Origin of the sequence: Pseudomonas sp. SWRI77, from assembly GCF_014269105.1 — a bacterium.
In the GTDB taxonomy this organism is placed as follows: Bacteria; Pseudomonadota; Gammaproteobacteria; order Pseudomonadales; family Pseudomonadaceae; genus Aquipseudomonas; species Aquipseudomonas capeferrum.
Genome location: NZ_JABWRV010000005.1, coordinates 52,156 through 275,090 on the forward strand (window position 1 = coordinate 52,156; position 222,935 = coordinate 275,090).

Below are 222,935 nucleotides of genomic sequence, written 5' to 3' on the forward strand. Positions count from 1 at the left end.
CCCGGCGGCATCGATCCAGCTGCCGCAGAAGAACAAGAAGCAGATCGACCCCTTCACCGTTGAAGAGGCGGAAGCATTGATTGAGTGGATGTATGGGAACTTTTCCCAGTGCAACCAGGTGTTCGCAGCATTCTATGAGTTCGCCTTTTACACCGGCATGCGCACGGGCGAGGTAATGGCGCTGCGCTGGGACGAGATCGATTTCGAGAAGAAGACGGCCCACGTCTGTCGGATCGTGGTCGAGAAGCAGGTGATTGAGCGGACCAAGACCAAATACACCCGGACCGTGATGCTGAACAGTCGTGCCTTGGGCGCGCTGGCCAGGGCAAAGGAGATCGCGCACTACCGATCGAAGCAGAAGCGGCGGGTTTCAACCGAATCGCCATTCATCTTCCAACCATCGGGATCGTCGCCACACATCACCGTGCCCGAAACCGCAGGCAAGCACTTCAACCAGGCGGTCGAAGCGAAGGGATTCAAACACCGGCCGCAGTACAATTGCCGGCATACATATGCCACGATGTGCCTCATGTCAGGGATGAATCCAGCTTTTATCGCGGGGCAGCTTGGGCACTCGGTTCAGGTTCTCCTTTCCACCTATGCCAAGTGGCTGAACTCTGCTAACGATTGGGCCGAGTTGGCGAAGCTTGAAATGCAGCTGATTGGTACAAAATTGGTACAGGATTAAATTTCGTTCACGTAGCGCCCTTTAGTCATAAGGCATTCGACAGCAATTCAGCCATACTCCAGAATGCAGCGGTTTTTGGGGGAAAACCCTTGCACAGCCAACGACATACCAACCTTTAGTGAGCCTCAACGTGAAAACATCCCTGTCTATCCTCAGCCTGCTGCTGTTGCTCACAGGTACCGCGACCCTCCCGTCGACTGCTGCTGCACAACCCCCGACCCAGGTGCAACGCGACCCGGCCAAATTGCACCTGGCCTCTGGCAGCGCGCTGCTGATCGACCTGAATACCAACCGGGAACTGTATTCGAGCCATGCCGATCGCGTGGTCCCTATCGCTTCGGTCACCAAACTGATGACGGCGATGGTGGTGCTGGACGCCAAGCTGCCGATGAACGAAATGCTCACCATGACCATCGCCAACAACCCGGAGATGAAAGGCGTGTATTCGCGCGTGCGCCTAGGCAGCCAACTGGACCGCCATGAAACGTTGCTGATCACGTTGATGTCTTCGGAGAACCGCGCCGCCAACACCCTGGCCAACCATTACCCGGGCGGTTACCCGGCGTTCATCAAGGCCATGAATGCCAAGGCGCGTAGCCTGGGCATGGCGCACACCCGCTATGTCGAGCCGACTGGCCTGTCGACGCTGAACGTGTCCACTGCCCGCGACCTGTCCAAGCTGCTGATGGCGTCGCGCAAGTATCCGATGCTGAGCGAGCTGTCGACCACCCGCGAGAAGACCGTGGCGTTCCGCAAGCCTAATTACACCCTGGGCTTCCGTAACACCGACCACCTGGTGAACAAGAGCAACTGGGACATCAAGCTGACCAAGACCGGCTTCACCAATGAAGCTGGCCATTGCCTGGTGCTGCTGACCCGAATGGACAACCGCCCGGTGGCCATGGTGATCCTCGATGCGTTCGGCAAATACACCCACTTCGCCGATGCCAGCCGCATGCGTCAGTGGCTGGAAACCGGGGCAGCCAAGCCAGCGCCGGCAGTGGCCATGCAGTACAAGGCCGATCGGCAGGTCAAGGGCCGCCTGGCGTCCGAGTAACCGCCATAACCCAAGGCTGCACGGCCTGCTAGGCCGTGCCGCTGACCATGCCGCCCGCGCTGCTGCCACCCTCTTGCTGCAGCAGCTCCAGCAACTGCGCCGTGGCAGCCATGATCTGCCCGTTGAGGGTGGCGATGCTTGCCTGCTTGGCGCCCACAGCAGCCGCCTTGGCAGTTTCGTCCATCTTGCTGTTCTGCAGCGCGGCCAGCTGCTTCTGCTCCTCGACCAGTTGCTTTTGCAGGTCCTTGATCAGCTGACGCAGCTCCTTCACGGCGTCCGAGTCGCCGTTGTCAGCCTCCGTGGATTGCGCCTGCCCAGCCCCGGCAATCTTCATGCTGTCGCTACTGATGCTCAAGGGTCCCAGTGCCTCACCGGCCTCTTGTGCCTGCGCGCGTTCGGTGGCTGCATTGGCACTCAGCGTCTGCGCCGAGACGCCGTTGATCATCAGGTTGCTTGCCGTTATCCTGCTCATGTCGATTCCCTGCCTGAAAGATAGGTCCTTACCGTAACCCCCCTATCGGCCGCCCCATGCAGTTCTTTAGCCCGCTTAAATTCCCCCCTGCCTGGCTCGTTCCAAGAAATGTACTTGCGCAGGAGCCGGAGCCCCGGCGGGCGTCCACATTCGACCATTCAGGGAATCGCAGCCATGAGCCAGTCCTCACACCAGGAAACAATCAAAGATCTGATCGGCGTGGGCTTCGGCCCTTCCAACCTGGCCTTGGCCATCGCCCTGGAAGAACTCGCTCAGTCCCAGGGCCACGCCCTGGACGCGCTGTTCATCGACAAGCAGAAAGACTACCGCTGGCACGGCGAAACCCTGGCCACCCAGAGCGAGCTGCAGATTTCGTTCCTCAAGGACTTGGTTTCCCTGCGCAACCCGACCAGCCCCTACAGCTTCGTCAACTACCTGCACCAGAAGCAGCGCCTGGCCGACTTCATCAACCTCGGCACCTTCTACCCCTGCCGCCTGGAGTACAACGACTACCTGCGCTGGGCCGCAGAGCACTTCGCCACCCAGGCGGTGTATGGCGAGGAAGTGGTGCGCATCGAACCCGAGGTGAATGCCGGCCGGGTCGAACACCTGCGCCTGGTATCGCGTGACCAGCAGGGCCGCGAATACAGCCGCCGCACCCGCTCGGTGGTGGTCGGCAGCGGCGGCACGCCGAAAATCCCGGAAAAATTCGGCGCGTTCAAGGACGACCCGCGCGTCTTCCACCACTCCCAATACCTGAGCAGCCTGAACAAGCTGCCGTGCACCGAAGGCAAGCCGATGCGCATCGCGGTGATCGGCTCCGGCCAGAGCGCCGCCGAGGCGTTCATCGACCTCAACGACAGCTACCCGTCGGTCAAGGTCGACATGATTCTGCGTGGCTCGGCCCTCAAACCGGCCGACGACAGCCCGTTCGTCAACGAGATCTTCTCGCCGGGCTACACCGACCTGGTCTACAACGAGCCGGCCGATCAACGCAGCAAGCTGTTGGGCGAGTACCACAACACCAACTACTCGGTGGTCGACCTGAACTTGATCGAGCGCATCTACGGCATCCTCTATCGCCAGAAGGTCGCGCACCAGTTCCGCCACAACGTGCTGTGCCGACGCCAGGTAGAAGCGGTGGTGGCCACCCGTGAAGGCCTGGAACTGACCCTGCGCGACCTGGCCACCGGTCAGCAGCAGACCCACCGCTATGACGCGGTGATCCTGGCCACCGGCTACGAGCGTCGCTCGCACCGAGACCTGCTGGCGCCGCTGGCGGGCTTCCTGGACGACTTCAGCGTCGACCGCAACTATCGGGTCCTGGCCAGCCCAGACCTGCAGGCCTCGGTTTACCTGCAAGGCTTCTGCGAAAACAGCCACGGCCTGAGCGATACCTTGCTCTCGGTGCTGCCCTCCCGCGCGGCCGAAATCGGCCAGTCGCTGTACCAGGACCTGTCGCGCCTGAACGGCCGTTCGCAGCCGGCTGTCGCCTTGACCCGCGCCTGATTGCCCGCCTCTTCAAGCCGGCCTGACGCCTCGCGCGAAGGCCGGCTTACGCCTTCTGAAACATTTGCTTGCATTTAAAACGGCAGGATTTCCATTCTCATTCGTCTTTATAGGTGCAGCCCTCTAGGTTGGGCATAAGCTCGACTACACATTTCAGAAGACGATCAGATGGCCAAATCACCGAAAAAATCCAAATCCAAGCTGTGGTTCCTGGTCCACAGCTGGCTCGCCCTACCGATCTGGTTCTTTGTGCTGATCGTCTGTTTTACCGGCATGCTCGCCGTGGTCAGCCAGGAAATCGTCTGGCTGGCCAACCCGGACGTGCGCGCCAGCAAGCCTGACGGCGATGCCGAACGCTTGAGTTATCAGCAGGTGCTCGACGCTTTGCACAAGGCCGAGCCGGACATGGCCGTGGAGTCGCTCAGGCAGCCGGATGGTTCGCACTTCGCGCTGACCGCCGATGTGACCTTCCCTGACGGCACCAGCCCAACGCTCTACGTCAACCCCTACACCGGGGCCATCCAGGGCAAGAGCCCGGACTTCAACTTCGAAGGCTTCACCCGCGCCTTGCATGGCTGGTGGCTGGTGCCCTTCACCAATGGTTTCAGTTGGGGTTGGTACCTCGTCTCGATCCTCGGCCTGCCGATGCTGGCCTCGCTGGTCACAGGCCTGGTGGTCTACAAGAAATTCTGGAAGGGCTTCTTCAAGCCAGTGCGCACCGGCCATGGTTCGCGTATCTTCTGGGGCGACCTGCACCGGCTGGCCGGGGTCTGGTCGATCTGGTTCATTGCGGTCATTTCCATTACCGGCACCTGGTTCCTGATCCAGGCGATCCTGTTCGACAACAACATCAGCATCTCCAGCCGACCTATCGTGCCGGTCATCGCCCGTGAGGATGTGCCGCAAACAGCCGATGGTAGCCAGGCGCCGCGCATTGATGTGGATGAAGCGGCGCGCATCGCCGGCTTGGCGATCCCGGGCCTGGAGATCAGCTCCGTCTCACTGCCTGCTACTGCCTACAGCCATGTCACCCTGGGTGGCCGCGGCTGGTACCCGCTGATGTTCCAGTCCGCCGCCGTCAACCCCTACACCCGCACCGTCGACAGCCAGTTCTTGATCAGCGACCGCTCTGCCCTGGAGTTTGTCACCGAGTCCATGCGCCCCCTGCACACCGGCGACTTTGGCGGCCTGCCGATCAAGCTGATCTGGTTCTTCTTCGGCCTGGTCCTCACCCTGATGGTATTCAGCGGCCTGCTGATCTGGACCAAACGCACCGCCCAGGCGACCGCCGCCGCCCTCAAGCGCAGCGAGCGTGCGCCACGCGTGGCAAGCCGTGAAACCACCGTGGAGATCCGCCCATGAGCCAGGCCCAGACCCTGCCCGCCAGCCCGCTCAAACAGTGGTGGCTGAAGTGGCGCTTTCACCTGAACATCCTGCTGATCCTCATCCCGCTGGGGTTCATGCCCAAGTACTTCGCCGACGCCAAGCTGTTTCGCGGCGATGCGGGGCTTGGGGTGAACGTGATCAGCGACATCCAGGTCGGCCCCTACAGCCTGGACCTGGCCGAAATGCGCGACGAGGCGCCACGCGCCGACGGCCCGGCGGGCCACTTCAAGTCGTTCAATGCCTCGCTGTGCAAGGCGTGCATCAATGACGTCAAGGCGGTCTACCTGCGCATTGGCAAACCGCGCAGCCTGCGCGCCGCTGGCACCATCTTCTTCGGCGCACCGTATCGCATGGGCACCAACCTGCCGATACCGCCACGCACTCAGCCTGATGCACAAATCTGGATCACCCTCGAAGGCTGGGACGGCAGCATGCACCAAGCTTCAGTGCCACTGGCCAAGGCTTCGCCCGCCACCGTGGCGTGGCTCGAAAAACAAGGAGGCAAGAAATGAAACACCTGATGCGCAAGCTCGCCCTGCCCTTGCTGGTGCTGGCCGCCGGCCCCGCCCTGGCACACAACCCGATGTGCGAATGCGAAGAGGTCGCCAGCGGCCAGGTCAAATGCACCGGCGGCTTCTCGGATGGCAGCGGCGCCCCTGGGGTGACCCTGGATGTGATCGGCTACGACGAGCAGGTGCTGGTTGGCGGCAAGCTCGGCGACGACTCGACCCTCACCTTCAAGCGCCCCGACGGTGAGTTCTACGTGCTGTTCGATGCCGGCCCTGGGCACGTTGTCGAAGTCGACTACGCCGACATTGGCCAACCATGAGCACGCCTACCATGAGCCGTGCCCAGGTCGTACGCCCGGCTGGCGCTGGGCACGAAACCCTGTACGTGCTGCTGGTCAGCCTGCTGATCGTGATTCTTGCCGCTACCGTGGTGATGCTGCGCGGCGAACGCGAGGACGAGCAGGCCATCGCCAGCCACCAGATCGACGCCCGCCGCGACCTCACCGCCGCTGAACAGGGGCTTTACACCGACCTGCGCGTGGCCTTCGACGAGATCCAGCTGCTGCGTGAAGAAACCGCCGCCGTGCCCAGTGTGCAAGCCCTGGCCGACGAAGGCCTGCCACCCTTCGTGGTCGACGCAGGCAGCCAGAGCCGCGGTAGCCACCAGTGGTCATGGCTGGAAACCGGCGCCTACCTGGGCCGCAGCCAGGCCCCGCAGGTAGCGGGCAGCCTGCTGCTGATCCTGCCGGGCGACAGCAGCGGCCAGGCAGATGTCTGGCTACGCCGCGACAGCGCTGCCGTCACGCCGGATGACCTGGGCCACGCCGCCCTGATCGCCGCCGGCTGGCAACAGGTGGTCAGCCACTACGACGCCGGGGTCACCCGCGAACACCGTCACTGAACCCAAGGACTTCCCCATGTTCCGCTCCGCCCTCGCCCTGCTTCTGGCCCTTGCCCTGCCGGCAATGGCCCTGGCCGATAACGGCAAGCCGTTGCGCATCGGCATTACCTTGCACCCGTATTACAGCTACGTGAGCAACATTGTCGGCGACAAGGCCGAAGTGGTGCCGCTGATTCCGGCGGGGTTCAACCCGCATGCCTACGAACCACGGGCCGAAGACATCAAACGCATCGGTACGCTGGATGTGGTGGTACTCAACGGTGTCGGCCATGATGATTTCGCCGACCGCATGATTGCCGCCAGCGAAAAGCCCGGCATCGCCACCATTGAAGCCAACCAGAACGTGCCTTTGCTGGCCGCCACCGGTATCGCCGCCCGGGGTGCCGGCAAGGTGGTCAACCCGCACACGTTCCTGTCGATCAGCACCACCATCGCCCAGGTCAACAACATTGCCCGGGAGCTGGGCAAGCTCGACCCCGACAACGCCAAGCTCTACACGCAGAATGCCCGCGCCTATGCCAAGCGCCTGCGTGCCCTGCGTGCCGAAGCCCTGGCCAAGGTCACCGAAGCACCCAGCGCCACCTTCCGCGTGGCGACCATCCATGCGGCCTACGACTACCTGGTGCGTGACTTCGGCCTGGAGGTCACAGCGGTGGTCGAGCCGGCCCATGGCATCGAACCCAGCCCGGCCCAGCTGAAAAAAACCATCGACCAGCTCAAGGCGCTGGACGTCAAGGTGATCTTCTCGGAAATGGACTTCCCGTCCGCCTATGTCGAAACCATCCAGCGCGAGTCGGGCGTGCGCCTGTACCCGCTGACGCACATTTCCTACGGCGACTACACCAAGGAGAAGTACGAGGTGGAGATGAAGCGCAACCTCGATACCGTGGTCCGCGCCATCCAGGAGAACCGCGCATGACCGCCGCCGCCCACCTCGACGCGCCCAGTGGCCCGCGCATCGAATTCGCCGGCATCGACCTGACCCTCGGGCGTACCCGCATTCTTGAGCAGGTCAGCTTCAACGTGGCGGCCGGCAGCGTGCATGCGATCGTCGGCCCCAACGGCGGCGGCAAGAGTTCGCTGATCAAGACCCTGCTCGGGCAGATGCCCCACCAAGGCCAGTTGACTTTGCACTGGCCCAGCGCCCTTGAGGTGATCGGCTATGTACCCCAGGCGTTGGAGTTCGACCGGGGCCTGCCGATGACCGTGGACGATTTCATGGCCGCGATGTGCCAGCGCCGGCCGGCCTTTCTGGGGCTGTCGCGCCGCGTGCAACCGGCCATCGATGCCGCCTTGGCGCGGGTCGGCATGCTCGACAAGCGCAAACGGCGCATGGGCGCGTTGTCGGGCGGTGAGCGTCAACGGGTGCTACTGGCCCAGGGCCTGATCCCCGAGCCGCAACTGCTGGTGCTGGATGAACCCATGTCGGCCCTCGATGAAGCGGGCATCCAGGTCTTCGAACAACTGCTGCACAGTTGGCGCCAGTCCGGCACCACCGTGCTATGGATCGAGCACGACCTGCAAGCCGTGCTGCGCCTGGCCGACCGGGTCACCGGCCTGAGCCGCCAGGTACTGTTCGACGCCCCACCGGCACAGGCCCTGACCCCGGAGCGCCTGCTCAGCCTGTTCTCCGTTCACCCGCGCAGCGAGAGCCTTGCCTGATGAGTTTTGAAGCATTTCGCCAACTGGTCCAGGAATGGGCCAACGCCGGCTACCTGCCCGAGGCACTGGCCTACGGCTTCGTGGTCAATGCCCTGCTGGCCGGCCTGATGATCGGCCCGGTGCTGGGCGGCCTGGGCACCCTGGTGGTGGTCAAGCGCTTTGCCTTCTTCTCCGAGGCGGTCGGCCATGCCGCGCTCACCGGCGTGGCCATCGGCATCCTGCTGGGCGAGCCCTATACCGGCCCCTACGGCAGCCTGTTCGGCTACTGCCTGCTGTTCGGCATCCTGCTCAACTTCCTGCGCAACCGCACCGGGCTGTCGCCGGATACGCTGATCGGCGTGTTCCTGTCGGTGTCCCTGGCCCTGGGCGCCAGCCTGCTGCTGATGCTGGCGGGCAAGATCAACGTGCATATCCTTGAGAACGTGCTGTTCGGCTCGGTACTGACCGTCAGTGCCCAGGACCTTATGGTGCTGGGTATCGTCGCGGTGCTGGTACTGGCCCTGGCCTTGCCCCTGTACAACCGCATCATGCTGGCCAGTTTCAACCCGCAACTGGCGGCGGTGCGCGGGGTAGCGGTAAAGACCCTGGACTACCTGTTCGTGGTGCTGGTAACGCTGGTCACCGTGGCTTCGGTGAAGGTGATCGGGGCGATTCTGGTCGGCGCGCTGCTGGTGATACCGGCGGCGGCCGCACGCCTGGTCAGCCAGTCACTGAAGGGCTTTTTCTTCATTTCGGTGCTGATCGCCACGCTGAGCACCCTGCTCGGCATTCTGCTGCCAATCGTCTACGACCTGCCGGTGCCCTCGGGCGCGGCAATCATCCTGGTGGCCGGTATCTGCTTCGCCTTGGCCGCGCTGGCCCGCGCCCTCGTTCCACGCCTGCAAGGAAACCCGGCATGAACCTGAAACAGCTGACCTTGGCACTGGCCCTGGCGGGCCTGCCCTCGCTCTCTTTCGCCACGCAAGTGCTGACCACCCTGCCCGTCACCCACAGCCTGGCCACGGCGTTGCTCGACGGTACCTCGGTGCAACTCAAGCGCGCCGCACCTGCCAACCTGCCGGCCAGCCGCCAGCCGTCCTACTTCAGTGGCCGCGGCGGCGCCACCCTGGAGAAGGCCGCGCAACAGGCAGACGCCGTCATTGGCGTACGCTCGATCTGGCGTGACGACCCGCTATACCCGATGGCCCGGCGCAGCAACATCCGCATCGTCGAAATCGATGCGGCGCGGCCGGTGGACGGTGCCTTGCCGGGGATTGCAGTGACCGGTGACGATGCCTACGGCGCGTACCCGTGGCTCAACCCGACCAACCTCGGGCGCATGGCCGATGTGGTGGCCAATGACCTTGAGCGCTTGTCGCCGGCTGACAAGGCGAAGATCCAAGGCAACCTGGCAGGCCTCAAGCGCCAGTTGCTGGAGTTGACGGCCAACAGCCAGACCCAACTGGCCGAGGTCGACAACCTTACGGTGGTGAGCCTGTCCGAGCGCTTGGGGTACCTGGCCAGCGGGTTGAACCTGGATGTGGTGGAGCAGGCGCTACCGGCCGAGGGCAAGTGGGATGAAGCGGCGCTCAAGGCGCTGGGGGACAACCTGAAGAATCAGGATGTGGCGCTGGTGCTCGACCACCGCCAGCCGGATGCCGCGGTGGCCGAGGTGATCAAGGCCTCTGGGGCGACGCTGTTGGTGGTGGAGAGTGATGCCGATGATGCTGTGGCAGGGTTGAAGGCCAGTGTCGAGCAGGTGGTTGGAGCATTGACCGAAAGCTGACGCCTGGTGCTAGGAGCGCCCTTGCAGGGCGCTCCTACACAAGGTTTTAGCGCTAGCGCTTCATGCACCGCTGATAACGCTCATCCACCCTGCCGGCGAACCACGCGGTGGTCAGTTTGCGGGTAATTTTCGGGCTCTTCAGCTGAATCCCAGGCAGTACCGCACGCGGCACCGGCTTACCCGCCGCTGCATCCGCCAAGGCGAATACCCCGCTGTACAGCTTGCTGTCTTCAAAGGCCAGGCTGTCGCCCAATTCCAGCTGGCTGCGAATCTGCGGGTTGCGCAACCCCAGCTTCACCCCCAGCCTGCGCGCCGCCTGCTCGGTGCTCCCTGGCATGATCGCGCCTGGGGCAATCAAGTCCCCGTCCAAGGCCAGGTTGGCTCCCGCCACCTTGCTCAGCGCAGCCTGGAACGCCGCATTGCGGCTGGCGTACCAGCCTGCGTTGAAATCTGCGAAACGGTACAGCTGGCGGTCGTAATGCACCGGGTAGCCGAGCAGGTGGGCAATCCCGAAATACATGCCCCCACGCCGGCTGAACACTTCCTGGCGTACCGTGCCGTCGTAGGTGTAGGGGTAACCCTTGGCATGCTGTTCGGCAAATTCGATGCTTACCTGCATCGGCCCGCCGGTGTGCACCGGGTTGAGCCCGCCCAGCAAGGTCTTGCCCAATGGCAGGCGGGCAATGACTTCGTCGAACAGTGCACTCAGCTGCTTCTCGCTGCGTACCGCAAGTAGCCGCTGCTGATAGCTTTGGCCGTTGCCGGACGGCGTTTTCAGTGCACCGTCGACCAGCAAGCGCGGGATGTGCAGGCGCGCGGCGCGGCGGTCGATCTCGTCACGGGCAATACGCCCCAGGTTGGGCACCTGCGGGTCGGCATTGAAGGTCGACTCTTGCTCGGTCACCGCCAGTACCGCGCACAAGTTGCTCTTGCTGGGGGCAATGCGCTGGGCTTCGAAGGCCTGCTGAATGTCCTTGGCCCAGCCCTCACGGTCCTTGGCCTGAGCGGGTAAAAGCCGCAGCAACTGCGCACGCACCTTGGCCGGGTCCGCTTCTGGTTCTTCTTCACGGCGCCCGGCACAGCCTTGCAGCAGCGCCAGGGCCATCAGCCCCGCCGCCAGTAACCGCGCGTTCAGGGCTGCTCACCGACCAGGTAGGTCTTGCTGATATGGCGGAACAGCGGATGGCTGGCACTGCCCATCAGCTCGAACAGCACCATCTCGCGGGTCACGATGTGCGCCCCGGCTGCGCGCATGCGCGCCAGGCCTGCAGCCTTGCTGGCGGCCGTGCGGCTGTCACAGGCATCCTCGACCACGAACACCTGCTTGCCCAACGCCAACAGGCCGAGCACGGTCTGCAACACGCAAACGTGGGTTTCCATGCCGCAGACGATCACCTGCTCACGCGCCATCAGGCTGGCCGGCAGGCACTCGGCGGCCACACAGGAAAAATGGCTTTTTTCCACTACCTCGGCAGCGGGCGACGCAGCAATCAGCTCTGCCAACGTATGGCCAAGCCCTTTGGGGTACTGCTCGGAAACCACGGTGGGCAGCTCCAGCTCGGCAGTCGCCGCCAACAACCAGCGCGCCCGCGCGCGGGTGCCCTCAGGGTCGCTCATGGCGCCGATGAGTTTTTCCTGGATGTCGACGACCAGCAGCGTGGCCTTGTGTGGATTGATCAGCATTGTCTGCCCCTTGCCTGGGAAAAGGCCTAGCCTCCCCCAGGCAAGCGGTGACGTCAATCAGGCAGAAAGCCGATGCGGCTCAAGCGACGCGGCCAGCACGCCGAGTACGCGGTCCTCGTGTTCGTGGATGAAGAAGTGGCTGCCGGGGAACACTTCCAACGAAAAGTCCCCCAAGGTTTCCTTGCGCCAGGCCAGCAGTTGCTCCTCGCTGGCTCGGTCATCCTCGCCACCCAGCACGTGCAGCGGGCACTGCAACGCAGGCCGCTGACGATAGGCATAACGGCCGCAGAGCAAGAAATCGGCACGCAGAATCGGCAAGGTCAGGCTCATCAGCTCGGCGTTGCCCAGTACTTCCTCTGGCGTACCGTTGAGTTCGCGCAACTCGCTGATCAGCTCATCGTCGCTTTTAGGGTCGCGCCAGTTCTTGCCGTCATAGTCTTCACGCCGGGTAGGGGCGGCGGTGCCGCAGGCAAACAACGCCAACGGCGGCGGACAACCCAGCGCCTGCAGCTCGTGGGCCAGCTCGAAGGCCAGCAACGCGCCCAGGCTATGGCCAAGCAGTGCGTAGGGCGCGCTGGCCGCCAAACGCTGTTCGGCTGCCAGTTGCCGGGCAAGCGCCTGCATGTCGGTTTGCAGCGCTTCCCCCATGCGCGCGCCGCGCCCAGGCAGCTCCACCGGCCGCACCTGAAGCCAGGCTGGCAGCTTGCGCCGCCAGCGGCTGTAGACCATGGCGCTGGCCCCCGAGTACGGCAGGCACAGCAGGTTCAGCGTGGTCACTGCGCTGCGGCTTCGGCCATCTTCTGGCGCAGGCTCAGCGGGCGCATGTCGGTCCAGACTTCGTCGATGTAGGCCAGGCAGTCTTTTTTCAGGCCGCTCTTGCCCACTGCACGCCAGCCAGTGGGGATTGCCTTGTAGTCGGGCCAGATCGAGTATTGCTCTTCGTGGTTGACCACTACCTGGAACTGGATATCGTCGCGGTCGAAAACGGAAGTCATTGCCTGTCTCCTTGAGTGATAGAGGCCGATACGCGTAGGGCGTAGGGCGGCTCTTAAGTAGACGTAGGGTGGTGCGGAAAAATTAGGGGGATTTGGGGTGCAAGACTTGGGCCTTGCAGCGCCTGTCAGCCAATTCACCGGCCCCCCTTCAAGCCCCCCGCAGCAGGTCATGGTCATCGAGCAAGCGATAAGCCACCTGCGGATTACGCTCCAACCCCCGCCGAATCGCTGCCGGTATCAACTGCCGGGTCTTGCGGCACAACCCCGGCTGCTCATCCAGCTCGATCACGATCCCGCGCATGGTCCGCACCTCGTTGAACCCAGGCGCAATGCGCACACGAATACCCAGGTTCTCGTACATCCGTTGCTGCAGCCGCTGCAGGTCATCCAGGTCCTTGAGGTTTTCCAACCGCTCGATCAGGCGTTTTTCTTCCTGCCGGGTAAGCAGGAGGATGCGCTGCGCCGCCGGTGGGTGCTCGGCCAGGTGCTCGCGGCCGCAGTTACAGGCACCAGGGGGGCAAGGTTGGCGAAGGCTGGGTGCTGTGCTCATGGGCCAAGCATAGCGCGTGCCGGCCTCTTCGCAGGTACACCCACCCTGACAGGGAGGGCGCAGCCTTAAAAAATTTCCTGCCAGGATAAAAAGTTTCACAAAACCCTAGACCGCGACCCACCTCTTCGCCTATAAATCGCCTAAAGGAAATTAATATTCCTAACAGGAAACAATATTCGCCGCCCCGCGAACCTCTTTGCCCTTGTGCCGACCTGCCCCACTCCACCACGAGGCCCCGACATGCACCCCGCTCCCGATCATTTCATCCTGCGCGTCAGCTGCCCGGCCGTGTCCGGCATCGTCGCCGCAGTGACCACCTACCTGGCCGAGCACGGCTGCTACATCAGCGAGATGGCGCAGTTCGACGACGAGGACAATGGCCGCTTCTTCATGCGCGCCGTGTTCCGCTACAACACCGGCGTGAGCGGCGACACAGCGCAACTGGAAGCGGGCTTCACCGATGTTGCCCAGCGCTTCGACATGGACTGGAGCCTGCACAGCAGCGCCCGCCCGATGCGCGTGCTGCTGATGGTCAGCAAGTTCGACCACTGCCTGTCCGACCTGCTCTACCGCCACGCCAAGGGCGAGCTGGACATGCACATCACCGCGGTGGTCTCCAACCACCTCGACCTGCGCCCCATGGCCGAGCGCCAGGGCATCCGTTTCGTCTACCTGCCGGTGACCAGGGAGACCAAGGCCGAGCAGGAGGCCGCGCTGATGCGCATCGTCGAGGACAGCGGCACCGAGCTGGTGGTACTGGCGCGCTACATGCAAATCCTCTCCGACGACCTGTGCCGCCAGCTGTCCGGCCGGGCAATCAACATCCACCACTCGTTCCTGCCCGGCTTCAAGGGTGCCAAGCCCTATCACCAGGCCTATCAGCGGGGCGTCAAGCTGATCGGTGCCACCGCCCACTACGTCACCAGCGACCTCGACGAAGGCCCGATCATCGAGCAGGAAGTGCAGCGCGTGGACCACGCCTACGCCCCCGAAGACCTGGTGGCGATCGGTCGTGACACCGAGACCATCGCATTGTCCCGTGCGGTGAAGTACCACCTGGAGCACCGGGTGTTCCTCAACCACGACCGCACGGTGATCTTCAAATGAACGCCACCCTCAGCGTCAAACTGATCGACGGCAAGGCCACCGCCGCGCGGGTATTGGCTGAAGTCCGAGAGCAGGTGCAGACCTTGCGTCAGGGCGGCGTGCAACCGGGCCTGGCCGTTGTGCTGGTGGGGGCAGATGCCGCCAGCCAGGTGTATGTGCGCAACAAGGTGCTGCGTGCCGAGGAAGTGGGCATCCACTCGCTGGAACATCGCCTGCCCGCCGACACCTCCCAGGCTCAACTGCTGACCCTCATAGACCGGCTCAACCGCGACAGCGCGGTCAACGGCATCCTCGTGCAGTTGCCACTGCCGGCGCATATCGACGCACACCGCGTACTGCAGGCCATCAACCCGCTCAAGGACGTGGATGGCTTTCACAGTGAAAACGTCGGCGGCCTGGCCCAGGGCCGCGATGTGCTCACCCCTTGCACGCCCAGTGGCTGCATGCGCCTGCTGCGCGATGCCTGCGGTGAGCTGCGCGGCAAGCATGCGGTGGTGGTCGGCCGCTCGAACATCGTCGGCAAACCCATGGCCGCGTTGCTGTTGCAGGCCGACTGCACGGTGACCGTGGTGCACTCGCGCAGCCACGACCTGCCAACGTTGTGCCGCCAGGCCGACATCCTCGTCGCGGCGGTCGGCAAGCCGAGGTTGATCGGTGCCGACTGGCTCAAGCCCGGCGTGGTGGTGATCGACGTGGGCATCAACCGCATCGATGAACACGGCCGCAGCCGCCTGGTCGGCGATGTCGACTTTGCCGCCGCCTTGCCCCAGGTCGCCGGCATCACCCCGGTGCCCGGCGGCGTCGGCCCGATGACCATCGCCTACCTGATGAAAAACACCCTGCTCGCCCTCGACCTGCAACAACAGGCCGCCCAACAGGAGCGCACCGCATGCCTTTCGCCCTGCTGAAATACGGCCTGAGCGCCGACTACCCGGTGGAGGTCGACCTGCCACCCCCTTGCGACCTCAAGCCGCACTACGACGTGGTGATCATCGGTGGCGGCGGCCACGGGCTGGCCATCGCCTATTACCTGGCCAAGTACCACGGCATCACCAACGTCGCGGTGCTGGAAAAGGCCTACCTGGGCGGCGGCAACACCGCACGCAACACGGCGGTGATCCGCTCCAACTACCTCACCAGCGAAGGCGTGCGCTTCTACGCAGAATCCGTGCGGATGTTCCAGAACCTGTCCAACGAGTTCGACTTCAACATCATGTACTCCGAGCGCGGCCAGCTCACCCTGGCGCACACCGACGCCACCGTGCGGGCCTTCCGCCAGCGGGCCGAGGTCAACAAGCACTTCGGCGGGCGCACCGAGATGATCGACCGCCAGCAGATTCGCGAGCTGGTGCCAAGCCTCAACCTCGACCCCGGCCACCTGCCGGTGCTGGCTGGGCTGTGGCATATCGACGGCGCCACCGCGCGTCACGACGCCGTGGCCTGGGGCTATGCCAAGCAGGCGGCCAAGCGCGGTGTGCAGATCCACCAGCTAACCGAAGTGCAGGAGCTGCTGATCCGCAACGGGCGCATCGAGGCGGTCAAGACCAACCGCGGCACCGTGCAGTGCGGTTGCGTGGTGCAGGCGGTGGCCGGGGCCAGTTCGCTATTGATGGCCAAGGCCGGCATCCGCGCGCCGATCCATACCTACCCGCTGCAGGCCATGGTCACTCAGCCGTTCAAGCCGTTTCTCGATCCGCTGGTCAGCTCGTCGGCGCTGCACTGCTACGTGCAGCAGACCAGCCGTGGCGAAATCGTCTTCGGCGGCGGCTCCGACCCCTACCCGCTGTACAACACCCGCTCCACCCTCGACCTCAAGGAAAGCCTGCTGGCCCACGCCATCGAGATGTTCCCGTTCATGGCCAACGCCAAGCTGATGCGCCAATGGGCCGGGAGCACCGACATGACCCCGGACTACAGCCCGATCATGGGCCTGTCGCCGGTCGACAACTACTACCTGGACGCCGGCTGGGGTACCTGGGGCTTCAAGGCCACGCCCATCTGCGGCAAGACCATGGCCGAGCTGGTCGCCAGTGGCGGCAAGGTGCCAGAGATGATCGCGCCGTTCGCCCTGGAGCGCTTCAGCCGCTTCCAGCAAGTCAACGAGATGGGCGCCACGGCGGCCAGCCACTAGAGGAACGCACGATGAAGATCCTCACCTGCCCCTTGAACGGCCCGCGCAACATCAGCGAATTCACCTACGGCGGCGAGTTCAAGCTAATGCCCGACCCGGCCCGTTGCAGCGACGTCGAATGGGCCGACTACGTGTTCAACAGCGACAACCTTGCCGGCGTGGTCACCGAATGGTGGCTGCACAACGCTTCCAGCTACTGGTTCCTGGCCGAGCGCCACACGGTCAGCGACCAGGTGCTGCGCACCTTCGACCCAAACGAAATCTTCGACCGCCGTGTCGAGTTCACCCCAGCCGCCAACCCGGAGATAGCCGGATGAACAGCCTCACTCGCCTCCCCGCCCCCATGGGCCTTTTGATCGACCGCGAGCGGCCGCTGCGCTTTATCTTCGATGGCCAGGCCTGCCAGGGCTTTGCGGGCGACAGCATCGCCAGCGCACTGCTCGGCAGTGGCCGCTGGCTGCTGTCGCGCTCGTTCAAGTACCACCGCCCGCGTGGCCCGCTGAGCCTGGCCGGGCAAGATGCCAACACCTTGGTGCAACTGCCCGACGAACCCAACGTGCTGGCCGATATGGAGGCGGCCCGTGATGGCCAGGTGGTCGAAGGCCAGAACTTCAACGGTAGCCTGGAGCACGACCGTGACGCCTACCTGGGCAAGTTTTCGCGGTTCATGCCGGTTGGCTTCTATTACCGGTCGTTCTACAATCCCAAAGGCATGTGGAAGGTCTGGGAGCCGCTGATCCGCAAGAAAGCCGGCCTTGGCGTGCTCGACCTGGGCTTCAAACCGCAGTACCACGACAAGGCTTACCTGTTTGTCGACGTGGCCGTGATCGGCGGCGGCCCTGCTGGCCTGCGCGCGGCGCTGGACGCGGCCTCTGCCGGGGCCAAGGTGCTGCTGATCGAGCAGCAGCCCGTGCTGGGCGGTTCGCTCACCTACGCCCGCTTCGACATTGCCGGCACCCGCGCCACCCGCCTGCGCCAGGCATTGCTCGATGCCGTCGAGGCCCACCCGAACATCCAGGTGCTGCTGCAGGCCACCTGCAACGGCTGGTTCACCGACAACTACCTGCCGGTGATCCAGCACACACGCCTGTACAAGGTGCGTGCCACTCGCTGCCTGGTCACGGCCGGTGCGTTCGACCAGCCGGTGGTGTTCCGCAACAACGACCTGCCTGGGATCATGCTGACCAGCGCCGCGCAACGGCTGATGAAGTTGTACGCGGTCAAGCCGGGGCAGCGTGCGGTGGTCCTCACCGGCCACGACGACGGCTACCTGGCGGCCCTCGACCTGCAAGATCAAGGCGTGGCCGTCGCCGCCCTGGTGGACATGCGCGCGGCGCCGGCAGACGCCGCATTGGCCAGCGAGCTCAAGCGCCGCGGCATCCCTCTGCACCTGGGCAGCACCGTTTATGAAGCCCTGCACGGCAAGGGCATGCGCCATGTCAGCGGCGTCGACATCCGCCCCATCACCGGCCAAGGCAAGGTGGGTACGCAAGGCCTGCGCCTGGCCTGCGACCTGCTGTGCATGTCGGCCGGCTACATGCCGGTGTATCAACTGCTGTGCCAGGCAGGCGGCAAGCTGGCATACGACGTCGACCGTGATGCGTTCAGCCTCAGCAACTTGCCAGTCGGTCTGGCTATCGCAGGGTCGGTGAATGGCCGGCATCACCTGGACAACGTGCTCGCCGACGCGACCCGCGCCGCTGCCGAGGCGGTCGCGGCGCTGGGCCTGCCAGCGCCCGCGCTGAAGGCTTTCGGCCCCGAGGCCAAGGTCAACTTCCCCTGGCCGATCTTCCCGCACCCCAAGGGCAAGGACTTCGTCGATTTCGATGAAGATTTGCAGGTGCGCGATATCGTCAACGCCACCCGCAGTGGCTACCGCGACGTGCAACTGGTCAAGCGTTTCTCCACGGTAGGCATGGGCCCGTCCCAGGGCCGGCATTCGGCGCTGCCCACCGCGCGCCTGGTGGCCCAGGCCACCGGGCGCAGCATCAGCGAAACCGGCGTGACCACCGCCCGGCCACCCTTTCAGGCCGAGAAGCTGGCGCATGTCGCCGGCCGTGCCTTCGACCCGTACCGGCAGACGCCGATGCACCGCCGCCATGTGGCGGCGGGCGCGAAGATGATGCCCGCCGGCATCTGGCAGCGCCCAGCCTACTACGGCAAACCCGACGAGCGCGAACGCTGCATGCAGGAAGAAGCCCGCCATGTGCGCGAAAAGGTCGGCCTGATCGACGTCTCCACCTTGGGCGGCCTCGACGTTCGCGGCCCAGACGCCGCCGAACTGCTCGAACGCCTGTACACCTTCGGCTTTGCCAAGCTGGCCATCGGCCGCACTCGCTATGCGCTGATGACCAACGAGCATGGCGTGGTGATCGATGATGGCGTGTGCGCCCGCCTGAGCGAGCAGCATTTCTACGTCACCGCCACAACCAGTGGCGTCGACCGCATCTACCAGCAGATGCTCAAGTGGAACGCGCAGTGGCGGCTGGACGTGGACATCACCAACGTCACCGCCGCCCTGGCCGCCGTCAACCTGGCAGGCCCGCTGTCGCGCCAGGTGTTGGCAACGGTGTGCGAGGGTGTGGATCTTTCGGCCGAGGCCTTCCCTTACCTGGGCGTGCGCCTGGGCAAGGTGGCCGGCATCGCGGCGCGCATCTTGCGGGTCGGTTTCGTTGGCGAGCTGGGCTATGAAGTGCATGTGCCGGCGCGCCATGCCGAACGCCTGTGGGACGCGTTGATGCAGGCCGGCGCCGGGCTGGGTATCCGCCCCTTCGGCGTCGAGGCTCAGCGCCTGCTGCGCCTGGAAAAGGGCCATGTGATCATCAGCCAGGACACCGACGGCATGACCCACCCGGCCGAGATCGACATGCAATGGGCAATAGGCCGCAAGAAGCCGTTTTTCGTCGGCAAACGTTCGATCGAGATCCTTGAAGCGCAGCCGCTCAAGCGCAAGCTGGTCGGCTTCACCCTGCCCAAGGGCAGCCCGCAGCCGCTGGAAGGCCACCTGGTGCTGGACGGCCCGGACATCAGCGGCAACGTCACCTCCTGCGAGTACTCGCAAACCCTCGGGCAGATCATCGGCCTGGCCTACGCCGGCGCCCATCAGGCCACGCCTGGCATGCACATCCCGATCCGCGTCGAGGGCGGGGTGATGGTCAATGCCAAGGTGGTGCAACTGCCCTTCCACGACCCCGACAACCTGCGCCAGGAACGCTGAGCCATGACCAACCTGAACACGCAAGCATTCCTCTCAAACGGCCCGCAGACCTGCGCGTTGACCGACCTCACCGATTTGCCGCGGGTCGGTTTTAGGGGCAGCGACAGCGCGGGCTACCTGCAAGCGCACGGTTACCATTTGCCATCGCTGCCTAACCAGGCGCTGCGCCAGGACGACGGTGGCTGGGTGGCGCGCCTGTCGGCCAGTGAGTACCTGCTGTTGGGCAGCCTCAGCGACCAGGGCGCGAGGGTGGCCGCGCAAGAGGCCGACTGGGTGCAGGATGCCCAGCGCAACTACCTGCTGCCGCGCCAGGACAGCCATGCCTGGCTGCAGTTGTCGGGGCAGCATTGCAGCGCGGTGATGGCCAAGCTGTGTGGCGTTGACCTGCGTGCACAGGCGTTTCCGGTCGGTGCCGTGGCGCAGACATCGGCGGCGCGGATCAACGTGATGGTGGTGAATGTGGCCAGTGAGGGGGTGCCGAGGTTGCAGATCCTGTTTGATCGGCCTTCGCTGGCGTATTTCCGCGAGGCGATGCTGGATGCCATGGCGGAGTTCGATGGGCGGCTTGTCGGGTGAATCCCCAAACAAGCCCACACGATCAATACAGGCCGTTCAGCACTTGAAGTTGCGCCAATCGCTCCCGTAGAAACTCGACAAACCCCTGCACCGGCCTGGCCACCTGCCGGTGCTGCGGATACACCGCCGACAACTGCAACGCCGGCGGTGTCCAGCCTTGCAGCAGGCTTACCAACCGCCCATCGGCCAACGCCTGCCCGACAATGAAGGTCGGCAGGTACGTCACCCCCATCCCGGCAATCGCCGCGTCCCTCAGCAGCTCGCCATTGTTGGCCCGCATCCGGCCGGTCACCGCGATGGCCTGAGCCTTGCCACCTTGGGTGAACTGCCATTGCACCTGCCGTGAATGCCCATAGGGCAGGCAGTCATGCTCGGCCAGCGCTTCGGGCCGCTGCGGCACGCCTCGCGCGTCCAGATACGCCGGGCTGGCGCAATACACCCGCTCGACGCTGGCAATCCGCCGCGCGATCAGGCTGGAGTCCTCCAGCGCGCCGATGCGCAGGGCCAGGTCGTAGCCTTCGCCGATCAGGTCCACCGCACGGTCGCTGAGGTCCACCTCCACATCCAGCTGCGGGTGCAAGCGCAGAAACTCGGTCAGCAGGCAGCCCAGGTGCGACATGGCAAACGACAGCGGCGCACTCAGACGCAAGGTACCGCGCAGGGCCTGGGCCTGGCCGCTGATGTCGTGCTCCACCTGTTGCACCTCGCCCAGCAGGCGCAGCGCCGACTGGTAGTAGTGCTGGCCGAGCGGCGTGGCGTCCAGGCGCCGGGTGGAGCGGTTGAGCAGGCGCACGCCCAGGCGTTCTTCGAGCTGCATCAGGCGCCGGCTGACCGATTGCTTGGACATGCCCAGGCGGTCGGCGGCAGCGGTGAAGCTGCCGGCTTCCATGACCTGGGCAAAGATACGCATGTCTTCGTAGGGGTTCATTGTCTCGCTCTTGATGACAGTCCGCCGCTTTATAGCGGTTTTCTACCCTCAGTGCAGCTGCATAATGCTTTACATTTCTACGAAAATAACGCCAAGCACTGACCATATTGCGCCAGCAACCATCAGTGCCATTGCCACGCTCATTCGCCGCCGCAAATATTCGGGGAATTGGTCGTTATCCTCAGGATGTAACTGGCCACGGCGGATGAAAAGGTTAGGCCAAAGAACTGCACTGCTCATCCCTGCTACAACCATGAACCTGGCACGTAGGCTCAGTGTTCCTGAAAACTGAGTCTCCTCTACCAGTAACGAACTGCGCCTGAACGCGTGACACATCACCATGAAATGCCGCGAACCTGCAATGTAGAAATCAATCGCTAAGCCTATAAAAATCATAACCAGAGGGAAGCACAAGAAGGCCAAACGAGCATAAATCGACCAATCCTCTAACCTAGTTATATATAAACTCATAAATTTGCTCCCCCGCCTTTTCGCCGATTACCTCTACACCTTGAGATACGCCAAAGGCTGTGGCGCCAACTGTGACTATGCCGCAGGCAGCGATTTGTTCAGAAACGCCGTGCGCAATTGGCCATCCAGTTGCTTGTGGAGCTCCTTGTGCAACGCAAAAAACTCAGGGCTATTTAGAGGGCCATGGAGCGCAAATTGGCGTTGGTGTAAAGCTTCGATGCCTTTCAACGTATCCTTCACCTGCGACAGCCCCCGCTCCAGCATGTCCTTGCCCACCCCCATTGACTGACTTGCGCCATTGAGCACCCCGGCAATCTCACCGATGTGATTCATCATGAAGTTTGCCTCCTCCTCGGAAAGGATCGCCAGCGACGCTCTTGCCTCCTCCGCCACCATAATCAATTCAGCCTCCGCTGCACTGCAGGAAAACCCGCTGTGGGGGCTGCCGAGCACAAAAATTTCACCCGCCTTGAAACCCTATGGGTACGTAGGATTCAAGCGCTGCAATGGCTGACGGCAGAGGCAGGCGATGCAGCCTGAGCAGGACGGCTGCCAGCCCGGTGCATGGCTGACTGCGCGATGACCCGGTTGCTGCCGTTTGGGCAATCACACTTGACCAGCGCCCCATCGACAACAGCCGGTTTACCTCCGATGACGAAAGCATTCACCCCTTCTACAATGACACCGACCTTCTTGCAGTTCGGGCACTCGGTCGTGGAATTGCCCAGGCGCAGCGCACGTCGGTTGTCCCCCCGGTAGTTCGTACTGCTGGCAATGCAGACTGCGCCTGTGGTGGTGATATCGCCATCCAGCGCTTGCCCTTTTCCATGTATCGATATGCGCGTCATGAATAGCCTCCGGCCTTAGAAAGCTGGAAGCTAGCACTGGAAAAACATGTACAGACCTGGTTCGAGGAAAATCAGAATTACCTTACAAGAACGCCAGTACTCATCCGCTCAGGGCTCGAGCCCCTCGACAATGATGACCTCAGCCTTCGCCACGCCTTGGCGATGGCCGCAGGCGTCCCGGTACAGCTCGGACCGGTAACAGGCCAGCGCCTGCTCATACGATTCGAACTCGATCACCACACTGCGCTGCGGCGTCTGCCTGCCTTCCATCGCCTCGCTGCGCCCACCCCGGGCCAGGAACCGCCCGCCGAAAGCCGCAAAGGCGGAAGGCGCACGCTGGGTGTACTGCTGGTACTGCTCAGGGTCGGTCACGTCCACGTGGGCGATCCAATACGCTTTCATCCGCTGATCTCCTGTTGCAAATCTATTTGTGTATGATGGTATACCATAATAATCACCCCATCACAGCGAGCGTGCAACATGGCTTTCAACAGCATCGAAGAACTCCTCGAAGACTACCGGCAAGGCAAAATGGTACTGCTGGTGGACGACGAGGATCGAGAAAACGAAGGCGACCTGCTGATCGCCGCCGAGCGCTGTGACGCCCAGGCCATCAACTTCATGGCCCGCGAAGCCCGTGGCCTGATCTGCCTGACCTTGACCGACGATCACTGCCAGCGCCTGGGCCTGGAGCAGATGGTGCCGGCCAACGGCAGCGTGTTCAGCACCGCCTTCACGGTGTCGATCGAAGCCGCCACGGGCGTTACCACCGGTATTTCCGCGGCTGACCGGGCACGCACCGTGGCTGCGGCCATGGCGCCGAGCGCACGCCCCGAAGACCTGGTACAGCCTGGGCATATCTTCCCCTTGCGTGCCCGCGAAGGCGGTGTGCTGACCCGCGCCGGCCACACCGAAGCCGGCTGCGACCTGGCCCGCCTGGCCGGTTTCAGCGCCGCTTCGGTAATCGTCGAAGTGCTCAACGACGACGGCACCATGGCCCGCCGCCCGGACCTGGAAGTGTTCGCAGCACGGCACGGCATCAAGATCGGCACCATCGCCGACCTGATCCACTACCGCCTGAGCACCGAACAGACCATCAAGCGCATCGGCGAACGCGAACTGCCCACGGTGCACGGCACCTTCCGCCTGGTCACCTATGAAGACCGCATCGAAGGCGGTGTGCACATGGCCATGGTGATGGGCGATATCCGCCGTGAACAGCCCACCCTGGTGCGTGTGCATGTGATCGACCCGCTGCGCGACCTGGTGGGCGCCGAATATGCAGGCCCGGCCAACTGGACGCTGTGGGCGGCGCTGCAGAAGGTGGCCGAAGAAGGCACCGGCGTGGTGGTGATCCTGGCCAACCATGAATCCTCGCAGGCGTTGCTCGAACGCGTGCCGCAACTGACCCAGCCGGTGCGGCCTTACCAACGCGGGCAGTCCAAGGTGTATTCGGAGGTCGGTACCGGGGCGCAGATTCTGCAGGATCTGGGCGTGGGCAAGCTGCGCCATCTGGGGCCGCCGCTGAAGTACGCGGGGCTGGCGGGGTATGAGCTGGAGGTGGTGCAGAGCATTCCCTTCGAACCCAGTGTGGAAGGCTGACACCGCCCCTACACCCAACAGCGTTGGGATGTTTGCAGAGGTGGAGTGATGGCCGGTCGCCTTCGCCTCTTGCCAAAAGCTTGGAATACCATAATATGATATCCCGTAGACCTTGAATGTGCAGGCCAGCACCTAGAATCACAATCGGCCACACAACACTTTGTTTTAGCTGCTCCCCGAATACTGTTGGCGGGCGCACCAAAAGCCCCGCCTCGAATAACAAAAGCAACGAGGGCGTAACCATGCTGTTGAGCAAACGTGTAACCGCAGTGCTGTCCGCCAGCCTGCTGACCCTGGCATGTCAGGCCACACAGGCCGCTGACAGCCTGAACTTCGTCAGCTGGGGCGGTACCACCCAGGACGCCCAGAAAGAAGCATGGGCCGTACCCTTCTCCAAATCGACCAACATCAAAGTCGTCCAGGACGGCCCGACCGACTACGGCAAGCTCAAGGCCATGGTCGAGAGCGGCAACGTGCAGTGGGACGTGGTCGACGTCGAAGCCGACTTCGCCCTGCGCGCCGCCAGCGAAGGCCTGCTCGAACCCCTGGATTTCAACACGGTCAAGAAAGACCGCATCGACCCGCGCTTCGTCTCCGATCATGGCGTCGGCTCGTTCTTCTTCTCGTTCGTGCTCGGCTACAACGAAGGCAAGCTCGGTGCCAACAAGCCGGTGGACTGGACCTCGCTGTTCGACACCAAGACCTACCCCGGCAAGCGCGCCCTGTACAAGTGGCCGAGCCCCGGCGTGCTGGAGCTGGCCTTGCTGGCCGACGGCGTCGCGCCCGACAAGCTCTACCCGCTGGACCTGGACCGCGCCTTCAAGAAACTCGACACCATCAAGAAAGACATCGTCTGGTGGGGCGGTGGCGCCCAGTCGCAGCAATTGCTGGCCTCCGGTGAAGCCTCGCTTGGCCAGTTCTGGAACGGCCGCGTCTACGCCTTGCAGCAAGACGGTGCACCGGTTGGCGTGAGCTGGAAGCAGAACCTGGTCATGGCCGACTTCCTGGTCATCCCCAAAGGCGCCAAGAACAAGGACGCGGCCATGAAGTTCCTGGCCAACGCCAGCAGCCCCGAAGGCCAGGCCGATTTTGCCAACCTCACGGCGTACGCACCGGTCAACCTGGACAGCGTGCCCAAGCTCAAAGCCGACCTCGCGCCAAACCTGCCGACCGCCTACGCCCAGGACCAGGTAACCCTGGACTTCGCCTACTGGGCGAAGAACGGCCAGGCCATCGCCGCGCGCTGGAATGAGTGGCTGGTCAAATGAAAGTCGCCATCAACGCCCTGCACAACGCGCAAGGTGCCCCCACGGGCACCGGCGCCCCGGGAACGGCCCCCCGCCGCGTGAGCCTGGGCCAGCGCTGGAAAGGCAGCCGCAACCTGCTGCCTGCCTTGCTGTTTCTTGGCCTGTTCTTCTTCGCCCCGCTGATCGGCCTGTTGCTGCGCGGTGTGCTGGAGCCGGTGCCGGGCCTGGGTAACTACGAGCAGTTGTTCGCCAACTCGGCCTACGCCCGGGTGCTGTTCAACACCTTCTCGGTGGCTGGGGTGGTAACGCTGATCAGCGTGCTGCTGGGCTTCCCGCTGGCCTGGGCGATCACCCTGGTACCCAATGGCTGGGGCCGCTGGCTGCTGAACATCGTGCTGCTGTCGATGTGGACCAGCCTGCTGGCGCGCACCTACTCGTGGCTGGTGTTGCTGCAGAGTTCGGGGGTGATCAACAAGGCGTTGATGGCCATGGGGATCATCGATACCCCGCTGGAAATGGTGCACAACCTCACCGGCGTGGTAATCGGCATGAGCTACATCATGATCCCGTTCATCGTGCTGCCGCTGCAGGCGACCATGCATGCCATCGACCCGATGGTGCTGCAAGCAGGCTCGATCTGCGGCGCCAGCCCATGGACCAACTTCTGGAAGGTGTTCCTGCCGCTGTGCCGCTCGGGGCTGTTCTCGGGGGCGTTGATGGTGTTCGTGATGTCGCTCGGTTACTACGTCACCCCAGCCCTGCTCGGCGGTGCGCAGAACATGATGCTGCCCGAATTCATCATCCAGCAGGTGCAGTCGTTCCTCAACTGGGGCCTGGCCAGCGCCGCCGCCGCACTGCTGGTGGTCATCACCCTGGTGCTCTTCTACCTGTACCTGAAGCTGCAGCCGGAATCCCCGGTCGGCAACGCGAGGTAATCCGCCATGCTCCTGTCACCCAATGCCATGGGCCGCCCGCTGCGTACGGGCTTGTACCTGACCACCGGGGTCATCGCCGCCTTCCTGTTGTTGCCGGTGGTGTTCATCGTGCTGCTGTCGTTCGGCTCGTCCCAGTGGCTGGTATTCCCGCCACCGGGCTGGACCTTCAAATGGTATGACCAGTTCTTCTCCAACCCTGAGTGGATGGACGCAGCCCTGGCCAGCCTCAAGGTCGCCGTGCTGACCACGGTCGCCGCAGTACTGCTGGGCCTGCCCACCGCGTTTGCCCTGGTACGTGGCCGCTTCCCCGGCCGCGAGATGCTCTACGGCCTGTTCACCATGCCGATGATCGTGCCGCTGGTGATCATCGCCGTGGCGGTGTATGCGCTGTTCCTCAAATTGGGCTACACCGGCACGCTGTTCGCGTTCGTGGTCAGCCACGTGATCGTCGCCCTGCCCTTCACCATCATCTCGATCATCAACTCGCTCAAGCTGTTCGACCAGTCGATCGAGGACGCTGCAGTCATTTGCGGGGCCTCGCGCCTGCAGGCGATCTTCAAGGTGACCTTCCCGGCCATTCGCCCGGGGATGATCGCCGGCGGCCTGTTCGCCTTCCTCGTCTCGTGGGACGAAGTGGTGCTCAGCGTGATGATGGCGAGCCCCGACCTGCAGACCCTGCCCGTGAAGATGTGGACCACCCTGCGCCAGGACCTGAGCCCCGTGATCGCCGTGGCCTCGACGCTGCTGATCGGCCTGTCCCTGCTTGTGATGATTATTGCCGCCGCCCTGCGCCGGCGCACCGAAGTCAACGCCTGAGTGCCGGAGAGAACAACAATGAGTGCAGTGATCAAAGACAACGCGCACACCAAGACCCTGGTCAGCCTGCGCGGCCTGAACAAGCACTACGGCGACTTCACCGCCGTGGACAACCTCGACCTGGAAATCCAGGACGGCGAGTTCCTGACCTTTCTCGGCTCCAGCGGTTCGGGCAAGTCCACGACCCTGTCGATGCTGGCCGGTTTCGAGACCCCGAGCAGCGGCGAGATTCTGGTCGAGGGCCAATCGCTGGTGAACGTGCCGCCGCACAAGCGTGATATCGGCATGGTGTTCCAGCGCTACTCGCTGTTCCCGCACTTGAACGTGCGCGACAACATCGCCTTCCCCCTGGCCATCCGCAAGCTTGGCAGCGCCGAAATCAACAAGCGGGTCGACGCCATGCTCAAGCTGGTGCAACTGGAGAAGTTCGCCCACCGCAAGCCTTCGCAGATGTCCGGCGGCCAGCAGCAGCGCGTGGCGATTGCCCGGGCGCTGGTCTACGAGCCCCGCATCTTGCTGATGGACGAACCGCTGGGCGCGCTCGACAAGAAGCTGCGTGAGGACCTGCAGGACGAACTGCGCCAGTTGCACCGGCGCTTGGGCATCACCATCGTCTATGTGACCCATGACCAGGAAGAGGCCATGCGCCTGTCCCAGCGCATCGCTATCTTCAGCCATGGCAAGATTGTCGGGCTGGGCAGTGGTTACGACCTTTACCAGAACCCGCCGAACGCGTTCGTCGCCTCGTTCCTGGGCAACTCCAACTTCCTGCGGATCAAGGCCAGCAGCAACGGCGCGGGCAGTTTCGAGGGCCAGCCTGTGGCGATCCGCCTGACCGCCGGTTTGGCTGCCGGGCAGGAGGCGCTGATCATGGTGCGCCCGGAAAAAGCCTTGGCGCTGAGCACCGCCCAGGCTGCGGCGCAACCCCTGCCGCCCGGCTGGAACGAGGTGGCTGCCAAGGTCGCCGAGGTGCTGTTCCTGGGTGAAAGCCAGACCTGCCATGTGGTCACCGCAGGCGGTACCGAGATGACCGTGAAGGCGCTGTCTGCGGCAGGCATGCCGATGCAGCCCGGCGACACCGTTAACGTGCGCTGGGCGGTGGCCGATGCCTGCGTCTATACCGAGTGGGCAGAAAGTGACCTGAGCAAGTCGGCAGGCGCGCACTGAGGGTGCTGGGGCCGCAAAGCGGCCCTAGGTGACTGTCATATTTCCATCACGCAACCGTCGTAATCTGCCGGGCAACTCTATGCCATAGGTAGCCCGGCATGCCCCGCCTGCTGCTCGCTCTACTCGCCCTGCTGCCGCTATCGGCCCTGGCCGATTCTGCCCATTTGCGCGTGCAGGGCTCCAACACCATCGGTGCTGCGCTGCTGCCGGCCTTGGTCCAGGGGCAATTGCGCTCGCAACAGGCAACCGCCATCGAGCAGGCCCCCGGCGCGCAGGCCAACGAAACCGTCATCACTGCCCGCGACGTGCGCGGGCAACCGTTGCGTATCGATATCGCCGCGCATGGTTCCAGCACTGGCTTCGCTGCCTTGGGCCGTGGCGAGGCCGACCTGGCTGCCGCCTCACGGCCAATCAACGACGCAGAAGTGCGCCAACTGCAGGCCCTGGGCAATTTGCGCGCGGCCAACGCCGAGCAGGTCATCGGCCTGGATGGCGTGGCGGTGATCGTGCACCCCGACAACCCGCTGCCACAACTGACCACCCGGCAACTGGCGCAGATCTTCTCTGGGCAAGTCCAGCGCTGGGACCAGCTGGGCATCACCGGAGGGTCGATTCACCTTTACGCCCGCGACGATCGTTCCGGCACCTACGAAACGTTCAAGGCACTGGTGCTCGACCCTCATCAGGGCGCGCTGTCGCCCCAGGCCCAGCGCTTTGAGGCCAGTGATGAGCTGGCCGAGCGGGTCAGCAGCGACCGCCAGGCCATCGGTTTCAGCAGCCTGGCCGCAGTGCACGGGGCCAAGGTGCTGGCAGTAGCCGAGGGCGATGCGCCGGCCATGCTGCCGCAGCGCGCGCAGGTGGCCAGCGAAGATTACCCACTGTCGCGGCGCTTGTATTTCTACCTGCCAGCCAATGCCAAACCTCAGGCCAAAGCCCTGGCCGACTTCACCCAGAGCCCGGCGGGCCAGGCCATCGTCGCCCAGCTGGGTTTCGTCTCGCAGCAAGTCAAGGCCCAGGCAGTGCAGCCCCAGGCCGACATGCCGCCGCGCTACCGATCGCTGGCCCAGCAAGCGCAGCGGCTGAGTGTGAACTTTCGCTTTCAGGAAGGCAGCGCCAGCCTCGACAACAAGGCCTTGCGCGATGTGCAGCGGGTGGCCGACTACCTGCGCCAGGCGGGCAAGCTGCAGAGCAAGGCGGTGCTGGTGGGGTTTGGCGACCCCAAGGAAACACCGGGGCGTGCGGCGCTGCTTTCACGCTTGCGGGCGCTGGCGGTGCGCCGCGAGCTGGCACGCGATGGTGTGGACGTGCTGGAAGTGACCGGCATGGGCGATGAGCTGCCGGTGGCCGGGAATGACCAGGAACAAGGTCGCTTGCGCAATCGGCGGGTGGAAGTGTGGGTCTATTGAAGCGCCCGCGCACCAGGCAAAGAAATGTAACAGGTCGGCGTTCGGCATCCCGGGGAAACGCGGCTAGGCTCAAGCCTATGTGATACCGGGCCCCTCTGACGGCTGCCAAGCCGCCATGTCGGATCACTGTTGCCATGCAACGTCGACAATCAAGGAGGGGCTCATGACAGCTCTGCACACATTCCTCACCACCCCGTTTCTCGGTACCAGCACCTGGTTGTGGCTGGTGTTCATGGCCATCGTCATCGGTTTGCTAGTGCTCGACCTGGGCGTGCTGCACCGCCAGGACCGCGAGATCGAAATGCGCGAGAGCCTGCTGCTGTACTCGGGTTATTTCAGCGTCGGCGTACTGTTCGGGGCCTGGGTCTGGTTCGAGCTGGGCGCGCAGTCGGCGCTGGAGTTCTACACCGGGTTCCTGGTCGAGCAGTCGCTGTCGATGGACAACGTGTTCGTCATGGCGATGATCTTCGGCTTCTTCGCCATCCCCCGCCGCTACCAGCACCGGGTATTGTTCTGGGGCATTCTGGGTGTGGTGTTCCTGCGCGCGATCATGATCGGCGTGGGTGCGACACTGGTGCAGAACTTTGAATGGGTGTTGTACATCTTCGGCGCTTTCCTGCTGTTCACCGGGGTGAAGATGGCGCTGTCGAAAGAAGACAGCCATCTGGACCTGGCCAACAACCCGGTCCTGAAATTCGTGCGCCGGCACATGCGCGTTACCGATCAGATCCACGGCTCGCATTTCTTCGTGCGCCTGACCCCGCCCGGGCACAGCAAGGCGCTGCGCTATGCCACGCCGCTGTTCCTGGCGCTGGTGCTGATCGAACTGGCCGACCTGGTATTTGCCGTCGACAGCGTGCCAGCGATCTTTGCCATTACCCAGGACCCGTTCATCGTCTACACCTCGAACATCTTTGCCATCCTGGGTTTGCGTTCGCTGTACTTCGCACTTTCGGCATTGATGCACCGGTTCGTGTACCTCAAGTATGCGCTGGCGATGGTGCTGATCTTCATCGGCTGCAAGATCTTCTACCACGGCATGGTGGGCAAGGTACCGGCGTTGCTTTCGTTGGGGGTGACGTTTGGGTTGTTGTTGGGTGGGGTGGTGGTGTCACTGGTCAAGACGCGGGGGGACAAAGCGACGGTGGAGGCAAAATTGCAGCATCTTCCGCCTGAGAAAAGTGACGATGAGCAGAAGGAGAAAGACCCGCAATTGCGGGTCTGACTGACGCGCATCTCATACGTTCTAATGGACCATTGTCGCAGCAGGCATAAGTCAATTATCAAGAAACAAAAATTACGTCATTTTGGAAATTTCTATAACACAAGCTGCGAGCACCAGCCACCCAAAACCAATGATGATAAGCCATGCAGACACAGCCAGCCATCGCTTCAATTTTGGTGGGAAAACTTTTAGCTCGTCAGCATCGAGCTGGCCTCGACGAAGCACAAACCCAGGGAATGTGACAAGCCCCCCAATTGCACAAACCAACATGAGCCGCCACTTGAAGCTAGAGCCACCCCATGCAATCTTCAAGCTCTCAATATACGAATTACTTTCAATCGAAGAGCAAACTATCTCATAATTTCGCGTCAAAGCTATATAGGCACTTATCGACACACCTGACAGAGAAATTACAAATGGCATCAATACAAATGATAGCTTTAGCGCAGCAGGCCAAGCATCAATATCAATCACTTGTTGCCCCATAGATGTATTCGCCTGTCCATTCCCCGAGAACTTCACCCCCCTTGCCGCCTACGAATCCTCCGCCCCCCACTACTAAAATACCGCACAATGGTGTCGCAACTCCCCCAGTACCTACGGCGAAAAAAGCACATGCTGTTCCCGCAGCTAAACTCGCAAGTGCAGAGCCTGCTATTCCACCGCTAACGCTGCCGCTGAATTTTCCGGCCTCTACAAAACGGGCGCTTCTACAAGCCTCCGTGTTCCCTGCCTGGCAAACCTCTTTCACATTGAGATACGACGATGTCCCACTGAGTCCAATAGCCGCATTCCCACCATACTTAAGGTACTTGGAAAGCTTCGCTACTTTATCAAGATGCGTCGCATACCCCGGTATCTGCCCCGCCCCACCCGCTTTCGACCAATGGTGCACAAGACTCTTGGTAGAAATATTCAGACTCTTCTTTAAACGTTCATAGTTGCCGAGGTTAAGCTGTTTATTGAGCAGCGCCGCTTTCAACTGAACATCCAGTTGCTGCAGCAGCTGGCGCCGCGAGGCGAAAAACTCACGACTGTTCAAATGCCCGTTCCGCAAGAACTCACGCTGATGCAACTGCTCGATCTGGTTCAGCGTGCTCTTGACCTGTTTCAACCCTTGATCGAGCATGTCCTTGCCCACGCCCATCGACTGGCTGGCACTGCTCAGCAAACCGGCAATCTCAGCCTGGTGCTGCACCATGAAGTCGGATTCTGCGAAATCGAGCACCGCCAACGCGCGCCGTGCATCCTGAGCGGCAGCCATCAGCTTGGCCTCCTCGAGGGTACAGGCATCACTATTGTCCGGGTCACCGATGACGAAGATTTCCCCAGCCTTGAAACCTTGCTCGAACGTGGGGTTGAGCCGCTGCAAACGGGAGATCGGCAAGGTGGCGTCGTGCTCGGATAATTGCAGCAGAACCTGAGAGAACGACATGCTTTTGGGCACCACGTAGAAACCCGGCTCCAACGTGCCTGGCATCGCAGTCACCGCGCCCTGCACGAGGCTTTTCGGATGGGCGCCGGCCGCTGCCTCGGTAGGCATTGCGCGACTGTTCGCAAGTGCCTGCCTGGATAGCGGGGCCGCACCCAGTGGTGCTACGACCCGATTGCTGCCGGACGGGCAACCACACGCCACCAGTGCACCGTCCATGGCCACGGCTTGACCGTTGGAGATGAAGTACCGAACGCCCTCAACGACAGTCCCTTGCTCGCCACAGCGCGGACAAGGCGTCGTTTTGTCCCCCTCCCGAAGCACCCTGCGGCCATTGCTCAAATAACCGAGGCCGGCAGCGATGCAAATAGCACCTGTCGTGGTGACATCGCCATCAACCGCCTGGCCTTTACCACCCAGATTGACACGCATCGGCAAGTACCTTGTGCAAGAAGTAAGGTGTCGAAACCTAACAGCTGCAAAAGGGCTTTTAGTGCCTGAACGTGAAAACCAGACACTTCCTACACCAAATACATACTTGTTCAGCCAGCTCATCCGTAGCCAGCATGCGCGTTAATCGGACAAGGAATTCCCGTGCAAGAACTTCCGATTCTTCATCTTGAACTGCGCAGCATCTCCACCGGCACATACTTGCCGATCTCATATTTGCCAATCGCCGCCCGGTGCACTTCGTCCGGCCCGTCGGCCAGGCGCAAGGTGCGCTGCATGGCGTACATGTAGGCCAAGGGGAAGTCACCGCTCACGCCCGCGCCGCCATGCATCTGGATCGCCCGGTCGATGACCTTCAAGGCCACATTCGGCGCCACCACCTTGATCTGGGCGATTTCACTGCGTGCGACCTTGTTGCCCACGGTGTCCATCATGTACGCCGCCTTGAGCGTCAGCAGGCGTGCCATGTCGATTTCCATGCGCGAGTCGGCGATCTTGTCGACGTTGCCGCCCAGCCGGGCCAGAGGCCGGCCGAAGGCAGTGCGCTCGACCGAGCGTTTGCACATCAACTCCAGCGCCCGCTCGGCCATGCCGACCGAACGCATGCAGTGGTGAATACGCCCTGGGCCTAGGCGCCCCTGGGCGATCTCGAAGCCGCGGCCCTCGCCGAGGATCACGTTTTCATAAGGCACGCGCACATTCTCGAACAGCACCTCGGCATGGCCATGTGGCGCGTCGTCGTAGCCGAACACCGGCAACGGCCGCACTATCTTCACGCCCGGCGTATCGGTCGGCACCAGCACCATCGAGTGCTGCTGGTGGCGCGGCCCCTCAGGGTCGGACAGGCCCATGAAGATCATGACCTTGCAACGCGGGTCACACGCGCCGGATGTCCACCACTTGCGGCCGTTGATCACCCATTCATCGCCATCACGCACGGCGGTGGCAGCCATGTTGGTGGCGTCTGATGAGGCCACGTCCGGCTCGGTCATGGCGAACGCCGAACGGATCTCGCCGCGCAGCAGTGGCTCCAGCCACTGGCGTTTCTGCGCCTCGCTGCCATACCGCACCAGCACTTCCATGTTGCCGGTATCCGGTGCCGAGCAGTTGAACGGCTCTGGCCCGAGCAGCGAGCGGCCCATGATTTCGGCCAGTGGGGCGTATTCCAGGTTGCTCAGCCCGGCGCCGTATTCCGACTCGGGCAAGAACAGGTTCCACAACCCCTCGGCGCGGGCCTTGGCCTTGAGCTCTTCCATGATCGCCGTGGGCTGCCAGCGATCACCCTCGGCGACCTGGCGCTCGAACACCGCTTCTGCGGGATAGACGTAGGCATCCATGAACGCTGTGACGCGCTCGCGCAGTGCCTGGACCTTGGGCGAATAGGCGAAATCCATCGGGGCTACCTTCACGGTTCGGAGTACATGGGCCAGAGCCTAGAGCAGCAAGCGCCCATCCACCTAGTCTATTTTCCGCGTGTATAAACATTCATAACCGATATATGATCGGGCAATAATTCCAACAATGAGCGGCGCACATGAACCTCAGCAAGGTCGACCTCAACCTGTTCATCGTCTTCGATGCGATCTACACCGAAGCCAACCTGACCCGCGCCGGGCAGATTGTCGGCATCACTCAGCCGGCGGTGTCCAATGCCCTGTCGCGACTGCGCGAAACCTTCAACGACCCGCTGTTCGTGCGTACCGCGCAAGGCATGGTGCCCACGCCCATGGCCCAGAACATCATTGGCCCGGTGCGCAACGCCCTGGCCCTGCTGCGCACGTCGGTGCAGGAAAGCCGTATCTTCAACCCGCAGCAGGCCAACAAGACCTTTCGCATCAGCATGACCGACCTGACCGAAGCGGTGATCCTGCCGCCGTTGTTCCAGCGGCTGCGCCGCCTGGCACCTGCAGTGCTGATTGATAGCTTTCTGTGCAAACGGCGCGAAACCACCAAGGAACTGGCGGCCGGGCGCCTGGATTTCGCGGTCGATGCCCCGCTGAACACCGACCCGCAGGTGCGCCACGTCAAACTAATGCAAGACCGCTACGTCTGCGCCCTGCGCCAAGGCCACCCGCTGGCCGACAGCAAACTGACCCTGGACAGCTACCTGGGCATGACCCATATCCATATTTCCAGCCGCCGCAATGGCCTGGGCTATGTTGACCTGGCCTTGGGCAAGATGGGCGTACAGCGCAAGGTTGCCTTGCGCTCACAGCATTACCTGATGGCTTCGCAGGTGTTGCAGCAGACCGACATGGCCATGACCGTGCCCGAGCGTTTCGCCCGCCGTCATCAATTGCGCTACCAGCCATTGCCGGTAGACGTACCGGCGCTGGAAACGCACTTGTACTGGCACGAGAGCACTGACCAAGACCCTGCCAACCGCTGGATGCGCGAGCAGATCATCGAGTTGTGCGAACGGGTGGTGGCCGAGGAAGAACGCGCGCTGGCGCCGGCCTGAGGCGATTGCCAAAGGTCGTTTACGCCGAGTATTGAAAGTTAATTTCTCCAGAAACGGGCAAAGCGAGAATTATTTTCCAAGCCTGGGCACAATCAGCCAGGCATAAGACAAAAACCATCAGCCCACGGGCGGGTACGCTTGCACCAACGATCATCGAATCCAACGTGACAGACACGGACCCGCCCCCATGCCCAGCGCCCCGCTCTACTTCGACTACGCCGCCACCACCCCCGTTGACGACCGCGTCATCGAAACGATGCTCGCCTGCCTTGGCCGCCACGCCAACTTCGGCAACCCCGCCTCCAGTGGCCATGCCTATGGTCAGGCTGCCCGCAACGCGGTGGAACAGGCACGCCAGCAGGTGGCCGAACGCGTTGGCGCCCGTGCTGATCAGCTGGTGTGGACGTCAGGCGCGACCGAATCCAACAACCTCGCACTCAAAGGCATCGCCCAAGGCATCAGCCAACCGGGCCACCTGATCACCAGCCAGCTGGAACACAAGGCCGTGCTCGACACGGCCGCTGAACTGGAGCGCCAAGGCTGGTCCATCACGCGCCTGGCTGCGGATGCGGCCGGGCTGATTCAGCCCGATGCCGTGCAGGCGGCATTGCGCGCCGATACCCGCCTGGTCTCGCTGATGGCGGTCAACAACGAATTGGGTACCGTGACCGATTTCGCCGCCATTGGTGAGCGTGTGCGTGCCCATGGGGCGCTGTTGCATGTGGACGCGGCCCAGGCGGTGGGCAAGCTGGCCATCGACCTTGCGGCAATGGCGGTGGACCTGATGTCGTTCTCGGCCCACAAAGCCTATGGCCCCAAAGGCATCGGCGCGCTCTACGTCGGCCCGCGTGCCCGCGAACTGATGCGCGCGCAGATGCACGGCGGTGGGCATGAGCAGGGGCTGCGTTCCGGCACCCTGGCAACCCACCAGATCGTCGGTATGGGTAGCGCCTTCGCCCTGGCTGGCCAGCCGGGCGACAGTGAACACCAGCGCATCGAACAACTGGCCCAGCGCCTGCGCGACGGGTTGCTGGCCTTGCCGGCGGTAAGCCTCAATGGCTGTGCCACGCAGCGCATCCCGCATACCTTGAACCTGTGTATCGATAGCCAAGGCTTCAACAGTGCCGCGTTGGCCAGTGAGTTGGCGTTGTCGACCACGTCGGCCTGCAACTCGGCGAGCAATGCACCCTCGCATGTGCTGCTGGCCCTGGGGCTGGATGAAAGCCGGGCGCGCAACAGCGTGCGCTTGAGTATCGGACGCTTCAGCACCGAGGCCGAAGTAGATAAAGCACTCGAGGTGTTCGCCAGGGTCACAGCGGCGGCTTCGCTGGCGCTCTGGTAAGGCGCAAACAGCAGGGGCCGGCGGGCGGCCCCTGGCGCTATCAGAGGAAGGTGAATACCTTCGCAGCCGGCAACCGCGACTTGTTCAGCCCCGCATTGAAATCACCCTCGCTACGGTAGCCCAGGCTCAAGATCACCACACTGGTAAAGCCCTGCTCACGCAAGCCCAGTTCGGCATCCAGTACCTTGCTGTCGAAGCCTTCGATGGGCGTGGCATCCAGGCCATGCGCCGCCGCACCGAGCAGCGCGGTGCCAAGGGCCAGGTAGGTCTGCTTTTCCATCCAGTGCTGCACGTCTTTCTGGTCGAAACGGTGCAGGTCGACGTAATGGCGACGGCTCTGGTTCTGCGCGGCGCGGGCCTGCTCGTCACGAAAACGACCATCGGCGGCTTCCTGGTCTAGCAGCGCCTGCAGATGAGCCTCGGGCATTTCGGTACGGGCGCAGAACACGATTACATGGGACGCATCGAGGATCTTCGGCGAGTTGTAGGCGAAACGGTCCTGGGTGCTCTTGGCCAACCGTGCCTTGCCTTCGGCGCTGTCGGCGACGACGAAGTGCCAAGGCTGGGAGTTGACCGAGGACGGGCTGTGGCGCAGTTGCTCGAGCAACGCGTCGATCGTGGCCTGAGGAATGCGGCGCGAGGCGTCGTAAGCCTTGGTGGTGTAGCGGCGCTTGGCCAGGGAAACGGTATCCATGCAACAACTCCTGCGGTGAAAATGGGATGTGTCGCGCATGTTATCTTTCCTGTAAAAAAGAAAAACCGGCACAATGCAGCAACACTTTCATCCCAGGAGTGAAAATGCTACGCATCGCCGACCTCGAACTGTTCGTGCGCAGCAGCGTGCTGGGCAGCTTCACCGCCGCCGCCCACGAGGCCGAACTGCTGCCGGGCCAGGTGGCCGCCGCCATCAAGCGCCTGGAGCGTGAGCTGGACGTACGCCTGTTCGCGCGCACTACCCGTAGCCTGCGCCTGACCGCCGAGGGCGAGCTGTACCTGCCAACGGCGCAGAACGTACTGGAAAGCCTGCGCCAAGGCCGCGAGGACCTGCACGGCAACGCCAGTACCTTGCGCGGGAGCCTGCAGGTTTCGGCACCTTCGGACATGGGCCGCAACATGCTGCTGCCTTGGCTGAGCGCATTCCGTCGCGAGCACCCGGCGCTGCACCTGCGCTTCTTTCTGTCCGACCAGATGGCCGACCTCAATCGCGACCCGGTGGACATCGCCATCCGCTATGGCCTTAACCAGGACGCCAACTACATCGCCCTGCCCCTGGCCAACTGGAACCGTCGGGTGCTGGTTGCCTCCCCGGACTACCTGGCGCGCCACGGCCGCCCGCAGACACCGGAGGCCCTGCAGCAACATGCCTGCCTGTTGTACCTGCAACAGAACCGCGTCTATGACAAATGGCGGGTGGGCAACCGCACCGTGCAGGTACGGGGGCCGCTGGTCAGCGACGACGCCGACGTGATTCGCCGACTGGCCCTGCTAGGTGAAGGTATCGTCTATAAATCGTGGCTGGATGTGAGCGCCGACATCGAGGCGGGCGAGCTGGAGATCCTCTTGCCGGAGTACTTGGGCGAGCCGACGCCGGTCACCTTGGTCTGCCCACACCGCAAGCAACTGACCCCGGCAGTGACGCAGTTGCACCTGTGGCTGCGCGAGCGCTTCGAAGCCCTGCGGCCCCGGCTGCTGAACAAGGGCTGCACAATCGTTCCAGACTGATACGGGTACGTGCGTTAAGGTAGCCATTTCCCCCACGGGCTGCACCCATGAGCAACTGGATCGTCCTCAAGCAAGACGCCGACACCGGCATCGAGTCGGTCCGCGCGCATTTCACCGGGCATGCCTACGACCCCCACTGGCATGACAGTTTTCTGGTCGGTATCACCGAGCAAGGCGTGCAGCAGTTCAACTGCCGGCGGGTGCGCCATCGCAGCACGCCGGGGCAGGTGTTTCTGCTGGAGCCCGGCGACCTCCACGACGGCCTCGCGCCGACCGAAGAAGGCTTTACCTACTCGACGCTGTACCTGGAGCCTGCATGGCTCGAAGACCAGTTACGAACGCTGTTCGAGCATGCACCCAGCGCCAGCTTGCCCAGCTTTGCCGATACCCTGTGCCACGACGCGCGCCTGGCACGGGCCACCGCACTGGCCTTTCACACCGTGCACAACCAGGATTTTCGCATCGTTCGCCAGACGGCCATGGACGACCTGCTTGCCTGCCTGACCCGCCACCTGCACTGGCGCAAACGCCTCAACCCAGACCCTCGCCTGCCGCTGACCGCTCAGCGCGCACGTGACTACCTGCATGCTCACCTGGACCGTGACATCGGCCTGGAAGACCTGGCCCAGGCCTGTGGCGTCGACCGTTTTCGCCTGACCCGCGCCTTCAAGGCCGCGTTCGGCCTGGCACCGCACGCCTACCTGATACAGTTGCGCCTGGCCCGCGCCCGGCGCCTGCTCGCCCAAGGCCAGACGCCCGCTGAAGTGGCCATGGCGCTGGGCTTTGCCGACCAGAGCCACCTGGGTCGCTGGTTCCGCCGGGCCTATCGGTTGACCCCGGCCGACTACCGCAGGCGCTGCTCAAACCTTCCAGACTGACGGCGGCCTTACGGCGAACATGGTGCTTCGACCCCTCGGAGCTTTGTGTCATGTCGCAGTCGTTGTTGCCCTTCATTCTCTTCGCCCTGGTTGCCAGTATCAGCCCGGGGCCGACCAACTTGTTGATTCTGGCGCACGGTGCACGGCAGGGCCTGCGCGCAAGCGTGGCACCGATCCTGGCCGGTTGTGGCGCCGCCGCAGCGGTGGTGCTGCTGGTCGGGCTTGGGCTGGGCGAGCTGTTACTGCGTCACCCCCTGGCCCAGCAACTGATGAGCTGGGCTGGCGTACTCTGGTTGAGCTGGCTGGCCTGGCGCATTCTGCGCAGCGCCGGGCAGCCCTTGGACCTCAGCGCAGAAAAGCACTTTGATGCGTTCAGCGCAGCTTCGCTGCAAGTGGTCAACCCGAAAGTGTGGATGATGGCAGTGGCGGTGATCGGGGTATTTGCCGCGCCGGCGCTGCCGGTGTGGCAGTTGGCGCTGGTGTTTCTGCTGATCGCCCTGCCGTGCATGACGGCCTGGGCGCTGCTGGGGGTAGGCAGTGCACGCTGGTTGCAGGCCCCTGCGCGGTTGCTGTGGTTCAACCGAGGGTTGGCGGGGATGTTGCTGGTGTCGGCCTGGGCGGCGCTGCTTGGTTGAATTTGATGGTGGCTGCGCCGGCCGCTTCTCGGGCAAGCCCACGAAGCGGCCGGCACGGTCAATCAGGTGCCTAAGGCTTCGCGAAAGCGCCGAGTGCTGGCGAAGGCCAGGGCCAACCCCACCACCGCCACACAGCCTCCGACCAGGCCAATATAGGCCACATCCATCTGGCTGCTGACGATACTGCCCAGCAGTGCCCCACCGCCGATCCCGATGTTGTAGATACCCGAGAACAAGGCCATGGCCACGTCGGTGGCATCGGACGCCAGCTTCAAGGTCTTGGACTGCAACGACAGGCTGAAACTCAGGATCGCCACACCCCAGAACATGCTCAACGCACAAAACACGTAGAAGTTGCCCGACAGCGGCAACAGCAACAATAGGCAAGCCGCCAGCAGGCCGATCGAACCCACCAGAAAGCCTTGGGGGAAACGTTCACTGTAACGGCTGAACAGCACCGAACCGAACACCCCGGCGCCACCGAACAACAGCAGCAGCAACGTAGTGCGCTCGCCACTGATCTGCGCCACGTTCAGGGCGAAGGGTTCGATGTAGCTGTAGGCGGTGAACTGTGCGGTGATCACCAGCGTCACCAGCAGGTAGGTGACGACCAGGGCCGGGCGCTTGAACAGGATCGGCAGGCTGCGTAGCGAACCGGAGTTCTGGCTTGGCAGCAGCGGCAACGACTTCATCAGGCAAAGCATGGTGGCCAATGCCACCCCGGCAATGCTGAGGAACGTTACCCGCCAGCCCAAGGCTTCCCCTACCACGCGGCCCAGTGGAATACCCAACACCATCGCCAGGGTGGTGCCGGTGGCCAGCAGGCCGAGTGCCTTGGCCTGCTGGCCAGGCGGCGCCACGCGCACCGCCAGCGACGCAGTGATGGCCCAGAACACGGCATGGGCCAGGGCGATGCCGATGCGGCTCACCAGCAGCATGGCAAAGCTCTGCGACAGCCACGACAACAGGTGGCTGACGATGAACACCAGAAACACGAACAACAGCAGGCGCCGTCGCTCGATGTTGCGGGTCAGCAGCATCATCGGCAGCGACGCCAGGGCGACCACCCAGGCATAGATGGTCAGCATCAGGCCGACCTGAGCGGTGCTCATGTCGAAGCTGCGGCCAATGTCGCTGAGCAGCGCCACCGGGACGAATTCGGTGGTGTTGAAGATGAAGGCCGCCAAGGCCAGGGCAATGACGCTCAGCCAGCTGCCGCCACCGGTGGTCGGCGGCAGGACGGTGGGTATGGGTCCGTTCATGGGTGGAATTCTATGCTCCGCAGGCATGGCGAAAAGACGCGCGTCAGGGGCCAAGTATCGGCCGCGCTGAGGCACGGGTTTGTTATTGGAAGGAATGCCGGCATGGTACGCGTCAATACCAGGCCTCACAACCCGCGCACATTGCGCGTAACATGCGCGCTTTGTGTGAACTGCAAGCGGAACAAGGAGCCCGATCCGCCCATGGACAAGCAACAACCCCAGCAGCAGTGGCAGCAGGCGGTCACCGCCTACGCCCAGGCCATCAACCGCTACGTCGCGCAAGGCTGCGAGCAGGGCTGGGATGACCTCGAAGAACCCCAGCACGCTGCCACCGAGCACTTGCTCGACGCCTGGCAGGCCGCCCTGCAAGCGATCAACCAGCCGGGGGTAGACGAACAGCAACGCCAGGCCTTCCGCACGGCCTGGCCGCCTGCACACCTGCCGCTGGTGCCATTGCTCGACACGCATGGGCAAGGTATCAGCAATGTCTTGCTGCTGGACGACGGCAGCCTGCTCGCACGCATTGGCATGCCCTATGAAAAGGGCCAGGTAGTACGCATCGATCAGCAGGGCGTGACGCCGGTCATCGGTATCGAGCATTTCGGCCGTTGCCCGCAGCGCCGCTACTTTGCCCTGGCCAACGCCGAGGGCGTGCGCGTGACCGATGGCTGGGGCGGCCCGCAGGTCGCCCGGCTCCCTTGGCCTAGCGGGTTGGAGGGGCTGCCAGCCGGTTACCCCTTCGACCCCTTCGACCTGCCGCCGACCCCCACCACGCTGGTGCCCTTCGCGCAAGGCCAACGGGTACTGCTGGTGAGCGCCGAGGGCATCTTCCTGCTGGCGGCCGAAGGCGCCACCCGGTTGCTGCCGCGCCAATCGCAAATACTCGAAGAGCTGGCCGAAGGCACCGACCCGGACGATATCGCCTTGGGCCTGGCCATGGAGCATGGTGCGGTGTCGCCGGATGGGCGCCTGATCGTGGTCGGCGAACAGAGCAGCCGCCATCTGGTGTTGGACGATCAGTTGGCGCTGGTGGCGCAGGTAGGCCCAGGTGGTGAGTACCCGCATTTCGCCCTGTTCAACCGCCGCGGCGACCAGTTGATCGTCAATGCCTGCCACTTCTACAACGGCGGCACGCTCGGGGTACGCGTGGCCGACCTGCCGGGGCTGGATACCGACTACTACAGTGAAGACCCACGCACACCGCTGCTGCAGGATGGGGCGCGGGTTTACGCTGGGGTCGCAGGCGATGGCGAGTATATCGTCGGTGACGCCTACGGCTACTTGCGGGCCTTTGGCGAGGATGGCGCGGAACACTGGCAGCACTACCTGGGTTCGACCATCAGTGCCATGGACATCAGCGCGGACGGGCGCACGCTGGTTGCGGCGAGCCATGCCGGCTTCATTTCGGTGATTGCCCTGGGCAGCGGGCGGCCTGAATGGCAGATCGGCACCGGGGCGCATGGCGAAGTGCGGCGGTGGTTGTTCTGGAAGGGGTGGGACAAGGCGCTGGCCTGGTAAATCTGCACTGGCCCTTTCGCGGGCAACGCCGCGAAAGGGCCAGTGCAGGCCAACCCGTGGATCAACCCTGAAGCGTGGCCATGTCGATCACGAAGCGATACTTCACATCGCCGGCAATCATCCGCTCGTAAGCCTGGTTGATATTGCGGATATCGAGCATTTCGATGTCGCAACGGATGTCGTGCTCGGCACAGAAATCCAGCACTTCCTGGGTCTCGGCGATACCGCCGATCAACGACCCGGCCAGTACCCGGCGCTTGAGCACCAGGTTGGCCGCGTGCACCGCCGGGTCGATCGGTTCGATCAGGCCGACCAGGATGTGCACGCCATCGAACTTGAGGGTTTCCAGGTACGGGTTGAGGTCGTGCTGCACCGGGATGGTGTCGAGCAGGAAGTCAAAATGGCCGGCCGCAGCACGCATCTGCTCGTCATCGGTGGACACGATCACATGGTCGGCACCCTGGCGGCGGGCTTCTTCGGCCTTGGCCTGGGAGCGGGTGAACAAGGTCACTTCCGCGCCCAGGGCCTTGGCCAGCTTGATGCCCATGTGGCCGAGGCCGCCCATGCCCAGGATGCCGACCTTGTGGCCCGGCCCTACTCCGTGGTGCTTGAGCGGCGAATAGGTGGTGATGCCGGCGCACAGGATAGGCGCGGCGCTGGGCAGGTCCATGCCGGCGGGGATACGCACCACAAAGTGCTCGCTGACCACGATGCTGCTGGAGTAGCCGCCCATGGTGTTGCTGCCATCGACCCGGTCCGGCGTGGCATAGGTCATGGTCGGGCCTTCCAGGCAGTATTGCTCCAGGTCCTTGGCGCATGCCTCGCAGTGGCGGCACGAGTCGACCATGCAGCCGACGCCTACCAGGTCGCCGACCTTGTGTGCAGACACCTTGTCGCCCACGGCGGTGACGCGGCCGATGATCTCGTGGCCCGGCATCAGTGGGTACACGGCGATGCCCCACTCGTTGCGTGCCTGGTGGATGTCGGAGTGGCACACGCCGCAATACAAGATGTCGATAGCGACGTCGTCCGGGCGCGGGCTGCGGCGTTCGAAGGTCATGGGGGCCAGTGGGCTGGTCGGGGTTTGGGCGGCATAACCGATGGCGGTGTACATGCGGGACCTCGCAGAGAAGTGAAACGATTCAGGCGGCGCATTCTGCGCGTCATGCCCCACCTCGCCCACCGCAGATTCTCCGGCATCCATGCCCGATTCTCCGGAGTTGCCTGCCAGCATCTGACGCTAGACCGTCAATCTGCGATGATGCAACTGTCTGATTCTCTGCCCAGGTTAACCATGCAGCTCACTCGTCACGTCGACGCCAATGCCCCCCTTTGCGCGCTGATCCGCCGCCTCGCCACGCGTCCGGGCTTCGTCCCCACCCACCTGCCCCAGGTTCAGGTGCTGAGCTGGGACCACTATGTGGCCAGCAGCCCGCAGATCTACGAGCCGAGCCTGATGATCCTGGCCCAGGGCAGCAAACTCGCGCGCCTGGGGCCACGCACCCTGGAGTACGGCGCCGGCCACTACCTGGTCCAGGCGCTGTCGGTGCCGTTCATGTGTGAAACCTTTGCCACCGGTGATGCGCCTCTGCTGGGCGTGGCGGTGGACATTGACCGTGGCGTGCTCGGTGAACTGGTGCAAAGCATGGACCTGGCCCCGGATGCCGCCGTACAGGCGCAGACCCCGCAGTCGATGACGTCGGCGGCCCTGGATGCGCCCATGCGCGACAGTGTCGAGCGCCTGCTGCAGTGCCTGCAGGACCCGCTGGATGCCAAGGTGCTCGGCCCGGCGCGGGTGCGCGAAGTGCTGTATACCGCGCTGCGCGGCCCGCAGGCCGGGGTGCTGCGGGCACTGGTCGAGCAGCAGGGGCATTTCGCCCGCATCGGCGCCGCCCTCGCCCACCTGCGCGAACACTACACCGAGCCACTGAGTGTCGAGGCACTGGCTGCGCGTGCCAACATGAGCGTGTCGACCTTCCACGAACACTTCAAGCGCTGCACCGACATGGCGCCGATGCAGTACCTCAAGCGCCTGCGGCTGCTCAAGGCGCAGCAGATGTTGATTGGTGAGGGCCTTGGCGTGGCGCAGGCGGCGCACCGGGTGGGGTACCAGAGCACCTCGCAGTTCAGCCGCGAGTACAAGCGCCAGTTTGACCGCAGCCCTGGGGATGAGACGGCTTATCAGAGCTTGCCGGTTTAGTTGCGGGCGGAATGTGTGGGGTGTTCAGGTGCCTGGCTGGGGATTTGTGGGGGAGCGGATATCGAGCGCCGCCCGCGCGGCGCTTCGCGGGGCAAGCCCGCTCCCACTGTCTACCTTCGGCCAATTATGCCTGTGGCATCTTCACTGTCCGCCTTGTGTGCCCGACTCGATATTGAGGCGGGTGCTGTTTGCTTCACCTCAATCTCATGCCATGCACCAAGGCTGGCAGTGGAAATGTAACTGACAGCCAGTTACCATTGAGAACGCTTCACACTCACAACTGGATGCCAGGCGTTGGACAGCACCTCGACCCGCAAGCTGGGCTTCTTCTTCAGCGACCATCACCGCTGGCTGCTCCAACACATCTTCAAACGCCTGCGCAATCGCGCCGACGCCGAAGACACTGCGGCCGAAGCGTTCTGCCAGATGCTCGGCGCACGTGTCGACCCGGACAGCATCCAGCAGCCGCGCGCCTACCTCTCGACCATCGCCCGGCGGCTGATCTTCGACCGGCATCGCCGCCGCCAACTCGAAGTGGCCTACCTCGAACGCTTGGCACTGCTGCCCGAGCCAGTCGCCCCTTCGGCCGAAGAGCAACTGCTGCTGATCGAGGCACTGGTGGCCATCGATAAGGTGCTGGACGGTTTGCCCGCCGTGGTCAAGGCCACCTTCCTGTTCAGCCAGCTCGACGGCATGAGCTATGTCGACATCGCCGCCCGGCTGCAGATCAGTGAACGCACCGTCAGCCGCTACATGAAGCAGGCCCTGCGCCAGTGCTACCTGTGCGAGGTGCAAGCATGAGCGCAGCCGGCCTGGACCCGATAAGCGAGCAGGCCATCGACTGGATGGTCGCGCTGAAAGCCGGCACGCCAGACGAGGCATTGCTGCAACGCCTGGCCCACTGGTTGCGCCAGGACCCCGCGCACCAACGGGCCTGGGACCGCTTGCAACAGCGCGTCGGCAGCCCGTTTGCCGCGTTGCGCGCGCTGGACCGGCGCGCCCCCGGGCATGCCGCCGATGCGCGCCAGGTCTTGCTCGCCCCCACCCACTCCCGGCGCGAAGTGCTGGGGGCCCTGGCTGGCCTGAGCGTCGCTGCTGCCGCAGCCTGGGGCGGCTGGCGCAGCGACGGGGCGCAAAACTGGTTGGCCGACCTGCACACCGCCAGTGGCGAACGGCGCAGCTTCACCTTGGCCGATGGCAGCCGCCTGAGCCTCAACAGTGGCAGTGCCGTCGACCTGGACTTCGATGCCAACCAACGGCTGCTGATACTGCGCCGCGGAGACCTGTTGATCCAGGTCGCGGCAGACCCGCGACGGCCGCTGCGGGTGCGCACGGCGCAAGGGCAGGTGCAGGCGCTGGGCACCCGTTTCCTGGTGAGCCAGGAAGCCAACGCCACCCGCGTTGTGGTGTTCGAGCACAGCGTGCGCGCCAGCCTGCCCGATGGCCGCTGGCAAGACCTGCAACAGGGGCAGGCAGCACTGCTGCGCAGCGATGGCATCCAGCGTCTGGATGGCGAGCAACAACAACGTGCAGCCTGGCTGCAGGGCCGCCTGGAAGTGCTCGACGAACCGCTGCATGCCGTGGTCGATGCGCTGCGGCCGTACCAACGGGGCTATATCCGGGTAGCGCCAGCGGTACGAGACATACGCGTGCAAGGTGTATTCCCGCTGGACCAGCCACAGCAGGCGCTGGCGGCCCTGGCCGAGGCCCTGCCGATCAGCGTCGAGCGCTATGGCCCGTGGCTGATGATGATCGGCCCCGAGCACAATAAATGAAAATATTTGTGAAAATCATTCGCAGACGTGTCCGGTTTTCGTTTCTCGTCCCACCTATCTCCTGACAAGCCACTTCATTCGGGAGAATTCTGTGCTCAACCTCTGGCCCCGCGCCCTGCCCCTCGTCGTCGCCCTGACCAGCCTCAACGCCCATGCCCAGGTGCAGACCCTGGCGTTCGACCTGCCGCCCGCCAGCCTGGCTACCACCCTTAACCGGATCGCGAGCCAGAGCGGCTACATCATCGCCCTCGAACCGCAACGGGTGCGTGGCAAGCAAGCGCCCGCGGTGGTCGGCCAGATGAGCGCCGAGCAAGCCATGCAAGCAGCCCTTGCCGGTAGCGGCCTGCAATTGCGGCTCACCAGCAGCGGGCACTTCAGCGTCGCCCCGGCCACCCCTGAGACCGACGTGCTGGAGCTTGGCAGTACCAGCATCACCGACAACTACCTGGATGCCACCAGCGAAGGCAGTGGCTCGTACGCAGCCCGTGCGGTGACCCTTGGCAAAGGCACCCACAGCCTCAAGGAAATCCCCCAGTCGGTAACGGTGATCACCCGTAAACAGCTGGACGACCAAGGCATCACCGACCTGCAGGATGCACTCAACCACACCACCGGGATCGTCGGCGCACAGGGCATCGGCCCTGGCGTGGTGGTGACTTCGCGCGGCTTCCAGATCGACGACTGGCAGTACGACGGCGTGCCGATTCCACGCAACACCTACTCGCTGGGCAACTGGGCAACCCAGGACCTGGTGTTCTTCGACCGCGTGGAGGTGCTGCGCGGCGCCTCGGGCCTGTTGCAAGGTACCGGCAGCCCCGGCGGCGCGATCAACCTCGTGCGCAAGCGTGGCCAGGCCACCCCGACGGTCACTGTCACCGGCAAGGCCGGCTCCTGGGACCACTATGGCCTGCAACTGGACGCAGGCGGCCCATTGACCGCCGATGGGCGTGTGCGCGGTCGGTTTGTCGCCGACGAGGACCAGAGCGACAGTTTCATCGACTACCAGTGGAGCAAATCGCACTCGCTGTATGGCGCACTGGACATCGACCTGAACGACGCCACCACCGTGGGTGCCGGCATCAGCTACAACCGCCAGCAGTCGCGGCCGATGCTGCGTGGCATCCCTCGCTATGCCACCGGTGAACCGGTTGACCTGCCACGCTCGACCTTCACCGGCGCCCGCTGGAACCGGGCGCAGACTGACGTCACCACCTACTACCTGGACCTTGAGCACCGCTTCGACGACGATTGGACCTTCAAGGCTGCAGCCCTGCGTATGGGCGAAACCAACACGTCCACCCATCAACGGACGCAAACGGTGCTGGAAGGCCTGGAGCCTGACGGCAGTGGCCTCGAATATGCCGACTGGATCACAGACTTCCACTCAACCAAACTGGGCCTGGACATGAACCTGGTGGGGCACTTCGACACCGGCCCCCTGGCCCACGAGGTGACCCTCGGTGGCAACTACTCCAAGCTGACCACCGATGATGGTTACTGGCGCAGCTTTGGTGGCAATGACAACATTTTCGACATCGACCATGATCGCCCCGAGCCCAGCCGCGACAGCTTGCTTGCAACCCCCTTCGGGCGTTCCGAACGCAGCGCCTATGATATTCGCCAAAAAGGCTTGTACGGTGCCTGGCGGGTCAAGCCGACTGACCGTTTGACGCTGATTCTGGGGGCGCGTGTCAGTTGGTTCGACTACAGCTATGCCACTACCACTTACCGCGGCCTCAACCCAGGCCAGGTCAACCCCACCAGCCACATGACCGAAACAGGGGAAGTGACACCGTATGCAGGATTTGTCTACGACCTGACCCGCGAATGGGCCTGGTACGCCAGCTACACCGATGTCTTCGTCCCGCAGACCGAGCGCGCCCTCGGCAATGCCCCTCTCAAGCCGGTGATCGGCAGCAACTACGAAACGGGCCTGAAGGGCGAGTTGCTGGACGGCCGCGTCAACGCCTCGCTGGCGCTGTTCCGCTACGACCAGGAAAACCGCGCGGTTACCGACGTGGCCTCGGGCTTTGCCTGTGATGGCGGGTACTGCTCCACCGCGGCGGGCAAGGTGCGCAGCCAGGGCATCGAGGCCGAGATCAGCGGCGAGGTGCTCAGCGGCCTGCAACTGTTCGCAGGTTATACCTACAACACCACCGAGTTCCTCGACGACCCAGATAACGAAGGCCGCGTATTCAGCCAGTGGACCCCCAAGCACATGCTGCGCGCCTGGGCCGACTACACCCTGCCGCTGGACGGCCAGCGCTGGAGCACCGGCCTGGGCTTCACCAGCCAAAGCCACACCTTGGGCTACGAGCGCACCTACACCGTGCCCGGCTACACCGTATGGAGCGCGCGCCTGGCCTACCAGCTGACGCCGGAAGTGAACCTGGCAGTGAACGCCAACAACCTGTTCGACAAGAAGTACTGGGTCGCCGGCTTCAACCAGCTCAATGGCAGCAACAACTACGGCGAACCGCGCAACTTCATGCTGACGGTCAAGTACACCCCTGAGTTTTAAGCAGCAGAACGTTCCGAGCAGGCGTCAGTCGGCCATCGGCCATTGCGCAAGCGGCCAGTAAACGCCCTTGCGCGACTCGTACAGGGTGAAATGCCGCGCGGCCAGGAAGAACTCCGGGGCGCTGGCGGCCTCTGGCGGCTGGCCGCGATAGTCCCTGGACAAGGTCAGGTGCGGGCGGTACTCGCGGCTCGCCGCCTCCAGGCCCAAGGGCAGCAGCGCCTGCTGCAAGCCATAGACCAGCTGCAACAGGGCCGGCGGCGTTTGTTGCGGCTCAAGCACCAGGGCGCCGGCGCGCGGCCACACCTGCAAGCGGTCAAGCAACAGGCGCGGCGGCGCAGCCGGGCGCTTGAGCACGTCGACCGCAGCGCAGATCGCCGGCACCAGGGCAGTGTCCACATCCCCCAAAAACAGCAGCGTCACATGGAAGTTGTCGGCCGGTACCGGCTTGCCGCTGCGCAGGTTCAAGCCGCGCCGCCACTGGGCCAGGGCACGGCGCTGGACATCGCTGACCGGCAAGGCGAAAAACAGCCGTTTGAAGGGGGCGCCACTGGCGCGAGCGTCCTGAACCATGTGATCTCCTTGGCGTGAATCGTTTGCGCAAGCGCTAGGCCATTACACCTAAGTCGCGCGGTAGTCACGTAACAATAAGTACAAACTGCCCCCATGATTGTTTATGCTGGCGAGCTTATGCCATGGCGCATGGCCATTTTTCGACAAGTAAACGTCCATGAAAATTGCACTCGTACTCCTTTTCGTTCTCTCGATCGCCTATGTTCACCTGCGCGGTCGGGTTCGTCACAAGCTGACTCGCCAACTGGGCGACCACTCCAGCTTCCTGGCGCCGGTCAACAGCTTCCTTTACCTGTTTTCCAAGCACCCGGCCAAACCTTACCTGCCGGTCGAGGCCTTCCCTGAACTGCAACCGCTGCAGGATCACTGGCAGGAAATCCGTGCCGAGGCTCAGCAGTTGCTGCACGTGGGCGAAATCAAGAAGTCCGAGAATTATGACGACGTGGGCTTCAACTCGTTCTTCAAGACCGGCTGGAAGCGCTTCTACCTGAAGTGGTACGGCGAAAGCCACCCGTCTGCCATGGCCCTGTGCCCGCGTACCACCGAGTTGCTGCAAGGTATCGGCACGGTCAAGGCGGCGATGTTCGCCACCCTGCCACCGGGCGCCAAGCTGGTGCGCCACCGCGACCCGTATGCCGGGTCCTACCGCTACCACCTGGGCCTGGACACGCCGAACGACGACGGCTGCTACATCGATGTGGACGGCGAGAAGTATTCGTGGCGCGACGGTGAGGGGGTGATCTTCGATGAAACCTACATCCACTACGCCGCCAACACCACCGAGCACAACCGCATCATTCTGTTCTGCGATGTCGAGCGCCCGCTCAAGTACCGCTGGGCAACCGCATTCAACCGATGGTTCAGCCGCAACGTCATGGCTGCCGCTGCCGCGCCCAACGATGCCAACGACAAGACCGGCGGCATCAACCGGCTGTTCACCCGCATCTACAAGATCCGCGAGCGCGGCAAGGCGCTGAAAAAGCGCAACCGCATGCGCTACTACCTGGAGAAGTGGGCGGTGGTGGCAGCGCTGGTACTGGTGTTTATCTACATCTGACGCTTCGCCGTGGGTGCTGTCGTTGTAGGAGCGGCCTTGCGTCGCGAACGGGCTGCGTAGCGGCCCCTGTATTTCAGCGTCACGCAAGTACCCAGGGGCCGCTACGCAGCCCGTTCGCGACACAAGGCCGCTCCTACAAAGACAGCACACAGGCATCCCTAACATCGACTAGCCTGAAAGCTCCACTCGCAACCCTTCCCAAGGTGAAGACGATGAGCATGATGGACTGGGACGCCTACCGTAAGCAGTTGATGGCCGGCATCGGCGACCTCAAGCAGTTGTCCCCCGACACCGTGGCCGGCTACATGACCGCCAGCGGTGCGGGCGCCAAGACCAACCACCTGGACGCCAAGACCCGTGAGCTGATCTCCCTGGCAGTGGCCGTGACCACCCGCTGCGACGGCTGTATCGCCGTGCACTCGCAACAAGCGGTGAAACACGGCGCCAGCCGTGAAGAGATCGCCGAGGCCCTCGGTGTGGCCGTGGCAATGAATGCCGGGGCCGCACTGGTCTACTCGGCCCGCGCCATGGATGCAGTGGGCAAGGCCACCGGCTGAGCCCACGCGGCGCATCGCCCTTGCGCGATGGCGCCGCGCCACCCAGACTTGGCGGCCAGCCATTGCAGGATCCACCATGAGCCACATCCGCCCCATGACGCTTGAGGACTTCGAGCGCTTCTGGCCCACCTTCCAGGCCATTGTCCAGGCCCGCGAAACCTACGCCTTCGACCCCGCCTTGAGCGTCGAACAGGCCCGGCACTTGTGGCTGGAGCTACCCCTGCATACGTGGGTGCTTGAGGACGCCGGTGAGCTGCTGGGCTCGTACTACCTCAAAGCCAATGCCGCCGGCCCCGGTGCCCATGTGGGCAACTGTGGCTACATGGTGTGCGAGGCCGCACGCGGCCGTGGCGTGGCCCGTGCTATGTGCGAGCATTCGCAGAAGCTGGCGCGTCAGGAAGGGTTTCTTGCGTTGCAGTTCAATTCGGTCGTGGCCAGCAACGAAGTGGCCGTGGCGCTGTGGCACAAGCTTGGCTTCGACACCGTCGGCCGCCTGCCCAAGGCATTCCGCCACGCCCGCCTGGGCCTGGTGGATTGCCTGGTGATGTACAAGTGGCTGGCGGATGAGCCCGTGGTGGAAAAACCCGCCTTGCTGATCGGGCGCAAGAATATCGAGGCCCGGGTGTCGCGGCGGCGCGGGCGTTAATCGTCAACCCCGGGGTAGGAGCACGCTTGCGCGGCTCCTACACGTACCACGGCGTTGGCCAATCGCGGCTTAGAACGCCAAGCCGACCTTGAAACCAAACTCGTCACGCTTGAGCTTGGTGTTGTCCGCCACGGGCGAGTCGCCATCGAGCTTGTACTCAGTGCGGGTGTAGTAGACCCCGGCCTGCACCGGCATGCCGCCCTGCTGGTTCATCAGCAGCGTTACCTCGGCATAAGGGTTGGTGCGGTCCTTGAGGTCCACGCTGTCACTGCCAAAATCATCCACCTTCAGGCGCGCCCGGCCATCGAGGGTATGCCGTGCCCCCACTTCCACGCGCAGGGTCGAGGCGTCGAACTGGTGGTTGTAGCCCAGCGCGGCCTTGGCGAAGGGCGATTTGACCGTGAGCTTGGTATCCAGGTCGTTGATTTCGGGCTCGAAGCGCGACCAACTGTAACCACCGCCCACGGTCACGTCGACGAAGTTGCGGGCATCCAGCGCCGCACGCCAGCCGAGGTCGAGATCGGCCTGGGCTTCCTTGAGTTTGTTGTCGTTCTTCTTGCCGTACTTGGCCTCGGCGCCGACCTGATAGATGAAGCCGGATTCGGCGGTCATCTTGTTGCCGAAGGTAGCGAACACACCGCCCTGGCCCAGGTGTTCCTTGTCGGTTTCGCTGCCCCCTTCGAACTTGAATTTGTCGTAGGCACCCAGCAGGCCGAAGGTGAACAGAGGGTCGGTGCTGGGCGCGGCGGTGGCCGCCAGGGGCGATGCAATAAGGGCAAGCAGGCAGGTGTGACGCAGCAGATGACGAGCGGACATGCGTGGAGTCTCCATGACTTGTGAATAAATGATGAACGATCGGTTCGAGACACACGCTGTCGAGAAAGTTCGAAAAGAAATCAGTTAGAACGCGCAATGCCATGTTTTTAAAAGGTATTTCTGGGGCGCCAAAAATTGACGCGCAAGGTAGTTGGTGGGGTGCATGCCTGAATTCAACCTAAACCGTCATTGCCGGAAACCCGAATAAAGATATAAGATAACATTTCATAACAACACTTCATTCCTACCAGCGACCCCTCATGACCAGCGCCAGCGCAACCCCCACTCTCCTCACCCAGCGCCTGCAGAGCATCGATGCCCTGCGCGGCCTGGTGATCCTGTTCATGCTCCTGGACCACGTCCGCGAGACCTTTTTCCTCCATCGCCAGGTCAGCGACCCGATGGCCATCGACGCCACCGACCCATCGCTGTTCTTCAGCCGCACCCTGGCCCACCTGTGTGCGCCGGTGTTCGTCCTGCTGACTGGCTTGTCGGCCTGGTTGTATGGCGAGAAGTATCAGGGCCGCAGCGACGTCTGCGCCTTCCTGTTCAAGCGCGGGCTGTTTCTGGTGGTGCTGGAGTTCACCTTGGTCAACTTCGCCTGGACCTTCCAGCTGCCCCCGAGCGTGGTCTACCTGCAGGTGATCTGGGCTATCGGCGTGAGCATGATCGCGCTGTCGCTGCTGGTGTGGTTGCCACGTGCGGCGCTGATCGCCCTGGGTGCAATCATCGTCGGCGGCCACAACCTGCTCGACCACCTGCACTTCGGCGCAGAGTCGGCCATGCACGTGCCGTGGGCGATCCTGCATGATCGCGGCTGGCTGGCGTTTTCCGACAATCTGCGCCTGCGCACCTCGTACCCTGTGCTGCCCTGGATCGGCGTGATCGCCCTGGGCTACGGCCTCGGCCCCTGGTTCGCCCGCAACAGCGATGCAGGTCAACGCCAACACCGGCTGTTGCTGGCCGGGGCGATCGCATTGCTCGGCTTTATCGCGCTGCGCATGCTCAACGGCTATGGCGAAGCCCCCTGGAGCGGGTACCCGACGTTGACGCAGACGCTGATGAGCTTCTTCAACATCACCAAGTACCCGCCCAGCTTGCTGTTCCTCGCCCTCACCCTGGGCTGCGGCCTGCTGCTGTTGCGCGGCTTCGAGCGCGTCGGCCAGGCGCGCTGGATCAGCGCCCTTGCGGTGTACGGCGCAGCACCGATGTTTTTCTACCTGCTGCACCTGTATGTGCTGAAGCTGTTGTATCTGGCCTGCGTCGCCCTGTTCGGTCACAACCAGGGTGATTATTTCGGTTTCGACGGCATCACCGCGGTGTGGCTGAGTGCCGCGTTGCTGGCCGTGTCGCTGTACCTGCCGGTACGCGGGTTCGCCCGTTTGAAGGCGCGGCGGCGTGACATCACCTGGCTGAAGTACTTCTGAAAAGCGTTTTCACCCGGTTGCCTGATGGTCTACCATGCGGGCCGCCGGTTTCCACCACGGAATCAATAGGGAATCCCAGGCCCGTCACCGGGCCAAACGGAACTGCCCCCGCAACTGTAGGTGCCGAGCCTGCTCCATCAATGCCACTGGATCAATCCGGGAAGGCTGGAGCCGGGCCATGACGCACCAGTCAGGAGACCTGCCGGCGAAAATCCACCAACCGGCGGGGTGTCCGGGATGGCCATCTCCACCCGTTTGCGGGTGCTGCCCCCTGCCCTGCGCAAGGGGCATCGGCGATGCCTGTCCGTGCGTTCATGCCGTGAACCATTCGATAGGAGATCGCCCCACCATGCTGCCCCGTATTGCCGCCCTGATCGCTGGCCTCGGCCTCACTGGCCTGGCCCAGGCCGCTGCCACCCACTACCCGCTCACGGTCGACAACTGCGGCATGCCACAGACCTTCGCCCACGCCCCCGAGCGTGCGGTCACCATCGGCCAGGCCGGCACCGAAATCCTCTATGCACTGGGCCTGGGCCACACGCTGGCCGGCACGTCGCTGTGGTTCAACAACGTGCTGCCCGAGTTCAAGGCCATGAACGACAAGGTCGAGCGCCTGGCCGACAACGACCCGAGCTTCGAGGCTGTGGTGGGCAAGCGTCCGCAGCTGGTGGCGGTGCAATTCGAGTGGATGGTCGGCGCTCAAGGCGTGGTGGGTACCCGCGAACAGTTCGACGAGTTGAAGATCCCGACCTACCTGTTGCCCTCGGACTGCGAAGGCAAGGACAACCTGGTGGGTGCCGATGGCACCCGCCTGCAGGCATTCCAGGTCGACAGCATCTATAAAAGCGTCAGCCAGCTGGCGGAGATCTTCGACGCGCAAGACCGCGGTGCGACGTTGAACGCCGACCTCAAGGGCCGCCTGGACAGCGCCACGGCGCAACTGGCCGGCAAGGACCTGTCCAACACCTCGGCGCTGTTCTGGTTCTCCAGCGCCGACCTGGATATCGACCCCTATGTGGCTGGCCGCCAAGGCGTCGCCGACTTCATGCTGCGCACCCTGGGCGTACGCAACGTGGTCGAGTCCACCGAAGAATGGCCGACCGTGGGCTGGGAAACCCTGGCCAAGGCCAACCCGACCTGGCTGATCATCGCCCGCATGGACCGCCGCCGCTTCCCCGCAGACGACTACCAGAAAAAACTCGAGTTCCTGCACAACGACCCGGTAACCCGCAACATGGACGCGGTGAAGCACGACCGCATCATCGTCCTTGACGCCGACGCCATGCAGGCCGGCATCCGCCTGTTCCGAGGCCTGCAGACCCTGTCTGCGGCGTTCGCCAGCGGTAAAGCGGCACAGTGATGAGCCGCTTGTTGCCTTACACCGTCCTGGCCTTGGCAGCCCTGTGCGCCGCGCTGCTGGCCGGTACCGCGATCGGCGAGAGCGACCTGGCGCCGAACGTGGTCTACCAGGTGCTGGCCAATCACCTGTGGCAGGCCGGTTACCCGGTCGACCCGATCGACGCCGGGATCGTCTGGAACTACCGCCTGACCCGCACCCTGGTGGCGGCCGCCTGCGGCGCCGGGCTGGCCACGTGCGGGGTGATCCTGCAGGCGCTGCTGCGCAACCCGCTGGCCGAACCCTACCTGCTGGGGTTGTCCGCTGGCGCCTCGACCGGCGCGGTGCTGGTCGGCCTACTGGGGCTGGGCAGCGTGGCCCTGAGCATGTCAGGCGGTGCCTTCATCGGCGCGCTGGCGGCTTTCACGCTGGTGCTGGTGCTAGCCCGCGCTGCCGGGCCGAGCAACAACAATGCTCAGGTGATCCTTGCCGGCATTGCCGGCTCGCAGCTGTTCACCGCCCTTACCGCCTTTCTCATCACCAAGTCGGCCACCGCCGAGCAAGCACGCGGCATTCTGTTCTGGCTGCTGGGCAACCTCAGCGGCGTGCGCTGGCCGTCGGTGTGGCTGGCATTGCCGGTGGCGCTGTTCGGGCTGGTGGTGTGCCTGTGGCATCGCCGCGCACTGGATGCCTTTACCTTCGGCACCGATTCGGCGGCGTCACTGGGGATCCCGGTGCGGCGTACCCAATTGCTGTTGATCAGTTGCGCCGCGCTGGTGACCGCCGTGATGGTGTCCATCGTCGGCGCCATCGGCTTTGTCGGGCTGGTAATTCCCCACGCCCTGCGCCTGCTGCTCGGCCCCGGGCATAGCCGCCTGCTGCCGGCCAGCGCACTGGGTGGGGCATTGTTTCTGATCACTGCGGATATCCTGTCGCGCACGCTGATCCCAGGCCAGGTGATCCCGGTGGGCGTGGTCACCGCGCTGATCGGCGCTCCGGTGTTCGCGCTGATACTGGTCAGCCGACGGGGGCGCCCATGACCGTCATGGCCAACCTGCAGATCGCCCCGCTTGCCTGCCAGGGCCTGGGCTTGCAGCTGGGCGGCAGGAGCGTGCTGCGCGACATCGACCTGGCCGCTATCCAGGGCGAAACGCTGGCCATCGTCGGCCCTAACGGCTCTGGCAAATCGTCCCTGCTAAAACTGCTGGCGGGCTTGCGCAAGCCTGGCAGTGGCCGTGTCGACCTGCTGGGTGAGCCCCTGGCGCAGCTGCCACGCCGGCGCATTGCCCAGGCCCTGGCACTGGTCGAGCAGCAGGCGGACACAGCTGATGCGATCAGCGTATACGACGCGGTTGCCCTGGGCCGTACCCCCTGGCTGTCGGCCCTGGCGCCGTTCGCCAGCCAGGACCGTGCCATCGTCGAGCAGGCCTTGGCCGACCTTGACGCCCTGCACCTGCGCACGCGCCTGTGGCATTCGCTTTCAGGTGGCGAACGCCAGCGTGTGCACATTGCCCGCGCCCTGGCCCAACGCCCGCAGGTGCTATTGCTCGACGAGCCAACCAACCACCTGGACATCCAGCACCAGTTGAGCCTGCTGCAACAGGTCCAGGCGCTGTCGGTCACCACCCTGGTGGCCCTGCACGACCTCAACCAGGCGCTGACCTGCGACCGCGTCGCGGTGCTCGACCAAGGCCGCCTGGTCGCCCTCGGCAAGCCGTTCGACGTGCTCACCCCCGAGCGCCTGCTGAGTACCTTCGGCGTGCACGCCCACTACCTCACCGACCCCTTCGACGGCGCGCGCATTCTGCGTTTTCGCGCCCCCTGAACCAGGAAGTTCCCACCATGCTGTTGCGCCCTGTCGCCCTGCTGCTCGCCAGTACCCTGTTTGCCCCTGCCGTGCTGGCAGAGGTGCACGAAGTGAAGATGCTCAACCGTGGCACGCAGGGTGCGATGGTCTACGAGCCCGATCACCTGCACATCGCAACCGGTGACACGGTGCGCTTTCTACCGACCATGAGTGGGCATAACGCTGCCAGCGTGCCAGGGTTGCTGCCACAGGGGGCGCAGGCGTTCAAGAGCAAACTGAACCAGCCTTACGAGCACCAGTTCAGCGTGCCGGGCGTGTACGGCATCCAGTGCATTCCGCACTTGGCGATGGGTATGGTGATGGTCATTCAGGTGGGTGACGCGGCGCCTGCCGAATTGCCTGCCAACCTACCTGCACGGGCGCAAGCCCGCTTTGCTGCGCAACTGCAGAAGCTGGGGGCTGGGCAATGAAGCGCCTGTTGTTGGCGCTTCCACTGGTGGGGCTTACTCCTTTCGCGACGGCTGACTCTGCCCAGTCCAACAGCAAGGGCTTCATTGAAGACGGCAGTTGGAGCCTGCTTAATCGCAGCGTATTCGACCAGCGCGATTACCGGCACGGCGGGCGCAACAGCAGTGGCCGCAATGCCTACAAGCCCCGAAGCGAACGCAGCGGCAAGGCTGAGGAATGGGCTTACGGGCTGATGGGCACGTTCCAGTCCGGCTTCACCCAGGGCCTGGTTGGCGTCGGTGTCGATGCCCATGCCTACCTGGGCGTACAGCTCGACAGTGGCGGTGGCCGTGTCGGCAAGGCGCGTCTGCTGGGTGTCGACAACGATGGGCACCCAAAAAACGAATACAGCCGAGCGGGCGCTGCGCTGAAGGTGCGGGTGTCAAACACGGTGCTGTCCTACGGCGAGCAGCGGGTAAAGACCCCGGTGTTCAGTTCGTCCGACAGCCGTTTGCTGCCCGAGACCGCCACCGGCTTTTTCCTCAACAGTAGCGAGATCGACACGCTCCGGCTGGTCGCCGGCCACTTCAACGAAAGCACCGACCGCAACGCCTCAAGCCATGATCAGGGGTTCGTGGTGAACTACTCCAATGGCCGCCAGGGCAATAGCTTCGACCTGGCCGGCGTGGTCTGGAACCCCGGCGCGGCCTTCAACGCCAGCCTGTATACCTCACGTTACGAGGACAGCTGGAACCAGCACTACCTGGGCAGCACCCTCACCCACGCCTTGGACGAGCGCCGTAGCCTGAGCCTGGACCTCAACCTGTACCGCACCACCGACACCGGCAAGGCGCTGTCCGGGCGCATCGACAACACCACCTGGAGCCTGGTTTCGCGTTACAACCAGGGGCCGCACGGTTTCAGCCTGGGCTGGCAGCAGGTGGACGGCAATACGCCTTTCGACTATGTGACGCGCGGCGCGATCTTCATTGCCAACGCCGTGCAGATGTCGGACTTCAACGCGCCAAACGAGAAATCATGGCAGGCGCGGTATGACCTGAACATGGGCGCCTACGGGGTGCCGGGTTTGAACCTGACGGCGCTGTATGTGCGCGGGTTCGATATCGATGGCACGCATGTCGACCCCGCCGGCGGCTATGCGTACCTGGGCTACGGCAAGGGCGGCAAGCATTGGGAGCGCGACCTTGAGGCGCGGTACGTGGTGCAAAGTGGCAAGGCCAAGGGCACCACGTTCTCGATTCGCCATAATGCACACCGGGGCAACACGGCGCAGGCGGAGCTCGACGGTGATCAGATTCGCCTGGCAGTCGAGTGGCCGCTGGGGGGCGGGTTCTGACACGCCTCGAAGCAGCTCCCAAGGTCAAGGTGCCGCAGCGGATTGCGCCTGCAACCCCCACTCGGCCTTTTCCTGCGCCGTCATCGACACAAGCACTTCGGCAAACGTCTGGCCCAACTCTGCGCTGACATTGCCGAATGCCTTGTAGTTGGTCAGCAGGTAGCGCTTCACGGTCCTGGGCCAACGCCCTTCCTTGTGCGCCGTATTGATGATGCCCTTGGCGTCGTGGCGCGTGGCGCCCCGCCACAAGTCCATCAGCCTGTTTTCGAAGTGGCCGAATGACCATAGGTCCCTACGGTCTTCGAATTCATCGAGCAGTTTGAGCTTGTACAAGGCCATGTGTGGCATCGGCGATTCTCCCGCTTGTGCATGGTTCGAGCTGTGAGCGGGAAGGTAAGCAAGCTGGCGTGCTTTTGAAATGAACGCGTTGAGCACAGCAGAACGCCAGCTGTAGGGGGTTTCTGAACGGTTACACGCAGCTCATGCCAGTTGCAATTGCATATGGGTGGTTTGCCACACCGGGTCCAGCTCCACATCGATCACCGCGAACCCTTGGCGCTGCCAGAACGTAATCGCTCCCGGCAGAAACGGGTGCGTGTGCAGGTACAGGCACTCGACGCCCGCCTGCTCGGCCGCCTGGCGCAACGCGGCGAACAACGCCGCGGCCAGCCCATGTCGGCGATACGCCGGCAAGACGAACAGGCGCACCACCTCGACCACGTGCATGCGCTGATACGCAAGCTGGGCAAAGCGATGGTCATAGGGGACATAGCCAATCACCGCCACCAGCCGGCCCTGATCGCGGGCTTCGAGGAACACGCCTTCGCCGTCCAGGTAGGTCTCGGCAAAACGAGCCAGGTCATGGGGCAACGGTGCAGCGGCGAGCAGGGGGAAGAGCTCGCGGCGGGCGCTGTCGACGAAAGCCACGACTTCGTCGATGGCTGCCTGCGGGACGGCTTGGATGATCCAGTTCGGCATGGGGGCAAAGGCTTTGGGAGTGAGGGCAAAGGTTCTACCGCAGCGGGCCGCCCCTGGCAAATTCAGGGGTCGTCGCGGTCTGGCCGACCTCGCTATAATCCGAGGTCTTGACCGCCCACCAGGCCATTCCATGCCCCGCTTCCAGACGTTGCTGCTGCCACTGCTACTGACCGCGGCCCTCGCCGCCTGCGACCAGAAACCCTCTCGCGAACAACAGATACTGGCGCAACTGCCACTGCAGGACGCCTATGAGCACAACATCGACCGCATGGCGGCGCTGCTGTCACGCCGCTACCCGCAAGTGCCTGAAGCGAGCATCCGGGATGTCCTGCGCAAGCACCTGACGGTCGACGACCAGCGCCAGGACTTGTTCAAGCTCTACAGCGAGAAGAACTTCAGCGACGCCGAATTCGCCAGCATCGTCGAAGCCATGCAGGACCCGGCCAAGGCCCGCGCCATGGAAGACACCGAGGCTGGCAAACGCCTGAGCGAGAAGCTGACCGCCCTGATGCGCGAAACCGCCCGTGACGCGAAGGTACAGGCACTGGTCGAGCAGCGCATGCAAGACGTCGAGAATGAGCTGGATGCACTGGCAAAGGAAAAGTCAGGTTCCTGATCGACGTTGCACGCGGCTGCGGCGACAATAGCCCACTACACCTATAAAAAGCAGGGTTACTCCCTTTTCGTACCAGCGAGGTCAGGATTGACACACACCAAGCATGGATTGCGCCTGGATCTACGCTCGCTCATTCTGGTTCTTTGCGCCCTGACCGCCTTGGTCATGCTCTGCGCCAGTTATTTCGCCAGCTATCGAGTTCAGCGCCAGTTGCTGATCGACCACGCCCTGGAGGCCAACCGGGTGTACGCAGCAAAACTGGCCTCGATCACCGAGACCTTCATCGCCAGCGCCTTGCGGCAGTTGGCGTTCAGCGCCGGGGTACAAGCCAACCAATTGGCCGATGCCGACGCCCTGCAGGCAGAAACCGATCGCGTGTTGCACCAAGGCATGGCCTTCAACTCGACCTTCGTGGTCGATGCCCAAGGCATCCTGCGGGCCATATCCCCTGCTACATTGCGCCACTACCTGAACACCAAGGTGCAGTCACCCGGTGTTCAGGAAGCCTTGCATGAGCGCAGGGCGCTGGTTTCGACACCCTACCTGTCAGCCGCCAACAACCTGGTGGTGGCACTGTCGCAACCCATCTTCGATAGCAATGGCCGCTACCTGGGGTACGTCGGCGGCAGCCTGTACCTGCGCGAGCGCAACATCCTCAACAGCCTGCTGGGCGAGCACTTCTACAAGGATGGCTCGTACCTCTATGTGGTCGACCGCAATCGTCGCCTGCTCTATCACCCGGACAGCCAGCGAGTAGGCACGGTGGTGGAAGGCAACGCGCTGATCGATCAACTGGCGACACTGGACAGCGGTACCCGCCAGCTCACCAACAGCCAGGGCGTACCCATGCTGGCAGGCTTCGCCACGGTGCCGAGCGCTCGCTGGGGGGTGGTGGCGCAGCAACCGCTGGAACAGACCGTGGCACCGCTGAGCCGCCTTGTGCTCAACGTGGTGGGCACCTCCGCGCCGCTGGCACTGGTCGGCAGCCTGGTGCTGTGGTGGCTGGCAATGACCATCGCCCGGCCACTCTGGCAACTGGCGGCCGGGGCCAGGTCGATGGACCGCGCGGGCACCGCCGAGCGCCTGCATCGGGTGCCGGCCTGGTACTTCGAGGCGGCCGAACTCAAACGTGCGCTGCTATTCGGGCTCAACCTGCTGCAAGAGCGCATCGGCCGGCTGAACCGCGATGCCCAGACCGACCCGCTGACCGGGCTGGGCAACCGCCGCAGCCTGGATTTCAGCCTGTCGCTGCTGGAGGCCGAAGGGCGGGCATTTTCGGCCATCGTGCTGGATATCGACCACTTCAAGCGGGTCAATGATGGGCATGGGCATGAGGTCGGCGACCAGGTGCTGCAGCGGCTAGCCGAGCTCATGCGGCGTTGTTGCCGCGAAGGCGACCTGCTATGTCGCACCGGCGGCGAGGAGTTTCTCATGCTGCTGCCGGGGGCCAGCCTGGAGGTTGCCGCAGCGGTGGCGCAGCGGCTGCGGGTGGCGGTGCAGGATACGCCGGTGGAACCGGTGGGGGCAGTAACCGTGTCGCTGGGCGTGGCGCATTGGCCTGGCCATGCAGGCAGCGAGCCTGGCGATGCATTGAGCAAGGCAGACCGGGCGCTTTACAGCGCCAAACAACAGGGGCGCAATCGGGTGTGCGTCGAGGGTTTATAGCGCTGAACCCATACAGCCCGCTCGCCCCCTGAGTTGTTACAAGCCTTGTCATAAAACTGTCGTGTTTCAGTCATAGGATTGACCCCAACCTGACATTTTCACTCTTCATGGATGAGCGTCTCATGCGTCGTGTGGTTTTCAATCAGAAAGGTGGCGTGGGCAAATCAAGCATTGCCTGCAACCTGGCGGCCGCCAGTGCCGCTGAAGGCTATCGCACCTTGCTCGTCGACCTCGACCCGCAGGCCAATGCCACCTACTACCTGACCGGGCTGGTCAATGACGCCATCCCCTCGGGCATTGCCGATTTCTTCCGCCAGACGTTGTCCCCCGCCACCGCGCACGGCAAGAAGCACCGCGTGGCCATCACCGAGACCCGCTACAGCAACTTGCACCTGATCACCGCCAGCCCTGACCTTACCGACCTGCAAAGCAAGCTGGAGAGCAAGTTCAAGATCAACAAGCTGCGCAAGCTGCTGGTGGAACTGGCCGAAGACTACGAGCGGATCTATATCGACACGCCACCGGCGCTGAACTTTTACACCTTCAGCGCGCTGGTGGCTGCCGAACGCCTGCTGATCCCGTTCGATTGCGACAGCTTCTCGCGCCAGGCGCTGCACAGCGTCATGGCCGAGGTGGAAGAACTGCGTCAGGACCATAACCCGACGCTGCAGGTGGAAGGGATTGTCGTCAACCAGTTCGCCGGGCGCACTGCACTGCATCAGACCCTGGTCGATCAATTGCGGGGGGAAGGCGTGCCGGTGCTGCCGGTGTACTTGAGCAGCTCTATCAAGATGCGCGAGTCGCATCAGGTGTCGGTGCCGTTGGTGCATCTGGCGCCGCGGCACAAGTTGACGCTGGAATTTGCCGACCTGCTGGATGTGCTGGAGCGGGCGGCTTGAGCGGACCTGGAACACACCCTACCTCGTTGCTTTAGTAGAGGACAGTGTGGGCAATTGCCTACAGACCCAGCATTTTGGGTGATCAGGGCTACCCGATCACTCATCCGGGTGATAGATTCGCCGCCATGAAAACCACCCGGCAGACCCGCACGCTGACCGCATGGACGCTCTATGCCAGCGTCCTGTTCAGCCTGTTGCTGTGCGGCCTGCACCACGGCCAGATGGGCGGCCTGCGCCTGGCTGGCCTGGAAGGTGGTTTCTGCTCGATCAGCAGTGAGCATGGCCCGGCCATCGACCTGGATCACGCCGGTGGTGACCAGCACATGGCCCAGCTCGACTGCCCGGTATGCTCCTCGTTCGGCCTGGCAGTACCGCTTGCCCACACCAGCTGGGCGTTCATGCCCACCCAGGCCGGGGCCAACTCACCCATCGTCGTGCGCAGCTGGGCCCAACCGCCGCCACGCTACCTACGCCCCGCCCTCAACCCCCGCGCCTCCCCCGCTGTGCTTCACGCCGCCCTTCAGTTCGCCTGACCTCGACCCGGCGCGCCTCAGTGCGCGCGGGTGGTCAGCCATGACCTTTGCGTGGAAGACACGACAACATGATCCGCAATACCTCCCTGGTGCTCCTCATGGGCACTTGCACTTTCGCCTGGGCCGAAACCGCCCCGCTCGAACTCAACGCCACCACCATCGATGGCGAACGCGACACCCCCTCCGGCGTGCAACTGGACGAGCCGATCCGCACCGGCTCGCGCCTGGGCCTCAGCGCGCGGGAAACCCCCGCGTCGGTCAGCGTCTCGGACCGCCGCCTGATCGAGGCGCGCGACGCCAAGGACAGCCAGGACGTGATCAACGCCATGACTGGCGTCAACGCCTCGGCCAACCCAGGTTACGGCGGCTTCGTCGCCTACCGGGGTTTCACCCAGAACCAGGTTACCCAGCTCTACAACGGCATCAACCTGGGCTACAGCAGTGCCACCCGGCCCGTGGATGCCTGGGTGCTCGACCGGGTCGAGCTGATTGGCGGGCCGTCATCCTTCCTGCACGGCGCAGGTGCCGTGGGCGGCTCGATCAACTACATCACCAAGCTTGCCAGCCGTGACCAGCAGACCCTCGACGGGCGCGTACGCTATGGCAGTTACGATGACTCGGAGGTGGCCTTCGGCATCAATCAGGCACTGGCCAGCAACCCCGCCGATGCCCGCCACTTCATGCGCCTGGATTTCAGCCGGGGCCAGGGCAATGGCTACATCGACCGCAACCAGCGACACAGCGACAGCCTGGCCTTCTCGCTGCTCAGCGACCTGGCGCCCAACCTGACCCACACCCTGGCGCTGGAGTATCAGGAAGACCGCGAGGACAGCCCCTACTGGGGCTCGCCGATCCTGCCCGGGCGCAGCACGATGAAAATCGACAAAAGCCGCCGCTTTGAAAACTACAACGTCGCTGACGGTCGCTACGAACAGCGGGTACGCTGGCTGCGCTCGATCCTCGACTACCAGCTCAGCGACAGCACCAGCGTGCAAAATACGCTGTACCACTACAATGCCCAGCGCGACTACCGCAACGTCGAACGCTACAGCTACACCCCTGATGGCAAGGTGCAGCGCAGCAGCCCCTACCTGCAAAGCCACGACCAGAACCTGCTGGGCGATCGCATCGAGTTGCGCCATGACAACACGCTGTTCGGCTTCGCCAGCCAGTGGTCGCTGGGGCTGGAGTACTCGCGCATGCGCCAGACCCTCTACCCGACGTCGAGCAGTTGGAGCGACGTCGTCGACGCCGACCATTTCGACCCCGGCAGTTTCGACGATATCCCAGGGGTAAATGCCGGGCTGACCAAACAGCGCCGCCACGAAGTCACCAACCGCGCGGTGTTCGCCGAAAACCGCTTGCAACTGACCGATCGCCTGGCCTTGCTGACTGCCCTGCGCTACGACTACCTGGACATGCAAGTGACCAACTATGGCGCGGTCTCGCCGACTTCGCCGGCGTTCTTCGAGCGCCGCTGGGAGCCGCTTTCCGGGCGCATCGGCCTGACCTACGCGCTGACCCCCACCGCCAGCGTATACGCCCAGTACAGCAGCTCTGCGGATTTGCCGGCCGGTTCGCTGGCGGCGGCGACCTATTCCAACGTGGGCTTGTTCGACTTGTCCAAAGGCGAGCAATGGGAAGTCGGCAGCAAGTTCGACTTCCTCGACGGCCGCGCCGCCGCCACCCTGGCGCTGTACCAGATCGTGCGCAAGGACTTTGCCGTGCGCGACTCCAACGATGCCAACCTGACGGTGCAGGCCGGCCAGCAGACCTCGCGCGGTGTCGAGCTGTCCGGGCGGTTGCAGGTCACGCCCAAGCTGCTAGCCGAGGCCAACTACGCCTACGTCGATGCGCAGTACGATGCGTTCAACGAAGCAGTCAACGGGGTATCGGTATCGCGCAAGGGCAATGCCCCGGTCAATGTCCCGGCCAACGTCGGCAACCTGTGGCTGACCTACAGCTTCACCCAGGCGTGGTCGGCAGGGGTCGATGGGCGCTACGTGGGCTCGGTCTATGCCGACAACGCCAACACCCTCAAGGCACCGGCCTACACACTGTTCGGCGCTTTCGCGCGCTACCGGCTGGATGAGTACACTACGGTCACCGGGCGGGTGCGCAACATGACCGACGAGGTGTATGCCAAGCAGGCCTACAGCAGCCAGTACTACATGGGTGCCCCGCGCACCTTCGAGCTGGCGCTGGATATGCGCTTCTGACCAACCGGCTCTGGCGCGGGGGTTACCTCGCGACAGGGCCGCCAGTGATAAGCTTCCACCTTCATGATCAGCCGGCTCACGAAGACACCCGGCTACCGCTTCAGCAAGGACGTTCACGTGTACAAGACACTGCCCCCCGCGCTTCTCGGCGCGGCCCTGATTACCCTGATTGGCTGCCAATCGTCCCCTTCCGCCGACCGACCGGCAGACGTCGATCCGCAAGCCCTGAAAACGTTCACCGTCAACACGCAGCAAGCCTTGCAGCGGAGCATCGCCCTGGCCCCAACCGGCGAGCAGATGGGCGCCGTTACGCTAAAGGTCACCTTCGACCGGCAAAGCGCGCCGGTCGCCTGCAAGGCCGAAAAAGCCCCGTTCAAGTATGGCGCGCTGCTGCCTGCCGATGTAACGCCCACCGACCATCAGGCGCTGGCGAACCTGGTCGAAGCCCTGTGCTGGAAGACCATCTACCCCGTCGTGCCGGCGGCGTTGTACAACGACGATGAAACCGTCGAAGTCCGGGCGCCGATCATCGTCCAGCTACCTCGCGCGGTTCAGGCCCCCGGCACCGCCCGCTACCGGGCCATTGCCCAACGCGAGTACTTCTGGCAACAACTGCTGCGCGATCTGCCGGTCACCAGCATCGGCAAGGCCTCGGTGTTCTACCAGGCCAACGCACAAGGCAAGGTCGACGGCTGCCTGGTGCAGCTTTCCCCCAACCCGCTGCGCGAGGACGCCTTCCGCCTGGACGGCAACCTGCAGGCGCAACTCAACAGCCGTTGCATGAAGCTCGACCTGAGCAAGATGCCAGGCTTCAGCAGCAACGAGCAGGGCAAGGCCGAAGGCTACAGCGAAGTCGACTATGCCCCGTGGATGGTGGGTTTGTAGGAGCGGCCTTGCGTCGCGAAAGGGTCGCGCAGCGGCCCCAGGTTGTGTGGCGCAGCAAAAATCGCCGGGGCCGCTTCGCAGCCCTTTCGCGACGCAAGGCCGCTCCTACAGAACGGTTGAAACAGGTATCCCGATGTCGCCCTCGACGAAGCACCCGCAGGCGCTCGCCGCTCTACTGGACAGCACAACAATGATGACGCGGCCCGACCGTGTCACGTTCATTCAGGCTGCCAATGGAAACCGGAGAGCATCCGCATGTCCACACCTCATGAGGTATCCCCCGCCACCCTGCGCCGGGTGATCGCCGCCTCGGCCATCGGCAACTTCGTCGAGTGGTTCGACTTCGCCGTCTATGGCTTTCTCGCAACCCTTATCGCCAGCCAGTTCTTCGCCAGTGAAGATGCCAGCGTGGCCTTGCTCAAGACCTTCGCCGTGTTTGCCGTGGCGTTTGCCCTGCGCCCGCTGGGCGGGATCGTGTTCGGCGCGCTGGGCGACCGCCTTGGGCGCAAGCGCATTCTGTCGCTGACCATCTTGTTGATGGCCGGCTCCACCACCTTGATCGGTTTGCTGCCGACCTATGCCAGCATTGGCCTGGCGGCCCCTGTCCTGCTAACCCTGGCCCGTTGCCTGCAAGGCTTCTCGGCAGGCGGCGAGTATGCCGGTGCCTGCGCCTACCTGATGGAACATGCGCCAAACGACAAGCGCGCGTTCTACGGCAGCTTCGTGCCGGTCTCGACCTTTTCCGCCTTTGCCTGCGCGGCGGTGATCGCCTATGGCCTGGAAGCAAGCCTGACGGCCGAGGCCATGAGCAGCTGGGGCTGGCGCGTGCCATTCCTGATCGCCGCCCCGCTGGGGTTGGTGGGCCTGTACCTGCGCTGGCGCATGGAGGAAACCCCGGCGTTCCGCGAAGCCGTGGCACAGGGCAAAGAACATGAGCATTCACCGCTCAAGGAGACCCTGCGCAACCATGGCCGGGCCATCCGCAACCTGGGGGCGTTCATCTCGCTGACGGCGCTGTCGTTCTATATGTTCACCACCTACTTTGCCACCTACCTGCAGCTGGTCGGCAACCTGACCCGCGCCCAGTCGCTGCTGGTAACCACCGTGGCCTTGCTGTTCGCCGCCGTCGGCTGCCCGCTGGCTGGGGCGTTTTCCGACCGGGTGGGGCGGCGCAAGACCATTGGCTTTACCTGCCTGTGGGTGATGATCTGCGTGTTCCCTGCGTATTGGCTGGCCAGTTCCGGTTCGCTGTTCGGGGCGCTGCTGGGGGTGATTCTGCTGGCGGTGGGTGCGTTGTGCAGTGGCGTGGTGACCGCGGCATTACTGTCGGAAAGCTTCCCGACGCGGACCCGCTACACCGCCTCGGCGATCACCTACAACGTCGCGTATACGCTGTTTGGCGGCACTGCGCCATTGGTCGCTACCTGGTTGATCGGGCAGACCGGCAGCAGCCTGGCACCGGCATTCTACCTGGTGGTGATTGCACTGGTGGCGCTGGTGGGCGGGTCGGCGCTGCCGGAGACGTCGCGGATTTCTCTGCATGATGAGGCAGGCGTCGACGGCGTGCAGGTTACAGCGCGTAGTAACGTTTGAGCGTATGGGGCCGCCTTGCGGCCCCGGCATTCTCAGCCTTCTTGCTCCTCATCGCGCCGATACGCCCACTGGTACAACGCCGGCAGCACCAGTAACGTCAACGCCGTCGACGACAGGATCCCGCCAATCACCACGGTCGCCAGCGGCCGCTGCACTTCTGCTCCGGTCCCGGTCGCCAACGCCATCGGAATGAACCCCAGCGATGCCACCAGCGCGGTCATCAGCACCGGCCGCAAGCGCGTCAGCGCGCCCTCTTCGACCGCCGTGCGCAAGGGACGCCCTTCCTCGCGCAGGCTGCGGATAAAGGCGATCATCACCAGGCCATTGAGCACCGCCACCCCCGACAGGGCGATAAAGCCCACCCCGGCCGAAATGGACATCGGGATATCCCGCAGCCACAACGCCAGTCCCCCCCCGGTCAAGGCAAACGGGATACCGGTGAACACCAGCAAGCCATCCTTGAGGTTGTTGAACATCATCAGCAGCAGCGCCAGCACCAGCAGCAAGGCCACCGGCACCACCACCTGCAGACGCTCGGCCGCCGACTGCAACTGCTCGAACTGGCCACCCCAGCGCGTCCAGTAACCGGGCGGGATCTGTACCTGCTCGATCAGGGCCTGTTCGGCCTGGCGCACAAACGATCCAAGGTCGCGCCCGCGCACGTTGGCACTGACCACCACCACGCGCTTGCCATCCTCACGGCTGACCTGGTTCGGCCCCAACTGCAGGTTCAGTGACGCCACCTGCGACAGCGGGATGAAGCCGATCTGGGCAGCACCGGCTGCGCTGCTGGCCGGTACCGGAATCAACAGGCCAGAAAGCCCGTCGACATCGGTGCGCAAGGCCTCGGACAGCCGCACCACCATGTCGAAACGCCGGTCGCCCTCATACAACGTGCCGGCCGTGCGCCCGCCCACGGCAATGGCGATGGCGTCCTGCACGTCGCCCACGTTCAGGCCATACCGGGCAGCCTTGTCGCGGTCGATGTCAATGGTCAGCACCGGCAAGCCCGTGGTCTGCTCGACCTTCACCTCAGAAGCACCTGGTACGTTCTGCAGGCTGCTGGCGACCGCTGCGGCGGTACGGTTAAGCACGTCCATGTCATCGCCGAAGATCTTCACCGCCACATCACTGCGCACGCCCGAAATCAGTTCGTTGAAGCGCAACTGGATCGGTTGCGACAACTCGTAGTTGCTGCCCGGCACACTGGCGGCGGCGCGCTGCACCTCGGCAATCAATGCTTCACGCGATTTACCCGGGTCAGCCCATTGCGCATGCGGGCGCAACATGACGTAGGCATCGGAGATGTTCGGCGGCATCGGGTCGGAGGCGATTTCGGCGGTACCGGTACGGGCAAACACGCGCTCCACCTCCGGGACCTCGGCAATGATCGCCCGTTCCAGGCGCTGCTGCATGTCCACCGACTGCGTCAGGCTGGTGCCTGGCACACGCAGGGCTTGCAGGGCGAAGTCGCCCTCGCTGAGGCTGGGGATGAACTCGCTGCCCATGCGGCTGGCCATCACCCCGGACAACAGCACCAGCACCGCCGCCGCACTGAACGCCAGCTTGCGGCGGCCCAGTACCCAGCCCAGCACCGGTGCATAGCGCTGGCGCGCGGTGCGCATGACCAGGCCTTCTTCTTCCTTGACCTTGCCGGTCACGAACAGCGCAATTGCTGCGGGCACGAAGGTCACCGAAAGGATCATCGCGCCCAATAGGGCAATGACCACGGTGAAGGCCATAGGGTGGAACATCTTGCCTTCGACCCCGGTCAGGGCAAAGATCGGCAGGTACACCACCATGATGATCAACTGCCCGTAGATCAGCGGGCGGCGTGCTTCACGGGCGGCGGCGAACACCTCGTGGAAGCGCTCGGCACGGGTCAGCATGCGGCCATGGCGTTGCTGCGCGTGGGCCAGCCGGCGAATGGCGTTTTCGACGATCACTACCGCGCCATCGACGATGATGCCGAAGTCCAGCGCGCCAAGGCTCATGAGGTTGGCGCTGACCTTGTTGCTGAACATGCCGGTGAAGGTGAACAGCATCGACAACGGGATGACCATGGCGGTAATCAGCGCGGCGCGGATGTTGCCCAGGAACAGAAACAACACGGCGATGACCAGGATCGCGCCTTCGATGAGGTTTTTCTTCACCGTGGCGATGGCTTTTTCGACCAGGTTGGTACGGTCGTACACGGTGACCGCAACCACCCCCTTGGGCAGGTTGCGGTTGATCTCGACCAATTTGGCCGCAACCGCCTGGGAGACCGTGCGGCTGTTCTCGCCGATCAGCATGAACACCGTGCCCAATACCACCTCCCGGCCATTTTCGGTCGCCGCCCCGGCGCGTAGCTCTTGGCCGAGGCCAACCTGGGCGACATGGCTGACGCGTATGGGGGTGCCATCGACGCTGGAAATAACGATGTTGGCGATGTCTTCGGCGGAGTCCACCTGGCCCGGTGCGCGAATCAGCAACTGCTCGCCATTGCGCTCGATATACCCAGCACCGACGTTGGCATTGTTGCGCTCCAGCGCCGCGATCAGGTCATTGAGGGTGAGCTTGTAGGCGGCCAGGCGCTTGAGCTCGGGCGCGATCAGGTACTGCTTGGCATGGCCACCGATGCTGTTGACCTCGGCCACCCCGGGCACGTTGCGCAACTGCGGCTTGATGATCCAGTCCTGGATGACGCGCAGATCGGTCTGGGTGTAGGGCGTACCGTCGTCCTTGAGCGCGCCCTCCTCGGCCTCGACGGTCCACAGGAAGATCTCCCCCAATCCGGTGGAAATCGGCCCCATGCCCGCCTCGATGCCCTCGGGCAACTGCTCCCGCGCCACTTGCAGGCGCTCATTGACCAGTTGCCGGGCGAAGAACAGGTCGGTGTCGTCAGCGAAGATCACCGTGACCTGGGACAAACCCGAACGTGACAACGAACGGGTCTGCTTCAGGCCAGGCAGGCCGGCCATGGCCGTCTCGATGGCGAAAGTGATGCGCTGCTCGGTCTCAAGCGGTGAGTAGCCGGGCGCGGCGGTATTGATCTGCACCTGGACGTTGGTGATGTCCGGGACTGCATCGATCGGCAGTTGCTGGTAGCTGTGAATACCCACTGCGGCCATCAACAGCACGGCAAGCATCACCACCAGGCGCTGCTCGATGGCGAATTGGATCAGACGTTCGAACATGGGTGCGTTCCCGGTTTCAATGGCTGTGCTCGGCAGAACCTTTGCCAAGCTCCGACTTGAGGACGAAGCTGCCGGCGGTGGCAACCTGGGTGCCTGCCGCCAGCCCGGCGGTGACTTCCACCTGGCCTGCGTCGCGGCGGCCGGTCTGCACCGGGCGCGCTTCGAAGCCTTGCTCGGTGCGGACAAACACCACGGTCTGCGCTTCCCAGGTCTGCAGAGCGCTTTCCGGCACCACCACGGCGGCGCCGGCGCGCTCGACGCTGACCGCGATGTTCACGAACAGCCCAGGGCGCCAGGCGCCATTGGGGTTGGCCAGGGTGGCACGCACGGTGGCGGCGCGGTTCTGCTCACCGAGCAGGCTGCCGACATAGTTGACCTTGCCCTCGACCTCGGCCCCCAGGTCCGGTGCACTGACCGTGACGCTGCGGCCGGTGACCACTCTGTTCAAATCGCGCGGGGCCACGGCGAACGTCGCCCAGACACGGCTGAGGTCGGACAAGGTGAACGCATTGCTGGTCTCGTCGACCACCTCGCCCACGGTCAGGTGCTTTTCCACCACCACCGCATCGAAGGGGGCACGCAGCTCATAGCGGTTGCCGGCGCCGGCCGGGCCGACTGCCGCGACCTTCTGCCGGGCGTTTGCCAAGGCGATCTCGGCCTCTTGCAACGCCTGTCGAGCCTGCAGGTAATCTTGTTCGGCACTGATGCGTTCCTGCCACAGCTGTTGTTCGCGCTGGAAGGTCAGGCGTGCCAGCTCCAGGCGGCGCTGCGCGGCCTGTTGTTCGCTGCGCAGGTCGGAAATCTGCTGGCTGGCGATCACCGCCAGCACCTGGCCGCGCTTTACCGCCTGGCCAAGGTCAGCCTGCACCGACTCCACCACGCCAGGTACACGGGGTACGACGTGGGCGGTGCGGTCTTCATCGAAGCGAATTTCACCCGGGAAGTTGATGGCGGTGCCCAGCTCACGAGGGCCGGCCGCCGCCAACTGCACGCCTGCCGCCTCGATCTGGGCGCCGGACAGGTGCAGTTGGCCCGCCTCGTCTTCGTGGTCTTCGCCGGCCTGTTCATCAGCGTGGCCGTGGCTATCTTCGCCATGCGCGTCGTGTTGGGCTTCGCCGCTGCTGGCCTGGCCGAGGTTGCCGGTCCAGGCCAGGCCACCGAGGCCGAGCACGGCCAAGGCGACAGCCAGCATGGCAATCTTGCGTGGGTTATCCATTGTTGCTCCTGCTGTAGGATTTTTTGCGAATCACAAACTGCCTTCGAGGTCGCCATAGACCCGCTCGAGCTGGGCCCGCGCATCGGTCGCCGCGGCCAATGCAGCCAGATACAACCCGCGCGCCTCAATCAACGTGCGCTGGGCATCGAGCACATCGAGGAAGGCGAACTTGCCCATCTCGAAGCCGCGGGTGGCGGTGTCCACCGCCTGCTGCGCCGAGGGCAGGATGGTGCGGTCGTAGGCCTGCACCTCCTGCATGGCCGTGGCCCACTGGCTGAGGGCGCTGCGGGTTTCACTGCGCAAGCGCAGCTCGACAGCATTGCGCAGGTCACGTGCCTGGTCGGCCCGGCGCGCGGCCACCAGCACGTTGCCCTGGTTGCGGTCGAACAACGGCAGGGGCATGGACAGCCCGACCACATTGACCCGCTCGCGGTCCTCGCGGCTGTACTGGCTGCCAAGGCTGACGGTGAGGTCGGGGATGCGTTGGGCCTTTTCCGAGACCAGCGACGCTTCACCGCGTTCGACCTGCGCCGCTGCCAGGCGCCACTCGGCGGTTTGCTCGACCTTGTCGAGCAGGGCCTCGGCCGTGGGCGCGGCACCCGGCGACAGCTTGGCGGCTTGCAGGTGGTCGAAGGTCGCCAGCGGGCTACCTGTCAGCCGCGCCAAGGCCTGGTAGGCCACGCTGCGCTGCGAAGCCGCGCGGCCTACCTCAGACTGTGCCTGGGCCAGTTGCACCTGGGCGCGCGTAGCCTCCACCGGCGAAGCCTGGCCGGCCGTAACACGCCCTTGCACCACACGCAGCCCACGCTCGGTCAGCGCCTGCGACTGCTGCGCGAGTTCCAGCGCCGTTTGCGCACGCAACGCCGTGTGAAAGGCCTGTACCACATCGGCGCGCAAGCCATTGCGCTGTCGCTCCAGTTCAAGCTGGGCGATGGCCTGCCCGATGGTGGCCACGGCGACGCGCGCCCCGCGCTTGCCACCCAGTTCAAATGGCTGGCTCAGGGTGACGGTGGTAGTGCGGGTATCGCGGCGAGTGTCCTCGGCCTCCCAGGACAGTTCCGGGTTGGGCAGCAAACCCGCCTGGTGCCGCTCGCCCTCGGCGACACCCACTTCACGGCCGGCGGCGGCGAGTTCCGGGTTATGCGCAAAAGCGGCGGCCAGCGCTTCAGGCAGGCTCAGGCCGGCATTGGCCTGGGCACTGCCGATGGCCGCCAATAGCAGGCTGAGCAAGGCGATCTTGCGGGGGATGGCATGGGTGCGGGGCACGAAACAGGTCCTCGTCGGCGAGCGTTGGCGAGGGACTGTAGGGTGGCGTGCTTATCGGGGTGGTGGCGGCAACATTACAATTCTGTCATCCGAAGAATGCCGGCCATGGCGCAAAACGTCCGGTTATCGCCCACTATCCGGCCACAGCGGCTCCATGCAATTGACGAAACTAACCAGGTGGTACAAATATAAGCGCAACCAAAAACAACAAAGCGATGCCTGTCATGAAGCCCCTTATTCTTGTGCTGAACGGCCCTAACCTGAACATGCTGGGCACCCGCGAGCCTACCCAGTATGGTCGCGAAACCCTCGCCGACCTCGCCCAGGGCTGCGCCGACAGCGCCCACACCCTGGGCCTGGATATCGAATTTCGCCAGACCAACCACGAGGGCGAACTGATCGATTGGATCCACGCGGCCCGTGGCCGCTGCGCCGGTATCCTGATCAACCCCGGCGCCTGGACCCACACCTCGGTGGCCATCCGCGACGCCCTGGTTGCCAGTGAACTGCCGGTCATCGAGGTGCACCTGTCGAACGTGCACAAACGCGAACCCTTCCGCCACCTGTCGTTCGTCTCGTCGATTGCCGTTGGCGTGATCTGCGGCCTCGGCAGCCATGGCTACCGCCTGGCCCTGAGCCATTTCGCAGACATGCTGCGGGAGCAGGCAGCATGAGCAAACAAGCCATCCTCGCCGGCCTGATCGGCCGTGGCATCCAGCTGTCACGCACCCCGGCGCTGCACGAGCACGAAGGCGACGCTCAAGCGCTGCGCTACCTTTATCGCCTGATCGATGCCGATCAGTTGCAGTTGGACGACAGCGCCCTGCCCGGCCTGCTCGATGCCGCACAGCACACCGGCTTCACCGGGCTCAACATCACCTACCCGTTCAAGCAGGCGATTCTGCCGCTGCTCGACGACCTGTCGGATGAAGCGCGCGGGATCGGCGCGGTGAACACCGTGGTGCTCAAGGACGGCAAGCGGGTTGGCCACAATACCGACTGCCTGGGTTTTGCCGAAGGCATGCGCCGCGGCTTGCCAGATGTGGCACGCCGGCAGGTGGTGCAGATGGGAGCTGGCGGCGCCGGTTCAGCGGTGGCCCATGCCCTGTTGGGTGGCGGCGTGGAACAGCTGGTGCTGTTCGAGGTGGACACTGCGCGGGCGCAAGCACTGGTCGACAACCTCAACGCGCACTTCGGCGCAGGCCGAGCAGTGGTCGGTACAGACTTGAGCGCGGCAGTGGCCGAGGCAGACGGGTTGGTCAATACCACGCCAGTGGGCATGGCCAAGCTGCCGGGGACGCCGTTGCCGGTGGCGCTGCTGCACGCACGTTTATGGGTGGCGGAGATCATCTACTTCCCGCTGGAAACCGAACTGTTGCGGGCAGCGCGAGCGCTGGGCTGCCGTACGCTGGACGGCAGCAACATGGCGGTGTTCCAGGCGGTCAAGGCGTTCGAACTGTTCAGCGGGCGCGAGGCCGATGCGGGGCGGATGCAGGCCCACTTTGCCAGTTTCAGCTGAACCGGCATCGGCAATTTCGCGGGTTTGCCCCGCGAAAGTGCCGGCACAGGCCGATCAAGCCTTTTCATCCAGCAATGCCTGTATCACCTGTTCCTGCGCGCCATAGTCCCCCTCGCCAAAATGCACATGGCGTACCTGCCCTTTGCGGTCGACAAAATAATGCGCCGGCCAGAACTGGTTGCCCCAGGCATTCCACACCTGATGGTCGTTGTCCACTGCCACGGGGTAAGCGATCCCCAGCATGGCCACCTTGTCGCGCAAGGTTGCAACATCATGCTCGTAATCGTATTCAGGCGTATGCACGCCGACCACGACCAGGCCCTGGTCGGCGTAGCGCCGTGCCCAGTCATTCACATGCGGCAGGCTGCGCTGGCAGTTGATGCAGTCCCAGGTCCAGAAGTCCACCAGCACCACCTTGCCTTTGAGTGCCGGCGCATCCAGTGGCGGGGAGTTCAGCCACTGGCTGGCGCCCACCAGCGAAGGCATGGCGCCGTAACTGTCGCCTGCATTCAGGTAACCGGCCAGGCCCAGGCTTGTCAGCGCCAGCGCCAGGCCGCCCACCTTCAGCGCCAGGCGCCGATCAATTCTCATGGCAGCCGCCGGTGGCGTAGGAGCGGTATTGCACGCTCCGCTGCTGCCCTTTGGAGTCGAGATAGTCCATGCGGGTGTTGACCAGGCCGCAGGTGTTGCTTTGATCATCCTGCACCGACAAGACTTTCTTCACATCCAGGTGATCACCGTAACGGTACTGCATGACACTGGCATCGTTCATCGGCGCCATGGCGGCCTGGGCGGTCAAGGCGCCGAAGCTGAGCACGGCAAGCAGGCTGGCGCTGGCGATGGATTTGAGGTTCATGGCAACTCTCCTGTGGAACGCTGGGGGCGGGGAGGATTGCTCCCCGGTCGAGAGCCATTACACGTCCGCCAGGTATCCCGTATGTGTCACCTGAGCCTGTGATCTGCTTCCTCCTGTATCTGTACCCGCAGCAGATACACTGCAATACAAAGCCCCGCAGGCAAGCCCGATAACGCTCGGTACACTGCGCCCACCCCCTTCCACACAGGAACGCTGCGCATGGAACACGTCGATCACATCCTGATCGTCGACGACGACCGCGAGATCCGCGAACTGGTCGGCAACTACCTGAAGAAGAACGGCCTGCGCACCAGCATCGTCGCCGATGGCCGGCAGATGCGCGCCTTTCTCGAAGCCAACAGCGTCGACCTGATCGTCCTCGACATCATGATGCCCGGCGACGATGGCCTGTTGCTGTGCCGTGAACTGCGCGCCAGCAAGCACCGCAACACGCCGGTGCTGATGCTGACTGCGCGCAACGATGAAACCGACCGCATCATCGGCCTGGAGATGGGCGCCGACGACTACCTGACCAAACCGTTCTCCGCACGCGAACTGCTGGCCCGCATCAATGCCGTGCTGCGCCGCACGCGCATGCTGCCGCCCAACCTGACCATCAGTGAAAGCAGCCGCCTGCTTGCCTTCGGCCCGTGGCGCCTGGACACCACCGCACGCCACCTGCTCGACAGCGAAGATACCCTGGTGGCCCTGAGCGGCGCCGAGTACCGGCTGTTGCGGGTATTCCTCGACCACCCGCAGCGGGTACTCAGCCGCGAACAACTGCTCAACCTGACCCAGGGCCGCGAGGCGGACATCTTCGACCGCTCCATCGACCTGCTGGTCAGCCGCCTGCGCCAGCGCCTGGGGGACGACGCCCGCGAACCTGCCTGCATCAAGACCGTGCGCAGCGAGGGCTATGTGTTCTCACTGCCGGTGCAACTGCTCGAGTCGCCCTCATGAAATGGCCACGTACCCTGGCCTCGCGCCTGGCGCTGATCTTCTTCACGGGCCTGGTGCTGGCCTATGGGCTTTCGTTCGGCCTGCAAGCCTATGAGCGCTACATCAGCAGCCGTTCGATGATGCTCAGCAACCTGGAGCAGGACGTCGCCACGTCGGTGGCCATCCTCGACCGCCTGCCCGCAGCCGAACGCGCTGCCTGGCTGCCACGCCTGGAACGGCGCACCTACCGCTACCACCTTGACCAGGGCCTGCAAGGCCAGGCGATGCCGACCAGCGACCCGCCCATGGCCGCTGAGTCGATCGTCAAGGCCATCGGCGACGACTATCGCCTTACCTTCCAGGAGATCCCAGGCCCGAATGCGCACTTTCAGGTGCACTTGACCCTGGCCGACGGCGCCCCCCTGACCCTCGACGTCACCCCGGCAAGCGTACCGGTGGCCCGCTGGCTGCCTGTGGTGCTGCTGATCCAGCTGGCCTTGCTGTTGCTGTGCACCTGGCTGGCAGTGCGCCTGGCCATCGGGCCGCTCACCCGCCTGTCGCAGGCGGTGGACAACCTCGACCCGGACAAGCCCGGTGTACAACTGGACGAAAGCGGCCCACGCGAAGTGAAGTACGCCGCCGTCGCCTTCAATGCCTTGCAAGCGCGCATCGCGGCCTACCTCAAGGAGCGCATGCAGCTGCTGGCAGCGATTTCCCACGACCTGCAAACCCCCATCACCCGCATGAAGCTGCGCGTCGAAGTGATGGACGAGGGGGTCGAGAAAGACAAGCTGTGGCATGACCTGAGTGCCATGGAGCACCTGGTACGCGAAGGTGTGGCGTATGCCCGCAGCATGGACATCAACACCGAGGCCCCGTGCCGGATCAACCTCGGCGCGTTCCTCGACAGCCTGGTGTTCGATTACCAGGACAGCGGCGCCCAGGTCGAACGGCACGGCAACGCCGATGGCCTGTTGGAAACCCGCCCGCATGCACTGCGCAGGGTGCTGGTCAACCTGGTGGACAATGCCCTCAAGTTCGCTGGCAAAGCACAACTGGAGGTCAGCCATGAACAGGGCTGCACCCGAATTCGGGTTCTCGATGACGGCCCCGGTATCCCGGACGATGAGCTCAATGAGGTGCTCAAGCCCTTTTACCGGGTAGAAAGCTCGCGCAACCGCAGTACCGGGGGCACAGGGCTGGGGTTGGCGATCGCTCAGCAATTGACCCAGGCCATGGGCGGGCGCTTGACCCTGAGCAATCGCCAGGGCGGCGGACTGTGTGCAGAAATCGAGCTGCGGTGAGTTCAGGCCCTACTCCTGGCTTACACAACCGATGGCTACAGTCCGATACACACTGACGCATCCACCGACACACTGCCGATACGCCACCGCTACACACTCCTGGCCACACAATGGCACACCAGGAGTTACAGCGATGAAACCGCTAAGCATGACGGCAATCACCCACGCGTTCACCCGTATCGACCGTATCGGCAGCTGGAGCGCCGACCTGCCGCTGCGGCTGTTTCTGGCCTGGGAGTTCTTCGAGTCTGGCTGGGAGAAATTCACCGGCTACAACTGGTTCGGTCACCTGCAGTCGAACTTGCCGTTTCCCTTCAGCGCACTGCCGGCAGAACTGAACTGGCAACTCTCGATGTGGGCCGAATTGGTGCTGCCTGTGCTTCTGCTGCTTGGCCTGGGTACGCGGCTGGCCTCGGCCGGGCTCATGGTCGTTACTGTGGTGGCCATCGCGGCGGTGCACTGGCCGGCACAGTGGTCGGGCCTTGGGGAGCTGGCACAGGGGTATGCGATCACCGACCAGGGCTTTGGCAACTTCAAGTTGCCAGTGATCTACTTGGTGGCATTGCTGCCACTGCTGCTCCAGGGCGCCGGCCGTCTGAGCCTTGACCATTGGCTCCGGGCACGGCTCGCGGCCAGAGGCTGAATAGCAATGAAATGATTATTCAGGATAGGTTGGTAACCCCAACCCTATCCCCTGCCTGCCTCAGCCTGCCCCGGCAACCGTACCGATAACAACCCCTTGCGCGCGCAAGCTTTCCAGCAGTGCCAAGCCCTGCCCCTGGTCCGCTGCCAGTGCTTGCAGGCGCTCCCGCCCCGTGCCCCCCACCTCGGCCAGCAAGCGATAGGCCATGGGCGCCAGACGGGCGAAGCGCACCTGCAACCCGACATCTCGGTAGACCAGCAGCAACGTGGGCGCCTCAGGCACCGCCTGCGGCTGATAGCCAGGGCCGATACGCTCGACAGGCCAACGGTAAGCCAACACCCTGGCCATGCACGACAGCAGCGGCTCGCCCTGCAGCAGGTCCCCCTGCGGATCATGCGCCGGGTCCTGGGCATCGCTCAGGTACAGCTGGGCTTCGACCCACTCGTAGTGGGCGAGCTCCAGCTGCCACGGAGCATCGAGCTCGACACCCTGGAGGTAGTCGATGAACGTCTCGGCGATTTCGGTGAACAAAGGTGTCTGGCTGCGGTAGTTGGCATAAAAATCACGCACCCGGGCATGCCAGTGCGGCTCGCCCAGGGTTTGCCGCATCACCGGGAAGCTGCCGGCCAACAGACCCTCGATGGTGTCGTAGAACAGTTCACGGTAAACCTTCAAGCGGCGCGCTTCGATGCCAGGCGGTGGGCCATGCCGGGCCGGATCACGCAAATGCCGCGCCAGTGTGTACTGCTGTTCACGCAACACTTCGCGCATGCGCCACCTCCTGCTGCACAGCACGCATGCGGGCGAGTTCGTCGAGCAGTTCGGCCAATGGCGGGTAATTGAAGTCACGCTCAAGCACCGTCGGCTTGGCACCGAAACACTTGCAGGCCATCGCGAACAAGGCCCACACATCTTCTTTTACCGGTGCTCCGTGGGTGTCGACCTTGAGGTCGGGGGCCTCATCGTAGTGACCCGCCACATGCATGCCGATGACCCTCGCCTGTGGCAGCCCCTGAAGGAACGCCTGCGCATCGTAAGCATGGTTGCACGCGTTGACGAACACGTTGTTGACGTCCAGCAGCAGGTCGCAATCAGCCTCGTCGAGCACCGCACGGATGAAATCCAACTCGCTCATCGCCTGGTAAGGCGCTGCGTAGTAGCTGATGTTTTCCACGGCGATGCGCCGCTGCAGGTGGTCCTGGGCCTGTCGGATCCTGGCGGCAACGTGATGTACCGCCTCTTCGGTGAAAGGCATCGGCAACAGGTCATAAAGGTGGCCGTCATCGCTGCAGTAACTCAAGTGTTCGCTGTACAGGCGTACCTGGTAGCGATCGAGGAAGTCACGGGTCTGGTCCAGAAAGCTCCGATCAAGCGGCAGGCTGCCGCCAAGGGACAGGGACAGGCCGTGGCAGGCCAGGGCAAAGCGTTCGGTCAGTTGCGCCAGGCCTCGGCCATAGGCACCGCCGACAGCGATCCAGTTTTCCGGCGCACATTCGAGAAAGTCCACTGCGCCCTCTTCAAGGGTCAACAACTCGGGCATCAGGCCACGGCGCAGGCCAAGGCCTGTAAACAAGCGAGAGGTAGTCATCGATAAGTCTCCGCAACATGCACAACGCCCCACCTGACCAGCAGGCGGGGCGTTGTGGCATTTCAAAGATTGAAGTCAGGACTTACCAGTCACCTTGGCATCACCCGCCTTGCCAGCGGCGCCACATTTACCTTCACCGCATTTACCTTCGCCCTCGCTGGCCTTCTTGTCGCCACCGCATTTGCCTTCACCTTGGCTGGCCTTGTTGCTGCCCCCGCACTTGCCTTCGCCACATTTGCCCTCGCCGGCAACCTTAGCCGAAGCCAGTTGATAACCCTGGGACAGGGGCTCGACAGCGAACGCGCTGCTGCCAAAGGCCATGCTGCCGAGCAGTGCGGCGCCGAGCAGGCCGAGGGTGTTCCGTGCATGAGTCATGATGTTGCTCCACTGTGGTTGGGGTGTGGAGCCATTAGGCCGCGTGGGTGTGTCGGGGATGTATCGCCGATGTCCGAATTTTGTACAGAAATGGGTCTGCAGCCGTGCAGGATACAGTGCGATACAAAGCGCCCGCCCCTGCGGCCAGGGAGCGGGCGAAGGCGATCAGTCCTCCAGCGGTTTGGGCGGTGCAGCTGGCTTGGCCGGTTTGACCGGTTTGCTGTCCTTGCCCTTGGCTTCTGGCGCTGCCGCGACAGGCTCCGGCGCCGTCACGGCCTTCTCGCTCGCCGGCAGTTCATCGACCGCCTTGAGGATGGCCTGCGGGTCGATCGGCTCGCCGGTCGCGTCATCCTTGAGCATGTGCCGTTCACCGTCCTTGCCCACCAGGATCACCTTGGTACCCGCGCTCGCGCCGAGCTTGAGCTCGCGGATCAGGGCCATGGTGGTCTGCTGCTCGAGGTTCTTGTCCTCGCGCTTGCCCACCATTTTGGCCACGCTGTACAGCACCAGGCTGCGCTCCTTGAAGGCCGCCTGAATGGCAGGGTCTTCCAGTGCTTTATTCAACCCGCGCAGTGTCGGGTCGGCTGTACTGGGGGCGATGATCACCAAAGGCCGTGCCTTGCCCAACTCCTTGGCCAAAGGCGCGTCGCTGTCTGCGGCGAACAGTGGGCTGGTGACGGCGAGCAAGGTGGCGAGGGTCAGTGACCGAACGAGCATACACATCTCCTTAATATCTCGATAAACCAATGACTGCAGATCACGGAGAAAAATCCGACCTGGAGCCTAAACCACTTCAAACACTCGGTGTGTCAGGGAAAAGTAACGGGCAATTTCCAGCCATGCGTCAGAACAGGATGACGGCCTTTACCGAACACGCCGCCCTGTCACTGAGCATAGTCCAAAGCCGCTGCAGAGACGGCTGTGCCCTGCCAGTCGGGGCCATTACACATCGATACCCGCATCCGTGGGCCCGGCTTCGAGTGCCGCCAGCGTCATGTCGAGCATCAGCCCCCGCCGTGCTGCGCGCTGTTCGCCAAGAATGGCATCGGACTGTGCCTGTCTGGTCTCGTCGGTCAGCGCCTCATCATCGAGTACGCTGTCGAGCCGGCGCCGGAACGGCCTGTCGACTTGCGCGAAACGTTCCGGGTGAGTGCGTTCCAGGTGCGCCTGCCAGAAGGTCCGGTCCACCAGCGAACGGGCGACCTGCTCTTGCGTCTCGGCCTCAAGCACTTGCGCTTCGACCCGTGCAAGGTGCGCTTCAGTCACCCCTGCCAGTGGCCGAAAACTCATGTCTCCCACTTGAATGGGCAAGCCCAGACGATCACGCAATCCAAGGCGATAGGCGAGCCCCACCTCGCTTTCATCCGGGTTGCCACCGCGATCAAGAATGTCGCGCACGGCAAGGCGGTCGACTTCATCCAGACGCCACAAACGCCGCCCCAACGCCAGCAAGGCATGCTCCGTATTACCTTGCGCATCCGCACGGGCTTGCCACACCAGCACATTCAACTCAAGGTTGCTGAGGCACCAGGTAGCGCCATCCTGACAACCCCACTCGTCGTTGGCGATGTCCAACAATGCCTGACGCAGAGCGGGTTCCTTGGACATCGCCTGCAGCACAGCCAGTACCCGCTGCGAGAGTGCCTGGGGATTGATGTGAAAATCCGCAGACTGCAGCAACTGCTGCAGCACGCGAAAGAAACGCTCTGCAGGCTCGCCTACATCTACCGCCTCCCATGCAGCGATCAGCAGGCCACGGTGCTGCGGACCGATAGCATCCCCCCAAACCTCCCGGCTACGGACAAACTGTTCTCGCAGCAAGGCCTCGTCCAGCGGCACGAGAGGTGCCATGGACGAAGCCTGCAGACGCACCAGCTCGTCGCCTTCCAGCGGATTGCCGGCCAACCTGGTGCGCCGCCGAACCCCGGGCGGCAGTTGATAGAACCAGTGGGGGATCTGGGTAATGCGGTTTTCACGCATATCCATGAGAACCAGGTTTGAACGGCTGGCCATACCATGGGGAAAATGCGTCAGGCCAGTGTTGCGCAAGTTCAACCAGCGCAGCGTAGTCAACCCACTCAGGGTAAAGGTGCGCCCCAATGGGTTGTGGGATAGGTCGATGTACTCCAAGTTTGTGGCGCTTGCCAAGGTAGCCGCCTGGCTGGTGCTCAACACGATTCGGTTATTGGTCAGGGTAAGCTGACGCAAGTACGGTAGCTGCAACAAGGGCTGCGGCAATTGAGTCAGGAGGTTCCCGCCCAGGTCCAGCATGCTCAGGCGCGAGAAGGCGAGCAGGAAACTCGCAGGAACGTCTCGAAGTTCCAAGCGCAGCAGGGACAGATCGGAAACATGAGCGAAGCTGACCTGGGCCGGTATTTCCGGCAGCCCTTCAGGGTTCATGTTGTACAAGACCATGCGATAGTTGTGGTCGGTGTTGAGGTGGGTTTGCCCGGCGTCGGTGGTGCGCTGCCAACAATCGATCAGCGTGTCGCGCAAGCAGGCCCGGTCCTCCCTGGTTTCACCTACGGCCTCCCCAACCCATGCGTCCAGGCTGTTGCGCAGCGCCCTGTACTCTGTGCGCAGCGCGGCCAGTACCGCATCCAGCTGCCGACCCGAGCGCCGCACATTGTCGGCCCATACCGCCACCTGCTCATCACTGAACGACGGAAACAGGTCACGCACCATCGCCCCCAGCGCCCGCTCGGGCCGTCCAGGGCCACCCGAGTTGCTGCCGCCCAAGGGGTAGCCCAAACGGCCATCAGCCAAACGCTGCGGTAGCCGGAAAAAGCCCAGGCGCTGTACACCCAGCAGGCCTTCGACTTCAGCGTGCCGTCGCATGGCCTCACGCGCCAGCGTGACCCTCAGGTTATGGGCGAAAGGCTCGTTCACCTGCATGGCCGCGCGCTGATGCGGTGCATAGGCAGCAGTCATCACCTCGAACAACTCGCCGGTCTGACCTTGCGGTACGCCTTGCGAATCGAGCAATTGGAAGGCGCCATGCTGGTGCAAGAGATCGAAACCGTGAGTGCCCTCCTCAACCGATGACAGCAGTGGCCCACCGCGCTGGCCTTCGAAAAGACGCCAGCGTACACCTTGGTCAGCGCCAGGCAGGTACTTGAGCAACCCCAGTACCACTCGTGCCAGGTCGGCGTTCTGTGGGGTATCCAGGGTCAACGCTTCAAGCACTCGAACCCTGCGGATGTCCGAGACACTGCGCCTGGCCGCTTCGGCCAGGTTCAATGGCACGCGACCGCTTTGCATCAACCGCCGCCGATCATCCCCGTTGGCAGCCGCCAGCAGCGCTCGTGCGGCACGCGAATGCAGCCCCGGAAACACCTTGCGCAGCAAGACAGAACCGGGCGTGTCGCTGGGCTGCACGGCCTCATACAAGTGCCCCAGCAAGTGCCTGCGCTGGGCCCATGCCAGTTCGGCCAACGCCTGGTCTGACGCACCGGAGGCACCTTGCAGGCGCCGGGCATGCTGGAGCACGGTGAAATCCTCAACCTGCTCACCCGCGCGCAAATGGCTGACCACCTGGCGGATCCGCCAGTCAAACCTGGAGCGCTCGGCGCTGTCGAGCATCCCCGGCTCCGGCGCACGCCCGTAAATATGCAGCGCCCGCAGGTGATCGGCGTTGAGCTCATGAAAGCCCAGCACCTGGTCGATCTGCTCGTCACTCATGCTGTCCAACGGCGCGCCAAGACGGCGGAACATGCGGTAGGTGTCGTCCCATTGCGCGGGCTGCTCGGTCCATACCCGCCAGGCGCCAGCGCCGTTGTGGCGTAGCGCAGGCCCGTTGCCACCGCGTGGGCGAAGTTGCCATTGGCCATCGCCAGCCGGCTCGACCACAGGGTAGTGATGCCCGTCCATTTCGACCCAGGCCTGGCCACCGTAGCGCCGAATACCCAAGGCATCCTGGGCCGCCGCACTGCTCGGCGCGATGCTGCGATACGCTGCCAGGTCCTGCTGCCAGAGCTTGGTGCTACCGTCTTCAAGCCGCGCAGGCACCATCGCATCGACCACCGCCGAACGTGCCCACAGCCGCTTGGTCAGCGAGACGCCCGCCGCCGTGGCCGCGACAATTGCAAGGTCGGTGGCGACGTTGGTCAGGTGATCAAGTGCCTGTTGGGTGTCACCGTCATGCAGGGCCTCGATAGCGTGGTAGACCTCGCCCAGCAACTCCCATACGGTCACCGCGAGCACGACCAGCCCCAAGCCCGGTGCAAAGAACGACGCCAGGTTGAGCAGCGCCCACCCTTCTGCGGCCAGCCGTTCGTCATGGGCACGCTGAAGCTCGCGATCAAGCCGAGCCACCGGCACCGCGATCATCGCTGCGTCCTCCTTGATCTGGCGGATTCGCGCCTGCGCCAGGCTGTTGAACAGCGGTGACGGATACGCCTGCAAATACGGTTTCAGGTCAAAACCGGCCCAGTCTGGAAGGTCGTCAAAAGCCGGCACTACCCTGGCGAAAAATGCCTGGCTGTCGCGCCTGAGCACGAAACGGCTGAAGAACCGTTGATACGTCTTGAGGCGCAGGCGATGGCCCAGCGCGCGGTTAAGGTCATCGAGGCTGTCGAATGCACTCCAGGCCGCCACCGGGTCACCCGGCACATGCATCAACAACCGCCGGGTAGTGTTGAACAGGGGCCCTTGATCGATCACTTCGAGCACCACGACCTGCTCAATGGCGCACCCGAGCAGCCTCAGTTGCCTGGCCACCACCAAGTCACCTGCCAGGCGCAACAGCTTGCCCTCAAGGCACATGCTCACCAACAGTTTCAGGTCGCTGGCATCGAGCACCTCTTCTTGCCTGGCCTTGTACCCATCCACCAACATGGCATAGCGGATTGCATCGACCAGCAGCGACTCGATGCGTTTGCGGTTATCGTCGGGCTTGAGGATGGCATCCAGATGACGCTGATAGCCCTCGCCCAGGTCCAGCTCGCGGCACAGTGCGGCAAAGGCGATGGCGGTGGGGAGGTTGTGGGTGCCTGCACGCGGTACCAGCAGCCGGTTGCCGACAGGCTGGCCGCCCGTGCTGGCCTGTTCGGCAGTGAAGTTACGCAGTACCACCTCGAGCAATGGTTTTTCTTCGTACACCAACTTGGTGAGGTGTGCCCCAACGGGTTGAGCGTTGATTACCGGCTCACGGCGCCCTTCGAGAAACGTCAGCCGGCGTGGATTGCCCGTGACGCCATAGCGCTCGGTGAGCGCGTTCTGCAGCGCTGATACGACGAAATGATCGATCCCGTCGATGCGCGCCAGCAGCGCGCCCAGTTGCTGACGGCACTCAAGGCTCTTGGCCAGTGCGCGACTGATCTCCGGCAGCTGCTCAACCGGCGCCTGGCGCAGCCAGCGGGGCAAGCGCTGGCCGATGATGTCATCCTGAAACGCCTCGCTGTCGCGCTGCAGCGTGTCCAGATACGGCAAGCCTGACTCGACATCATTGCCCACGGTAGTGCCCATGCTCAAAGCCTCCTGTTCAGTGAAGAGGCCAGCCTAGGCAGAAGAGGTTGGTCGAGGCGTTAGATAGCTAATGCCCGCACTTAGAACAACGCTAACTGGCTGCCCGTCAACGCCGCGAAATCATCACCGACAAAGGGCAGGATGGCATCGGCCACCGGCTGCAGTTGGCGGCTCAGGTAGTGCTCGTAGTCGATGGGCGCCTTCAGGTTCTCCAAGGGTTCAGGGCCGGCAGTGGTGATCAGGTAGCTGATCCAGCCACCGTTCTGGTACTGCCGTGGACGGCCGAGGCGGCTGTTGTACGCGTCGGCCAGGCGCGCCGCACGCACGTGCGGCGGTACGTTTCGCTGGTAGTCGGCCAGCGGGCGGCGCAAGCGCTTGCGGTAGACCATCAGCTCATCCAGTTCACCGGCCAGGGTCTGTTGCACGTACTGGCGCACGTAGTCGCGGTACGGTTGGCCGCGGAAGATACGCCCGTACAGCGCCTGCTGGAACTCCCGCGCCAGCGGCGACCAGTCGGTGCGCACCGACTCCAGGCCCTTGTACACCATCTGTTCACTGCCGTCGGCGCACTGTACCAGGCCGGCGTAACGCTTTTTGCTGCCCTCTTCGGTGCCGCGAATGGTGGGCATCAGGAAGCGTCGGTAATGGGTTTCGAACTGCAACTCCAGGGCGCTGTCCAGCCCCATCGAATCGTGCAGGTGCTGGCGCCACCACAGGTTCACTTCTGCCACCAACTCACGGCCGATGCGCGCGGCGGCGTCTTCGTCATGGGCGCCCTTGAGCCAGACGAAGGTGGAGTCGGTATCGCCGTAGATCACATCAAAACCACGCGCTTCGATCAATTCACGGGTCTGGCGCATGATCTGGTGGCCGCGCAGGGTGATCGACGACGCCAGGCGCGGGTCAAAGAAGCGGCAGCCGCTGGAACCCAGTACACCGTAGAAGGCATTCATGATGATTTTCAGTGCCTGCGACAGCGGCGCGTTACCCGCGCGCTTGGCCGCCTCCCTGCCCTGCCACACACGCTCGACGATGGCTGGCAGGCAGTGCCGGCTACGGGAGAAGCGAGCGCCGCGAAAGCCGGCCACCGAGTGCTGGTCATCGGGCTGGCGCAGGCCTTCGGCCAGGCCGACCGGGTCGATCAGAAAGGTGCGGATGATCGAGGGGTACAGGCTTTTGTAGTCCAGCACCAGCACCGAATCGTAGAGACCGGGGCGTGAGTCCATCACGAAGCCACCGGGGCTGGCCTCGTCAGGGCGGCTGCCGAGGTTAGGCGCGACAAAGCCCAGGCGGTGCATCTGAGGCATGTACAAATGGCAGAACGCCGCCACCGAGCCACCGCTTCGGTCCACGGCCAACCCCGTGACGCTGGCACGCTCAAGCAGGAATTCGAGTAGGCGGGTATGGGCGAAGATGCGCGTGACCAGTTCGCAGTCCTTGAGGTTGTAGCGTGCCAGCGACGGTTTGTCCTCGGCGAACATGCGGTTGATTTCGTCCATGCGCTGATAAGGTGTGCTGATGGCCTTGCCCTCGCCCAGCAGCGTTTGTGCCACGTTTTCCAGGCTGAACGAAGGGAAGCTCCAGGTGGCCGAACGCAAGGCTTCGATACCGTCGATCAGCAGCCGCCCGGGGGCATCGGCGAATACGTGACCGCCGCTGGCGTGAGCGCGCAGGGTCATGGGCGCGCCGTTGCGCCCCAGGGCCAAAGGCACCTGCAATTGCTTGGCGTGTTCGTGCAACAGGCGCAGGTCGAACTGCACCAGGTTCCAGCCGATGATCGCATCCGGATCGTGCCGGGCCATCCATTGGTTGAGGCACGCGAGCAGCGCGGCAGGGTCGTCGCAGTAATGCAGGTCGAAGTCCACGGCGCTGCTGTCGCCGTTTGCCGGGCCAAGCATGTACACCTGGCGCTGGCCGCAGCCTTCGAGGGCAATACTGTAGAGCTCACCGCGCTGGCTGGTTTCGATATCCAGCGACACCAGGCGCAGTGGCGGGCGATAGTCCGGCAGGGGCTTGAGCTGGGCATCGCAGAGCACGCCGTGGCCGTCGGGTTGGCCGGTGAACTGCACGGGGGCGGTAATGAAGCGCTCCATGAGATAGCGCTCGGGTGGGCGGATGTCCGCCTCGTACACCTCAACGCCGGCGTTGCGCAGGCGTTGCTCCACCTGCATCAACTGGCGATGCTGGCGGCAGTACAGGCCCAGCACCGGGCGCTGATCGAAGTCACGCAGTTGCAAGGGTTTGAGCTCGACGCCCGGCTCGTTGGCCAACAGCACGCGAGCATGCTCGGCTTGCGCCTGGGGGAGGAACGCCACCGACACCTGCGGCGCCAGGCGCAATTGCCGCGGCCCCTGGTCGGTAGCCAGCCAGAACTCCACGCACGTGCCTTCGGGTGTGTCATGCCAATGCCGGGTCAGGACAAAGCCCTGCTGCAAATCCACCGCGTCGACCTCTGGTTGTCTGTTGTGCCTGAAGTGACGATTCTACCCTTTGCAGGGCAGCCTGTGGCTTTGCATGTCTTGCCGGGGCAACTCAGCGCTGTTTTCAGCGGGAACCGGCGACGAACCCGCTACGCCGCCCTGCCCACGCCAGCAGCCACGCCAAGCCGATCAACAGCAACGCCACTGGCGCAAACCACGCGACACCGGCCCCGGTCAGCAGCAAACCGCCAATAATCCCCCCCAACGCAATCGCACTGTTCCACACCGTCACCAGCATCGATTGCGCCACATCACCGCCCTCGCCCGCCGCATCCGCACAGGCCGTCTGCAACAGCGTTGGCGCGCCGCCGTACGTCACGCCCCACAGCGCAATGCTCAGGTACATCGCCCACGAAGACGCCTGCCCCAGCACCAGCGTGGCCACGGCAAACCCGGCGAGGCTCAGCAGCACCAGCTTGCGCAGATGCCGATCGACCAACAACCCGACCAGCCCGATGCCCGCCAGCGCCGATAGGCCGAACACCATCAACACCTGGCCAATCTCGGCGGCCATCCCCGCCGCCGCCAACAGCGGCACGATGTAGGTATAGAGGATGTTGTGGCCCAGGACCCAGGCCAGGATCACCAGCAGCACCCGCGCCACGCCCGGTGTGCGCAACACCTGCAACGCCGCAGGGCGCTTGCCGGCTACCTGCCCCGGGTAATCCGGAACCGCGCGCAATACCCAGACCACCAGCAACAGCGCCACCAGGGTGACCACGACGAAGGTGGCACGCCACCCCAGCATTGCCCCAAGCCAGGTACCAATAGGCAACCCGAGGGACAACGCTATCGGCTGCCCAAGCATGGCCACGGCCATCGCCCGCCCCTGCAAGGCCACCGGGACCATGCGCCGGGCATGGCCGGCGATCAGCCCCCAGGCCAGGCCGGCAGCGGCACCGGTGAAAAAGCGCAGCACCAGGGTAAGAGCGTTGGACGACGACAACACCGTCAAGCCGTTGAACAGCACAAAGCCGCCGATCGCCAGCAGCAAAGCGCGACGGCGATACCAGCCCTGGGTCAGGGTCACCAAGGGAATGGCAGTCAACAACGAACCGAGTGCATAGGCCGTAACCCATTGCCCGGCCATGGCCTGGCTGATGTGCATGCCACCGGCGATCTGGTCCAGCAAACCGGCAGGCAGGGTTTCGCTGAGGATGGCGATAAAGCCGGTCATGGCCAGCGCCAGCAGGCCACTCAGGGGCAGGCGCTCGGCGCGCTCAACCAATGGCGGTGCGCAAGATATCTGGGACATTGCAGGGTGCCTTGAAGTGGAAATCGAGGGCGACAGTGTGCACGGCGGCGGCATTACGGAAAAAGACGGTTACAATGCCGCTCACCCCGGACATCAATGTCCGCAATCAGGAACATGTCATGGACAGCCTCAGCGGCTTCGTGGTCTTCAACCGGGTTGCCGAAACCCGCAGCTTCGTCGCTGCCGGTCAGTCACTGGGCATCACTGCCTCGGCCGTGGGCAAGCGCGTGGCACGGCTGGAAAGTCGCCTGGGTGTGCGCCTGTTCCATCGCAGCACGCGCAGCATCACCCTGACCGCCGAAGGCACGCTGTTTCTAGAGCGCAGCCGGCGCATCCTGGCGGAAATCGAAGCGACCGAGCAGGCGCTGTCCCAGGCCAGCGAAACCCCGCGCGGCCGCCTGCGCGTGAGCCTGCCCCAGGTCACCGGGCTGGTGATGCCGGCGTTGGCCGAGTTCATGGCGCTGTACCCCCAGGTTGAGCTGGACCTGGAGTTCACCGACCGCATGGTGGATATCGTCGGAGAGGGTTTCGATGTGGTCATGCGGGGTGGCCAGCCGCTGGACTCACGCCTCAATGCCAAATTCCTCGGCCACTTCCAGCACCGCCTGGTGGCATCACCCGAATACTTGCGCGAGCGCGGCACGCCCAGCCACCCGCGTGACTTGAGCACACACGCCTGCCTACACTACCGCTTCCCCAGCAACGGCAAGCTGGAGGTCTGGCCGCTGCGCCAGGAGCACCCCGACCAAGGCTATGACATCCCCATTTCGATGGTGTGCAACCACGTCGAGACGCGCATCTGCTTTGCCCTAAACCACCGCGGCATCACCTGCCTGCCAGACTTCAGCGTGCGCCGCGAATTGGCCGCAGGCACACTGGTGAGCGTGCTCGAGAGTTTCATGGAACGGCGTGGCAGCTTCTACCTGCTGTGGCCGTCGGGGCGCCACGTGCCGCCCAAGCTGCGAGTGTTCATCGACTTCATGCTCGAACGGGTATTGCCTGGCGGCCCTCAGCCATACAAGTAGTTGATGTCCTTGTAGGCCAGCGGCGGTACCTGGCCGAACAGAAAATCTCGCAGCTTGTGCATCTGCCGGGCCTTGGGGCTGGATTTGAGCCAGGTCATGTAATAGCCGTCGCCCGTGGCTACCGCGTACTTGAACGGTGTGACCAGGCGCCCTGCCGAAAGATCGGTGGTGGCCAGCACCAGGTCCACCACCGAGATGCCCAACCCTTGCTGAGCCGCCGAGATGCCCTGGTCGAGGGTGTCGAACACCTGCCCTTGGTCGATGCTGATGTCCAGCGCATCCATGCGCGCCAGCCAACGCCGCCAATCGCGTCGGTCCGGGGACGGGTGAAGGAACTCGCATTGGCGCAGGTCGCCCAGGTCGGGCTGCGGTTGTGCCATGTAGTCGGGGTGGCAGACCGGGATCAGCCATTCATCGAACAGTTTGAAGCTCTCGACGTCGGCGGGGAAACGCCCGTTGGCCAGCAGGATGGCGCAGTCGTAGGGTTCGGAATAGAAATCCACGCTGTCGATGTCCATCCACACGCTCGACAGTTGCACGCTGCAGCTGTCGTCGTTCTTCTTGAACCCGTCCAGTGCCCTGAGCAGCCAGCGCATGGTAAGCGTGGACGGGGCCTTGAGGCGCAGGCCGTAGCGGTCCTGACGCAGCAACGCGCAGGCATTCTCGATGATCTTGAAGCCGACCTTGAGCTCCTGGGACAACAGGCGACCGTGCTCGGTCAGGCTCAGTTTCGGGCCACGGCGCTCGAACAGGTCGCAGCCGAACATGGCCTCAAGGGTCTTGATGTGGTGGCTGACTGCCCCTTGGGTCAGCGCCAGCTCCTCCGCCGCACGGGTAAAGGAGCCATAACGAGAGGCCACCTCGAAAGCACGCAAGGCGTGCAGAGCCTGAATCCGTTCCGACATGGCGACGTCCGAAGCATGAGTAAGACTAATAGTAGGTCATAGTTCCACGCGTTTTACAACGTTAAGTCCGTCTCAGAAAATGCATGTAAATAATAAAGATAACCAAGATTCTGCCTGCATATGCCTGGAACGTTACTTAATTGGAAACCTGGGGAAATCATGTTTACGGGTTATGGAAACTGCTATCGCCTGGATGCGCTAGAGCTGGCCACTGAACATGTCCGGAACACGCAGCATTGGACGTACAAAACCATACAGCATTTTCGCGGCATTCTCGCCAGCCCCGACTTTCCGTGCCTGTTCGGGCGCAAGGCGGTCGCCAGCGAGACCTGCCACATCCTCTTCGCCCGCGCCGAGCAGCTGGCCGATGACATCGCTCAGGGCCTGGCCGACTATGTGCGCACCATCGCACCGATTCCGCTCAAGCAGCGCATCGGCAGCCCACTGGTGGTGTTTCTCGAAACCCCTGGCGACTACACCCTCGCCGAGCAACAGGCCTTGGCCTGGAAGGTGCTGCGTGGGGTCCATGCCCGCGACCCACATCCATGGCCGCAGGCCATACCCTCCGACCCGGACGATAACGGCTGGTCGTTCTGCTACGCCGGCATGCCGCTGTTCATCAACATGAACTTCCCGGGCCACCGGCAAATGAAAAGCCGCAACCTGGGCCCGCACATCACCTTCGTCATCAACCCCCGGGAGAACTTCGACGAAGTGGCCAACGCCAGCACTGAAAGTGGCAAGCGTATTCGTGCCCGCATCCGCGAGCGCGTGGCCCACTATAACGACGGCGTCATGCCCGACACCCTTGGCGCTTTCGGCGATGCCGACAACTACGAGTGGAAGCAGTACCAACTGCAGGAGGCAGGTTCGCTCAACCCGTCACGCTGCCCGTTCCACGCCCATGTACCCGCCGACACACTGATCGAGAATTGACCGTGAATACCGCACTGACCGCCACCTATGCACTGACCGTGCTGCTGCTGATCGCCACCCCTGGCCCGGTGGTAGCACTGATCGTCAACACCGCTGCCGCCTCCGGCTCGCGCAAGGCCATGTTCACCGCCGTGGGTACCAACTGGGCGTCCCTGGTACTGATAGGCGCGGCAGCCTGGATCATCCTGACCAGCGCGGCCATCGACAAGGCCTGGCTCAGCGGCATGAGCCTGATGGGCTGCCTGTTCATCGGCTACATCGCCGTGTGCACCCTCAAGGAAGCCCTGCAGGCGCCGGCGTCGGACGCGGCGAACGAGACACAGGGGCCTGGGCGCGGCGGCCTGCTGCAAGGCTTCATGGTGGGCATCTCCAACCCCAAGGACATCATCTTCTTCATCGCCTTTTTCCCCCAGTTCATCCAGATCACCGAGTCGTTCGGCAAGAGCATGGTGGTGCTGTCGCTGCTGTGGGTGGCCATCGATTTCGCCGTGCTCAGCCTGTACATCTTCGCCATCGGCAAGATCGCCTCGCAACGCAGCAACCGCCTGATCAGCCTGGCTTCGGGCGTCGCCCTGTTGCTGATCGCAGCGGGCGGCCTGCTTTACAACCTCAAGGAACTGGCGGCCTGAGCCAGCAACAACGCGAAGGAGTGCCCATGAGATCGACCGACACCAGCACGCCTGTCCCGGGCCCTCCTTCGCCGCTGCAACAGGACTACCAGCGCTTTCTGTTACTCGGCAACCACCGTGCGCCACACACCCTGCAGGTGCACGAGCGCGGTTATCGCTCCGGCACTATCAACACCGATGCCCTTGGCCTGCGCTACAGCCATTGTGCGGGCAAGCGTTTCTCGGCGGCCGAGCGCGGCGCGGCGCCGCGCATCAACTTGCTGGTGGGGGGCTCTACCGCCTTGGGTATCGGCGCCAGCTGCGACGAACATACGGTGGCTTCACATTTGTCGATGCTGACCGGTGAAGTCTGGCTGAACCTGGCCGGCTGCGGGCTCAATGCCGGCCAGGAGCTGCTGATGTTCCTCACCCACCAGCATCGGCTCGGCCAATTGGGCCATGTGGTGGTGCTCAGCGGCCTCAATACACTGGCCCATGAAGCCCTTGGCGAAGTCCTCGCCAGCCCCCACGACCCGCTTCACGCCACGGCCCTGCGCGACACGCTGAACAGCTACAGCGACGGCATGCCGCCTGCTGTGGCCCCGCGCCCGCAATCGCTCTGGCGACGGCTTGGCCAAGCCTTGACCACGCGCCCGCCCGTAGCGCCTGTCGCCAGGCCATTATCGCCCCCTGATAAGCGACTGGCCCGCGCGGCCGACACCATCGGCCGCACCTTGCGCCAATGGGAGCGTCTGCTGGCAGACAGCCATGCCACCCTCACCTTCATACTCCAGCCACTGCTGCCCTGGTGCCGCGAAACCCTGCCTGAGGGTGAGCAGGCCATGCTGACGGCGCTGGAGCAACAGCCGGCCAACTTCGACCGCCTGCTCGACGGGGTCTTTGACAGCCAGTTGCACATGGCCTTCTTTCGCCGCATCAAAAGCCAGGCCGACCCGGTACCCTGTTACGACATGAACAGCATGCTCAGCAGCTCGCCGGTATTCGGCGCCGACCTGTTCGTCGACCGCCTGCACCTCAACGACCTGGGCAACAATGCCCTGGCCAAGGTCATTACCGCCAAGCTGGGCCTGGCCCAGGAAAAACACGCTCAGCGCAAGGTCACGCCCATCAAGCTCGTCTGACAGTTGCCTGCTGGTCTTTCGGCGAGGGCCCTTGGGTGGCTAGAATACGTCGTCGTTCCGATCCGCCTGAGGCGCACCTGTACCTGTCATGAACATCGAAGCCGTCCATCAACAACTGGCCGCCTGCCGTGACTGCGCTTTTCACGAGGCATGCCTGTGAGTCGCGCGGTCATCCTGCCCCCGCTGTTGATCGCCCTGATGCCGTTGGCTGCGCAAGCGCTTGACGTGCGCATCGACCCTCATGCCGACCTGCTCTACCGCCAGGCCCTGCCGCTGCTGGAACAGGCCGACAGCCAAGATGACAGCGCCAGTTCACTGCGCACTGCCCTGGGCAGCGACCCGGAACTCACCCGTCAGGGCCAGGCCCTTGCCCACACGTTGCCTACCGCGGTGGCACTGCTGAAAAAGTCAGTGGCGCTGGGCCACCCGGTGGCGCAGTACCGGCTGGCGCTCTACTACATGACCTATTTGCCCGCCGGGCAGATCCCCGACGCGGCCTGCCCTTTGCTGGTAGCCAGCCTCAAGCAAGGCTTCGCGGCTCCGGCACCGGCCATCGCCACCTGGTGCCCGCCCTACAACGCCAGCGCGGAGTATCGCGCTGCACTGGAGGCGATCCCGAGCATGGCCACCCAGTACGCCCCCTACTACCCGCAACCTGCCACGCGACTGGCCTGTAGCCGCAGCCAGCCGCAGGGCCTGGAAATGCAGTGGGGGCGTCAGCGCGACTACCAGGCCGAGGTGTACCGGCTGCTGGCAGACCTGGACTCGCAACAGCGTCAGACCTTGCTGCAGAAGGCCGTGGACATCAACGGGTGCGTGACAGCGCAACACGGATTGGCCAGCCATCGCTAACGCCCTTGAGCCCGAACAGGGCCCAAACCAGCAAGATCGTTCAAGCCATCGCCATTACCACTCTGGCATGCTGCGCAACCGAGTACACGCGTTGCAGCCACCATGCCCCACAGCCCACACATTGCCCGCCAAGCCTTTCTGCGTGGCGCCATCGCCATCCTCCCGCTGTCCCTGGCCGTGGCCCCCTGGGGCCTTTTGGCCGGGTCCATGGCCATTGAAGCCAACCTCAGTGCCTGGGAAGGCCAAGGCCTGTCGGCTATCGTCTTTGCCGGTGCCGCGCAACTGGTGGCGATTGGCATGCTCAAGGGCGGCGCCAACCTGGCGTCGATCCTGCTCACCACCTTGCTGCTGACCTCGCAGCACCTGCTGTACGGCCTGTCCATGCGCCTTGTGCTGTCGAACCAGCCACTGCGCTGGCGGTTGGGCCTGGGCTTTTTGCTGACCGACGAATTCTTTGCCCTGACCAGCCATTACGACCAGCAACAGTTCAACCGCTGGTACGCGCTGGGCGTGGGCCTGACCTTCTATGTCGCCTGGAACCTGTTTACCCTGGCCGGCATCGTGCTTGGCCAGAACATTCCGCACCTCGATCAGTTGGGCCTGGACTTTTCCATTGTCGCCACCTTCGTCGCCCTGATCGCGCCCCTGGTGCGCAACCTCGCAACGGTAGTGTGTGTGGCCGTTTCGCTGTTCTGCTCGGTGCTGTTCAGTGCCTGGCACTGGGAAACCGCCTTGGTGGCGGCAGGCCTGCTCGGCATGAGCGCCGGTTTCGTTTGCCAGAAGTGCTTTGGAGGCCGTGCATGACTTGGTTACTGATATTCGCCATGGGCGCCATCGTGTTCCTCAACCGCTATGCGTTTCTCGAACCGCGCCTGCCTTTGCGCCTGAGCTCCAACGCCCGGCAGTTTCTCGGGTTTGCGGTGCCGGGCATGCTCACCGCCATCTGCGGGCCGATCATCTTCATGCCTGACCATCACCTGAACCTGAGCCTGCTCAACCCGTATCTGCTGGGCTCAGTGGTGGCCGTCGCCCTGGTGCTGTTGACCCGCAGCGTGTTGCTGAGCATGCTGGTGAGCATGTTGATCTTCTTCCTCCTGCGCAGCTGGCTGGCATGACCACGCCCCTGCGTGAACAGACACACCTGTGGCAGGCGCCGGCGCTGGGCGACGTCGAGATGCTGCACGCGCGGTACTTTCAGCAACGCTTCGCCCCGCACGTGCACGAAGGCTATGTGTTCACCGTGATCGAGTCCGGCGCCCAGCGCTTCTGGCATCGTGGCAGCGAGCACCTGGCCCCGGTCGGCAGCATGGTGCTGATCAACCCCGACGAGCTGCACACCGGCGCCACTGCCCATGAAGCCGGTTGGCGCTATCGCGGCTTCTACCCAGAACATGAACGGGTCACCGGCGTGCTGGAGGAGCTGGAGCTCGGCCGGCACGGCATGCCCAGCTTCAAGGACAGTGTGATCCAGGACCCGGCCCTGGCGCTGGCCTTCAGCCAGTTGCACCAGCTGTCCGAATCGGCTGCCAGTGCGTTGGAGCAGCAGACCGCCTGGCGCCATGCCGTGCTGGCCTTGGTGCAACGCCACGGGCAGTGCGCCGAGCCATCAGCACCCGGCCTCGAGCCCCTGGCGGTGGCGCGTGCGCGCGAATTGCTGGAGAGCCAATTGGCCGACCCGCCCTCGCTTGAAGCCCTGGCGGCTGCGGTCAACCTGTCGCCCTTCCACTTCGCCCGGGTGTTTCGCCAGGCCACCGGCTTGCCGCCGCATGCCTGGCTCAAGCAACGGCGCCTGGCCCGAGCCCGGGAATTCTTGAAAAGCGGCCTGGCGGCGTCCGAGGTGGCATTCAGCCTGGGCTTCGCTGACCAAAGCCACCTGAGCCGGCAGTTCAAGCAGGCCTATGGCGTGACGCCGGGGGCCTATCGACAGGCCTGCCTGCACAGCTAGGCAGGCCGCGGAACTGGCCGGGCAAACGGGTCAGGCACTGCTACACTGACAGGGCTGAATTGGAGGATCCTGCCATGTCCGAAAGAGAGCTCACCACCCTCATATCGCTGATGAACCAGCGTCAGGCCTGCCTGAGCAGTGCTTGCAAGGAGATCGCCGACTGGATCGACCGGCAGGGCGATGTGCCCGTCGCCGGCAAGATTCGCGCGAGCCTCAAGGCCCTGGAGGCCGACGAAGCCCAGGTACGCAAGACCTTGACCTCGCTGACCCTGGACAGGCCGCTGCCACGCTTTCGCAGCTGAATGAACTGGGGCCGCTATGCGGCCCCCGGTATTTCAGTGGTTCATGTGCATGTGGTCATGCCCACCGCCAGCCTCGGCGTTGAGCGGGCGCACCGGCGCCTGCACCTGCAGCGTTTGCTTGCCACCCTTGGCGTCTTCGATGAGCAGGGTCAGAGGCACCTGTTCACCCTCCTTCACCTGCTGCTCCAAGCCCATCAGCATGACGTGCAAGCCATTTGGGTCCAGGGTTACCGCCTTGCCAGCCGGCAACTCGACCGCCTTGACCTCACGCATGCCCATCACATCACCGTTCATGGTCATTTCATGCACCTGCACGGTCTTGGCCACTGGCGACTCGACCCCTACCAGCTTGCTGTCGCTGCTGGCAGTCAAGGTCATGAAGGCACCGGTGGACTGCTGGTGCGGCACGCTGGCACGGACCCAGGCATCACTCACGGTGGTCTCGGCCAACGCTGGCAGGGCAAGCCCCAGCAGGGCGATGGCGGCCAGGCCGCGCTTGAACGGTTGCAGTGAAACAGCCATTAGCAAATCTCCATCAGGGTGACCAGGTCTTCGGCGCATTCCTTGGCGTTCAGGGAATGGCCCAGGCTCAGGCGCAGAGTGCCACGTGTGTCGTAGACGTAGCTGGTGGACGAATGAGAGATGGTGTAGGTGTCACCGGCCGGGACCTTCTCGTAGAACACCTTGAATTCCTTGGCCACCTCGGCGATTTCCTCAGGGGTACCGGTCAGGGCGGTGAACGACGGGTCGAACGCCTTGACGTAGGCATCGAGCACTTCGGGGGTGTCGCGCTCCGGGTCCAGGGTGATGAACACCACCTGGAACAGGTCACGGTCACGGCCCTTGAGCATTTGCCTGATTTGCGCCGCGCGCGCCAGCGTGGTCGGGCAGACCGCCGGGCACTGGGTGAAGCCGAAGAAGATCATCGGCATGCTGCCGTAGAAGCTCGACAGGGTACGCGGGTTGCCTTGGGGGTCCTTGAGGTTGAACTTGCGCCCAAGGATTTCGTTGCTCATGTTCTTGCCGTACTTGAACTCGAGACCCCGGGCCGGGCTGCAGCCGGCCAGCAGGCCAAGCCCGAGAACGCCCATCCCAGCGACAACCGCGCGCCGGGTATACAGATCATTCATGGAACCATCCTTTACAGGCCATCCTTCACAGGAAAGGTGCCGACCCAGGGAGGGGCCGGTCGAAAAACCGGGGCATTCTTACATGACACCCCAAGTGCTTCTACCCGATGAAGGCGGTGTTGGCCTGCAGCCCTTTGAATACGGGCTGCGGCCTGTTGTCGCAGGGGTTGAATCCGTAACAGTTTGTTGCTAAGGACGCGTACTCGTCAGTAGTACGCGTTTTCCTTCTGGGTGTGGTCAGTCACGTCACGCACACCTTTGAGCTCGGGAATGCGCTCGAGCAGGGTGCGCTCGATGCCTTCCTTCAACGTCACGTCAGCCTGGCCGCAGCCTTGGCAACCGCCGCCGAACTGCAGCACGGCAATGCCGTCGTCGACCACGTCCACCAGGCTCACCTGGCCGCCATGGCTGGCCAGACCGGGGTTGATCTCGGTCTGCAGGTAGTAGTTGATACGCTCGTTGATCGGGCTGTCCTCGTTGACCATCGGCACCTTGGCGTTTGGCGCCTTGATGGTCAGCTGGCCGCCCATGCGGTCGGTGGCGTAGTCGACCAGCGCGTCTTCAAGGAAGGGCACGCTGACCGCATCGAGGTAAGCGGTGAAGCTCTTCAGACCCACGGCGGTGTCGTCGGGCTTCTCTTCGCCCGGCTTGCAGTAGGCAATGCACGTCTCTGCGTACTGGGTGCCTGGCTGGGTGATGAAAATGCGAATGCCGATGCCGGGCGTATTCTGCTTGGAGAGCAGATCGGCCAGGTAATCATGGGCGGCGTCGGTAATGGTTATAGCGCTCATGTAAGTTCCTCACAGACTTGCGGCCAAGTGTACGCCAACCTGGCCCCGGCACAAAGTCCTAGTATTTGACTCGGGAAAGCACGTAAGCCGGGGCCTGCCCCCGTGGTGCCGCCAGCCAGGCCTGCATTCGCCGGTACAAGCCACGCTCCAGCCACTGGTAGCTGAACCAGGACATTAGTCCAATGGACGGCACGCACAGGGCAAACACCAGATACGGGTTCAAGTGCAGCCGCTGGCTGGCAAACCAGCCGGCATACAGCACCAGCACGTGGATCAGGTACACCGAATACGAGCAGTCGCCCAGTGCCTTGAGCACCTGGTTACCCTTGAAGCAAGGTTCCAGGGCAATGAAGGCCAGCACCACCAAGGCACTGGGCACGCCCCAGTGCAACAGACGCTGGGAAGCGTCCAGGTGATAGAGGGCGTACCCCGCCACCCCGAGCAACGCCAGCGGCATCCACACGCCCTCGCGAATCAGGCCCCGGCGATACAGCACACCCAGGCCGATGCCGAGCAGGAATTCATAGATGATGTCGTTGTTGTAGAAATGGCTGAGCACGCCCAGCCGGCCCAGCACTTCACTGACCAGCAACAGCGCCGCGCTCACCAGCCACAGGTGATGGCGCTGGCGCACCAGGAACGCCAGGCCGAACAGCAGGTAGAAGAACATCTCGAAATTCAGCGTCCAGCCCACGTTCAAGGTCGGGTAGAGCCCGTACCCCCCAGGGTTTTCCGCTGGCACGAACAGCAACGACAGCAACAGGTGCTGCCAGTCGAACTGCTGGTGCGGCATCCAGCGGCTGGCCGCCAGCAGCAGGCCCGCCATGAGCAAGCTGTAGAACCAATACGCCGGCACGATGCGCAGCACCCGGTTGAGCAGGAACTGACGCGGTTCGATGGTTTTGTCACGGGTCGACAGGTAGATCACCAGCCCACTGATGACGAAGAAGATATCGACGCCTACGGCGCCCCGGTCGGTAAGCAGTTGGCCGATCGGGCCGCGGGCGTGGAAGTCGAAGAAAATCTGCATGAAATGGTGGCAAACCACCACCCAGGCGGCGAACGCCCGCAGTGCCTGAAGCGAATACAGCATGGAATACCCTGCGATTGCCGGTGCATTGAGGCCAGTGACCGAACGCAGAGGGGGCGTTACCCGGGAAGGGCTGCCCAGCAGCCCCCCCCTGCAGTCGATCAGGACCACCTACCGTTTCCGACCGCAGCTACCCCGGAAAGGTCAGGCCAACCGATCAGAGGTTCTCGTAGCGGTTCATGTCCAGCACACCCGCTTCCACCGGCTGGGTCTCCTTGATGTAGCTGTTCAGGTCATGGAAGTACTGCCAGAACTGCGGATGGCTACGGCGCACACCCCAGCGCATGACGATGCGCTCGAACTTGCTCGGGTCATCACGCGCATACTCCATGTCTTCGACAAATTCCGGCACATCCTGGGTCGGTATGTTGAAGATGAAATTCGGGTAGCTGCTGAGTACGCCCGGGTACAAGGTCAGTGTGTCCAGCCCTGGCTGATAGCGGGAAGCCTCGCCCAGCAGGAAGGCGACGTTGCTGTGCGCACGGTTGCGCAGAAGGCTGTACACCTGGCGCTGACCGCCCTGTCCTTCGATGCGCAGCATGCTTGCCTCAGGCAGCTGGTTGATGACCTTGAGCCCCGCCGCCGGGCGCGACACCAGGCGGCTGAGCGACTGCTCGGCATTGCGGAACTCTTCGCTCATTTGCGGCCGTGAGCAGTAGGCACCCTGGCACCGGTTGATCGGGTCGGGCGCCGCATTCAGGCTGCCGGTGCGCTGCAACAGCTTGAGGCCGAAGTCGCGCTTGGGGTTGCCAGGGTCGAGCTTGATGCCGCTCGGGGTATCGGTGTCGATGTCTTCATAGTCAAGCCACATCTTCACTTTGCCGCTGGTCTGGTACCAGTCGCTGAGGATCGCACCGCGCTGATCGGCCGGCATCAGGCGCAAGAAATTGACCTCGGCACCGTTGCGGATCAGGTCGAAGTACAGGCGTGTCTGCAACTGGTGCGAGACGTTGCCGAACACATCGAAGTTGACCGCCAACTGGTAATAGGTGCGCTCCAGCAACGGGTAGTCGAACAGCCACACCGTGAGCGGCACATCGCCGACCAGGCCTTTGCTCACCGAGGCGCTGTCGAAGTGGCGGAAAATGCTCAGCAGCGCATTGTCGTTACCCGCCCACAACGTCGACCAGCCCGGCGCCGGCATTTCGGCATAGGCTTCGCGGCGCAGTTTTTCGTACTCGTTGCGCTTGTCGCGGTAGGCGTGCCAGAGGCTCAGCACACTGCCCACGTCATCGATCTGCCCCGGCATGGCCAGCAACGGGGTGGCGGCGCCGCGGTACTGGGCATCGGTGATGTAGCGATCATGGGCCGGCTCCTGGAACAGCGCCCAGAAGTTGTCGCGAATCACGTCGGTCGCAATCTGCCCACGGCACACCGGGCCGCGGATGAAGGTGCGCACGAAGTACTCGGCGTTGTCCAGCATGAACTGGTAGCGCGCCACCGCCGGGATCGCCTCGAAGGTCTCGAACGGGTTGGCCCGATGACGCGGGCCATAGCCGGGCAGCGCCGCAGCGTGCCAGTCACCGGCGTAAAACAGTTGCTTCACCCGCTTGAGCTTTTGTGGGCCCATTGGGTAGGTGATGTGCGTCTTGTGCACGATCACGCCTTGCACCGGAATCAGCCGGTAATAGAAGTCGGTGCCCGGTGGATCGTTGGGGCGACGGGTAGCGATCAGGTCGACCGGCTGGCCGCTGGGCGTGCGCGAACGCACCCACTGGAAGAAGTGGCCCTGCTCCCCGCCAACGAAGTAGATGTGCGCAAGGAACAGGTGCTCGTACAGCCAACGCCCGACCAGGGCTTCGGTGGAGCCCGGGCGGTTGAGCAGCTCTTCCCAGTCGGCAATCTGCCTGGCCTCGGCCGGGTTCGGCTGGACCGGCTGGTACTCTACCGGCGCCCCCGTGGCCAGCCAGCGTTGCAGCGTACTGTACTCCTGGTCGGTCAGGCCGGTGACCGCCAGCGGCATGCCTTCCCTGGGGTGCGCGCCGGCGTAGGCGTCGAACTCATGGGGCAACGGGCACATGTTGTTGCGGCTGATCCCCAGGACGATGTCCTCGGGCAACTTGGCATTGGGCGTGAGCGGTGTCTTGTGCCCAAGTTCGAGCATGCGCGCCATCAGCGCCGCCTGGCTGCCCTGGCTGTCGAGCACCGAGTAGAAGCCCTTCTTGCGCCACTCGCCCTCGCTGTGGGCGTCGTAGAACAGCCGCGTGGTGGGCACCGCCTTGCTTCGGTCGCCCTGGTACACCGGTACCTTGGTGGCCCCGCGCACGGCCCCTTCGGGGCTTTCCAGCTTGAGCTGGCAGGCCGCGTCGTTACAAGCGTGGCAGGCCACGCATTTCTCGGTGAAGATCGGCTGAATGTCCCGGGTGTAGGAAATGGCCGGACTCGACTGGGGGGCTTGCCCGAACGCCACGCCGCTGATGAGCAAGGCGAAGACGCCGGCAAGAATACGTTGCAGCATGTGCGAAAAGTCCTGGTTCCTGAAAGCCATCACGATTGCCTGGTCGCGCCTGGGTGCTTGTGCGTCAACATGAGCAAAATTCATGCAAATGGGCGATGCGCCTAAAAACCGCGCAGCTTTGTTATGATTCGGCACCTTCTGATATCGCCCGACCAGGTAGTTCCTATGTCCGACCGCAGCGCTCGTCTCCAAGCACTCCAGCACGCACTCAAAGAGCGCATCCTGATCCTCGACGGCGGCATGGGTACTATGATCCAAAGTTATCGCCTCGAGGAACACGACTATCGTGGCACGCGCTTTGCCGATTGGCCAAGCGATGTAAAGGGTAACAACGATCTGTTGCTGCTCAGCCGCCCCGATGTCATCGCCGCCATCGAAAAAGCCTACCTGGATGCTGGCGCCGATATTCTCGAAACCAACACCTTCAACGCCACGCAGATTTCCCAGGCCGATTACGCCATGGAGTCGCTGGTTTACGAGCTGAACGTCGAAGGCGCGCGCATCGCCCGCCAGGTCGCCGATGCCAAGACCCTGGAGACGCCCGACAAACCGCGCTTCGTCGCCGGCGTGCTTGGCCCGACCAGCCGCACCTGCTCGATTTCCCCGGACGTCAACGACCCCAGCTACCGCAACGTCACCTTCGACGAGCTGGTGGAAAACTACGTCGAGGCCACCCGCGGCCTGATCGAGGGCGGTGCCGACCTGATCCTGATCGAAACCATTTTCGACACCCTCAACGCCAAGGCGGCGATCTTCGCCGTGCAGCAGGTGTTCGAGGATGACCAGGTCGAATTGCCGATCATGATCTCCGGCACCATCACCGACGCCTCCGGCCGGACCTTGTCCGGGCAGACCACCGAAGCCTTCTGGAACTCGGTGCGCCATGCCAAGCCGATTTCCGTGGGCCTGAACTGCGCCCTGGGCGCCAAGGACCTGCGCCCGTACCTGGAAGAGTTGTCGACCAAGGCCGACACCCATGTCTCGGCGCACCCCAACGCCGGCCTGCCCAACGCCTTCGGCGAGTACGACGAAACCCCGGCCGAGATGGCCGCAGTGGTCGAGGAGTTCGCCGCCAGCGGCTTCCTCAACATCATCGGCGGCTGCTGCGGCACCACCCCGGGCCACATCCAGGCCATCGCCGAGGCCGTGGCCAAGTACAAACCTCGCGAGATCCCGGAAATCGCCAAGGCCTGCCGCCTGTCGGGCCTGGAACCGTTCACCATCGATCGTCAGTCGCTGTTCGTCAACGTTGGCGAGCGCACCAACATCACCGGCTCGGCCAAGTTCGCCCGGCTGATTCGTGAAGAGAACTACACCGAAGCCCTGGAAGTGGCCCTGCAGCAGGTCGAGGCCGGCGCCCAGGTGATCGACATCAACATGGATGAAGGGATGCTCGACTCCCAGGCCGCCATGGTCCGCTTCCTCAACATGATCGCGGGTGAGCCGGACATCTCCCGGGTACCGATCATGATCGACTCCTCCAAATGGGAAGTGATCGAGGCGGGCCTGAAGTGCATCCAGGGCAAGGGCATCGTCAACTCGATCTCCATGAAAGAAGGCGTCGAGCAGTTCAAGCACCACGCCCGCCTGTGCAAACGCTACGGCGCCGCCGTGGTGGTGATGGCCTTCGACGAGGTCGGCCAGGCCGACACCGCCGCGCGCAAGAAAGAAATCTGCAAGCGCAGCTACGACATCCTGGTCAACGAAGTGGGCTTCCCGCCGGAAGACATCATCTTCGACCCGAACATCTTCGCCGTCGCCACCGGCATCGAAGAGCACAACAACTATGCCGTCGACTTCATCGAAGCCTGCGCCTACATCCGTGACCACCTGCCGCACGCGCTGAGCTCGGGCGGGGTGTCCAACGTGTCGTTCTCGTTCCGCGGCAACAACCCGGTGCGTGAAGCGATCCACTCGGTGTTCCTGTTCCACGCCATCCGCAACGGCCTGACCATGGGTATCGTCAACGCCGGCCAGTTGGAGATCTACGACGAGATCCCGGCCGACCTGCGCAACAAGGTCGAGGACGTGGTGCTCAACCGTACCCCGGAAGGCACCGATGCACTGCTGGCCATTGCCGACGACTACAAAGGCGGCGGCGCCACCAAGGAAGTCGAGAACGAGGCCTGGCGCTCACTGCCGGTCGGCAAGCGCCTGGAACACGCCCTGGTCAAAGGCATCACTGCGCACATCGTCGAAGACACCGAAGAATGCCGCCAGCAATGCGCGCGGCCCATCGAGGTCATCGAAGGCCCGCTGATGAGCGGCATGAACGTGGTCGGCGACCTGTTCGGTGCCGGCAAGATGTTCCTGCCCCAGGTGGTCAAGTCGGCACGCGTGATGAAGCAGGCCGTAGCCCACCTGATCCCGTTCATCGAAGCCGAAAAAGGCGACAAGCCCGAGGCCAAGGGCAAAATTTTGATGGCCACGGTCAAGGGCGACGTGCACGACATCGGCAAGAACATCGTCGGCGTGGTCCTGGGCTGTAACGGTTACGACATCGTCGACCTCGGCGTGATGGTACCGGCAGAGAAGATTCTGCAAACCGCACGCGACGAGAAATGCGACATCATCGGCCTGTCCGGCCTGATTACCCCGTCGCTGGACGAGATGGTCCACGTTGCCCGCGAAATGCAGCGCCAGGGCTTCAACCTGCCGCTGATGATCGGTGGTGCAACCACGTCCAAGGCGCACACGGCCGTGAAGATCGAGCCCAAGTACAGCAACGACGCGGTGATCTACGTCACCGACGCTTCGCGCGCCGTCGGCGTAGCGACCCAGCTGCTGTCCAAGGAGCTCAAACCCGGCTTCGTCGAAAAGACCCGCCTGGACTACGTCGATGTCCGCGAGCGCACGGCCAACCGCAGTGCCCGTACCGAGCGCCTGAGCTACGCCAAGGCGATTGCCGCCAAGCCGCAATACGACTGGGCCGGCTACCAGCCCGCAGTGCCCTCCTTCACCGGCGTCAAGGTGCTGCAGGACATCGACCTGCGGACCCTGGCCGAGTACATCGACTGGACCCCCTTCTTCATCTCCTGGGACCTGGCCGGCAAGTTCCCGCGCATCCTCACCGACGAAGTGGTCGGCGAAGCGGCCACAGCGCTGTACAAAGATGCCCGCGAGATGCTCGACAAGTTGATCGACGAGAAGCTGATCAGTGCCCGCGCAGTGTTCGGCTTCTGGCCGGCCAATCAGGTCGCCGATGACGATATCGAGGTGTATGGCGACGACGGCCAGCCGCTGGCGACCCTGCACCACCTACGCCAGCAGACCATCAAGCCCGACGGCAAGCCGAACTGGTCGTTGGCCGACTTCGTCGCGCCGAAGGGCAGCGGTGTCACCGACTACGTCGGCGGCTTCATCACCACCGCCGGCATCGGCGCCGAGGAAGTGGCCAAGGCGTATCAGGACAAGGGCGACGACTACAGCTCGATCATGGTCAAGGCCTTGGCCGACCGCCTGGCCGAAGCCTGCGCCGAGTGGCTGCACGAACAGGTGCGTAAAGAGCACTGGGGTTACGCCCGTGACGAACACCTGGACAACGAGGCGTTGATCAAGGAGCAGTACAGCGGCATCCGCCCTGCCCCAGGCTACCCGGCCTGCCCGGACCACACCGAGAAAGAAACCTTGTTCCGCCTGCTCGATGGCACGGCCATTGGCGAGACCGGCGCAAGCGGCGTGTTCCTGACCGAACACTTCGCGATGTTCCCGGCGGCGGCGGTCAGTGGCTGGTATTTTGCCCACCCACAGGCGCAGTACTTTGCCGTGGGCAAGGTAGACAAGGACCAGATCGAGCGCTACAGCGCGCGCAAGGGCCAGGAAGTGAGCGTGAGCGAGCGTTGGTTGGCACCTAACCTCGGGTACGACAACTAAGACTCTGCTGGCCCTTTCGCGGGTTCAACCGCGAAAGGGCCAGCAAAGCCAACTACCCTGGCATTGCCTACACTGTCCCTGATTGCCTCCGAAACCCAGGAGCCACCATGGACGACTCAAGCCAAGGCAAGCCCCCCACCTTCTGGCAAATGCTGCACAGCATCCTCGCCGCCGCCTTCGGCGTGCAAAGCGGCAAGAACCGCGCGCGCGACTTCACCCACGGCAAGGCCAGCCACTTCATTGCCATGGGCACGGTGTTCACCCTGCTGTTCATTCTGCTGCTGATCGGGTTGGTGCAGCTGGCCATGCACCTGACGGCACGCTGACGTTCAGCCTGCATGAAAACGCCTGCGGGCATCCACCCCGCAGGCGCTCAGGCTGCATCACGGTCTGACGGGAAGTCTACTGGTGGCTGACCCAATACACGGCGGTAACGACCACCAGCACGATCAAGCACAGAATCGCCCAGGCATCGACACTGCTGTCAGCTTTGCGGACCTTGGTTGAGTTTCCCATTGCATTGCCTCTTGTAGTGGTTATGGGAATGCACTTCACCCAAAGCAGTAAAGACGAGCAATGCCCTTCCCTCAAGCAGGGTTTTTCGCCAGTCGCAGCCAGGCAGATCAATAGTCCACAGGGGATGTCAGGAAGGGGTACTGAAAATCGGATGGACGGCCTTCAGCGCTGTAGCGTCGAAAGTCGACGCCGTAGTCGTCACGTCCGAGCAGCTTGAGCCAGCGTCGGGCCTTGTCCGGGTCAATCGACTGCAGCACCGGCACACTGTGCTCACGCCGCCCGTCCCGATTGATCGGCAGCCCCTGCGCATCGTCATTGAGCATGACCATGGCCCAACCACCCAAGGTGAAATGCCCGCCCATGAGCACGCCCAGACGCCCGTCGATGCGCGCACGCAGCGCTTGCGGCGAGCTGTTGACGGCGCTGAATACCGCATCCCGCCCCGGTATTCGCCCGGCAGCCTCGAACGCCTGCATGGCGCCGAAGGCCATCTCGTCGTTGGCCGACCACACCAGGCGTGTGCCCGGGTAGCGCTGCAACAGCAGTTGCGCCTGCTCGAATGCACGCTGCCGGTTCCAGCCGCCATACACCACCTGGCGCAAGCGCACCTGGGGGAAGTCGGCCAAGGCGCGGCGCATGCCCGCTTCACGCAGTTGCGAGGCGGGGGTGGTCTTGACCCCGGCAAACGCCACGAGGTCCACCGGCTCGTTGCTCGGCGGCAGCAGGGCGACCATCTCGTGCAGCATCTGGTAACCGGCTTGCTCGTCGTTGGTGATCAACGTGCCCAGTACCTGGGCATACTTCTCGGGCTGGGCCTCGATGCTCTGCGCCTGGCTGGCGGTCAGGCCGTTATTGACCAGAAACAGCTTGACCCCGGTGCCCTGGGACAGCCGGATGATTTCCGGCGCCACGTACTGCTCGTTGACCAGCACCAGGTAGTCCGGGCGCTGCGGGCCTTTGAGCAGCGCCCGTGCCTGGTTCAGCGCACGTTCGGCGCTGCGTTCGCTGTATTCCACCCGCAGCGTCAGGCCCAGGTCGTCGGCCGCCGCCTGCATGAAGCGCGAATAGCCAACCCAGAATGTCTCGTTCGAAAGGCCCGGGTTAAGGAACACGACTGAAGCAGCCTGCGCATTGGCTGCCAACGGCAGGCTCAGGCACAAGCTTTGGCACAGCGCCTTGAGCATGCGGTTACACCCCTTGCAACAAACCCGCGAGTATAAACCTACGACCCGCGTTGACGAACAAATGCCAGTCAGTCTCACTTAGTTCGTTTGGTTCTTTTCATATGCAAAAACATCACTTTAGCGCATAAACACACTCTGATATCGTTTCCCAGCTCCGAACCGGAGTGCGCGGCCGTGCGCGCGAATAGCTGCATGCAGCCTGAGACAGGACTTTTATGTACGTATACGACGAGTACGATCAGCGGATCATCGAGGACCGCGTCAAGCAGTTCCGTGATCAGACCCGCCGCTACCTGGCCGGTGAGCTGAGCGAAGAAGAATTCCGCCCTCTGCGCCTGCAGAACGGCCTGTATATCCAACGTTTCGCGCCGATGCTGCGCGTCGCCGTGCCTTATGGCCAGCTGAACGCCCGCCAGGTCCGCACACTGGCCAAGATCGCTCGCGACTACGACAAGGGCTACGCCCACATTTCCACCCGCCAGAACGTGCAGTACAACTGGCCGGCGCTGGAAGACATCCCGGACATCCTTGCCGAGCTGGCCACGGTGCAGATGCACGCGATCCAGACCAGCGGCAACTGCCTGCGCAACACCACCACCGACCAGTTCGCCGGTGTCGCCGCAGATGAGCTGATCGACCCGCGCCCGTGGTGCGAGATCGTCCGTCAGTGGACCACCTTCCACCCGGAATTCGCCTACCTGCCGCGCAAGTTCAAGATTGCCATCAACGGCTCGAAGGAAGACCGCGCTGCCATCGAAGTGCACGATATCGGCCTGGAGCCGGTGCGCAACGAAGCCGGCGAGCTTGGCTTCCGCGTGCTGGTGGGCGGCGGCCTGGGCCGTACCCCGGTGGTCGGCTCGTTCATCAACGAGTTCCTGCCCTGGCAGGACCTGATCAGCTACCTGGACGCCATCCTGCGCGTGTACAACCGTTACGGTCGCCGTGACAACAAGTACAAGGCGCGGATCAAGATTCTGGTCAAGGCGCTGACGCCTGAAGTGTTCGCCGAAAAGGTCGAGGCCGAAATGGTCCACCTGCGTGGCGGCAGCAGCACCCTGACCGAAGATGAAGTCCAGCGCGTGTCGCGCCACTTCGTCGACCCGGACTACCTGGCCCTCGACAACGTCGATTACAGTGCCCTGGACGCCGAATACCCAGGTTTCGCTCGCTGGCGCTCGCGCAACACCCGCGCCCACAAGCGCCCTGGCTACGTGGCCGTGACCTTGTCGCTGAAGCCCACCGGCGTTGCCCCTGGCGACCTGACCGACAAGCAGCTGGACGCCGTGGCGGACCTCGCCGAGCGCTACAGCTTTGGCTTCCTGCGCACCTCGCACGAGCAGAACATCATCCTCGCCGACGTCGAACAGCGCCAGCTGCACGCCCTGTGGCAGGAGCTGCGTGAAGGTGGCTTCGCCACGCCGAACATCGGCCTGTTGACCGACATCATCTGCTGCCCGGGTGGTGACTACTGCTCGCTGGCCAACGCCAAGTCGATCCCGATCGCCGAATCCATCCAGCGCCGTTTCGACGACCTGGACTACCTGTTCGACATCGGCGAGATCGACCTCAACATCTCTGGCTGCATGAACGCCTGCGGCCACCACCACGTGGGCCACATCGGCATCCTCGGCGTGGACAAGAAAGGCGAGGAGTTCTACCAGGTGTCCCTGGGCGGCAACGCTGCGCGTGACGCGAGCCTGGGCAAGATCCTCGGCCCATCCTTCGCCCAGGACGCCATGGCCGACGTGATTGAAAAGCTGATCGCCGTGTACGTCGAACAACGTACCGAGGAAGAGCGCTTCATCGACACCTACCAGCGTATCGGCATCGACCCCTTCAAGGAACGCGTCTATGCAGCGAATCATTAAGAACAACCAGATCGTCGACGAAACCTGGCACCTGCTGCCCAAGGAAACCACCCTCGACGAGCTGAGCAACTGCGACGATTACATCGTCCCGCTGCAACTGTGGCGTGACCATGCCCACGTGCTCAAGGCCCGCGACGGCGGCCTGGGCGTGTGGCTGGACAGCGACGAGGAAGCGGAAGAGATCGGCGAGGACGTGCAGCACTTCCAGGTCATAGCCCTGAACTTCCCGGCCTTCACTGATGGGCGCAACTACTCCAACGCGCGCCTGCTGCGTGACCGCTACCAGTTCAAAGGCGAGCTGCGCGCCATCGGCGACGTTCTGCGCGACCAGCTGTTTTTCATGGCCCGTTGCGGTTTCGATGCGTTTGCCATCCGTCCCGACAAGGACCCGGAAGATGCACTGGAAGGTCTGAAAGACTTCTCGGTGACCTATCAGGGCGCCACCGATCAACCGCTGCCGCTGTTCCGCCGCCGCTGACCGCTGCAAGTACGGCCCACCACCCGGCGGGCCGTACCCTTTCTTCTACCGCAACCCACGCAACACCGCTTTTCAGCCTCTGCGGCCCCGGGGTTTCCTGCTCGCAGTGGCTTGCTGCTGCTCTAGCGCCCTGGCCCATTCGGCCTGCACCCGTGCCAGCGCCTCGCGTATTCGCTGCATGACCTCTTCGTTCAGCTGATTGTGTTCGAGATTGATCGTTTCCGGGTGGGCTTCGATCCAGTTCAACGCGTCCTCGCCAAGCGTCGCAATGCGGTTACCACGCAGGTCCACGACCAGGTCCGGGTAGCGCTGCATCAACGCCAGCGGAACACTGCGCAAGCCTGTTGCACGCAACGACACGTACTGCAGGTGAACGTTGTAGCGCAACTGAGGGGCCACACCCAACGGGTTTCCATCAAAGTCCAGGACTTCCAACTGGGAGAACCACTCCAGGCGCAACTGGCTTGCTGCATCGAGGGTTATCACATTGTCGTGCAGGTACAGCTGGGTCAGCCTGCCCAGATGATTCAAATGCTCCGGGACAGTGGCAAAGCGGTTCGCGCCAAGGTTGAGAATATTCAGTTGGGCAAGGTTGCCAAGGCTGCTGGGCACACTGCTCAGCAGGTTACCGCTCAACTGCAGGTTCTCAAGGCTTGCCAACTGCCCGATGCGCTCATCGAGTACGTTGAGCCGATTGAACGAAAGGTCCAGGCTGGCCAGTTGGGCCAACTGCTCGACTCCGGCCGGCAGTTGCTCAAGGTGGTTGCCACTGAGGTCCAGATCGGTCAGGAGGGTCAGGTGCTGCAACCCTGTCACCGTCTCAAGCAGATTTCCGCCAAGGTCCAAGCTGCGCAACTGCGGCAGGTGTTCCAGCCCGCCAAGCTCGGTCAGTCGGTTGCCAGACAGCTGCAAGACCTCCAGATTGGGAAAATGACGCAGGAAATCAGGCTCGATGGTCGAAAGCTGATGACTGCCCAGAGACAAGGCTCGTAGCCGGTCGAACATGATGCCGCCGGGCAGCACTGGCAAAGAACTGATGGTCATTCCCGTGCGGGTTGTGCTCAGGGACGGCCCTTCTTCGCGATAATTCGACTGCCAGAGCGTGCGCAGTACATCCGCGACATGGGACCGCGCTGAATGCTCTGGCTCGCCCGGCAACCCGCGCCATAGCGCCAGGCTTGTTTCAAGCCGCCTCGACAGGTGCGCAAACGCCCGGGTGCCAGGCCCCTGGGGAGGGTGGAGCCGATACCATGTCCAGTAACTGCCGCGGGCCAGTGTCAGCGTCAGTGCCTGCTCCTCCTCCCGGCGCTGTTCGGTGATGCGTGCCAACGCTTCTGGCGCCCCCTGATCATGGCCTTGGTCTGCGGCAAGTGCGGCTTGTCGTTCAACGTAGGCCTGACGGATGACGGCAAACTGATCGTCGTAAGCAACCCGAACGTGATCTTCCCAGAACGCCTGCTGCGCCAGGAACTGGCTGAGCGCCTCGGACGTCTCGGCCTCGTACACAGCTGCTTCGGCCCCGACAAGATCATCTGGCGTCACATGCTCGACGTGCCTGAAACTCAAGTACGTCGGCTGGCCATAAATGCCCAACTGCTCTGCGAGCTGTGCCCGAAATGCCAGGTAGATCTCACTCGGGTTGAATGACACGGCGCGCAGACGCAGGCCTTCCATATGACGTGCAGCAAAGCGGTTCACCTGATCGAGCCTGAACAGCTCACGCCCAAGGCTACGCAGCTCACGCTCGATACGCCGGCCGTGCACCCCATCGGTACGCAATGCAACCTGCAACCTGATGATGAGGGCATCAAGGTCGACGCTGCTGCGAGGCACAGCCGCTTGCAGGAAAATTGCCTGTCGAATGTGAGCATGGTGGTACATGGCGCTTATCAACTCGCCTACCCGACGCCGCATCTCTGCGGGTTCAAGCGCAAACTTCTCGCTAGCCCGCAACGCATCGAGAAATGCGAAGAACCCGCCGCTGCCAGCCTCATGCTCAAGCGCCCGCCACTGGCTGCGATGCAGTGCCGCTTCGTGCTCGCTCACCCCTTCGAACCAGCGCTCACTGCTTCCTGCACCCTGCTCGAGTGGTACTGCAGGCGCCCCCAGCGGCAGCCGCTCGCGTGCTACTGCCGATAGCGGATTACCCAGCAAATGCACCCGTTCGGGGTTGGCGCGCAGCGCGTTCGCCTGCGCTTCGCTGATATCAACGATGAGGTTGTCGCGCAGATCAATCTGCCGAAGCTGCGTCAATGCAGCAGTTTCGGGTATCGATGTTAACCGGTTAGACGACAAATCCAGCCGATGCACATTGGGAAAGCGGGCGAGAAAAGCCGAGTCGACAGTTGTCAGATCCAGGCTACGCAGGGTAAGCGTGGTCACATGATCAAAACGCACCGTTTCTGGCAGTTCCGGCAGGGTGCCCAGGCGCGTGCCTTCCAGCGTCAGTGCTGGATGCCCTTCAACATCGTGCACGCGTCGTTGCCAGGCATGACGAATCCGCCGTGCCATACGCACCCGCCTGAGCAACTGGATCGGCCCGGACGATTGTCGCCGCCAAAGGCCCAATGCATGATCCAGGGCACGCAGCTCTTCACACAGGCGCAAGTAGTAGTTCCAAGGGGTCAGCCCAAGCGCGCGGGCGTCTTGCGCGAAGCGTGCCATCGTACTTGAGTCAATGTCGGGGAACAGCCGTTGGATACCGCGCCGCAACGCACGATCGCTGCTCTCGCCACGCCCGCTCAGCGGGTAGCCCAGGCGACCATCGCCGAGCCGTACCGGTGGCCTGAAACCACGTCCGATCGGCGCCATGCCCAACAGCGCTGCGGCATGATCGCGCTGCTCACCGGCCCACAGCGACAGCGCCTCAGCCAGCGCCTCAGGTGAGTCGCCAGCGTTACCCAAAGCCCGCTTCTGCCAAGGGTCAAGTTGCAGCAACAGGGCCTGGAACAAAGAGTCTTCGGCCGTTGCCGAAGGCAGCGGGACACCGTGCGCATCCAACGCCTGATAGCCATGGGCAGTTCGGACTACGCTACGGACTTCACTAGCCTCTTGCGCACCGGCCCAGGCAGACCGTGCGCCCAAGTGCGTATCGCCACGCACCTCGATACGCACGCCGCGCCAAGGAGCACGGTCAGCGATCAGGCCCAGCGCCAGTTGCTCGGTATCACGATTGATCGCTGCGGCTTGCAGCAGCCCCGCGCAAGCGCGGTCCAGGCGCGTATCGCGCAAGTACCAGCGCGCGTGCTCGGCCAAGGCCAGCGGTACACGCTGGTGTGCCTGCAACTGCTCGACCAGGTCTTCACCAGCGTGTGCGATGATCTCCCGCGCGCCCAGCACCGACAACCCGGGGAAATCCCGACGCAGCAGGGTTTCGGCCTCGGACGGCCAGGGCTGCTGCGCCAGCAACTGCAGCTCGAAGCCCTCGCCTTGCAGCCCTGGCAACTGCGTGTGCAACTGTTGCCGCTGCAGCGCATCCAACACCCGGGCCGGGGGCGAGGCGTGTTCCACATGCAATCGGCGCAACAGGTCTTCATTGAGCCCTGTGGCCCGCATCACGTTATGTATGGCCTGCTCGTCGAGGTTCGCCCAATCTGCAGCGAGGTCCTTGAACAGCTGAACACTGCCGTGCCATTCATGTGGGGTCTCAAGTTCATGCTGCCAGCCACCGGCATCGTTGCCTTCAAGCAACGGTGCGTAGGCATTGTTGCGCGTGGGGTGGCGGATACGGCGCTGCTGGGTTTCGCCGTCTGCTGAGGTCACATGGCTGGCCAGGGGGGTACGCACCACTTCTGCGCCTTGCACCGTGACCACCGTGCCGACGGTGCCTTGGTGTTGAACGGCATACCCTGGCAAGTCGAGGTCGCACAACTTCACCGTGCCATCAACCGCATGCACCGGCACCAACGTTTCGACCCGTACGTTACGCGCCAGCCGGTGCGATGCTGCGCCTGCACCAGCATTCACAGCGGTCATGGCCACGGTTTCTGCAACCGCATACACATGTTCCAGAGCGCCCTGGCGGTCCCCCAGTTGCCAATCGGCATAACCCTCGTAGACCTCATCCGCCACCTGCAGCGCAGTGATGCCCAGCAACGGCAAAGCCAGCACGGGCAGCGCGAAACTTGCCAGGCCCAACGCATCAAGGGCAAAACTCAGGTAGAAATGCAGGCGCCTGTCGCGTACCTGCGCATCCACTTCTGCAGTGGGCACGCCGTGCACCTTGGCGTTGTCCAGCAGGGTGTCGATCTGCTGCGTGCGCAAATGCTCGAACAGCGGCAGCTCGATTGCTTCATGACGCCCGTCAAGCTCGACCGGCACATCCCGGTCGGTGGCTTTCAGCGCGTTATCCAGGGCGCGCACGTAGGCTTGCAGGTCACGTGCACCGATGAACCGCTGAAAGAACTCGACGTACCCAGGCAAGCGAAACTGCTTGCCCAGGGTCAAGTACAAGACATCCCAGGACGGGTACCAGGTCAAGGGGCCTTGAGGGTCATCGGGGATCCAGCACAATATCCCCTCGAATACCTCACCAGTGGCCTCCTGATGAGTGATTTCAAACGCCACCGCACCGCGTACCCGCTGACCGAATACCCGCAGTTGCATGGGCCGCAGCCCTGAAGCCGAAAACGCCTCGGATGAAAACAGCGCAACCAGCGCAGCACAATGTTCATAAGCGTGCTGCGCAATTTCCCCGTTGGCCAGCGATAACCGCAACGCCGCCTCCAGGTTTGCACGCAAGCCCTCCTCGATCAGTGCTTCGAGTTGACGACCGGCCTCCCCTGCTGGTGTCAGGTGCGCCTGGAGGTACGACTGGTACTGGCCCCCGAGGTCTAGCGAGCGGCACAGCCTGAAGAATGCCTTGGGAGCAAGCGAACAAGGCTGCCCGGTTGCATCCAGCACCGCGGTCCCCTGCATGATTGCGCTGGCGAATGTTTCGCCCTCGGTGAAGTTATGCAAGGCCGATTGCAGCAAGCTGTGTTCATAAACCTGTTCTTTGACCCCATCTGGCACGTGCGCAATGTGCGAGGGGAAGCGCTGTAAGGTTCTGCGTCGCAATGTGGCCTGACGCACATCGAGCGTCAGCTGATGCTGCGCTTGCAGTGCGTGTTGCAGCAATGGGGCGGCGAACACGTCCAGCGGTGCGATCTGCGCCAGCAGGTCGTGCAGTAGCTGTTGTACCTGCTGTTGACGGCGCTGGCTTTCGTGTAACGCGTAAAGGGTATCGAGTGGGGCCTCGGTCAGCCAGGCAGGCAAGCGACTGGCAATCAAGGCATCTGTTGACGCTTCGGGAAATGGCGGGGTCTGCATCACAGGCTCCTTATGGCGAGAGCTGCGATTGCACCACTGCCAAGCGGGGGGCTGGCGGTAACTATTGCAAACCGCCCCACTGGCAGCGGCAGCCCTTGAATCAACCGCGCTGGCTTAGCGTGTCGAACTGCACCCGCGCGGCACGCCAACGTGCCAGCACCTGCTCATCAAGGGGATTGTTGTTGATGTTGAGCCGGTTCGGGTGCTGGCGAATCCAGATCAAGGCCCGCTCGCTCAATTCGACGATCAGATTATCGGCAAGGTCCACGTACAGCTGCGGATGATGCTCCAGAAAAGCCAATGGAAATTCCCTCAGGCCTGTCGAGCGCAGCGACAGATGGGCCAGGTGGTCGAGGTTACGCAGTGGCGGGATCATGCCGATCGGGTTGCCATTCAAGGTGAAGGTTCGCAACGCGCTGAACGCTTCCAGGCGTTGGCCGCCTGAGACATCGATGACGATCTGGTTATCGCCCAGGTACAGTTCGCTCAGCTGTCTCAGCCGTTCCAGGCCCTCGGGTATCGCGGTGAGCTGGTTGCCGCGCAAATTGAGGATTTTAAGGCTGGTCAGGTTACCAATGGCCGCCGGGACATTCACTAGCCTGTTCTCGGCCACGTGCAGCTGCAACAACCGGCTCAGCCCGCCTAACGCCTCCGGCAGTTGGTCAAGGCGATTGCCGGCAAGGTTCAACTTGGTCAACCCGACCATGCGCTCGACACCCGCTGGCACCGACGTGAACTGGTTATTGCTCAGGCTCAGATACTGTAGCCGGATCAAGCTGTGAATCTGATCGGGAAGGCCAGTCAACAGGTTGTCACTCAGGTCCAACTGAGTCAGCAGCGTCAGGCCCTCCACACCCTCAAGCGCAGTCAGCCGGTTGCGCCGCAGATCCAGACGGGTGAGTCTGGTTAGCGTTGCCAACCCAGGCACCTCACTGACCTCGTTGTCATTCAAGATCAGTTGCGTCAGCGACGACATATGCTGAACCCCATCGACGGTGGTCAAGCGGTTGTGCTGCAGGTCCAGGCTGATCAAACGGCGCAGGCCGCTCAAGCCAGGCACCGCAGTCAGTTTGTTGCCACTCAATCGCAGGCTCCGCAACTGGGTGAAACGGCCAAGGAAATCATCCTCCAGCGAGGTCAACCTGAGATTGCTCAAGCACAGTCGGTGCAGGTTCGCGAACTGGATATCAGCTGGCAGCAGGGGCAGGCCCTCGACTGGCTCATTGCGTACTACCAACTCCTCCACACCGCCGGGTCCATAGAAATCAGGCTCCCACGCCTCACGAATCAGTTGCCCGACGCGCTGGCGGCGATGGTAATTTTCCGGCGTGGCTTGCCCCCGCCAACCACGCAGGCTGAGGTCTAGCCGCTCGACCTGCCTGGCCAGGTCACTGAACGCTGTCCAGACCGTGCGGCCCGGCCTCTGCTCCAGTTGCATCGCCAACCACATCACATCCCTTGCCGAGCGGTGTGTGAACAACTGGTGCAGCCCAGTGCGAATGGACCGGCGGGCACGCAGGTCTGCCGTGGTGAATACCTGACCGCGCAGTGGGCGCGAGGCATCGCCACCACTCAGCGGGTAGCCCAATCGACCATCGCCAAGGCGCACTGGCGGGCGTACAGCCCCCTCTGCCGGCGCCATGCCAAGCAACGTTGCCGCGCGCTCCCTTGGTTCGCCAGCGCGAATGGCCAAGGTATGGCCAAGCTGCTCAGCCGTAGCTACACCCTCGCCAAGCACCTGCTTCTGCGCCTCATCGAGGTGCCACCATAGCGCCTGGCAGAGGCTGTCATTTTCGCTCGCCGACGGCAGTGGCGCCGCCGATTCATGCAGAGCCTGGTAACCCTGGCCACGCCTGACGATGTACCTCACTTGGCTGGCATCCTGTGCACCGCACTGGGCGAGCAGATCGCCGTCCAGGCGCTCGCTGCGCAGCTCGACCCGCACGGTTTGCGGCCACGGTGCCGCCTCTGCGATCAGGCCCAGCGCCAACCGCTCGGTGTCAGCATTCACCGCTGCCGCCTGATAGAACCCTGCGCAGGCACGATCCAAGCGGCAATCATGCAACAGCCAGCGTGCTTCGGTGGCCAAGGCAAGCGGCACGCGTTGGCTGCTGTTCATGGCTTCGATCACTTCGGGCCCCGCACGTTGGGTAATCTCCCGCGCGCCACGCGGCGTCAGGCCGGGGAAGTCGCGCCTCAACACCCGCTCGGCGGGTTCTGCAGGGGCCTGCAGCCCACTCAGGTGCAGCTCGAAAGCGTCACCGTGCAACGCGGGATGCTGTGCATGCAACTGGTAGCGCTGCACAGCATCCTGCAACCGTGCAGGCGCTGGCGCATGCTCAAGGTGCAAGCGGCGCAGACGCGCTTCATCGAAGCCTGTAATGCGCATGACATGCTCGGCAGTCAGTGGCTCGAGCGCCGCCCAGGCACTGTTCAAGCGTTGCATCAGTTGCGTAGAACCCTGCCAATGCTGTGGGGCTTCCAACTGATGGCGCCAACCGCCCTCGCCATTGCCGTCGAGCAACGGCGAGTAGGCCTGCGCCCTGCTGGGGTGGCGGATGCGCAAGCCCGCCCCTTTAGCATCCTCGACCACCTGGTAGGTCGCCAGGTGGGTACGCAAGCGCATCTGCCCCACCACCTCGGCCCGCTCGCCAACGGCCAGTCCTCCATCTGGCAGCGCGTAGCCTGGCAGAGCTGCATCGATCAGGCGCAACCCATGGTTTTCGGTCAACACCGGCATCAATGCGTCCACGTAGGCAGACCGTTCGATCAGGCGCCCTGCTACCAAACCGATCGACGCCAATGCCACCCCTGCGGCCAGGTTTTCAGCAACGCCCCACAGGTGATTCAGCGCACCTTCCCGGTCCCCTAGCTGCCAGTCGGCATACCCTTCATAAACCTCATGGCTGGCCTGCAACGCAGCGATACCCAACAACGGCAGGCCAAGCACGGGGACGAACAGGCTGGCCAGCCCCAACAGGTCAAGACCTGCACTGGCATAGTCGCCCATGCGCCGCTCGCGCTCTGCCTGGTTGGCCTTGGCAGTGGGTGTGGCCAGCACGCACGCATCGTCAAGCAGCGTATCGATACGCACCTGGCGTACATGCTGAAACAGCTGCCCTTCGATCGCCTGGCTGCGGCCATCGAGCTGGACTGTCTGGCTGTTGGTATGGGTCTGCAACAAACGTTGCAGTGTCTGGCTGAAGGCGCACCGGTCGCGCTCGCTGACGAAGCGCTGAATGAAGGCAGGATAGCCGTCCTGCCGGCACCTTTGGCCCAGGGCCTGCCACAGGTCATCCCAGCAATCATAACGTTGCAACGCACCATGAACATCATCCGGCACCCACAGCAACACCCCCTCGAGCGGTGCGCTCGGCAGCCCCTCCTGGCGCGCTTCGAACGCCACCATCCCGCGCATCAACTTGCCCAGCAGGCGCAGTTCGAAGGGCAGCAAACGGGTTGGGTCGGACGCCACCACGGCAACTTCCGCGATGACCGGCAGGCATTGCAAGTACGTACGCTCATCGATCTCGCCTTTGGCTGCCGCCAGGCGCACGTCGGCCTCCAGGTTGGCGCGGGCGCTTTCTTCGAGCAATGCGCCTACCTGCGCACCCGGCACGCCCGGCGCCAGCAGTATGGATTCAAGATGCCCCTGGTACTGCCCCCCGATATCCACGCTTCGGCATAGCGCAACGTAGGTTTGCGGGTCAAGCGCCTGCACCGTGCCTTCAGCGTCAACGATCACCTGGGTCTGCAGCGAGCCTGCGGGCGCGGCTTCCTGTTCGGCGAAGTTGTGCAGCGCAGCAGCCAGCAACGTCACCTCGCTGACCTCGGTCTGCGACTGGCCCAACCCGCCAGGTACCGTAGACGAACCAGGAAGGATGGTGGTGCGCCGCAACTTGACCTGCCGCACATCAAGCCCAGGCAACTGTCGATCGCTCAATGCCTGGTCAAGCAACGCTTCGGCGAAGGCATCCAATGGGGTTACACGGGAAAACAGCGTCGCCAGCCTGTGCTGGGTGCGCTGCTGGTGCTGCAGACTTGTCCGCAATTTGCCCAGGTGATCGAGTGAGGCCGTGCTGAGCCAGGTGGGTAATAGGCTGGCGATGAGGGTGTCGGTGAGATTGGGTTGCTGCGATGGCGTGGTCATGGGCGGCATTTTCCGGTTGGAGGTTCAGCCCGCAGCTAAACAGCGGTGCGCCGGGCAGCCGCACTACTTAAGTCAACCAGCGCGGCAATCGATGGATTGCCTGCGACTTGATCACGGTCACCCCCGCCATTCGTGACTACAAGTCAAATGACCTTCGCCCAGACCCGCCTTAATCATTTCACCTGAACCCCGCACACTGCTGCCCACTCGAACAGTCTCACTCAACAGGAGCACTTCCATGAGCATTCCCTCTTTCGGCCTGGGCACCTTCCGCCTCAACGGCCAAGCCGTCATCGACTCGGTCAGCTCGGCACTGCAACTGGGCTACCGCGCCATCGACACCGCACAGATCTACAAGAACGAAGCCGACGTGGGTCAGGCCATTGCCGAAAGCGGCGTGGCGCGCAGCGAGCTGTTCATCACCACCAAGATCTGGGTCGACAACTATGCAGCCGACAAACTGATCCCCAGCCTGCGCGAAAGCCTGGCCAAACTGCGCACCGACTATGTCGACCTGTTGCTGATCCACTGGCCCGCACCGGGCAATGGCATCGAGCTGCCCGAATACATGACTGCACTGGCTGAGGCCAAGGCGCTGGGCCTGACCCGCCAGATCGGTGTGTCCAACTTCAACATCGACCTGGCCCGCCAGGCCATCGAAGTGGTGGGCAAGGGCGAAATCGCCACCAACCAGATCGAGCTCAGCCCTTATCTGCAAAACAGCGCGCTGAGCGCTTTCCTCAAGGAACAGGGCATCACCGTCACCTCCTACATGACCCTGGCCTATGGCAAGGTCCTGAAGGACCCGCTGCTGGCCGAAATCGCCGCCAAGCACAAAGCCACCGTCGCGCAGGTCGCGCTGGCCTGGGCCCTGCAACTGGGTTATGCGGTAATCCCGTCCTCCACCAAGCGCGAAAACCTGGCCAGCAACCTGCTCGCCCGTGACCTGCACCTGGATACCGACGACATGGCGCGCATTGCCACCCTCGAGCGCAATGGCCGCGAAGTCAGCCCCGACGGCCTGGCGCCGCACTGGGACTGAGCCGGCTGAACCTGGGTTGCGCTACGGTGCCAGAACTCGATATTACCCCGTACAGCGCATTGTTCCGCAGCCCGCAACTATGAAGTGTCAAACGCACCCATTCTCCTCACCAGACTCGGTGACTACTCTGAACAGGTGCAAATCACCTCAGGAGTGCCTACGATGCCCCGCCCACCGCTGCCCCCCTTCACCCGCGAAACCGCCATCGAAAAAGTCCGCCTCGCCGAAGACGGCTGGAACAGCCGCGACGCGGCCAAGGTGGCACTCGCCTACACGCCCGATACGGTGTGGCGTAACCGCGTCGAGTTCCCCCGTGGCCGGGCCGAGGTGCAGGCCTTTCTGACACGCAAGTGGAACCATGAGCTGGAGTATCGCCTGATCAAGGAGCTGTGGGCCTTCACCGGCAACCGCATTGCCGTGCGTTACGCCTACGAGTACCACGATGACAGCGGCCAATGGTTCCGCGCGTATGGTAACGAGAACTGGGAGTTCGCCGACGATGGCCTGATGCACTACCGCCATTCGAGTATCAATGAGCAACCCATAGCCGAAGCGGATCGCAAGTTCCACTGGCCCCTGGGCCGGCGCCCGGACGATCACCCTGGCCTCAGTGACCTGGGGCTCTGAGCACGGCGGCCCGGTCAACCGACCGGCAGTGTGACCCTGACCTCGAGCCCGCCGCCCTGGCGGTTGCTCAGGGTCACGCTGCCGCCCTGCTCCAGCACGATGGCGCGTGCCGCCGGCAAGCCAAGGCCCACCCCGCCGGTGTCCTTGTTGCGCGAGCCTTCGATGCGGTAGAAAGGCTCGAAAACGCGCGCCTGGAGCGGCTCAGCAATGCCCGGCCCTCGGTCAAGCACCGCAATGACGAGGTGCTCGTCAGCAACGTGCAACTGCACGGTCGGCTCACAGCCGTACTTCACTGCGTTGTCGATCAGGTTCACCACCACCCGTTTGATGCCGATGGGCCGGCCCGCATAGACGCAGCGGCGCGGGCCGCTGAGGCGGATGTCCAGGCCTGCATCCCTGAAGTCATCCACCACCGTCGACAGCAATTCACCCAGGTCAAACGCCGTGCTCGGCTCCAGCCGCGCATCGTCACGGAAGAACTGCAGTGCGGCGTCGACCATCGCCTGCATCTCGTCCACGTCCTTGAACAACTTGGCCTGCAGTTCACTGTCCTCGATGAACTCGGCGCGCAGGCGCATGCGGGTCAGCGGGGCGCGCAGGTCATGGGAGATGGCGGCGAGCATTTGCGTGCGGTCATCGAGAAAGTGCTTGAGCTGGGCCTGCGTGGCGTTGAAGGCAAGGATGGCCCGGCGCAGGTCGTAAGGGCCGACTACCGGTATCGGCGGCGCGTTGAAGTCCTTGCCAAAGCGCCGCGCCCCTTCGGCGAAACGCTCCAGAGGCTGGGCGAGGTAACGCGTGGCGAGCAGCGCCAAGGCCAGGCTGGAGGCAATCATCAACGCCAGAATGATCAGGTTGCGCGGCAGTTCATCCAGCCCCCAGCTGCGGTCGCTGGCGCGATACAGCAGCCACGACTTGTCCGACAGTTCGATCAGCAGGGCATACCCACGCTGCTGCGCCTGCGCGGGCAGATCCTGCGGTCCGAAGACCTCGATCTGCGCATCCGGGCGCTTCAACAGCGCACGCAAGGTCGGCGCGCCTTCGCGAAATTCGCTATCGGCCAGGGTCGGCAACCCAGCGTCGGCATGCCGCCGCAGCCATTGCACGCTGTAGGCCGCATCACCCGCTGCGCTGGCCAGGGCCGGCCGCTGCGCCGCAGGCGCGGCGTCGATCATGCGGGCGACCGAGGCAACCTTGTCGATCAGGCCGCTTTCCAGCAACGGCGGTTGCGCCCACACACTGAGCAGCACACTGAACAGCCACTTGAGCAGCAGCAGGCTAAGCATGGCAGCCAGGGTGGTGAGTGCAATCCAGCGGGCGATGGTGACCCGCGGTCGCGGCAGCGCCTTGCGCACCCAGGCAAGCGGGCTCATCGTTTGTTCACGCTGGCGCTGAACAGGTAGCCGACGTTGCGCAAGGTGCGGATCAGCGGCTCGCAGTCGTCATCGCGCTCAAGCTTGCGCCGCAGCCGGCTCACCTGCACATCGATGCTTCGATCATAGGCTTCGTGCGCTTTACCCCGCGCCAGGTCCAGCAATTGCTGGCGGCTGAGCACACGCCTGGGGTGCTCGGCAAACACCAGCAGCAGTTCGAATTCGCCCGTGGACAAGGGGATCAGCACGCCCTCTGGCGAGCGCAACTCACGGCGCAGTACCTCCAGTTGCCAGCCCGAGAACTCAAGTACCGTACGCACGTCAGCGGGTGGGCTGCTCGCGCTTTCGCCTGCCCGGCGCAGCACCGCCCGCACCCTGGCCAACAGTTCACGGGCAGCGAACGGCTTGGTCAGGTAGTCGTCCGCGCCCAGCTCCAGCCCGACCACACGGTCGCTCAGCTCGCCCATGGCGGTGAGCATGATCACCGCTACCTTGTATTCGGCACGCAAGCGCTGGCACAGCACCAGGCCGCTGTCGCCCGGCAGCATCACATCAAGAATGACCAGGTCTGGCACCCGCCGTTCGAGCGCCTGCCAAAGGCCTTTGCCATCACTGGCCACATCGACTTCGTAACCATGCTGACGGAGAAACTTCTGCAGCAGGTCGAGTACTTCGACATCATCGTCGACAATCAGCAAATGGCTCACACCGGGGCACCGCGAACAGGGACAGTAAAGGCTTACTGTACGGCCATCGCGCAGCTGCCGTCATATATTTCAACCCAGAAACAAAGTGACAACCGCGAAGCAATCCGGACATTCCCAGGCAATCAATCGGCCACACCATCGGCGCCAGTTCTTGTCAGGAATGCGCCCATGCCCACCCTCCCCCATGCCTGGTCTTCAGCCCGCAATGCCCTACTCGCCCTGTCACTGCTCGCCGCCGCGGGCTGCAGTCAGCGGCCGCCTGCCAGTGCCTGCGAGCCTGTGGCCTATCAACTCAGCGACCCCGCCGAACCCGCCAACCGCGCCGTGTTCGCCTTCAACCGAAGTGTCGATGACTACCTGCTGGCACCCATCGCCCGTGGCTATAGCGCATTGCCTGATTTCACCCAGCAGGGCGTGCACAACTTCGTCGCCAACTTCGGCGAGCCCAAGGTCTTTCTCAACGACCTGCTGCAAGGCAATGGCGAGCGGGCAATGACCAGCCTTGCACGCTTCACCTTCAACACGACCCTGGGCGTGGCAGGCCTGGTCGATGTGTCCGGGAAGATGGGGCTGGCCCGACACACCTCGGACTTTGGCCAGACCTTCGGTGTGTGGAACATTGCCGATGGCCCGATCGTCGAACTGCCGTTGCTCGGCACGCACAACCTGCGCGATGCAACCGGCAGGGTGCTGGGCATTGCAGTCGCGCCGTTTGGCGACAACAGCGACACGGTCGACACCCTGGGCAACGCGGCAACGGCAGGTGGGCTGGTGGATGGCCGCGCCGACGTGCTGCCGCTGACCGACAGGCTGCGCACTCAGCCAGACTACTATCAGGCCGTGCGCGACTACACTGCCCAGCAGCGTGCCGAGCGGGTGGCCGAGGGCAAAGCTGACCACCCAGCGCGCTGCCAGGGGGTGCCGGCCGATGCGTGATGCACAACCACCCGTGGTACTGTTCAGGCGCCTGGAGAGCAACGCCCGGCAACAGTTGCTACACGAACTGGAGGCCCGGGTCTCCGAGGATGGCCGGGACCTGATCATCAGCCGCTATCGCGAACGCTCTGGCGAGGCAGCTGCGCAGCAGCGGCACGAAGTGCACCGCCGCGTGCCCATCGCAACGCTGCTGAAGTGGATGGCCAGGGAAGGCGCAGAAGGCGAGCCATGCTGATGGCGTTTTTCAGCGCGCCATCGCGCTGACGCTGGCAACAGAATCAGGCAATCCGTCGGCTGAATCGAGTTACCCCTGCCCGGAGAGGGTCGGACATGCTGCTTGTTCCGACTCTTCACCCGAGGATCTCCCCATGCACGTCATCGCCTATGGCGCCCACGCCAGCGACCAGCCCCTCGAACCGATCCGCATCACCCGTCGCGCGCCAGGCGCTGACGATGTGCAGATCGCCATCGACTATTGCGGCATCTGTCACTCCGACCTGCACCAGGTGCGCTCCGAGTGGGAGGGCACCCGCTTCCCCTGCGTACCGGGCCACGAAATCGTCGGCCGGGTGACTGCCGTGGGTGGACATGTCAAAGGCTTCAAGGCCGGCGACCTGGTCGGTGTCGGCTGCATCGTCGACAGTTGCAAACACTGCGCCGACTGTGACGCGGGCCTGGAAAACTACTGCAACGGCATGATCGGTACCTACAACTTCGCCACGCCCGACGAACCCGGCTGGACCCTGGGCGGCTACTCGCAACAGATTGTCGTGCATGCGCGCTATGTGCTGCGCGTACGCCATCCGCAAGCGCAACTGGCGGCCGTGGCGCCACTGCTGTGCGCCGGTATCACCACGTATTACCCGCTGCGCCACTGGGGCGCTGGGCCGGGCAAGAAGGTCGGCGTGGTTGGCATCGGTGGCTTGGGGCACATGGGCATCAAGCTGGCCCATGCCATGGGCGCGCATGTGGTGGCCTTCACCACGTCCGAGTCCAAGCGTGAAGCGGCGCTGGCGTTGGGCGCCGATGAAGTGGTGGTGTCGCGCGACGCCAACGCAATGGCAGCGCACCGCCTGTCATTCGACTTCATCCTCAACACTGTCGCGGCGCCGCATGAGTTGGATGCATTCCTGGTGCTGCTCAAGCGCGATGGCACGCTGGGCCTGGTGGGGGCGCCTGCTACGGCGCATCCATCACCGAACGTATTCAACCTGATCATGAAGCGCCGAGCGATTGCCGGGTCGATGATCGGCGGTATCGCCGAAACCCAGGAGATGCTCGACTTCTGCGCCGAGCATGGGATCGTTGCCGACATCGAGCTGATCCGGGCCGATCAGATCAATGAAAGTTATGAGCGGATGCTCAAAGGCGATGTGAAGTACCGCTTCGTGATCGACAACGCCACCTTGGCCTGATCCACTACGCCCGCCGAGCAGCCCCAGGGTTCTGGCTCCCATCGTCGGCGCCGCCGCCATCGCGGCGGGCCAGCGTTGGCTTGGCACCCGCAGCAACAGGCTATGTGCATCACTCCAGCACGCAACCGGTGTACAGTAACCCCACAACAAAGCCCGTCAAGGAGCCCGGCGATGACCGTGACGCTGTCCCCCCTGCAGATCGACTGCGATTTTGATTCCGGCAACATCCAGGTACTGGATGCCAGCAACCCTGCCCAGGTGCACCTGGCCATCCGCCCGGACACCCACAGCGGCCACTTCCAGTGGTTTCACTTCAAGGTCAGCGGGCTGACACCGGGGCAGGTCCATCGCTTCAGCCTGGATAACGCCTCCGAATCGTCGTACAAGCAGGCCTGGGCCGGCTACAACGCGGTGGCCTCCTACGACCAGCAGGCCTGGTTCCGCGTACCCAGCCAGTTCGATGGCAAGGCCTTGTCGTTCGAGCTGAACGCTGAGCACGAACAGGTCTGGTTCGCCTACTTCCAACCTTACCCTCGCGCCCGCCACAACCAACTGATCGAACGCGCACGGCAAATTCCGGGGGTCGAGCTGCTGGCCTGCGGCCGCAGCGTGCAGGGCCGTGACATCCCTTTGCTGCGTGCCGGCAACGGCGCACCCGGCAAACGCAAGCTGTGGCTGATCGCCCAACAGCACCCGGGCGAACACATGGCCGAGTGGTTCATGGAGGGCGTGATCGACCGCCTGCAAGCAAACGATGACAAGGTGCGGCAACTCCTGGAAAAAGCCGACCTGTACCTGATCCCCAACATGAACCCGGACGGTGCCTTCCTCGGGCATCTGCGCACCAATTTCAAAGGCAAGGACCTCAACCGCGCCTGGCAGGACGCCAGCGTCGAACTCAGCCCCGAGGTATTCTTTGCCCAGGCGCAGATGAAGCAGTACGGCGTGGATGCATTCATCGATGTGCATGGGGATGAAGAAATCCCCCACGTGTTCACCGCAGCGTGTGAAGGCAACCCCGGTTACACGCCACGCCTGGCGACGCTGGAGGAACAGTTCCGTAGCACGCTGTGCAGCGTGACGCCGGACTTCCAGACCGTGCATGGCTACACGCGCGATGAGCCTGGGCAGGCCAATACCACGCTGGCGTGCAATGCCGTGGGGATGGCCCATGACTGCCTGTCACTGACGCTGGAGATGCCGTTCAAGGACCATGACGATGCGCCTGATCCGGTTGCCGGGTGGTCGGGGGCGCGGTCGAAGGCATTGGCCGGGGCTGTGCTGGAGACGTTGCTGAAAATGGTTGACGACCTGCGTTGATCGCAAGGGCCGACCGCTAAAACTGCACATCCAGCGTCACATTGTCGGTATAGGTGGCCGCCGGCGGTGTGGCCTGGTCGGTGTACACCTTGGCGTTGTAGTTGAACACCTGGCTGCCCGTGCCGGTGCCAGCCCCCGGGTTGATGTCGGCGTCACTGCTCGAACGCCGGTCACCGGTGACCGAGCCCCAGCGCACCGCGCTGGCGCTCTTGAAAATATCGTAGGCCAGGTAGTTGTTGGCTGCAGATTTCATCCTGCGCCGCCCGCCAGACACGTTCTGCCCGTCATCCAGCCCCACCGTGTAGCTGGTACCCTTGGTGCATGTCAGGCTTACGCCCTGGTTCACCGTGGCAAACCCCGATACCACGGGTGCACTGCCGAAACTGATGGCGGGGGTGGTGATCTGGCAGTCGTTGCTCACCGTCAGGCTGACCGTGAGCGGCTGGGTGCCAGAACTGTTGTCGCGCCCAATGCACAAGCCGCCAATGCCGATGCCGTCGCAATAGTTCCAGGCCCAGCCGACGCTCAGCGTTTCCTGATAAAGCCCCGCCGCAACGTTACTGCCGATCTGGGTCCGCATGTAGATCGGTACCGCCTTGGGCGTACCATTGAGCAACCCGAGCAGGTCGAGAATGCCGTTGCGGGCGAAATCGAAGGCCACGCCCCGGGTGATCGGGTAGTTGGTGCTGCTGTCGGCATACAACGTGTAGGGGATGACGTCGCCTGTGGGGCCGACCAAGCCACCTGTGGCCGGAAGTATGGTCGCTTTGAAGGTATCGCCGCTGCCGAGCACGCTGAGCACCGAGCCGTTGCACTGCAACCCCGAATTGCTGCTGAAAGCGGTCTGTACCGTGCTGCGCACCAAGGTCGAACTGATGGTGCCAAATGTCGCGGGCACCGTTGGCACTGACGTGCATTTGCCCCATGCCACACCTGCCGGCAGCAGCAGCGCGCTGGCCCATAACCTTCGCTGCCAGGCCTTCATCGGCACACCAATGGGCCAATCAAGGGGATCGACCCTGCACTTTCAGGCAGGTCGAATTCAACCTGGCAATGCCCGCCCCCCTCCAGCGCAACTTGCAGGCGGTTGTGCGGCGACAGGTTCTCCAGGTAGACCAACCCATCCCAGCCAACCACGGCCTGGCTGCCACTTTCCTCATGGGTCACGCGGCTGCCGAGTTTGATCACCTGCTGGTTGCCATCCACCAGTTCAATGCTCGCCGCCAGCACACGATTGATCGGGAACTCCAGCAAGTAACCACTGCCCCGACGGACCGCCACGCGTTGCTCCACTTCCGGCGCCAGGATGTCGGGCGGCAGGTCCATCGGGTCGATTTCATACTTGCCCCGGTAGTAGCCGCTGCTGTAAGGCACCAGCAGATGGCCATTGCTGTCGGTGCGGCCGATCTGCTGATTTTCGTAGCGCACCGGCACATCGGCATAGCCATTGGTGCTGACTACTACGAAGGCGTCGTCGATGCGGTTGGCGGCGAACACCCCGGCGTCCATCCACACCAGTGAGCCACTGGCATCAGCCCAACGGGTCATCTCGCCACTGCTGCCATACACACCGGCCTGCAACTGCACCGACTGCAGGCGCCAGGTGACATCGGCCTGGCGGTAGGCATCGCGGTTGCCACCGGTGGCGTAACCCAGGTTGTAGCCGACACCACCGCCCACCGGCACCGCACGGCTGTAATTGACCCGCTGCAGGTCCTCGCCTTCCTTGCTGCGCTCCACACTCATGGCCAAGGTGCCATTGAAGTCGAACGGAATCACCAGTTGCGCCTGCACGGCCCACTGGCTGTCACCAACCTCGCGGTTGCCCGACAGGTAGATGCTGGTGTTGCCCCATAGCGACTTGCTCCAGCTGAGGTTGATCAGCCGGGTGCGCGAACCGTCCCCGGCCCGGACATCGAAATAGCCGGCGCCGAGGCTGCCGTATTCGTTGAGGTTGAAGCTGACAGTGGCCTGCTCGCTGCGTTGGCTCAGCTGCATGTCCGGGCTGTCGACCCGTGACAGGTCGGCATAGTCGCCATAGCGCTGCAGGCGTTGGTAGCTGAAGCCGATGCGCTGGCTGTTGTACTGGTAGCCGAGGGCGACCTGATGGCCCTTCTCGCCCTCGAACTGGCTCTGCGCCAAGGCCGCGTTGAGCACCCCGAAGTTGCCCACTCGCATGTTGCCACCCAGCCCGCCCAGCAAAAGCGATTCAGAGGTTTCGATGTGGCTTTCGAGGGTAAAGCTGTCACTCAGGCCATAGCGCAAGCTGCCCGAGGCGACGCCTGGGCCGTAGCTGAAGTCGCGCACCGCGTAGTCGCGGCGCAGGCTACCGGCAGCTACCGAAAAGTCCGACAGACCTTTTTGCAGCAGGCTGCTGGTGACATAGAACGGCAGCGTGGTCGACACCTGCCGGCCAAGGGCGTCGGTGGTCACCACCACTGCCTCGCCGGCGCCGTTGATGAATGGCACGTTGGTCAGGGTGTAAGGGCCCGGCTGCAGCTCGGTAGTACTGGACTTGTAGCCGTTGATGAACAGGTCGAGCGAGGTCGGCACCGCCGCCTCACCGGCGAATGCAGGCAGTGGGTAGGTGACCAGGTCGGGACGGGCGCCGAAGTCTCGCGACAGTTGCAGGCCGCCGACCCGCACCGAGCTGGTCCAGGGCAAAGCACCGGTGACGAAATCACCGGCTTCGTAACTGAGCAGGCGTTGTTCATCCGTGAAGCGCCAGGTGCTGTCGTAACGCAGGAAGCCCTGGCGCGTCTGGTCGGCCTGCGCACCATTGAACGACTGACGCCACTGACCGGTGCTGGAGAAGGTTCCCCAGCTATCGAACAGGCGTAGTTCATTCCAGGCCGCCAGGTAGGTGCCGCCTTCATCGGTATCGTTGAGGTACAGGTCATAGTTGAACAACACGCCGAAGCTGCTGCGTGCATCGCTGGCCGGGTACAGGCTGCGGTCGCCGACCTGTTGGCCCGGCAGCCAGGCGGGTGGTACCTGCAACAGCAGGCGTTGGTTCGCGCTGTCGTAGTCGGTGTGCAAGCCCGGCACCGCATCCAGGGCCAGTTCGCCCTGGGGCTCGCCCGGCAGGCTGATACCGGCAGCCCGCAACACATCGCTGCTCAGGTAAAGGCGCCCGGCCCGTTGTTGCACGGGCACCAGCTCAGCCTTGGGCATCTGGTTCACCAGCAGGTCGAGGTACAGCGTGGCATCGGCGGTGGCGGACATCTCCGTTGGCGGTGGCGGCAGGTCGTTGGCCAGCACCAGGCAGGGGCCGAACATGGTCAGCCCCAGGCACCAGCGGCGCGTTGTCGCCGACAGCCAGTTCACACACGGTTTCCAACCATTGCCGGGTCCTCCCTGGCCCCTGCCCTTCATTCAATTGCTGGCTCATTGCCCTTGGCGGATGGCATCCGCCGCGCTCTGGCCATTGACCCGCCCCTTGAGCACGCTGCCGGCGCTCGGCGCCAGTGGTGCAGGCCAGCGCATGCGGGCACCGGGCAGCACATAGCCCAGCAGGCCTTCGGCCAATGGTTTGCTCTGGCTGCCCTGCTGCACCACCATGTCGGTCAGGCGCGCATGCACCGGGCCGGTGTTGCGCAGTTCCACGTAGGGCTTGCCCTGCACCGTCACCGCGCGCCAGCTCAATTGCGGCTTGCCCACGCCCTCGGCGTTGCGCTTGCCCTCGGGATCGGCCTTGCCCCACAAGCCTTCGCCGTAGACGAACAGCGGCACCGAGTAGCGCATCTGCAGGCGGATGGCGGCCGTGGCGCCCTGGCTGGCGGGGTCGGCCGGTATCGCCGGGGGGATTTCATCGATGATGATGCGATAGGCCTGCTCCTGGCCGGCGGGCGAGCTGCCGGTGCGGGTCAGGCGAATCAGCTGCTTCTGCCCAGGGGCGATGTTGGCCACTGGCGGGCTGCCAATGATGTCGCGCTGCGGCTGAAACTGCTCCTGGTAATCCCCCTGGCGCCAGGCGAACACCCGCACCTGCAAGTTGGCCGGGGCGCTGCCGCGGTTTTCCAGCCACAGCGCACCGGCCTTCTGGTCGGCCTCCAGCACCGGATCAATCGGCCAGATCAGCACCGAGGTGGCGGCCCCCGCCGGCAGGCTTGCCAGCAGCAACAACCCGATCAAACCATGCGCCCACTTCGCGCCTGCCCCCATGCCACTCTCCTTAGATTGCTGTCATTGGTGCCGGCTGTTTCACCAGGTCACCGTCACTTGCACTACATCGGTGTAGGTCCCTGCCGGCAGCGTGCCGGTCAACTGGGTTCGGCCATACACCGGCAACTTGATCGCCATGGGGTCGGTGTAACTGACCGCCACGCTCTGGCCGATGCCAAAGGCTTGGCTGTAGGCCGCGTCGCGGTACAACTGGTAGGCCAGCACTTGCGTGCCGCCCGTGCGTTTGAGGTTGCGGGTGCCGCTGGCGTTGTTCTGCCCGCCGTCCAGGCTCATGCTCAAGGCCACGCCTGGGGTGCACTGGAAGGTCACCGTGCTGCCCCCCAGCGAGGTGCTCAGGGTACCGCTGGCCAGCGCCGACTCGGTGCCGAAGTTGAGGGCCCCGTAATTGCTCACGCCCCCGACCACCAGGCAGCCGGCGACGATCTGTGCAGACACCTGGAACGTGCTGGTGGGCGCCGCACCCAGGGGCGTCGCCAGCAGCACAGCGATACCCGTGAGGCCACCTGCCAGCCAGGCGCGCATGGCTCAGAACGTCAGCTCGACCGCCACGGTGTCGGTGTACACCCCCGCCGGCAGCCCCGCCTTGCCGCGTGCCTGGCCGTACAGGTTGACGGTCTGCGCCACGCCGGTGCTGGTCGGCAAGGTGATGGTGCCGTCGATATCCAGCACCTGAGTGCGCCCGGTGTCGGTGTAGAAGTCATACGGCACGAAGTTGCCGGCACCGTCGGCGAGCGCACGCGTGCCGCCGCTGGACTGGCCATCGTTGGTACCGGCCCGCACGCGGATCGCCGGTATGGTGCCCGCCGAGCACAGGATGCTCATGGCGCCACCGCTACCGCCAAGCACTTGTGCGTTGGCGGTGCCGAACAGAGCATCCTGGGTACCGAAGTCGAGGGCACCGAAGTTCAACCCTGAACTCGCGGAACTGCCGTTGACCTGGCAGGCCGAGATCAGTGTCAGCGTCGAGGTGATGTTGCCAGTCACCGTGGCGGCCTGGGCCTGGGAAGCCAAGGCCAAACCGAGGCCGGCGAGGATGCAGTGGGTGAGGTTCGTTCGCATCGGAGTCTCCTTGCGTGGTTACCAGTCCAGGGTCACTCTCAGGGTGTCGCGGTACAGCCCGGCAGGCAGCGCGCGCGGTTGCGCCACCACCACACCGTAAATCGGAATCGGAATCTGCTGGGTGCTGCTGATGGTGAAGGCGCGCGCCTGGCCGATGCCGTAGCGGCTGTTGCCGCCTGGGTCTACCGCCAGTTGATAAGGGATCAGTTCACGGCCGTTGCTCAGGCGTCGCACACCGTCGCTGCCATTCAAGCCGCCATTGATCCGCACATTGAAGGCCCGCACCTCGGGCGTGCAGCTGATCTGCAAGCTGCCTTCACCAGCCACTTCGTCGACCCGGCTGCGCAGTGGCTGGTCCCAGTTCGGGCCGCGTTCACCGAAGTCCATCAGGCCGGGGTTGCCCAGAGTCGCGGGTTGGTCGGTGCCGCTGCTGATCTGGCAGGCCGCGCTGATCACCAACCGTGCCTGGATGAAACCGGTGGTGGTGCCATGGGCCATACCGCCGGGCAACAGCAGTGGGCCAAGGGTAAGCAGCAGGATCGAGGTGCGGTTCATGGCGTCGCGTCCTTGTGCATGGTGGCGTCCCTACCAAGTGACCGTGATCTTGAGCAGGTCGCCATACAGGCCTGCCCGTGGTACCCAGGCCAGTTTGTCGATACGGGCGTATAACGGCAATTCAATGGACCCGCTGTCCGGCACCCGTGCCGAATGCGCCACATCGACCGCAACCGGTTCGCGCCAGGCAGCGTCGCGGTACAAGCGATAAGGAATGGGCCGGGCCTTGGCGTCGTCGTTGGCCAGAAAGCGCAGCTCACCTGCGCCACCGTGCTGGCCGCCATCGACCCGCACCTGGTAGGGCGTGTCAGGGTTGCACTCAAGGCGTGGCGGCCGTTGGTTGAGGAGTACACCGCTCAAGGGCGCATCAGGGCCATCCAGACGCGCAGCGCTACCCAGGTCGATCCGCCCCAACGCTTGTGCGCCAGCGTCGCGCGTCTGGTTGACGAGCATGCAGCCGCGCTGCACCAGCACCCGCACTTCCACGAGAAAGTCAGCCGCTACGGCACTGCCGCTCAACATCAGGCCCAACAACGCGACCACAAAGCGTTCCGTCACTTGATAATCCTTGTCGCTGTGTGCTCACCTGAGCGTAGCAGCGCGTTGGAATATCATTGATGGCTTCAAGCCATTTTTTTGGTACTAGCGAGAAAGCGATAGCGCGTGTTCAAGGCCACTCCTCGACAGCCGTCAGGAAAAAATCTTCTTCATCAGCGAACCCCTCGTCGCACAGTGCCTCCAATGGCCATGAGCCGGCAAATCAGCCGACATTCTGGTACGGTGCATGGCTACCCTCATCCCGTGCCAGACAGATGCGGCATGCACGGACAGGCATGACAGGAGCGTTTTCATTGATGACTGCAGACAACCCATTCGCCGAGGCCGCAGAGCGCTGTGCCCAGGAGCCTATCCAGGTGCCTGGCAGCATCCAGCCCCACGGGTTTCTGCTGGTGCTGGACGAAACCGACCTGCGCATCCTCCAGGCCAGCGAGAACACCGAGCGCTGGCTCGGCTTGCCGGCCAGGGAACTGCTGGGCCGCACGGTTGCCGACCTGGTCAGTGACGCCTTCGATGTACGGGCGCACCTTGCGCGCCTGCCCGACGACGAGGCCTTTCCTTTCCATATAGGCAATGTGCGCCTGCGCCAGGGCGCCCCCTGCACCGAGCCATTGCGCGTAATGGCCCACCGTCACGACCAGGTGCTGATCGTTGAGTTCGAGCCGGTGCGCAGGCTTGCGAACACGGCCGAGCAAGGTGATTACTACCCACTGGTGCGCAGCTTTGTCGGTAACCTGCACCTGGCTACCAGCCTTGAGGAGTTGCTGCAGCAGTCGGTGCAACAGCTCAAGCGCATCACCGGTTTTGGCCGGGTCAAGGCGTACCGTTTCGACAGCGAAGGCAACGGTCAGGTGCTGGCCGAGGTGGCCGACCCAGGCTACCCCAGCTACCTGGGCCTGTGCTTCCCCGCTTCGGACATCCCGCGCCAGGCCCGCGAGCTGTATCGGGTCAACCGTATCCGCGTGATCGAAGACGCCAACTACCAGCCCTCGCCGCTGGTGCCTGCCGCCAACCCGCGTACCGGCAAGGCACTGGACATGAGCTTCGCTGCGCTGCGCAGCGTGTCGCCGGTGCACCTGCAATACATGCGCAACATGGGCACCCTGGCGTCGATGTCGTTGTCGATCGTGGTCGACGGGCAGCTGTGGGGGCTGGTGTCCTGTCACCACGATCAGCCGCGCCCGGTGGGCCTGCCTACTCGCACCGCCTGCGAGCTGCTGGCCAGCGTGCTGTCGCTGCAGATCGAATCGCGCGAGTCTCACGCCAGCACGCGCAAACTGCTCGACCTGCGCCAGCACATCGTGCGCATGATTTCGTCGATGGCCGACCATGACAGCGTCAGTGACGGCCTGCGCGACCTGCCCGAGGTCTTGCTGGAGTTCGCCGACGCCTGCGGCGCTGCGGTGATCTCGGCCGACCGCTGCGACCTGATCGGCAAGACGCCACCGCAAGCGCAAGTCACGGCGCTGGTGCATTGGTTGGCCCAGCGCGGTGAAGACACGGTATTCCACAGCGACAACGTACGCCGCGACATCGACGAGTTGCCTGAGCTGGCGGCCCATGCCGGCGGTGTGCTGGCGGTGGCCATCTCACAAATCCATTCGCACTACCTGGTGTGGTTCCGCCCTGAACAAGTGCGCACGGTGAACTGGGCCGGGCAGCCTGCGAAACAGCTCGGCCCGCAAGGCCAGCTGGACCCGCGGCACAGCTTCGAACGCTGGCAGGAGGACGTGCGCGGTTATTGCCAACCCTGGGACCCTTTGATCGTCGAAGGTGTGGTTGAACTGCGCACCGCCGTGCTGGGCATCGTCCTGCGCAAGGCCGAAGAGCTGGCGCAACTGGCAGGCGAGCTGCGCCGTTCGAACAAGGAACTCGAAGCCTTTTCCTACAGCGTGTCCCACGACCTGCGAGCGCCCTTGCGGCATATCGCCGGCTACACCGAGCTGCTGGGCGAGATCGAGGGCCAGGGCCTGAGCGAACGCGGTCGACGTTTTTTGCAGCATATAGAAGAAGCGGCGCATTTTGCCGGCAGCCTGGTGGACAACCTGCTGAACTTCTCGCAGATGGGCCGCTCGGCCCTGCGCCTGTCGGATGTCGACCTCAATGCCCTGGTCGACGCCATTCGCACCGAGCTGGCCCCGGACTACCAGGGCCGCGAAATCGTCTGGGATATCGCCACGCTGCCGAAGGTGATTGCCGACCCGGCGTTCATCAACCTGGCGCTGCAGAACCTCATTGGCAACGCCATCAAGTACACCCGCGGGCGTGACCCGGCGCGTATCGAAATCAGCGCCCAGGTGCATCAGGGCGAAGTCGAGGTGTGCATCCGCGACAATGGCGTGGGGTTCGACATGGCCTACGCCAACAAGCTGTTCGGCGTATTCCAGCGCCTGCACCGTATGGAAGACTTCGAAGGCACTGGGATCGGCCTGGCAAGCGTACGCCGCATCATCGAGCGCCATGACGGCCGCGTCTGGGCGCAAGGCCAGATCGACCAGGGCGCCAGTTTTCACTTCACCCTCCCGCGGCCCGCCGCGACTACATGAGGCCCCTGTACCATCATGCTCAAACCCATCCTGCTGGTAGAAGACAACCCCCGGGACCTGGAGCTCACCCTGCTGGCCCTGGAGCGCAGCCAGTTGGCCAACGAAGTCATCGTGCTGCGTGACGGCGCCGATGCCCTGGACTACCTGCTGCGCCGCAACGCCTATGCTGCACGCGACGACGGCAACCCCGCCGTGCTGTTGCTGGACCTCAAGCTGCCCAAGGTCGATGGCCTGGAAGTGCTCAAGGAAGTCCGTTCCACGCCTGACCTGCGCAGTATCCCGACGGTGATGCTGACCTCGTCTCGAGAGGAGCCCGACCTGCTGCGCGCCTACGAGCTGGGGGTCAATGCCTACGTGGTCAAGCCCGTGGAATTCAAAGAGTTCGTCGCCGCCATCTCCGACCTCGGGATATTCTGGGCCGTGCTCAACGAACCGCCACCCGGCTCGCTGCGCCTAAACCGCCGCAGCAGCAATTGAGGCCACCGCAAAGATGCTGCCAACGCCGCTGAAACTGTTGATGGTCGAAGACAGCTCGATGGACGCCGAGCTGACCCTGCTGCGCCTGGAGCGCAGCGGGCTGCACGTTGAGTCGCAGCTGGTGTTCGACCATATAGGGGTCGAGCACGCGCTGCGTGAGGCTCATTACGACCTGATCCTCTGCGACTGCGTGCTGCCCGGCTCGTCCGGCACCGACGTGCTGGCCATTGCCCAGCGCCTGGCACCGGACACCCCGTTCATCTTCCTTTCCGGCATCTACGGTGAAGAGCACGCGGTGGAGATGATCCGCCTGGGTGCCACCGACTATGTGCTGAAGAAAAACCTGCCCCTGCTACCCAAGGCCGTGCGGCGGGCCCTGACCGAGGTACAGGAGCGCCAGCGCCGGCGCCGCGCCGAAGAAGCGCTGGCAGATGTCGAAGCGCGCGCACGCATCGCCATCGACGCCGCCGGCATGGGCACCTGGGACCTGCGCCCACAAGAAGGCCTGTTGCTGTGGGACGACCGCTGCAAAACCTTGTTCGGGTTGCCCACCAGCACCGAGATGAGCATGGAGGTGTTCCTGGCCGGCATCTACCCCGATGACGTCGCCATGGTCCGTGACGCCGTGCAGCATGCCATGCGCTCCGAGAGCGACGGCCACTACCGGGTCGAATTCCGTAGCGCGCTACTCGACGGCCTGGAACCGCGCTGGCTGCTCAGCAGCGGCCAGACCCAGTTCGTCGACGGCCAGTGCGTGCGCTTTTCCGGCGTGCTGCAGGACATCCATACCCAGCGCCAGGCCACCCAAGCCCTCAAGCAACTCAACGAGATGCTCGGTGAACGGGTCGAGCGCCGCACCCGTGAACGCGACCGTGCCTGGGAGCTGTCGCAGGACTTGCTGGCGGTGTTGAACAAAGACCTCACCCCGGTCGCGCTCAACCCGGCCTGGGAGGCGAGCCTGGGCCTTTCCCGCGAGCGGCTGAGCCAGGCGTCGCTGCTGCACCTGTTACCCGAACCCGATCAAGAACTGTTGCTCACCGAACTGGCCGCCCTCGCCCACGGCCGCACCAGCGCGCGCTTCGTCGGGCGCATCCTGCATGCCGGCGGCCAGCAGCGCTGGCTGTCCTGGGTGGTGGTACCGGAAGACACCCTGCTGTATGTGGTGGCCCGCGACATCACCAGCGAGCGCGAGGCCGCCCTGGGGCTGGCCGAGGCCAACACCCGCCTGCGTGAGCAAATCACCGAGCGCGAGCGCATCGAGGCCGCGTTGCAACAGATGCAGCGCCTGGAAGCGGTCGGCCAACTGACCGCTGGCGTGGCGCACGACTTCAACAACCTGCTGACAGTAATCCTCACCGGTGCCAGCTTCCTTGAGCGCGACCTGAACAAGGCCGACCTGAACAAGGCACGCACCCGCCTCACGCATATTCGCGAAGCGGGCGAACGGGGTGCCAAGCTGACCTCGCAGTTGCTGGCCTTCTCCCGACGCCAGCGCCTGGAGCCGGTGCCACTGAACCTGAACCGGACCCTGGCCGGCCTTGAGGAGTTGCTGCGCCGCACCCTTGGCGGCAACGTGTCGGTGCGCCTGGACCTGGACCCGAACCTGTGGCAGGCACTGACCGACCCGACCCAGACCGAGATGATCATCCTCAACCTGGCGATCAATGCCCGGGATGCCATGCCGGACGGCGGCCAACTGGCCCTCTCGACCCGCAACACCCACATCGAGGCCCGCCCTCAGCGCCCGGAAGACCCGGACCCCGGCGAGTACGTGATGCTGAGCATCCGCGACACCGGCTGCGGCATGAGCGAAGACGTGCTGGCGAAGGTGTTCGAGCCCTTCTTCACCACCAAGGACATCGGCAAGGGCTCGGGCCTGGGACTGGCCCAGGTCTTCGGCTTTGCCAAGCAGTCGGGCGGTGGCGTGCGCATCGACACCGAGCCTGGTCGCGGCACTCAGGTGGCAGTGTACCTGCCGGCGGTAAAGGATCACGTGCAGAGCGAACCGGTGGCCCCACTGCTTGCCCAGCCGACCAGTGCAAGTGGCCACAACCGCACGGTGCTGCTGGTGGATGACGACCACCTGGTGCGCGACATGCTCGGCGATGTGCTGCGCCAGTACGGCTATCAGGTGCGTCAGGCGCACAGCGGTGAGCAGGCCCTGGCCTTGCTCGATGACGAGATTGACCTGTTGCTGACCGACTTTGCCATGCCCGAATTCAACGGCGCGCAGTTGGCGCTGGCGGCGCGCGAACGGCACCCGCGTTTGCCGGTGGTGTTTCTGACCGGTTATGCAGAGCTGGAGGGGTTGGAGTTGCCGGGTAGCCTGGTGATGCAGAAGCCTGTGCAGGCCGATGAACTGGCGCGTGCGCTGAGTGAACTGCTGCGCACCTCGCCGTAGTTTGCACCCCCTGCCCATGTCGCCGGCTTACCGGCGACATGGGCAGGTACAAACGCCGGAAACGACAAAACCCGGCGCTTGTCTTGCTAAGCACCGAGAAAAGAATAGGTAATGTGAAACAGAAAATGGCAGGGGCGGCTGGATTCGAACCAACGCATGGCAGGATCAAAACCTGCTGCCTTACCGCTTGGCGACGCCCCTGTATCGGATGCAGCAATTGCTGCTCTGACAATTCCAACTGCCTGACAACTGGGTTGTTGTCGTGGAATGCGCGGCACTTTAACAACATTCTTTAGAGCTGTGAACCCCCTTTATGAAAAAAAATGCTTTAAAACAGCAAGTTACTCTTCGTCACCGGCGCGAAGCGCCCATCCCCGGCAACCACCCGTCGCTTTCCCCCTGCCCCGCGTCAACACAATCGTATTTCACCCTTCCAATCAGATAAGCGCACTGCATTGACCAAGGAGGCACCCATGCCTGTCTCACACGACCTTTACCAGGACTTGCACTACCCCCGCGAAATCGTCCAGCAACGTCGCCAGCAGGACAGGGCCCTGGACCGGCTCTTGGACGAGTACATGGACATCGACAACCAGGTGCTGGCCGCCGAGTCGATCTCCGCTGGCAATTTCGTCGACGAAGACCTGCGCCACCTCAAGGAACGCCGCCTGGCGGTGAAGTACATGATCGAGCGCCAACTGGAACGTAAAGGCTGAGGGCCGCGCGAACCTATCTCGTCTGGCGATCATTGCCCACTGCTTTCTCTATTGGTCAAAATGGCGGCCTTCGCGCAAGCTGCGCCCCGCCCCCCCTCGACCAAGGAGCTACCGATTTGCCTGCCTGGATCCCTACCCCGCTGCGTCAGCTCGGCCAGCGCCTGCGCGCAAGCGCTGCCCCTCAGAGCGAATTGCTGGCCTGGTTCGAGGACAAGGCCAGCAGCCGTGGCTACCAGCTCAGCGAGGGTCAGCGTCGGGTCATCCAGTGCATGGCCGAGCAGGTGGCACAGCTGGAAAACGGACAACCGCGCAGCCTCTACCTGCATGGCTCAGTGGGCCGGGGCAAAAGCTGGCTGCTCGACGGTTTTTTCCAGGCTGTGCCGGTTGCGACCAAGCGGCGCCTGCACTTCCATGATTTCTTTGCCCGACTGCACCAGGGCATGCACCGCCACCGGGCGCTGGACGATGCCCTCGGGGCGACCCTGGACGAGCTGCTCGGCGCGTGTCGAGTGCTGTGTTTCGACGAATTCCATGTGCATGACATTGGCGATGCCATGCTGCTCACCCGGCTGTTCACCGCGCTGTTCGAGCGTGGGATATGGCTATTGGTAACGTCGAACTACGCACCGGAAGGGCTGTTGCCCAACCCGCTTTACCACGAACGTTTTCTGCCGGTGATCCGCCTGATCAACGGCCGAATGCAGGTGCTGGAAGTCGGCGGCGACACCGATTTTCGCAGCCTGCCAGCCAACCGCGAGCACCAGCGGTTTACCCAAGGTCACTATGTGTGGCCCGGCACCGCCGAGCAGCGCCAGGCACTGAACGTGCCGGGCGCGCAGCCTGCCACGCTGGATATCAACAAACGCAGCCTGCGCGCACTGGCCCATCAAGGTCGGCAGGTGATGTTTGCCTTCGACGACCTGTGCGAACAGCCTACTGCGGTGATCGATTACCTGGCGCTGGCGGCGCAATACGATGCGTGGGTCATCGATGGGCTGGGCGATTTGTCCGACTGCTCATTGGCCGCGCAGCAGCGATTCGTGAACCTGGTGGATGTGCTATATGACCAGGACAAGCAGCTGACGGTGATCGGGCAGCGTCCGCTGGGTGAGAGCCTGGGTGGCGCGATTACCGACCTGATGCGCACGCGCAGCCGGCTGGGGCAGTTGCATCAGGTGGGGCCTGATTGATGCCGGGGCTGCCATGCAGCCCCAGCATCCCGCCTCAACCCGCCCGCGGCAGGTCCGCCAGCACCGCCTCGATTTCCCCCAGCACGGCGGGGTCATCCAGGGTCGAAGGCGGCACATAGTCCTGGCCATCGGCAATCTTGCGCAGCACCGCCCGCAAGATCTTCCCTGAGCGGGTCTTGGGCAACCGCTTGACCAGCCGCACCCGGTTGAAACACGCCAGTGCCCCGATTTCCTCGCGCACGTTGCCCACCAATTCGACCAACAACTGCGACTCGGCAATGCCTTCGCCATCCTTGAGCACCACCAGTGCCAAAGGCACCTGCCCCTTGATATCGTCATGCACGCCGATCACCGCGCATTCGGCGACCGCCGGGTGACGCGCCACCAGGTCCTCCATCTCGCCGGTAGACAGACGATGCCCGGAGACGTTTATCACGTCGTCCGTGCGCCCCATGATGTACACGAAACCGTCATCATCGAGATAACCGCCGTCGCCTGTGTGGTAGTAGCCGGGGTAGGTGCGCAGGTAGGCCTGCAGGTAGCGCTCGTGGTCGCCCCACAGCGTCTGGCTGCACCCGGGCGGCAACGGCAGCGCGATGACGATCGAGCCCTGGTGGTTGGGCCCCAGCAAATGGCCTTCATCGTCCAGCACACGTACGTTGTAGCCCGGCACGGCGCGGTTGCTCGAGCCCGCTCGCGCGGCGCTGCCGTCCAGCCCAACGCAAGGTGCGGTGACCGGCCAGCCGGTCTCGGTTTGCCACCAATGGTCGTGTACCGGTTTGCCAGTGACCCGTTCCAGCCATTCATGGGTGCTGGAGTCGAGCTTCTCCCCAGCCAGAAACAGCTGACGCAGCGAGCTCAGGTCATGCCCTTTGATCAACGCGCCGTCCGGGTCTTCCTTGCGGATTGCACGCATGGCGGTCGGCGCGCAGAACAAGGCGTTGACCTTGTATTGCTCGACCACCCGCCAATACGCCGAGGCGTCCGGGGTGCGTATCGGTTTGCCCTCATAAAACACCGTGGTGCAACCGCTCATCAACGGGCCATACACAATCAGCGAATGGCCGACCACCCAGCCCACATCGGAAATCCCCCACCACACGTCACCGGCCTGCATACCGTAGATGTGGCGCATGGCATAGCACAGCGCTACCGCGTTGCCGCCGTTTTCCCGCACGATGCCCTTGGGCTTCCCGGTGGTACCGGAGGTGTACATGATGTACAGCGGGTCACCTGCATCCAGCTCGACAGGGGCGACCGGCTCGGCCATTGCCAGCGCTTGCTGCCAATCGAGGTCGCGGCCAGGCTGCAACGGGGCGCGGGCCTGGGGCCGCTGCAATACCAACACATTGCGCGGCTGGTGGCGGGCCAATTGCAGGGCGCGATCGACCAACGGCTTGTATTCGATCACCCGGTCGAACTCCAGGCCACAGGACGCCGTCAGCAGCAACGCGGGCCGGGCATCATCGATGCGCAAGGCCAGTTCGTTGGCGGCAAAACCGCCGAACACCACCGAATGCACCGCACCGATCCGCGCGCAGGCCAGCATGGCCATGGCCGCCTGGGGCACCATGGGCATGTAGATGATCACCCCGTCCCCCTTGTTGACCCCCAGCTGGCGCAGCAAGCCCGCCAGGCGTGCCACCTCGTCGCGCAACTGACGATAGGTATACGCCTGTTGCACGCCTGTCACAGGCGAGTCGTAGATCAGCGCCAACTGCTCGCCGCGACCTTGTTCGATCTGGTGGTCGAGGGCAAGGTGGCAGCTGTTCAGGCGGCCGTCGGCAAACCAGCGGTGGGTACCGTCCGGGTTGTCCTGCAAGGTGAGGGAAGGCGTGCGGTGCCAGGCCAGGTGCGCGGCCTGTTCGGCCCAGAATGCGGCAGGGTCGGCAATGGAATGGGCGTAGCTGTGCTGATAGCTCATGGCGTAGAAAACCCGGTACTTGTTGTTATTGAAGGGCGAAACTTGAGTATGGACCGCCACACCGGGGCCGCCATGGGACTAAAGTCACAACCGACCTGCAAATTTGCAGACAACGCCAATACGCCCCATAACGGTGCAAATTCTCTAGAATAGGCCTCCCCTTCCGCCACTGAGCACCCCATGGATATCGAACAGGCCCGTACCTTTCTGGAAATCGTGCGTTGCGGCAGCCTGGTCGCCGCCGCTGAGCGCCTGTTCGTGTCGCAGACCGCGATCACTGCACGGGTGCAGCGCCTGGAGCAGCAACTGGGCTGCCAGTTGTTCGTACGCAGCCGCAACGGCGCCAGCTTGACCAGCGATGGCGAGGCCTTCGTCAGCTATGCCAACCAGCTGGTGCAGACGTGGGAGGCAGCGCGCCGCGACCTGCCGCTGCCTGAAGGGTGCCAGCAGGTGCTGCATGTGGGCGGCGAAGTGAGCCTGGGCAACCCGATGATGCTCGACTGGGTCAGCGCCCTGCACCGCGAACTGCCCAGCCATGCCATCCGCAGCGAGGTGAGCGATGGCGAGTCGCTGCTGCGCAAGGTGGAGATGGGCCTGCTGGACGCCGCGCTGGTGTATCAGCCGACCTACGGGCCGGGCCTGCAGGTGGAGCAATTGATGGAAGAGAAGTTGATCCGCGTGCGCCGGGTTGACCAGCCAGACCCGTACATCTACATCGACTGGGGGGAGGCATTCCGCCGCCAGCACGACGCTGCCCTGCCCGACTGCGCGCGCCCGGCACTGAGCTTCAACCTCGGGCCCCTGGCTCTGCAGTTCATCCTCGACCAGGGCGGCAGCGGCTACTTCCGTACCCGCGTAGTGCAGGCCTATCTGGACAGCGGGGTGTTCGAGCGGGTACCCCAGGCACCAGAATTCACCTACCCGACATTTCTGGTGTACCCGCGCAAGCGCGACAGCGAGGCCCTGCAACAGGCATTCGCGATACTGCGCCGGCTGGTGGCCGCCGGCGCCAGCGACTGGTCACAGCGCTGGGACCCGGTGATCTGAAGCATTGCCTGCGGCGCTGAGCAACTGGCGTTTGAGGCCGGCGATCAGGTCGGTCTGGGTGACCACCCCGACCAATTGGCCAGCGTCGATTACCGGCAAGCAGTGCAGCCCTTGTTCACACAGCAACGGCAACAGGCGCTCCAGCGGGTGCTGGCTGCTGACACTGATCACCCGCCGGCTCATCACCTGCGCCATGCGCACCGCCTTGCGCCCGAACAGGCCGCGCCAACGGAACTGCCCCCGCTGCATGGCCGGCCCGACCAGGTCGCTGAGGCTGACGATGCCTACCAACTTGCCGTGCTGCAGCACCGGCAGGGTTTTCAGGTGGTGACTGGCCAGCATCGTCCACGCCTGCTCCAGGGTGGTGTCGGGTGACGCGAACTGCACATCCCGGGACATCACCGATGCCGCCGTGATACCGCCAAGGCTGCGTTGCAGGGCATGCTGCTCGGTGGCAAGGATGATGCGTTCCAGCTCGTCGCGGGTGACGTCTACGAACTCGCCCAACTCTTCAAGCGCCTGGTCCAGATCGGCGCCGCTGACCCCCACGCGCTCACTGGGCAATGGGTCATGGGTGTGATGCAGCTCTTTGCGCGGGGCATTGCCCTTGGGGTAGCGCACGCCGGTCAAACGGTTGTAGAGCACCGCGACTGCCACCAGGATCAGCGCATTGAGCAGCACCGGCTCCAGCAGATGGTCACCCAGGGCCGTAAGCCCCGAATCGGCCAGCACTGCACTCACCGCCACCCCACCGCCCGGCGGGTGCAGGCAGCGCAGCAGGCACATCAACAGCACCGAAATCGCCAGGGCTGCGGCAGCCACCCACAGCTCAGGCCCGAAGCCCTGGCGCATGGCCAGGCCGACAGCGCCCGCCAGGGCGTAACTGCCCAGCACTGGCCAAGGCTGGGCCAAAGGGCCGGAATGCACGGCAAATACCAGCACTGCCGAGGCAGCCAAGGGGCCTAGAAGGTGCAAGGCGATGCCAGGGCCGTAGGCCAGGCTGGTCAGCCAGCCGGCGAGGAACAGGCCGAGCAGTGCACCGGCTCCAGCACGCAGCCATTCTTTAGGGGATGTATTGAGGGGCGCAGGCAACAGCCGCTGCAGACGACTTTCGGAACGCGAGGCAGGCATTGGAATAATCGGGATCGTAGATTTTCTGGTGAAAAAGAAAGCCCAGCCGAGCTGGCCTGGGCCCTGTATTGCCAAAGCAATAGCGCAAGGGGCTCCGTCCGTGGAGAGATGGAAACTGGGAAGTTTCGTGAGGGGATTGTGCCGGGCGGGGCTTACAAGGGCCAATTCAAAAAAATGCGGCTGTACTGCAATATTTTTGCAGTGGTGATCTGGCAGGCCCCGGCGTTATCGAGCCCGGCGCGGCAACTCGATATTCACCCGCAACCCGCCCAAAGGGCTTTCGAGCAACACCAGGCGCCCGCCCCAGGCCTCAACGATGTCGCGCACGATGCCCAGCCCCAGGCCATGTCCATCGACCTGTTCATCCAGCCGCGAACCGCGCTCCAGCACCTGCAGACGCTGGCCTTCAGGGATGCCCGGGCCGTCATCGTCAACCCACAGCTGATAACCCCCTTCACGCGGCGCAATCCCCAGGCGCACCTCGCTGTCGGCCCACTTGCAGGCGTTGTCCAGCAGATTGCCCAGCAGCTCCAGCACGTCTTCGCGATCCCAGGGCAGCAACAGCCCAGGCGGTACGTCCCGCTCAAGCACTAGGCCTTCACCGTGGATCATCCCCAAGGTACCCAACAGCCCTGGCAATTCGGCATCGCAGTCGAACTGGGCACCCGGCAAGGCATCGCCCGCCAGGCGAGCCCGGTTGAGTTCGCGCACCAGGCGCTGCTGAATCTGCTCAAGCTGTGCGCGCATCTGCTCACGCACGTCGGGCAGCCCCTGCAAGCGCTCGCTGGACGCCAGGCTCAGCAGCACCGCCAACGGCGTCTTCAGCGCATGGCCCAGGTTGCCCAGGGCATTGCGCGAGCGGCGCAGGCTGTCTTCGGTGTGGCTCAGCAAATGGTTGATCTGCCCCACCAACGGTGCCAGTTCCACAGGCACTTCGGCATCCAGCTGGGAGCGCTGGCCCTGTTGCAACTGGGCGATCTGTTGACGGGCTCGCTCCAGTGGGCGCAACGAGCGCTTCACCGTGATGCGCTGCAGTACCAGCACCAGTATCAAGGCCACCAGCCCCATGCCCAGGCCGATCTGCTGCATGCGCCGGAAGCCTTCGCGCACCGGTGAGTAATCCTGCGCCACACTGATCGAGATATCCTGGCCAAGGCGTCGATAGTCAGCGCGCAGCGCCAGCAATTGCTGGCCCTCAGGGCCTAGCTCGTGGCTATCGGAAAGGCCGGGCGCAGCAGGCTTGGGCATGTCAAGGTCCCACAGCGAGCGCGAACGCCAGGTACCTTGGTCAAAATCGATGCGAAAGTAATAACCGGAAAACGGCCGCTGGTAAGCGCCGGAAATACGCCGCTCATCCAGCTGCAACCCCGAAGGGCCACGCACCAGTGCCACCAACAGGTTCTCGCTTTCCTTGCGCAGGCCGTTTTCCAGGTAGCGCTGCAGGCCCGCCTCGAACAACCACAGGGTGAGCTGCGCCAGCACCACGCCCACCACCACCAGCACCGCCACCAGCCCCAGGCTCAGGCGCGCCTGGATCGACTTCACGCGACGTTCCCGGCGTAGATGTAGCCTTGCCCGCGACGGGTTTCGATCACACTGCGGCCCAACTTGCGACGCAGGTGATTGACGTGCACTTCAAGCACATTGGAGTCGCGCTCGGTCTCGCCATCGTAGAGGTGTTCGGCCAGGTGGCTTTTGGAGAGGATCTGCTGCGGATGCAGCATGAAATAGCGCAGCAGCCGAAACTCGGCGGCGGTCAATTGGATATCGGCCCCATCGCGGCTCACGCACTGTCGGCTTTCATCCAGGTGCAAGCCGGCAGCTTCCAGGGTGGGCTGATTGGCCAGGCCGCGGGCACGGCGCAGCAATGCCTGGATGCGCAACTGCAACTCTTCCGGGTGGAAGGGTTTGCTCATGTAATCGTCGGCCCCAGCCTTCAGGCCCTCGATACGTTCGGCCCAGGAGCCGCGCGCGGTCAACACCAGCACCGGCGTGGCCAGGCCGCCGGCGCGCCACTGGGCCAGCACATCGAGCCCCGGCAAGCCCGGCAGGCCGAGGTCGAGGACTATCAGGTCGTAAGGTTCGCTCTGGCCCTGGTACACCGCATCACGGCCGTCGGCCAGCCAGTCAACGGCATAGCCCTGGCGTTGCAGGCCGGCGATCAGTTCATCGGCCAGCGGCACATTGTCCTCGACAAGCAACAGGCGCATTCAGTCGTCTTCCTCGTCTTTGAGCAGCACGCCGCTGCGGGCATCCAGCTTGATCTCGCGCACCACCCCGGCAGGGGTCAGCAGCTCGACCTCGTATTCGTAGCGGCCGTGTTTTTCTTCCAGCTCTGCCTCCAGCAGACGCGCCCCGGGGTAACGCCCCAGGGCTGAGTCAAGCAATTGCTCAAGCGGCAGGATGACGCCCTTTTGCCGCAGCTCAAGGGCTTCATCCTGATCGAGGTCACGGGCAACCGCCAGCGAACAGACAGCCATCAGCGCGAGGGCCAGGTAGCGAGCCTTGCGCGGTAACGCTTTCATCAGGTGTCCTGTTTGTCCTTCAGTACTTCACCCGTCTTGGCGTCCAGATCGACGTCCCACTCGACGTTTTGCGCATCACGCAGTTCGACCTTGAGGATGTAACGGCCGTACTCGTTCTCGAGCTCCGAATCGGTGATGGTAGAGCCCGGGTGTTTTGCCTTGGCCGTTTCAGCCAGTTTCTGCAGGGACTGAACGGTACCGGCTTTTTCCAGGCCGCTGATTTCGTGAGCCGGCACATCGGCCAGGGCAACGTTGGCACCAACAGCCAGAGCAGCGGCAGCGAACAGGGCAGTCAAAGTCTTCATGAGGTTCTCTCCTGAGAGATGTTCAAGTTGTCTACGGGGTTAAGATTACCCAGCGGTCCTTAATTCAACCTGAAAACAGCTGGCGCCATGATAAACTGCGCGCATTATTGATTCATACAGAGTTTTGAAAGCGTGGAAATCTTCAAGGAATTTACATTCGAATCGGCCCACCGCCTGCCCCACGTCCCTGCCGGCCACAAGTGCGGCCGGCTGCATGGTCACTCGTTCAAGGTTGGCCTGCACCTTACCGGCCCGCTCGACCCGCATACCGGCTGGATCCGCGATTTTTCCGAGATCAAGGCGATCTTCAAGCCGATCTACGAGCAACTGGACCACAACTACCTGAACGACATCCCAGGCCTGGAAAACCCCACCAGCGAAGTCATCGCCAAGTGGATCTGGGAGCAGGTAAAGCCGTTACTGCCGGAGCTGTCCAAAGTGCGTATCCACGAGACCTGCACCAGCGGATGTGAATACACCGGGGATTGATCCCAGAGGTTGCCGGCTGCCGCGCAAGGCAAACTCGCGAAGCAGCCGGATCACTTACCGCGTCAGCCCTGCCTTTGCTCGAGGGCATCGCGCAAGAAGCACGGGGCGATGTAACGCTGGTAATGCGCCTCGGAAAGCAAAAAGAACTCCCGGTCGATCGCGTCGCGCAATTGCGGCAGATCCCAGCCACGGAATTCGGGCAACAGCACCATGCCATAGGCCTCCAGGTCGCGAATCATCCGCGCCCCACGGGCGATCAACTGGTAAGCCCAGCAGTATTCCGACTGATGTTCGACAAAACGGATGGCACGCTGCTCCAGTTGCTGGCGCAGCAGGCTTTTGTCGAAGACTTCCAGCTTGGCCATCATCACCTGCACCAGCAACTGCTCCAGACGCAACCACACGGCGCGCTTCTGCGCGTCGTCGTAGCCGTTCCAGTTGATCACTTCATGGTGAAAACGCTTGCAGCCACGGCATACCGTGTCTCCGTACACCGTGGAGCACAGGCCGACGCAAGGGGTCTTGATGGACTTGTTGGACATGAAAAACAACGGCTTTGCGGAGGAATACGAGCCCATGTTAGCCCTTTGTCTAACCGGGGTCACTCGTTAAAGTCATGTTCGCCGCCTTACCTTCGGGCTTTTTTTGCCGTAGAATCATCCCGCCTTTTCAAGGCAACAATGTCCGTTGGAAGCTGTTTTCAAAGCGTCACGAGCACAGTTAATCCGGTAGAACGGCGTTGGCCCGGGCCATGCACCCTCGCATGCCCGCGCCAGCCCTCATCAGCTCCCCGTTCTGCAGGCGTAAAACTTTGAAAGCAGCTTCTGTAAGGATTCTCTGCGACCCTGGCTGGGCGGCCCAAGAAGCCGTGATTGCGCATGGGTGCATGGAATGCTGGATGAGCGTCCCGGACTCCCTTTAGGGACCACTGATGAGGGTAATAACTGTGCTTGAAGCCTACCGCAAACACATCGAAGAGCGTGCCGCCCTGGGTATCGTGCCCCAGCCGCTGAACGCCGAACAAACTGCAGGCCTGGTCGAGCTGCTGAAAAACCCGCCGGCCGGCGAAGAAGCCTTCCTCGTAGACCTGATCACCAACCGCGTACCGCCAGGGGTCGACGAAGCTGCCTACGTCAAGGCCGCTTTCCTCTCCGCCGTGGCCAAGGGCGAAGCCAAGTCGCCACTGATCGACCGCAAGCACGCCACCGAGCTGCTGGGCACCATGCAGGGCGGCTACAACATCGAAACGCTGGTCGCGCTGCTGGATGACGCCGAACTGGGCGCCGTCGCGGCCGAACAGCTCAAGCATACCCTGCTGATGTTCGATGCCTTCCACGACGTGGCCGAAAAAGCCAAGTCGGGCAACGCCCACGCCAAGGCCGTGCTGGAGTCCTGGGCTGCCGGCGAGTGGTTCACCACGCGCCCGGCCATCGCCGACAAGTACACCCTGACCGTGTTCAAGGTGCCTGGCGAAACCAACACCGACGACCTGTCCCCTGCCCCGGATGCCTGGTCGCGCCCAGACATCCCGCTGCACGCCCTGGCCATGCTGAAAATGGCCCGCGACGGTATCGAGCCTCAGCAGCCAGGTTCGGTCGGCCCGCTGGCGCAGATCGAAGCGGTCAAGGCCAAAGGCTTCCCGGTCGCCTACGTCGGTGACGTCGTCGGTACCGGTTCTTCGCGTAAATCCGCCACCAACTCGGTGCTGTGGTTCTTCGGCGACGACATCCCGTACGTGCCGAACAAGCGCGCCGGTGGTTTCTGCTTCGGCACCAAGATCGCCCCGATCTTCTACAACACCATGGAAGACGCCGGCGCCCTGCCGATCGAGTTCGACTGCACCAACCTGGGCATGGGCGACGTCATCGACGTATACCCGTACAAAGGTGAAGTACGCCGTCACGACAGCGACGAACTGGTCACCAACTTCGCCCTGAAAACCGAAGTACTGCTGGACGAAGTCCGTGCTGGCGGCCGTATCCCGTTGATCGTTGGCCGTGGCCTGACCGAAAAAGCCCGCGCCGAACTGGGCCTGGGTGCGTCCGACCTGTTCAAGAAACCAGAGCAGCCTGCCGAATCCAACAAGGGCTTCACCCTGGCGCAGAAAATGGTCGGCCGCGCGTGCGGCCTGCCAGAAGGCCAAGGCGTGCGCCCAGGTGCATACTGCGAGCCGAAGATGACCACCGTCGGCTCCCAGGACACCACTGGCCCGATGACCCGCGACGAGCTGAAAGACCTGGCGTGCCTGGGCTTCTCCGCTGACCTGGTGATGCAGTCGTTCTGCCACACCGCGGCTTACCCCAAGCCGATCGACGTCACCACCCACCACACCCTGCCAGACTTCATCCGCACCCGTGGTGGCGTGTCGCTGCGCCCAGGCGACGGCATCATCCACAGCTGGCTGAACCGCATGCTGATGCCTGACACCGTCGGCACCGGTGGCGACTCGCACACCCGCTTCCCGATCGGCATCTCGTTCCCGGCCGGCTCCGGCCTGGTGGCCTTCGCCGCCGCCACCGGCGTCATGCCGCTGGACATGCCAGAGTCGATCCTGGTGCGCTTCAAGGGCAAACTGCAACCCGGCATCACCCTGCGTGACCTGGTGCATGCCATCCCTTACTACGCCATCCAGAACGGCCTGCTGACCGTCGAGAAGAAGGGCAAGAAAAACGCCTTCTCCGGCCGCATCCTGGAAATCGAAGGCCTGGACGAACTGACCGTCGAGCAAGCGTTCGAGCTGTCCGACGCCTCGGCCGAGCGTTCCGCTGCCGGCTGCACCATCAAGCTGCCGGAAAAGGCCATCGCCGAGTACCTGAAGTCCAACATCACCCTGCTGCGCTGGATGATCGGCGAAGGCTACGGCGACCCACGTACCCTGGAGCGTCGCGCCCAGGCCATGGAAGCCTGGCTGGCCAACCCTGAGCTGCTGTCGGCCGACGCCGATGCCGAGTACGCCGAAATCATCGAAATCGACCTGGCCGACGTCAAGGAGCCTGTGCTCTGCGCGCCGAACGACCCGGACGATGCCCGCCTGCTGTCTTCGGTGCAGGGCGAGAAGATCGACGAAGTGTTCATCGGTTCGTGCATGACCAACATCGGCCACTTCCGCGCTGCCGGCAAGTTGCTGGAGAAGGTCAAGGGTGGCATCCCTACCCGTCTGTGGCTGGCTCCGCCAACCAAGATGGACGCTCACCAGCTGACCGAAGAAGGCTACTACGGCATCTACGGCAAGGCCGGTGCGCGCATGGAAATGCCAGGCTGCTCGCTGTGCATGGGTAACCAGGCGCGCGTGCAGACCGGTTCGACCGTGGTCTCCACCTCGACCCGTAACTTCCCGAACCGTCTGGGCGACGCGACCAACGTGTACCTGGCATCGGCCGAGCTGGCTGCTGTCGCTTCGATCATCGGCAAACTGCCGACCGTCGAAGAGTACATGCAGTACGCCAAAGACATCGACAGCATGGCTGCCGACGTCTACCGCTACCTGAGCTTCGACCAGATTGCCGAGTTCCGCGAGGCTGCGGCCAACGCCAAGATCCCGGTGGTTCAAGCGTAATCAGCGGTAAGCAGTAACAAAAACCCCGGCAGAAGTGCCGGGGTTTTTTATTGGGCGCTCGGCCCTCAGGGACGACTCCCTACCAGTGGGAGCGGGCTTGCCCCGCGAAGAGGCCCGCAAAGGCAACCTCAGATCACGAACAGGTCGACAAACCTGTGCACCGCCGTCGATTCCAGCTTCTGCTGGTCCTCGCACAGCTCGAAAATCGCCTCACAACGCTGCCGCGCAAACCGGGTCGCCAGGTTTTCCCTGAACTTCGCCTCCAGCAAGGGTATGCCCTCCCCGCGCCTGCGCCGGTGCCCGACCGGGTACTCGACCACCACCTGCTCGGTGCTGCTGCCATCCTTGAAGAACACCTGCAGGGCGTTGGCGATGGAGCGCTTGTCAGCTTCCAGGTATTCACGCGTGAAACGCGGGTCCTCGACCACCTCCATTTTCTCGCGCAGGCGGTCGATGCTCGGATGCGCAGCGTGGAAGGCATCCTCGTAATGTTCGGCCACCAGATGGCCGAAAATCAGCGGCACTGCCACCATGTACTGCAGGCAGTGGTCGCGGTCGGCGGCATTGGCCAGCGGGCCGCCCTTGGAGATGATGCGTATCGCCGACTCCTGGGTGGTGATGACGATGCGGTCTACCTCATGCAGGCGATTACGCACCTGCGGGTGCAGGCTCACCGCCGCCTCACAGGCGGTCTGCGCGTGGAACTCAGCCGGGAAACTGACCTTGAACAGCACGTTCTCCATCACATAGCTGGCCAGCGGCTGCGGCACGCGCAGCTCCTGCTGGGCGCTGGGTTTAAGCGCCAGGTCCTTGTTGGTATGGCTGAACGACACGTCGTAAAAGCCCCATTGCGGCGCAGTCAGCACACCCGGCACGCCCATCTCGCCACGCAGCGCGATATCGGCCAGGCGCACCCCACGACTGGAAGCATCCCCCGCCGCCCAGGACTTGCGCGAACCGGCGTTGGGCGCATGACGGTAGGTACGCAGTGCCTGGCCGTCGACGAAAGCATGGGACAACGCCGAGAGCAGTTGCTCCCGGGTGGCGCCCATCAGCTTTGCGCACACGGCCGTGGAGGCCACCTTGACCAGTATCACGTGGTCGAGACCAACGCGGTTGAAGGAATTTTCCAGCGCCAGCACACCCTGGATCTCGTGAGCCATGACCATGGCTTCTAGCACTTCGCGCATGAGCAGTGGGCTTTCACCCTTTGCCACGTGTTTTTGCGACAGGTGATCGGCCACGGCCAGGATGCCGCCAAGGTTGTCCGAGGGGTGCGCCCACTCGGCGGCCAGCCAGGTGTCGTTGTAGTCCAGCCAGCGCACGATGCAGCCGATATCCCAGGCGGCCTTGACCGGGTCCAGCCGGTACGCGGTGCCGGGCACACGGGCACCGTTGGGCACCACGGTGCCTTCCACCAGCGGGCCGAGGTGCTTGGTGCATTCAGGGAAGCGCAGGGCCAGCAGGCCGCAGCCCAGGGTGTCCATCAGGCAGTTGCGCGCGGTGTCCAGCGCCTCGGGGGATTCGACCCGGTAGGTCAGGACATAGTCGGCGAGGGTTTGCAGCACCCGGTCGTAGTCCGGGCGCTGGTTGAGGTCTACGTTGGCGCTCATCATCTGCTCCCTTCAGAAGTACAGGGGCTGCTGTGCAGCCCCGCTTGAAGCCGAGCGCCAATGGTGCGTCAGAAGCTATCGCCGGGCACCCTCACCCAGCCTTCCATCAGCACGCGAGCACTGCGGCTCATGATTGCCTTGGTCACCGTCCACTCGCCCTTCACCTGACGCGCTTCGGCGCCCACCCGCAAGGTGCCCGAGGGGTGACCGAAACGCACGGCACTGCGCTCACCCCCGCCTGCGGCGAGGTTGACCAGCGTGCCCGGAATGGCAGCAGCGGTACCGATGGCCACTGCGGCAGTGCCCATCATTGCGTGGTGCAGCTTGCCCATGGACAACGCACGCACCAGCAGGTCGATGTCAGCCGCCGCGACAACCTTGCCACTGGACGCAGTGTAGGTGGTCGGCGGGGCGACGAAGGCCACTTTCGGTGTGTGCTGACGCCCGGCCGCCTGGTCGACATGCTCAATCAGGCCCATGCGCACGGCGCCATAGGCGCGAAGGGTCTCGAACCGCAGCAGCGCTTGCGGATCGCCGTTGATCGCGTCCTGCAGCTCGGTACCGGTGTAGCCGATATCGCCCGCATTGATGAAGATGGTCGGGATCCCTGCATTGATCAGGGTCGCTTTGAAGGTACCAACACCGGGCACTTCCAGGTCGTCCACCAGATTGCCGGTGGGAAACATCGAGCCGCCGTCGCCGTCTTCATCAGCAGCCGGGTCGAGGAACTCCAACTGCACCTCGGCGGCCGGAAAGGTCACGCCATCAAGCTCGAAATCGCCCGTTTCCTGAACTTCACCTTCGGTAATCGGTACATGGGCGACGATGGTCTTGCCGATGTTGGCCTGCCAGATCCGCACGGTGGCCATGCCGTTGCGCGGCAGGCGCGACGAATCCACCAGGCCGCTGCTGATGGCGAACGAGCCGACAGCGGCAGACAGGTTGCCGCAGTTACCGCTCCAGTCGACGAAAGCCTTGTCGATGCTGACCTGGCCGAACAGGTAGTCGACATCGTGCTCGGGCTTGATGCTGCGCGAAAGGATCACCGTCTTGCTGGTGCTCGAAGTGGCGCCACCCATGCCATCGATTTGCTTGCCATAAGGGTCGGGGCTGCCGATAACCCGCAACAGCAGCGCATCACGGGCTGGGCCCGGGACCTGCGCCTGCTCGGGCAGGTCTTGCAGGCGGAAGAATACGCCCTTGCTGGTGCCGCCACGGATGTAGGTGGCAGGGATCTTGATTTGTGCTGCATGTGCCATTGCTGTGCCGTCCTGTCTGAAAATGCAATAACCCTTGGGGCCGCTGCGCGGCCCCAGCCGTCAAGCGGAGGCTTCGAGGAAGTCCTGGGCAAAGCGCTGTAGCACCCCACCCGCCTCGTAGATCGACACTTCCTCGGCAGTATCCAGGCGGCAAGTCACCGGCACCTCGACCCGCTCACCGTTGCGACGCGTCACCACCAGGGTCAGGGTCGCGCGTGGCGTGCGCTGACCCAGCACATCGTAGGTCTCGCTGCCATCGAGCGCCAAGGTATTGCGGTCGGTCCCCGGCTTGAACTCCAGCGGCAGCACGCCCATGCCCACCAGGTTGGTACGATGGATCCGCTCGAAGCCTTCGGCAACGATCGCCTCGACCCCGGCCAGGCGCACGCCCTTGGCCGCCCAGTCACGCGACGAACCCTGACCGTAGTCGGCACCAGCAACAATGATCAGCGGCTGCTTGCGCTCCATGTAGGTTTCGATCGCCTCCCACATGCGGGTCACCTTGCCTTCAGGCTCCAGACGCGTCAGCGAGCCTTGCTTCACGCTGCCATCTTCCTTGCGCACCATTTCGTTGAACAGCTTGGGGTTGGCGAAGGTGGCGCGCTGCGCAGTCAGGTGGTCGCCACGGTGAGTGGCGTAGGAGTTGAAGTCCTCTTCCGGCAGGCCCATCTTCGCCAGGTATTCACCCGCCGCACTGTCCAGCATGATGGCGTTGGACGGCGACAAGTGATCGGTGGTGATGTTGTCCGGCAGCACCGCCAACGGGCGCATGCCACGCAGGCTGCGCTCACCGGCCAGGGCACCTTCCCAGTACGGCGGACGGCGGATGTAGGTGCTCATCGGGCGCCACTCATACAGCGGCGCAACCTTCGGCCCGCGGTCCTCCTCGATGGCGAACATCGGGATGTAGACCTTGCGGAACTGCTCCGGCTTGACCGCCGCACGCACCACGGCATCGATCTCTTCATCGCTCGGCCAGATATCCTTGAGGCGGATTTCCTTGCCGTCGACCACCCCCAGCACGTCTTTTTCGATGTCGAAGCGGATAGTACCGGCGATGGCATAGGCCACCACGAGCGGCGGCGAGGCCAGGAAGGCCTGCTTGGCGTAAGGGTGGATGCGCCCGTCGAAGTTGCGGTTGCCCGACAGCACGGCAGTGGCATACAGGTCGCGGTCGACGATCTCCTGCTGAATCACCGGGTCCAATGCACCGGACATGCCGTTGCAGGTGGTGCAGGCGAAAGCGACGATGCCAAAGCCCATCTGCTCCAGCTCTTTCTCCAGCCCCGCTTCTTCCAGGTACAGCTGCACCGCCTTGGAGCCTGGCGCCAGCGAGGACTTGACCCAAGGTTTGCGCGCCAGGCCGAGCTTGTTGGCATTGCGTGCCAGAAGGCCTGCGGCTATCACGTTGCGCGGGTTGCTGGTGTTGGTGCAACTGGTGATGGCGGCGATGATGACCGCGCCGTCCGGCATTTGCCCCGGCACTTCCTCCCAGGCCCCGGCGATGCCCTTGGCCGCCAGCTCGCTGGTGGCAACGCGGGCGTGCGGGTTGGACGGGCCGGCCATGTTGCGCACCACGCTCGACAGGTCGAAGCTCAGGGTGCGCTCGTAGACGGCGCCGCCCAGGCTGTCGGCCCACAGGCCGGTGGCCTTGGCGTAGGTTTCTACCAGCTTGACCTGCTGATCCTCGCGGCCGGTCAGCTTCAGGTAGTCGATGGTCTGCTGGTCGATGGCGAACATCGCTGCAGTGGCGCCATATTCCGGGGCCATGTTGGAGATGGTCGCACGGTCGCCCAGGGTCAGGGCGCGGGCGCCCTCGCCGTGGAACTCCAGATAGGCACCGACGACTTTCTGTTTACGCAGGAATTCGGTCAGGGCCAGCACCAGGTCGGTGGCGGTGATGTTCGGCGCCAGCTTGCCGGTCAGCTCGACGCCGACGATTTCCGGCAGGCGCATCCACGAGGCACGGCCGAGCATCACGTTCTCGGCTTCCAGGCCGCCGACACCGATGGCGATCACGCCCAGGGCGTCGACATGCGGGGTGTGGCTGTCGGTGCCGACACAGGTGTCCGGGTAGGCCACGCCGCGGTCGCTGTGGATCACCGGCGACATCTTCTCCAGGTTGATCTGGTGCATGATGCCGTTGCCCGGCTGGATCACATCGACGTTCTTGAACGCCTTCTTGGTCCAGTTGATGAAATGGAAACGGTCTTCGTTGCGGCGGTCTTCGATGGCGCGGTTTTTCTCGAACGCCTGCGGGTCGAAACCACCACACTCGACGGCCAAGGAGTGGTCGACGATCAGTTGCACCGGCACCACCGGGTTGACCTGAGCCGGGTCACCACCTTTGTCGGCAATGGCGTCACGCAGGCCGGCCAGGTCGACCAGGGCAGTCTGGCCGAGGATGTCGTGGCACACCACACGGGCCGGGAACCAGGGGAAGTCGAGATCGCGCTTGCGCTCGATCAACTGAGCCAGGGAGGCGTCGAGGGTGCTCGGGTCGCAGCGGCGCACCAGGTTTTCGGCGAGCACGCGGGAGGTGTACGGCAGGCCGTCGTAGGCGCCGGGCTTGATCGCCTCGACCGCCGCGCGGGCATCGAAGTAGTCCAGGTCGGTGCCTGGCAGATTCTTGCGGTATGCGGTGTTCATATAGTTATCAGGCTCGGTCACGGTAGTCGGTAGGTCTGGCCGTCGGGGCTGCGTTACAGCCCGCAACGGCCTTCAACTCAACGCTGTTCGATCGGCACGAACTGGCGCTGTTCGACGCCGACATACTCGGCGCTCGGGCGGATGATGCGGTTGTTGGCACGCTGTTCGAAGACATGCGCCGCCCAGCCGGTCAGGCGCGAGCAAACGAAGATCGGGGTAAACAGCTTGGTCGGGATGCCCATGAAGTGGTACGCCGACGCGTGGTAGAAGTCAGCATTGGGGAACAGGCGTTTCTGCTCCCACATGGTCTTGTCGATGGCTTCGGAAACCGGGTACAGCACCTTGTCGCCGACCTCGTCGGCCAGTTGCTTCGACCAGCCCTTGATCACCTCGTTGCGCGGGTCGGACTCTTTGTAGATGGCATGGCCAAAGCCCATGATCTTGTCCTTGCGCTCCAGCATCCTCAGCAGTTCGGCCGTCGCGTCCTGCGGGCTCTGGAAGCGCTCGATCAGCTCCATCGCCGCTTCGTTGGCACCGCCATGCAGTGGGCCGCGCAGCGAGCCAATGGCAGCGGTAATGCAGGAGTACAGGTCGGACAGGGTCGAAGCGCACACGCGCGCGGTAAAGGTCGATGCGTTGAACTCGTGCTCGGCGTAGAGGATCAGCGACACGTTCATCACTTTGACGTGCAATTCGCTGGGCTTCTTGCCGTGCAGCAGGTGCAGGAAATGCCCGCCCAGGGTGTCTTCATCGCTGGTGCAGTCGATGCGCACACCATGGTGGGTGAAGCGGTACCAGTAGCACATGACCGCCGGGAACAGCGCCAGCAGGCGGTCGGTCTTGTCGTGCTGAGCGTCGAAGGTCAGTTCCGGCTCCAGCGTACCCAGCAGCGAACAGCCAGTGCGCATCACGTCCATCGGGTGGGCGTCGCGCGGGATGCGCTCGAGCACTTCCTTGAGGGCTTGCGGCAGGTCACGCAGGCCCTTGAGCTTGTGCTTGTACTCGGCCAGCTCGGCGCTGCTTGGCAGTTCGCCGTACAACAGCAGATAGGCCACTTCCTCGAACTCGGCACCGGCCGCCAGGTCACGGACATCGTAGCCGCGGTAAGTCAGGCCGGCACCGGCCTGGCCAACGGTCGACAACGCGGTCTGGCCGGCCACCTGGCCACGCAGGCCTGCGCCACTGAGTACTTTTGCTTCGGCCATGGTGTTTCTCCTTTCTTGAATTTGTTATGGATTGCTTTCTGGCTAATTCGGCGTGCCTTGCCGGCCTCTTCGCGGCTAAAGCCGCTGCCAAAGGGGGCCGGCGCCATCGCTTACCCTTTCTTCTGCGCAAACAACGCATCGAGGCTCTGCTCGAAGGCGTGATAACCAATGGCGTCATAGAGCTCCATGCGGGTTTGCATGGTATCGATCACGTTCTTCTGGGTGCCGTCGCGACGCAGCGCGGTGTACACATTTTCGGCCGCCTTGTTCATGGCCCGGAAGGCCGACAGCGGGTACAGCACCAGCGACACGTCGACCGACGCCAGCTCTTCGGTGGTGTACAGCGGCGTGGCACCGAATTCGGTGATGTTGGCCAGAATCGGCGCCTTCACACGGTCAGCGAAGGTCTTGTACATCGAAAGCTCGGTGATGGCCTCCGGGAAGATCATGTCGGCGCCCGCCTCGACGCAGGCAGCGGCGCGGTCCAGGGCAGCGTTCAGGCCTTCGACGGCCAGGGCGTCGGTACGCGCCATGATCACGAAGCTGTCATCGGTACGCGCATCGACGGCGGCCTTGATCCGGTCGACCATCTCCTGCTGGGTGACGATTTCCTTGTTCGGGCGATGGCCGCAGCGCTTGGCACCGACCTGGTCCTCGATATGGATGGCGGCAGCGCCGAACTTGCACATCGAACGCACCGTACGTGCCACGTTGAACGCCGAGGCGCCAAAACCGGTATCGACATCCACCAGCAGCGGCAGGTCGCAGACATCGGTGATGCGGCGCACGTCGGTGAGCACATCGTCCAGGCCACTGATACCCAGGTCCGGCAGGCCGAGCGAGCCGGCAGCAACACCGCCACCGGACAGGTAAATGGCCTTGAAACCGGCGCGCTTGGCCAGCAGGGCATGGTTGGCGTTGATCGCGCCGACCACCTGCAAGGGATGTTCGGCGGCAACCGCGTCGCGGAAACGTTGGCCGGGCGTGCTCTTCACAGTCATGAATCACCTCGTGGGCTGTTGTCGTTGGCGTCCAGGTAGTGACGCTCGATGTTGCGTTTGGACGCGCCGATGTGGCGGCGCATCAGGAGTTCGGCCAGTTCACCGTCACGGTCGGCGATGGCATCGAGGATCCGGTGGTGCTCGGCAAACGCCTGGCGCGGCCGATTGGGCGTGGCGGAGAACTGGATGCGGTACATGCGCACCAGTTGGTACAGCTCGCCGCAGAGCATCTTGACCAGGGTCTGGTTGCCGCTGCCCTGGATGATCCGGTAATGGAAGTCGTAGTCGCCTTCCTGCTGGTAGTAGCCGACACCGGCCTGGAACGCCGCATCGCGCTCATGGGTGTCGAGCACCCGGCGCAGCTCGTCGATATCGGCCTGGCTCATGCGCTCGGCGGCCAGACGGCAGGCCATGCCTTCGAGCGATTCGCGGATTTCGTACAGCTCGATCAGCTCGGCGTGGTTGAGCGACACCACCCGCGCCCCGACATGCGGCACGCGCACCAGCAGGCGCTGGCCTTCGAGCCGGTGGATGGCTTCGCGCAGCGGCCCGCGGCTGATGCCGTAGGTACGCGCCAGCTCCGGCTCGGAGATCTTGCTGCCCGGGGCGATCTCGCCCTTGACGATGGCCGCCTGGATTCGCCGAAAGACGTTTTCGGACAAGGTTTCCGTTTCGTCTGCCAACGCGGGGCTGGAAGTGGAAAGGTCCAGCATATTGTCGACACCCTGATAATCACATGGCCAGAAATTAGCTAATTAAGCGCTACCAGTCAAAGACAAAATCAACATTGTCGACAATCGTCTAAGAACGAACTAACCCTGCCCAGCCGCTGTCAGATCGCGACGCGCTGGCGTCAAGACGTCGGCGTGATAGAATGCCGCGCCTCCGACGGAGTATGGATAGCGTGTCTGTCATCTATTCATGTTGTTGACAGATGAACGAGGAAGCTTGCGCAGTCGTTGCCAGTCGCCTTGCCCCGAACCCTGCACAGTACCGCGCCAGGACTATGAGACTTACACCCGTTTTATTGCTGCTATGCCTCACCCTGCTGCCGGCCATCGGCCAAGCGGCGGGCAAGACCGTGTACGGTCTCAACGAATACGCACAGTTGGGCGACCTTGACCTGGAAGTGGCCGCCAAGCTCGACACCGGCGCCAAGACCGCCTCGCTCAGTGCCCGAGACATCAAGCGCTTCAAGCGCAACGGCGAGAGCTGGGTACGCTTCTACCTGGCCATCGATGCCGCCCACTCGCACCCGATCGAGCGCCCCCTTGCGCGCGTCAGCAAGATCAAGCGACGAGCAGGCGACTACGATGCCGAATCGGGCAAGGCCTATACCGCGCGCCCGGTCATCGAACTCGAAATCTGCATGGGCCAGGCCCTGCGCACCATCGAAGTCAACCTCACCGACCGCAGCGCGTTCCAGTTCCCGCTGCTGATCGGCTCCGAGGCGCTCAAGCACTTCGACGCGCTGGTCGACCCAAGCCTTAAATACGCGGCCGGCAAACCTGCCTGTGCCACCGACGCTCCCAAAGCAGAGTAATCCCGATGCGCTCTCTTACCCTCCATCTGAAAGTCCTGATCACCGTGCTGGTGTTGCTGGGCGTGGCGGTCACGGCTTATCAGATCTTCTTCCTCGGCATCCCGGTGACCGAGGATGAAACCGACGACCTGTGGAACATCGACGCCAAGGTCGAGTTCGTGGCCAGCACCAAAGACCCGGTCAAGGTGCAGATGTTCGTGCCGCCGCTGAACCGCGACTACGTGAGCCTCAACGAGAGCTTCATCTCCAACAACTACGGGGTGAGCGTCAACCGTGCCGACGGCAACCGCAAGGTGACCTGGTCGGCACGCCGCGCCAGCGGCAACCAGACCCTCTACTACCGCCTGGTGCTGACCAAGCGCTACAGCAACGAGAAGACCACCGTCAAAGGCCCGACCTTCCGTGACAGCCTGGCTGTCGAAGGCCCCGAAAAAATCGCCGCCGAGGCCCTGATGGCGCCGATCCGCCAGCATTCGGCCGACGTCGAGACCTTCGTCAGCGAGACCATCAAGCGGGTCAACAATCTCAACGACGACAACGTCAAGCTGCTGCTGGCCGGCGACACCTCGGCCATGAAAAAAGCCCAGATCATCGACCTGCTGCTGTCCATTGCCCACGTGCCGATGGAAAAGGTCCACACCATCCGCCTGGTCGCCGACACCCCGCAGACCCCGGAGCTGTGGCTGCGCAGCTTCAACGGCAACGACTGGCTGTACTTCAACCCGGACACCGGCGAGCAGGGCCTGCCCAGCGACCGCCTGCTGTGGTGGACCGGTGACGACAACCTGATCAGCGTCGATGGCGGCAAGAAAGCCAACGTCACCTTCAGCATGAACAACAGCGAGATGAACGCCATCCGCCTGGCCAAGCTGACCGACGAGAACACCGACGCCGACTTCCTCGAATACTCGCTGTACAGCCTGCCGCTGCAGACCCAGCAGACCTTCATGATCATGGTGATGATCCCGATCGGCGTGCTGGTGATTCTGGTCCTGCGCAACCTGATCGGCCTGCAGACCCTGGGTACCTTCACCCCGGTACTGATCGCCCTGGCCTTCCGTGAAACCCAGTTGGGCTTCGGCATCGTGCTGTTCACGGTGATCACGGCACTGGGCCTGTCACTGCGCTCGTACCTCGAACACCTCAAGCTGCAGATGCTGCCACGCCTGTCGGTGGTGCTGACCTTCGTGGTGGTGCTGATCGCCGCTATCAGCCTGTTCAGTCACAAGCTGGGCCTGGAGCGCGGGCTGTCGGTGGCGCTGTTCCCGATGGTGATTCTGACCATGACCATCGAACGTCTGTCGATCACCTGGGAAGAGCGCGGCGGCGGCCATGCCATGAAAGTGGCCATCGGCACCCTGTTCGCAGCCTCCGTGGCGCACCTGTTGATGATGGTGCCGGAGCTGGTGTACTTCGTCTTCACCTTCCCAGCGGTGCTGCTGATCCTGGTGGGCTTCATGCTGGCGATGGGCCGCTACCGCGGCTACCGCCTGACCGAGCTCGTTCGCTTCAAAGCGTTCCTGAAGAAGGCTGACGCCTGATGTTCGGACTGATCAAGACCTGGAAAGCCCTGGAGGCCCGGGGCATCATGGGTATCAACCGGCGCAATGCGGACTATGTCCTGAAGTACAACAAGCGCCACCTGTACCCGATCGTCGACGACAAGATCATCACCAAGGAGCGCGCACTCGCAGCGGGCATCCATGTGCCGGAAATGTACGGCGTCATCGAGACCGAGAAAGAGATCGAGAAGCTCGACCAGATCATTGGCGGGCGCAGTGATTTCGTCATCAAGCCGGCGCAAGGCGCAGGCGGTGACGGCATCCTGGTGATCGCCGATCGCTTCGAGGACCGTTACCGCACGGTGTCGGGCAAGATCATCAGCCACGAAGAGATCGAGCACCAGGTCTCGAGCATCCTGACCGGCCTGTATTCACTCGGCGGCCACCGTGACCGTGCGCTGATCGAATACCGGGTGACACCGGACCAGATCTTCAAGAGCATCAGCTACGAAGGCGTACCGGACATCCGCATCATCGTGCTGATGGGCTACCCGGTCATGGCCATGCTGCGCCTGCCGACCCGCCAGTCCGGCGGCAAGGCCAACCTGCACCAGGGCGCCATCGGCGTAGGTGTCGACCTGGCAACCGGCGTGACGCTGCGTGGTACCTGGCTGAACAACATCATCAGCAAGCACCCGGACACCACCAATGCGGTGGACGGCGTGCAGCTGCCCAACTGGGACGGCTTCATGAAGCTCGCAGCCGGCTGCTACGAGCTGTGCGGCCTGGGCTACATCGGTGTCGACATGGTGCTGGACCAGGAGAAGGGGCCGCTGATCCTGGAACTCAATGCCCGCCCGGGCTTGAACATCCAGATTGCCAACGACTGCGGGCTGACCCAGCGCACCCATGCCATCGAGGCGCACATTGAAGCACTGGCCAAGGATGGCCTGACCGAAGATGCCGAACAGCGTGTTCGCGTATCGCAAGGGCTGTTCGGGCACGTGCATCCGCACTGACAGCCTGCCGCTATCCAGACCTTCGCGGGTTCACCTGCGAAAGTCTGGATAGCGGCACCGGCACGCAATCGAACGGTTTAATGTCGCGCCCAGCGCTAGGCGCTTTTCCTACACAGGTCTACAATCGCCCCCTCGCTTTTACATCGCCGTCCACACTGATGCCGACCTGTACGCTCTACCCCCTGCCCTACCAGCCCGATCCCGCTGCCTATTTCGCCCGCCTGCGCCAGGCACCCGGCGCGATCCTGCTCGACAGTGCCCGCCCCGGCGCCGAACGCGGGCGCTATGACCTGTTGAGCGCCTGGCCCGTGCACTATCTGCAAGCGCAAGCAGACGAGGACGGCCGCGCGTTCCTCCAACGCCTGCGTGCAGGGCTGGCGCAACTCGGCCACGCCGAATTGCCCAATGGGGTGCAACTGCCGTTTGCCGGCGGCCTGATCGGCTACCTCAGCTACGACTTCGGCCGCCGCCTGGAGCAACTGCCCAGCCTCGCCGCAGACGACCTCAGCCTGCCCGATGCCCAGCTGGGGCTGTATGACTGGGCGCTGGTGACCGATCACCAGCTAGGCACCAGCCAACTGGTGTTCCACCCCCACCTTGCAGCTGACGAGCGCGAGCGCCTGATCACCCTGTTCCACGCAGCGGATACCCCCGCGGGTGGCAAGTTCCACCTACTCGCCGCCATGAAGGGCGATTTGCAACCCGCGCAATACGAGGCAGCGTTCAACCAGGTACAGCGGTATATCCAGGCCGGCGATTGCTACCAGATCAACCTGACACAACGTTTCCGCGCCCCCTGCGAAGGCGACCCGTGGCACGCCTATCAGGCGCTACGCAAGGCGTGCCCAACGCCGTTCTCCGGCTACCAGCAACTGGCCGACGGCAGCGCACTGCTGAGCTTTTCCCCGGAACGCTTCATCCGCGTCAGCCAGGGGCTGGTCGAGACCCGCCCGATCAAAGGCACCCGCCCGCGCGCAAGCGACCCGGACGAAGACGCCCGCAATGCCGAAGAACTGCTGCACAGCGCCAAGGACCGCTCGGAAAACCTGATGATCGTCGACCTGCTGCGCAACGACCTGGGCCGCACCTGCCAGATCGGTTCGGTCAAGGTGCCCGAGCTGTTCAGCCTGGAAAGCTACCCCAACGTGCATCACCTGGTCAGCAGCATCACCGGGCAACTGGCCAGCAACAAGGATGCCCTGGACCTGATCGGCGACAGCTTCCCGGGCGGCTCGATCACCGGCGCGCCCAAGATTCGTGCCATGCAGATCATCGACGAGCTGGAGCCTACCCGCCGAGCCCTGTATTGCGGCTCGCTGCTGTACATCGACGTACGCGGCGAAATGGACAGCTCGATCGCCATTCGCAGCTTGCTGGTCAAGGATGGGCACGTGAGCTGTTGGGGAGGTGGCGCGGTGGTGGCAGATTCGAACTGGGAGGCGGAGTATGAAGAATCGATTGCCAAGGTACGGGTGCTGATGCAAACCCTGCAACAGCTCTGACCCGGCGCCACAAGCCTCTATGCCGGGCGTCTAACCCCGTATTTTTTGTTACCATCACCCTATTACGAGCGCACAGCGCCACAGCCAAGATGGAAACCGCCTGATGAGCCAACCCTTCGACGTCGCCGCCCTTGCCGCGACCTATGCCAACAAGTCCCCGCAGGACATCCTCAAGCTCGCCTTCGAACACTTCGGCGACGACTTGTGGATCTCTTTCAGCGGCGCCGAAGACGTGGTACTGGTCGACATGGCCTGGAAGCTGAACAAGCAGGTCAAGGTGTTCAGCCTCGACACCGGCCGCCTGCACCCGGAAACCTACCGGTTCATCGACCAGGTCCGCGAGCAGTACAACCTGCCGATCGAACTGCTCAGCCCCGATCGCAGCAAGCTCGACCCGTTCGTCAAGGAAAAGGGCCTGTTCAGCTTCTACAAGGATGGCCATGGCGAGTGCTGCGGCATCCGCAAGATCGAGCCTTTGCGACGCAAACTGGCCACGGTAAGTGCCTGGGCCACCGGTCAACGCCGAGACCAGAGCCCGGGCACCCGCAGCCAGGTGGCGGCATTGGAAATCGACGGCGCCTTCTCGACCCCCGAGCGTACGCTGTACAAGTTCAACCCGCTGGCACAGATGAGCAGTGAGGAAGTCTGGGGCTACATTCGCATGCTCGAACTGCCTTACAACAGCCTGCACGAGCGCGGCTTCATCAGTATTGGCTGCGAGCCGTGCACACGCCCGGTGCTGCCGAACCAGCATGAGCGCGAAGGCCGCTGGTGGTGGGAAGAGTCGACCCAGAAGGAATGCGGGCTGCACGCTGGCAACCTGATCAGCAAGGCATGAATGAATGGGGCCGCTTTTGCGGCCCCTTACATTTCAGGATCAGTGCACCGGCAGCTCGACGCCGTCGAACAGCTCTTCGAGCTCCTGCTTGTTATGGCATTGAATGGCCTTGGCCATCACTTCACGGGTCAGGTGCGGGGCAAACTTCTCGATGAAGTCGCACATGAACCCACGCAGGAAGGTGCCACGGCGGAAGCCGATCTTGGTGATGCTGGCCTCGAACAACTCGCTGGCATCCAGGGCCACCAGGTCGCTGTCGAGCTTGGTGTCTACTGCCATCTTGGCGACGATACCGACACCCAACCCCAGGCGCACGTAAGTCTTGATCACGTCGGCATCCGCTGCGGTGAACACGACCTTCGGCGTCAGGCCGCGATGGTTGAAAGCCTCGTCCAGCTTCGAACGGCCAGTGAAGCCGAACACGTAGGTAACGATAGGGTATTCGGCGACCGCTTCCAGGGTCAGCTTCGGCAGCTTGGTCAGCGGGTGCCCCTGTGGTACCACGACGCAGCGGTTCCACTTGTAGCACGGCATCATGATCAGGTCGCCGAACAGCTCCAGCGCCTCGGTGGCAATCGCGAAGTCGACAGTGCCATCAGCGGCCATCTCGGCAATCTGCATGGGCGAGCCCTGGTGCATGTGCAGGGCCACTTCCGGATACTGCTTGATGAAGCTGCTGATCACCGGCGGCAGCGCATAGCGTGCCTGGGTGTGGGTGGTGGCGATGGACAGGGTGCCCTTCTTCTCGTTGGAGAATTCCTGGGCGATCTGCTTGATGCTCTCGACCTTGCGCAGGATCTCGCCAGCGGTATTGATGATGCGCTCACCGGCCGGGGTGACGCGGGTCAGGTGCTTGCCGCTGCGGGCAAAGACTTCAACACCCAGCTCATCCTCGAGCAGGCGGATCTGCTTGCTGATACCTGGCTGGGAGGTATACAGGCTCTGCGCCGTCGCGGAGACGTTGAGGTCGTGGTGCGCCACTTCCCAGATGTAGCGCAGTTGTTGAAGCTTCATAGGTTTCCCTCGGTTCAGCGGTGAGTCAGCGGCAGCAGGCAGCGACGATATATAACTATATTAGTGGTTCTGGAAATTAATCTAGAACTATTTTGTTACACGCGCCCCGTAAAAGCCTACAGCCAGCTTCACGTTTTCCTACGCCCCAAATGCTGTGCAAGCGGCACCATATATACCGGCACAGGCGACAGCTGAAGCAATCGCACCGCCGTTCGCCCAAGCGGTACATCAACCCCCGCACCTGCACTGTGGCTCCCAAAAATCAGCAGATCGACACTCAGGCGCTGGGCCTGGTCGAGGATCACCTGGGCAGGGTCACCCTGACGCACACGCACCGCCTTGATGACAGCCAGGTCTGCCTCTTCACCCAGTTCATCGCGAAAGTTTTCCAGCACGCGTTGTTCGATATTGGCCATGACGGTGGTGACGCCCTGGCTGTGCAACTGGTCCAGCGTCTGTTCATCCAGGTAGCTTTGCAGGAGCGATTCGGCAAACTGCCCCATGGGTTCTACCGCGTGGATCACATACAGCTCTGCATTGAACGTCCGCGCCAGGGCCAGGGCGTGCTGCATGACAAAAGGGGCGTAGACACCGAGGTCGGTGGCGTACAGCATGGAGCGGATCATTCGACCTCCTCGACTGCCGCTGCGGCAGAGCAAGCTTCAGCTTAGCAGCGCGCCGCACGCACGCTTTGCCGTCCGGCGTGCTGCCGGCGCGGGCTGTGCAGGCTTCAGGGGTGCCGGCGAGCGTGGTCGATGAACGACAGTGCCTGGTAAAGCATCTGCATGCGCGGCAAGTTGCAACCTGCCGCTCGCGCCTGCGCCAACGGCTCGGCATAGATAGCCTGAAGCTCCAGCGGGCGCTGCTGCGCGTGGTCGTGGTACATGCTTGGCCAATAGTCGGGCATCCGCTCGGTGATCTGGAACAGATGCTCGGCATAGCCGTCGGGTAGCACGTGGCCGCAGGCAGCGGCACCCTGGACCACCTCGGCCATCAACGCCTGGACCAGCGCCCGGCTGTGCGGGTCGGCCATCAACGGTGTGGTGCTGGCGCCGAGCAACACCGAAAGCCCGTTATAAGGCACGTTCCACACCAGCTTTTGCCAACGCGCCTGACTCAGGTTATCCATGGCCTGGGAATCGATGCCCGCCGCCTGGAACAACCCCGCCCCCTCCTTAACCAGCGCGGCACCGCCATCGCGGGCAGGCCCGCTGTGATAGCCAAGATTGACCGCCCCCAGCGCCTGATGGCGAATCACCCCAGGCGCCTGGCGGTTGACACAAATGAAACACAAGCCGCCGAGCAAGTGCATGTCATCGCGCAAGGCCGGACGCAACTGTGCCTCTACACCCAGGCCGTTCTGCAGCAATACCACCCGCGCATCGGGCGCGGCGGCCTGGACGATCAGCGGCGCCAACTGCTCGTTACTGGTGGCCTTGGCCCCCACCAACAGCCAGTCGCATTGCGGCATGTCGGCAGCGCTGACATAAGCCTGAACCTTCATCTGCAAGGTGCCATGCACTGCGCTTTCAAGCATCAGCCCCTGGTCGCGCACCACTTCATACTCACTGCGCAACAGGAAATGCACATCGAAACCGGCCCGTGCCAGCATCAACCCATAAAAGCCGCCGATAGCACCACTGCCGATGATGCCGATACGTGGTTTGCGCGGATGCATGCCAATCTCCAGGTAAATGTCCGTGCGCTTTTTTACACCGGTTGCTGCACCCTGGGCACCCCAATCGCACCACACCACCGCCAGCGTGGGGAAAATCCCTGGGTTGACGGGGTCAAGCCCATTGTCGCGCCCCCTGTAACGCGCTAAGGTTCGGCTCCCCGCTGCGAACATTCTTGCTGCTGGGCCGCACGGGGATTGCTGGCGGCCGGCACCCGTGACCTGACGAGTAACACGATGGCTGATTTACCGATCGACGACTTAAACGTTGCTTCCAACGAGACCCTGATCACCCCCGATCAGCTCAAGAAGGAAATCCCTCTCAGCGCCAAGGCTCTGCAGACCGTGACTGCCGGCCGCGAAGTGGTGCGCAATATCCTCGACGGCAAGGACCATCGCCTGTTCGTCGTGGTCGGCCCCTGCTCCATCCACGATATCAAGGCTGCCCACGAGTATGCCGAACGCCTGAAGGTACTGGCCGCAGAAGTGTCCGACACGCTGTACCTGGTCATGCGCGTGTACTTCGAAAAGCCGCGCACGACGGTCGGCTGGAAAGGCCTGATCAACGATCCGTACCTGGATGACTCGTTCAAGATCCAGGACGGCCTGCACATTGGTCGCCAACTGCTGCTGGACCTGGCTGAAATGGGCCTGCCGACGGCCACCGAAGCGCTTGACCCGATTTCCCCGCAGTACCTGCAGGACCTGATCAGCTGGTCGGCCATCGGCGCCCGCACCACCGAATCCCAGACCCACCGGGAAATGGCCTCGGGCCTGTCTTCGGCAGTCGGCTTCAAGAACGGCACCGATGGCGGCCTGACCGTAGCGATCAACGCCCTGCAGTCGGTATCCAAACCGCACCGGTTCCTGGGCATCAACCAGGAAGGCGGCGTATCGATCGTCACCACCAAGGGCAACCCTTACGGTCACGTGGTATTGCGCGGCGGCAATGGCAAGCCGAACTACGATTCGGTCAGCGTCGCCCTGTGCGAACAAGACCTGGCCAAGGCCAAGATCAAGGCCAACATCATGGTCGATTGCAGCCACGCCAACTCCAACAAGGACCCGGCCCTGCAGCCGCTGGTGATGGAAAACGTCGCCAACCAGATCCTCGAAGGCAACCAATCGATCATAGGCCTGATGGTCGAGAGCCATTTGAACTGGGGTTGCCAGTCGATCCCCAAAGACCTGAACGAACTGCAATATGGTGTTTCGGTCACCGATGCCTGCATCGACTGGTCCGCCACCGAGAAGACCCTGCGCAGCATACACGCCAAGCTCAAGGATGTATTGCCACAGCGCCAGCGCGGCTGAGCAAAGACGAAAAAAGGGGCCGCGAACGGCCCCTTTTCATTTATCTAATGGTTCAAGCCTTGCTGGAGTGACGCTGCTGGCGCTCCATGTAGCGTTCTACATAAGAGCACGACGGTATCACCGTGTAACCCATCTGCTCGGCATACTCCAAGGCCCGCTCGGTCAGTGCTGCGGCAATCCCACGCCCGCGCAGGGCGTTGGGCACGAAGGTGCGATAGATGTCCAGCGTCTGCTTGCCCAGGTCCATGTACGTCAGATAGGCACGATGACCGTCCACGCTGGTCTCGAACTGATGACCGGCCTGGTCATGGTGGATGGTCAGCGCTTCGCTCATCACAACTCCTCGCAGGTCTTCTCGGCAGACCCATACCTTAACCGATGGTGGTTGATCCGGCATAGAACCTCTACGCCACCTGTTGCCCCTTGGACCGCAAGGCGCTTGCAATGGTTCTGCACCCGGCACTCACAAGATAGTAGGCGCGGCAGGCGGGATTGCTCAAGGTGGCAGCGGTTAAAAATGGCGAGAAACGGGGTTAAATCGACTCTTCCCGGTACGCCAACAGAAGCCGGATGTTCTAGCCCTTAAGACGCTGAAGGACAGCCAAAGTCACCGTTAGTTCAACAAAAAAGTTACCGCACTACAACCGCTTGCGCGCCTTGGCCGTTTTTTCCACAAAAGCGTCGCAATGCGTGTCGGCGTGAGCTGGCGCAACATTTTTTTTGCAGTTCTTGCGCTCAGTCAGTTTACTTACTACAAGTAATGGGTACTATGTACGCCGGCCAGTTTCTCTATTCCGAGAGATGGCTCTTTAATAGAAAGTCCTTGAAGGGGAACACGATGAACAACGTTCTGAAATTCTCTGCTCTGGCTCTGGCCGCAGTTCTGGCTACCGGTTGCAGCAGCGTATCCAAAGAAACCGAAGCTCGTCTGACTGCGACTGAAGACGCAGCAGCTCGCGCTCAAGCTCGTGCTGACGAAGCCTACCGTAAGGCTGACGACGCACTGGCAGCCGCTCAGAAGGCTCAGCAGACCGCTGACGAAGCCAACGAGCGTGCTCTGCGTATGCTGGACAAAGCCAGCCGCAAGTAATAGTCCTCACGGATTGTTATGAAGCCGACCCACTTGTGGGTCGGCTTTTTTATTGCCGCTCAACACGCAGCGCACATACGAAAAGGCCTGCACTAAGGCAGGCCCTGGGCAGGTCGCGAAACCTTACTGCAATTCGGGCGGAATGCTCGTCACCATCGGTGCAGTACCCTGATTATCGACCGGCACGGCGATCTCGACAGGCATGCCATCTTCGGCGGCGACCACGTCGCGCACCATATCCCAGTTCATCCGCAGGTTGTTCGCCAGGTCTTCACGCTTGAGCAAGGCATTGATGACCGCAGTGTGTTTGTCCACGACTGACGGGTTGCCCTGATCGTCCAGCGGAGTGTGCGCTTCGAGATAGACCTTGCCGGCACTGATACCGAACTTGTAGGGCTCGTTGATGATGCGTACCGGCGTACCGACCGGGACCATTTTCGACAGTTCGAGTACGTTGTTGTTGAGCATGCGGAAGCACCCATGGCTGGTACGCATGCCAATACCAAACTTCTTGTTCGATCCGTGAATCAGGTAACCCGGTACACCCAGGGTGAACTTGAAAGGCCCCAGCGGGTTGTCTGGGCCGGCAGGCACCACTGTCGGCAGGATATCGCCGTCGGCAGCATGCTCGGCACGGATAGAGGCCGGCGGGGTCCAGGTCGGATTCGGGGTCTTGGCGGTAATCTTGGTGTTGGCGATCGGCGAACCCCACCCTTCACGACCAATACCCAGCGGGAAGGTATGCACCACGCTCTCCCCTTTCGGGAAGTAGTACAGGCGGTACTCGGCAAGGTTGATGACGATACCTTCGCGCGGGCCGGGCGGCAGCACATAGCGGGTCGGCAGGATGATCTCGGTGCCGGCGCCCGGCAACCAGGGGTCGACACCCGGGTTGGCGGCGATCATTTCCAGGTAGCCAAGGTCGTTGGCGGTACCGATGTCGGCGAACGTGTCTTCGTACTTGGCCTTGATCACCTGCACCTGGCCGATAATGTCTTCACCAGGGGGTGGCAGTGGCAGTTCCAGCGCAGCAGCGGGGCCCGCTACCAGCAGGGCGGCCAGGGACAGGCTACGGGTGACGGCAGGAAAGCGCGGCAACATCCGGTAAATCCTTCGAAAGGTGGGTCAAGAGGATCGATTGTACACCCGCACCGATGCAAGCGGGAGGCATTGGCGGTATGCAAGCGTTTCAGATGATGAAAGGTGTGACAGTTTGCCCGTCAAAGCTGCGGCCACACCGGCCGCATGCCGCGCCGCTGGGCGTCGAGAATGGCACGGCACAGCGCGCACAGACGGTTGTCGCGGTAGATCGAGCGCTGCACGCCCGACCAGCGCGGCTGCGCGGGCAGCAGGCCGCCACACAGGGTACGGTCGACCGGCACGCCAAGCTCAAGCTGGCGAGCGGCCAGGTGGACGCGGATTTCCTGGCAGGCAAACAGGTCGAGCTGTTCGTCAGGCTCGATCAGTTGGTAGGCATAAAGGGACCAGGCAGGGCGCGGCATCGGGGGCTCTCGAAACGGGGGGCGCAACCTTAGCCGAAACCCGCCCCCGTTTAAAGCGTCACAGCAAGGGTTTTATCTGCGGCCAGGCATTTTCCAGCAAGCGCTGCTGGGCACCTTGCGCCGGATGGATGCCATCGGCCTGCATCAGCTCCGGCACGCCACCCACGCCCTCAAGGAAAAAAGGCACTAATGGCACCTGTTTTTCTGCCGCCAACTGCTCATACACCTGGGCAAACGCCGTGGTGTAGCGCACACCATAATTGGGCGGCAGGCGCATACCCAGCAGCAGCACCTTGGCACCCGCTTGCCGAGCGCTCTCGATCATCGAAGCAAGATTTTGTTGCAATTGCTGCGGCGGCTGCCCGCGCAGCCCGTCATTGCCGCCCAATTCCAGCACCACCACGGCCGGCTTGTGCGCTGCAAGCAGCGCCGGCAGCCGCGCCTGGCCTCCGGCGCTGGTGTCACCACTGATCGAGGCATTGACCACCTGATCATCGAAACCTTCGTCCTTGAGCCGGGTCTGCAACAAAGAGACCCACCCCTGGCGGCTATCCAGGCCAAAACCGGCGCTGATACTATCGCCAACCACCAGCACCGTTCCCGCCGTGGCGCTCTGGGCCAGGCAATACAAGGCCAGACCGGCACTCAACCACCACATTCGCATTGGATTCTCCATGGGCCCCAGCATTCTCGTTGCGCAGAACCTTAGCAAAGTGGTCCCCAGCGCGGAAGGCGACCTGACCATCCTCCACGCACTTTCTCTCGACCTCGCCCAGGGCGACAGCCTGGCCATCGTCGGCGCCTCGGGCTCAGGCAAGTCGACCTTGCTCGGCTTGCTGGCCGGCCTCGACCGCCCCAGCGCCGGCAAGGTCATCCTCGCCGGGCACGACCTGGGGCCACTGGACGAAGACCAACGCGCCCGCGTGCGCGCCGAGCATGTCGGGTTCGTGTTCCAGTCGTTCCAGCTGCTCGACAGCCTTAACGCACTGGAGAATGTCATGCTGCCGTTGGAGCTCGACGGGCGCCGCGATGCCCGCGAGCACGCCCGCACCCTGCTCGAACGGGTTGGCCTGGGCAAGCGCCTGAGCCACACGCCGCGCCAGCTGTCCGGCGGTGAACAACAGCGGGTGGCCATCGCCCGCGCCTTCGCCGCACAACCTGCCGTGCTGTTCGCCGACGAGCCCACCGGCAACCTCGACAGCCATACCGGCGAGCGCATCAGCGACCTGCTGTTCGAATTGAACAAGGAGCGTGGCACCACCCTGGTACTGGTCACCCATGACGAGCGCCTGGCCCGCCGCTGCCGGCGCCTGATCCGCCTGGACGCGGGGCGCCTGGTAGCCCCCGTGGAGGTCTGAGCCCGATGACCAGCATGCCCTTCTCCCGACTGTGCGGCCTGGCATTACGCCAGTTGCTGCGCGACATCCGCGCCAGCGAAGTGCGCGTGCTGTTCTTTGCCCTGCTGGTAGCCGTAGCCGCCAGCACCGCAATCGGTTACTTCGGCGCCCGCCTCAACGGCGCCATGCAACTGCGCGCCAGCGAGTTCCTCGGCGCCGACCTGGTGCTGCAGGGCAGCTCACCGGCCCGCGACGAGCAGATCAGTGCAGGCACATCACTCGGTTTGCGCCACGCACAGCTGGTCGAGTTCACCAGTGTGGTGGGCGGCGATAGCGGCATCCAGTTGTCCAGCGTCAAGGCCGCCGACGGCGCCTACCCCTTGCGCGGGCAAGTCCGCAGCGCCGCAGCACCCTATGCCGAAGAAACCCCCGGCGGTGGCCCGGCGCCCGGCGAGGCCTGGGTAGAACCGAGGTTGCTGGCCGCGCTGGGGCTGTCGATCGGCGACAGCATCGATGTGGGCATGAAAACCCTGCGCATGAGCCGTGTACTGACCTACGAACCGGACCGCGCCAATAATTTCTACAGCCTGACCCCTCGGGTAATGATGAACCTCACGGACCTGCAGGCGACCGGGGTGATCCAGCCCGGCAGCCGGGTGACCTACCGTGACCTGTGGCGCGGCGACATCGACGCACTGGCCCAGTATCGCCAGGCCGTGGAAAAAGACCTGGCGGCCAGCCAGCGCCTGCGCGACACCCGCGATGGCAACCGGCAGATCGGTGGCGCCTTGAGCAAGGCCGAGCGCTATCTGAACATGGCCAGCCTGGTGGCGGTACTGCTGGCCGGCGTTGCCGTGGCCATGTCGGCCAGCCGATACGCCGCGCGGCGCCTGGATGCCAGTGCGCTGCTGCGCTGCCTTGGCCTGTCCCGGCGGCAAGCGCTGGGCCTGTACTGCCTGCAACTGGCCATGCTTGGCCTGGTGGCGGCCGTGGCAGGCGCCCTGCTCGGCTGGCTGGCACAGCTGGGCCTGTTCCGGCTGCTGCATGGCCTGCTGCCGAGTGTGGTGCCACCGGGCGGCATCTTGCCGGCGCTCGCCGGTATGGGCACCGGGCTGGTGGCCCTTGCTGGCTTCGCATTGCCGCCGCTCGCCGCCCTCGGCCAGGTGCCGCCGCTGCGCGTGTTGCGCCGCGACCTGCTGCCGGTGCCGCCCAGCAGTTGGCTGGTGTATGGCGCTGCGTTGCTGGCCCTGGGCCTGATCATGTGGCGCCTGAGCCTCGACCTGCTGCTGACGTTCGCACTGCTGGGCGGCGGCCTGGTCGCCGCAGTGGTACTCGGCGGCCTGTTGCTGCTCGGGCTCCGCAGCCTGCGCCAACTGCTGGTCGGCGCACCGCTGGCCTGGCGCCTGGGGCTGGGGCAGCTGTTGCGTCACCCCTTGGCAGCCGCTGGCCAGGCCCTGGCGTTTGGCCTGATCCTGTTGGCCATGGCGCTGGTTGCACTGCTGCGCGCCGAACTGCTCGACACCTGGCAGGCGCAACTGCCCAAGGACGCGCCGAATCACTTTGCCCTGAACATCCTGCCAGATGATCGCGAACCGTTCGCCCAGCGCCTGCAGCAGTTCAATGCGGCCTCGGCGCCGCTATACCCGGTGACACCCGGCCGCCTGATCCAGATCAACCAGCAACCGGTGCAACAGGTCGTCAGCAAGGACTCTGCCGGCGAGCGGGCCGTACAACGCGACCTCAGCCTGACCTGGGCCGCCGAGCTACCCGACGGCAACGCGCTGACGGCAGGCAACTGGTGGCAGGCACTGCCTTCCGGCGATGAGGTGCCCGGTGTATCGGTCGAGGCAGAACTGGCCACCAGCCTGAAGCTGCAACTGGGCGACCTGCTGACCTTCGACATCGGTGGCCAGCAACGCCAGGCCCGGGTCAGCAGCCTGCGCAGCGTGCACTGGGACAGTTTCCAGCCGAACTTCTACATGATCTTCCAGCCTGGAACGCTGCAGGGGTTACCTACCACTTACCTCACCAGTTTCTACCTGGCCCCAGGTCATGACCTGGATGTGGTCGCCCTGTCCCGGGCCTTCCCGGCAGTGACCATCCTTCAGGTCGACGCCTTGCTTGATCAACTGCGCAGCATCCTCGCCCAAGTCACCCTGGCGGTCGAGTATGTACTGTTGTTCGTGTTGGCGGCGGGGCTGGCCGTGCTGTTCGCCGGCTTGCAGGCAACGCTCGACGAACGCATCCGCCAGGGCGCCTTGCTGCGTGCGCTGGGTGCGGCGCGGCCGTTGCTGGTCAAGGCGCGGCGTATCGAGTTTGGCCTTCTGGGCGCGGCCAGCGGGTTACTGGCCGCACTCGGTTGCGAGCTGATCACGCTGGTGCTGTACCGCTACGCCTTCGACCTGCAGTGGCACCCGCACCCATGGCTGCTGGTACTGCCACTGGTGGGGGCGGTGCTGGTGGGTGGCGCTGGGGTGCTGGGCACACGGCGGGCGCTCAATGCCAGCCCGTTGACGGTGTTGCGGGAGGGGTAAGAAACACCGTGAATGGCCGCTACAGGCAATCGCCGATCATTGCCCGTAGCGGATGCTGTTCACGTACCACGCCGCATCCCCGGTCGGGGTCTTCACCACCACTTCATCGCCCTCCTCCTTCTTGAGCAAGGCCCGGGCCATGGGGGAGTCGATCGAGATGTAGTCGTTGCGCCCATAGATTTCGTCATACCCGACAATGCGAAACCTCTTGGTCTCACCCTCGTCGTTCTCGATCTCGACCCAAGCGCCGAAAAACACCTTGCCCTCCTGCTCCGGCGAATAAGCCACCACCTTTACATCTTCAAGGCGTTTGCGCAGGTACCGCACCCGACGGTCGATCTCGCGCAACAGCTTCTTGTTGTACTGGTAGTCGGCATTCTCGCTGCGATCGCCAAGCGAAGCCGCCCAGGCGACCTTCTGGGTGATTTCGGGGCGGTACACGCGCCACAGGTGATCCAGCTCCTTCTTCAGGGCCTCATGACCTTCGGTGGTGATGATATTGGTGCTCAACAGCACTCTCCTCAACGGCGGGTAATCAGGCCTTGGCGAGCAATGCGGGTGAGATGGCCGATGACTTCGGCGGCCTCGGCAGAGGCCGGCGCCTGTATCACTGCCAGGTCGAAACGGTCGTTGCCGTACTGCGCAAGGTGGCAGCAGGTTTCGCTGAACTGGATGAGAAAGGCACGGGCCTGGCCTTTACGACGCGAAAGCCCTTCAAGGTGACGCAAAAGAGTGGGTTGATGCTGGCCACCGAGCAGGATACGCGGTGTGCGGGACGCCTGGTTGGCAGGCAAAGGGCTCAAACAGACACTGGTACGTGGGCAACTCATGGCGCTTCTCTCAGCCTCGCGATTCCCGCTGGGCAGCGGTGGGAGGCGTCACCGAACCAGCGCTTTAGCGGTATTTCGGATGACCGGAGGGCCTTTCCTGCGCCCCGCAAGTAGCTGTTTAAATCGGCGCAGGCGGTATGCTAGAGCTACAAGCGCTAAGTTACAAGCCTCAAGCTGCATTGCTCAGCGCTTGGCCACCCGCTCCAGCACGGCACGCTCGCGGTTGAACGCCAGGAAGTACTTGTTGACGCTGTTGACGAAATTGACCGGGCCCATGCCGACCTGCTCCATGGCAATACGCTCGGTTTGGAAAAACCACTGGTTGCCGTTGAGCCCACGCCGACGCGCTTCGGCACGCATCGCCTGGACCCGCTCGGGCCCCAGGTTGTAAGCCGCCAGCACGAACGCCATGCGCTCGCGCTCGTTGATCTGTGGGCTGGCAAAGAACTTGCGCCGGATCAACGCCAGGTAGCGGGCACTGGCCTGCACATTGCCGTCCACCGTGGCGGTATTGCTCACCCCTACCCGCTGGGCGGCCGAAGGGGTGATCTGCATCAGGCCGTGGGCCCCGCCTGTGCCGCGCGCAGCGGGGTTGAGTGTCGACTCCTTGAAGGCCAGCGCCGCCAGGTTGAGCCAGTCGATCTGCTGCGCCTGGCCATGCTTCTGCAGCACCGCACGCACCGCACTGAGGCGTTGGCGATCCTTGCTCGCCAAGGGGTTGTGTACCCGGTACTGGCGGCGGTAGATACGCTCGAATGCGGCGTCCTGGTTGTCCGGCGCGCGATAGCCCTGAAGGAAGCGATCGACCGTGGCCAGCAATTGCGGCGCATCGCGCCCTACATACCAGCGCATGGCTTGCGGCGAGCCCAGGTGCACACGGCTGTCCAGGCGCAGACGCGGCATCACCCTGGCCCACCGCCGGGCAATCGGGCGCTCTACCACGGTCAGGTGGTAGATGCCGGCCTGCACCATCTCCAAAACATCCTCCACCGCCAGGGTCGAATCGACCCACTCCACCTTGATCGGCGCGCGCTTGCGCAGGGCCAGCTGCTGGTTCACCTGCTGGATCACCGGGCCGGCAGCACTGGCACTGGTCAAGGCCACGGTGCGCCCGGACAACTGCTCGACATGGCTGAAGCTGCGCTCCCCCTTGCGCCCGACCAGCAACAAGGGCACTTGGTCCAGCACCGGCGCGCTGCTGCTGACACCGCGCACCACCACCGGGTCGAGCAGTTCACCGGGCGCCGCCAGGTCGCCCTCGCCGCGCTGCAACGCACCCAGCAACTGCTCCTTGGCCCGAGGGATAAGCTTCAGCTGAATCTGCTGCCCGTCACCTGCGCGGGCATTCAGGTAATGCTCGAGCGCACGCAGGCGGTAATATTCGATGCCGACCGGCTCGCCCTTGACCTCGCCAGAGCTGTTGCGGCTTTGATTGACCAGCACCCGCAACACCTTGCTCGCCCGAACCTGCTGCAGGTCACGCAGCTTGCTGGGCGGGATGTTCTGCTGCGGCCCCGGCAGGCGCGCCTGGGCAGCACCGGCCGTGGTCAGCCCAAGCATCAGCAGGAAGGTCAGCAGGTATCGCAGCATGCGAAAACGAGTCCGAGGTCGGTGGGCGGCACTCATGTGGCATGGCCGCCTGGTGATAAATGACGGCAGAAGACCACGGCAACCGCATGAAGTTCTTGGATTTTTCCGAGAAACGCGGATTTTGCTATGCTGGCCGCCCCGCGGCACGAGGTAGCACCATGCAACTGATCGATATCGGCGTCAACCTGACCAACAGCAGTTTCCACGACCAGCAGGCCGCCATTGTCGAGCGCGCCATCGAGGCTGGCGTGGCGCAGATGGTGCTGACCGGCACCAGCCTTGCGGTCAGCGAACAGGCACTGGAGCTGTGCCAGCAGCTGGATGCGGCCGCTGAACACCTGTTCGCCACGGCGGGCGTCCACCCCCACGATGCCAAGTCCTGGGACGCTGGCAGCGAGCGGCAACTGCGCCAATTGTTGAATGAGCAACGGGTGCGCGCAGTGGGTGAGTGCGGCCTGGACTTCAACCGCTACTTCTCCCCTCGCCCTCAGCAGGAAAAGGCCTTGGAGGCACAGCTGACGCTCGCGGCCGAACTGGGCTTGCCCGTGTTTCTGCACGAACGCGACGCCAGCGCGCGCTTGCTGGCCATCCTCAAGGACTACAGGGACCACTTGACCGGCGCTGTGGTGCATTGCTTCACCGGCGAGCGCGAGGCGTTGTTCGCCTACCTGGACCTGGACCTGCACATCGGCATCACCGGCTGGATTTGTGACGAACGTCGTGGGACGCACCTGCACCCGCTGGTCGGTAATATCCCTGAAGGGCGCCTGATGCTGGAGAGCGATGCGCCTTACCTGCTGCCACGCAGCCTGAGGCCCAAGCCGAAAAATGGCCGTAACGAACCGGCGTTTCTGCTGGAAGTGCTGAGGGAGGTGGCGCTGCACCGGGGCGAGTCGATGGAACACACGGCAACCCATACCACCGCGGCGGCACGGGCATTCTTTCGGCTGAGCTAAGCCTGCATCGGGCCCCGTCGATACAGGCACCTCGGTTTTTTCTTGATACATATCAAGAACGGCTCTGGCAGGCGCAGGCACAATGATGGCACCTTGCCAATATTGTTTCCGCTCAACTCAGAGAAGACCTGCCCATGGGTGCCTGGCTTAGCAATATTTCCCTGAAGTACAAATTCTGGGCCGTCAACGCGGTGGCCTTTGTCACGACCCTTTTGCTGGTGCTGTACGCCGTGCATCTGGAGCAGCGCGCCCGTGCGGACGCCACCCAGGCCCAAGCGGCGGCACAGGCCCAGCTGTTGGCGGCATGGCCCGTCGGGCAAACGCTGCCCCGCCAGGCCAATGTCATCACCTGGCTGCCAGGCCAGACCCCGACCTTTGCCGGCGAACCACTGGAGGCCCTTCGCGATGCCCAGGGCTGGGTCGAACTGCCCGCTGCCTGGCTGCTTGGCGATAACCCCCTGCGCGGCGCCCAGGTGCTGCGCAACGGCGATCAGCAACTGGCCGTGCTGGCCCAGTCGCCGAGCGTACGCCAGGTGTTCTTCGAACGTTTCACCAACTATGCCGTGTGCGTGCTGATACTGATGCTGGCCATGCTTGGCGCCTCGCAGTTGCTGATCCGCTTTCTGCTCAGCCAGCTCAACACCCTCAAGGACGTCATGCTCCATGTGGAGAAGACCGGCGACCTGTCGGCACGCGTACCCCTGGCGTGCGGCGACGAAGTCGGCCAGATGGCGGGCGCCTTCAACGCCATGCAAGGCACCTATCACCGCGTGGTCAGCACTGTGGCCCACACCGCCGCACAGCTCGACGCCGGCGCCGCACGCCTGGCGGCGAGCATGAATGACGTACGCCACGGTATGCTCGGCCAGCAGAGCGAGACCGACCAGGCCGCCACGGCCATCAACCAGATGTCGGCCACGGTGCACCATATCGCCCAGCATGCCGGCGCCACACGCGACCTGTCGCAGACCGCCGATACCCTCGCCGGCAGCGGCCAGGAGGTCGTCAGCCGCGTTCAGGACTCGATTTCCGGGCTGTCCAGCGGCGTGCAGCAGACCGCCGAGATGATCCGCCAACTGGCCGAGGACAGCCAGAAGATCAATGGCGTGGTCGGGGTGATCCACAGCATTGCCGAACAAACCAACCTGCTGGCACTCAATGCCGCCATCGAAGCAGCCCGTGCCGGTGACTTGGGCCGCGGCTTCGCAGTGGTCGCCGATGAGGTACGCAACTTGGCCAAGCGCGTGCAGACGTCCACGGACGAAATCACCACCATGGTCTCGGCGCTTCAGTCCGGCACCCGCGATGCAGTCGAGTTCATGCAGGAGAGCTCGTACAAGGCTGACGATTGCGTCCGGCAGGCCCAGGCAGCCGGTGCAGCGCTGGCCGAGATCACCGGTGCGGTCGCGCAGATGCGCGAAAGCAACACCCAGATCGCCGTGGCTGCCGAACAGCAGAGCCAGGTGGCCGAAGAAATGAACCGGGCAGTGGTGAGTATCCGCGACGTCACCGAACACACCGTGCAACAGACCGTCGGCTCGGCCACCACCAGCAACGAACTGGCGACGCTGGCCGGTGAGCTGAACAAGGTGATAGGCCAGCTCAAGCTATAGCCCCCATTTACAGTCACGATAGCCAGCCTCGATTGGCCCCCTTCCGGGGGCCGCACTAAGCTTTGGACATGACCGAGAGGACCTGCCCATGAGCAAACGCCTACCCAACCTGCCCGCCTGGCAATGGCGCGGCTACCACCATAATCACCGTCACCCGGCCAACCTGGTACTGCACCTGATCGCCGTGCCGCTGTTTATTCTCGGCGCATTGCTGGTGCTGTCCGGCCTATTCGCCCTGGACCTGGGGCAGATCGCCGTTGGCGTCATCTCCCTGATTGCCGGCCTGGGCCTGCAGCGCCACGGGCATCGCCTCGAAGCCGAATAACCGGAGCCATTCGCCAACCGCAAAGACGCCGTGCAGCGCCTGCTGACCGAGCAGTTCATCACCTTTCCACGCTTTGTGCTGAGCGGCGCCTGGTGGCGTGCCTGGCGCGAGCGGCACAAGCATCGCCGTTGACCCTGCCGCCCATTACGGCTAAGCGAAAACCGTCACCGTCTGCCGGCTCAATGCCAGCAACTCGCCCTCTGCGGACCACAGCGCGGCGGCGGCATGCCCATAACCCTCACGAGCGTGCTCGGTCTCGACGCAATAGCGGCACCAGTCCAGTGTCGACAACTGCGGTATGGGCTGGATGAATTCGATGGTCCAGGTCAGTGTGCTACCCGCCGCCGGCCGCTTCAGGTACGGCAACAGGCTGGGCGGCCAGGCATCTACCAGTGCCAGCAGATGAGCCTCGTTCAACGGCTCGTCAGCGATGTCCCGCAAGCGTACCCAGCCCCCCATCTGCCGCGAATCGTTGCCACTGAACGGCAGCCCACCAACCGCCCAACGCAGGGCTACATGGCGCATGAACTCTGGGGTCACACCTTTGATGTAGGGAAGCTCAGGGGCAGCCTGCTCCAGCGGCTTCATGGCAACCGCAGCCTTGGCCGGGACCTCGACCTCCGAGGAGCGACCCGCACCGAAATTGCCCTGCACCAGGGTGACGACCTGCCCCTCCTGCACCGCGCGGCCAAGCAAGGTACTGACCGCTTTGCCCTCACGCAGCACGTCGACCTCGAAACGGATCGGCACGTCAGCCGCAGCAGGCGCCACGAAACTGATCGCCAAAGAGCGCACAGGCCGATCATCGGCAAGCTTCAGGCGCATCGCTTCATAGACCATGGCGGCCATGAGCCCACCGAAGGCCGCGCGGCCCTGGGCCCATGACGCCGGTACCGAAACCGATTCAGGGTTGGCTCGAACGGCTTCGAGCAATTGGGTGAAGTTCATGGCAGGTGGGCTCCTGTGCCGTGGCGATCCGGGGCACGCCCTTCACGTGCCCTGCGTCGGGACATACTAACCAGCCACTCGGCTCCGTTCAGCCCGCATATCGGTCATTTGCCGGGCTATCGCTGTTTCAACGCCACCTGCAAGGCATCCAGCGTGACATCGGATTTGCCCTCGGCCTCCTGCAACTGCTGCTGCCAATCGAGCGTGCACACTGCCAGATCGGCGTCCTTGCGCGCTTGCAACAACCACTGCAGACGGTCATGCCACGTACCCAGGTCGCTCTGTGCCTTCTTCAACAGACGTTGCAGTTTTTTCCCGGCATGTTCAAGTTGCGGGTAGGCCTCATCGCCATAGCGTGCCCGCTTGATCAACAACCGTAGCCGATGCCGATCATGGGCGGGGTCCGCCAATGCCTTGCGCAGCTTGCGCCATTGCTTGCCGAGGCGTTTGTCGATGCGCTTGGCCAGCGCATCTACCAGGCCTTCGCGATCAGCCGCGCGCAGGAACAACGGAAATGCATCGACGATCGCCAGCAGACGGGCCAGCTGTGCGCAGCTCGCGACACTGGCAAAGGTACTGCCCCGCCCCGCCAGCCGTCGCTGCGCCGCCTCATTCAAGCCCCGCCCGGACAATTCGGCCGCCAGCACCTCGCGGTCACGCAGCGGCGTCGTCAACGCCCCCAGGGCCTTGGCTGCGCCTTCCAGCTGTTCGACCCCCGGCAACCCCTGCAGCGGCCGCAGAAGGCTGCGCAAACGCCGTACAGCGATGCGCAGGTCATGCAATGCCTCGCTGTCGGTATCGGCAGCGAGGCGCTCACGGCAGGCCAGCAGGCGCACCTGCAAGGCCAGTATCTGTGACACCACGTGATCGACCATGGCAGACATGGGAAGCTCCTCGGTCAGCGGCCAGCGCGCGACTCACGAATGTAGAATCGCGCCTTCTCGGCCTTCTTGGTGCAACCTTCAAACCCCTCGAACTGCTGCTGGGTCTTGGCGCCGGTCAGCAGCGACAAGGCCTTGGAGTAACTGACAGTACCGGCGAAACCCTCGGCCTTGGCCAGGTCGAGCTCCTTCCAGGCGGCATCCAGCTGGGTTGCGCAGCTGTCACGGTAGGCCGTCTTGCCCGCACAGCCAGCAAGGGCCAGCGCAATCAGTGGAAGGCAGATCCAGGCTTTCATCGGTAATTCCTCAAAGTGAAAAGAGTGGCTGTTCGACGCACCTGCAATAGAAAAGTGCCCGCCAAGGCGCTTTGCTTAGCGTAGATCAGCGCGGTGTACATTGAAGCACAGGCAGCAATGGGTGCATTGTTAAACCATGGTTGCACAGGCTGAGGGAAAATCATGAGTAAACGCGTTGCGCTGGTACTGGGATCGGGGGGTGCCCGAGGGTATGCACACATCGGTGTGATCGAAGAAATCGAACGACGCGGCTACGACATCGCCTGCGTCGCCGGCTGCTCCATGGGGGCAGTGGTGGGTGGCATCTATGCCGCCGGCAAACTCGAAGAGTATCGCAACTGGATCGAAAGCCTCGACTACCTGGACGTCCTGCGCCTGGTCGATGTCAGCTTCCGCCTTGGCGCGATCCGCGGTGACAAGGTGTTCGGCCAGATCCGCAAGATCGTCGGCGAGATCAACATCGAGCAGTTGCGCATCCCCTACACCGCAGTGGCCACCGACCTTACCAACCAACAGGAAATCTGGTTCCAGGAAGGGTGCCTGCACCAGGCCATGCGCGCGTCTGCAGCAATCCCCAGCCTGTTCACACCGGTGATGCAAGGCAACCGCATGCTGGTCGACGGTGGCATTCTCAACCCGCTGCCGATCGTGCCGGTGGTGTCCAGCCACTGCGACTTGATCATTGCGGTCAACCTCAACGCTACCAACCAGAAGCAGTACCAATTGCCGGTGATCGAACGCCCGGCGGCATTCAAGATGCGCTTCGATTCGCTGCTCAGCTCGCTGGGTTCACGCCTGCCCTTCCGGCGCAAGCCGGCGGAAGAGCTGATACGTATCGAACAGGAAATCGTCGCCGAAGGGCTGGCGCCGCCCAGCCCGTGGCTGGCAGGTACTGCAGACCCGGAAGGCCAGCAGCCTGCGGCGGCCCCCGAACGTGAAGGCGCACCCAAGTCTGCTACCGGGTCATTCATCATCGACAACGTGGGGCCTGCGTCGCTGCTGGACCTGATCAACCAGAGCTTCGAAGTGATGCAGACGTCGTTGGCGCAATACAAGATTGCAGGGTACCCGCCCGATGTACTGATCAACGTACCCAAGCGCGTGTGCCGGTTCTTCGAGTTCTACAAAGCACCGGAGCTGATCGCTCTGGGTCGGGAGATTGCGCGGGATACGCTGGATAACTATGAAGGGGTGAAGCGCTAGAGGGCCGCTCAGGCCAGAAACAAGACAGGCCGCATTACGCGGCCTGTCTTGTCATGCAACGATCACTCAGTAACGGGTGATATCAGCATTGGCTTCCAACTGCTTGCGGTAGGCAGCGAAGTCCTGCTGGCCGGCACGCGAAGCGAGGTAGCGGCGAATCTGCTGCTTCTCTTCGTCGGTGGCCGCAGCGCCTTCGTTGACCCCTTTGAGCTGCAAGACCACCAGGCTGCCGTCGCCCAGCACCACACTGGTGTAGACCGGCTTGTCCTTGGCCTGCGGCTTGCCCAGGCGGAACACTGCCTGCAGCTCGGCCGGGTCGATGCCGTCCTCACCACGGGTCACTGCCTCGTAGGTTTTCCAGCCCTGCCCCTCATGGACGCTGTCAGCGGCAATGGAGCCATCACGCAGGCCGGCAATCAGCTTGTCCGCCTTGGTCTTGAGTTCGGCTGTCGCCTTCTCCTTGGCCAGGTGTTCGCTGATGTTCTTGGCCACGGCTTCCAACGGCAGCTGTTCCGGCTTGCGGTGCTCCTTGACGCGCAGCACCACGGTGGTTTCCGGATCGAGTTCGATGGCGGTGCTGTTGGCAGCCTCCTCCAGCACTTCCTCCGAGAACGCCGCCTGAACCACCGCACGGTTGGCAGTGATGCCTTCGCCACCCTCACGGCCGAACGCGGCGGAGGTGTGCACCTTCAGGTTCAGGTCCTGGGCAGGCTGAGCCAGGTCGGAAGCCTCGTAGGCGGCATCCTGCAACTGCTTGCTGGCGTCGACGTAGCGCTGTTCGACCAGCGGGGTCTTCAAGTCACGGGTCAGCTTGTCCTTCAGGCTGGCGAAGCTTGGCACCTGCGGCGCCTCGACACCCAGCAGCTTGATCAGGTGGTAACCGAACTCGGTGCGTACCGGGGCCGATACCTGGCCATCTTTCAACTGGTACAAGGCATCTTCAAAGGCCGGGTCGTACACGCCAGGGCCGGCGAAGCCGAGGTCACCACCCGTGGTGGCCGAACCTGGGTCCTGGGAGAACTCCTTGGCCAGTGCGGCGAAGTCTTCACCCTTGGCCAGGCGCTGTTCGATCTCTTCGGCACGGGCCTTGGCCTGGGCGTCGGTGACCTTGTCGTTGACCTCGATCAGAATGTGCGCGGCATGGCGCTGTTCGGCGAGGTTGGCGATTTCTTTCTCGTACTGGGCCTTGAGCTCGTCATCACTGACCTTGACCTGGTCAAAGAACACCGACTTCTTCAGCTCGATGTAATCGATGACAACCTGGTCAGGCGACATGAATTCCTTGGCGTGCTGGTCGTAGTGCGCCTTGACCTCTGCTTCGCTGACCTTGACCGCGGCCGGGTCGGCCTTGAAGGTCAGGGAGGCGAAATCGCGGGTCTGCTTCTCCAGGCGCGCGAACGCCTCGACCTGCTTGTCAGTGACGAAGCTGCTGCCGGCAAGGCCGGTACGCAGTTGGCCGATGAGCATTTCCTCGGCAAGCATGTCGCGGAATTGCAGGCGGCCATAACCCATCTGGCGAATGACCTGGTCGAAACGATCGGCGTTGAATTTGCCGTCAACCTGGAACTCCGGAGTCTGCAGGATCACTTGATCCAGCGCGGCCTCGGAGAAGGCGAACTTGGCGTCTTCGGCGCCCTGCAACAGCAGCTTGCGAGTGATCAGGCCCTTGAGCGCCTCATCACGCAGCAGCTTGTCATCCAGCAGCGCAGGGTCGAAATCCTTGCCCAACTGTTGGATCAGCTGGCGGCGCTGCATGTCGGTCGCCTGGCTCAGCTCGTTCTGGCTGATGGTCTGGCCGTTCACCTTGGCGGCGTCCTGGCTATGGCTGGCAGCCTGGAAAATGGCCTCGAAGCCGGTCAACGCCATCAACACGACGATAAGGCCGATGATGGTCTTGGCAATCCAACCTTGTGAATTGTCCCTGATATTTTGCAGCATGCGTCCCCCAGAAACGGCTGTACCACTGCGTCGACAACCGCGGAGCGTGGGTAGAATCCTGATAAAAGAAAGGCGCATCCGAGGATGCGCCTTTTCTTAGCAAACGTGTCAGGCGGGAACGTTTGCGACCCGCCTCACGTGCTCGAACCTGGCCATGCCGGGTCCGGCTGAAAGAGACGACTTAGTTGACGGCGTCTTTCAGGCCTTTGCCAGCCTTGAAGCCTGGAACCTTGGCGGCTTCGATCTTGATAGCCTTGCCAGTTTGAGGGTTACGGCCAGTACGCTCGGCGCGATCCTTGACCGAGAAGGTACCGAAGCCAACCAGAACGACGTCGTCGCCTGCTTTCAGGGCACCCGTTACGGAGTCGATCACAGCATCCAGAGCCTTACCTGCGGTAGCTTTGGAAATGTCAGCCGATGCAGCGATAGCGTCAATCAGTTCCGACTTGTTCACTCTAAGTCCCCTTATTTCTCTAATGAGTTTGTTTCTAAGTATGTAATGAAAAGCGTATGTAACGTGCGCTGGGTGGCCTGATAACAATAGCGTGCCGCTTTATAGCAAGGCCCCGAAAAAACTGTCAAGGAAAGCCCCCCAGCTAAAAACTACTAATGCGTGCTGATTCTTTCCTTAGCATCGCTGTCGCGCTTCTCATCCTTTGCGACAATCTCCGGAGCCACATCTGGCAAGGGCTCCGGGGCGTATTGCAGCGCAATTTGCAGGACTTCGTCAATCCATTTGACCGGTTTGATCTGAAGATCCTGTTTGATATTTTCCGGAATCTCCTTCAGATCGCGAACATTCTCCTCGGGAATGATCACCGTCTTGATGCCGCCACGGTGTGCCGCCAGCAGTTTTTCCTTCAACCCACCAATGGCCAGGACCTGACCACGCAAGGTGATCTCGCCGGTCATGGCCACGTCGGCACGTACCGGAATCTGCGTCAGCGCGGACACCAGCGCGGTGCACATGCCGATACCGGCACTTGGGCCGTCCTTGGGCGTGGCGCCCTCGGGCATGTGGATATGCACATCGTGCTTCTCGTGGAAGTCAGCGGCGATGCCCAGGCTGCGGGCGCGGCTGCGCACCACGGTCTGCGCGGCAGTGATCGACTCGACCATGACATCGCCCAGGGAACCGGTCTTGATCAGCTGGCCCTTGCCGGGGATCACTACCGCCTCGATGGTCAGCAATTCGCCACCCACCTGGGTCCACGCCAGGCCGGTTACCTGACCGATCTGGTCCTGTTGCTCGGCTAGGCCGTAACGGAACTTGCGCACGCCCAGCAGGTGTTCGAGCTGCTCGCTGGACACCTTTACCTTGACCTGCTTCTGCCCGGTATGTTCCTTGACCACCTTGCGGCAGACCTTGGCAATCTGCCGCTCCAGGCCCCGCACGCCGGCTTCGCGGGTGTAGTAACGGATGATGTCGCGGATCGCCGAGACATCGATCTCGAGCTCTTCCTTCTTCAGGCCGTTGGCCTTGACCTGCTTGGGCACCAGGTACTTGACCGCGATGTTGATCTTCTCGTCTTCGGTGTAGCCCGGCAGACGGATGACTTCCATGCGGTCCAGCAACGCTGGCGGGATGTTCATCGAGTTGGAGGTGCAGAGGAACATCACGTCCGAGAGGTCGTAGTCGACTTCCAGGTAGTGGTCGTTGAAGTTGTGGTTCTGCTCGGGGTCGAGTACTTCGAGCAATGCCGAGGCCGGGTCGCCACGCATGTCGCTGCCCATCTTGTCGATCTCGTCGAGCAGGAACAGCGGGTTGCGCACGCCCACCTTGGTCATCTTCTGGATCAGACGGCCCGGCATGGAGCCGATGTAGGTGCGACGGTGGCCACGAATCTCGGCCTCGTCACGCACGCCGCCCAGGGCCATGCGCACGAACTTGCGGTTGGTGGCGGCAGCGATCGACTCGGCCAGCGAGGTCTTACCGACGCCAGGCGGGCCGACCAGGCACAGCACCGGGCCGCGGATCTTCTTCACGCGCTTTTGCACGGCAAGGTATTCGAGGATGCGTTCCTTGACCTCTTCCAGGCCATAGTGGTCGGCATCAAGGATTTCCTCGGCCTTGGCCAGGTCCAGGCGTACCTTGCTCTGGGCCTTCCACGGCACCTGGACGAGCCAGTCGAGGTAGGAGCGAACCACCGTCGCTTCAGCCGACATCGGCGACATCTGCTTGAGCTTGTTCAGCTCGGCCTGGGCCTTGGTCAGGGCATCCTTGGGCAGGCCAGCGGCTTCGATGCGCTTTTTCAGCTCTTCGACTTCGTTATGGCCTTCGTCGCCATCACCGAGCTCTTTCTGAATGGCCTTCATCTGCTCATTCAGGTAGTACTCGCGCTGGCTGCGCTCCATTTGCTTTTTGACCCGACCACGGATGCGCTTCTCGACCTGCAACAGGTCGATCTCGGCATCCAGCAGCGCCAGCACGTGCTCGACGCGGGCCGTCAGGTCGACGATCTCGAGGATTTCCTGCTTCTGCTCGATCTTCAGCGCCATGTGCGCGGCCATGGTATCGACCAGGCGCCCAGGCTCTTCAATGCTGTTCAGCGACGACAGTACTTCGGCGGGCACTTTCTTGCCCAACTGCACGTACTGCTCGAATTGCGACAGCAGCGTGCGCACGAAGACTTCCGACTCGCGCTCGGCGGCATCGACTTCATCGATCAGGGAAACTTCGGCACGGATGTGCCCTTCTACTTCGGTGAAGCGCTCGACCGCACCGCGCTGCTCGCCCTCGACCAGCACCTTGACGGTGCCATCGGGCAGTTTCAGCAATTGCAACACGGTGGCAACGGTACCGACACGGTACAGGGCGTCTTCGCCTGGGTCGTCATCGGCCGGGTTCTTCTGGGCCAGCAGCAGAATCTGCTTCTCGCCCGTCATCGCTGCCTCAAGGGCTTCGATGGATTTTTCGCGCCCCACGAACAGCGGGATGACCATGTGCGGGTAAACAACGACATCGCGCAATGGCAAAAGAGGCAAGTCGAGGGTGGTCTTCATGATTTCGCCTCTACAGCGGCCTTTATGGCCGGAAACCGGTGGAAATGATGCTTGGACCTAATGTGGGGGCACGCCTGGGAAATTACAAGCGCTTGCGCAGGAAAAGCAGAAAGGGGCCCGTAGGCCCCTTTCATTCTTGCTTGCAACCACCACCTGGTTATCGCCTGGATCAGGCGTCAGGTGCGGCCTTGGCTTGCGGCTCGCTGTTCTCGTAGATCATCAGCGGCTGCGAAGTACCCTCGATGACGCTCTCATCGATCACCACCTTGCTGACATCCTTCTGCGAAGGGATCTCGTACATGGTGTCGAGCAGCACACCTTCGAGGATCGAACGCAGGCCACGGGCACCGGTTTTGCGCTCCAAGGCCTTGCGAGCAACGGCCTTGAGTGCATCGCTGCGGAACTCGAGGTCGACGCTTTCCATCTCGAACAGCTTGGCATACTGCTTGGTCAGCGCGTTCTTCGGCTCGGTGAGGATCTGCATCAAAGCAGCCTCATCCAGCTCATCGAGCGTCGCCAGTACAGGCAGACGGCCGACGAACTCGGGGATCAGGCCAAACTTGACCAGGTCGTCCGGCTCGACTTCACGCAGGGACTCGCCAACTTTCTTGCCTTCTTCCTTACTACGTACTTCTGCGCTGAAACCAATGCCACCCTTGGTGGAGCGGTTCTGGATGACCTTTTCCAGGCCCGAGAACGCGCCACCGCAAATGAACAGGATATTGCGGGTATCAACCTGCAGGAATTCCTGTTGCGGGTGCTTGCGCCCACCTTGCGGCGGAACCGAAGCAACGGTGCCTTCGATCAGTTTCAACAGCGCCTGCTGCACGCCTTCGCCCGATACGTCACGGGTGATGGACGGGTTGTCCGACTTGCGCGAAATCTTGTCGATTTCGTCGATGTAGACAATGCCCATCTGGGCCTTTTCCACGTCGTAGTCGCACTTCTGCAGCAGTTTCTGAATGATGTTCTCGACGTCCTCACCCACATAACCGGCTTCGGTCAGGGTGGTGGCGTCAGCAATGGTGAACGGTACGTTCAGCAGACGTGCAAGGGTTTCGGCGAGCAGGGTCTTGCCCGAGCCGGTAGGCCCGATGAGCAGGATGTTGCTCTTGCCGAGTTCGACTTCGTCGCCCTTCTTGTCACGCTGGTTAAGGCGCTTGTAGTGGTTGTACACCGCTACGGCCAGCACCTTCTTCGCGCGCTCCTGACCAATCACATACTGGTCCAGGATGCCGCTGATTTCTTTCGGCGAAGGCAATTTGTGCGCGCTGCTCTCGGCCTGGGCTTCCTGCACCTCCTCACGGATGATGTCATTGCACAGGTCGACGCACTCGTCGCAGATAAATACCGAGGGCCCGGCAATCAATTTGCGCACTTCGTGCTGGCTTTTGCCGCAGAAGGAGCAATAGAGCAATTTGCCGCTGTCCTCGCCGTTACGGGTGTCAGTCATTCGATCGATCCAATCCGGTAGGCTTGCAACACAAGATGAAGGCAATTGCGGGCTTTTTCAAGTCCGCAGGTAGGCGCTTTCGGCGCCCACCTGCTCTGGCCCCTGGGATCAGGAGGCCAGTTGCCGCTTGTCGTATACCGAGTCGATCAGGCCGTACTCGGCCGCGCGCGTGGCGCTCATGAAGTTGTCACGCTCGGTGTCGCGCTTGATGGTCTCCAGATCCTGGCCAGTGTGGTAGGCCAGCAACTCGTTCAGACGCGCCTTGATATTGAGGATTTCCTGGGCGTGGATCTCGATATCGGTAGCCTGGCCCTGGAAGCCGCCCAGCGGCTGGTGAATCATCACACGCGAGTTAGGCAGGCAGTGACGCTTGCCTTTGGCACCGGCAGTCAGCAGGAAGGCGCCCATGCTGCAGGCTTGGCCGATGCAGATGGTCGAGACGTCCGGCTTGATGAACTGCATGGTGTCGTAGATCGACATGCCGGCGGTGACAGAGCCACCCGGCGAGTTGATGTACAGATGGATATCCTTGTCCGGGTTTTCCGCTTCGAGGAACAACATCTGCGCCACGACGAGGTTGGCCATGTAGTCTTCTACCGGGCCCACCAGGAAAATCACTCGCTCCTTCAACAAACGCGAGTAGATGTCGTAAGCGCGTTCGCCACGGGCGGACTGCTCGATAACCATCGGGACCAGGCCGCCTGCGGCCTGGATGTCAGAGCTCTGCTGAATATAAGAATTGCGGGACATGTCCTGCGCTCACTCCCAAATAGTCATGGCTTGAATACGCACAAGCCAGCGCGAAGGCTGGCTTGTGGGGGTTTCCTACGAGAGTAGCGTATTACTCGGCTTCGGCAGGTGCCTCAGCGGGTTTTACGGCTTCTTCGTACGAGACCGATTTGTCGGTCACAGTCGCTTTCTGCAGAACAGTATCTACAACTTGCTCTTCCAGCACAACCGAACGGACTTCGTTCAGTTGCTGGTCGTTCTTGTAGTACCAGGAGATGACCTGCTCTGGCTCTTGGTAAGCCGAGGCCATTTCTTCGATCATCTCGCGAACCTTGCCTTCGTCCGGCTTCAGTTCGAACTGCTTGACCACTTCAGCGACGATCAGGCCCAGGACCACACGGCGCTTGGCTTGTTCGGTGAACAGCTCGGCCGGCAGTTGCTCAGGCTTGATGTTGCCGCCGAACTGTTGAACAGCCTGCACGCGCAGACGGTTGACTTCGTTCTCCAGCAGGGCTTTTGGCACTTCGATCGGGTTGGCGGCCAGCAGACCGTCCATGACCTGGTTCTTGACCTTGGCCTTGATCGCCTGACGCAGCTCACGCTCCATGTTCTTGCGAACTTCGGTGCGGAAGCCTTCCAGGGTCGATTCCTTGATGCCGAACTGGGCGAAGAATTCTTCGTTCAGCTCAGGCAGCGCAGGTGCCGAAACGCTGTTGACGGTGATGGTGAACTCGGCGGCCTTGCCGGCCAGGTCCAGGTTCTGATAGTCCTCTGGGAAGGTCACGTTGACAACGCGCTCTTCGCCAGCCTTGGCGCCTACCAGGCCATCTTCGAAGCCCGGGATCATGCGGCCGGAGCCCAGCACCAGCTGAGTGCCCTTGGCCGAACCGCCAGCGAACACTTCACCGTCTACCTTGCCGACGAAGTCGATGTTGACTTGGTCGTCGTTCTGCGCAGCGCGTTCAACGGTTTCGAAGCGGGTGTTCTGCTTGCGCAGCACTTCCAGCATGTTGTCCAGGTCGGCGTCAGCCACTTCGGCGCTCAGGCGCTCGACGTTGATCGACTCGAGGCCGGCAACGGTGAACTCAGGGAACACTTCGAAGATAGCGACGAATTCCAGGTCCTTGCCTTTTTCGAAGGACTTCGGCTCGACAGCCGGAGCGCCAGCCGGGTTCAGCTTCTGCTCGACCACAGCTTCGTAGAAGGAGGACTGGACCAGATCACCGAACACTTCCTGACGGGCGTCAGCTTCGAAACGCTGACGGATCACGCTCATCGGTACTTTGCCAGGACGGAAGCCTGCAACCTTGGCGCGACGGGCAGTCTGCTGCAGACGCTTGTTGACTTCGGTCTCGACGCGATCGGCCGGGACGGCGATGGTCATGCGGCGCTCGAGAGCGGAAGTGTTTTCAACAGAAACTTGCATGGATATTCCTCGTTGCACAGACGTTAGCCGGCGTTAGCCCGACTCCAGAATCAAGGGCAAGCATTCTAGTGAGTCGCGCAGCAGAAGTCACCCCACTCGGGACGACGGGAAACCACGCCGGTCGATTAACTTGCAGGGCACGTACGGCGTACCGTCGAGCCCGATTCACTTGGGGCTGCGCGCCACCTCGGGCGACCCACAGCCGAAATACCTTGTCAAACAACTGCAGCCAACGAATCGCCTTCTTTATTGAGGGTCGATTTCGTTGAACTGGCAGTACTCTTCCCAGGCCATGCCCAGCGCCTCAGCGACCTCGCGGTGCGTCTCCAGGCGCATGGCCTGCAGCTGCTCCGGGCTTTCGGCGATCAATTGCAGCGCCAGCTCCCAAGGTTCTATACCTTGTTCCTCGGCCGCATCTTCGAAGGCCCATTCGATCTGCTGGGCTTGCTCATGCGCATCCAGCTCGCGGATTTCTTCGAGCAGTTGCGGGTTGGCGTCGGCGAAGCGCTGCAGCGCCACGGCCTGACGGGCTTCTTTTGTAATCATGGGGTCTTTCCTCTGCCGACCGCAGGGCCGGTGCTTCAACCGGCTGAAATCTATCAGCTTTTATTGGGGCGCCACCAGAGGATTACAAGGGGGATCAGGTGGATTGCCAAACACTTTTCCGCCGCGCACAAAAAAAGCCGCAATCAGCGGCTTTTCTCGACACCCCACCACGCCCGCGTGGTGCAGACAAAACAAAGGCGCCTGATTTTACAATCAAGGCGCCTTCGAAAAATATGGGGTGGACGATGGGAATCGAACCCACGACAACTGGAATCACAATCCAGCGCTCTACCAACTGAGCTACGCCCACCATATTGCGGTCTTGCGGTATGCTGCAAATGCAGGGTGTTACAGAAGCATGGTGCGGACGAAGAGACTCGAACTCTTACAGCTTGCGCCGCTGGAACCTAAATCCAGTGTGTCTACCAATTTCACCACGTCCGCGTAACGCTTAAAACAAAGGCGCCGGATCGTACAATCAAGGCGCCCCTGTAAAATATGGGGTGGACGATGGGAATCGAACCCACGACAACTGGAATCACAATCCAGCGCTCTACCAACTGAGCTACGCCCACCATATTGCGGTACAACTACTTGCTTGCCTAAGCTGCCTGATGGCGCACCCGGCAGGACTCGAACCTGCGACCATCCGCTTAGAAGGCGGATGCTCTATCCAGCTGAGCTACGGGCGCATAAGCGATCAGCCTAACCGAACGATGACTCAACAGCGAACTGCCAAACCACTCATTCTGCCCGACTTTGCCAACCAGTGCTAGGCAGTGCCCGACAAGTGCGGCGAATGTTATAGCCGAGCCGCTAGGTCGTCAACATCTTTTTCTAAAAAATTTAAATTATTTAAGGGGTTAGGGGATTTGCCCGACCACCCGCCTTTGCCCTCGGGCCGTGTCGTGCGAGAATGTGCGCTCTTTATTGTTTCCTTCTCGATGGTTAATCACGCGTCTATGACTGCACACCTAATCGATGGCAAGGCGATCGCCGCCAGCCTGCGCCAGCAGATCGCTCAACGTGTCGTGGAGCGTCGCCAGCAAGGCCTGCGCACCCCGGGCCTGGCTGTGATCCTGGTCGGCACCGACCCCGCCTCCCAAGTCTATGTCTCGCACAAGCGCAAGGACTGTGAAGAGGTCGGCTTCATTTCCCAGGCGTTCGACCTGCCCAGCGAAACCACGCAGCAAGCCCTGACCGAGCTGATCGACCGCCTCAATGACGACCCGGCCGTCGACGGCATCCTGCTGCAACTGCCGCTGCCCGCTCACCTGGACGCCTCGCTGCTGCTCGAGCGCATCCGCCCGGACAAAGATGTCGACGGCTTCCATCCGTACAACGTCGGCCGCCTGGCCCAGCGTATTCCGCTGCTGCGTCCCTGCACGCCGAAAGGCATCATGACCCTGCTCGAAAGCACCGGTCAGGACCTGTACGGCATGAACGCGGTCATCGTCGGCGCCTCCAATATCGTCGGCCGCCCCATGGCCATGGAGCTGTTGCTGGCCGGTTGCACCGTCACGGTCTGCCACCGCTTCACCAAAGACCTGGCCGGCCACGTCGGCCGTGCCGACCTGGTGGTCGTGGCCGCCGGCAAGCCGGGGCTGGTCAAGGGTGAATGGGTCAAGGAAGGCGCCATCGTCATCGACGTGGGCATCAACCGCCAGGAAGATGGCAAGCTGGTTGGCGACGTGGTCTACGAGACTGCCTTGCCACGCGCAGGCTGGATCACCCCAGTGCCGGGTGGCGTCGGCCCGATGACCCGGGCTTGCTTGCTGGAAAACACGCTGTATGCAGCTGAAGAGCTGCATAAGTAAGAAAGCGTGATAAAAAACGGCACCGATTGCAGGTGCCGTTTTTTTTGCCTGCGGTTTATCGGCTGACTGTACCGACCTTTGCGCGGTCGTTAGCCGATCACTTGCGCGCCGCCTCCCACGACTTCAGCAGCTCGTTGTAGCTAACCGTCTCGCCCTTGGGCTTTTCGTTGGCCAGCTTAGGCTTCGGCGCGCCCGGCTGGTCGTACCAGTATTGGGCGTCCCGTTCCGGGTTGAGCTTCGGCGCACAGGTTGCCTGGGCATTGGAACGCTGCAGCCGCTCCATCATCCGGTCCTGATCACGGGCCAGGCCATCCAGCGCCTCCTGCGGGGTCTTCTCGCCGCTGGCCACTTCGGCGATATGGCTCCACCACAATTGCGCCAGCCGCGGGTAATCAGGCACGTTGGTGCCGGTGGGCGTCCATTGCACCCGTGCCGGGCTGCGGTAGAACTCCACCAGCCCGCCCAGCTTGGGCGCAAGGTCGGTCATCGCCTGGGAGTTGATGTCCGACTCGCGAATCGGCGTCAGACCGACGATGGTCTTTTTCAGCGACACCGTCTTGGATGTCACGAACTGCGCATACAGCCAGGCAGCCAGGCGCTGCTTCTCGGGAGTGGACTTGAAGAACGTCCAGGAGCCGGTGTCCTGATAGCCCAGCTTCATCCCCTCCTCCCAGTACGGCCCCTTGGGCGATGGCGCCATGCGCCACTTCGGCGTGCCATCGGCGTTGACCACCGGCAGCCCGGGCTTGGTCATGTCGGCGGTAAAGGCGGTGTACCAGAAGATCTGCTGGGCAATGTTGCCCTGCGCCGGCACCGGGCCTGCCTCGGAGAAGGTCATGCCCTGGGCTTCCTTGGGCGCGTAGGCGCGCATCCAGTCCACGTACTTCTGTGTTGCGTACACGGCCGCCGGGCCATTGGTGTCACCGCCGCGGGTAACGCTGGAACCCACCGGGTGGCAGTCCTCCACGCGGATGCCCCACTCGTCCACCGGCAGGCCATTGGGCAGGCCCTTGTCGCCACCGCCGGCCATCGAGAACCAGGCATCGGTAAAGCGCCACCCCAGCGACGGGTCCTTCTTGCCGTAGTCCATGTGGCCATAGACACGCTTGCCGTCGATTTCCTTGACGTCCTCGCTGAAGAATTGGGCGATGTCCTCGTAGGCCGACCAGTTCACCGGCACGCCCAGCTCATAGCCGTACTTCTCCTTGAACCTGGCTTTGAGCGCTGGCCGCTCGAACCAGTCGGCACGGAACCAGTAAAGGTTGGCGAACTGCTGGTCAGGCAACTGGTAGACCTTGCCATCCGGCGCGGTGGTAAACGAGATGCCGATGAAATCCTTGAGGTCGAGGGTCGGCGAAGTGTAGGCCTTGCCCTCGTTGGCCATCAGGTCGGTGATCGATTCGACCTTGCCATAGCGAAAATGCGTACCGATCAGGTCCGAATCGTTGACCCAGCCGTCATAGATGTTCTTGTCCGATTGCATCTGGGTCTGCAGCTTCTCGACCACGTCACCTTCCTGCAGCAGGTCGTGGGTCAGCTGGATGCCGGTGATCTCACTGAAGGCCTTGGCCAGCACCTTGGATTCGTACTCATGGGTGGTGATGGTTTCCGACACCACATTGATCTTCATCCCACGAAACGGTTCGGCGGCCTTGATGAACCACTTGAGTTCGGCCAACTGCTGCTCAGGTGTCAGGGTCGAAGGCTTGAACTCGCTGCCGATCCACCGCGATGCCGCTTCCTCGTACTGGTCGGCCCACGCCGCGCCCGGCACGCTGGCCAGCACCAGCAACGCGGCCAGGGTCAAATGTCGCCTTTTGTCATTGTCATGGAACATTGTGATCTCCCGATTGAGTTATTCCCGGAGCCGTCGCTCAGCCCCAACGCAGCACCACCACGAGCCAGCCCAGCGACAGCAGCGAGGCCACCCACAACGGCCAGTCGCTGACCCCGACTACCAACAAGTGCAGGTAGGCGCTGACCAGCAAGCCAACGAACAACCGGTCGCCACGGCTGGTGACGATCGGCAGAAAGCCGCGCCGCTCCACACAGGGGTGGCGCAGTTCGAGCAGGGTCATGCACACCAGCAGCACACCGACGGCAGCGAAGAACAGCGCTGTCGGCAGGGTCCAGGCCATCCATTCCATGCGTTGCCCTCCTTACACCCGGCCAAGGGCAAAGCCCTTGGCCACATGGTTGCGGACAAACCAGATCACCAGCATGCCCGGCAAGATGGTCAGCACGCCGGCAGCGGCCAGCACGCCCCAGTCGATACCGGAAGCCGAAACGGTACGCGTCATCACCGCCGCGATCGGCTTGGCATTGACTGAGGTGAGGGTGCGCGCCAGCAGCAGTTCGACCCACGAAAACATGAAGCAGAAAAACGCCGTCACGCCGATGCCGGAGCCAATCAGCGGGATGAAGATCTTCACGAAGAAACGCGGGAAGCTGTAACCGTCGATGTAAGCCGTTTCGTCGATCTCCTTCGGCACCCCCGACATGAAGCCCTCAAGGATCCACACCGCCAGCGGCACGTTGAACAAGCAATGGGCCAGCGCCACGGCAATGTGCGTGTCGAACAGGCCGATCGAGGAATACAGCTGAAAAAACGGCAACAGGAACACCGCTGGCGGCGCCATGCGGTTGGTCAGCAACCAGAAGAACAGGTGGCGGTCGCCAAGAAAGCGATAGCGTGAGAAGGCATAGGCCGCCGGCAACGCCACCGCCAGCGAAATAAGCGTGTTCAGGCACACGTAGTACAGCGAGTTGATATAGCCGCTGTACCAGCTGGCATCGGTGAAAATGACCCGGTAATTGTCGAGCGTGAATGCCTGTGGCCACAGGGTCAGGCCGCCAAGGATCTCGGTGTTGCTCTTGAACGACATGTTCAGCAGCCAGTAGATCGGCACCAGCAGGAAGAAGAAGTACAACAGCAGGGGCAATGCCTTGCGCGCGCTCATGGCCTAGTCCTTGTCGGCGTGCGTCATGGCGGTGTAGAACAGCCACGACACCAGCAGGATGATCAGGAAGTACACCAGCGAAAATGCCGCAGCCGGCCCCAGGTCGAACTGCCCTACCGCCATGCGCGTGAGGGTCTGGCTAAGGAACGTGGTGGCATTGCCGGGCCCGCCACCGGTCAGCACGAACGGCTCGGTGTAGATCATGAAGCTGTCCATGAAACGCAGCATCACTGCGATCAACAGCACGTTCTTGAGCTTCGGCAGCTGGATGTGGCGGAACACCGCCCAGGCCGACGCCCGGTCGATGCGGGCGGCCTGGTAATAGACATCGGGTATGGCCCGCAAGCCCGAATAACACAGCAGCGCCACCAGCGACGTCCAGTGCCAGACATCCATCACCAACACCGTGAGCCAGGCGTCGAACGGGTCACTGGCATAGTTGTAGTTGACCCCGAGCTTGGCCAACGCGGCGCCCATCAGGCCAATGTCGGCACGGCCGAAGATCTGCCAGATGGTGCCGACCACGTTCCACGGGATCAGCAGCGGAATGGCCATCACGATCAAGCAGATCGACGCCATGCGGCCCTTGGTCGGCATCGTCAGGGCGATGGCGATCCCCAGCGGAATCTCGATCAGCAGCACGCAGCCTGAATAGATGAACTGGCGCAGCAGGGCATCGTGCAGGGCAGGGTCACGCAGTACCTGGCGGTACCAGTCGGCCCCCACAAAATAGCGATTGGACTGATCGAAGATGTCCTGCACCGAATAGTTGACCACGGTCATCATCGGCACCACCGCGCTGAACGCCACCAGCGTGAACACCGGCAGCACCAGCCACCAGGCCTTGTTGTTGCGCACCTTGTTCATGGCCCGGCCTCCAGCAGTACATCATCGACGTAGAGCATCAGCCATTGGCTGGGCAGGCTCACCCAGGCCTGGCCCACCGGCAGCGGGCGGTCCTCGCCCAGGCGCGCCTTGAGCGTGGCACCGCCGAGCGTGAAGGTGACGATGCGGTAGGTGCCCAGGTCTTCGACATCCAGCACCTGCACCGCAAAGGCGTGGTCGAGCGGGGTGTCCCAGAGCTGCACGAACTCCGGCCGTATCCCTACTTGCAGGCGCCCACCTCCCGTTGCCGCCAAGCGTTCGCGCAAGCCATCGGGCAATGCCAGGTGCAGGCCGCCGAAGCTCACCCCATCGGCTTCGGCGCGCACGTCGATGAAGTTCATGCCCGGGCTGCCAATGAAATAGCCGACAAAGGTATGACGTGGCCGCTCGAACAACTCGCGCGGGGTTGCGAACTGGACGATGCGCCCAGCGTGCATCACCGCGATCTTGTCGGCGAAGGTCGAGGCCTCCAGCTGATCGTGGGTGACGTAGATCATGGTGATGTTGAACTGCTCATGGATCTGCTTGAGCTTGCGCCGCAGCTTCCACTTCAGGTGCGGGTCGATCACCGTCAAAGGTTCGTCGAAGAGGATCGCCGAGACGTCTTCGCGTACCAGGCCACGGCCCATCGAGACTTTCTGCTTCTCGTCGGCGCTGAGGTTGCGCGCCTTCTTTTTCAGCACGGCGGACAGGTCGAGCACCTCGGCGATCTCCTCCACCCGTGCTCGCACCCTGCCCTCGTCCACCCCCTGGTTGCGTAACGGGAACGCCAGGTTGTCGAAGACCGTCATGGTGTCGTACACCACTGGAAACTGGAACACCTGGGCAATGTTGCGCGCCTGCGGCGACAGCGCGTTGACCGGCTTGCCGTCGAACAGCACTTCGCCGTGAGAAGGCGTAAGCAGCCCCGAGATGATGTTGAGCAAGGTCGACTTGCCGCAACCCGAAGGCCCGAGCAAGGCATAGGCACCCCCTTGCTCCCACACGTGCTCCAGCGCGTGCAAGGCGTAGTCTGCCTCCGAGGCCGGCTGGCGGCTGTAGCTGTGCGCCAGCTGGCGCAGACGGATCTCGGCCATCAACGACGCCTTGCCTGGCGCAGGCCCGGGGCCTGTACCAAGGCCCCGGCATTGTCGAAGACAAACAGCTTGTGCGTGGGGATGAACACCCTGATCGGCGTGTCCACCTGGTACTCGTGCACGCCCGGCAAGTGCAGGGTCATCCGCCAGTGCTCATTGCGCACATGGAGGAAGGTTTCCGAGCCACTGATCTCGGCCAGCTCCACCAGTACCGCCAGCTCCAGGTCATCGTCATGGGTCGGCACCAGGGTGATGTGGCTGGGGCGCACACCAAAGCGGTAGTCACCTTCGCCTAGGCGTTGCAGGTCGGCGTTGCGGGCAAAGTGCACCGCCTGCGCCAGGCTCACCTCATTGCCCGCGATGCGCCCGGGTATCAGGTTGATGGGGGGTTCGGAAAACAGCTCGGCGGCCAGCACGCTGCTGGGCTGCTGATAGACCGCCGTGGTTGGGCCGCTCTGCACAATGCGCCCCTGGTGCAAGAGCGTTGTGGTACCGCCCAGCGCCAGCGCTTCATTGGGCTCGGTGGTGGCATAGACGGCAATGCAGTTGCGCTGGGCGAACAACGCCCGCAGCTCTTGGCGCAGGCCTTCGCGCAGCTTGTAATCGAGGTTGACCAACGGCTCGTCGAACAGGATCAACGAAGCATCCTTGACCAGCGCCCGGGCCATCGCCGTGCGTTGCTGCTGGCCACCGGACAACTCCAGCGGCAAGCGCTGCAGGTAAGCCTCGATGCGCAGCATTTCGGCGGTTTCCTGTACCCGTCGGCGCACCTCTGCCTCGGCCAGGCGTGCCTGGCGCAGGGGTGAAGCGATGTTCTCGTACACGCTCAGGGTCGGGTAATTGATGAACTGCTGATACACCATCGACACGTTGCGCTGGCGCACCGGCACCCCGGTGACATCGCTGCCGGCCATCAGCACGCGGCCCCGGTCCGGTCGGTCAAGCCCCGCCATCAGGCGCATCAGGCTGGTCTTGCCGGCCAAGGTGCGGCCCAGCAGCACGTTGAACGACCCCGGCTCGAAACGCAGGGACGCATCGACGATGCACGCCTGGTTGTCGACACTGCGGCTGACCTGCTCCAGCACCAGGGACATGGCGTGGCCTTTTCTTGATTGTTGTGCGCAGGGCACAGCCAGTTTCGTGCCAGCCCTGCCTGATCGCTCTGGCCCGCGCCTTAACCTGCCAGGGCCTGCCATTGCCCGTTCACACCTGAACACCTGCCCTGAACAGCTGAACAGGCGTGGGTTTGACAATGAACAACCGTGGACGACACTGAACAGCGGTCGACTGATAACAACAAACACACAGGACAGGCCCATGGCCGCATCCGCTTCGCCCCATGCCCAACTGATCCAGGCGTCCTGGGCGCGATGCCGCGAGCATGGCCTGCAACCCCAGCGTGCACCCGACTTCGATTGCCTGACCGCAACCGAACTGAACAGCCTGCTGGAGCGGCGCCATGCGCTGTTGCGGCTGACCCGTGATGAAGTGCTGCCACACTATGCACACCTGCTGGGCAACGCCAGCTACCTGGTGATGCTGGCCGACGCCAGTGGTTGCCTGCTTGACACCTGGGGTTCGCAACGCTTCGTCGACCCGCGTCAACGCCATGGTTTCAGCGCAGGCGCCCATTGGCTCGAACGCGGCGTGGGCACCAATGCCCTGGGTACTGCGCTGGTCTGCGCCGAAGCGATCCACGTTGGCCAGGATGAACACTTTCTGCAGCAGAACCGCTACCTATGCAGCGCCGCTGCGCCGGTGTTCGATGCCGAGCGGCAACTGGTCGGCGCGCTCGATGTGGCCAGCGACGGCTACCTGCCCGCCAGCCAGACGCTCGGCCTGGTGCGCATGATGGGCCAGAGTCTGGAGAACCGGTTGATCCTCGCGCAGCATGGCGACCATCACGCCCAGCTGCTGTTCAACAGCGCCTGCGACAACCTCGACAGCCCTTGGGCGGGCTTGCTGGTATTCGATGAGCGCGGCCAGGTGCTCGCGGCCAATCACCGGGCCGACAGTTTGCTCGGCGGCAACCCGCTGCGGCAGAACATCGAACAATTGTTCCAAACGCCCTTGCAGCAGTTGCTGGCCCAGCCCCAGCAACAGCCGTTTGCCCTGCAGGCGGCCGGCCGCCACCGTTTCCACTGCCAATGGCAACCGCCCCGCCACGGCCCCACACCCACGTCACCCGGTCACGGTGACCCGCGCCTGGGCCAAGCCTTGGGCCAAGCCAGCCTGCTACTGGAAAAGGACATCCCGGTATTGATCCAGGGTGAAACCGGGGTGGGCAAGGAAGTCTTCGTCGAGGCCCTGCACCGCGCCAGTAGCCGCGCCGGCCAGCCGCTGATCGCCGTCAACTGCGCGGCAATCCCCGCCGAGCTGGTCGAGTCGGAGCTGTTCGGCTATGACAAAGGCGCCTTCACCGGCGCTCATCACAAGGGCAACCCCGGGCTGATCCGCAAGGCCGATCACGGCATTCTGTTTCTCGACGAAATCGGCGACATGCCACTGCCGACCCAGGCCCGACTGCTGCGCGTACTGCAATCACGCAGCATTCAGCCCCTGGGCAGCGGCGAGCCAGTGACCGTAGATATCCGCGTGGTATCGGCGAGCAATCGCGACCTGGCCGACGCCGTGCGTACCGGTCGATTTCGCGAAGACCTTTACTACCGGGTAGCCGGGCTGACCCTCAGCTTGCCGGCCTTGCGCGAACGCAGTGATCGGCGCGCGCTGATCGAGCAGGTGCACGCCCGGCACCTCGCCCCCGGGCAACCACGGCAATTACCACCCAGCACCCTTGAACTGTTGTTGCACCATCCCTGGCCGGGCAACCTGCGCCAACTCAACAGCGTACTGCAGGTAGCCCTGGCCCTGGCCGGCACGCAGCCAATCGGCATCGAGCACTTTTCAGTGTGCTTCCTTGCCCAGGCCAGTGCACTCACGCCAAGCCCGCAGGTCGCAGCGACGCAAACGCCCGCCACTGACCTGGCCCACCTGCTGAACACCTGCGACGGCAACATTTCTGCGCTGGCGCGCTTGCTGGGCATTAGCCGCACCACCCTGTACAAACGCCTGCGCGAACAAGGGCTGGAACCCTCCCACCTGTAAGCCTGTAGCGGCCTCTCAACCATCAACCGCCGCGCCAGGCCTCGGGCTGCCGATAGCCTTGCGCCCACGCCACCACCTCGCTCGCCGGCATCGGCCGGGCAATGCAATAGCCCTGCGCCAGCTCACAGCCCAGCGCCATCAACACCCGCCCGTGCTCGACACTCTCCAGGCCTTCGGCAATCACCTCGCGGCCAAACGCCCGCGCCAGCCCGATCACCGCCCCGGTCAGGGCCAGGTCGTCCTGGTCATGAAGGATGTCGCGCACGAATGACTTGTCGATCTTGATGGTTTGGGTGGGCAAGCGCTTGAGGTAGCTGAGCGACGAATAACCGGTGCCGAAATCGTCCAGCGAAAAGCGCACGCCCAGGGCCCGGCAAGCATCCAGGCAGCGGCTGACATGCTGCAGGTTGTCGATGGCCACCGACTCGACGATTTCCAGGTCCAGCCGCGTCGGATCAACCCCCGCATGCGCTGCCAGCAACTGCTCCAGGCGCTCGACGAAATCATTGCGCTGCAGATGCCGCGCCGCGATGTTGACACTCAGCGACCAAGGCTGCCCCAGTCGTTGCCAGGCCTGCAGCTGGCTCAACGCCTGGTCGATCACCCATTCGCCAATCTCGATGATCAAGTCGGTCTGCTCCACCCAGGGCAGGAACTCACCGGGAGGCACCAGGCCACGACCCGGCCGTTGCCAACGCAACAAACCCTCGAACCCCAGCACCTGGCCGCTGCGCAAATTGACCTTGGGCTGGTAGTGGAGGCACAGCTCACCATTGCGCAGTGCCCGACGTACCCGCGCCACAGTCTGGTGGGTGGCCTTGAGCTCCTGCTCCTGGGACACATCGAACAGGTGATAGCGGTTGCGCCCCCGTTGCTTGGCCACGTACATGGCCTGGTCAGCGTGGCGCACCAGTGTATCGGCATCCTCATCGTCGAGCGGGTAGAGCGTGACGCCGATACTGGCGCTTAGCGAAAGGGTGTGCTCACGTACTACATACGGGGTCGACAGCGCGCGCAACACACGGCGCAGGGCCGCATCCAGCTGACGGTCGTCACCGACATTGCGCAGGATCAACACGAACTCGTCACCCGATAACCGGGCGACGGCATCCCCACCGCGCAAGATACCTTTCAGGCGCTGCGCCACTTCGACCAGCAACAGGTCACCCGTGGCATGCCCGTAACCATCGTTGACCGCCTTGAAGCCATCCAGGTCGAGCATGCACACGGCCAGCGGTATGTCCTCGCGACGCGAAAAAGCCAACGCCTGGTTGAGCAAGTCGGACAGGAAGGCGCGGTTGGGCAGGCCCGTCAGCACATCGTGGCCCACCCGCCACTGCAGGGTATGCAGCAGCTGGCGCTTCTCGGTGACATCGAAACGTATCGACACATACTTGCGTACCTTCCCAGTCGCGGGGTCGACCAGCGGCACCATGGTACTGTCCACCCAGTACAGCGAACCGTCCCTGGCACGGTTGCAGATCTCGCCCTTCCACACCTTGCCGGCGGCCAGTGCCCGCCACATGCCCTCGAAGAACTCCGGCTCATGCAGGCCGGAGTTCAGAATGCGATGGTTGGCGCCCAGCAGTTCGTCCCGGCTGTAACCCGAGATGCTGCAAAACTGCTGGTTGACATAGGTAATGCAGCCACGCAGGTCGGTTTCGGAAAAGATCGCGGCCGCGTCCACGGCCGCGCGGTAGTTATCGTCCATAAGCATCCTGCCCTAGCGGTTGAAGCGCTCCACGAGGGCGCGTAATCCTGCGCACACCTCTTCCAGCTCGGCACCGCGCGAGGCGGCGGCGTTGGCACTGTGGGCGCTGTGTTGGGCAATACCCGCCACACCGTTGATCTGCCGCGACACCTCTTCGGCCACGACAGACTGCTGCTGCGAGGCCGTGGCCATCTGCTGGCTCATGTCACTGATACGCTGCACCGCTGCACGAATACCGTGCAGTGCCTGCTGTGCTTCCTGCACCTGGGCTACGCCCTGTTCGGCACCCTGGATACCTTGGCTGGCAATGGCCACGGCGTCCTCGGCGCCGCTGCGCAGGCCGTCGATGATGGCCTGGATATGCAACGTCGACTGCCGGGTCTTGTCGGCCAACGCCCTTACTTCATCGGCTACCACGGCGAAGCCGCGGCCCTGCTCGCCGGCACGGGCGGCCTCGATGGCGGCATTGAGGGCCAGCAGGTTGGTCTGTTCGGCAATGCCACGGATCATCCCGGCAGCCTCGGCGATGGCACCGGTCTGGCCGGCCAGGTGGGTGACCGCCTGATTGATCTGGTCCACCGTGCCGGCCAAGGCGCGAATAGCCGTGCCGCTGGCGTCGGCCACGCGGCTGCCCTGCTCGGCCAGCAGGTGCGCGGTTTGCGCCTCGGCTGCGGTGAGCTGCACATGGTTGACCACCTCACCGATCGATGCAGTCATCTGGGCCATGGCGGTTGCGCTCAGGTCGGTTTCGGCGCGCTGTTCCAGCAGCGCCGTTTCGGTGCCGCGCGACAACCGCCCGGCATCGTGGGCGGCCACCGCCATCTGCGTGGCGAGATCGCTGAGGCGGGTCAACGCGGTCTTCAGGCGGGCTTCTTCACCGATCAGGATCAGTTGCAGTTGCCCAGCCGCACCGGGCAAGTCGCTGTAGGTCAAGGCGGCGGTCGGGTCGGCGAAGGTCCCTTCGGCGCCCCGGATCACCCGCCGCAGCTGGCGGCCCAGGTCGTTGCGCATCCACAGGCCGTAGGCGGCGAACAAGGCCAGGGTCACGCCCTGCCCTGGCCAGCCCGGCAAGAGCTGGTTGGCGCCCACCGCCAACACCCCGCCCAGCAGTGGCAACGCCAAGGCCTGGGCCAGCAGCGCCAGGCGGCGGGCGTTCGACAGCGGCGCCTGGCCTTGGCGCAAGCGCGCATACAATGCCTCGGCACGGCGCACCTGCTCGCGGGTCGGGCAGACCCGCACCGACTCGTAGCCAATGACCCGGCCCCCTTCAAGGATCGGCGTGACATAGGCATTGACCCAGTAGTAGTCACCGTTGCGGCAGCGGTTCTTGACGATACCCATCCAGCTTTTGCCGGCTTTCAGGTGGCGCCACATCAAGGCATACACCGCTGCGGGCATGTCCGGGTGGCGCACCAGGTTGTGCGGGCTGCCGATCAGTTCGGCCTCGCTGTAGCCGCTGATGGCGGCAAACTCTGGGTTGCAGTAGGTAATCAGGCTGGTGGTGTCGGTGGCGGAAATAAGCCGCTGACCCGAGGGGAAACGTTGCTCGACCGGGGTTACCGGGAGATTGAGGCGCACGATGAGACTCCATTCACTGACGAACCGGCACTCTGCCCATCGATGGCCATCGGAACCGATCCGCATCGATCCGCTCAAATGTGCACATGTGCTTCCAGCCACACCGGCATGAGGCCGAATGACACTGGAGACTCGATGATGACTGTCCGGTCAAGTGGCGAATTCTACGAAATCCATCACATAAATCCAACAAAGGTGATCAATCATGGCGTTGCGCCATGCGGATAGATATCGTTAAGTTCTTGATTCTAAATGGGAATTAAGTGATGACGAGATCAGCTCTGGGGTTTGCCCTGCGTCGCTACCGCAAGCTGGCGGGTCTGACCCAGGCACAATTCGCCGAGCGAACCGGCTTCGACCCCAAGACTATCAGCCGTTTCGAGACCGGCACCTATACCCCCAGCGTTGATGCGCTCATGGCGTTCGCCGGCGTGCTGGGCGTCAAACCCAAGGACTTCTTCGCCGAACCGGACGACGAAGAGGAGCAGCGCGCCTACCTGTTCGGTGTCATCCACAACGCCCCACCCAAAGACCTTGGCAAGCTGATTGCAGCAGTGGACGAGGTATTGGCCAAGCCCTGATCTGATTCTTCCCTTTCTTGGGGCGAACTGTGCAGCCCCGACCAAATGGCAACGCACCGAATTAGAGCCTGGCAGGGCCGATTGCACCACAACTGGTCAGACCGGTAAGGCCAAAAACCCTTGCAATGTAGGATTTTTCGCGCTTTTATGGCCTCGCGCTGAACAAACCGGTAAGACCACAATAATTAAGTCCTGCGCTCTTTGACCCTCGCGGCATCGAAGCAAGGACACCGATCAGAGATCACTCCCATGCTCAAATGGTGCTCGCGTTCGATCTTCCTGCAAGTTGTGCTGGGCCTTGCCCTCGGCATTGCCTGCGGCCTCAGCTTCCCCGACCTCTCCCTGCAACTCAAACCCCTCGGCGACGGCTTCATCAAGCTGATCAAGATGCTCATCGGCCTGATCGTGTTCTGTGTCGTGGTCAGTGGTATTTCCGGTGCGGGCGACCTCAAGAAGGTTGGGCGAATCGGCCTGAAGTCGGTCATCTACTTCGAAGTGCTGACCACCATCGCCTTGGTGATCGGCCTGGTATTCGCCTTCAGCAGCGGCATCGGCAGCGGCGCCAACATCCACCTGGACCAGTTGTCCAGCGCCGATGCCAACGGCCTGGCCGAGCGCGGCCAGCACATCCACGGTGCCACCGCGTTCTTCATGGACCTGATCCCGACCTCGGTAGTCGGTGCCTTCGCTGACAACAACATCCTGCAGGTGCTGCTGTTCTCGGTGCTGTTCGGCAGCGCGCTGAACCTGGTGGGCGACTCGGCGGCGGGTATTTCGCGGCTGATCAACGAGCTCAGCCACGTGATCTTCCGCATCATGGGCATGATCGTGCGCCTGGCACCGATCGGTGTGTTCGGCGCCATCGCCTTCACCACCAGCAAATATGGCCTGGAATCGCTGCAACACCTGGGTGGCTTGGTCGCGTTGTTCTACCTGACCTGCGCCGGCTTCGTGCTGGTCGTGCTGGGCACCGTCATGCGCGTGTCGGGCCTGAAACTGCTGCCCCTGATCAAATACCTGCGCGAAGAACTGACCATCGTTCTTGGTACCGCCTCGTCCGACGCCGTGCTGCCACAGATCATGCGCAAGCTCGAGCACCTGGGCATTGGCAGCTCCACCGTCGGCCTGGTCATCCCGACCGGTTACTCGTTCAACCTCGACGGCTTCTCCATCTACCTGACCCTGGCCATCGTGTTCATCGCCAATGCCACCGGCACGCCACTGGAGATGACCGACCTGCTGACCATCCTGCTGGTATCGCTGGTGACTTCCAAGGGTGCTCATGGCATCCCAGGCTCGGCGTTGGTGATCCTCGCCGCCACCCTGACCGCTGTGCCGGCCATCCCGGTAGTAGGCCTGGTGCTGGTGCTGGCCGTGGACTGGTTCATGGGGATCGGGCGGGCACTGACCAACCTGATCGGCAACTGCGTGGCCACCGTGGCCATCGCGCGCTGGGAAAAGGACATCGACCTGGAACGCGCGCAGAACGTGCTCGCTGGCAAACCTGGTTTTGCCCACACACCCCGCAAGCAGCCCAACGCCCATCAACAGGAATTCTGATCGAACAAGGCCGGCGTTGGACGCCGGCCCTTCCAGGAGCGAACCGTGATCAGCTCATCAACCGTCGTCACCTCAGTGGTGGAAAAACTGCGCCAGGCCCTGGCCCGCGGCCAATGGCGTTCTGGCGACATGCTGCCGGGCCAGCGCGAACTGGCCGAACAACTGGGCATCAGCCGCCCCAGCCTGCGCGAGGCCGTCACCGTGCTGGAAACCTTGGGCCTGGTGCGCGCCCTACCGGGTAAAGGCGTACTGGTATTGGATGCCGACGCCGCCCTGCCGGAGCCGGGCATCGACACCAGCGCGTCGGCCAGCCTGGCCGATGTGCTGGAGCTGCGCTACACCCTCGAACCCTTCATCGTCGGCCTGGTGGCGCAGTCGGCCAACAGCCACGACATCGGCCAACTGCGCCTGACGCTGATGGACATGCGCGAAGCACTGGACGCCGATGACAGCGAAGCCGGAGTCAAAGCCTACATCGCGCTGCATGAGGCGCTGTTCGCCCTGACCACCAACCCGATCTTCCAGAGCGTGGTGCAACAGACCAGCAATGCCCTCAAGCAAAGCGCCGACATGCTGCGCAACTCGCCCGAGCATCTGGCCGCGCGGCTGAAGGAAAGCAATGCCGTGGTGCGCGCCATCCGCGAACGCAACAGCGCCGAGGCCAGTGCCCAGATGCGTCAGCACATCCTTGCCGAAGGCCAGCGCATGGGCATCCAGCTGAACATCCCGGACGAACACCCACGCCCTTGACCCCAGGAGAGCGACCATGACCGCCAGCGCCCACGCCGCCCCCCACCTGCCTGCCCTGCTCGTCGCTGGCGAAACTCGCCTGTCGGCCGACCAGATCTACCCACGGCTATTCGACGCGATCCTCGAACAGCGCCTGCCACCCGGCGCCCTGCTGCCCGAGCAAGCCCTGGGGCATGCCTTTGGGGTAAGCCGCACGGTGATCCGTCGGGTGCTCGGCCGCCTGTCGGACCAGCAGGTGGTGGTCCAGCGCCCCAGCCACACTGCGCACCTGGCCGCCCCCGACCCAGACCAGGCGCGCCAGGTGCTCAGTGCCAGGCGCCTGGCTGAAACCACCTTGATTACCCTGGCTGCGCAGCGCGCGCGGCCGGCTCAGATCCGCCAGCTGCGCCTGTTGGTCGAGCGCGAGCGCCAGCACCATGAAAGTGGTGAGCGCTGCGCGGCCATCCGCCTGGGCGGCGAGTTTCACCTGAAGCTCGCGCAGGTCGCCGCCAACGCGCCACTGGCGCGGTTCCTCAACGGCCTGGTGCCGATGACCTCGCTGATCATTGCCCGCTACGAGTCACCCTGCTGCGACCACTGCGCCTGGGAAGAGCATGCGGCGATCATCGATGCGGTGGAAGCCGGGGATGCGGCGGCAGCGCTGGCATTGATGCATGAGCATCTTGACCGGCTGCAAGACAAACTCGACCTGGGCTGAGGTTTTTTTCACGGCCGCCCTATACTCGAGAAACCACCCCAGCCTCTACCCAGGGAGGCGGCCGCGTGAGCTCGCGTATGCCGTTACTGCTGCTTTGCCTGCTGTTGGCCCTCGGCGGCTGCGCGGGCAAGCGCCCGCCTGCCCCGCCACCTGCCGCGGTGCTGACCCCGGCCACGTGGCAGCGCATCGATCAGGACCTGATCGATGCCTCGGTGGGTGCTGCAGGTTCTGCCAACGACTATGCCCGGCGCTCCATGCGGGTGTGGAAGGAACAGGTGCAGCAACGTACCGAAAGTGAGTTCATCCCATGGTTCACCGGTTACTGGACCCAGCAATGGCTGACCCTCAAGGTGGCCTGGTACAAGCTCGACAGCGGTGAAGGCCGCGAGCCTGCGCAAAAACGCCTGGCGCTGTACCTTCAGGAGCAGTACCACGAGCGGGTGATCGAGCCGGTGGCCGAGCAGATCAACCCGGAGGGCATCCGCGACCGTGCCTGTGAGCTGTATGTGCAGTTGCTCGGCCAGCAACTGCCGGCCATCATCGCCCGCTACAACGCGCCGCCCGAGCAACTCAGCCAACGCCTCAATCGCATACCCGCCATCGCCCTGGGCCCACCCGATGCGCGCAACGCCAGCCTCTATCAACTGCTGCGCGCCAAGTCGCTGGACCAGCAACCGGCCTGGCAAGCCATGCGCCAGCATCTGCACGAGCAAGCCAGCAAAGGGCCTGGGCAGACCGACGTGGGGCTGTCATCGGTGGCCACGCGGGCCAGCGAGAAACTCGGTGCCACCCTGGCGCCGCGCGGCATTGCCAGCGCCGTGGCTTCGGCGGTGGGCAAGGTGGCCGGGGCGATGATCTCGGTGGCGGCGGCAGGCTACGGCATGATCACCCACGACCGTGAGCAACCGCAGATGGTCGAGCAGTTGCGGGTGATCCTCAATGTCGCGCTGAACCAGGAATGGCAGGAGCTGATGGAAAACCGCCAGAGCGGGGCGATGGCCGGCGTCTATTACCTGTCGGGGCAGGTCGAGGACAACCTGCTGGCCAGCGCGCCGCGGCCGGTGGAGCCTGTGGAGCCGCAGGCAGAACAGAAGCAGACGCCACTGTTGATACGCCTGCCGCCGTAGCGGTTAGCGGTACCGGCCTCAGGCAGTGGCCAGCGCCGAGCGGGGCAAGCCGAAAATCCGGTCGAACGCCCAGTTGTAGGCAAAGGTGTAGCACGGCACCAGAATGATGAATGCCAGGTCCACCACAAACGCCTCCACCAGGCTCATGCCCAGCCACCAGGCAATCAGCGGAATCAAGTACACCACCAAGGTCAGCTGAAACCCGATGGCATGTGCCACACGCCGCCCCACGCTGCGCCCGCGCTTGGCCTGGCGGCTCTCCCAGCGCTCGAACAGCGTGTTGTAGATCAGGTTCCAGAGCATGGCGATGGTGGTGATCATCACGGCCAGTGGCCCGGTGTGGGACGCCTTAGTGTCTGACAGATACGCCAGCCCGAGGGTCGACATGCACAGCCCGATCAATTCATAAAACGTCACGTAGACCAATTTGCGTTTAACGCCCTGCACCCCGTTTTACCTCTATTTGACTAACAACGATGGGGCGGGAGAATGCTTCAATCTTCTTGACAGTAAAAGTCAGCAGCTGTCAGATCAACTGACAGGAGGCTGCCATGAACTTTTCCAGCGACAATATCCAGCTGTTTCTCGCCGTGCTCGATCGCGGCTCGTTCTCTGCGGCCGCGCGCGCGTTGCACCGCGTGCCCTCGGCGGTAAGCATGGCCATCGGCAACCTGGAGGCAGAGCTCGGCTACAGCCTGTTTGAACGTGGCCCGCGCGAAGTCCGCGCGACCGCCCAAGCCTTGGCCCTGGAGCCCCATGCCAGGCTGATCGCCGAACAGCTCGGGCTGTTGCAAGTACATGCCCTGGAGCTGTCCCAAGGGCTTGAGAGCAGCCTGACCATCGCCGTGATCCCGGACATCGACCATCGCCCGCTGCTGGCCGCCATCGCCCAGCTTGGTGAGCGCTACCCGTTGCTCGACATCGCACTGCTCAGCGCCCCGCAGGAAGACGCACTGCAGCTGCTCGACAGTGGCCGCGCCGACCTCTGCGTGGCCTTCGCCGGCCTGCAGGTGGATGCCCGTCGCGGCTTTCAGCACATCGGCATGGAATCGCTGGTAGCAACGCTGTCACCCGCGCACCCGGCCGTGCTCGAAGACCGCGTTCACTACCTCGAAGACCTGATCAACGTGCGCCAGATCCTGGTGCGCAGCCGCGACCTGCCGCTGACCGACCCGCGCGCCCTGATTGGTGCCACGCACTGGTCCACCGACAGCTTCGATGTCGCCCTGCAGATGGTCGAGGCCGGCCTCGGCTGGGGGGACCTGCCACTCTCGCGCATCGCACCGCTGCTAGCGGCCGGGCGCCTGGTGCGGCTGGGCTTTCGCAATACCCGCAACGCGTTGCAGTTACCCGTGCACCTTTTGTGGCGCAAGCAGCAGCCGCTGCAGCAGGCGGCGCGTTTGTTGATTGAGCAGCTGTCCATGCGTTGAACGCCGTTCGTCGAAACGTCCTAAAGAAATTTCGCCAAGTGTTTCAATTTTTTAACCCGCAAGCCGATAGCCAATCGACAGGGCGCAGCGCGTCATGAGCGCGCTACGCCCTCCCCTCATTGGCCCAAGGTCTCGAAACATGAACCTGAAATTTCGCCACAAGATCCTGCTCAGCGCCTGCGGCGTCGTGGTCCTGGCTTTTGCCCTGTTCACGCTCTACAACGACTACCTGCAACGCAACACCATTCGCCAGAACATCGAGTCTTCGGTGCAGCAATCCGGTGAGCTAACCGCCAGCAGCGTGCAGAACTGGATGAGCGGGCGCATCCTGGTGCTGGAAAACCTGGCCCAGGACATCGGCCAGCAAGGTGCCGGTGACACCCTGGCCGGGTTTATCGAGCAGCCTTCTTACACGCGCAATTTCCTGTTCACCTACCTGGGCCAGGCCAACGGCGCATTCACCCAGCGCCCCGACGCGCAGATGCCCGCCGGTTACGACCCCCGCCAGCGCCCGTGGTACAGCACCGCGGCGAGCGCCGGGCAAACCGTGTTGACCCCGCCCTACCAAGGCGCCGTCGGCGGCCTGGTGGTGACCATTGCCACCCCTGTGAAAAGCAAGGCCAATGGCGAGCTGATCGGCGTGGTAGGCGGTGACGTCACCCTCGATACCCTGGTAGAGATCATCAACTCGGTCGATTTCGGCGGCATCGGCCACGCCTTCCTTGCCGACAGCAATGGCCAGGTAATCGTCAGCCCCGATAAAGACCAGGTGATGAAAAACCTCAAGGACATCTACCCTGGCAGTGGCTTGCGCGTCGTGTCGGGCATGCAAGATGTCACCCTCAACGGCCAGGAGCGCCTCATCTCCTTCGCGCCGGTTTCCGGCCTGCCTTCCGCACAGTGGTACATCGGCCTGTCGATCGACAAGGACAAGGCCTACGCCGCCCTTGACCAGTTCCGCACGTCGGCAATCATCGCCATGCTCATCGCCGTAGCGGCCATCGCCGGCCTGTTGGGCTTGCTGATCCCGGTGCTGATGCAACCGCTGACCACCATGGGCCGTGCCATGCGCGACATCGCCGAAGGCGAAGGCGACCTGACCCGCCGCCTGGCCGTGCAGAACAAGGACGAGTTCGGCGAACTGGCCACCTCGTTCAACCGCTTCGTCGAACGCATCCATGCCTCGATCAGCGAAGTGTCCTCGGCCACCCGCCTGGTGCATGACCTGTCGGAAAAGGTCGTCAGTGCCTCCAACGCTTCGATCACCGGCTCCGAAGAACAGAGCATGCGCACCAACAGCGTGGCGGCGGCGATCAACGAGCTGGGCGCCGCCACCCAGGAGATCGCCCGCAACGCGGCCGACGCCTCGCAGCATGCCAGCGGTGCCAGCGAGCAGGCCCATGGCGGCCGCGAAGTGGTCGAGGAAGCGATCAGTGCCATGACCGCCCTGTCGCAGCGCATCAGCGAGTCCTGCGCGCAGATCGAAACGCTCAATGCCAGCACTGATGAGATCGGCAAGATCCTCGATGTGATCAAGGGCATCTCGCAGCAGACCAACTTGCTGGCGCTCAACGCTGCCATCGAGGCAGCCCGTGCCGGTGAGGCCGGCCGAGGCTTTGCCGTGGTCGCCGACGAGGTACGCAACCTGGCGCACCGCACCCAGGAATCGGCCGAAGAAATCCACCGCATGATCACCAGCCTGCAGGTGGGTTCACGCGAGGCGGTGCATACCATGAACACCAGCCAGGTCTCCAGCGAGCAGACCGTGCAGGTGGCCAACCAGGCCGGCGTGCGCCTGGCCAGCGTGACCCAGCGTATCGGTGAGATCGATGGCATGAACCAGTCAGTGGCCACTGCCACCGAAGAACAGACCGCCGTGGTCGAGAGCCTCAACCTGGACATTACCCAAATCAACGCCCTCAACCAGCAAGGCGTCGAGAACCTGAACGAAACATTGCTGCACTGCGATCAACTGGCCCAACAGGCTGGCCGCTTGAAGCAGCTGGTAGGCAGCTTCAGAATCTGAGTGCCGCTGTAACGCAAGGCCGCTCCTGTAGGAGCGGCCTTGCGTCGCGATGGGCTGCAAAGCAGCCCCCTACACCACCACCACCTTCGCAGCCTTACCCCGCCGCACCCAAGCCACCAACACCGCCGCCATCAGCACAAACCCCAGGTACCCAAACAGCGGATACACCTCGCCCACCAAGCTGATGAACCCCACCAGGCTGCAGCCGAACGCCACCACCCCGGTCACCACCGAGCCCCAGCGAAACTTCGCCGTACCCGCCGGCAACAGCCGCGACAGGAACGAGAACATCGTCCCCACCGCCGTGTTGACGATCATGCCGAAGATGATCAGGCACATCACCACCCCCAACACCGGCGACACCTCATTAGCGATCGACAGCATCGGCATCGGCAGGTCGGCGACACTGTCCAGGCGTGACAACAGCCCGGCGGTCATCACCAGCATCAAGCCGCCCAGCGCCGCGCCCCCCAGCAAGCCACCCCATACCGCCGTCTTCTCGCCTTTGGCCGAGCCCCCCAGAATGGCCAGGATCGGCGCACCGGCAACGATGTTGTAGGACACATACAGAAACGCGCCCAGCAGCCAATGGCGCGTGCCTGCCTGCTGCTGGCTGGCCAGGTGGTCGAGGTCGGCGAAACTCTGTTCACGGGTGAACACGGCATACAGTGCAATCGCCGAAGCCACCAGAATCAGCAACGGGGTGATCGCGCCGATGGCCAGGATCACCTTGCGCACGTCCAGGCACACGATGCCCACCACCACGAGCGTTACCAGCACACTGCCGGTCAATGCCGGGATGCCGAACTGCTGCTCCAGCAAAGCACCGCCACCGGCCAGCATGACCACGGTGACGGCGAACATGAAGAAGGTGATCAGCCAATCGACGAACAGGCCCAGGTGACGGCCACAGATGGCCTGGATCACATCTTTGTGCGACGTGGCCCGCTGGCGGTTGCCCAACCCCGCCAGGGCCATGCCGAGGAAGGTGAACAAGGCGGCGCTGACCATCGCGCCAACCAACCCCCAGACCCCGAAATCGACAAAGAACAACAGCAGTTCCCGCCCCGAAGCAAAGCCCGCCCCTACGATCACGCCGACAAAGGCGCCGGCGATTTTCAGCTGCTCTTGCATGTGAACCTCTGTATTTATTGTTGTTAGGTGTGTTTGAGCGCCACGCATTCCTGTACAGAAGCGGCCTTGCCAGGGCGACCTGTCACTCCCCGATAAACGCCTGCACTTCGATTTCTACATCGACCCCCAGTGCCAATGCCGAGGCCACCGTCGAGCGCACAGGCAACGCGGCGCCGAAGTACGCTTTGTAAACCTCGTTGAAACCCGCAAAGTGGCTCATGTCCGAAAGCCACACCGTGGCCTTCACCACCTGGTCGAAACTCGCCCCACAGGCCGCCAGGCTTTCGCCGATGCGCTCGCAGGCAGCGCGGGTCTGGGTCTGAATATCCCCCCGTACCACTTCACCGCCGGCACTCATCGGCACCTGCCCGGACAGGAACAGAAAACCGCCCGCCTTCACCGCACGCGAAAACGGAAACGGCAAGCTGCTGGGGAAACGCTGGATGTCATTGCTCATGAGTAGCTCCTTTCAAGGTTGCTGGAAACGTGCCGGGGACAAGCGCTCGGGCACCACCCCCTGGCGGACAAGGCTAGGGCACAGCGGCTGACCGAGCAGCAGGTCGGCCGCCAGGCGTGAAGCCCCTGCGGCCGACTGGATGCCATAACCACCTTGTGCCGCCAGCCAGAAGAACGCGGGGCTGCGCGCATCGAAACCGATCACCAGGTCGCCATCGGCTACGAATGAACGTAAACCGGCCCAGCTGTGGCTCGGGCGGCGGATGCTTAGCGTGGTCATGGCTTCGATGTTGTAGATGCCCAGTGCCACATCGAGCTCCTCGGGCGCAGCGTCCTGGGGTTCGACCGGGTCGGCGTTGGCCGGCGAACCAAGCAGCTGGCCGGCGTCGGGCTTGAAGTAGAAGCTCTCGTCAACGCCGATCACCGCCGGCCAGCGGGCGAAGTCCTGGCCTGCCGGGCCTGGGAAGGTGAAGGCGCTGCGCCGGCACGGTTGCAGGCCGATGGGGCCAACGCCGCACTGCTCGGCGACACGGTCGGCCCAGGCACCGGCGGCATTGACCAGCCGACGTGCCTGGAGATGGCTGCCATCGCTCAGTTGCACCTGCCATACCCCGTCGAGGTAGCAGGCCTGGGCCAACTCGGCATTGCAGCGAAGCTCGCCGCCGGCAGCGCGATAGCCGCGCAAAAAACCCTGGTGCAGCGCGTGCACGTCCAGGTCCATGGCGCCCGGCTCCAGCACCGCGCCCGCCAGTACTTCAGCGCGCAAGTTCGGCACCAGGGCCAGGGCCGCATCGCGGTCGAGCAGGCTGACGTCGGTGCCGTTGGCCAAGTTCTGGGCGTGGGCCTGTTCGAGCAGTTGCCGTTGCTCGACGCTGGCGACATAGAGACAGCCGCGCGGTTCAAGCAGGGGGTGTTCGCAGAAGCCTTGTGGCGGCGCTTCATAGAACGCGCGGCTGGCGCGGGTCAGGGCTTGGATCTGCGGGGTGCCGTAGGCCTCCATGAACATCGCGGCCGAGCGCCCCGTCGAGTGGTAGCCCGGCTGCGACTCGCGCTCCAGCAGCAGCACCCGTTGCTGGCCCGCCAGGCGATAGCCCAGCGAGGCGCCGGCGATTCCGGCGCCAATGATCAAGGTGTCGTAGATCGTGGTCATGCGCGCTCCCGCTCCTATAATTATCATTTATGAGAATTCTAATATATGAGAATTTAGAGATGCGCAAGTGTCCAAGGTAATATGCCCGACCAACGCCGTATGCCGAGTGCACCGAATGCCCGATGACCGCCCCGATGCTTTGCCCCTGCTAGACCGCGCCGCCGTAGGCAGGCGCCTGCGCCAGGTGCGCAAGGCCCGCCAGCTGACCCTCAAGCAGTTGTCCGAAGCCAGCGGCGTGCCGGTGTCGACGTTGTCGAAAATGGAGCTCGCCCAAGTCTCGGTCAGTTACGAAAAACTGGCCGCCGCCGCCCGCGCCCTGAATGTCGATATCGCCCAGTTGTTCCGTGCCAGCGGCACGGCCGATACGCCAGTACCGGTGACGGTGGTGGTTGATTCACTGGCGGCCGTTGCGGGCTACGCGACCGGCACCTACGACTATCACCCGATTGCCGGCGCCTTCCCCGAGCGCCGCATGACCCCGGCCTATGCCCGCATCATCGCCCGCGAACGCGGGCAGTTCGACGATTTTATCCGCCATCCTGGCCAGGAGTTCGCCTTGGTCATCTGCGGGCGTGTGCGTATCGAGTTCGAGACCGGTGAAGCGGTCAGCATCGGCCCGCAGGAGACCGCGTACTTCAACAGCCAGGTGGGGCATATCTATCTGTCGGAAAGCGAGGATGGCGGGGATGCGCATGTGATGGTGGTCATGACAGACCGTTAAGGCGCGCTTTCACGCACCTGTGCAGACGCCACGCGGTTATAACCTAATAACGAACAAGTCTATTTGGCTATAAAAAATTCTATATGCTGGCTTCTATCCGATAACGGGCAAAGTTGGGCAGTCGAGTAGCGTATGGATGTAGGTTCTTTCGGTTTCACCCTTGCCGGGCTGGTTGTAGGTTTCATCGTCGGCATGACCGGCGTGGGTGGCGGCTCGCTGATGACCCCTATCCTCTTGTGGTTTGGCATCAACCCGGCCACCGCTGTCGGCACCGACCTGCTGTATGCCGCCATCACCAAGGCCAGTGGCGTCTGGGTGCATGCCCGCAACAAGAACATCGACTGGAAAATCACCGGCCTGCTGAGCCTGGGCAGCGTACCCGCCGCCGCCATCACCTTGTGGTTCCTCAGCACCCTGCACACGGACACCTCGGCGCTCAACGCCATCATCAAACAGGGCCTGGCGGTGGTGTTGATCCTCACCGCACTGGCCATTCTGTTCAAGTCGCGCCTGCAGGCCTTCGCCAGCCGCCATGCCGGTGATCACTACCACCTCAGCGACCGCAGCCTGAACACGCTTACCGTGCTCACTGGCGTGGTGCTGGGTGTCATGGTCACCCTCACCTCCATCGGCGCCGGTGCCTTGGGCACCGTGGCACTGTTCCTGCTGTACCCGTTCCTGGTCACCCGCCGCCTGGTCGGCACCGAAATCGCCCATGCTGTGCCGCTGACCCTGGTCGCGGGCCTGGGCCACGCCGGCATGGGCAACATGGACTGGTCGTTGCTGGGTTACCTGCTGCTCGGCTCGCTGCCGGGTATCTACATGGGCAGCCACCTCACCGGGCGCATTTCCGACCGCGTATTGCGCCCTTGCCTGGCGGCGATGCTGCTGATGATCGGCTACAAGCTGGCGTTCTGAACCACGCTTGCCGCCGCTAGGCGCCCAGACGCAGCCGCCACTGCCCGGTAAAGCTGAGTTCAAGGCGCGATAGCGGCAGCACATCGATGCGCTGGTGGGTGCTCAACGGGCACCCCAACAGCTGTACCAGCACGGCACGGATGACCATAGGGTGGGTCACTGCCAGCCACTCGCCCGGCGTGTCGAACGCCGCCAGCCAGGCCGTCACGCGCTGGCACAGTTGTGCAAAAGACTCCCCGCCATGTGGCGCGCTGGCCGGATTATCCAACCACTCGGACAACGCCTGCGGGTTCTGCGCCTGCAACTGCTTGAGCGACAGCCCCTGCCACTGCCCCAAGTCGCAATCTGCCAACGCAGGCTCGACACGCGCCTGTGTCTGCGCCGATAACCAAGCCGCCGTCTCGCAAGCTCGGCGCTCCGGCGCTGTCAGTACCTGCATAGCAGGCCCGATTGCCACAGGCGGCTGCACCAGCGCCAGCATGCCGTCTTTGGGCGTGGGCAAGCGCCCGGTCTTCTGGGCTTGAGTCAGGGCATGACAAACAAGGGTCAGGCGAATGGCTTTCACCGGTGCTTCCTTCATGGCAGGCGGGGGCGAATGGTTTAGTATGCGATGATGTTTTTTTCTGCAACAAGATGCACCACCTAGGCTATTTGCCACTAGTAAGTGCCTTTCAGACGGATCTTCCCCTGCTGTACCCTTAGAAAACAAAGAAGTTGCTGCATGACCGATATGACACGTCGATCGTTGGTAGGCCTGTGCATGTCCCTACCGCTGCTCGGCTAGCTAAGTTGGGCCAGTGAAGCCCCAACGGCTGCCAGCCCTCGCCCGGTATGTATCAACTACAACGAAAGCCCGTTGGCCCCAAACTCGGCAGCCCGTCAGGCGATGAGCGAGGGTATCAGCCTGTACAGATGCTATCCTTACTACGCACTGTATCGACTGATTGATGTATTCGCCGGCTAGCATGGGCCTGGACGAGGAGCAGGGGTTCTGTGGCTCCAAACTGGCCCAGCAGCATGCGGTGATGGTATTTACCGGGACGCGCAGCCTGGTGGTGGCCGAACCGTCTTATGAAGCGACGGCGCAAGCCGCCGAAGGTCGTGGTACCACTTTGCACAGCATCAACCTGAACGCCAGCCACGCTCACGACATAGACGCTATGCTCGCGGCCGACCGCTCACCGGGGCTAATCTGCCTGTGCAACCCCAACAACCCAACTGGTAGTTTGACACCACGCTAGGCCATCGAACGATTGCTCACGCATAAACCGGTCGGCAGCGTGGTATGTAGTGGACTAGGCCTAACTTTATTTCAACGACGCCCAGATCTGCATCGGCGCGATCAAGGAATAGCCTGAGCTACTGGTACTGCAGACCTTCTGCAAACTCTATGGCATGGCAGGTGCGGCCTGAGTCTGGCCATTGCTCAGCCGCCGCTGCTGAAACGTCTTCAAGTCCACGACGGCCAGAATCTATCCGCTGCCCCCACGCTGATGGCAGACCTGGCCAGCCTGTAAGACCGCCAGTTGGTCCCCAACGCAAGGCCGAAAACGCCCGCCTGGGTGAACAGACGATCACCTGGCTGGGCGAACGTTGCTTATGTGTGAGCGTTGGGACATACGTGTCCGCTCCATGAAGCCCACATTCCAAGCGACTACCTGAAGCCCGATGCTGCGCTCCCGATTTCTTTCTGGAGCCAGTCCGCCATGATGCGTCCCGACAGCAAAGTCGA

General features: G+C 63.3%; 201 protein-coding genes, 5 tRNA genes, 2 pseudogenes and 1 riboswitch (1 of these 209 running past the window's edge). Of the genes and pseudogenes, 107 read left to right on the plus strand and 101 right to left on the minus strand.

The features are described from left to right. Positions 1 to 688: the 3' portion of a tyrosine-type recombinase/integrase gene (locus HU766_RS07005; RefSeq protein WP_346656654.1), read on the plus strand. 446 nt of this gene lie to the left of the window's left edge; the window shows 688 of its 1,134 coding nt (coding positions 447–1,134); its start codon lies off the left edge, out of view; the stop codon is at positions 686 to 688. 130 nt (positions 689 to 818) lie between these two features. Beyond that, positions 819 to 1,745 carry a D-alanyl-D-alanine endopeptidase gene (gene pbpG / locus HU766_RS07010; RefSeq protein WP_033698861.1) on the plus strand — a complete coding sequence of 309 codons (927 nt, stop codon included), beginning with the start codon at positions 819 to 821 and terminating at the stop codon, positions 1,743 to 1,745. Between the two features lie 28 nt (positions 1,746 to 1,773). Here the strand turns inward: pbpG and HU766_RS07015 are convergent, their stop codons facing one another. Beyond that, on the minus strand, positions 1,774 to 2,217 hold the full coding sequence (locus HU766_RS07015) for a hypothetical protein (RefSeq protein ID WP_186654816.1): 444 nt from the start codon (positions 2,215 to 2,217) through the stop codon (positions 1,774 to 1,776). A gap of 174 nt (positions 2,218 to 2,391) precedes the next feature. Between HU766_RS07015 and HU766_RS07020 the strand changes: the two genes are divergently transcribed. The 9 genes from HU766_RS07020 to HU766_RS07060 all read left to right on the plus strand — a co-directional run bounded on the left by HU766_RS07020 (position 2,392) and on the right by HU766_RS07060 (position 9,949). Continuing rightward, a complete protein-coding gene (locus HU766_RS07020; RefSeq protein ID WP_033698863.1) occupies positions 2,392 to 3,726 on the plus strand; it encodes a SidA/IucD/PvdA family monooxygenase in 1,335 nt (444 codons plus the stop codon). A gap of 168 nt (positions 3,727 to 3,894) precedes the next feature. Then, a complete protein-coding gene (locus HU766_RS07025) occupies positions 3,895 to 5,088 on the plus strand; it encodes a PepSY domain-containing protein (protein WP_047580997.1) in 1,194 nt (397 codons plus the stop codon). Further along, positions 5,085 to 5,624 carry a hypothetical protein gene (locus tag HU766_RS07030; protein WP_033698866.1) on the plus strand — a complete coding sequence of 180 codons (540 nt, stop codon included), beginning with the start codon at positions 5,085 to 5,087 and terminating at the stop codon, positions 5,622 to 5,624. Before HU766_RS07025 ends, HU766_RS07030 begins: the two co-directional genes overlap by 4 nt. Next, entirely contained in the window at positions 5,621 to 5,941 is a 321-nt protein-coding gene (locus HU766_RS07035) for a hypothetical protein (protein WP_033698867.1), read from the plus strand. The genes HU766_RS07030 and HU766_RS07035 overlap by 4 nt, the downstream gene beginning before the upstream one ends. 11 nt (positions 5,942 to 5,952) lie before the next feature. Next, entirely contained in the window at positions 5,953 to 6,522 is a 570-nt protein-coding gene (locus HU766_RS07040; RefSeq protein WP_033698869.1) for a DUF6162 family protein, read from the plus strand. A 16-nt stretch (positions 6,523 to 6,538) separates the two neighbouring features. Next, positions 6,539 to 7,441 (plus strand): metal ABC transporter substrate-binding protein, encoded by a 903-nt coding sequence (locus tag HU766_RS07045; protein ID WP_033698871.1) that lies wholly within the window; start codon positions 6,539 to 6,541, stop codon positions 7,439 to 7,441. After that, positions 7,438 to 8,184 carry a metal ABC transporter ATP-binding protein gene (locus tag HU766_RS07050; protein ID WP_047581000.1) on the plus strand — a complete coding sequence of 249 codons (747 nt, stop codon included), beginning with the start codon at positions 7,438 to 7,440 and terminating at the stop codon, positions 8,182 to 8,184. The genes HU766_RS07045 and HU766_RS07050 overlap by 4 nt, the downstream gene beginning before the upstream one ends. Next, the gene (locus tag HU766_RS07055) at positions 8,184 to 9,083 is read left to right on the plus strand and encodes a metal ABC transporter permease (protein WP_033698874.1); all 900 of its coding nucleotides are present in this window, start codon (positions 8,184 to 8,186) and stop codon (positions 9,081 to 9,083) included. Before HU766_RS07050 ends, HU766_RS07055 begins: the two co-directional genes overlap by 1 nt. Next, the gene (locus tag HU766_RS07060; protein ID WP_033698876.1) at positions 9,080 to 9,949 is read left to right on the plus strand and encodes a zinc ABC transporter substrate-binding protein; all 870 of its coding nucleotides are present in this window, start codon (positions 9,080 to 9,082) and stop codon (positions 9,947 to 9,949) included. The genes HU766_RS07055 and HU766_RS07060 overlap by 4 nt, the downstream gene beginning before the upstream one ends. Before the next feature lie 52 nt (positions 9,950 to 10,001). Here HU766_RS07060 and HU766_RS07065 read toward each other — a convergent pair whose 3' ends face one another. The 5 genes from HU766_RS07065 to HU766_RS07085 all read right to left on the minus strand — a co-directional run bounded on the left by HU766_RS07065 (position 10,002) and on the right by HU766_RS07085 (position 13,177). Then, positions 10,002 to 11,054 carry a DUF1615 domain-containing protein gene (locus HU766_RS07065; protein ID WP_186654818.1) on the minus strand — a complete coding sequence of 351 codons (1,053 nt, stop codon included), beginning with the start codon at positions 11,052 to 11,054 and terminating at the stop codon, positions 10,002 to 10,004. A gap of 26 nt (positions 11,055 to 11,080) precedes the next feature. Continuing rightward, positions 11,081 to 11,632 (minus strand): hydrolase, encoded by a 552-nt coding sequence (locus HU766_RS07070; protein WP_186654821.1) that lies wholly within the window; start codon positions 11,630 to 11,632, stop codon positions 11,081 to 11,083. A 57-nt stretch (positions 11,633 to 11,689) separates the two neighbouring features. Next, on the minus strand, positions 11,690 to 12,409 hold the full coding sequence (locus HU766_RS07075) for an alpha/beta fold hydrolase (RefSeq protein WP_186654823.1): 720 nt from the start codon (positions 12,407 to 12,409) through the stop codon (positions 11,690 to 11,692). Next, positions 12,406 to 12,627 carry an MbtH family protein gene (locus HU766_RS07080; protein ID WP_033698884.1) on the minus strand — a complete coding sequence of 74 codons (222 nt, stop codon included), beginning with the start codon at positions 12,625 to 12,627 and terminating at the stop codon, positions 12,406 to 12,408. Before HU766_RS07080 ends, HU766_RS07075 begins: the two co-directional genes overlap by 4 nt. 148 nt (positions 12,628 to 12,775) lie before the next feature. Further along, entirely contained in the window at positions 12,776 to 13,177 is a 402-nt protein-coding gene (locus HU766_RS07085; protein WP_033698885.1) for a hypothetical protein, read from the minus strand. Positions 13,178 to 13,417: 240 nt separating this feature from the next. Here HU766_RS07085 and purU point away from each other — a divergent pair, with 240 nt between their 5' ends. The 6 genes from purU to HU766_RS07115 are packed head-to-tail and all read left to right on the plus strand — an operon-like array spanning position 13,418 to position 20,208. Continuing rightward, positions 13,418 to 14,284: a formyltetrahydrofolate deformylase gene (purU, locus tag HU766_RS07090; protein ID WP_186654825.1), complete on the plus strand. Its 867-nt coding sequence runs from the start codon at positions 13,418 to 13,420 to the stop codon at positions 14,282 to 14,284. Beyond that, entirely contained in the window at positions 14,281 to 15,192 is a 912-nt protein-coding gene (folD, locus tag HU766_RS07095) for a bifunctional methylenetetrahydrofolate dehydrogenase/methenyltetrahydrofolate cyclohydrolase FolD (RefSeq protein ID WP_186654827.1), read from the plus strand. The genes purU and folD (HU766_RS07095) overlap by 4 nt, the downstream gene beginning before the upstream one ends. After that, positions 15,174 to 16,415: an FAD-dependent oxidoreductase gene (locus tag HU766_RS07100; protein ID WP_033698889.1), complete on the plus strand. Its 1,242-nt coding sequence runs from the start codon at positions 15,174 to 15,176 to the stop codon at positions 16,413 to 16,415. The genes folD (HU766_RS07095) and HU766_RS07100 overlap by 19 nt, the downstream gene beginning before the upstream one ends. 11 nt (positions 16,416 to 16,426) lie before the next feature. Further along, positions 16,427 to 16,732 (plus strand): sarcosine oxidase subunit delta, encoded by a 306-nt coding sequence (locus tag HU766_RS07105; RefSeq protein ID WP_033698890.1) that lies wholly within the window; start codon positions 16,427 to 16,429, stop codon positions 16,730 to 16,732. Continuing rightward, positions 16,729 to 19,632: a 2Fe-2S iron-sulfur cluster-binding protein gene (locus HU766_RS07110; RefSeq protein ID WP_186654830.1), complete on the plus strand. Its 2,904-nt coding sequence runs from the start codon at positions 16,729 to 16,731 to the stop codon at positions 19,630 to 19,632. The genes HU766_RS07105 and HU766_RS07110 overlap by 4 nt, the downstream gene beginning before the upstream one ends. 3 nt (positions 19,633 to 19,635) lie before the next feature. Next, entirely contained in the window at positions 19,636 to 20,208 is a 573-nt protein-coding gene (locus HU766_RS07115; protein ID WP_186654832.1) for a sarcosine oxidase, read from the plus strand. Positions 20,209 to 20,230: 22 nt separating this feature from the next. Here HU766_RS07115 and HU766_RS07120 read toward each other — a convergent pair whose 3' ends face one another. The 4 genes from HU766_RS07120 to HU766_RS07135 all read right to left on the minus strand — a co-directional run bounded on the left by HU766_RS07120 (position 20,231) and on the right by HU766_RS07135 (position 22,857). After that, positions 20,231 to 21,136 (minus strand): LysR family transcriptional regulator, encoded by a 906-nt coding sequence (locus HU766_RS07120; RefSeq protein ID WP_047581006.1) that lies wholly within the window; start codon positions 21,134 to 21,136, stop codon positions 20,231 to 20,233. Positions 21,137 to 21,682: 546 nt separating this feature from the next. Next, complete coding sequence (locus HU766_RS07125) at positions 21,683 to 22,060, minus strand: hypothetical protein (RefSeq protein WP_186654834.1); 378 nt, start codon at positions 22,058 to 22,060, stop codon at positions 21,683 to 21,685. 41 nt (positions 22,061 to 22,101) lie between these two features. Next, complete coding sequence (locus HU766_RS07130) at positions 22,102 to 22,455, minus strand: PAAR domain-containing protein (protein WP_238338574.1); 354 nt, start codon at positions 22,453 to 22,455, stop codon at positions 22,102 to 22,104. Between the two features lie 108 nt (positions 22,456 to 22,563). Next, on the minus strand, positions 22,564 to 22,857 hold the full coding sequence (locus tag HU766_RS07135) for a DUF1330 domain-containing protein (RefSeq protein ID WP_186654837.1): 294 nt from the start codon (positions 22,855 to 22,857) through the stop codon (positions 22,564 to 22,566). A gap of 78 nt (positions 22,858 to 22,935) precedes the next feature. On the opposite strand from HU766_RS07135, the gene ribBA reads away from it, so the two are divergent. From ribBA to HU766_RS07170, 7 genes are all read left to right on the plus strand, one after another. Further along, positions 22,936 to 24,057: a bifunctional 3,4-dihydroxy-2-butanone-4-phosphate synthase/GTP cyclohydrolase II gene (gene ribBA / locus HU766_RS07140; protein WP_186654839.1), complete on the plus strand. Its 1,122-nt coding sequence runs from the start codon at positions 22,936 to 22,938 to the stop codon at positions 24,055 to 24,057. 242 nt (positions 24,058 to 24,299) lie between these two features. Further along, positions 24,300 to 25,325: an ABC transporter substrate-binding protein gene (locus HU766_RS07145; RefSeq protein ID WP_033698898.1), complete on the plus strand. Its 1,026-nt coding sequence runs from the start codon at positions 24,300 to 24,302 to the stop codon at positions 25,323 to 25,325. Beyond that, complete coding sequence (locus HU766_RS07150) at positions 25,322 to 26,239, plus strand: ABC transporter permease (RefSeq protein ID WP_033698899.1); 918 nt, start codon at positions 25,322 to 25,324, stop codon at positions 26,237 to 26,239. Before HU766_RS07145 ends, HU766_RS07150 begins: the two co-directional genes overlap by 4 nt. 6 nt (positions 26,240 to 26,245) lie before the next feature. Next, positions 26,246 to 27,055, plus strand: a complete 810-nt coding sequence (locus HU766_RS07155) for an ABC transporter permease (protein WP_186654843.1) — start codon at positions 26,246 to 26,248, stop codon at positions 27,053 to 27,055. A gap of 18 nt (positions 27,056 to 27,073) precedes the next feature. Further along, on the plus strand, positions 27,074 to 28,222 hold the full coding sequence (locus tag HU766_RS07160) for an ABC transporter ATP-binding protein (RefSeq protein ID WP_186654846.1): 1,149 nt from the start codon (positions 27,074 to 27,076) through the stop codon (positions 28,220 to 28,222). A gap of 98 nt (positions 28,223 to 28,320) precedes the next feature. Then, positions 28,321 to 29,628, plus strand: a complete 1,308-nt coding sequence (locus HU766_RS07165; protein WP_186654848.1) for a substrate-binding domain-containing protein — start codon at positions 28,321 to 28,323, stop codon at positions 29,626 to 29,628. Positions 29,629 to 29,791: 163 nt separating this feature from the next. Next, positions 29,792 to 30,853: a TerC family protein gene (locus tag HU766_RS07170; RefSeq protein WP_033698903.1), complete on the plus strand. Its 1,062-nt coding sequence runs from the start codon at positions 29,792 to 29,794 to the stop codon at positions 30,851 to 30,853. Between the two features lie 72 nt (positions 30,854 to 30,925). On the opposite strand, the gene HU766_RS07175 is transcribed toward HU766_RS07170, so the two are convergent. The 3 genes from HU766_RS07175 to HU766_RS07185 form a co-directional block, all read right to left on the minus strand. After that, the gene (locus tag HU766_RS07175) at positions 30,926 to 31,339 is read right to left on the minus strand and encodes a hypothetical protein (RefSeq protein ID WP_186654851.1); all 414 of its coding nucleotides are present in this window, start codon (positions 31,337 to 31,339) and stop codon (positions 30,926 to 30,928) included. Further along, positions 31,320 to 32,717, minus strand: a complete 1,398-nt coding sequence (locus tag HU766_RS07180; protein ID WP_186654853.1) for a PAAR domain-containing protein — start codon at positions 32,715 to 32,717, stop codon at positions 31,320 to 31,322. The genes HU766_RS07175 and HU766_RS07180 overlap by 20 nt, the downstream gene beginning before the upstream one ends. Before the next feature lie 182 nt (positions 32,718 to 32,899). Beyond that, positions 32,900 to 34,129, minus strand: coding sequence for an acyl-CoA dehydrogenase (locus HU766_RS07185; protein ID WP_033698905.1), 1,230 nt, complete (start codon positions 34,127 to 34,129; stop codon positions 32,900 to 32,902). A gap of 140 nt (positions 34,130 to 34,269) precedes the next feature. On the opposite strand from HU766_RS07185, the gene HU766_RS07190 reads away from it, so the two are divergent. Together HU766_RS07190 and HU766_RS07195 are read left to right on the plus strand one after the other, a co-directional pair. Continuing rightward, the gene (locus tag HU766_RS07190) at positions 34,270 to 35,196 is read left to right on the plus strand and encodes a LysR family transcriptional regulator (protein WP_186654856.1); all 927 of its coding nucleotides are present in this window, start codon (positions 34,270 to 34,272) and stop codon (positions 35,194 to 35,196) included. A gap of 187 nt (positions 35,197 to 35,383) precedes the next feature. Then, complete coding sequence (locus tag HU766_RS07195) at positions 35,384 to 36,538, plus strand: aminotransferase class V-fold PLP-dependent enzyme (RefSeq protein ID WP_186654858.1); 1,155 nt, start codon at positions 35,384 to 35,386, stop codon at positions 36,536 to 36,538. 40 nt (positions 36,539 to 36,578) lie between these two features. Here the strand turns inward: HU766_RS07195 and nfsB are convergent, their stop codons facing one another. Further along, positions 36,579 to 37,232 (minus strand): oxygen-insensitive NAD(P)H nitroreductase, encoded by a 654-nt coding sequence (gene nfsB / locus HU766_RS07200; RefSeq protein ID WP_095063613.1) that lies wholly within the window; start codon positions 37,230 to 37,232, stop codon positions 36,579 to 36,581. A gap of 104 nt (positions 37,233 to 37,336) precedes the next feature. Between nfsB and HU766_RS07205 the strand changes: the two genes are divergently transcribed. From HU766_RS07205 to HU766_RS07215, 3 genes are read left to right on the plus strand one after another with little or no spacing between them, the layout of a single operon-like run. After that, on the plus strand, positions 37,337 to 38,260 hold the full coding sequence (locus HU766_RS07205) for a LysR family transcriptional regulator (protein ID WP_186654861.1): 924 nt from the start codon (positions 37,337 to 37,339) through the stop codon (positions 38,258 to 38,260). Between the two features lie 47 nt (positions 38,261 to 38,307). Then, entirely contained in the window at positions 38,308 to 39,138 is an 831-nt protein-coding gene (locus HU766_RS07210) for an AraC family transcriptional regulator (RefSeq protein WP_186654863.1), read from the plus strand. Positions 39,139 to 39,188: 50 nt separating this feature from the next. Then, on the plus strand, positions 39,189 to 39,773 hold the full coding sequence (locus tag HU766_RS07215; RefSeq protein WP_033698917.1) for a LysE family translocator: 585 nt from the start codon (positions 39,189 to 39,191) through the stop codon (positions 39,771 to 39,773). Between the two features lie 62 nt (positions 39,774 to 39,835). On the opposite strand, the gene HU766_RS07220 is transcribed toward HU766_RS07215, so the two are convergent. Further along, entirely contained in the window at positions 39,836 to 41,035 is a 1,200-nt protein-coding gene (locus HU766_RS07220) for a sugar transporter (RefSeq protein WP_156311237.1), read from the minus strand. Positions 41,036 to 41,236: 201 nt separating this feature from the next. On the opposite strand from HU766_RS07220, the gene HU766_RS07225 reads away from it, so the two are divergent. Next, positions 41,237 to 42,553 (plus strand): hypothetical protein, encoded by a 1,317-nt coding sequence (locus HU766_RS07225; protein WP_186654865.1) that lies wholly within the window; start codon positions 41,237 to 41,239, stop codon positions 42,551 to 42,553. A gap of 61 nt (positions 42,554 to 42,614) precedes the next feature. Here HU766_RS07225 and calA read toward each other — a convergent pair whose 3' ends face one another. Continuing rightward, positions 42,615 to 43,667: a vanillin reductase gene (calA, locus tag HU766_RS07230; protein ID WP_186655255.1), complete on the minus strand. Its 1,053-nt coding sequence runs from the start codon at positions 43,665 to 43,667 to the stop codon at positions 42,615 to 42,617. 180 nt (positions 43,668 to 43,847) lie between these two features. Here calA and HU766_RS07235 point away from each other — a divergent pair, with 180 nt between their 5' ends. From HU766_RS07235 to HU766_RS07250, 4 genes are all read left to right on the plus strand, one after another. Next, the gene (locus HU766_RS07235; RefSeq protein ID WP_186654868.1) at positions 43,848 to 44,753 is read left to right on the plus strand and encodes an AraC family transcriptional regulator; all 906 of its coding nucleotides are present in this window, start codon (positions 43,848 to 43,850) and stop codon (positions 44,751 to 44,753) included. Between the two features lie 294 nt (positions 44,754 to 45,047). Further along, positions 45,048 to 45,554 (plus strand): sigma-70 family RNA polymerase sigma factor, encoded by a 507-nt coding sequence (locus tag HU766_RS07240; RefSeq protein ID WP_186654870.1) that lies wholly within the window; start codon positions 45,048 to 45,050, stop codon positions 45,552 to 45,554. Further along, complete coding sequence (locus HU766_RS07245; protein WP_186654872.1) at positions 45,551 to 46,528, plus strand: FecR domain-containing protein; 978 nt, start codon at positions 45,551 to 45,553, stop codon at positions 46,526 to 46,528. Before HU766_RS07240 ends, HU766_RS07245 begins: the two co-directional genes overlap by 4 nt. Before the next feature lie 91 nt (positions 46,529 to 46,619). After that, on the plus strand, positions 46,620 to 49,049 hold the full coding sequence (locus HU766_RS07250; RefSeq protein ID WP_186654875.1) for a TonB-dependent siderophore receptor: 2,430 nt from the start codon (positions 46,620 to 46,622) through the stop codon (positions 49,047 to 49,049). 24 nt (positions 49,050 to 49,073) lie between these two features. On the opposite strand, the gene thpR is transcribed toward HU766_RS07250, so the two are convergent. Beyond that, a complete protein-coding gene (gene thpR, locus HU766_RS07255; protein WP_186654877.1) occupies positions 49,074 to 49,619 on the minus strand; it encodes an RNA 2',3'-cyclic phosphodiesterase in 546 nt (181 codons plus the stop codon). A gap of 157 nt (positions 49,620 to 49,776) precedes the next feature. Between thpR and lpxO the strand changes: the two genes are divergently transcribed. The 3 genes from lpxO to HU766_RS07270 all read left to right on the plus strand — a co-directional run bounded on the left by lpxO (position 49,777) and on the right by HU766_RS07270 (position 51,879). Then, positions 49,777 to 50,676, plus strand: a complete 900-nt coding sequence (gene lpxO / locus HU766_RS07260) for a lipid A hydroxylase LpxO (RefSeq protein ID WP_033698934.1) — start codon at positions 49,777 to 49,779, stop codon at positions 50,674 to 50,676. A gap of 212 nt (positions 50,677 to 50,888) precedes the next feature. Continuing rightward, on the plus strand, positions 50,889 to 51,233 hold the full coding sequence (locus HU766_RS07265; protein ID WP_033698936.1) for a carboxymuconolactone decarboxylase family protein: 345 nt from the start codon (positions 50,889 to 50,891) through the stop codon (positions 51,231 to 51,233). A gap of 76 nt (positions 51,234 to 51,309) precedes the next feature. Then, positions 51,310 to 51,879, plus strand: coding sequence for a GNAT family N-acetyltransferase (locus HU766_RS07270; RefSeq protein ID WP_186654880.1), 570 nt, complete (start codon positions 51,310 to 51,312; stop codon positions 51,877 to 51,879). A gap of 69 nt (positions 51,880 to 51,948) precedes the next feature. On the opposite strand, the gene HU766_RS07275 is transcribed toward HU766_RS07270, so the two are convergent. Next, positions 51,949 to 52,695 (minus strand): outer membrane beta-barrel protein, encoded by a 747-nt coding sequence (locus HU766_RS07275; RefSeq protein WP_186654882.1) that lies wholly within the window; start codon positions 52,693 to 52,695, stop codon positions 51,949 to 51,951. A 260-nt stretch (positions 52,696 to 52,955) separates the two neighbouring features. Between HU766_RS07275 and HU766_RS07280 the strand changes: the two genes are divergently transcribed. The 6 genes from HU766_RS07280 (at position 52,956) to HU766_RS07305 (ending at position 59,069) form a co-directional block, all read left to right on the plus strand. Then, complete coding sequence (locus HU766_RS07280) at positions 52,956 to 54,122, plus strand: heparan-alpha-glucosaminide N-acetyltransferase domain-containing protein (RefSeq protein WP_186654884.1); 1,167 nt, start codon at positions 52,956 to 52,958, stop codon at positions 54,120 to 54,122. Between the two features lie 28 nt (positions 54,123 to 54,150). After that, a riboswitch (cobalamin riboswitch) is annotated at positions 54,151 to 54,344 on the plus strand. Positions 54,345 to 54,471: 127 nt separating this feature from the next. Further along, positions 54,472 to 55,482, plus strand: a complete 1,011-nt coding sequence (locus tag HU766_RS07285; protein ID WP_186654888.1) for an ABC transporter substrate-binding protein — start codon at positions 54,472 to 54,474, stop codon at positions 55,480 to 55,482. Beyond that, positions 55,482 to 56,498 (plus strand): iron ABC transporter permease, encoded by a 1,017-nt coding sequence (locus HU766_RS07290; RefSeq protein ID WP_186654891.1) that lies wholly within the window; start codon positions 55,482 to 55,484, stop codon positions 56,496 to 56,498. Before HU766_RS07285 ends, HU766_RS07290 begins: the two co-directional genes overlap by 1 nt. Further along, a complete protein-coding gene (locus tag HU766_RS07295) occupies positions 56,495 to 57,283 on the plus strand; it encodes an ABC transporter ATP-binding protein (RefSeq protein ID WP_186654894.1) in 789 nt (262 codons plus the stop codon). Before HU766_RS07290 ends, HU766_RS07295 begins: the two co-directional genes overlap by 4 nt. Positions 57,284 to 57,300: 17 nt before the next feature. Further along, positions 57,301 to 57,735, plus strand: coding sequence for a pseudoazurin (locus HU766_RS07300; protein ID WP_186654897.1), 435 nt, complete (start codon positions 57,301 to 57,303; stop codon positions 57,733 to 57,735). Then, positions 57,732 to 59,069 carry an OprD family porin gene (locus HU766_RS07305; protein WP_186654900.1) on the plus strand — a complete coding sequence of 446 codons (1,338 nt, stop codon included), beginning with the start codon at positions 57,732 to 57,734 and terminating at the stop codon, positions 59,067 to 59,069. Before HU766_RS07300 ends, HU766_RS07305 begins: the two co-directional genes overlap by 4 nt. 24 nt (positions 59,070 to 59,093) lie before the next feature. On the opposite strand, the gene HU766_RS07310 is transcribed toward HU766_RS07305, so the two are convergent. After that, the gene (locus HU766_RS07310; RefSeq protein WP_033698953.1) at positions 59,094 to 59,417 is read right to left on the minus strand and encodes a hypothetical protein; all 324 of its coding nucleotides are present in this window, start codon (positions 59,415 to 59,417) and stop codon (positions 59,094 to 59,096) included. A 132-nt stretch (positions 59,418 to 59,549) separates the two neighbouring features. Next, a complete protein-coding gene (locus HU766_RS07315; RefSeq protein WP_186654904.1) occupies positions 59,550 to 60,047 on the minus strand; it encodes a GNAT family N-acetyltransferase in 498 nt (165 codons plus the stop codon). A 130-nt stretch (positions 60,048 to 60,177) separates the two neighbouring features. Here HU766_RS07315 and HU766_RS07320 point away from each other — a divergent pair, with 130 nt between their 5' ends. The 7 genes from HU766_RS07320 to HU766_RS07350 all read left to right on the plus strand — a co-directional run bounded on the left by HU766_RS07320 (position 60,178) and on the right by HU766_RS07350 (position 68,457). Beyond that, complete coding sequence (locus HU766_RS07320; RefSeq protein ID WP_186654908.1) at positions 60,178 to 60,663, plus strand: hypothetical protein; 486 nt, start codon at positions 60,178 to 60,180, stop codon at positions 60,661 to 60,663. An 87-nt stretch (positions 60,664 to 60,750) separates the two neighbouring features. Further along, the gene (locus HU766_RS07325) at positions 60,751 to 62,328 is read left to right on the plus strand and encodes a diguanylate cyclase (protein WP_186654918.1); all 1,578 of its coding nucleotides are present in this window, start codon (positions 60,751 to 60,753) and stop codon (positions 62,326 to 62,328) included. A 122-nt stretch (positions 62,329 to 62,450) separates the two neighbouring features. Beyond that, complete coding sequence (locus HU766_RS07330; protein ID WP_033698961.1) at positions 62,451 to 63,227, plus strand: ParA family protein; 777 nt, start codon at positions 62,451 to 62,453, stop codon at positions 63,225 to 63,227. Positions 63,228 to 63,352: 125 nt separating this feature from the next. Continuing rightward, positions 63,353 to 63,760 carry a DUF2946 family protein gene (locus HU766_RS07335; RefSeq protein WP_186654920.1) on the plus strand — a complete coding sequence of 136 codons (408 nt, stop codon included), beginning with the start codon at positions 63,353 to 63,355 and terminating at the stop codon, positions 63,758 to 63,760. A 68-nt stretch (positions 63,761 to 63,828) separates the two neighbouring features. Next, entirely contained in the window at positions 63,829 to 65,979 is a 2,151-nt protein-coding gene (locus HU766_RS07340) for a TonB-dependent receptor (protein WP_186654922.1), read from the plus strand. Between the two features lie 117 nt (positions 65,980 to 66,096). Beyond that, positions 66,097 to 66,864, plus strand: a complete 768-nt coding sequence (locus tag HU766_RS07345) for a hypothetical protein (RefSeq protein ID WP_186654924.1) — start codon at positions 66,097 to 66,099, stop codon at positions 66,862 to 66,864. A gap of 255 nt (positions 66,865 to 67,119) precedes the next feature. Further along, positions 67,120 to 68,457: an MFS transporter gene (locus HU766_RS07350; protein WP_186654927.1), complete on the plus strand. Its 1,338-nt coding sequence runs from the start codon at positions 67,120 to 67,122 to the stop codon at positions 68,455 to 68,457. A gap of 32 nt (positions 68,458 to 68,489) precedes the next feature. Here the strand turns inward: HU766_RS07350 and HU766_RS07355 are convergent, their stop codons facing one another. The 3 genes from HU766_RS07355 to HU766_RS07365 are packed head-to-tail and all read right to left on the minus strand — an operon-like array spanning position 68,490 to position 74,100. Further along, entirely contained in the window at positions 68,490 to 71,636 is a 3,147-nt protein-coding gene (locus HU766_RS07355) for a CusA/CzcA family heavy metal efflux RND transporter (protein ID WP_186654930.1), read from the minus strand. A 16-nt stretch (positions 71,637 to 71,652) separates the two neighbouring features. Continuing rightward, positions 71,653 to 72,852 carry an efflux RND transporter periplasmic adaptor subunit gene (locus HU766_RS07360; RefSeq protein WP_186654932.1) on the minus strand — a complete coding sequence of 400 codons (1,200 nt, stop codon included), beginning with the start codon at positions 72,850 to 72,852 and terminating at the stop codon, positions 71,653 to 71,655. Positions 72,853 to 72,882: 30 nt separating this feature from the next. After that, positions 72,883 to 74,100, minus strand: coding sequence for a TolC family protein (locus HU766_RS07365; RefSeq protein WP_186655258.1), 1,218 nt, complete (start codon positions 74,098 to 74,100; stop codon positions 72,883 to 72,885). Between the two features lie 242 nt (positions 74,101 to 74,342). Between HU766_RS07365 and aroQ the strand changes: the two genes are divergently transcribed. After that, positions 74,343 to 74,792 carry a type II 3-dehydroquinate dehydratase gene (gene aroQ / locus HU766_RS07370; protein WP_186654935.1) on the plus strand — a complete coding sequence of 150 codons (450 nt, stop codon included), beginning with the start codon at positions 74,343 to 74,345 and terminating at the stop codon, positions 74,790 to 74,792. Then, a complete protein-coding gene (locus tag HU766_RS07375; protein ID WP_047581061.1) occupies positions 74,789 to 75,637 on the plus strand; it encodes a shikimate dehydrogenase in 849 nt (282 codons plus the stop codon). Before aroQ ends, HU766_RS07375 begins: the two co-directional genes overlap by 4 nt. Positions 75,638 to 75,691: 54 nt before the next feature. On the opposite strand, the gene HU766_RS07380 is transcribed toward HU766_RS07375, so the two are convergent. Together HU766_RS07380 and HU766_RS07385 are read right to left on the minus strand one after the other, a co-directional pair. Then, the gene (locus HU766_RS07380; RefSeq protein WP_033698975.1) at positions 75,692 to 76,228 is read right to left on the minus strand and encodes a thioredoxin family protein; all 537 of its coding nucleotides are present in this window, start codon (positions 76,226 to 76,228) and stop codon (positions 75,692 to 75,694) included. Beyond that, positions 76,218 to 76,493 (minus strand): DUF2790 domain-containing protein, encoded by a 276-nt coding sequence (locus HU766_RS07385; protein ID WP_186654937.1) that lies wholly within the window; start codon positions 76,491 to 76,493, stop codon positions 76,218 to 76,220. The genes HU766_RS07380 and HU766_RS07385 overlap by 11 nt, the downstream gene beginning before the upstream one ends. 219 nt (positions 76,494 to 76,712) lie before the next feature. Between HU766_RS07385 and HU766_RS07390 the strand changes: the two genes are divergently transcribed. The 3 genes from HU766_RS07390 to HU766_RS07400 all read left to right on the plus strand — a co-directional run bounded on the left by HU766_RS07390 (position 76,713) and on the right by HU766_RS07400 (position 79,379). Beyond that, entirely contained in the window at positions 76,713 to 77,453 is a 741-nt protein-coding gene (locus HU766_RS07390; RefSeq protein WP_033698977.1) for a response regulator, read from the plus strand. After that, the gene (locus tag HU766_RS07395; protein WP_186654940.1) at positions 77,450 to 78,736 is read left to right on the plus strand and encodes a HAMP domain-containing sensor histidine kinase; all 1,287 of its coding nucleotides are present in this window, start codon (positions 77,450 to 77,452) and stop codon (positions 78,734 to 78,736) included. Before HU766_RS07390 ends, HU766_RS07395 begins: the two co-directional genes overlap by 4 nt. 148 nt (positions 78,737 to 78,884) lie before the next feature. Next, positions 78,885 to 79,379: a DoxX family protein gene (locus HU766_RS07400; protein WP_033700153.1), complete on the plus strand. Its 495-nt coding sequence runs from the start codon at positions 78,885 to 78,887 to the stop codon at positions 79,377 to 79,379. A 60-nt stretch (positions 79,380 to 79,439) separates the two neighbouring features. On the opposite strand, the gene HU766_RS07405 is transcribed toward HU766_RS07400, so the two are convergent. The 7 genes and pseudogenes from HU766_RS07405 to HU766_RS07435 form a co-directional block, all read right to left on the minus strand. Then, complete coding sequence (locus HU766_RS07405; protein ID WP_186654951.1) at positions 79,440 to 80,150, minus strand: putative DNA-binding domain-containing protein; 711 nt, start codon at positions 80,148 to 80,150, stop codon at positions 79,440 to 79,442. Beyond that, on the minus strand, positions 80,131 to 80,967 hold the full coding sequence (locus HU766_RS07410; protein WP_186654954.1) for a DUF692 domain-containing protein: 837 nt from the start codon (positions 80,965 to 80,967) through the stop codon (positions 80,131 to 80,133). The genes HU766_RS07405 and HU766_RS07410 overlap by 20 nt, the downstream gene beginning before the upstream one ends. Positions 80,968 to 81,060: 93 nt before the next feature. Beyond that, positions 81,061 to 81,342 (minus strand): annotated as a pseudogene (locus HU766_RS07415) (EF-hand domain-containing protein); the annotation flags it as partial. A 165-nt stretch (positions 81,343 to 81,507) separates the two neighbouring features. Continuing rightward, positions 81,508 to 82,059 (minus strand): DUF4174 domain-containing protein, encoded by a 552-nt coding sequence (locus tag HU766_RS07420; protein WP_186654957.1) that lies wholly within the window; start codon positions 82,057 to 82,059, stop codon positions 81,508 to 81,510. 225 nt (positions 82,060 to 82,284) lie between these two features. Continuing rightward, positions 82,285 to 86,808 carry an NEL-type E3 ubiquitin ligase domain-containing protein gene (locus tag HU766_RS07425; RefSeq protein WP_186654959.1) on the minus strand — a complete coding sequence of 1,508 codons (4,524 nt, stop codon included), beginning with the start codon at positions 86,806 to 86,808 and terminating at the stop codon, positions 82,285 to 82,287. Between the two features lie 80 nt (positions 86,809 to 86,888). Beyond that, positions 86,889 to 89,249, minus strand: coding sequence for a DNA polymerase II (locus HU766_RS07430; RefSeq protein ID WP_186654961.1), 2,361 nt, complete (start codon positions 89,247 to 89,249; stop codon positions 86,889 to 86,891). Positions 89,250 to 89,352: 103 nt separating this feature from the next. After that, entirely contained in the window at positions 89,353 to 90,543 is a 1,191-nt protein-coding gene (locus tag HU766_RS07435; RefSeq protein ID WP_186654964.1) for an MFS transporter, read from the minus strand. 119 nt (positions 90,544 to 90,662) lie between these two features. Between HU766_RS07435 and HU766_RS07440 the strand changes: the two genes are divergently transcribed. Further along, positions 90,663 to 91,568, plus strand: coding sequence for a LysR family transcriptional regulator (locus tag HU766_RS07440; protein WP_186654966.1), 906 nt, complete (start codon positions 90,663 to 90,665; stop codon positions 91,566 to 91,568). On the opposite strand, the gene HU766_RS07445 is transcribed toward HU766_RS07440, so the two are convergent. Continuing rightward, positions 91,553 to 92,473: a LysR substrate-binding domain-containing protein gene (locus HU766_RS07445; protein WP_033698993.1), complete on the minus strand. Its 921-nt coding sequence runs from the start codon at positions 92,471 to 92,473 to the stop codon at positions 91,553 to 91,555. The genes HU766_RS07440 and HU766_RS07445 overlap by 16 nt on opposite strands. A gap of 159 nt (positions 92,474 to 92,632) precedes the next feature. Here HU766_RS07445 and HU766_RS07450 point away from each other — a divergent pair, with 159 nt between their 5' ends. The 8 genes from HU766_RS07450 (at position 92,633) to HU766_RS07485 (ending at position 98,258) form a co-directional block, all read left to right on the plus strand. Next, a complete protein-coding gene (locus HU766_RS07450; protein WP_033698995.1) occupies positions 92,633 to 93,409 on the plus strand; it encodes a YqcI/YcgG family protein in 777 nt (258 codons plus the stop codon). Between the two features lie 2 nt (positions 93,410 to 93,411). Continuing rightward, a complete protein-coding gene (locus tag HU766_RS07455) occupies positions 93,412 to 94,038 on the plus strand; it encodes a LysE family translocator (protein WP_033698997.1) in 627 nt (208 codons plus the stop codon). Between the two features lie 26 nt (positions 94,039 to 94,064). After that, positions 94,065 to 95,159, plus strand: a complete 1,095-nt coding sequence (locus tag HU766_RS07460; RefSeq protein ID WP_186654969.1) for a hypothetical protein — start codon at positions 94,065 to 94,067, stop codon at positions 95,157 to 95,159. Positions 95,160 to 95,309: 150 nt separating this feature from the next. Continuing rightward, positions 95,310 to 96,011: a sel1 repeat family protein gene (locus HU766_RS07465; protein ID WP_186654972.1), complete on the plus strand. Its 702-nt coding sequence runs from the start codon at positions 95,310 to 95,312 to the stop codon at positions 96,009 to 96,011. A gap of 102 nt (positions 96,012 to 96,113) precedes the next feature. Beyond that, entirely contained in the window at positions 96,114 to 96,815 is a 702-nt protein-coding gene (locus tag HU766_RS07470; protein ID WP_186654974.1) for an AzlC family ABC transporter permease, read from the plus strand. After that, positions 96,812 to 97,126 carry an AzlD domain-containing protein gene (locus tag HU766_RS07475; RefSeq protein ID WP_047581077.1) on the plus strand — a complete coding sequence of 105 codons (315 nt, stop codon included), beginning with the start codon at positions 96,812 to 96,814 and terminating at the stop codon, positions 97,124 to 97,126. The genes HU766_RS07470 and HU766_RS07475 overlap by 4 nt, the downstream gene beginning before the upstream one ends. Next, positions 97,123 to 97,956: an AraC family transcriptional regulator gene (locus tag HU766_RS07480; protein ID WP_186654976.1), complete on the plus strand. Its 834-nt coding sequence runs from the start codon at positions 97,123 to 97,125 to the stop codon at positions 97,954 to 97,956. Before HU766_RS07475 ends, HU766_RS07480 begins: the two co-directional genes overlap by 4 nt. A 74-nt stretch (positions 97,957 to 98,030) precedes the next feature. Continuing rightward, the gene (locus HU766_RS07485) at positions 98,031 to 98,258 is read left to right on the plus strand and encodes a hypothetical protein (RefSeq protein ID WP_033699008.1); all 228 of its coding nucleotides are present in this window, start codon (positions 98,031 to 98,033) and stop codon (positions 98,256 to 98,258) included. A 33-nt stretch (positions 98,259 to 98,291) separates the two neighbouring features. Here the strand turns inward: HU766_RS07485 and HU766_RS07490 are convergent, their stop codons facing one another. The 5 genes from HU766_RS07490 to HU766_RS07510 form a co-directional block, all read right to left on the minus strand. After that, positions 98,292 to 98,780, minus strand: coding sequence for a copper chaperone PCu(A)C (locus HU766_RS07490; protein ID WP_186654978.1), 489 nt, complete (start codon positions 98,778 to 98,780; stop codon positions 98,292 to 98,294). Continuing rightward, positions 98,780 to 99,388 carry an SCO family protein gene (locus tag HU766_RS07495; RefSeq protein ID WP_033699010.1) on the minus strand — a complete coding sequence of 203 codons (609 nt, stop codon included), beginning with the start codon at positions 99,386 to 99,388 and terminating at the stop codon, positions 98,780 to 98,782. The genes HU766_RS07490 and HU766_RS07495 overlap by 1 nt, the downstream gene beginning before the upstream one ends. 206 nt (positions 99,389 to 99,594) lie before the next feature. Next, a complete protein-coding gene (nfuA, locus tag HU766_RS07500) occupies positions 99,595 to 100,179 on the minus strand; it encodes a Fe-S biogenesis protein NfuA (RefSeq protein ID WP_012271640.1) in 585 nt (194 codons plus the stop codon). A gap of 58 nt (positions 100,180 to 100,237) precedes the next feature. Beyond that, positions 100,238 to 101,272, minus strand: a complete 1,035-nt coding sequence (locus HU766_RS07505; protein WP_186654981.1) for an acyltransferase — start codon at positions 101,270 to 101,272, stop codon at positions 100,238 to 100,240. 154 nt (positions 101,273 to 101,426) lie between these two features. Next, entirely contained in the window at positions 101,427 to 103,727 is a 2,301-nt protein-coding gene (locus HU766_RS07510) for a fatty acid cis/trans isomerase (RefSeq protein ID WP_047581147.1), read from the minus strand. Positions 103,728 to 103,892: 165 nt separating this feature from the next. Here HU766_RS07510 and metH point away from each other — a divergent pair, with 165 nt between their 5' ends. Together metH and HU766_RS07520 are read left to right on the plus strand one after the other, a co-directional pair. After that, positions 103,893 to 107,600, plus strand: coding sequence for a methionine synthase (metH, locus tag HU766_RS07515; RefSeq protein WP_156310781.1), 3,708 nt, complete (start codon positions 103,893 to 103,895; stop codon positions 107,598 to 107,600). Positions 107,601 to 107,707: 107 nt separating this feature from the next. Next, on the plus strand, positions 107,708 to 107,926 hold the full coding sequence (locus HU766_RS07520) for a DUF2970 domain-containing protein (protein ID WP_033699015.1): 219 nt from the start codon (positions 107,708 to 107,710) through the stop codon (positions 107,924 to 107,926). A 297-nt stretch (positions 107,927 to 108,223) separates the two neighbouring features. Here the strand turns inward: HU766_RS07520 and HU766_RS07525 are convergent, their stop codons facing one another. Then, on the minus strand, positions 108,224 to 109,300 hold the full coding sequence (locus HU766_RS07525; RefSeq protein ID WP_033699017.1) for an ABC transporter substrate-binding protein: 1,077 nt from the start codon (positions 109,298 to 109,300) through the stop codon (positions 108,224 to 108,226). Between the two features lie 215 nt (positions 109,301 to 109,515). On the opposite strand from HU766_RS07525, the gene HU766_RS07530 reads away from it, so the two are divergent. Further along, positions 109,516 to 111,168, plus strand: a complete 1,653-nt coding sequence (locus tag HU766_RS07530) for a nitrite/sulfite reductase (protein WP_047581084.1) — start codon at positions 109,516 to 109,518, stop codon at positions 111,166 to 111,168. Beyond that, entirely contained in the window at positions 111,152 to 111,646 is a 495-nt protein-coding gene (locus HU766_RS07535) for a DUF934 domain-containing protein (protein WP_186654985.1), read from the plus strand. The genes HU766_RS07530 and HU766_RS07535 overlap by 17 nt, the downstream gene beginning before the upstream one ends. Positions 111,647 to 111,718: 72 nt before the next feature. Here HU766_RS07535 and HU766_RS07540 read toward each other — a convergent pair whose 3' ends face one another. Beyond that, a complete protein-coding gene (locus tag HU766_RS07540) occupies positions 111,719 to 116,956 on the minus strand; it encodes an NEL-type E3 ubiquitin ligase domain-containing protein (RefSeq protein ID WP_186654987.1) in 5,238 nt (1,745 codons plus the stop codon). 100 nt (positions 116,957 to 117,056) lie between these two features. Continuing rightward, positions 117,057 to 121,106 carry a leucine-rich repeat domain-containing protein gene (locus tag HU766_RS07545; protein WP_186654989.1) on the minus strand — a complete coding sequence of 1,350 codons (4,050 nt, stop codon included), beginning with the start codon at positions 121,104 to 121,106 and terminating at the stop codon, positions 117,057 to 117,059. Between the two features lie 238 nt (positions 121,107 to 121,344). Here HU766_RS07545 and dkgB point away from each other — a divergent pair, with 238 nt between their 5' ends. Next, entirely contained in the window at positions 121,345 to 122,148 is an 804-nt protein-coding gene (gene dkgB, locus HU766_RS07550; RefSeq protein WP_186654992.1) for a 2,5-didehydrogluconate reductase DkgB, read from the plus strand. 162 nt (positions 122,149 to 122,310) lie between these two features. Next, positions 122,311 to 122,775, plus strand: coding sequence for a DUF1348 family protein (locus tag HU766_RS07555; protein ID WP_186654994.1), 465 nt, complete (start codon positions 122,311 to 122,313; stop codon positions 122,773 to 122,775). A gap of 14 nt (positions 122,776 to 122,789) precedes the next feature. Here the strand turns inward: HU766_RS07555 and HU766_RS07560 are convergent, their stop codons facing one another. Together HU766_RS07560 and HU766_RS07565 are read right to left on the minus strand one after the other, a co-directional pair. Continuing rightward, entirely contained in the window at positions 122,790 to 124,145 is a 1,356-nt protein-coding gene (locus HU766_RS07560; protein ID WP_186654997.1) for an ATP-binding protein, read from the minus strand. Further along, positions 124,142 to 124,852, minus strand: coding sequence for a response regulator (locus HU766_RS07565; RefSeq protein ID WP_186655011.1), 711 nt, complete (start codon positions 124,850 to 124,852; stop codon positions 124,142 to 124,144). The genes HU766_RS07560 and HU766_RS07565 overlap by 4 nt, the downstream gene beginning before the upstream one ends. A gap of 168 nt (positions 124,853 to 125,020) precedes the next feature. Between HU766_RS07565 and HU766_RS07570 the strand changes: the two genes are divergently transcribed. From HU766_RS07570 to HU766_RS07585, 4 genes are all read left to right on the plus strand, one after another. Further along, positions 125,021 to 125,788, plus strand: coding sequence for a VacJ family lipoprotein (locus HU766_RS07570; protein ID WP_186655014.1), 768 nt, complete (start codon positions 125,021 to 125,023; stop codon positions 125,786 to 125,788). Further along, on the plus strand, positions 125,781 to 126,023 hold the full coding sequence (locus tag HU766_RS07575; protein ID WP_033699033.1) for a hypothetical protein: 243 nt from the start codon (positions 125,781 to 125,783) through the stop codon (positions 126,021 to 126,023). The genes HU766_RS07570 and HU766_RS07575 overlap by 8 nt, the downstream gene beginning before the upstream one ends. A 133-nt stretch (positions 126,024 to 126,156) precedes the next feature. Then, positions 126,157 to 127,203 (plus strand): NAD(P)-dependent alcohol dehydrogenase, encoded by a 1,047-nt coding sequence (locus HU766_RS07580; RefSeq protein ID WP_186655017.1) that lies wholly within the window; start codon positions 126,157 to 126,159, stop codon positions 127,201 to 127,203. A gap of 171 nt (positions 127,204 to 127,374) precedes the next feature. Further along, positions 127,375 to 128,523 (plus strand): carboxypeptidase family protein, encoded by a 1,149-nt coding sequence (locus HU766_RS07585; RefSeq protein ID WP_186655019.1) that lies wholly within the window; start codon positions 127,375 to 127,377, stop codon positions 128,521 to 128,523. Between the two features lie 16 nt (positions 128,524 to 128,539). Here the strand turns inward: HU766_RS07585 and HU766_RS07590 are convergent, their stop codons facing one another. The 7 genes from HU766_RS07590 to HU766_RS07620 all read right to left on the minus strand — a co-directional run bounded on the left by HU766_RS07590 (position 128,540) and on the right by HU766_RS07620 (position 134,880). Further along, entirely contained in the window at positions 128,540 to 129,508 is a 969-nt protein-coding gene (locus tag HU766_RS07590; protein WP_186655022.1) for a spore coat U domain-containing protein, read from the minus strand. Continuing rightward, positions 129,505 to 131,802 (minus strand): fimbria/pilus outer membrane usher protein, encoded by a 2,298-nt coding sequence (locus tag HU766_RS07595; protein ID WP_186655261.1) that lies wholly within the window; start codon positions 131,800 to 131,802, stop codon positions 129,505 to 129,507. Before HU766_RS07595 ends, HU766_RS07590 begins: the two co-directional genes overlap by 4 nt. Positions 131,803 to 131,910: 108 nt before the next feature. Then, positions 131,911 to 132,687 (minus strand): molecular chaperone, encoded by a 777-nt coding sequence (locus tag HU766_RS07600; RefSeq protein WP_186655024.1) that lies wholly within the window; start codon positions 132,685 to 132,687, stop codon positions 131,911 to 131,913. Positions 132,688 to 132,726: 39 nt separating this feature from the next. Beyond that, positions 132,727 to 133,230: a spore coat U domain-containing protein gene (locus HU766_RS07605; protein WP_186655027.1), complete on the minus strand. Its 504-nt coding sequence runs from the start codon at positions 133,228 to 133,230 to the stop codon at positions 132,727 to 132,729. Positions 133,231 to 133,233: 3 nt separating this feature from the next. Beyond that, entirely contained in the window at positions 133,234 to 133,767 is a 534-nt protein-coding gene (locus HU766_RS07610) for a spore coat protein U domain-containing protein (protein WP_186655029.1), read from the minus strand. An 18-nt stretch (positions 133,768 to 133,785) separates the two neighbouring features. Then, positions 133,786 to 134,322, minus strand: coding sequence for a spore coat U domain-containing protein (locus HU766_RS07615; protein ID WP_095063636.1), 537 nt, complete (start codon positions 134,320 to 134,322; stop codon positions 133,786 to 133,788). A gap of 30 nt (positions 134,323 to 134,352) precedes the next feature. Then, entirely contained in the window at positions 134,353 to 134,880 is a 528-nt protein-coding gene (locus HU766_RS07620; RefSeq protein ID WP_186655031.1) for a spore coat protein U domain-containing protein, read from the minus strand. A 296-nt stretch (positions 134,881 to 135,176) separates the two neighbouring features. On the opposite strand from HU766_RS07620, the gene HU766_RS07625 reads away from it, so the two are divergent. The 3 genes from HU766_RS07625 to HU766_RS07635 are packed head-to-tail and all read left to right on the plus strand — an operon-like array spanning position 135,177 to position 140,304. Then, positions 135,177 to 137,426: an ATP-binding protein gene (locus tag HU766_RS07625; protein WP_186655046.1), complete on the plus strand. Its 2,250-nt coding sequence runs from the start codon at positions 135,177 to 135,179 to the stop codon at positions 137,424 to 137,426. A 15-nt stretch (positions 137,427 to 137,441) separates the two neighbouring features. Then, complete coding sequence (locus HU766_RS07630) at positions 137,442 to 137,903, plus strand: response regulator (protein WP_186655050.1); 462 nt, start codon at positions 137,442 to 137,444, stop codon at positions 137,901 to 137,903. 13 nt (positions 137,904 to 137,916) lie between these two features. Continuing rightward, on the plus strand, positions 137,917 to 140,304 hold the full coding sequence (locus HU766_RS07635; RefSeq protein ID WP_047581098.1) for a response regulator: 2,388 nt from the start codon (positions 137,917 to 137,919) through the stop codon (positions 140,302 to 140,304). A gap of 126 nt (positions 140,305 to 140,430) precedes the next feature. Here HU766_RS07635 and HU766_RS07640 read toward each other — a convergent pair. Beyond that, positions 140,431 to 140,505, minus strand: a tRNA-Gln gene (locus HU766_RS07640). Between the two features lie 272 nt (positions 140,506 to 140,777). Between HU766_RS07640 and HU766_RS07645 the strand changes: the two genes are divergently transcribed. Continuing rightward, positions 140,778 to 141,020, plus strand: a complete 243-nt coding sequence (locus HU766_RS07645; protein WP_186655053.1) for a hypothetical protein — start codon at positions 140,778 to 140,780, stop codon at positions 141,018 to 141,020. Positions 141,021 to 141,136: 116 nt separating this feature from the next. After that, the gene (zapE, locus tag HU766_RS07650) at positions 141,137 to 142,210 is read left to right on the plus strand and encodes a cell division protein ZapE (protein ID WP_186655069.1); all 1,074 of its coding nucleotides are present in this window, start codon (positions 141,137 to 141,139) and stop codon (positions 142,208 to 142,210) included. A gap of 34 nt (positions 142,211 to 142,244) precedes the next feature. On the opposite strand, the gene HU766_RS07655 is transcribed toward zapE, so the two are convergent. Continuing rightward, the gene (locus tag HU766_RS07655) at positions 142,245 to 144,134 is read right to left on the minus strand and encodes a propionyl-CoA synthetase (protein ID WP_186655072.1); all 1,890 of its coding nucleotides are present in this window, start codon (positions 144,132 to 144,134) and stop codon (positions 142,245 to 142,247) included. A gap of 180 nt (positions 144,135 to 144,314) precedes the next feature. Between HU766_RS07655 and HU766_RS07660 the strand changes: the two genes are divergently transcribed. Then, complete coding sequence (locus HU766_RS07660) at positions 144,315 to 145,181, plus strand: LysR family transcriptional regulator (protein WP_186655077.1); 867 nt, start codon at positions 144,315 to 144,317, stop codon at positions 145,179 to 145,181. Here the strand turns inward: HU766_RS07660 and HU766_RS07665 are convergent. From HU766_RS07665 to HU766_RS07685, 5 genes are all read right to left on the minus strand, one after another. Continuing rightward, positions 145,155 to 146,312: an HPP family protein gene (locus tag HU766_RS07665; protein WP_186655080.1), complete on the minus strand. Its 1,158-nt coding sequence runs from the start codon at positions 146,310 to 146,312 to the stop codon at positions 145,155 to 145,157. The two genes, HU766_RS07660 and HU766_RS07665, sit on opposite strands and share 27 nt — an antisense overlap. Positions 146,313 to 146,537: 225 nt before the next feature. After that, positions 146,538 to 147,857: a sensor histidine kinase gene (locus HU766_RS07670; protein WP_186655083.1), complete on the minus strand. Its 1,320-nt coding sequence runs from the start codon at positions 147,855 to 147,857 to the stop codon at positions 146,538 to 146,540. Next, the gene (locus HU766_RS07675; protein ID WP_033699056.1) at positions 147,854 to 148,522 is read right to left on the minus strand and encodes a response regulator transcription factor; all 669 of its coding nucleotides are present in this window, start codon (positions 148,520 to 148,522) and stop codon (positions 147,854 to 147,856) included. The genes HU766_RS07670 and HU766_RS07675 overlap by 4 nt, the downstream gene beginning before the upstream one ends. Continuing rightward, entirely contained in the window at positions 148,523 to 148,837 is a 315-nt protein-coding gene (locus tag HU766_RS07680) for a PepSY domain-containing protein (protein ID WP_186655086.1), read from the minus strand. Then, positions 148,837 to 149,142, minus strand: coding sequence for a PepSY domain-containing protein (locus HU766_RS07685; protein WP_186655089.1), 306 nt, complete (start codon positions 149,140 to 149,142; stop codon positions 148,837 to 148,839). Before HU766_RS07685 ends, HU766_RS07680 begins: the two co-directional genes overlap by 1 nt. Before the next feature lie 132 nt (positions 149,143 to 149,274). Between HU766_RS07685 and queD the strand changes: the two genes are divergently transcribed. Then, positions 149,275 to 149,631, plus strand: coding sequence for a 6-carboxytetrahydropterin synthase QueD (gene queD, locus HU766_RS07690; protein WP_033699061.1), 357 nt, complete (start codon positions 149,275 to 149,277; stop codon positions 149,629 to 149,631). Positions 149,632 to 149,693: 62 nt separating this feature from the next. Here the strand turns inward: queD and HU766_RS07695 are convergent, their stop codons facing one another. Continuing rightward, on the minus strand, positions 149,694 to 150,173 hold the full coding sequence (locus HU766_RS07695) for a DUF1289 domain-containing protein (RefSeq protein WP_186655091.1): 480 nt from the start codon (positions 150,171 to 150,173) through the stop codon (positions 149,694 to 149,696). Positions 150,174 to 150,577: 404 nt separating this feature from the next. On the opposite strand from HU766_RS07695, the gene acnB reads away from it, so the two are divergent. Beyond that, positions 150,578 to 153,187 carry a bifunctional aconitate hydratase 2/2-methylisocitrate dehydratase gene (gene acnB / locus HU766_RS07700; RefSeq protein ID WP_033699063.1) on the plus strand — a complete coding sequence of 870 codons (2,610 nt, stop codon included), beginning with the start codon at positions 150,578 to 150,580 and terminating at the stop codon, positions 153,185 to 153,187. 128 nt (positions 153,188 to 153,315) lie between these two features. Here acnB and prpD read toward each other — a convergent pair whose 3' ends face one another. The 6 genes from prpD to HU766_RS07730 form a co-directional block, all read right to left on the minus strand. After that, positions 153,316 to 154,800, minus strand: coding sequence for a 2-methylcitrate dehydratase (prpD, locus tag HU766_RS07705; RefSeq protein ID WP_033699065.1), 1,485 nt, complete (start codon positions 154,798 to 154,800; stop codon positions 153,316 to 153,318). A gap of 68 nt (positions 154,801 to 154,868) precedes the next feature. Further along, positions 154,869 to 156,059, minus strand: a complete 1,191-nt coding sequence (gene prpF, locus HU766_RS07710) for a 2-methylaconitate cis-trans isomerase PrpF (RefSeq protein ID WP_186655095.1) — start codon at positions 156,057 to 156,059, stop codon at positions 154,869 to 154,871. A gap of 60 nt (positions 156,060 to 156,119) precedes the next feature. Beyond that, positions 156,120 to 158,708 carry a Fe/S-dependent 2-methylisocitrate dehydratase AcnD gene (gene acnD / locus HU766_RS07715; RefSeq protein WP_186655097.1) on the minus strand — a complete coding sequence of 863 codons (2,589 nt, stop codon included), beginning with the start codon at positions 158,706 to 158,708 and terminating at the stop codon, positions 156,120 to 156,122. Between the two features lie 77 nt (positions 158,709 to 158,785). Next, positions 158,786 to 159,913: a 2-methylcitrate synthase gene (prpC, locus tag HU766_RS07720; protein WP_033699070.1), complete on the minus strand. Its 1,128-nt coding sequence runs from the start codon at positions 159,911 to 159,913 to the stop codon at positions 158,786 to 158,788. A 110-nt stretch (positions 159,914 to 160,023) separates the two neighbouring features. Next, positions 160,024 to 160,914 (minus strand): methylisocitrate lyase, encoded by an 891-nt coding sequence (gene prpB / locus HU766_RS07725; RefSeq protein WP_033699071.1) that lies wholly within the window; start codon positions 160,912 to 160,914, stop codon positions 160,024 to 160,026. Beyond that, positions 160,911 to 161,627, minus strand: a complete 717-nt coding sequence (locus tag HU766_RS07730) for a GntR family transcriptional regulator (protein ID WP_050506083.1) — start codon at positions 161,625 to 161,627, stop codon at positions 160,911 to 160,913. The genes prpB and HU766_RS07730 overlap by 4 nt, the downstream gene beginning before the upstream one ends. Before the next feature lie 293 nt (positions 161,628 to 161,920). On the opposite strand from HU766_RS07730, the gene HU766_RS07735 reads away from it, so the two are divergent. From HU766_RS07735 to HU766_RS07755, 5 genes are all read left to right on the plus strand, one after another. Next, positions 161,921 to 162,457, plus strand: coding sequence for an ATP-dependent zinc protease (locus HU766_RS07735; protein ID WP_033699072.1), 537 nt, complete (start codon positions 161,921 to 161,923; stop codon positions 162,455 to 162,457). A 5-nt stretch (positions 162,458 to 162,462) separates the two neighbouring features. Next, positions 162,463 to 163,998 (plus strand): inactive transglutaminase family protein, encoded by a 1,536-nt coding sequence (locus HU766_RS07740; RefSeq protein ID WP_033699073.1) that lies wholly within the window; start codon positions 162,463 to 162,465, stop codon positions 163,996 to 163,998. Then, positions 163,998 to 164,978, plus strand: coding sequence for an alpha-L-glutamate ligase-like protein (locus tag HU766_RS07745; protein ID WP_033699074.1), 981 nt, complete (start codon positions 163,998 to 164,000; stop codon positions 164,976 to 164,978). Before HU766_RS07740 ends, HU766_RS07745 begins: the two co-directional genes overlap by 1 nt. Positions 164,979 to 165,136: 158 nt before the next feature. Further along, entirely contained in the window at positions 165,137 to 166,480 is a 1,344-nt protein-coding gene (gene pabB, locus HU766_RS07750) for an aminodeoxychorismate synthase component I (protein WP_186655099.1), read from the plus strand. A 103-nt stretch (positions 166,481 to 166,583) separates the two neighbouring features. Next, complete coding sequence (locus HU766_RS07755) at positions 166,584 to 167,318, plus strand: phosphoadenylyl-sulfate reductase (RefSeq protein ID WP_033699077.1); 735 nt, start codon at positions 166,584 to 166,586, stop codon at positions 167,316 to 167,318. Between the two features lie 39 nt (positions 167,319 to 167,357). Here the strand turns inward: HU766_RS07755 and cysB are convergent, their stop codons facing one another. From cysB to HU766_RS07770, 3 genes are all read right to left on the minus strand, one after another. Next, positions 167,358 to 168,332: an HTH-type transcriptional regulator CysB gene (cysB, locus tag HU766_RS07760; protein WP_033699078.1), complete on the minus strand. Its 975-nt coding sequence runs from the start codon at positions 168,330 to 168,332 to the stop codon at positions 167,358 to 167,360. 128 nt (positions 168,333 to 168,460) lie between these two features. Further along, positions 168,461 to 168,958, minus strand: a complete 498-nt coding sequence (locus HU766_RS07765; protein WP_033699079.1) for a universal stress protein — start codon at positions 168,956 to 168,958, stop codon at positions 168,461 to 168,463. A gap of 104 nt (positions 168,959 to 169,062) precedes the next feature. After that, complete coding sequence (locus tag HU766_RS07770) at positions 169,063 to 170,010, minus strand: putative 2-dehydropantoate 2-reductase (protein ID WP_186655103.1); 948 nt, start codon at positions 170,008 to 170,010, stop codon at positions 169,063 to 169,065. A 234-nt stretch (positions 170,011 to 170,244) separates the two neighbouring features. Between HU766_RS07770 and HU766_RS07775 the strand changes: the two genes are divergently transcribed. After that, positions 170,245 to 171,321, plus strand: coding sequence for a 3-deoxy-7-phosphoheptulonate synthase (locus HU766_RS07775; RefSeq protein ID WP_186655107.1), 1,077 nt, complete (start codon positions 170,245 to 170,247; stop codon positions 171,319 to 171,321). 52 nt (positions 171,322 to 171,373) lie between these two features. Here the strand turns inward: HU766_RS07775 and HU766_RS07780 are convergent, their stop codons facing one another. Then, the gene (locus HU766_RS07780) at positions 171,374 to 171,655 is read right to left on the minus strand and encodes a GNAT family N-acetyltransferase (RefSeq protein ID WP_033699084.1); all 282 of its coding nucleotides are present in this window, start codon (positions 171,653 to 171,655) and stop codon (positions 171,374 to 171,376) included. 504 nt (positions 171,656 to 172,159) lie between these two features. Here HU766_RS07780 and oprI point away from each other — a divergent pair. Beyond that, positions 172,160 to 172,411: an outer membrane lipoprotei OprI gene (gene oprI, locus HU766_RS07785; protein WP_003259780.1), complete on the plus strand. Its 252-nt coding sequence runs from the start codon at positions 172,160 to 172,162 to the stop codon at positions 172,409 to 172,411. Positions 172,412 to 172,534: 123 nt separating this feature from the next. Here the strand turns inward: oprI and HU766_RS07790 are convergent, their stop codons facing one another. From HU766_RS07790 to HU766_RS07800, 3 genes are all read right to left on the minus strand, one after another. Next, complete coding sequence (locus HU766_RS07790) at positions 172,535 to 173,512, minus strand: L,D-transpeptidase family protein (RefSeq protein ID WP_186655126.1); 978 nt, start codon at positions 173,510 to 173,512, stop codon at positions 172,535 to 172,537. A 119-nt stretch (positions 173,513 to 173,631) separates the two neighbouring features. Then, a complete protein-coding gene (locus HU766_RS07795; protein WP_033699086.1) occupies positions 173,632 to 173,913 on the minus strand; it encodes a hypothetical protein in 282 nt (93 codons plus the stop codon). Positions 173,914 to 173,971: 58 nt separating this feature from the next. Continuing rightward, on the minus strand, positions 173,972 to 174,577 hold the full coding sequence (locus HU766_RS07800) for an arylesterase (protein ID WP_186655129.1): 606 nt from the start codon (positions 174,575 to 174,577) through the stop codon (positions 173,972 to 173,974). 10 nt (positions 174,578 to 174,587) lie between these two features. Here HU766_RS07800 and HU766_RS07805 point away from each other — a divergent pair, with 10 nt between their 5' ends. Both HU766_RS07805 and HU766_RS07810 read left to right on the plus strand, forming a co-directional pair. Continuing rightward, positions 174,588 to 175,271, plus strand: a complete 684-nt coding sequence (locus HU766_RS07805) for an ABC transporter ATP-binding protein (protein WP_033699089.1) — start codon at positions 174,588 to 174,590, stop codon at positions 175,269 to 175,271. 5 nt (positions 175,272 to 175,276) lie between these two features. Then, positions 175,277 to 177,784, plus strand: a complete 2,508-nt coding sequence (locus HU766_RS07810) for an ABC transporter permease (protein ID WP_186655132.1) — start codon at positions 175,277 to 175,279, stop codon at positions 177,782 to 177,784. 36 nt (positions 177,785 to 177,820) lie between these two features. On the opposite strand, the gene greB is transcribed toward HU766_RS07810, so the two are convergent. The 3 genes from greB to HU766_RS07825 form a co-directional block, all read right to left on the minus strand. Beyond that, the gene (gene greB / locus HU766_RS07815; protein ID WP_186655135.1) at positions 177,821 to 178,294 is read right to left on the minus strand and encodes a transcription elongation factor GreB; all 474 of its coding nucleotides are present in this window, start codon (positions 178,292 to 178,294) and stop codon (positions 177,821 to 177,823) included. Between the two features lie 11 nt (positions 178,295 to 178,305). After that, positions 178,306 to 178,614 (minus strand): hypothetical protein, encoded by a 309-nt coding sequence (locus tag HU766_RS07820; protein WP_095063653.1) that lies wholly within the window; start codon positions 178,612 to 178,614, stop codon positions 178,306 to 178,308. Between the two features lie 183 nt (positions 178,615 to 178,797). Continuing rightward, positions 178,798 to 180,204 carry a transglycosylase SLT domain-containing protein gene (locus HU766_RS07825; protein WP_186655142.1) on the minus strand — a complete coding sequence of 469 codons (1,407 nt, stop codon included), beginning with the start codon at positions 180,202 to 180,204 and terminating at the stop codon, positions 178,798 to 178,800. 158 nt (positions 180,205 to 180,362) lie between these two features. On the opposite strand from HU766_RS07825, the gene HU766_RS07830 reads away from it, so the two are divergent. From HU766_RS07830 to HU766_RS07840, 3 genes and pseudogenes are all read left to right on the plus strand, one after another. Next, complete coding sequence (locus tag HU766_RS07830; RefSeq protein ID WP_186655147.1) at positions 180,363 to 181,160, plus strand: TatD family hydrolase; 798 nt, start codon at positions 180,363 to 180,365, stop codon at positions 181,158 to 181,160. A gap of 134 nt (positions 181,161 to 181,294) precedes the next feature. Further along, positions 181,295 to 182,773 (plus strand): methyl-accepting chemotaxis protein, encoded by a 1,479-nt coding sequence (locus HU766_RS07835; RefSeq protein WP_186655150.1) that lies wholly within the window; start codon positions 181,295 to 181,297, stop codon positions 182,771 to 182,773. Between the two features lie 88 nt (positions 182,774 to 182,861). Then, positions 182,862 to 183,230 (plus strand): annotated as a pseudogene (locus HU766_RS07840) (Mpo1-like protein). Between the two features lie 18 nt (positions 183,231 to 183,248). Here HU766_RS07840 and HU766_RS07845 read toward each other — a convergent pair. The 3 genes from HU766_RS07845 to HU766_RS07855 form a co-directional block, all read right to left on the minus strand. Next, complete coding sequence (locus tag HU766_RS07845) at positions 183,249 to 184,046, minus strand: thioesterase family protein (RefSeq protein ID WP_186655154.1); 798 nt, start codon at positions 184,044 to 184,046, stop codon at positions 183,249 to 183,251. Between the two features lie 116 nt (positions 184,047 to 184,162). After that, positions 184,163 to 184,930, minus strand: coding sequence for a CHAD domain-containing protein (locus tag HU766_RS07850; protein ID WP_095063659.1), 768 nt, complete (start codon positions 184,928 to 184,930; stop codon positions 184,163 to 184,165). A 14-nt stretch (positions 184,931 to 184,944) separates the two neighbouring features. After that, on the minus strand, positions 184,945 to 185,223 hold the full coding sequence (locus HU766_RS07855) for a hypothetical protein (protein WP_027593946.1): 279 nt from the start codon (positions 185,221 to 185,223) through the stop codon (positions 184,945 to 184,947). Positions 185,224 to 185,385: 162 nt separating this feature from the next. Between HU766_RS07855 and HU766_RS07860 the strand changes: the two genes are divergently transcribed. Then, entirely contained in the window at positions 185,386 to 186,426 is a 1,041-nt protein-coding gene (locus tag HU766_RS07860) for a patatin-like phospholipase family protein (protein ID WP_033699102.1), read from the plus strand. Between the two features lie 66 nt (positions 186,427 to 186,492). Here the strand turns inward: HU766_RS07860 and HU766_RS07865 are convergent, their stop codons facing one another. From HU766_RS07865 to HU766_RS07915, 11 genes are all read right to left on the minus strand, one after another. Then, the gene (locus tag HU766_RS07865) at positions 186,493 to 188,364 is read right to left on the minus strand and encodes a SurA N-terminal domain-containing protein (protein ID WP_186655158.1); all 1,872 of its coding nucleotides are present in this window, start codon (positions 188,362 to 188,364) and stop codon (positions 186,493 to 186,495) included. A 181-nt stretch (positions 188,365 to 188,545) separates the two neighbouring features. Continuing rightward, the gene (locus HU766_RS07870; RefSeq protein WP_016485887.1) at positions 188,546 to 188,818 is read right to left on the minus strand and encodes an HU family DNA-binding protein; all 273 of its coding nucleotides are present in this window, start codon (positions 188,816 to 188,818) and stop codon (positions 188,546 to 188,548) included. 152 nt (positions 188,819 to 188,970) lie between these two features. After that, complete coding sequence (gene lon / locus HU766_RS07875; RefSeq protein WP_186655161.1) at positions 188,971 to 191,367, minus strand: endopeptidase La; 2,397 nt, start codon at positions 191,365 to 191,367, stop codon at positions 188,971 to 188,973. Positions 191,368 to 191,536: 169 nt separating this feature from the next. Continuing rightward, positions 191,537 to 192,820, minus strand: coding sequence for an ATP-dependent Clp protease ATP-binding subunit ClpX (gene clpX / locus HU766_RS07880; RefSeq protein WP_033699106.1), 1,284 nt, complete (start codon positions 192,818 to 192,820; stop codon positions 191,537 to 191,539). 108 nt (positions 192,821 to 192,928) lie between these two features. Then, positions 192,929 to 193,570 carry an ATP-dependent Clp endopeptidase proteolytic subunit ClpP gene (clpP, locus tag HU766_RS07885; RefSeq protein ID WP_186655164.1) on the minus strand — a complete coding sequence of 214 codons (642 nt, stop codon included), beginning with the start codon at positions 193,568 to 193,570 and terminating at the stop codon, positions 192,929 to 192,931. Positions 193,571 to 193,661: 91 nt separating this feature from the next. After that, positions 193,662 to 194,975 (minus strand): trigger factor, encoded by a 1,314-nt coding sequence (gene tig, locus HU766_RS07890; protein WP_033699108.1) that lies wholly within the window; start codon positions 194,973 to 194,975, stop codon positions 193,662 to 193,664. A gap of 246 nt (positions 194,976 to 195,221) precedes the next feature. Next, positions 195,222 to 195,521 carry a DUF6388 family protein gene (locus tag HU766_RS07895; RefSeq protein WP_186655167.1) on the minus strand — a complete coding sequence of 100 codons (300 nt, stop codon included), beginning with the start codon at positions 195,519 to 195,521 and terminating at the stop codon, positions 195,222 to 195,224. A gap of 234 nt (positions 195,522 to 195,755) precedes the next feature. Beyond that, a tRNA-His gene (locus HU766_RS07900) sits at positions 195,756 to 195,831 on the minus strand. Between the two features lie 49 nt (positions 195,832 to 195,880). Next, a tRNA-Leu gene (locus HU766_RS07905) sits at positions 195,881 to 195,965 on the minus strand. Positions 195,966 to 196,020: 55 nt separating this feature from the next. Beyond that, a tRNA-His gene (locus HU766_RS07910) sits at positions 196,021 to 196,096 on the minus strand. A gap of 40 nt (positions 196,097 to 196,136) precedes the next feature. Further along, a tRNA-Arg gene (locus tag HU766_RS07915) sits at positions 196,137 to 196,213 on the minus strand. A gap of 270 nt (positions 196,214 to 196,483) precedes the next feature. Between HU766_RS07915 and folD (HU766_RS07920) the strand changes: the two genes are divergently transcribed. Next, positions 196,484 to 197,338 (plus strand): bifunctional methylenetetrahydrofolate dehydrogenase/methenyltetrahydrofolate cyclohydrolase FolD, encoded by an 855-nt coding sequence (gene folD, locus HU766_RS07920; protein ID WP_095063661.1) that lies wholly within the window; start codon positions 196,484 to 196,486, stop codon positions 197,336 to 197,338. 97 nt (positions 197,339 to 197,435) lie between these two features. Here folD (HU766_RS07920) and HU766_RS07925 read toward each other — a convergent pair whose 3' ends face one another. The 6 genes from HU766_RS07925 to HU766_RS07950 are packed head-to-tail and all read right to left on the minus strand — an operon-like array spanning position 197,436 to position 203,353. After that, positions 197,436 to 199,175 (minus strand): ABC transporter substrate-binding protein, encoded by a 1,740-nt coding sequence (locus tag HU766_RS07925; RefSeq protein ID WP_095063662.1) that lies wholly within the window; start codon positions 199,173 to 199,175, stop codon positions 197,436 to 197,438. A 37-nt stretch (positions 199,176 to 199,212) separates the two neighbouring features. Then, positions 199,213 to 199,485 carry a DUF2160 domain-containing protein gene (locus HU766_RS07930; RefSeq protein ID WP_047581170.1) on the minus strand — a complete coding sequence of 91 codons (273 nt, stop codon included), beginning with the start codon at positions 199,483 to 199,485 and terminating at the stop codon, positions 199,213 to 199,215. 12 nt (positions 199,486 to 199,497) lie between these two features. Beyond that, positions 199,498 to 200,298 carry a carbohydrate ABC transporter permease gene (locus tag HU766_RS07935; protein WP_033699115.1) on the minus strand — a complete coding sequence of 267 codons (801 nt, stop codon included), beginning with the start codon at positions 200,296 to 200,298 and terminating at the stop codon, positions 199,498 to 199,500. A 3-nt stretch (positions 200,299 to 200,301) separates the two neighbouring features. Continuing rightward, positions 200,302 to 201,165 (minus strand): sugar ABC transporter permease, encoded by an 864-nt coding sequence (locus tag HU766_RS07940; RefSeq protein ID WP_033699117.1) that lies wholly within the window; start codon positions 201,163 to 201,165, stop codon positions 200,302 to 200,304. Beyond that, positions 201,162 to 202,259 carry an ABC transporter ATP-binding protein gene (locus HU766_RS07945; protein ID WP_186655170.1) on the minus strand — a complete coding sequence of 366 codons (1,098 nt, stop codon included), beginning with the start codon at positions 202,257 to 202,259 and terminating at the stop codon, positions 201,162 to 201,164. The genes HU766_RS07940 and HU766_RS07945 overlap by 4 nt, the downstream gene beginning before the upstream one ends. Beyond that, entirely contained in the window at positions 202,259 to 203,353 is a 1,095-nt protein-coding gene (locus tag HU766_RS07950; RefSeq protein ID WP_186655173.1) for an ABC transporter ATP-binding protein, read from the minus strand. Before HU766_RS07950 ends, HU766_RS07945 begins: the two co-directional genes overlap by 1 nt. Positions 203,354 to 203,576: 223 nt before the next feature. Here HU766_RS07950 and HU766_RS07955 point away from each other — a divergent pair, with 223 nt between their 5' ends. Further along, positions 203,577 to 205,364 (plus strand): sigma-54-dependent Fis family transcriptional regulator, encoded by a 1,788-nt coding sequence (locus tag HU766_RS07955; protein ID WP_186655176.1) that lies wholly within the window; start codon positions 203,577 to 203,579, stop codon positions 205,362 to 205,364. A gap of 22 nt (positions 205,365 to 205,386) precedes the next feature. Here the strand turns inward: HU766_RS07955 and HU766_RS07960 are convergent, their stop codons facing one another. Both HU766_RS07960 and HU766_RS07965 read right to left on the minus strand, forming a co-directional pair. Beyond that, positions 205,387 to 207,075, minus strand: a complete 1,689-nt coding sequence (locus tag HU766_RS07960; RefSeq protein WP_186655179.1) for a GGDEF and EAL domain-containing protein — start codon at positions 207,073 to 207,075, stop codon at positions 205,387 to 205,389. 12 nt (positions 207,076 to 207,087) lie between these two features. Then, entirely contained in the window at positions 207,088 to 208,653 is a 1,566-nt protein-coding gene (locus HU766_RS07965) for a methyl-accepting chemotaxis protein (RefSeq protein WP_186655182.1), read from the minus strand. 266 nt (positions 208,654 to 208,919) lie between these two features. On the opposite strand from HU766_RS07965, the gene HU766_RS07970 reads away from it, so the two are divergent. The 5 genes from HU766_RS07970 (at position 208,920) to HU766_RS07990 (ending at position 213,368) form a co-directional block, all read left to right on the plus strand. Next, a complete protein-coding gene (locus HU766_RS07970) occupies positions 208,920 to 209,234 on the plus strand; it encodes a helix-turn-helix transcriptional regulator (RefSeq protein WP_033699126.1) in 315 nt (104 codons plus the stop codon). Between the two features lie 249 nt (positions 209,235 to 209,483). Beyond that, positions 209,484 to 210,794, plus strand: coding sequence for a C4-dicarboxylate transporter DctA (locus HU766_RS07975; protein ID WP_033699127.1), 1,311 nt, complete (start codon positions 209,484 to 209,486; stop codon positions 210,792 to 210,794). A 45-nt stretch (positions 210,795 to 210,839) separates the two neighbouring features. Beyond that, entirely contained in the window at positions 210,840 to 211,544 is a 705-nt protein-coding gene (locus HU766_RS07980) for an FCD domain-containing protein (RefSeq protein ID WP_033699128.1), read from the plus strand. A 16-nt stretch (positions 211,545 to 211,560) separates the two neighbouring features. Beyond that, positions 211,561 to 212,241: a GntR family transcriptional regulator gene (locus HU766_RS07985; protein WP_033699129.1), complete on the plus strand. Its 681-nt coding sequence runs from the start codon at positions 211,561 to 211,563 to the stop codon at positions 212,239 to 212,241. Positions 212,242 to 212,306: 65 nt separating this feature from the next. Further along, complete coding sequence (locus HU766_RS07990; RefSeq protein ID WP_186655185.1) at positions 212,307 to 213,368, plus strand: hypothetical protein; 1,062 nt, start codon at positions 212,307 to 212,309, stop codon at positions 213,366 to 213,368. Between the two features lie 18 nt (positions 213,369 to 213,386). Here the strand turns inward: HU766_RS07990 and HU766_RS07995 are convergent, their stop codons facing one another. Further along, on the minus strand, positions 213,387 to 213,815 hold the full coding sequence (locus HU766_RS07995; RefSeq protein ID WP_186655201.1) for a PACE efflux transporter: 429 nt from the start codon (positions 213,813 to 213,815) through the stop codon (positions 213,387 to 213,389). A 104-nt stretch (positions 213,816 to 213,919) separates the two neighbouring features. Between HU766_RS07995 and HU766_RS08000 the strand changes: the two genes are divergently transcribed. Together HU766_RS08000 and mcpA are read left to right on the plus strand one after the other, a co-directional pair. Beyond that, the gene (locus HU766_RS08000; RefSeq protein WP_186655205.1) at positions 213,920 to 214,798 is read left to right on the plus strand and encodes a LysR family transcriptional regulator; all 879 of its coding nucleotides are present in this window, start codon (positions 213,920 to 213,922) and stop codon (positions 214,796 to 214,798) included. A gap of 139 nt (positions 214,799 to 214,937) precedes the next feature. Continuing rightward, positions 214,938 to 216,824 carry a methyl-accepting chemotaxis protein McpA gene (mcpA, locus tag HU766_RS08005; protein WP_186655208.1) on the plus strand — a complete coding sequence of 629 codons (1,887 nt, stop codon included), beginning with the start codon at positions 214,938 to 214,940 and terminating at the stop codon, positions 216,822 to 216,824. Between the two features lie 69 nt (positions 216,825 to 216,893). Here the strand turns inward: mcpA and HU766_RS08010 are convergent, their stop codons facing one another. From HU766_RS08010 to HU766_RS08020, 3 genes are all read right to left on the minus strand, one after another. Further along, a complete protein-coding gene (locus HU766_RS08010; protein ID WP_186655214.1) occupies positions 216,894 to 217,958 on the minus strand; it encodes a hypothetical protein in 1,065 nt (354 codons plus the stop codon). A gap of 82 nt (positions 217,959 to 218,040) precedes the next feature. Then, positions 218,041 to 218,415 (minus strand): RidA family protein, encoded by a 375-nt coding sequence (locus tag HU766_RS08015; protein ID WP_186655217.1) that lies wholly within the window; start codon positions 218,413 to 218,415, stop codon positions 218,041 to 218,043. A 12-nt stretch (positions 218,416 to 218,427) separates the two neighbouring features. Then, complete coding sequence (locus HU766_RS08020; protein WP_186655220.1) at positions 218,428 to 219,564, minus strand: FAD-dependent oxidoreductase; 1,137 nt, start codon at positions 219,562 to 219,564, stop codon at positions 218,428 to 218,430. A 115-nt stretch (positions 219,565 to 219,679) separates the two neighbouring features. Here HU766_RS08020 and HU766_RS08025 point away from each other — a divergent pair, with 115 nt between their 5' ends. Further along, the gene (locus HU766_RS08025) at positions 219,680 to 220,285 is read left to right on the plus strand and encodes an XRE family transcriptional regulator (protein WP_033699140.1); all 606 of its coding nucleotides are present in this window, start codon (positions 219,680 to 219,682) and stop codon (positions 220,283 to 220,285) included. A 132-nt stretch (positions 220,286 to 220,417) separates the two neighbouring features. Further along, a complete protein-coding gene (locus HU766_RS08030; protein WP_186655227.1) occupies positions 220,418 to 221,203 on the plus strand; it encodes a sulfite exporter TauE/SafE family protein in 786 nt (261 codons plus the stop codon). Positions 221,204 to 221,219: 16 nt separating this feature from the next. Here the strand turns inward: HU766_RS08030 and HU766_RS08035 are convergent, their stop codons facing one another. Then, complete coding sequence (locus HU766_RS08035; protein ID WP_186655230.1) at positions 221,220 to 221,768, minus strand: histidine phosphatase family protein; 549 nt, start codon at positions 221,766 to 221,768, stop codon at positions 221,220 to 221,222. A 382-nt stretch (positions 221,769 to 222,150) separates the two neighbouring features. On the opposite strand from HU766_RS08035, the gene HU766_RS08040 reads away from it, so the two are divergent. Then, positions 222,151 to 222,444, plus strand: a complete 294-nt coding sequence (locus tag HU766_RS08040; protein ID WP_186655235.1) for an aminotransferase class I/II-fold pyridoxal phosphate-dependent enzyme — start codon at positions 222,151 to 222,153, stop codon at positions 222,442 to 222,444. Positions 222,445 to 222,935: the final 491 nt, after the last annotated feature.

Bases quoted from the DNA above. Each gene is read 5' to 3' on its own strand.
- HU766_RS07015 (WP_186654816.1), bottom strand. From the start codon at position 2,217: ATGAGCAGGATAACGGCAAGCAACCTGATGATCAACGGCGTCTCGGCG.
- HU766_RS07020 (WP_033698863.1), top strand. From the start codon at position 2,392: ATGAGCCAGTCCTCACACCAGGAAACAATCAAAGATCTGATCGGCGTG.
- HU766_RS07025 (WP_047580997.1), top strand. From the start codon at position 3,895: ATGGCCAAATCACCGAAAAAATCCAAATCCAAGCTGTGGTTCCTGGTC.
- HU766_RS07030 (WP_033698866.1), top strand. From the start codon at position 5,085: ATGAGCCAGGCCCAGACCCTGCCCGCCAGCCCGCTCAAACAGTGGTGG.
- HU766_RS07035 (WP_033698867.1), top strand. From the start codon at position 5,621: ATGAAACACCTGATGCGCAAGCTCGCCCTGCCCTTGCTGGTGCTGGCC.
- HU766_RS07040 (WP_033698869.1), top strand. From the start codon at position 5,953: ATGAGCCGTGCCCAGGTCGTACGCCCGGCTGGCGCTGGGCACGAAACC.
- HU766_RS07045 (WP_033698871.1), top strand. From the start codon at position 6,539: ATGTTCCGCTCCGCCCTCGCCCTGCTTCTGGCCCTTGCCCTGCCGGCA.
- HU766_RS07050 (WP_047581000.1), top strand. From the start codon at position 7,438: ATGACCGCCGCCGCCCACCTCGACGCGCCCAGTGGCCCGCGCATCGAA.
- HU766_RS07055 (WP_033698874.1), top strand. From the start codon at position 8,184: ATGAGTTTTGAAGCATTTCGCCAACTGGTCCAGGAATGGGCCAACGCC.
- HU766_RS07060 (WP_033698876.1), top strand. From the start codon at position 9,080: ATGAACCTGAAACAGCTGACCTTGGCACTGGCCCTGGCGGGCCTGCCC.
- HU766_RS07065 (WP_186654818.1), bottom strand. From the start codon at position 11,054: ATGGCCCTGGCGCTGCTGCAAGGCTGTGCCGGGCGCCGTGAAGAAGAA.
- HU766_RS07070 (WP_186654821.1), bottom strand. From the start codon at position 11,632: ATGCTGATCAATCCACACAAGGCCACGCTGCTGGTCGTCGACATCCAG.
- HU766_RS07080 (WP_033698884.1), bottom strand. From the start codon at position 12,627: ATGACTTCCGTTTTCGACCGCGACGATATCCAGTTCCAGGTAGTGGTC.
- HU766_RS07085 (WP_033698885.1), bottom strand. From the start codon at position 13,177: ATGAGCACAGCACCCAGCCTTCGCCAACCTTGCCCCCCTGGTGCCTGT.
- purU (WP_186654825.1), top strand. From the start codon at position 13,418: ATGCACCCCGCTCCCGATCATTTCATCCTGCGCGTCAGCTGCCCGGCC.
- folD (WP_186654827.1), top strand. From the start codon at position 14,281: ATGAACGCCACCCTCAGCGTCAAACTGATCGACGGCAAGGCCACCGCC.
- HU766_RS07100 (WP_033698889.1), top strand. From the start codon at position 15,174: ATGCCTTTCGCCCTGCTGAAATACGGCCTGAGCGCCGACTACCCGGTG.
- HU766_RS07105 (WP_033698890.1), top strand. From the start codon at position 16,427: ATGAAGATCCTCACCTGCCCCTTGAACGGCCCGCGCAACATCAGCGAA.
- HU766_RS07110 (WP_186654830.1), top strand. From the start codon at position 16,729: ATGAACAGCCTCACTCGCCTCCCCGCCCCCATGGGCCTTTTGATCGAC.
- HU766_RS07115 (WP_186654832.1), top strand. From the start codon at position 19,636: ATGACCAACCTGAACACGCAAGCATTCCTCTCAAACGGCCCGCAGACC.
- HU766_RS07120 (WP_047581006.1), bottom strand. From the start codon at position 21,136: ATGAACCCCTACGAAGACATGCGTATCTTTGCCCAGGTCATGGAAGCC.
- HU766_RS07130 (WP_238338574.1), bottom strand. From the start codon at position 22,455: ATGACGCGCATATCGATACATGGAAAAGGGCAAGCGCTGGATGGCGAT.
- HU766_RS07135 (WP_186654837.1), bottom strand. From the start codon at position 22,857: ATGAAAGCGTATTGGATCGCCCACGTGGACGTGACCGACCCTGAGCAG.
- ribBA (WP_186654839.1), top strand. From the start codon at position 22,936: ATGGCTTTCAACAGCATCGAAGAACTCCTCGAAGACTACCGGCAAGGC.
- HU766_RS07145 (WP_033698898.1), top strand. From the start codon at position 24,300: ATGCTGTTGAGCAAACGTGTAACCGCAGTGCTGTCCGCCAGCCTGCTG.
- HU766_RS07150 (WP_033698899.1), top strand. From the start codon at position 25,322: ATGAAAGTCGCCATCAACGCCCTGCACAACGCGCAAGGTGCCCCCACG.
- HU766_RS07155 (WP_186654843.1), top strand. From the start codon at position 26,246: ATGCTCCTGTCACCCAATGCCATGGGCCGCCCGCTGCGTACGGGCTTG.
- HU766_RS07160 (WP_186654846.1), top strand. From the start codon at position 27,074: ATGAGTGCAGTGATCAAAGACAACGCGCACACCAAGACCCTGGTCAGC.
- HU766_RS07165 (WP_186654848.1), top strand. From the start codon at position 28,321: ATGCCCCGCCTGCTGCTCGCTCTACTCGCCCTGCTGCCGCTATCGGCC.
- HU766_RS07170 (WP_033698903.1), top strand. From the start codon at position 29,792: ATGACAGCTCTGCACACATTCCTCACCACCCCGTTTCTCGGTACCAGC.
- HU766_RS07175 (WP_186654851.1), bottom strand. From the start codon at position 31,339: ATGGGGCAACAAGTGATTGATATTGATGCTTGGCCTGCTGCGCTAAAG.
- HU766_RS07180 (WP_186654853.1), bottom strand. From the start codon at position 32,717: ATGCGTGTCAATCTGGGTGGTAAAGGCCAGGCGGTTGATGGCGATGTC.
- HU766_RS07185 (WP_033698905.1), bottom strand. From the start codon at position 34,129: ATGGATTTCGCCTATTCGCCCAAGGTCCAGGCACTGCGCGAGCGCGTC.
- HU766_RS07190 (WP_186654856.1), top strand. From the start codon at position 34,270: ATGAACCTCAGCAAGGTCGACCTCAACCTGTTCATCGTCTTCGATGCG.
- HU766_RS07195 (WP_186654858.1), top strand. From the start codon at position 35,384: ATGCCCAGCGCCCCGCTCTACTTCGACTACGCCGCCACCACCCCCGTT.
- nfsB (WP_095063613.1), bottom strand. From the start codon at position 37,232: ATGGATACCGTTTCCCTGGCCAAGCGCCGCTACACCACCAAGGCTTAC.
- HU766_RS07205 (WP_186654861.1), top strand. From the start codon at position 37,337: ATGCTACGCATCGCCGACCTCGAACTGTTCGTGCGCAGCAGCGTGCTG.
- HU766_RS07210 (WP_186654863.1), top strand. From the start codon at position 38,308: ATGAGCAACTGGATCGTCCTCAAGCAAGACGCCGACACCGGCATCGAG.
- HU766_RS07215 (WP_033698917.1), top strand. From the start codon at position 39,189: ATGTCGCAGTCGTTGTTGCCCTTCATTCTCTTCGCCCTGGTTGCCAGT.
- HU766_RS07220 (WP_156311237.1), bottom strand. From the start codon at position 41,035: ATGAACGGACCCATACCCACCGTCCTGCCGCCGACCACCGGTGGCGGC.
- HU766_RS07225 (WP_186654865.1), top strand. From the start codon at position 41,237: ATGGACAAGCAACAACCCCAGCAGCAGTGGCAGCAGGCGGTCACCGCC.
- calA (WP_186655255.1), bottom strand. From the start codon at position 43,667: ATGTACACCGCCATCGGTTATGCCGCCCAAACCCCGACCAGCCCACTG.
- HU766_RS07235 (WP_186654868.1), top strand. From the start codon at position 43,848: ATGCAGCTCACTCGTCACGTCGACGCCAATGCCCCCCTTTGCGCGCTG.
- HU766_RS07245 (WP_186654872.1), top strand. From the start codon at position 45,551: ATGAGCGCAGCCGGCCTGGACCCGATAAGCGAGCAGGCCATCGACTGG.
- thpR (WP_186654877.1), bottom strand. From the start codon at position 49,619: ATGGTTCAGGACGCTCGCGCCAGTGGCGCCCCCTTCAAACGGCTGTTT.
- lpxO (WP_033698934.1), top strand. From the start codon at position 49,777: ATGAAAATTGCACTCGTACTCCTTTTCGTTCTCTCGATCGCCTATGTT.
- HU766_RS07265 (WP_033698936.1), top strand. From the start codon at position 50,889: ATGAGCATGATGGACTGGGACGCCTACCGTAAGCAGTTGATGGCCGGC.
- HU766_RS07270 (WP_186654880.1), top strand. From the start codon at position 51,310: ATGAGCCACATCCGCCCCATGACGCTTGAGGACTTCGAGCGCTTCTGG.
- HU766_RS07275 (WP_186654882.1), bottom strand. From the start codon at position 52,695: ATGTCCGCTCGTCATCTGCTGCGTCACACCTGCCTGCTTGCCCTTATT.
- HU766_RS07280 (WP_186654884.1), top strand. From the start codon at position 52,956: ATGACCAGCGCCAGCGCAACCCCCACTCTCCTCACCCAGCGCCTGCAG.
- HU766_RS07285 (WP_186654888.1), top strand. From the start codon at position 54,472: ATGCTGCCCCGTATTGCCGCCCTGATCGCTGGCCTCGGCCTCACTGGC.
- HU766_RS07290 (WP_186654891.1), top strand. From the start codon at position 55,482: ATGAGCCGCTTGTTGCCTTACACCGTCCTGGCCTTGGCAGCCCTGTGC.
- HU766_RS07295 (WP_186654894.1), top strand. From the start codon at position 56,495: ATGACCGTCATGGCCAACCTGCAGATCGCCCCGCTTGCCTGCCAGGGC.
- HU766_RS07300 (WP_186654897.1), top strand. From the start codon at position 57,301: ATGCTGTTGCGCCCTGTCGCCCTGCTGCTCGCCAGTACCCTGTTTGCC.
- HU766_RS07305 (WP_186654900.1), top strand. From the start codon at position 57,732: ATGAAGCGCCTGTTGTTGGCGCTTCCACTGGTGGGGCTTACTCCTTTC.
- HU766_RS07310 (WP_033698953.1), bottom strand. From the start codon at position 59,417: ATGCCACACATGGCCTTGTACAAGCTCAAACTGCTCGATGAATTCGAA.
- HU766_RS07315 (WP_186654904.1), bottom strand. From the start codon at position 60,047: ATGCCGAACTGGATCATCCAAGCCGTCCCGCAGGCAGCCATCGACGAA.
- HU766_RS07320 (WP_186654908.1), top strand. From the start codon at position 60,178: ATGCCCCGCTTCCAGACGTTGCTGCTGCCACTGCTACTGACCGCGGCC.
- HU766_RS07330 (WP_033698961.1), top strand. From the start codon at position 62,451: ATGCGTCGTGTGGTTTTCAATCAGAAAGGTGGCGTGGGCAAATCAAGC.
- HU766_RS07335 (WP_186654920.1), top strand. From the start codon at position 63,353: ATGAAAACCACCCGGCAGACCCGCACGCTGACCGCATGGACGCTCTAT.
- HU766_RS07340 (WP_186654922.1), top strand. From the start codon at position 63,829: ATGATCCGCAATACCTCCCTGGTGCTCCTCATGGGCACTTGCACTTTC.
- HU766_RS07350 (WP_186654927.1), top strand. From the start codon at position 67,120: ATGTCCACACCTCATGAGGTATCCCCCGCCACCCTGCGCCGGGTGATC.
- HU766_RS07355 (WP_186654930.1), bottom strand. From the start codon at position 71,636: ATGTTCGAACGTCTGATCCAATTCGCCATCGAGCAGCGCCTGGTGGTG.
- HU766_RS07360 (WP_186654932.1), bottom strand. From the start codon at position 72,852: ATGGATAACCCACGCAAGATTGCCATGCTGGCTGTCGCCTTGGCCGTG.
- aroQ (WP_186654935.1), top strand. From the start codon at position 74,343: ATGAAGCCCCTTATTCTTGTGCTGAACGGCCCTAACCTGAACATGCTG.
- HU766_RS07375 (WP_047581061.1), top strand. From the start codon at position 74,789: ATGAGCAAACAAGCCATCCTCGCCGGCCTGATCGGCCGTGGCATCCAG.
- HU766_RS07380 (WP_033698975.1), bottom strand. From the start codon at position 76,228: ATGAGAATTGATCGGCGCCTGGCGCTGAAGGTGGGCGGCCTGGCGCTG.
- HU766_RS07385 (WP_186654937.1), bottom strand. From the start codon at position 76,493: ATGAACCTCAAATCCATCGCCAGCGCCAGCCTGCTTGCCGTGCTCAGC.
- HU766_RS07390 (WP_033698977.1), top strand. From the start codon at position 76,713: ATGGAACACGTCGATCACATCCTGATCGTCGACGACGACCGCGAGATC.
- HU766_RS07395 (WP_186654940.1), top strand. From the start codon at position 77,450: ATGAAATGGCCACGTACCCTGGCCTCGCGCCTGGCGCTGATCTTCTTC.
- HU766_RS07400 (WP_033700153.1), top strand. From the start codon at position 78,885: ATGACGGCAATCACCCACGCGTTCACCCGTATCGACCGTATCGGCAGC.
- HU766_RS07405 (WP_186654951.1), bottom strand. From the start codon at position 80,150: ATGCGCGAAGTGTTGCGTGAACAGCAGTACACACTGGCGCGGCATTTG.
- HU766_RS07410 (WP_186654954.1), bottom strand. From the start codon at position 80,967: ATGACTACCTCTCGCTTGTTTACAGGCCTTGGCCTGCGCCGTGGCCTG.
- HU766_RS07420 (WP_186654957.1), bottom strand. From the start codon at position 82,059: ATGCTCGTTCGGTCACTGACCCTCGCCACCTTGCTCGCCGTCACCAGC.
- HU766_RS07425 (WP_186654959.1), bottom strand. From the start codon at position 86,808: ATGGGCACTACCGTGGGCAATGATGTCGAGTCAGGCTTGCCGTATCTG.
- HU766_RS07435 (WP_186654964.1), bottom strand. From the start codon at position 90,543: ATGTCCCAGATATCTTGCGCACCGCCATTGGTTGAGCGCGCCGAGCGC.
- HU766_RS07440 (WP_186654966.1), top strand. From the start codon at position 90,663: ATGGACAGCCTCAGCGGCTTCGTGGTCTTCAACCGGGTTGCCGAAACC.
- HU766_RS07445 (WP_033698993.1), bottom strand. From the start codon at position 92,473: ATGTCGGAACGGATTCAGGCTCTGCACGCCTTGCGTGCTTTCGAGGTG.
- HU766_RS07450 (WP_033698995.1), top strand. From the start codon at position 92,633: ATGTTTACGGGTTATGGAAACTGCTATCGCCTGGATGCGCTAGAGCTG.
- HU766_RS07460 (WP_186654969.1), top strand. From the start codon at position 94,065: ATGAGATCGACCGACACCAGCACGCCTGTCCCGGGCCCTCCTTCGCCG.
- HU766_RS07465 (WP_186654972.1), top strand. From the start codon at position 95,310: ATGCCTGTGAGTCGCGCGGTCATCCTGCCCCCGCTGTTGATCGCCCTG.
- HU766_RS07470 (WP_186654974.1), top strand. From the start codon at position 96,114: ATGCCCCACAGCCCACACATTGCCCGCCAAGCCTTTCTGCGTGGCGCC.
- HU766_RS07475 (WP_047581077.1), top strand. From the start codon at position 96,812: ATGACTTGGTTACTGATATTCGCCATGGGCGCCATCGTGTTCCTCAAC.
- HU766_RS07480 (WP_186654976.1), top strand. From the start codon at position 97,123: ATGACCACGCCCCTGCGTGAACAGACACACCTGTGGCAGGCGCCGGCG.
- HU766_RS07485 (WP_033699008.1), top strand. From the start codon at position 98,031: ATGTCCGAAAGAGAGCTCACCACCCTCATATCGCTGATGAACCAGCGT.
- HU766_RS07490 (WP_186654978.1), bottom strand. From the start codon at position 98,780: ATGGCTGTTTCACTGCAACCGTTCAAGCGCGGCCTGGCCGCCATCGCC.
- HU766_RS07495 (WP_033699010.1), bottom strand. From the start codon at position 99,388: ATGAATGATCTGTATACCCGGCGCGCGGTTGTCGCTGGGATGGGCGTT.
- nfuA (WP_012271640.1), bottom strand. From the start codon at position 100,179: ATGAGCGCTATAACCATTACCGACGCCGCCCATGATTACCTGGCCGAT.
- HU766_RS07505 (WP_186654981.1), bottom strand. From the start codon at position 101,272: ATGCTGTATTCGCTTCAGGCACTGCGGGCGTTCGCCGCCTGGGTGGTG.
- HU766_RS07510 (WP_047581147.1), bottom strand. From the start codon at position 103,727: ATGCTGCAACGTATTCTTGCCGGCGTCTTCGCCTTGCTCATCAGCGGC.
- metH (WP_156310781.1), top strand. From the start codon at position 103,893: ATGTCCGACCGCAGCGCTCGTCTCCAAGCACTCCAGCACGCACTCAAA.
- HU766_RS07520 (WP_033699015.1), top strand. From the start codon at position 107,708: ATGGACGACTCAAGCCAAGGCAAGCCCCCCACCTTCTGGCAAATGCTG.
- HU766_RS07525 (WP_033699017.1), bottom strand. From the start codon at position 109,300: ATGCTCAAGGCGCTGTGCCAAAGCTTGTGCCTGAGCCTGCCGTTGGCA.
- HU766_RS07530 (WP_047581084.1), top strand. From the start codon at position 109,516: ATGTACGTATACGACGAGTACGATCAGCGGATCATCGAGGACCGCGTC.
- HU766_RS07535 (WP_186654985.1), top strand. From the start codon at position 111,152: ATGCAGCGAATCATTAAGAACAACCAGATCGTCGACGAAACCTGGCAC.
- HU766_RS07540 (WP_186654987.1), bottom strand. From the start codon at position 116,956: ATGCAGACCCCGCCATTTCCCGAAGCGTCAACAGATGCCTTGATTGCC.
- HU766_RS07545 (WP_186654989.1), bottom strand. From the start codon at position 121,106: ATGACCACGCCATCGCAGCAACCCAATCTCACCGACACCCTCATCGCC.
- dkgB (WP_186654992.1), top strand. From the start codon at position 121,345: ATGAGCATTCCCTCTTTCGGCCTGGGCACCTTCCGCCTCAACGGCCAA.
- HU766_RS07555 (WP_186654994.1), top strand. From the start codon at position 122,311: ATGCCCCGCCCACCGCTGCCCCCCTTCACCCGCGAAACCGCCATCGAA.
- HU766_RS07560 (WP_186654997.1), bottom strand. From the start codon at position 124,145: ATGAGCCCGCTTGCCTGGGTGCGCAAGGCGCTGCCGCGACCGCGGGTC.
- HU766_RS07570 (WP_186655014.1), top strand. From the start codon at position 125,021: ATGCCCACCCTCCCCCATGCCTGGTCTTCAGCCCGCAATGCCCTACTC.
- HU766_RS07575 (WP_033699033.1), top strand. From the start codon at position 125,781: ATGCGTGATGCACAACCACCCGTGGTACTGTTCAGGCGCCTGGAGAGC.
- HU766_RS07580 (WP_186655017.1), top strand. From the start codon at position 126,157: ATGCACGTCATCGCCTATGGCGCCCACGCCAGCGACCAGCCCCTCGAA.
- HU766_RS07585 (WP_186655019.1), top strand. From the start codon at position 127,375: ATGACCGTGACGCTGTCCCCCCTGCAGATCGACTGCGATTTTGATTCC.
- HU766_RS07590 (WP_186655022.1), bottom strand. From the start codon at position 129,508: ATGAAGGCCTGGCAGCGAAGGTTATGGGCCAGCGCGCTGCTGCTGCCG.
- HU766_RS07595 (WP_186655261.1), bottom strand. From the start codon at position 131,802: ATGTTCGGCCCCTGCCTGGTGCTGGCCAACGACCTGCCGCCACCGCCA.
- HU766_RS07600 (WP_186655024.1), bottom strand. From the start codon at position 132,687: ATGGGGGCAGGCGCGAAGTGGGCGCATGGTTTGATCGGGTTGTTGCTG.
- HU766_RS07605 (WP_186655027.1), bottom strand. From the start codon at position 133,230: ATGCGCGCCTGGCTGGCAGGTGGCCTCACGGGTATCGCTGTGCTGCTG.
- HU766_RS07610 (WP_186655029.1), bottom strand. From the start codon at position 133,767: ATGCGAACGAACCTCACCCACTGCATCCTCGCCGGCCTCGGTTTGGCC.
- HU766_RS07615 (WP_095063636.1), bottom strand. From the start codon at position 134,322: ATGAACCGCACCTCGATCCTGCTGCTTACCCTTGGCCCACTGCTGTTG.
- HU766_RS07625 (WP_186655046.1), top strand. From the start codon at position 135,177: ATGACTGCAGACAACCCATTCGCCGAGGCCGCAGAGCGCTGTGCCCAG.
- HU766_RS07630 (WP_186655050.1), top strand. From the start codon at position 137,442: ATGCTCAAACCCATCCTGCTGGTAGAAGACAACCCCCGGGACCTGGAG.
- HU766_RS07635 (WP_047581098.1), top strand. From the start codon at position 137,917: ATGCTGCCAACGCCGCTGAAACTGTTGATGGTCGAAGACAGCTCGATG.
- HU766_RS07645 (WP_186655053.1), top strand. From the start codon at position 140,778: ATGCCTGTCTCACACGACCTTTACCAGGACTTGCACTACCCCCGCGAA.
- HU766_RS07655 (WP_186655072.1), bottom strand. From the start codon at position 144,134: ATGAGCTATCAGCACAGCTACGCCCATTCCATTGCCGACCCTGCCGCA.
- HU766_RS07660 (WP_186655077.1), top strand. From the start codon at position 144,315: ATGGATATCGAACAGGCCCGTACCTTTCTGGAAATCGTGCGTTGCGGC.
- HU766_RS07665 (WP_186655080.1), bottom strand. From the start codon at position 146,312: ATGCCTGCCTCGCGTTCCGAAAGTCGTCTGCAGCGGCTGTTGCCTGCG.
- HU766_RS07675 (WP_033699056.1), bottom strand. From the start codon at position 148,522: ATGCGCCTGTTGCTTGTCGAGGACAATGTGCCGCTGGCCGATGAACTG.
- HU766_RS07680 (WP_186655086.1), bottom strand. From the start codon at position 148,837: ATGAAAGCGTTACCGCGCAAGGCTCGCTACCTGGCCCTCGCGCTGATG.
- HU766_RS07685 (WP_186655089.1), bottom strand. From the start codon at position 149,142: ATGAAGACTTTGACTGCCCTGTTCGCTGCCGCTGCTCTGGCTGTTGGT.
- HU766_RS07695 (WP_186655091.1), bottom strand. From the start codon at position 150,173: ATGTCCAACAAGTCCATCAAGACCCCTTGCGTCGGCCTGTGCTCCACG.
- prpD (WP_033699065.1), bottom strand. From the start codon at position 154,800: ATGAGCGCCAACGTAGACCTCAACCAGCGCCCGGACTACGACCGGGTG.
- prpF (WP_186655095.1), bottom strand. From the start codon at position 156,059: ATGGCACATGCAGCACAAATCAAGATCCCTGCCACCTACATCCGTGGC.
- acnD (WP_186655097.1), bottom strand. From the start codon at position 158,708: ATGAACACCGCATACCGCAAGAATCTGCCAGGCACCGACCTGGACTAC.
- prpC (WP_033699070.1), bottom strand. From the start codon at position 159,913: ATGGCCGAAGCAAAAGTACTCAGTGGCGCAGGCCTGCGTGGCCAGGTG.
- prpB (WP_033699071.1), bottom strand. From the start codon at position 160,914: ATGACTGTGAAGAGCACGCCCGGCCAACGTTTCCGCGACGCGGTTGCC.
- HU766_RS07730 (WP_050506083.1), bottom strand. From the start codon at position 161,627: ATGCTGGACCTTTCCACTTCCAGCCCCGCGTTGGCAGACGAAACGGAA.
- HU766_RS07735 (WP_033699072.1), top strand. From the start codon at position 161,921: ATGAGACTTACACCCGTTTTATTGCTGCTATGCCTCACCCTGCTGCCG.
- HU766_RS07740 (WP_033699073.1), top strand. From the start codon at position 162,463: ATGCGCTCTCTTACCCTCCATCTGAAAGTCCTGATCACCGTGCTGGTG.
- HU766_RS07745 (WP_033699074.1), top strand. From the start codon at position 163,998: ATGTTCGGACTGATCAAGACCTGGAAAGCCCTGGAGGCCCGGGGCATC.
- pabB (WP_186655099.1), top strand. From the start codon at position 165,137: ATGCCGACCTGTACGCTCTACCCCCTGCCCTACCAGCCCGATCCCGCT.
- HU766_RS07755 (WP_033699077.1), top strand. From the start codon at position 166,584: ATGAGCCAACCCTTCGACGTCGCCGCCCTTGCCGCGACCTATGCCAAC.
- cysB (WP_033699078.1), bottom strand. From the start codon at position 168,332: ATGAAGCTTCAACAACTGCGCTACATCTGGGAAGTGGCGCACCACGAC.
- HU766_RS07765 (WP_033699079.1), bottom strand. From the start codon at position 168,958: ATGATCCGCTCCATGCTGTACGCCACCGACCTCGGTGTCTACGCCCCT.
- HU766_RS07770 (WP_186655103.1), bottom strand. From the start codon at position 170,010: ATGCATCCGCGCAAACCACGTATCGGCATCATCGGCAGTGGTGCTATC.
- HU766_RS07775 (WP_186655107.1), top strand. From the start codon at position 170,245: ATGGCTGATTTACCGATCGACGACTTAAACGTTGCTTCCAACGAGACC.
- HU766_RS07780 (WP_033699084.1), bottom strand. From the start codon at position 171,655: ATGAGCGAAGCGCTGACCATCCACCATGACCAGGCCGGTCATCAGTTC.
- oprI (WP_003259780.1), top strand. From the start codon at position 172,160: ATGAACAACGTTCTGAAATTCTCTGCTCTGGCTCTGGCCGCAGTTCTG.
- HU766_RS07790 (WP_186655126.1), bottom strand. From the start codon at position 173,512: ATGTTGCCGCGCTTTCCTGCCGTCACCCGTAGCCTGTCCCTGGCCGCC.
- HU766_RS07795 (WP_033699086.1), bottom strand. From the start codon at position 173,913: ATGCCGCGCCCTGCCTGGTCCCTTTATGCCTACCAACTGATCGAGCCT.
- HU766_RS07800 (WP_186655129.1), bottom strand. From the start codon at position 174,577: ATGCGAATGTGGTGGTTGAGTGCCGGTCTGGCCTTGTATTGCCTGGCC.
- HU766_RS07805 (WP_033699089.1), top strand. From the start codon at position 174,588: ATGGGCCCCAGCATTCTCGTTGCGCAGAACCTTAGCAAAGTGGTCCCC.
- HU766_RS07810 (WP_186655132.1), top strand. From the start codon at position 175,277: ATGACCAGCATGCCCTTCTCCCGACTGTGCGGCCTGGCATTACGCCAG.
- HU766_RS07820 (WP_095063653.1), bottom strand. From the start codon at position 178,614: ATGAGTTGCCCACGTACCAGTGTCTGTTTGAGCCCTTTGCCTGCCAAC.
- HU766_RS07825 (WP_186655142.1), bottom strand. From the start codon at position 180,204: ATGCTGCGATACCTGCTGACCTTCCTGCTGATGCTTGGGCTGACCACG.
- HU766_RS07830 (WP_186655147.1), top strand. From the start codon at position 180,363: ATGCAACTGATCGATATCGGCGTCAACCTGACCAACAGCAGTTTCCAC.
- HU766_RS07835 (WP_186655150.1), top strand. From the start codon at position 181,295: ATGGGTGCCTGGCTTAGCAATATTTCCCTGAAGTACAAATTCTGGGCC.
- HU766_RS07845 (WP_186655154.1), bottom strand. From the start codon at position 184,046: ATGAACTTCACCCAATTGCTCGAAGCCGTTCGAGCCAACCCTGAATCG.
- HU766_RS07850 (WP_095063659.1), bottom strand. From the start codon at position 184,930: ATGTCTGCCATGGTCGATCACGTGGTGTCACAGATACTGGCCTTGCAG.
- HU766_RS07855 (WP_027593946.1), bottom strand. From the start codon at position 185,223: ATGAAAGCCTGGATCTGCCTTCCACTGATTGCGCTGGCCCTTGCTGGC.
- HU766_RS07860 (WP_033699102.1), top strand. From the start codon at position 185,386: ATGAGTAAACGCGTTGCGCTGGTACTGGGATCGGGGGGTGCCCGAGGG.
- HU766_RS07865 (WP_186655158.1), bottom strand. From the start codon at position 188,364: ATGCTGCAAAATATCAGGGACAATTCACAAGGTTGGATTGCCAAGACC.
- lon (WP_186655161.1), bottom strand. From the start codon at position 191,367: ATGAAGACCACCCTCGACTTGCCTCTTTTGCCATTGCGCGATGTCGTT.
- clpX (WP_033699106.1), bottom strand. From the start codon at position 192,820: ATGACTGACACCCGTAACGGCGAGGACAGCGGCAAATTGCTCTATTGC.
- clpP (WP_186655164.1), bottom strand. From the start codon at position 193,570: ATGTCCCGCAATTCTTATATTCAGCAGAGCTCTGACATCCAGGCCGCA.
- tig (WP_033699108.1), bottom strand. From the start codon at position 194,975: ATGCAAGTTTCTGTTGAAAACACTTCCGCTCTCGAGCGCCGCATGACC.
- HU766_RS07895 (WP_186655167.1), bottom strand. From the start codon at position 195,521: ATGATTACAAAAGAAGCCCGTCAGGCCGTGGCGCTGCAGCGCTTCGCC.
- folD (WP_095063661.1), top strand. From the start codon at position 196,484: ATGACTGCACACCTAATCGATGGCAAGGCGATCGCCGCCAGCCTGCGC.
- HU766_RS07925 (WP_095063662.1), bottom strand. From the start codon at position 199,175: ATGTTCCATGACAATGACAAAAGGCGACATTTGACCCTGGCCGCGTTG.
- HU766_RS07930 (WP_047581170.1), bottom strand. From the start codon at position 199,485: ATGGAATGGATGGCCTGGACCCTGCCGACAGCGCTGTTCTTCGCTGCC.
- HU766_RS07935 (WP_033699115.1), bottom strand. From the start codon at position 200,298: ATGAGCGCGCGCAAGGCATTGCCCCTGCTGTTGTACTTCTTCTTCCTG.
- HU766_RS07940 (WP_033699117.1), bottom strand. From the start codon at position 201,165: ATGAACAAGGTGCGCAACAACAAGGCCTGGTGGCTGGTGCTGCCGGTG.
- HU766_RS07945 (WP_186655170.1), bottom strand. From the start codon at position 202,259: ATGGCCGAGATCCGTCTGCGCCAGCTGGCGCACAGCTACAGCCGCCAG.
- HU766_RS07950 (WP_186655173.1), bottom strand. From the start codon at position 203,353: ATGTCCCTGGTGCTGGAGCAGGTCAGCCGCAGTGTCGACAACCAGGCG.
- HU766_RS07955 (WP_186655176.1), top strand. From the start codon at position 203,577: ATGGCCGCATCCGCTTCGCCCCATGCCCAACTGATCCAGGCGTCCTGG.
- HU766_RS07960 (WP_186655179.1), bottom strand. From the start codon at position 207,075: ATGGACGATAACTACCGCGCGGCCGTGGACGCGGCCGCGATCTTTTCC.
- HU766_RS07970 (WP_033699126.1), top strand. From the start codon at position 208,920: ATGACGAGATCAGCTCTGGGGTTTGCCCTGCGTCGCTACCGCAAGCTG.
- HU766_RS07975 (WP_033699127.1), top strand. From the start codon at position 209,484: ATGCTCAAATGGTGCTCGCGTTCGATCTTCCTGCAAGTTGTGCTGGGC.
- HU766_RS07985 (WP_033699129.1), top strand. From the start codon at position 211,561: ATGACCGCCAGCGCCCACGCCGCCCCCCACCTGCCTGCCCTGCTCGTC.
- HU766_RS08000 (WP_186655205.1), top strand. From the start codon at position 213,920: ATGAACTTTTCCAGCGACAATATCCAGCTGTTTCTCGCCGTGCTCGAT.
- mcpA (WP_186655208.1), top strand. From the start codon at position 214,938: ATGAACCTGAAATTTCGCCACAAGATCCTGCTCAGCGCCTGCGGCGTC.
- HU766_RS08010 (WP_186655214.1), bottom strand. From the start codon at position 217,958: ATGCAAGAGCAGCTGAAAATCGCCGGCGCCTTTGTCGGCGTGATCGTA.
- HU766_RS08015 (WP_186655217.1), bottom strand. From the start codon at position 218,415: ATGAGCAATGACATCCAGCGTTTCCCCAGCAGCTTGCCGTTTCCGTTT.
- HU766_RS08020 (WP_186655220.1), bottom strand. From the start codon at position 219,564: ATGACCACGATCTACGACACCTTGATCATTGGCGCCGGAATCGCCGGC.
- HU766_RS08025 (WP_033699140.1), top strand. From the start codon at position 219,680: ATGCCCGATGACCGCCCCGATGCTTTGCCCCTGCTAGACCGCGCCGCC.
- HU766_RS08030 (WP_186655227.1), top strand. From the start codon at position 220,418: ATGGATGTAGGTTCTTTCGGTTTCACCCTTGCCGGGCTGGTTGTAGGT.
- HU766_RS08040 (WP_186655235.1), top strand. From the start codon at position 222,151: ATGTATTCGCCGGCTAGCATGGGCCTGGACGAGGAGCAGGGGTTCTGT.